Source organism: Streptomyces iakyrus (assembly GCF_000717055.1).
In the GTDB taxonomy this organism is placed as follows: domain Bacteria; phylum Actinomycetota; class Actinomycetes; order Streptomycetales; family Streptomycetaceae; genus Streptomyces; species Streptomyces iakyrus.
The window spans coordinates 1-227200 of the sequence record NZ_JNXI01000015.1 but is presented as its reverse complement, the minus strand read 5'-3'; the positions used below and the strand labels follow the sequence as shown (position 1 = coordinate 227200).

Genomic DNA, 227200 nt, shown 5'->3' with positions numbered 1-227200 from the left:
ACCGGCTCGGACGGCCTCGCCGCGCTGTGCATGCTGGCCATGTGGCTGCCGACCCTGGCCGGGCCGATGCTGGGCACCCTCGCCGACCGGGGCCGCCGCAAGCCGCTGCTGATCGGCGTGAACATGCTGCTCGGGGCCCTCCTGCTCACCCTGGTGGGCGTCGACGCCCCGGGCGACCTCTGGCTGCTGTACGGGGTGCTGTTCGTGTACGGGGCGGCGGGCGTCGTCCACGACGCGGCCGAGTCGGCGCTGGTCGCGACCGCCGTCGACCGGTCCCTGCTCGGCGACTTCAACGGCCTGCGCATGACCGCCACCGAAAGCATGAAACTCCTGGCCCCGCTGGCGGGCGCGGGCCTGTACGCGGCGTACGGCGGCGCGGGTGTCGCCCTCCTCGACGCGGCGACGTTCGTGCTGGCCGCAGGCCTGTACGCGGCGCTGCGCGGGCGGGAGGACAAGCCCGCACGGCCCCGGGACGGCCACCGGCGGGGGACAGGCGAGGGTGTCCGCCACCTGTGGGCGCACCCGGTGCTGCGCCCGCTGGTCCTGGCGGGCGGCGCCACCATGCTGTGCGCCGGCCTGAACGGCGCGCTGGTCTACGCCGTCGTCGACGGCCTCGGGCACTCCCCCGCGTACGCCGGTGTCCTGTACGCCGTGCAAGGCGCCGGGTCGGTCGCGGCCGGGCTGCTGTCCGGCGCCGCCCTGCGCCGGCTGGGGGCGCGGCGCTTCGGGGCGTACGGCATCGCCCTGCTGGCGCTCGCGGTGGCCCTGCGGGCGGTGCCGTCCGACCCGGTGGCGCTGGTGTGCAGCGCGGCGATCGGCGCGGGGCTGCCCGCCGTGCTGATCGCCGCACTGACCTCCGTGCAGCGCGAGACGCCCGGTGCGCTGCTGGGCCGGGTCACGGCCACCGCCCACACGCTGGTGTACGCGCCGAACGTGGCCGGGCTGGCCGCCGGGGCGGCCCTGGTCGAGCCGGTGGGCCACCGGCCGGTGCTGGTGGCCCTGGGCGCGGCCCTGCTGGTGACGGCTGCGGCGCTGTGCGCTCCCCCGGCCGCGGCCGGAGCGCTGTGCGCTCCCCCGGGCGCGGCCGGAGCCGTCCCACACCATTGATGACCAACCCGCCGCCTCAACGCCCGGCGAGGGCGGAGCGGACCGTGTCCAGGTCGTCGTCGGACGCCAGCCCGGCGTGGTACAGCCGCAGTTCGGTGGCGCCCAGCCGCCGTGCCTCGGCGGCATCGGCGGCGAGGGTGCCGGGGCTGCCGCCCATGCCCGAGACGACGGTGAAGTTGGCGGCGATGACGGCGCCCTCGCGCTCCTGCCGCGCGAACGGCGTGAGGGTGCCGGTGCCGCCCGCGCAGGGGACGACCACGCCGTCCGCGACGGACAGGATGTGCGCCGGGTCGACCCCGGGGTTGGCGCCGACGTGGTACGACACGGGGTCCGCGTGCAGCAGCACCTGGAAACCGTCGGTAGCCGCCGCCCGGACCGCCGCGACGGCCTGTTCCTGGAGTGTGCGGGCGGTTTCGTCGCGGTACGCGCGCGTGGTGTTCGCGAGAGTCTCGCCCAGGAGCTTCTCGATGCCCGCCCAGGCTCCGTCGGAGGGCGCTCCCTGCCACACCGGTTCCAGCGCGGTCCGTACGGCGGCCGCCAGCCGGTCGGCGTCCAGGCCGTGCCGGCCGTAGCCCTCCCGGCAGGACGGGCAGAAGCACAGCGCCATCAGGTACTGCCCGGCGTCCCCGAGGCCGACGCCGCCGGTCTTGTCGTGGGCGTGCAGATGTTGCAGCCCGTACCAGCCGAGGGACTCCAGCTCGGTGCCGCGCGCCCCGGGCCGGACGGCGGCCTCGGCGGCCAGATCGGTCAGGTAGGCACGCGTGGCGGGCTGTGCGATGCAGGGCGCCCAGGGGTAGCGGTCGCCGTAGGCGTTGACGACCGAGGTGTCCGGGTGCTCGGCGCCCAGGCGGGAGTTGTGGGCGAGGACGACCCAGGTGTGCACGTCGAGACCGGCCTCGGTGAGCGCGGCCGCCGCCTCGCCGAAGGCGTCCTCGGGGGCCCAGGCGCCGGCCGCGTAGGGGCGCAGCTCCCGCCCGTTCCAGCGGTCGTCCGCCGGGTACAGCACGGCGGCGTGCTCGGCCGTGACGATGCGGTGGCGCGGGTGGCGGGGCGTGAGGGCGCGCGTGGAGTGGTAAGCGGCGGCCAGGGTCACCTGTTCCACGCCGAGTGCGGCGATCCGCGCGGGCGCCTCCGGGTCCCCGTTGACGTCCCAGGGGTAGACGAATGCCGACGCCTTCACTTGGCCTCCTCCAGCAACGCGTGGCCCCGCTCGATCAGTTCGGCGAGCTGCTTCACATGATCCTCGCTCGGCTCGTGCAGTGGGGGCCGGACCTCCCCGACGTCGAGGCCGCGCAGCCGTACGCCGGCTTTGACCAGGGCGACCGCGTAGCCGCGGCCCCGGTCGCGCAGTTCGACGAAGGGGCGGTAGAAGCCGTCCAGCAGCTTCGCCACGGTGGCATCGTCGCCGGTCCTGAGGGCCTGGTGGAAGGCGAGGGCGATCTCCGGTGCGAAGCAGAACACGGCGGACGAGTAGAGCGTGACCCCGAGGGCGCGGTAGGCGAGCTGCGTCTGCTCGGCGGTCGGCAGGCCGTTGAAGTAGAGGAAGTCCCCCGGGGCCTCGGTGCGGACGGCGCTGACGACGCGCTGCATGAGGTCGAGGTCGCCGAGCCCGTCCTTCAGGCCGATGATCCCGTCCGTGCGGACCAGGGCGACGACCGTCTGCGGGGTGAACACGGCGTTGTCGCGCTGGTAGACGATGACCGGCAGGGCGGTCGCCGCGGCGACTTCGCGGTAGTGCCGCAGCAGCCCTTCCTGCCCGGCGACGACCAGGTAGGGCGGCATGGCGAGCAGCCCGTCCGCCCCGGCGGCCTCGGCGAGGCGGGCGTAGCGCACGGCGAGCGCCGTGCCGTACCCGGCGCCGGCGACGACCGGCACGCGCCCGTCGGCGGCCTCGACGGCGACCCGGACGCAGGCTTCGAACTCCTCGGGCGTGAGCGCGTGGAACTCGCCGGTGCCGCAGCAGGCGAACACGGCGGCGGCTCCGGCCTCCACCCCGCGCCGGACGTGCGTGCGGTAGGTGTCGAGGTCCACGGAGCCGTCGGGCCCGTAGGCGGTGACCGGGAAGAACAGCGGCCCGCTGGGGATGTCGAGTCGTGTGGCGAGAGGGGCTGGCGTCACAAGCTCTCCCGGTTCCATATTCATGATTGACGTCTATATTTCTGAACAACTCCACGCTAAGGCGCCGCCTCGCCGCCGGTCAAGCGCGCACACCCGTGACGCACCTGCGGATTCACCCCCTCCGCGACATACTTGACGGGCCCCGCCCCAGCTCCTTAGCGTGTCCACGCATATGAATGCCGTGCGCTCATGTGCACGCTTGGCGATCAGCACGGCTGGCGATCAAGGAGACCCGAGGATGCCCGCTCCCCGCACCGTCCTGCTCACCGGCGCCGCCGGCGGCCTCGGCACCCTGATGCGGGACCTGCTCCCGGCCTACGGCTACGACCTGCGCCTGCTGGACCTGCGCCCGGTCGAGGGCGAGCCCGACGCGATCACCGCCGACCTGGCCGACCGGGACGCCGTGCGCGAGGCCGTCCGGGGCGTCGACGCGATCCTCCACCTCGCGGGCATCTCCCTGGAAGCGCCCTTCGAGAAGATCCTCAAGGCCAACATTGAGGGCACCTACCACCTCTACGAGGCCGCCCGCGAAGAAGGAGTCGGCAGGATCGTCTTCGCCTCCTCCAACCACGCCGTCGGCTACACCCCGCGCCCCCGGGGCGACGCCCCTCTTGATCCAAGCGTGCTCATCCCCGTCGACACCCCGCGCCGCCCGGACACCTTCTACGGTCTGTCCAAGTGCTTCGGCGAGGACCTCGCGCAGCTCTACTGGGACAGGCACGGCCTGGAGACGGTCTCGGTGCGCATCGGCTCCTGCTTCCCCGAGCCGACCAGCGTGCGCATGCTCTCGGTATGGATGAGCCCCGCCGACGGCGCCCGCCTCTTCCATGCGGCCCTGACCGCCGAGCACGTCGGCCACACCGTCGTTCACGGCTCCTCCGCCAACACCCGGCTGTGGTGGGACCTCACCAGCGCCCGGGCGCTCGGCTACGAGCCGCAGGACGACTCCGAGCCGTACGCCGAGAAGCTCATCGCAGAGCAGGGCGAACTTCAGGACGGCAACGAGGCCCACGCCTACCTGGGCGGCCAGTTCGTGACGGACCCGCCGGTCTGGCCTTACTGACCGGACGGAGGCCGAACCAGGGCGGGCGGGCAGCAAACGGGCCCGCCCGCTCGGGCATTCGGGCACTGTCCGGAAGCAGTCGGGCAGCGCCACCAGGGGGCGCGGGGAACTGCGCGACCAGCCACAACGCACCCGCAGACGGCCACGGCCGCCCCTTGGCGCTGCGCACACCCGCAAGACCGAACGGGCACACACGGGCAGGATCCCGCCCGCAACAGACCTGGCCACCGCGGAACACCCCCTGTAGAACTTCCCCCAAGGCCCGACCGAGGGCCCGAACGGGCAGCACGGCAGGAAGGCGGGTGACGGCCGTGAACAGGACCGCGGAAGAACGCCAGCGCGAGATCGTGCTGGCCGCACGGCGCGCCGGTTCGGTCGACGTCACCGCCCTCGCCACCGAACTGGGCGTCGCCAAGGAAACCGTACGAAGGGACCTGCGCGTCCTGGAGGACCACGGCCTGCTCCGCCGCACCCACGGCGGCGCCTACCCCGTGGAGAGCGCCGGCTTCGAGACGACGCTCGCCTTCCGGGCCACCAGCCACGTCCCCGAGAAACGCCGGGTCGCGGCCGCCGCGGCCGAACTGCTCGGAGACGCCGAGACCGTCTTCGTCGACGAGGGCTACACCCCGCAGCTCATCGCCGAGGCACTCCCGAGGGACCGGCCGCTGACCGTGGTCACCGCGTCCCTGCCGGTCGCGGGCGCCCTCGCCGAGGCCGAGCACGTCTCGGTGCTGCTGCTCGGCGGCCGGGTGCGGCGCGGCACCCTCGCCACCGTCGACCACTGGACGACGAAGATGCTGTCCGGCTTCGTCGTCGACCTGGCGTTCATCGGCGCCAACGGCATCTCCCGCGAACACGGCCTCACCACCCCCGATCCGGCCGTCAGCGAGGTCAAGACACAGGCGATCCGGGCCGCCCGGCGCGTGGTCTTCGCGGGCGTGCACACCAAGTTCGGAGCGGTCAGCTTCTGCCGGTTCGCCGAGGTCGGCACGCTGGAGACGATCGTGACGAGCACCCTGCTGCCGGCCGCCGAGGCCCACCGCTACTCGCTGCTCGGACCGCAGGTCATCCGCGTCTGATCGCCCGTCCGTCGACCTCCCCCAGGGCGCCCGCACGCCCTGCGATGCCCCTTATCTCCCCATACATCCAGGAGCGATCCATGCGAACCCAGAGCCGACGACGGCCACCGCGAGCCCCGCTCGCCCTGGCCGCCGCAGGGACGCTGCTCGCCCCGCTGCTCTCCGGCTGCTGGGTCGGCGCGGGCGGGGCCGGATCCGGCGGCGACGCCATCAACGTCCTGATGGTCAACAACCCGCAGATGGTCGAGCTGCAGAAGCTGACCCGCGCCCACTTCACCGAGGAGACGGGCATCAAGGTCAACTTCACCGTCCTGCCCGAGAACGACGTCCGCGACAAGATCAGCCAGGACTTCGCCAACCAGGCGGGCCAGTACGACGTCGCCACGCTGTCCAACTACGAGATACCGATCTACGCCCGCAACGGCTGGCTGCGCGAGATGAACGGCTATGTCGCGAAGGACCCCTCCTACGACGAGCAGGACGTCCTGAAGCCGATGCGCCAGTCCCTCACCGCGGACGACGGCAAGCTCTACGGCCAGCCCTTCTACGGCGAGTCGTCCTTCCTCATGTACCGCAAGGACGTGTTCGAGAAGAAGCGCCTGACGATGCCCGCGCACCCCACCTGGCAGCAGGTGGCGGACCTCGCCGCGAAGGCGGACGGCGCCGAGCCCGGCATGAAGGGCATCTGCCTGCGCGGCCTGCCCGGCTGGGGTGAGGTGATGGCACCGCTGACGACGGTCGTGAACACCTTCGGCGGCACCTGGTTCGACCAGGACTGGAAGGCGCGGCTCGACTCCCCCGCCTTCGAAAAGGCGACGAAGTTCTATGTCGATCTGGTGCGCGAGCACGGCGAGTCCGGCGCCGCGCAGTCCGGCTTCGCGGAGTGCCTGAACAACATGACCCAGGGCAAGGTCGCCATGTGGTACGACGCCACCTCCGCGGCCGGTTCCCTGGAGGGGGCCGACTCCCCGGTCAAGGGCAAGGTCGGCTACGCCCCCGCCCCGGTCGAGAAGACCGAGTCCTCCGGCTGGCTCTACACCTGGGCCTGGGGCATCCAGAAGGCCTCCCGCAACCCGGACGACGCCTGGAAGTTCGTCTCCTGGGCGTCCGGCAAGGGCTACGAGGAACTGGTCGGCGACGAGGTCGGCTGGTCGAACGTCCCGGCCGGCAAGCGGGCCTCCACGTACGCCAACCCCGACTACCGCAAAGAGGCCGCCGCCTTCCAGGAGATGACCAAGGAGGCCATCGAGAAGGCCCGGCCGAACGACCCCGGCGTACAGCCGCGGCCCGCGCCCGGCATCCAGTTCGTCGGCATCCCCGAGTTCACCGACCTCGGCACCAAGGTCTCCCAGGAGATCAGCGCGGCCATCGCCGGACGCCAGTCCGTCGAGTCGGCCCTGAAGAAGGCCCAGGCGCTCGCCGAGAAGATCTCCGAGGAGTACGAGGGACGATGACCGCCACGACCACGGCCCCCGTGGCCGCACCCCGGACGGGCACCCCGGCCCGCCGCCCCTCCGCCCGGCTGCGCGCCTGGGCCACCCGGGCCCCGCTGCTGCCCGCCCTGATCTTCATGATCGTCGTCACCCAGCTGCCCTTCGTGGCCACGCTGGTGATCTCCTTCTTCGACTGGAACAGCCTCTACCCGGACGCCCGGCACTTCACCGGCCTGGACAACTACCAGGAGGTCCTCACCGACCCGGACCTGCGCCACTCGGTGTGGACGACCGTGCTGCTGACGGTGGCCGTGGTGCTGGCCAGCCTGGTGCTGGGACTGGTCCTCGCCCTGCTGCTGGACCGGCGGTTCCGTGGCCGGGGCATCGTACGGACGCTGCTGATCGCACCGTTCCTGGTGGTGCCGGTCGCGGCGGCCCTGCTCTGGAAGCATGTGCTCTACAACCCTGAATACGGCCTGCTCAACGGGTTGTTGCACTATGTGGGCGGGCCACAGCCCGACTGGATCTCCAGCACCCCGCTGCTCGCCGTCGAGGCGTCCCTCGTCTGGCAGTGGACGCCGTTCATGATGCTGATCCTGCTCGCCGGCCTGCAGAGCCGCGACCACGAGCAGATCGAGGCGGCCCGGGTCGACGGCGCGAGCGACTGGCAGATCTTCGTCCACCTGACGCTCCCGCACCTGCGCCGCTACCTCGAACTGGGCGCCCTGCTGGGCTCGATCTACATCGTCCAGAACTTCGACGCGGTCTTCACGATCACCTCCGGCGGCCTCGGCACCGCCAACCTCCCCTACACCGTCTACCAGAGCTTCTACCAGGCCCACGAGAACGGCCTCGCCTCGGCCGCGGGTGTCCTGGTGGTCATCGGCTCGATCGTCATCGCGACCTTCGCCCTGCGCGTGGTGTCGTCCCTGTTCCGCGAGGAGGTGTCCCGCGCATGAGCACGACCGCACTGCGTGCCCGCCGTGCCCGTGGCAAGGGGGCGGGCCTCGGCCTGCTGGCCTGGCTGCTCGGCATCGCGTTCTTCCTGCCCATCGCATGGATGGCGCTGACGTCCTTCCACTCGGAGACGGACGCGGCGACCAACCCGCCGTCCTTCGCGGCCGCCCTGACCCTGGACGGCTACCGCGAGTTCTTCGGCGCGGGCGGCGGCGCGAGCCCCTGGCCGGCCCTGATCAACTCCACGGTCGCCTCCGTGGCGTCGACCCTCCTCGTCCTCCTGCTGGCCTTCCCGGCGGCCTACGCGCTCTCCATCAACCGCGTCCGCAAGTGGACGGACGTCCTGTTCTTCTTCCTCTCCACGAAGATGCTGCCGGTCGTGGCGGGCCTGCTGCCGATCTACCTCTTCGCCAACAACGCCGGGATGCTCGACAACATCTGGCTGCTGGTCATCCTCTACACCTCCATGAACCTGCCGATCGCGGTGTGGATGATGCAGTCCTTCCTCGCCGAGATCCCGGTCGCGGTGATCGAGGCGGCCCGGGTGGACGGAGCACGGCTGCCCACGGTCCTCGCGCGCGTGGTCGCCCCCATCGCACTCCCCGGTATCGCCGCCACGGCGCTGATCTGCTTCATCTTCAGCTGGAACGAGCTGCTGTTCGCCCGGGTGCTCACGGGTGTGGTCGCCGAGACCGCCCCCGTCTTCCTGACCGGCTTCATCACCAGCCAGGGCCTGTTCCTGGCGAAGGTGTGCGCCGCGTCGCTCGTGATCTCCCTGCCGGTGCTCGCCGCGGGGTTCGCCGCCCAGGACAAGCTGGTCCAGGGCCTGTCGTTGGGAGCCGTGAAATGAAGGCCGCCGTCATCGAGTCCGTGGGCAAGGCCGTCGTCGCCGAGGTCCCCGACCCGACGCCCGGCCCGCGCGAGGTCGTGGTCGAGGTCGCGGCCTGCGGCCTGTGCGGCACCGATCTCCACATCCTCCAGGGCGAGTTCGCCCCGAAGCTGCCGATCGTGCCCGGGCACGAGTTCGCGGGCGAGGTGGTCGGAGTCGGCACCCGGGTCACGGAAGTGGCGGTGGGCGACCGGGTCGCCGTCGACCCGTCCCTCTACTGCTACGAGTGCCGCTACTGCCGTACCGGCCACAACAACCTCTGCGAACGCTGGGCGGCGATCGGCGTGACCACGGCCGGAGGCGCGGCACAGTACGCCGTCGCCCCGGTGGCGAACTGCGTGAAGCTCCCCGGCCACGTCCGCACCGAGGACGCGGCGCTCGTCGAGCCCCTCTCCTGCGCGGTGCGCGGCTACGACGTGCTCCGGTCCCGCCTCGGCGCGCACGTGCTGATCTACGGCTCCGGCACCATGGGCCTGATGATGCTGGAGCTGGCCAAGCGCACGGGCGCCGCGAGCGTGGACGTCGTCGACGTGAACCCGGTCCGCCTGGAGACGGCCCGCCGCCTCGGCGTCTCGGCGGCTGCGGCGAACCCGGACGAACTGGGCCGCCCCCAGGGCTGGGACCTGGTCGTGGACGCCACGGGCAACGCGGCGGCGATCCAGGACGGCCTGGACCGAGTGGCGAAAGCGGGCACGTTCCTGCAGTTCGGCGTGGCCGACTACGCGACGCGCGTGACGATCGACCCGTACCGCATCTACAACCAGGAGATCACCATCACGGGCTCGATGGCGGTGCTGCACAGCTTCGAGCGGGCAGCGGAGCTGTTCGCGAACGGCGTCCTCGACCCGGACGTCTTCATCAGCGACCGCATCCCGCTGGAGAGGTACCCCCAGGCGCTGGAGCAGTTCGCGGCGGGCGTCGGCCGCAAGATCGTCGTCGTGCCGTAGGGAAGGGACCACCGTGGGCGGGGGCGGGCGAAATTCGCTGGGACGCCCGCTCCCCTCCTCGTACCCTCACGGCATGCCGAGACCCCATGGATTCACCTACGAGCAGCACGCGGGCGGCACCGTCCGCATCAGCCACCACGGCCGCCCCGCCACCACCCTGACCGGCCCCCGGGCCGGCCGGTTCCTCGCCGAGGTCGAGTCCTCCGACCCGCAGCTCGTCATGGCCCGCTGGACCGGCAACTACAAGCGGGGCAACGAACGCACCGCCCGCGACCACCCCCGCAATCGCCGGTGAGGCCCCCGCGATCGCCGCCCACCCGATTGGCCGCAGGGTAAGGGAACGGCAAAACCGCCTCGCTCGTTCACCCGGCATGACAGCTATGACCCCCGGCTCGAACATCCCCCTGTCCGCCGCCCGCGTGACGGTGGACGTCGCCGCCCCGGTGCGGCTCGACGTATCGGGCCTGCTGCTCACCGCCGACGGCAAGGTGCGCTCCGACGACGACTTCATCTTCTACAACCAGCCGTCGGGCCCCGGCGTGACGTACCGCTCGGGCGGCGGCAGCGCGCCCGACGCGATCGTGGTCGACACGGCGGCCCTGCCCCCGGGCATCGAGAAGATCGTCGTCACGGCGAGCCCGGACGCCGCGGGCCAGACCTTCCAGGGCATCGAGCCGACGGCCACCATCCGCAACGCGGATGACGGCTCCGTCCTCGCCTCGTTCACACCGCCGCAGCTCGGCAGCGAGACGGCCCTGGTCATCGTGGAGGTCTACCATCGAAACGGCCAGTGGAAGGCCAGGGCCGTCGGCCAGGGATACGCCAACGGCCTCGCGGGCATCGCCACGGACTTCGGTGTCACGGTGGAGGAGCCGGCCGCCGCCGCCCCGCCCCAGCCGGTGACCCCGCCGCCGGCCCCGGTGCAGCCGCCGGCCCCGCCCGTGACCGCCCCCGCCGCACCCCCGGCCGCCCCGGCCACGCCTCCGCCGCCCGCGCCCGGCGCCGGGAAGATCAACCTCGACAAGGGCCGCGTCAGCCTCCAGAAGAACCAGACGGTCTCCCTGATCAAGGGCGGCCGCCCCCTGCTCTCCCAGGTCAGGATGGGTCTCGGCTGGGAGCCCGCGTACCGCGGCAAGGACATCGACCTGGACGCCTCGGTCATCGCCTACGGGCCGCAGCGCAACCACATCGACAGCTGCTACTTCGGCAAGCTCCAGATCGTGGGCGGCGCCATCCGCCACTCCGGCGACAACCTCACGGGCGAGGGCGGCGGCGACGACGAGACCATCATGGTCGACCTCGGCCGCCTGCCCCAGGAGGTCACCGGCCTGGTCTTCACGGTCAACTCCTTCTCCGGCCAGAAGTTCACCGAGGTCGCCAAGGCCTACTGCCGCCTCCTGGACGGCACCACCGGCGAGGAGCTGGTCCGTTTCGACCTCACCAGCGCCGAGCCGCAGACCGGCGTGATGATGGCCAAGCTGATCCGCCAGTTCTCCGGCGAGTGGGAGATGACGGCCCTGGGCGACTTCGTGAAGTCCCGCACGGTGAGGGGAATGGTGAAGCCCGCGGCACAGGCCCTGTAACCCGCCGAACCGGCCTCCGGGACGCCCCCTCATCCCAGGGGGCGTCCGGCTCACCGGATCAACGGCGCCCCGCCCCCAGCCCCTCCATCAGAAGCGTCAGATACCGCCGGATGTGCCGGCCCTCCCCGTCCGCCAGTTCCGACGCCGTCGCCACCCCGTGCGCCAGCCGCAGCACGTCGACGGGCTCGACGTCCCGCCGCAGCGTGCCCTCCTCCTGCGCCGCCCGCACCAGCCGCCCCGCCGCGGCCTTGACCGAGTCGCCGCAGGCCGTGCTCACGAGAGCGCCGGAGTCCGTGACGGCCGGTCCCAGCAGCGCCTTCAGTCCCCGCATCCGGATCATCCCGGCACCCAGTTCGTACAGCCACTCTCCCAGCGCCTCAGCCGGAGGAAGTTCGGCCGCGAGCGCGTCGGCCCGGTCCGCGATCGCCTCGACGCGGTCCAGGTACGCGGCCTCCAGCAGCGCCTGCCGGGTCGGGAAGTGCCGGTACAGCGTGCCGGAGCCGACCCCGGCCCGCTTGGCGATGTCGTCGAGCGACGCGCCTTCCCCGTGCTCGGCGAAGGCCTCGACGGCGACCGTCAGCAGCCGCTCGTAGTTGCGCCGGGCGTCCGCCCGCATGGGCCTGGCCTGCACCATGCGACCACTCCTCACCGACCGGGACGTAGGGGCTCCTCTTCTCCGCACCCTACCGAGAGGCCGGACCGGGGACCGGCCCTCAACGACTGCATCAAGCACGGCGGATCTGCCGGGCTGCCGGAACGTCAGGCGGAGTCGCGCACCACGAGTTCGGGAGTCACCCACGCGTCGGCGCCCCGCAGCGGCTCCTCGCCCGCGCGCAGCCGGGCCACCTGCTCCACGGCCAGCCGTCCCAGCTGCCGCTTGTCGATGTGCAGGGTGGTCAGGGCGGGTTCGACGAGCTCGCCCAGGGAGAGACCGTCGAAGCCGAGCACGGCCAGGTCGCCCGGAACGCTCCGGCCACGCCGACGGGCGGTGCGCATCGCCCCGACCGCGATCAGGTCGTTGAAGCCGAAGACCGCGGTGACGTCGGGCCGCTGGGCCAGCAGCCGCTCCATGCCGGCCTCCCCACCGGTCACGCTGTGCTCGGGGCACATAACGACCCAGTCCTCGTCGACCGGCAGTCCGAGCTGCCGCGCCTGCTCCACGAAGGCCTGCCGACGCGGGCCGGGACCGTGCACGCCGTCCAGCATGCCGATCCTGCGATGCCCGGCGCGGAACAGGTGGTTCATGCCCTGCTCGACCCCGGTGGCGGCGTCGATGCCCACGGCCGCGAACCGGGTCTGCTGCGGCCCGCGCTCCAGCAGCACCAGCGGTACGCCGCCGATGTGCCGGGTGAGCACGTCGTCCGGGTCCTTGAAGTAACCCACGACGGCGTCCGCCTGGTGGGAGAGCACGTCGAGCGCCTCCCGCTCCCTGGCCTCGTCGATTCTGGAGTCCCATACGACGACCTGCCAGCCCCGCTGCTCGGCCGCCTCCAGCACCCCGGCGGCCACCTCGGGGAAGAACGGGTTGCGCAGGTCCGGGATGACCAGGCCGGCCGTCACCGCGCCCTTCTGGACGAGGCCGCGCGCGAACCGGCTCGGCCGGTAGTCCAGGAGCCGCGCCGCCTCCAGGACCCGCTCCTTGGTGCCGGGGTCGATCTCACCCTTGTCGTTGACCGCCCGGGAGACCGTCTGGCGGGACACCCCGGCCAGGCGGGCGACGTCGTGGATCGTGGCCCGGCGCCGCACACCGTCGGGCCGCTCAGCACTCGGCTCCGCACGCTGATTGTCCGTCCACACGTCCAGCACTGTATCCGCCGCGGGAGCCCACACGGCAGGGGCAGCCGGACGATCACCCTCCGGCCCGCAGCCGCCGTACGACGCAAGGGGCCGTGTCGGGGGGTGTCCGCCCGCAGCGGTTGGCGTCAACGAACAGTCAGTCGGCGTGAGACCCCATCGCGCCCTTCCGAGGACGGACACCCCCCGGCGCGGCCCCGACCCACCACCCGGCGAGGCAAAGGCGCACACACGGCCGCGGCCGGCCGATCACCCCGACCGGCACCCACCACCCCCGTCAGTCGCCGAGCTCCGTGAACAGCGTCAGCTGAAGCGCACCGGGTGCTTCAAGCCGCGAGTTCAGGGAGTTCCAGGGCGTGCGGGTCGGCTCGGCGACGACCTCGGCTCCCGCGGCGGCCAGTTTCGCCGTCGCGGCGACGGAGTCGTCCACCTGGAAGGCGACCCTGATGTGCCCGGCCACCCGTCGCCCCACCTCGACCTCGTCGATGAACGCGGCGTGGTTCGGGTCGGTCAGCTCCAGGGTGGCCCGCCCGGCGTCGAGGATCGTGACCCGCCCGTTCTCCGAGGCGAACGCGCCCTGCTCGGTCAGCCCGAGCACGTCCCGGTAGAAGTGCAGCGCGGCGTCGTAGTCCTCGGCGGTCACGACCAAACGGAGTTCGCGAACGGCCGGCTCGTCGGACATGGGGGCTCCTCCAGTACGTCGGGTAACGGCGACAACCCGACGGCCCCCCGGGTGATTCCCGTATACAGCCGACCTGACGGCCGGCGGCCGTCGGTCAGAACAGCGCGCTGTACGCGTTCAGCGCCGGCTGCCCGCCCAGGTGGGCGTAGAGCACCGTGGAGTCCCGGCCGATCTCGCCCCGCGACACCAGATCGATCATCCCGGCCATGGACTTGCCCTCGTAGACGGGGTCGGTCACCATCCCCTCGGTCCGGGCCGCGAGCCGCATCGCCGCCAGGGTGGCCTCGTCGGGGATGCCGTACGTGCCCGCGTGGTACCGCTCGTCCAGTTCGACGTCGGACTCGGTCAGCTCGCGCTTCACACCGATCAGGCTCCCGGTGCGGTCGGCGATACGGGCGATCTGGCCGCGGGTCGCGGCCGGTTTCGCCGAGGCGTCGATGCCGAGCACGCGCCGGGGCCGCCCGCCCGCCTCCTCCAGCGCGGCGAACCCGGCGACCATGCCAGCCTGGGTCGACCCGGTCACCGAGCACACCACGACGGTGTCGAAGAAGACGCCCAGCTCCCGCTCCTGCTCGGCGACCTCGTACGCCCACCCCGCGAAGCCGAGGCCACCGAGCGGATGGTCGGACGCACCGGCCGGGATCGCGTACGGCTTCCCGCCGCCCTGCTCGACCTCCCGGAGCACCTGCTCCCAGCTCTCCTTGAAGCCGATGCCGAACCCGGCCCTCACCAGCCGCACGTCGGCCCCGGCCAGCCGGCTGATCAGGATGTTGCCGACCTTGTCGTACACCGCGTCGGGCCAGTCCACCCAACTCTCCTGGACGAGCACGCACTTGAGTCCGGCACGGGCGGCGACGGCCGCGACCTGGCGGGTGTGGTTGGACTGCACGCCCCCGATCGACACGAGCGTGTCGCAGCCCTGGGCGAGCGCGTCGGCGACCAGGTACTCCAGCTTGCGGGTCTTGTTGCCGCCGTACGCGACACCGGAGTTGCAGTCCTCACGCTTGGCCCAGAGGGACGCACCACCGAGATGCGCGGTGAGCCGCTCCAAGGGGTGGACGGGCGAGGGCCCGAAGAGCAGGGGGTAACGCTCATACGAGGCCAGGGACATGGGTCCTCCCGGGTCGTTCTCTATCGATCTCGGCCGGGTCGGCCGGGCTCAGTCGGCGAGTTCCTCCAGCCCCCGCCAGGTCTCCGCCGTGACGCGGACCGCCCCGTCCACGTCGCCGGCCGCGCAGACATCGGTCAACCGCTCGTGCAACCCGGCCGATCGGCAGCTGCCGAGCATGACCCTCCGTCTGGTAATCAGTAGCGGCGACAGTGGAGCAGGGGGCCTGCTACCGTCGGTTTCAACGCTTACTTCGGCTGGAAATTCACGTCGTTGCATCAGGACACGTGGCGTACCCCACTCTAGTGGTGATCGCGGCCGCGCTCTGCCGCCGAAACAGGCTCATCAAGGCAGGAAAAAGCTCCTTTCAAAGCCAGCAGGAAAGGGCACTCTGTCATTGGCCCGAGGCCACAGCAGCTGATTCGGGCACCGCCCCCGTCACGATGCCATTTACCACGAACAAGCCCGAGGGATTCACCGATACACCGTATACGCGTTGGACCCAGGGTACCGAAATACTCTTCACACGATCCAATGCCACGGATTCATCATAGCCATGCATCTCACTCCGCGCCGGAGCGACATGCCCGACGATATTCACCAACCGCTTCAGCTTGGATGACTTATACCCAATGCGCAGGTCGAGGAGCCCAGCGAGGCGAACCAAAGCTGTAGCTCGTGAAATCTCCACGATATGAATCGGTCGCCGACTGACGACATCATATCCATTGACTGAATGCACCTTCTTCTTCCGCCTCTGGTCCAGCCGAACCCTATTGGCGACCCCAAGGCGGAGGAGAATGTCGGACACTTGCGTCGCCAACCAAGGTGATACCGTGGCAAATTCGACAGAACCATGTACTACGCCACGCGGGTTGACCCGTTCACGAACACAGCCATCGGTGTCAATAAGCCCTGAGAGGCACCCGATCCAGAAGTCGCGACTCAACCAAAATTCTGGCAGCCGCTTCTCTTCACACCGTTGACCCCAGACGCCGAAATGCCGGAGACGATCGGTGATGGGATTGCGGCGTCCAGCCCGGAAAGGGAACCGCAGACGAACGATGCTTCCTTGCGGAATCTCTCGTAGACCGCATCCGTTTTCTGCGGCGAACTTGCGCATGAACTGTACGGCACCATCCAGCGGGTCGCCATGAAATTCCGGAGTGCAAGACGTCATGCCACCGTCCCCGAGCATGGCACCAACAAGATATCCATCGCGGAATTGACCCTCTATTCCGAAGCGACCAGCCGTCAATGAAAACGGAATCCGATCACCCGGAGTCAGGGCACTGGTTCGCTTCCATTCCCAAGCCTGGCGCCCCGTCCGTCGCTGTGAATCCACGGCTGGTCAAGCGCGGCTTCGATGATGCGACCGGAAACGAACCTGACGCTTCTCACCTCTCTCAGGGAGCCCCCCTCCCAGGCATCCGGGGTCCTTGGCACGAGCTCTCCGACCGAATGGTCGCGTGGTCCCTGGTTCGCCCCGTACCGAACCGGCCTGGCATCCCATTTCTTACTGAAGGAAAGCACAGGGAGGCGTTGCTCAACCACCTCTTCAATCGCACGCACGGAGCCATCGGGAAGCCACACCCGTGACCCCTTGGCGATTCCTCCCTGTGATTCCACGTTCGCAGCCCCCCTCGGACAACAAAGGTTCGAGATAGGAACAATATTGCGAGGAAGGGATGAGTTCAGTGTCTTCGAGTCAAGGCCACTCGTTCGAGGGACTCGGAGTGTCAGCGCCGCTGACGCTTCCAGGGACCGGTGATGGCGAGCAGGATGCCCGGGTCCTGGATGTTGGCGTAGAGGGTCTTGCCGTCGGGCGAGAAGGTGACCCCGGCGAACTCGCTGTACTCCGGCTCCTCTTCGGTGCCGACATTCAGGTCGTTCCGGGCGATCGGGTAGGTGCGGCCGCTCTCGGTGGCGCCGAAGAGGTGCGAGACGCCCTCGCCGTCCTCGGCCAGCACGATGCCGCCGTACGGGGAGACGGTGATGTTGTCGGGGCCGTCGAACGCGCCGTCCTTCGACGGGTCGGGGTTCACGCCGAGCAGCACCTTGAGCGTCAGCGTGCGACGCCGGGGGTCGTAGAACCAGACCTGGCCGTCGTGCTGGACCGGGCTCTCCTCACGGGCGTAGGAGGAGACGATGTAGGCGCCGCCGTCGCCCCACCACATGCCTTCCAGCTTGCGGGCGCGGGTGACCTGGCCGTCGGCGAACTGCTTGCGCACGGGGGTGGTGCGGGCGTCGCGGTCGGGGACGTCCACCCAGTCGACGCCGTAGACGGTGCCGGTCTTCGTGGCGCGGGACAGGTCGTCGACGAACGTGCCGCCGGAGTCGAAGCACCTGGGGGCCTGGAGGACACCGGCGTCGTCGGCGAGCTTGCGGAACTTGCCGGGGCCGTACTCGAAGCCCTTGGGCGGGGTCCAGCGGAAGAAGAGGCCGTTGGGTCCTGAGGCGTCCTCGGTGAGGTAGGCGTGGCCGCGCCGGGGGTCGATGACGACGGCCTCGTGGTCGTAGCGGCCGAAGAACTTCAGCGGCTTGGGGGCGCGGTTGGCGCGCCGGTCGCAGGGGTCGACCTCGAAGACGTAGCCGTGGTCCTTGGTCATGCCGTTGACGCCGGCCTTGTCGGAGTTCTCCTCGCAGGTCAGCCAGGTGCCCCAGGGCGTGTTGCCGCCGGCGCAGTTGGTGGAGGTGCCGGCGATGCCCACCCACTCCGCGACCCGTCCGTCGGGGCGTACCTCGACGACCGTGCAGCCGCCGGCCGCGGCCGGGTCGTAGACGAGGCCCTCGGTGAGCGGTACGGGGTACTTCCAGTTGGCGCGCGGGCCCTTCAGCTCGTGGTTGTTGACGAGGAGGGTGGTGCCGCGGGGGCCGTCGAAGGTGGCGGTGCCGTCGTGGTTGGACGGCGTGAACTCGCCGGACTCCAGCTTCGTCCTGCCGCTGTAGGTGATGATCCGGTAGGTGAATCCGGCGGGCAGGGCGAGGATGCCCTTGGGGTCGGGGACCAGCGGGCCGTAGCCGACTCCGTGCCGGGCGTCCGCCGCCTCGTCGCCCGCGCTGTCGGTGTCGTAGGACGCGAGGGCGTTCGGCGCGGTGGCGAGGGCGCCGACGCTGCCCGCCAGGGCGACCCCGGCACCGGTGATCGCGGAGGTTCTGGCGAAGTCCCTGCGGGTGAGCGACATGGTGTCTCCTGTGACGGTGAGGATGCCGTGGGAGGTGGCGGACCTCGTTCGGCGAAACCGTCCCGCTCATCCGTGAACGCCGGTTGAACAACACCCCGGGGGCGCGGGGAACTGCGCGAAAAGCCACGACGGCGCCGCACCCGCACCCCGGCTCAGCCCCCCTGCTGCGACCGAGCCTTGAACGCCGCCTTCCGCGCTTCCTTCGCCACCTTCTTGTCGGGATGCAACCGCCCCATGGCCTCCAGCACATCGGCCGTGGCCGGGTGATCGACTCGCCACACGGCGTCGAAGAAGCCGCCGTGCTGCCGCGCGAGCCCCTCCACCAGCGCCCGCAGCTCCTCGGAGTTCCCCTCCGCGGCGAGCTGCGCGGCCACCGTGTCGATGGTCAGCCAGTACACCATCGTCTCGGACGGCGCGGGCACGTCCACGACCCCGTGCTCGGACAGCCAGACGCGGGCGAGTCCGCCCAGCTCGGCGTCGTCGAGCACCTCCCGCAGGGCGGGTTCGGCCGAGGCGCCGACGAGCGACAGCGCCTGCTGGCACCGCAGCCGCCGCAGCGGCGCCCCGGCATCCGAGCCCCGGGCCGCCGCGAGCAACTCCCGGGCCGCCGCGAGCGATTCGCGCCGCTGGAGCCACTGCTCGGTCTCCGCCTGCGCCGCGCCCGGCGGGAACTGAGCCGTGCCGTCGAGCAGCGCGTCGGCCCCCTTGTCCGCGAGGTCGCCGACGGCCGGCGCCGCGTAGCCCGCCTCCAGCAGCCGTGCGCGCATGCCGTACAGGCCGAGCGGGGTGAGCCGGACCATGCCGTAGCGGGAGACGTCGGTGTCGTCGACGGGTGCGGCGGGCTCCTCGTCGGCGTCGGCCATGAGCGCCTCGTCGACGGGCTGGTACGCGACGAACCCCACCGGCTCCAGCATCCGGAACTGGTCGTCCAGCCGCATCATCGCGTCGGAGACCTGCTCCAGGACGTCGTTGGTGGGCTCGCCCATGTCGCTGGGCACGATCACCGAGGCCGCCAGCGCCGGCAGCGGCACCGGGGCGCCGGGCGTGTCCTCGCCGACGGTCAGCAGATAGAGGTTGCCGAGCACGCCGTCGAGGAACTCGGCCTCGCCCGCGGGGTCCCAGTCGAGAGCGGAGAGGTCGACCTCGCCCTCCTCGTCCACGAGCCCGTCCAGGTCGGGCACGCTCGCGTCGGCGAGGACCGTCTCCACGGCGGAGAGCCACACGGCGAGCACGTCCTGCGGCGAGCCGGCGGTGAGCAGGGCCAGGTCCTCCCCGGCCGTCACGGTGCCCTCGTCCTCGTCGACGACCTCGACGAGCCCGGCGTCCACGGCGACCCGCCACGCCTCGCTCGCGTCGGCGGCGGCGTCGTCCCCGCTCAGCCCGAGTGCCTCCGCGGCCGCGGGCAGCTGTTCGTCGACGAGCCCTCCTCCGGCGTCGGCGCGGGTGTCCGGCCCGGCCCAGCGGGCGAGCCGGGCGGCCCGGGACAGCAACGGTGTGGACAGCGCGTCGCGCGCCAGCTCCGCTTCGGTGTGCAGCCGCACCGGCGGCAGGGGGGAGCTGTCTGACATCGGCTGTTTCTCCTAGCGCGCCTCAGGTGACTCAACCGCTCAGCCTAGACGGATTTCCACCCATGCCGCCCACTTCATCTCCCCGTCGGCTGCCGTACATGGCCGAAACCTTGACAAGTGACATGAACAGGCTGGAGATTGACGCGCGTAGAAGTCGGCGGACACTTGTTCACCGGGCCGGCCCCACCAGGTCCACCCGTCCGCCGTGCGCTACGCGCGTCACCGCATCCGCCCCACAGGTAGCGGCAGTCAGCCATTCCACCCTTTCCGCCCTCGTCCCGGCGCTCTGTCACGTCCCCGGAGGGAACCCCGTTGCCGAGCAAGTCGTCCGCGCGTCTCGCCGCGCTCACCGTCGCCGCCGCGTGCTCCGCGGCCTCCACGATCGTCCTCACCAGCCCCGCGCACGCGGAGTCGGTGCGCATCCACGACATCCAGGGCAGCACCCGGATATCCCCGTACGCGGGCCAGCAGGTCACGGACGTGGCCGGAATCGTCACCGGCATCCGGACCTACGGCTCGTCCCGCGGCTTCTGGATCCAGGACCCGGATGCGGACGCCGACCCGGCGACCAGCGAGGGCGTCTTCGTCTTCACCAGCTCCGCGCCGAAGGGGGTCGCCGTCGGTGACGCCGTCACGGTCAGCGGCACCGTCACGGAGTACGTCCCCGGCGGAGCGACCTCCGGCAACCAGTCGGTGACGGAGATCACCAAGCCGACGACCACGGTCGTCTCCAGCGGCAACGCGCTCCCCGCCGCCACGGCGATCACCTCCCGCTCGGTCCCCGCCGCCTACGCACCCGCCGGCGACACCACCGCGGGCGGCTCGGTCAACGCGCTCCCCCTCAAGCCCTCGAAGTACGCCCTGGACCACTACGAGGCGCTGGAGGGCATGTCCGTCCGCGTCACCGACACCCGTGTCGTCGGCGCCACCGACCCGTACACCGAGCTGTGGGTGACGGTGAAGCCGCACGAGAACCGCAGCCGACACGGCGGCACGGTCTACGGCTCCTACGACGACCAGAACACGGGACGCCTCCAGATCCAGTCCCTCGGCTCGACGGCGGACTTCCCGAAGGCGAACGTGGGCGACACCCTCACGGGCAGCACCGCGGGCCCGCTGGACTACAACCAGTTCGGCGGCTACACCCTGGTCGCGAGCGAACTGGGCACGCTGAAGAGCGCGGGCCTGGAGCGGGAGACGACCCGCAAGCAGCGCTCCTCCGAACTCGCGGTCGCCACCTACAACGTGGAGAACCTCGACCCGGCCGACGGCACGTTCGACGCCCACGCCGCCGCGATCGTGAACAACCTGAAGTCGCCCGACATCGTGTCCCTGGAGGAGATCCAGGACAACAACGGCGCGAAGAACGACGGCACGGTCGCCGCCGACCAGACGCTGACCAAGCTGATCGACGCGATCGTCGCGGCCGGCGGCCCGAAGTACGACTGGCGCGCGATCGACCCGGCCGACGGCAGCGACGGCGGCGAGCCGGGCGGCAACATCCGCCAGGCGTTCCTGTTCAACCCGGAGCGGGTCTCCTTCGCGGACCGCGCGGGCGGCGACGCCACGACGGCCACCGGCGTGACGAAGATCCGCGGCAAGGCGCATCTGACGCTCAGCCCGGGCCGTATCGCCCCTGCCGACGAGGCCTGGAAGAACAGCCGCAAGCCGCTGGCCGGCGAGTTCGTCTTCCGCGGCCGCTCGGTCTTCGTGATCGCCAACCACTTCAACTCCAAGGGCGGCGACCAGGGTCTGACGGCCCAGTACCAGCCGCCGTCGCGCAGCTCCGAGACGCAGCGCCACCAGCAGGCCACCCTGGTGAACGCCTTCGTCAAGGACATCCTCGACACCCAGAAGAACGCTGACGTCATCACGCTGGGCGACATCAACGACTTCGAGTTCTCGAAGACCGCGCAGCTCCTCGAAGGCCGCGGCGAACTCTGGTCGGCGATCAAGTCGCTGCCCAGGAGCGAGCGTTACTCCTACGTCTACCAGGGCAACAGCCAGGTACTCGACCAGATCCTGATCAGCCCGTCGATCCGCCGCGACTGCGACTTCGAGTACGACAGCGTGCACGTCAACGCGGAGTTCCACGACCAGATCAGCGACCACGACCCGCAGATCCTGCGGTTCCGCCCGTAAGCGGCCCGGGGCCGGCCGGACATCCCGTCCGGCCGGTCCCACCGCTCCGGGCTCAGGCGGGCAGCAGCCCCAGAACGTGCGTGTACCGGCTGCCGGTGAACCCCGCCACCCCGGGATACGTCCGCACCCGCTCCCACCCGTCGGTCGACGGCGCAGCCAGCGCCCGGTCGTAGGCCTCGGCGCTCTCCCACTCGGCGTAGTTCAGCACGTGCCCGCCGTCCGCACTCAGGTGGAAATGCGCGGACAGCAGCCCGGCGTGCCCCTCCGGGTCGTCCTCGACGGCCTTCAGCACCAGGTCGGCCCACTCCTCCCGGCGCCCCTCGCCTCCCGCCTCGAAATCGATCCGCACGGTGACGACGTGCCCGGGCACCCGCGTCTCCCCCGCGGCCCGCTCCCGGCTGCGGTACCGCCGGTAGCGCGTGAGTCCCACCCGCTCGATCCCCGGTACGGCGGTGTCGATCTCGTCGACGCGCTCCTGCCGGTGGACTTTCACGAACGCCTCGAAGGCCTGCCCGCTGCTCCACTGCGAGTAGTGCATCAGCGTGGATCCGTCCTGCCCGGCGTACACGTGATACCCGAGCAGATCGGCGGTCGGCCAGGGCCGCCGCTCCCAGGTCCGCCCGATCGCCTCCGCGGCCTGCCGCTGCCGTTCGGGGGTTCCCAGGCGCCAAGTACTGAAGATGGGGGCACCGTTGCGAGAGTCGGTGGGGTCGGGGTGCTGTTCGGTCCGACGGGTCATGGAACGCTCCTGGGTGTGCGCCGACTGCCTGCACACCCCACTGTTCAACCTCGACCAAACTTGAGGTCAAGGGGGGATTCGACAGCCCGCGCCCCTGGGCGTTCGCATGTCCTGCCGCTCAGTGATGCCCGTGCACGTGCCTCCACCGCAGCACTCCGACGGCCACCACACCCGCGGCCGCCCCGGCCATCAGCACCGGCCGCGGATGGCGCATCCCGGCCTGCACGACCGTCCGCACCGGTCCGGGCCCCGCGTGCGCCGCCCGGTCCTGGACCGCGTGCCCCGCCTGCGCCGCACTGCTGCGCAACTGCACCGTCACCGCTCCGGCCTTGTCCCGGATGTCGGCGGCCCGGGCCAGCGCACGGCCCTTCACATCGGCCTTACCGGCCAACTCCTCCACCGTGTTCCCGAGTTCGCTCCGCGTCTGCTCGATCTGCCGCCGCAGCTCATCGGGCCCCTTGGCCCCACCCGTCGGCTTCGTCATCGATGCGCCCTTCCCTTGATCTCCTCCACGTCCGCCTTGACGCTGCCGATGGCCTCCTCCGGCGTGGGGGGCGTGGCCCGTCGCAGCTGCCCGCGCCCGACGGCCGCCAGCACGGCCGCGATCACGAAAAGGACCCCCGTCACGATCAGCGCGGCGGCCCACACCGGCAGCACCAGCGAGAGCGCGGCGGCACCCGTACCGGCCAGCGCGAGGAACCCGGCGTACGCGACGGCACCCGCCGCCCCGAGCAGCCCGCCGCCCCGCCCCGCCCGCCGCCCCTTCTCGGTCAGCTCTTCCTTCGCGAGCGCGACTTCCTGCCGCACGAGCCGGGAGGCCTGCTCGGCGGCCTGATTGACGAGCTCGCCCACGGAGTGGTGCTCGTCGCGCACGACCCGATGGTCCATGGTTCCGGTCACGGTGTTCCGCCTCCTCTCGAAGAAGTAGGAACCCCCGAGTACCCGCCCGACCCCGCCATACCTCGTAGTATCGCTTAACATCATCAGGTAGCAGATTTAAGTGGAGCTACACGGTCGGCAGGCCGACACTACCTTCATGACGACACCCTTCGGCCGCACCCTCTGCGCGATGATCACCCCCTTCACCGCCTCCGGGACCCTCGACCTCGACGGCGCCCAGCTCCTCGCCGCCCGCCTCGTCGGCAACGGCTGCGACGGCCTCGTCCTGTCCGGCACGACGGGCGAGTCCCCCACCACCACGGACGCCGAGAAGTCGGCCCTCATCGCAGCCGTCCGTGAGGCCGTGGGCGGCCGGGCGCGGATCGTCGCGGGCATCGGCACCCCCGACACCCGCCACACCACCGAACTGGCCCGGGAGGCGGAAAAGGCGGGCGCGGACGGCCTGTTGGTGGTGTCGCCGTACTACAGCCGGCCCCCGCAGGACGCGATCGAGGCCCACTTCCGTGAGGTCGCGGACGCCACCGGACTCCCCCTCATGGTCTACGACGTCCCGGCCCGCACCGGCACCCGCATCGCCCCGGAGACGATCCTGCGCCTCGCCGACCACCCCGGCATCGTCGCGGTCAAGGACTGCTCGAACGACTTCCTGGCCGCCCAGAAGGTACTGGCCCGCACGGACCTGGCGTACTACGCGGGCTGCGACGAGCACAACCTCGCGCTGTACGCCGTGGGCGGCTCCGGCTACGTCAGCACGGTCGCCAACGTGGCCCCGGACCGGCTGCGAGCCGTCCTGGACGCGTTCGACGCGGGCGACACCGCCCGGGCGGCCCGCCTCCAGCAGCGGGCCACCCCGCTCATCGAGGCGGTCATGTCGGCGGGCCTGCCGGGCACCGTCACGGTCAAGGCGCTCCTGAACGCCCTGGCCCTCCCCGCAGGACCGGTCCGCGCCCCGCTCCGGGCCGCCGGCCAGGCCACGGCCGACGCCCTGCTGTCGCTCCACGCGGAACTCTCCGAGGCCTGATCACCGCACCGCGAACACCGGCTCCCAACGCTCCTTGGTGTCGTCCTTGGGCGCTGCCACCGGCCGGCAACAGAGACGGGACGGTCCGCACCGCAGTCGCCTGCGGTGCGGACCGTCCCGTCTGCTCTGCCGGTTCAGTTCCAGGCGTACCCGTCACCGAACAGCAGCGTGTGCTCCAGCACGTCCTCCGCGGGGTCGTCGATCTGACCGACGTTGACGTTGATCAGACCGACCCGGTGGCCGTTGTGGGAGTCCGTGTTGGTCTCGTCGGCGTGCGCGGCGCCCGCCGACAGCCAGCACACCGCCAGCGTCGCGGCCACCCCGGCCAGCCTGCGGACGGCGGTCCGCCCCCACTCGTTCCTCATGCCCCGGTCCTCGTTTCGTCGGTTCGGCGTCTGATCGGACACTGCGTCCACCCGTTCATCTGCCAAAACCACCGCGAGGTCACGCCGGGTCATCCGTACGGGCAGTACGGATGCCGTGGGACCGTCAGTTGTGGCTGTGGAGGATCTCGTTCAGCCCGCCCCACACCGCGTTGTTCGGCCGGGCCTCGACCGTGCCGCTGACCGAGTTGCGGCGGAAGAGGATGTTGGAGGCGCCGGACAGCTCGCGGGCCTTGATGATCTGCCCGTCGGGCATGGTGACACGGGTTCCGGCGGTGACGTAGAGGCCGGCCTCGACGACGCACTCGTCGCCCAGGGCGATGCCGACGCCCGCCTCGGCGCCGATCAGGCAGCGCTCGCCGATGGAGATGATGACGTTGCCGCCGCCGGAGAGGGTGCCCATCGTGGAGGCGCCGCCGCCGATGTCAGAGCCGTCGCCGATCACGACACCGGCGGAGATGCGGCCCTCGACCATCGAGGTGCCGAGCGTGCCGGCGTTGAAGTTGACGAAGCCCTCGTGCATGACGGTGGTGCCCTCGGCGAGGTGGGCGCCGAGGCGGACCCGGTCGGCGTCGGCGATCCGGACGCCCTTGGGGGCCACGTAGTCCGTCATGCGCGGGAACTTGTCCACGGAGGTCACCTGGAGGTGCAGGCCCTCGGCGCGGGCGTTGAGCCGCACCTTCTCCAGGTCGTCGACGGCGACCGGGCCGAGCGAGGTCCAGGCGACGTTGGCGAGGAAGCCGAAGATGCCGTCCAGGCTCTGGCCGTGCGGCTTGACCAGGCGGTGGGAGAGCAGGTGCAGGCGCAGGTAGGCGTCGTGCGCGTCGATCGGCTTCTCGTCGAGCGAGGCGATGACCGTGCGGACCGCGACCACCTCGACGCCCCGGCGGGCGTCCGGGCCGATCGCCGCGGTCGCGCCACCGCCGAGCAGCTCCGCGGCACGCTCGGCGGACAGCCGCTCGGTGCCGGACGGGCCGGGCTGGTCGGCCAGCTCGGGCGCGGGGAACCAGGTGTCGAGAACGGTGCCGTCGGCGGCGATCGTGGCGAGGCCGGCGGCCACGGCGCCGGTGGTGCGAGGAGCAGTCGTGTCGGTCATGAGGGCAACCTAACCGGCGGACGCCGATGGATGCGAACCCATGCGGGGCCGTCTCACGGGACGGGCGGTATCGACTCCGTCAAGACGCCCCCCAACAGCACGGACACCGACGCAGGACGGCCCCCTCACGAACGCTCCGTTGAACGCCCCGCGCCGTCCGGCTGCCCGGTCGGCCGACTCCCCCACCGGGGTGCACCGCCCGGCCGACCCGCTCCTCGCGAGGCACTGGCCGCTCGCCGCGAAACCGGCCTCCCCCCTCCTGCGCGGCCCCACTCCACGCGATCCGCTCGGCGGGGCCGGGCGCGCACCGGGCCGCGGCCTCGGACACCGGCATGGCATCGCCGGACAGCCCCCGCCGAGCAGGCCCGCGGACAGCGTCCTCACGGCCACCCCGCCACGGACGGATCCCGGCCCACGGACGCTTCTCGTCATGACCCCTACTGCGGAGGACGCGACCGACGCCCTGACGGACGCCCCGCCGCACAGACCCCGGCCAGGCAGCCCCGTCCCCGCACGTCCCGCCCGCTGACCCCGGCATCACCTGGCCGCCCCCGCGAGCACCCGCGCCAGCACCTCCCGTGCGTACTCCTCGTCGTAGGGCACCCCCGTCAGCAGCACCTGTAGGCAGATGCCGTCGACGACCGCCACCAGCGCTCGTGCGGTGACGGGATCCGTGCGCGGGGACAGCAGACCGGCCACACCCTCGGCCCACTCGGCGGCGACGGGTCGCAGGGCGGGCCGGCGCAGGGCGGCCAGGTACAGCTCGTACTCCAGCTCCACACCCGTACGGTCACCGGAGAGCCACTCCCCGATCCATCCGGCGAGTTCCGCGGCCAGATCGGTCCGGGGGTCCTCCAGGCCGCCGCACGAGGCGACCATCTTGGCGAAGCCCTCGTTGGTCTGCCGCAGCGCGGCGACCATCAGCTCGTCGAGGGTGCGGAAGTGGTACGTCGTGGAGCCGAGCGGCACGTCCGCCTCGGCGGCGACGCTGCGGTGGCTCAGTCCGGCGATGCCCTTGGAGCCGACGACCCGGATCGCCGCGTCGATGATCCGCTGCCGCCGCTCGGGGTCATGGCGCCGGGGCATCAGTGCGCACCTCCCAGGTTCAGCACCACGACCCCGACGATGATCAGCGCGATCCCGGCGGCCTTGGCGACGGTCATGCCCTCCCCCAGGAAGACGATCCCGATGGTGGCGATGGCGGCGGTGCCGACCCCCGCCCAGATCGCGTAGGCCGTGCCGACCGACACGGTCTTCAGGGTCTGCGCGAGCAGCCCGAAGGAGAGGACGTACCCGACGAGCGTGAGCAGCGAGGGCCCGAACTTGCTGAAACCGTCGCTGTACTTCATGGCGGTGGTCGCGCCCACTTCGGCGGCTATGGCCCCGGCCAGCAGCAGATAACCCATGTGTACGAGCGTACACAACACCTGTACGCCCGTACACAACGGCGCCCTGGATATCGGAGAGAAACCGCTCTCACCAAATGCGCCACAGGCGCCCCACCAGTCCACTACGGTGTCCACCGATCACACACCGGGCCACCACAACTGCGCCGCCGTCAAGGGGGCCCCGCCGGAGGAACAGCGCATGTCAGAACAGAAGTCCCGGCCGCCGCAGGACCGTCCCTGGGAAAGCGGCTGGGCCCCGGACACCACTCGGGCTCCGGGCACGCGAAGGCTCTGGCTCGCGGGCGCGCTGGCCCTGGCCACGATCTCCGCGTGCGTCACGGCCGTCACCGTGATGGACCAGGAGTCCGGCGAGCAGGAGAACCGGGCGGCGGAGCCGACCACCCTCAGCAGCTCGGCCCCGGGCGGCCTGATCTCCTTCGCGACGCCGTCCAAGGGCGGCGCCGAGAAGGCCGGCGCGGACCGCCCCCACCCGTCCCCCACCCCGACCAGCAGCGCTCCCACCGCCAGCCCGAGTCCGAAGCCCGGGAAGGAGGCCCCGAAGCCGCCGAAGACGTCCCCGTCTCCGACGAAGAGCCCGAAGCCGCCCTCCTCCCACGGCATATCCATACGCTCGGTGAACTTCTCCGACCGCTACTGGCGGGTGCGCGACGGCTACGTGCGCCTGGACCAGATCGGATCGGGCTCCGAGCAGCGCGAGGACGCCACCTTCCGGCGCGTCGCCGGCCTCTCCGACTCCTCCTGCTACTCCTTCACCACCGCGGACGGCCGCTACCTCCGCCACCGCAGCTTCGTCCTGGTCGCCGACAGGAACGACGGCTCGTCCCTCTTCCGCCAGGACGCCACCTTCTGCCCCCGCGTCTGGCCCCGCTCGGGAACGCTCACGCTGGAGTCGGTCAACTACCCGGGCCGCTTCCTGCGCCACCGCAACTTCCAGCTCCGCCTGGATCCCTTCGAGAACAACCACCAGTACTACGGGGACGCGTCGTTCCAGATCGTGTCCGGGCTGGACTGAACATGCGTGAGGGCGGCACCCACGTGCAGGGTGCCGCCCTCAGCCGCTTCAGCGGATCTCAGACGTTGAAGCCGAGAGCCCGAAGCTGCTCGCGTCCGTCGTCCGTGATCTTGTCGGGGCCCCACGGCGGCATCCAGACCCAGTTGATGCGCAGCTCGCTCACGAGGCCGTCCGTGGCGGACTTCGCCTGGTCCTCGATGACGTCCGTCAGCGGGCAGGCCGCCGACGTCAGGGTCATGTCGAGCGTCGCGATGTTCGCGTCGTCGATGTGGATGCCGTAGATCAGGCCGAGGTTGACGACGTCGATGCCCAGCTCGGGGTCGACCACGTCGTACAGCGCCTCACGGACCTCTTCCTCCGAGGCCGGCTTCATCTCAACGGTCTCGCTCATGCCGTCGTCTCCTTCTCGGCGTCGGCTCCGCCCAGAACCTGGGCCGTCGCGTCCTTCCAGGCCATCCAGCTCAGCAGGGCGCACTTCACCCGGGCCGGGTACTTGGACACCCCGGCGAACGCGACCGCGTCCTCCAGGATGTCCTCCATCGCGTCGTCGGGTTCCAGCTTCCCCTTGGACTGCATCAGCTCCAGGAAGGTCTCCTGAATCTTCCGCGCGTCGGAGAGGTCCTTGCCGACGAGGAGGTCGTTCAGTACGGACGCGCTCGCCTGGCTGATCGAACAGCCCTGGCCTTCGTACGAGACGTCCTCGATCGTGGTGCCGTCGTACTTCACGCGCAGCGTGATCTCGTCACCGCACGTCGGGTTGACGTGGTGCACCTCGGCGTCGCCATCCCGCAAGCCCCGCCCGTGCGGGTTCTTGTAGTGGTCCAGGATGACTTCCTGGTACATGGAGTCCAGTTTCACCGTCTAGCACGCCCCTCAGCCGAAGAAGTTCCGTACGTGCTCCAGGCCGTCGACCAGCGCGTCGATCTCGGCCGGCGTGGAGTACAGATAGAACGACGCTCGCGTGGTCGCAGGAATTCCGTAGCGCAGGCAGACCGGCCGCGCGCAGTGGTGGCCGACCCGGACCGCGATGCCCTGCTCGTCGAGGACCTGGCCCACGTCGTGCGGGTGGATGTCCCCGAGCGTGAAGCTGATCGCCGCGCCACGCTCCTCGGCCGTGGTCGGGCCGATGATCCGCAGGTCAGGGACCTCCAGCAGCCGCTTGACCGCGTACTCGGTGAGCGCGTGCTCATGGGCGAGGATCTTGTCCATGCCGATCGAGTCGAGGTAGTCGATCGCCGCGCCGAGACCGACCGCCTGGGCGATCGGGGGCGTGCCCGCCTCGAACTTGTGCGGCGCCGGGGCGTACGTCGAGGAGTGCATCGACACCGTCTCGATCATCTCGCCGCCGCCGAGGAACGGGGGCAGGTCCTCCAGCAGCTCCTGGCGGCCCCAGAGGACGCCGATGCCGGTCGGGCCGCACATCTTGTGGCCGGTGAAGGCCACGAAGTCGGCCTGGAGCGCCTGCACGTCCAGCGGCATGTGCGGCGCGGCCTGGGAGGCGTCGATGCACACCAGCGCACCGACCTCCTGGGCGCGGCGCACGATCGCCTCGACGGGGTTCTGGGTGCCGAGGATGTTGGAGACGAGCACGAAGGACACGATCTTCGTCTTCTCCGTGATGACCTGGTCGATGTTCGACAGGTCCAGGCGGCCGTCGTCGGTGAGGCCGAACCACTTCAGCTTCGCGCCCGTGCGCTGCGCGAGCAGCTGCCACGGCACGATGTTGGAGTGGTGCTCCATCTCCGTGATGACGATCTCGGTCTCGGAGTCCACGCGGTAGGGCTCGTCGGCCCAGCCCAGCATGTTGGCCACGAGGTTGAGCGACTCCGAGGCGTTCTTGGTGAAGATCACCTCGTCGCGCGAAGGCGCGTTGACGAACGCCGCGACCTTGTCGCGCGCGCCCTCGTACAGCGCCGTGGCCTCCTCGGCGAGCACATGCACACCGCGGTGGACGTTGGCGTTGTAGCGCTCGTAGTACTCGCTCAGGGCGTCCAGCACCTGGCGCGGCTTCTGGCTGGTCGCCGCGTTGTCCAGGTACACGAGCTTCCGGCCTTCGTGGACCTGCCGGTCCAGGATGGGGAAGTCCTTGCGGATCGCCTCGGTGTCGAGGAGGCCCGGCAGCAGTGTCACGCGGATGCGCCACCCTTCGTGTATGCCTCGTATCCCTCGTTCTCCAGCTTGTCGGCGAGCTCGGCGCCGCCGGACTCGACGATCCGGCCGCCGGAGAAGACGTGCACGTGGTCGGGCTTGATGTAGCGGAGGATGCGCGTGTAGTGCGTGATCAGCAGCGTGCCGACCTCGCCCGTCTCGCGGACGCGGTTCACGCCCTCCGACACGACGCGCAGGGCGTCGACGTCCAGACCGGAGTCGGTCTCGTCGAGGATCGCCATCTTCGGCTTGAGAAGCTCCAGCTGAAGGATCTCGTGGCGCTTCTTCTCACCGCCGGAGAAGCCCTCGTTGACGTTGCGCTCGGCGAAGGAGGGGTCCATGTTGAGGCGCTCCATGGCCTCCTTGACCTCCTTGACCCAGGTGCGCAGCTTGGGGGCCTCGCCGCGGATGGCGGTGGCGGAGGTGCGCAGGAAGTTCGACACGGAGACACCCGGAACCTCGACCGGGTACTGCATCGCGAGGAACAGGCCGGCGCGGGCGCGCTCGTCGACGGACATCTCCAGGACGTCCTCACCGTCGAGGGTGACGGTGCCGCCGGTGATCGTGTACTTCGGGTGACCCGCGAGGGAGTAGGCGAGGGTCGACTTGCCCGAGCCGTTGGGGCCCATGATGGCGTGCGTCTCGCCCTGCTTCACGGTGAGGTCGACGCCCTTGAGGATCTCCTTCGTGGCGTTGTCGGCCTCGACGGTGACGTGCAGGTCTCGGATTTCAAGCGTTGCCATGGATGCCTCAGGACTCCTGGGTGAGGGAGACGAGCACGTCGTCCCCATCGATCTGTACGGGGTAAACGGGGACGGGGCGCGTCGCCGGGAGGGCGTCGGGCTTGCCGGAGCGGAGATCGAAGCGCGAGCCGTGCAGCCAGCACTCGATGTGGCAGTCGTCGACCTCGCCCTCCGACAGGGAGACGTTCGCGTGCGAGCAGATGTCGTGGATCGCGAACACCTCGCCCTCGGTCTGCACGATGGACACGGGCGTACCGTCGAGTTCCACCCGCTTCGGGGTGTCCTCCTCCAGCTCGCCCAGTCCACAGGCGCGTACGAAGGTCATGCGACCGCCGCCTCCAGCTCCTCCTCGATCTTGGCGATCAGGCGCTCCTCGATGTCGGGGAGGCCGATCTGCTGGACCAGCTCGGCGAAGAAGCCGCGGACCACGAGGCGCCGGGCCTCGTGCTCCGGGATGCCGCGGGCCATCAGGTAGAAGAGCTGCTCGTCGTCGAAGCGGCCGGTCGCCGAGGCGTGGCCGGCGCCGACGATCTCGCCGGTCTCGATCTCGAGGTTCGGTACGGAGTCCACGCGCGCCCCGTCCGTGAGGACCAGGTTGCGGTTCATCTCGTACGTGTCCGTGCCCTCGGCCTTGGCCTCGATGAGCACGTCGCCGATCCACACGGCGTGCGCGTCCTCGCCCTGGAGCGCGCCCTTGTAGACGACGTTCGACTTGCAGTGCGGGACGTTGTGGTCGACCAGGAGGCGGTGCTCCTGGTGCTGGCCCTTATCGGTGAAGTACAGGCCGAACAGCTCGGCCTCGCCGCCGGGGCCGGCGTACTGCACGCGCGGGTGCAGCCGGACGACGTCGCCGCCGAAGGTGACGACGACCGACTTGAAGGAGGCGTCGCGGCCGACCAGCGCGTTGTGCTGGGCGACGTGGACGGCCTTCTCGTCCCAGTCCTGGACGGAGACGACGGTGAGCTTGGCGCCGTCGCCCAGGAGGTAGTCGACGTTGGCGGCGAGCACCGCGTCACCGGTGTGGTCGATGACCACGACGGCCTCGGCGAAGGCGCCCAGCTCGATCACCTGGTGGCCGAAGGCGGTGCCGCCCTCGCCGTGCACCGAGATGCGGATGGGCTCGGTGAGGACGGTCTCCTTGGGGACGGTCACGACCCCGGCCTTCTCGAACGCCGTGTAGGCCTGGGCGGCGACGCGGTCCACCGGGGTGCCGGCCTTGCCCAGCCGCGCGTCGTCGCGGCCGACGGCCTCGACCGTGACGCCCTCGGGGGCCTGGACGTCGACCTTCACGCCGTTGCCGTTCGCTACGGCGGTGCCGTCGTGCAGGCCGCGCAGGCGCTCCAGCGGGGTGAACCGCCACTCCTCCTCACGGCCGTGCGGGACGGGGAAGTCCGCCACGTCGAAGGAGGGGGGCGCGCTCATGCGCGTGGCGACGGTCGACTCCGCGGCGACCGCGATCGAGCCGGCGGTGGTGGAGCCCACCGGGATGTTCTGGGCCTCAGCCATGGCTGTCGTAGTGCTCTCTTTCCTGAGTGGGACGTCTGCTGTCGAGGGGGCGGGTCAGCCGACCGCGCCCTCCATCTGCAGCTCGATCAGCCGGTTGAGCTCCAGCGCGTACTCCATGGGGAGCTCCTTGGCGATGGGCTCGACGAAGCCGCGCACGATCATCGCCATGGCCTCGTCCTCGCTCAGGCCGCGGCTCATCAGGTAGAAGAGCTGGTCCTCGGAGACCTTGGAGACGGTCGCCTCGTGGCCCATGGACACGTCGTCCTCGCGGACGTCCACGTAGGGGTAGGTGTCCGAGCGGGAGATGGTGTCCACCAGCAGCGCGTCACACAGGACGTTCGACTTGGAGCCCGGGGCACCCTCGCCGATCTCGATGAGACCGCGGTAGGAGGTGCGGCCGCCGCCTCGCGCCACCGACTTGGAGACGATGTTGGAGGAGGTGTTCGGGGCCATGTGGACCATCTTGGCGCCGGCGTCCTGGTGCTGCCCCTCGCCCGCGAAGGCGATGGACAGGGTCTCGCCCTTGGCGTGCTCGCCCATCAGGTAGACGGCCGGGTACTTCATCGTCACCTTGGAGCCGATGTTGCCGTCGACCCACTCCATGGTCGCGCCCTCGTAGGCGACGGCGCGCTTGGTGACCAGGTTGTAGACGTTGTTCGACCAGTTCTGGATGGTCGTGTAGCGGCAGCGGGCGTTCTTCTTGACGATGATCTCGACGACCGCGGAGTGCAGCGAGTCCGACTTGTAGATCGGGGCGGTGCAGCCCTCGACGTAGTGCACGTAGGCACCCTCGTCGACGATGATCAGGGTCCGCTCGAACTGGCCCATGTTCTCGGTGTTGATGCGGAAGTAGGCCTGGAGCGGGATCTCCACGTGGACGCCCGGCGGCACGTAGATGAAGGAGCCGCCCGACCACACGGCGGAGTTCAGCGACGCGAACTTGTTGTCACCGACGGGGATGACGGTCCCGAAGTACTCCTTGAAGAGCTCCGGGTGCTCCTTCAGCGCGGTGTCGGTGTCGAGGAAGATGACGCCCTGCTCCTCCAGATCCTCGCGGATCTGGTGGTAGACGACCTCGGACTCGTACTGCGCGGCGACACCGGCGACGAGGCGCTGCTTCTCCGCCTCGGGGATGCCGAGCTTGTCGTACGTGGCCTTGATGTCCTCGGGCAGGTCCTCCCAGGACTCCGCCTGCTTCTCCGTGGAGCGCACGAAGTACTTGATGTTGTCGAAGTCGATGCCGGAGAGGTCGGAGCCCCAGTTCGGCATGGGCTTCTTCTCGAACAGGCGCAGGCCCTTGAGGCGGAGCTTGGTCATCCACTCCGGCTCGCTCTTCTTGGAGGAGATGTCCCGGACGACGTCCTCGTTGATGCCGCGCTTGGCAGAGGCGCCGGCCGTGTCGGAGTCGGCCCAGCCGTACTCGTACTTGCCCAGGCCCTCCAGCTCGGGGTGGGCAGTCTCCGTGGGGAGAGTCATGCGGGGTTCCTCCCGGCCGTGCTTGCAGATGCGTTGTGGGAAATCTTGGGGATGAACGTCGTGCAGACGCCGTCGCCGTGCGCGATGGTGGCGAGCCGCTGTACGTGTGTACCGAGCAGCTCGGCGAAGAATTCCGTCTCCGCCTCGCACAGCTGCGGGAACTGCTCGGCGACGTGGGCGACCGGGCAGTGGTGCTGGCAGAGCTGCTCACCCTTCTGCGGGTGGGGCGCGTTGCGCGCCGTAGCAGCGTACCCGTCGGCACTCAAGGCCTTGGCCAGTGCTTCGGTCCGCTTCTCGGGCGGTGCGGTCTCGACCGCCCGGCGGTAGGCGCCCGCCTGCGCCGCGATCCTGGCGCGGGCGAACGCGGCAATCGCCTCGTTGCCGCCCTCGCGGTCGGCGATCCAGCGCAGGGCGTCCGCCGCGAGCTTGTCGTAGGACTGGTCGAAGGCGTCCCGGCCGCAGTCTGTGAGGGCGAACACCTTGGCCGGGCGGCCGCGGGTCCGCGCGCCGTACACCCGCTGCTCGCGCGCCTCCACGACACCGTCGCCCGTGAGGGCGTCGAGGTGCCTGCGGACGGCCGCCTGAGTGAGGCCCAGCCGCTCGGCGAGCTCGGCGACGGTCGAGGGCCCGTGGTCCAGGATGGACCGCGCGACCCGGTTGCGGGTGGACCGCTCCCCGGTCGCCAGCTCCTCGTGGGGTGCCTCGCCGACGTTTTTCACAACGCCATTGTTGCGTAATTCTTCCGGACCGGGCAAGCCGCGTGTGCCGCACACCACGGTGCCCTGCGTCACTTAGGTAAACCTAATCTGACCTGCGGAAACGATCTCCGATCGATCAAAGCGGTGGCATGCGGAAGCCGCTTCGGGGACACTCCGAAACCATGCCGACACCCCCTCCGACCGGCCCTCTTGTCACCCGCGAGACGCTCCGGACCCAGCTCGCCGAGCTCGGTGTGCGCCCCGGTGAGACCCTGCTCGTGCACTCCTCGCTCAGCGCCCTCGGCTGGGTGAACGGCGGTGCCGTCGCGGTGGTGCGGGGACTGCTCGACGCGCTCGGCCCGCAGGGCACGCTCGTGGTCCCCACCCAGACCGGCGACCTGTCCGACCCTGCCCTGTGGAGCAATCCGCCCGTGCCCCCGGAATGGTGGGCGGCCATCCGGGCCACCATGCCCGCCTACGACCCGCGGATCACGCCCGCCCGCGGGGTCGGTGTCGTCCCGGAGACCGTGCGGACCTGGCCCGGCGCCCTGCGCAGCGCGCATCCGCAGACCTCGTTCGCGGCGCTCGGCCCGCACGCGGCGGCGGTGCTCGACGGGCACGCGCCCGACTGCCGGCTCGGCGAGCGCAGCCCGCTGGCGAAACTGGAGGCGATGGGCGCCCGGGTGCTGCTGCTCGGTGCCGGCTACGCCTCCTGCACGAGTTTCCACCTCGCCGAGTACCGGATCCCGTCCCCGCGCGTCGCCGTGGGCCGGCCCGGTCCGGAGGGCTGGGAGACCGTCACCGAGGTGTCGATCAGCTCGGACCGTTTCGACGAGCTGGGCTACGACTTCGAACGGGACCGTCCCGTCGTCCGCGGCAAGGTGGGAGCGGCCGAGGCGCGGCTGTTCCCGGTGGCGGACGCGGTGGCCTACGCCGAACGGTGGCTGGCGGTCCACCGGCCGCGTGAGGAGGAGTTTCTCCCCCCTCCGCCACTCTCGGCTCCGCTCGAGCGGGGGGACCCCCAGGTCTGAGCCCGCGCGGGCGTACCTAGACTCTGGACCCATGCGAAGTGAGCCCGTGGTCCAGGTCCAGGCCCTGGTGAAGCGGTACGGCCCGAAGACCGCGGTGGACGGGCTCGACCTGGTGGCCCGGGCGGGGGTGACCGCCGTGCTCGGCCCCAACGGGGCGGGCAAGACGACCACGGTCGAGACCTGCGAGGGGTACCGGAAGCCGGACTCCGGCACGGTGCGCGTCCTGGGTCTCGACCCGGTGAGACAGTCCGCCGCCCTGCGGCCCCGCATCGGCGTGATGCTCCAGTCCGGCGGCGTCTACTCCGGCTCCCGGGCCGACGAGATGCTCCGCCACGTCGCCAAGCTGCACGCGCACCCGCTGGACGTGGACGCGCTGATCGAGCGCCTGGGCCTCGGCTCCTGCGGCCGGACGACGTACCGGCGGCTGTCCGGCGGGCAGCAGCAGCGGCTCGCGCTGGCCATGGCCGTGGTCGGGCGCCCGGAGCTGGTCTTCCTCGACGAACCGACCGCCGGGCTCGACCCGCAGGCCCGCCGCGCCACCTGGGACCTCGTCCGGGACCTGCGCGCCGACGGCGTCTCCGTGATCCTCACCACGCACTACATGGACGAGGCCGAGCAGCTCGCCGACGACGTGGCGATCATCGACGCGGGCCGGGTCATCGCCCAGGGCTCCCCGGAGGAGCTGTGCCGGGGCGGGGCGGAGAACACGCTGCGCTTCTCGGGCCGGCCGGGCCTGGACGTGGGCTCGCTGCTGAAGGCCCTGCCCGCCGACTGCTCGGCCGCCGAGCTGACGCCGGGTTCCTACCGGGTCGTCGGCAAGGTCGACCCCCAGCTGCTCGCGACGGTCACCTCCTGGTGCGCCCAGCACGGTGTGATGCCGGAGAAGATCTCGGTCGAGCGCCACACCCTCGAAGACGTCTTCCTGGAGCTCACCGGCAAGGAGCTGCGCTCATGACCGCCACCGGGACATACACGCCGAAGCCCGGCGCGGCCCCGCTCCCCCGCATGATCGCGGCCCAGGCGCTGCTCGAAACGAAGATGCTGCTGCGCAACGGCGAGCAGCTGCTGCTGACCGTCGTCATCCCGACCCTGCTCCTGGTGCTCTTCAGCACCGTGGACATCGTGGACACCGGCGCCGGCGAGGCCGTCGACTTCCTCACCCCCGGCGTCCTCGCGCTCGCTGTGATGTCGACGGCGTTCACGGGTCAGGCCATCGCCACCGGCTTCGAGCGCCGCTACGGCGTGCTGAAGCGGCTGGCCTCCTCGCCCCTGCCGCGCTGGGGCCTGATGACGGCGAAGACGCTGTCGGTCCTGGTCACCGAAGTGCTCCAGGTGATCCTGCTCACGGTGATCGCCTTCGCGCTCGGCTGGTCGCCGCAGGGCAGTCCGGTCGCCGTCCTGCTGCTCCTGGTCCTCGGCACGGCGGCGTTCTCGGGCCTCGGGCTGCTGATGGCCGGGACGCTGAAGGCCGAGGCGACGCTGGCCGCGGCCAACCTGGTGTTCCTGCTGCTGCTCGTCGGCGGCGGAGTCATCGTGCCGCTGGACAAGTTCCCTTCCGGCGCCCAGGACGTGCTCGGTCTGCTGCCGATCTCGGCCCTGTCCGACGGGCTGCGGGACGTGCTCCAGCACGGTGCCGGGATGCCCTGGGGCGATCTGGGGATCCTGGCCGTCTGGGCGGTCGCGGGGCTTGCCGCAGCCGGGAAACTCTTCCGCTGGGAGTAGGGAAGGTGCCCGGTGACGGACCCTCGTGAAAGCGTGCACAAGCGGCGGCCTACGATGGTTCGCGTGCCAAACGTGACCCGCGCCGACGCTCAGGCCGCCCTGCGCAACCCGCTCGCCTTCATCGCCGAGCGCTGGACCCCGGAACCCCGGACGGTCCGGCGCGCGGCCCTCTCCGCGCTCCTGATGTCGGTGCTCATCGTCGTCACCGGGGGCGCCGTCCGGCTGACCGGCTCGGGCCTGGGCTGCCCCACCTGGCCCAAGTGCACCGACGATTCGCTCACCGCCACCAGCGAGATGGGCTTCCACGGCGCCATCGAGTTCGGCAACCGCATGCTGACGTACGTGCTGTGCGCCGCCGTCGGCTGGGCGATCATCGCCGCGCGCTCGCGGAAGCCGTACCGGCGGGGCCTGGTCCGGCTGGGCTGGGCGCAGTTCTGGATCGTGATGAGCAACGCGGTGCTCGGCGGCATCGTGGTGCTGGTCGGTCTCAACCCGTACACGGTCGCGGCGCACTTCGTGGCGACGTCCGCGCTCATCGCGGTGGCCACGGTCATGTGGCAGCGCACCCGCGAGGGCGACGCGGCGCCGCGCCCGCTGGTCGGCAAGGCCGTGCAGCAGCTGGTGTGGTTCCTGACCACGGCGGCCGTCCTGCTCATCCTGGTCGGCACGGTCGTCACCGGCGCGGGCCCGCACGCGGGCGACTCCAGTGAGGTCGAGCGGATGCCGGTCGACTGGGAGACGGTGAGCAAGCTGCACGCCGTGCTGGCGTGGATCGTGGTGACCCTGACGTTCGCCCTGTGGTTCGTCCTCAAGGCGGTCGACGCCCCGAAGAACCCGCTGAACCGCACCCGCGAGCTGTTCCTGATCCTGCTGGCGCAGGGCGTCATCGGTTACGTCCAGTACTTCACGGACCTGCCCGAGGTCCTGGTCGGCCTGCACATGCTGGGCTCGGCCGTGATGTGGATCTGGGTGCTGCGGGTGGTGCTGTCGCTGCGCGAGCGGCCGGAGGCCACGGCCGACCTGCCCGGCCCCACAGCCGAGGCCACCCTGACCAAGGCCTAGGCCAGCCCATAGACCCTGCGGGCGTTCGCCGACGCCAGCATGCCCGCCACCCGCTGCGCGTCGGCCAGGGACCACGCCCCCTCGGCGACCCAGGTGCCGAGCACCCGCCCCAGAGCCTCGCGGAACAGGCGGGCGCCCACCACGTGCAGTTCGGGCAGACCCTGCGCGCCGGTGGAGAAGAGGATCTTGCCGAAGGGTGCCAGTTCCAGGATCTCGGCGAGGACGGTCGCGGCCCGGGCGCCCGTGCGGACCAGGGCGGCGCCGCAGTCGACGTGGACGTGCGGGAACACAGCGGCCAGATGGGCCGCGTTGCGGTGGTACGGGTAGCCGTGCAGCAGGACCAGGTCCGTGCCGAGCCCGGCCGTGGCCCGTACGAAGTCCGTCAGCAGCACCGGGTCCGTACGGTCGGTCCGCAGCCCCTGCGCCCCCAGCCCCGCGTGCAGCTGGAGCGGCAGACCCGAGGCGACCGCGCTCCACAGCAGATGCCGCAGCAGCACCGGGTCGCTCAGCTCCCCGCCGACCCCGCGCCCGGCGAGCCAGCGGCCGGCCGCCCCGCGCACCTCCCCCGGCCCGGGCGGCTCCGGCGCGAGTGCGAGGCCGTGCCGTACGCCCGCGACCGAGGTGAAGGCGACGGCGTTCGCGGCGGCCGCGTGCACCGACTCGGCGAGGTTGGCGAGGAAGGACTCGACGGTTCCGGAGGTGTCGGCGACCTGCTCGGCGAGGAGTTCCAGGCGCACGATCTCGCGGGCCTCGGCGGCTCCGGCACAGGCCAGCTCGCCGGGTTCGGTCAGATCGCCGGGCAGGCCGGTGTCGACCAGGTACGTGGTGATGCCGCTGCCGCGCAGGAGCCGGCGGCCGGACTCCAGGACGCCCAGTTCCCGGCGGCGGGCCAGGTAGCGGGCGGGTGGGCAGTGCGGTTCGAGGCCCAGCAGGGGCGGGCACCAGCGCCGCACGGCGAAGCCGGTCTGGGTGTCGAAGAGGGTCGTGCCGGGGGCGGGCGGGCCCTCGGTGCGGCTGAGGTGGGCCTCGAAGGTGCCGAGGCCCAGCTCCGTGCGGAGCACTCCGTGGCAGTACTGGTCCACCAGTGACGGCGTTTCGATCATCCGGGCCTCCCCGTGGACCGCGTTGTTCTACGGGTCCTAACGGGTGAAGCGGGTTTGAGGTCGCGGGGCCGTCTTGGGAGTAACGGTGAGTTCGGCGGGTGCGGGCCCGTTGTGGCTGGTCGCGCAGTTCCCCGCGCCCCCAGAAAACGGGTCAGTCGTTCTTGGGGCCGCCTACCTGGATCCCGGCCATCCGGCTCCACTCGTAGGGGCCCGTCTTGACCTTCGCCGCGAATTCGCCGTCGAAGGCCTCGTGGGCGGTGATGCCCGACTTCTCCACGGCCTTCTCGGCGATCTCGTAGGAGGGGGCGACCAGGTCGCCCCAGTTGCCGTCCTCGCCGACCAGGACGATGCGGGCGCCGCGCTCGCCGAGGTAGGCGACCTGGCCCTCGGCGCCGCCGTGGGCCTGGGAGAAGGAGGAGATCTGCTTGGCCAGCCGGGCCACCTTGCGCTCGGCCTTCGGGTCAACCTGCTGCGTGTCTGCCATGACCAGGATGCTACTCACGGGTAGATCGTCTCGCGAGGGCAGGGCGGTGTGACGTACGTCAGCGCAGGAAGGGGTCGACCGCGACCGCCACGAACAGCAGCGAGACGTAGGTGATCGACCAGTGGAACAGGCGCATCTCCTTCAGCTTCGCGCCCGTCACCTCCGCCTTCGCGCGGTTCTGCAGGCCGTGCGCCTCCCAGAGCCAGAAGCCGCCGGCCAGCAGCGCCACCGACGTGTAGAACCAGCCGGTGTAGCCGAGCGGGGTCAGCAGCAGGGAGACGGCGACCATGACCCAGCTGTAGATCACGATCTGCTTGGCGACGACCTTGTTGGAGGCGACCACCGGCAGCATCGGCACGCCCACGCGCGCGTAGTCCTCCTTGACCTTCATGGACAGCGGCCAGTAGTGCGGCGGCGTCCAGAAGAACATGACCATGAAGAGGATGACCGGCGCCCAGGACATCGAGTTCGTGACCGAGGACCAGCCGATCAGCACCGGCAGGCAGCCGGCGATGCCGCCCCACACGATGTTCTGCGAGGTCCGGCGCTTGAGGATCATCGTGTAGACGACCACGTAGAAGAGGAGCGCGCCGAGGGCGAGCCAGGCGCTCAGCCAGTTCACCGTGAGGCCGAACAGCAGCGTCGAGGCGACGGCCAGCGTGATGCCGAAGGCGAGGCACTCGCGCGGGCTGACCATGCCGGTGACCAGCGGCCGCTGCGAGGTGCGGTCCATCAGCGCGTCGATGTCGCGGTCGATGTACATGTTCAGCGCGTTGGCGCCGCCCGCGGACATGTAGCCGCCGAGGCACGTCAGCAGCACCAGCGCCAGATCGGGCACGCCCTGCTGCGCCAGGAACATCACCGGAACCGTGGTGATCAGCAGCAGCTCGATGATCCGCGGCTTGGTGAGAGCCACGAACGCCTTGACACGGGCCCCGAACGGCCGGTGGGCCGGGCTCTGGTCCGCCCCGATCATCCCCGCTGGACGGGATTCAACGGCCGTCACGCACACCCCTACAGAGACATCCCAGCAAGCCTCACCCCTGTGAAGTCCCGGTTAAGGCTCGCGCGTACCACGCCACTTTAGACGTTGCCCAGACTCGGACATTCGCGGGGGTCGGCTCGTGTTGGAAGGGGGCTTCCGAAGGGCGCGTCGAAGCTCGATTGAGCACCCGGATGAGCGGCTCCGTATTCACCTGTCGAATGCGGTACGGCCCAGTCAGGAGGCGGATCGGGATCGGTCCCGGCACTCTGGAGTGACTCGAAAAAACGCACGTCCCACGGGGGTAGGCTCGACTGCGGCCGGTGGGCGCCCCGATACACCGGCATCCGACATGTGGAGAGGAGCCCTGACCCAGGGTGAGCACCAAGCCGACCACCACAGACCTCGAGTGGACCGAGTTGGACCAGCGGTCCGTCGACACCGCGCGTGTCCTGGCCGCCGATGCCGTACAGAAGGTCGGTAACGGCCATCCGGGTACGGCGATGAGCCTGGCGCCTGCCGCCTACACCCTCTTCCAGAAGGTGATGCGGCACGACCCGGCGGACGCCGACTGGGTCGGGCGGGACCGCTTCGTGCTGTCCGCCGGCCACTCGTCCCTGACCCTCTACACCCAGCTGTACCTGGCCGGCTTCGGCCTGGAGCTGGACGACCTGAAGTCCTTCCGCACCTGGGGTTCGAAGACCCCCGGCCACCCGGAGTACGGGCACACGACCGGTGTGGAGACGACGACCGGGCCGCTCGGCCAGGGTGTCGCCAACGCGGTGGGCATGGCCATGGCCGCCCGCTACGAGCGCGGCCTGTTCGACCCGGAGGCCGCCGAGGGCGAGTCGCCGTTCGACCACTTCATCTACTGCATCGCCGGTGACGGCTGCCTCCAGGAGGGCATCTCCGCCGAGGCGTCCTCCCTGGCGGGCCACCAGAAGCTCGGCAATCTGATCCTGCTGTGGGACGACAACCACATCTCGATCGAGGGCGACACCGAGACGGCCGTCTCCGAGGACACCGCCAAGCGCTACGAGGCCTACGGCTGGCACGTGCAGCGCGTGGAGCCGCAGGAGAACGGCGACCTGGACCCGGCCGCGATCTACGAGGCGGTCCAGAAGGCCAAGGCCGTCACCGACCGGCCCTCGTTCATCGCGATGCGCTCGATCATCGCCTGGCCGGCCCCCAACGCGCAGAACACCGAGGCCGCGCACGGCTCGGCGCTCGGCGACGACGAGGTCGCGGCGACCAAGCGGGTCCTGGGCTTCGACCCGGAGCAGTCCTTCGAGGTCTCCGACGAGGTCATCACGCACACCCGCAAGGCGCTGGAGCGGGGCCGGGCGGCCCGCGCGGTGTGGGAGAAGGCCTACCAGCAGTGGCGGGACAACAATCCCGAGCGCGCGGCCGAGTACGACCGCGTCGCCAAGGGCGAGCTGCCCAAGGGCTGGGAGGACAAGATCCCGGTCTTCGAGGTCGGCAAGGGCGTGGCCACGCGTGCCGCCTCCGGCAAGATCCTCCAGGCGCTCGGCGGGGTCATTCCCGAGCTGTGGGGCGGCTCGGCCGACCTCGCCGGCTCCAACAACACCACGATCGACAAGACCAGCTCCTTCCTCCCGGCGGACAACCCGCTGCCCGAGGCGGACCCGTACGGGCGCACGATCCACTTCGGTATCCGCGAGCACGCGATGGCCGCCGAGATGAACGGCATCGCGCTGCACGGCAACACCCGGATCTACGGCGGCACGTTCCTGGTCTTCTCCGACTACATGCGCAACGCCGTGCGGCTGTCGGCGCTGATGCACCTGCCGGTGACGTACGTGTGGACGCACGACTCCATCGGCCTGGGTGAGGACGGCCCGACCCACCAGCCCGTCGAGCACCTGGCGTCGCTGCGCGCGATCCCGGGTCTGAACGTGGTGCGCCCGGCCGACGCCAACGAGACCGCCATCGCCTGGCGCGAGATCCTGGGGCGCTGGACGAAGGAGTTCGGCAAGGGCCAGCCGCACGGCCTGGCGCTCACCCGTCAGGGTGTGCCGACCTACGAGCCCAACGAGGACGCAGCCAAGGGCGGTTACGTCCTGTTCGAGGCCGAGGGCGGCGACGCCGAGGTGATCCTGATCGCCACCGGCTCGGAGGTGCACGTCGCCGTCGAGGCGCGCGAGCAGCTCCAGGGCGCCGGCGTGCCCACGCGGGTGGTGTCCATGCCGTCGGTGGAGTGGTTCGAGCAGCAGGACCAGGGGTACCGGGACAGCGTCCTGCCGCCGTCCGTCCGGGCCCGTGTCGCGGTGGAGGCCGGGATCGGCCTCACCTGGCACAAGTACGTGGGGGACGCCGGCCGCATCGTTTCCCTGGAGCACTTCGGTGCTTCGGCCGACGGCAAGGTGCTCTTCCGCGAGTTCGGCTTCACTGCCGAGAACGTGGCCGCCGCCGCGCGGGAATCGATCGCCGCAGCCCAGCGCTGACGCTCATATACGACACGTAGGAGATGGAATTTCCATGACAGACGCACTCAAGCGCCTCTCCGAGGAAGGCGTGGCGATCTGGCTGGACGACCTGTCGCGCAAGCGGATCACGTCCGGCAACCTCGCCGAGCTGATCGACCAGCAGCACGTCGTGGGCGTCACCACCAACCCGTCGATCTTCCAGAAGGCGATCTCGCAGGGCGACGGCTACGACACGCAGCTGACCGACCTCGCCGCCCGCGAGGTCACCGTCGAAGAGGCCATCCGCATGATCACGACGGCGGACGTCCGTGACGCCGCCGACATCCTGCGCCCGGTCTTCGACGCCACCGGCGGCAAGGACGGACGGGTGTCGATCGAGGTCGACCCGCGCCTGGCGCACAACACGCGGGCCACGGTCGCCGAGGCCAAGCAGCTCGCCTGGCTGGTGGACCGGCCCAACACGCTCATCAAGATCCCGGCGACCGAGGCGGGCATCCCGGCCATCGCCGAGACCATCGGCCTGGGCATCAGCGTCAATGTCACGCTGATCTTCTCGCTGGAGCGCTACCGCCTGGTCATGGACGCGTTCCTGGAGGGCCTGGAGAAGGCCAAGGAGCGCGGCCTGGATCTGTCGCAGATCCACTCCGTGGCCTCGTTCTTCGTGTCCCGCGTGGACACCGAGATCGACAAGCGGATCGACGCGCTGGGCACCGACGAGGCCAAGGCCGCGCGCGGCAAGGCCGGCGTCGCCAACGCCCGGCTGGCCTACCAGGCGTACGAGGAGGTCTTCTCCTCGGACCGCTGGAGCGCCCTGGAGAAGGCGGGCGCCAACAAGCAGCGTCCGCTGTGGGCGTCCACCGGCGTGAAGGACAAGGCGTACAAGCCCACCATGTACGTCGAAGAACTGGTGGCTCCGAACACGGTGAACACCATGCCCGAGGCGACCCTCTTCGCCACGGAGGAGCAGGGCGAGATCCGCGGCAACGCCGTCGCCGGCACGTACGAGCAGGCCCGCGCCGACCTCGACGCGGTCGAGAAGCTCGGGATCAAGTACGACGACGTGGTCCGGCTGCTGGAGGAGGAGGGCGTCGAGAAGTTCGAGGCCTCCTGGACCGACCTGCTGAAGTCGACCGAGGCCGAGCTCAAGCGCCTCGCCCCCTCGGAGGGCTGAACAGGTGTCGAGCAGCAACCCGCTGCGTGACCCCGCGGACCGACGGCTCCCGCGTATCGCGGGGCCGTCGGGCCTGGTCATCTTCGGCGTCACGGGCGACCTGTCCCGCAAGAAGCTCATGCCCGCCGTGTACGACCTCGCCAACCGGGGCCTGCTGCCGCCGGGCTTCTCGCTGGTGGGCTTCGCCCGCCGCGAGTGGGCTCATGAGGACTTCGCGCAGGAAGTGCACGACGCGGTCAAGGAGCACGCCCGCACGCCCTTCCGCGAGGAGGTCTGGCAGCAGCTCATCCAGGGCATGCGCTTCGTGCAGGGCACGTTCGACGACGACGACGCGTTCGAGCGGCTGCGCTCCACGATCGACGAGCTGGACAAGGCACAGGGCACGGGCGGCAACTTCGCCTTCTACCTGTCCGTGCCGCCGTCGGCGTTCCCGGTGGTCATCCAGCAGCTGAAGAAGCACCAGCTGGCCGACCAGACGGGCGGCTCCTGGCGGCGCGCGGTCATCGAGAAGCCGTTCGGCCACAACCTCGATCTGGAACCGGTCCTTCGTGGACCACGTGCAGATCACCATGGCCGAGGACATCGGCATCGGCGGCCGGGCCGGGTACTACGACGGCATCGGCGCCGCACGTGACGTCATCCAGAACCACCTGCTCCAGCTGATGGCCCTGACGGCCATGGAGGAGCCGGCCTCCTTCGACGCGGACGCGCTGGCCGCCGAGAAGACCAAGGTCCTCGGCGCCGTGAAGCTGCCGCAGGACCTGGGCCGGGACACCGTGCGCGGCCAGTACTCCGCGGGCTGGCAGGGCGGCGCGAAGGTGATCGGCTATCTCGACGAGGACGGCATCGACGCCTCCTCGAAGACCGACACCTACGCCGCGATCAAGCTGGAGATCGACAACCGCCGCTGGGCGGGCGTCCCCTTCTACCTGCGCACCGGCAAGCGGCTGGGCCGCCGGGTGACGGAGATCGCCGTCGTGTTCCAGCGGGCCCCGCACTCCCCCTTCGACTCCACCGCGACCGAGGAGCTCGGCTCCAACGCGATCGTCATCCGCGTCCAGCCGGACGAGGGCGTCACGGTCCGCTTCGGCTCGAAGGTGCCGGGCACGTCGATGGAGATCCGGGACGTGTCGATGGACTTCGCGTACGGCGAGTCCTTCACGGAGTCCAGCCCGGAGGCCTACGAGCGTCTGATCCTGGACGTTCTGCTCGGTGACTCGAACCTCTTCCCGCGTACCGAGGAGGTCGAGCTGTCCTGGAAGATCCTCGACCCGATCGAGGAGTACTGGGACAAGAACGGCAAGCCCGCCCAGTACCAGGCCGGTACCTGGGGGCCCGTCGAGGCGGACGAAATGCTCGAGCGACACGGACGGAGCTGGCGCCGGCCATGAAGATAGACCTCACGGACACCACCGCCAGCAAGGTCAACAAGGCGTTGGTGCAGGGGCGCAGGGCGATCGGCACGCCGGCGGTCGGCATGGTGCTCACGCTGGTCATCGTGACGGACGAGGAGAACGCCTACGACGCGCTGAAGGCCGCGAGCGACGCCGCGCACGAGCATCCCTCGCGCACGCTCGTGGTCATCAGGCGCGTCTCCCGTTCGCCCCGCGACCGTACGCAGTCCCGCCTCGACGCGGAGGTGCGGGTCGGCGCCGACGCCGGCTCCGGTGAGACGGTGGTGCTCCGGCTGTACGGCGAGGTCGCGGACCACGCCCAGTCGGTGGTGCTGCCGCTGCTGCTGCCGGACGCCCCGGTGGTGGTGTGGTGGCCGGTGAACGCGCCGCTCGACCCGGCGAAGGACCCCCTGGGTGCCCTCGCGCAGCGCCGCGTCACCGACACGTACGCCTCCGAGCAGCCGGTGCGGGACCTGGTCACCCGGTCCGGGACCTACACCCCCGGCGACACGGACCTGTCCTGGACGCGCATCACACCCTGGCGTTCCATGCTGGCGGCGGCCCTCGACCAGGTCGCCTGCGAGGTCCGGGCCGTCGAGGTGGAGGGCGAGGAGTTCAACCCGAGCTGCGAGCTGCTGGCGATGTGGCTCGCGGACCGGCTGGACGTCCCCGTGAAGCGGTCGCTGTCCAGCGGGCCCGGTCTGACGGCGGTCCGGATGGACACCAACTGCGGCCCGATCAAGCTGGACCGGGCCGACGGATCCCTGGCGACGCTCTCCATCGAGGGCCAGCCGGACCGGGCCGTGGCGCTCAAGCGCCGGGAGACCGCCGAGCTGATGGCGGAGGAACTGCGGCGTCTCGACCCGGACGACACGTACGCGTCGGCGCTGCGGTACGGGGTGGACCGCCTGAAGTCCGCGTCGCCGGTGCAGTCGGCGTCGGCGGTGCAGTCGGTGCCCAAAAGTGAAGGGCGAGCAGGACTCGCCCTACCCGCTCCCGTCGAAGCGGCTGCGAAAGCACCCGCTGCGGAAGCGACGGCGCAGGCACCGGTGAGGCGGGAACCGCCCGAGCTGGAACCGGTACGGAAGGCGACGACGAAGTGAGTACGGCACCGCAGCTGGTCGTGCACCGCGACAAGGAGCTGATGGCGCAGGCCGCGGCGGCCCGGCTGATCACCAAGATCGTGGACGCGCAGGCCTCCCGGGGTTCGGCGTCCGTGGTCCTGACGGGCGGCCGCAACGGCAACGGCCTGCTGGCCGCCCTGGCCGTGGCGCCCGCCCGGGACGCGGTCGACTGGAGCCGGCTCGACCTCTGGTGGGGCGACGAGCGGTTCCTGCCCGAGGGCGACCCGGAGCGCAACGTCACCCAGGCGCGGGAGGCTCTCCTCGACTCGGTGCCGGTGGATCCGAAGCGGGTGCACGCGATGCCCGCGTCGGACGGGCCGCACGGCACCGACGTGGACGCGGCGGCCGCCGCGTACGCGGAGGAGCTGGCAGCGGCGGCGGGCCCGGAGAACCACGGCCCCGTGCCCACATTCGACGTGCTGATGCTGGGCGTCGGGCCGGACACGCATGTGGCGTCGCTGTTCCCGGAGTTGCCGGCGGTCCGGGAGACCGACCGCACGGTGGTCGGCGTCCACGGCGCGCCCAAGCCGCCGCCGACCCGGGTGACGCTGACACTGCCGGCGATCCGGGCAGCTCGTGAGGTGTGGCTTCTCGCGGCCGGGGAGGACAAGGCCCAGGCAGCGGCGATCGCCCTCTCGGGCGCGGGCGAGATCCAGGCTCCGGCGGCCGGGGCGTACGGCAGGAGCCGGACCCTGTGGCTCCTGGACGGGGCGGCGGCTTCCCGACTGCCGCGTTCCTTGTATCCACCGGCGTCGGCTTAACCAACCAAGCCTATGCCCACCCACCACCCGCAGGTGCCCCTCTCAAGGGCAGTTTCGGGTGGTGGGTGGGCATAGGTCCAGGGGTCCAGGGGGCGGACCTCCCTGGTGCAGCGGCTACTTGACCGAGCCGGCCATCACGCCCTGCACGAAGTGCCTCTGGAACGCGAAGAACACGACGACAGGGACGACCAGCGACACGAACGCCCCGGGTGCCAGGACATCGATGTTGCTGCCGAACTGGCGTATCTGGGACTGGAGTTCCACGGTCAGCGGCTGCGACGCACTGTCCGCGAACAGCAGCGCCACCAGCATGTCGTTCCACACCCACAGGAACTGGAAGATGGCCAGCGAGGCGATCGCGGGCCGCCCCACGGGCAGGACGAGCCGCGTGAAGATGCGCCACTCGCTGCCCCCGTCCATGCGGGCCGCCTCCAGCATCTCCTTCGGCATCTCGGCGAAGTAGTTCCGCAGCAGGAACACCGCGAAGGGCAGGCCGTACGCGACGTGGAAGAGCACGACACCGGGGATCGTGCCGAACAGGCCCAGGTGTCCGAAGAGTTTGGCGACCGGCAGCAGACCGATCTGCACCGGCACCACCAGCAGCGCGACCACCACCAGGAAGATCGCCTCCCGCCCGGGGAAGTCCAGCCACGCGAAGGCGTAGCCCGCGAGTGCCGCGACGACCACGACCAGCACGGTCGTCGGCACCGAGATCAGCACCGTGTTCCAGAACGCCTGCGTGATGCCGGCGTTCCCCAGCAGTGAGGAGTAGTTGTCGAAGGACAGCTGCCCGGGGCTGGTGAACACCGTCCACCAGCCGCCCTTCGCCGTGTCCTCGGCGGACCGCAGCGAGGACAGGAACAGCCCGGCCAGGGGCGTCATCCACACCAGGCCGACCACCACGAGGAAGGCCTGGACGACTCCGTTGCCCAGCCCGCGCCGGACCGCGTTCATCGTTGACTCCTTCGGAAGCGGCGGACGTTGAACACCATGGCCGGGACGACCAGCAGCAGGAGCAGCACGCCCAGCGCGCTGCCGAGTCCCTGGTTGTTGCCGCCGCCGAACGACACCAGCCACATCTGCGTCGCGAGGACGGTCGCGTCCTCCTGCACGGGGCCGGGCGCGATGATGTAGACGAGGTCGAAGACCTTCATCACGTTGATGACGAGGGTGATGAAGACGACCGACAGGACGGGTGCCAGCAGGGGCACCGTGATCCGGCGGAAGATCTGCCACTCGTTCGCGCCGTCCATCCGTGCCGCCTCCAGGGCGTCCCGCGGCAGCGTCGACAGGCCCGCGCCGATCAGCACCATGGCGAAACCGGTCCAGATCCACAGGTACGCGCCGATGATCGCCGGCGTGACCAGCGCCGGACCGAGCCAGGAGACACCCTCATAGGGCGGGGCGAAGTTCGACGACGGCAGTCTCACCTCGTAGGAGCCCGCTTCGAGTCCCTCGAAGCGGAAAGAGCCGTCGGCGGCGGTGGTCGCCGAGGCGACCTGCTCGCCGTCGCGGACCGCCTCGACCTTCATCTGCGGCAGTCCGCTCTCCCGGCGGTCGACCTTGCCCTGCTCGCCTCCCCCGCCGGGCGTGAAGTCCAGGTAGACGACACCGCGCAGTTCGTCGGCGGCGGCCTCGCGTCCCGCCGCCGCGTAGGCCGGCTCGGCCCCGCCCGGCAGGTCGCCGGGCCGCACGCCGACCAGGCCCAGCACCACCGCGTCCCCGGGCGACACGCTCGCGCTCGTACGGTAGGAGCCGTCCTTGTCCTTCGTCAGGCCCTGCCCGTCCCGCGCCCGGGCCGTCGGGTAGGAGGACTCCCCCTTGAAGGCGTCGTGGACGGAGACCACCGCCGCGTTGAGCACGCCCTTGTCGGGGTCCTCGTCATAGGCGAGGCGGAAGATGATGCCGGCGGCGAGGAAGGAGACCGCCATCGGCATGAACAGGAGCAGTTTGAAGGCCGTCGCCCAGCGGACCTTCTCCACCAGCACGGCGAGGATCAGGCCCAGACCGGTGAGCAGGGCCGGGGCGATGACGACCCAGATGGCCGTGTTGCGTACGGCCTTGAGGGTCGCCGGGTCGCGGAACATCTCGGCGTAGTTGTCGCCGCCGACGAAGCTCGTCCCGGAGGCGTCGAAGAAGCTGCGGCCGATGCTGAACAGCACGGGGTAGACGACCAGCGCGCCGAGCAGCAGCAGCGCGGGCAGCACGAACAGCAGGGCGATGATCTTGCCGCGCCGGCGCAGCCGCCGGGTGCGGTCGGCGACCGGGCCGGGTGGTGGGGAGTTCGTCTCTTGGACGATGGTCGCTGTCATGGCGGATCAGTCCTGGTACGCCTTGGCCGCCGCGGCCTCCAGCTTCGCCGCGGTGCCCTTCGGGTCGGACGGGTCGCGCAGGAAGTCCTGGAGGAGCTTCCACTCGCCGGCGCCCTTCGTGCCGCCGAAGGCGGCCGGGGCCTGGTCGGACATGTCGAAGCGGACCGAATCCCCGGCCTGAACGAGGGACTTGGCGGTGGCACGAGTGACGTCGTCGCCGTAGGAGGCGAGGTCGAGCTTCTTGTTCGGGGAGAGGAATCCGCCCGCCTCGGCCCAGACGGCGGAGGCCTCGGGGGTCGCGAGGTACTCCAGGAGGGCCTGGGCGGCCTTCTGGTTCTTGCCGTCCTTGAGGACGACGGCGGCGTCTCCGCCGCTGACCACCGGTGCCTCGCCGCCGCCGACCGCCGGGAAGGGGAAGAAGTCGGCGTCCTCGCCGACCTTCTTGCCGAACTGGTCCTTGGCGACACCGGCGACGAAGTCGCCCTCGTAGACCATGCCGGCCTCGGGCTTGGGCCCGAAGACCTTCTCGACCGAGCCGGGGAAGTCGGTGTTCAGGGCGCCCTTCTGGCCGCCGGCGATGAGCTGCTTGTCCTTGAAGAGCTTGCCGAGGGTGGTGAGGGCGTCGACGACGGACGCGTCGGTCCACTTCAGCTCGTGGGCCGCGAGGGCGTCGTACTTCTCGGGTCCGGCCTGGGAGAGGTAGACGTTCTCGAACCAGTCGGTGAGGGTCCAGCCGTCCTGTCCGGCGACGGAGAACGCGGCGAGGCCGGAGTCGGACACGGTCTGCCCGGCCTTCAGCATCTCGTCGTAGGACTTAGGGGGCTTGACGCCGGCCTGCTCCAGCGCGTCGGGGCTGTACCAGACGGTCGACTTGTGGGCGGCCTTGAAGTACAGGCCGTAGAGAGTGCCGTCGACGCTGCCGTACTTCTTCCAGACGGGGGCGTAGCCCGCGTCGACGGCCTGCTCGGTCTTCTGGGAGAGCGGCTTGAGCCAGCCCTTCTGCGCGAACTGCTTGAGCACGCCGACCTGCGGGACCATCACGACGTCGGGGGCGTTACCGCCTTCGATCTTGCTGCCGACGACGGTGGAGACGTTGTCGCCGGTGGACGTGAACTGCGTCTTGGCGCCGGTCTTCTCGGTGAAGGCGTCCAGCACCTTCTGGAAGTTCTTCTGCTCGGTGCCGGACCAGACGCCGGCCACGGTGACCGTCTGGCCGCCGAGCGCCTTGTCGCCGCCGCCGGCCGAGACGGGGCCGCCGCCGCAGGCGGTCGCGCCGAGCGCCAGGACGAGGGCGGTGCAGCCGGTGAGCAGGGTGGTACGTCGTCGCATCATCGTTGATGTCCCTTCGGGGAGTTGACTTGCGAAGCGTTCGCTTGCGGGGCGTGCTCTCGTGGGTCGTTCAGGAACGGATCCACCAGGCGGCCGTCGAGCCGGAGAGCACTCCGGACGGGCAGGGGCCGCTGGCGAGCAGGGGGGTGCCGGGGACCGGCGCGGGGGTGGGGGCCGTGCCGAAGTTGACGGCGCAGACCAGGTCGCCGCGTTCGAAGGCCAGCACGCCGGGCGGGGCGTCCAGCCAGCGCAGCGTGCCCTCGCCCAACTGGGGCAGGGCGGCGCGCAGTTGCAGGCCGTCGCGGTACAGGTGCCAGAAGGAGCGGGTGTCGGCGAGGGCGCGGTCGGTGGCGTACTCGGCGAAGTACTCCGGCTGCGGCAGCCACGGCTTGGCGCTCTCGACGCCCGGGGTGAAGCCGAACGGCGAGGCCTGGCCCGACCAGGGCAGCGGGACCCGGCAGCCGTCGCGGATGCGGGCCCTGCTGCCGGTGCGGCGGAAGATCGGGTCGGTGAGCACGTCGTCGGGCAGGTCCACGACCTCCGGCAGGCCGAGCTCCTCGCCCTGGTAGATGTACGCGGCGCCGGGCAGGGCCAGCATGAGCAGCGCGGCGGCGCGGGCACGGGCGGCGCCGAGGCCGCTGCCCTCGGTGGCGGGTTCGCCGTAGCGGGTGACGGTGCGGACCTGGTCGTGGTTGTTGAGGACCCAGGTGACCGTCGAGCCGGTGCCGGCGATGTCGTCCATGGCCTCGGAGATGACCTTCCGGAACGCGTCGGCGTCCCAGGAGGCGCTGAGCAGGTCGAAGAAGAAGGCCTGGTGCAGTTCGTCGGGGCGGACGTACTGCGCGTGCTCGCGGGCGGTCGGGACGGACACCTCGCCGACGAGGAGGCGTTCGCAGCCGTCGCGCTCGGTGTACTCCTCGCATATGGAGCGCCAGCGCCGCCACACGTCGTGCACCTCGGGCTGGTTCCAGGCGAGGGGGTTGACCGAGTCGCGGGTGCGGGCGTCGGCCTCGGGGTCGTCGGAGTCGGGCAGCTCGGGGTGCTTGTAGAGGCCGGCGGCGACGTCGATGCGGAAGCCGTCGACCCCCCGGTCGAGCCAGAAACGCAGCACGCGGTCGAACTCGGCGGCGACCTCGGGGTCGCGCCAGTTCCAGTCGGGCTGCTCGGGCGTGAACATATGCAGGTACCACTGGCCGGGCGTCCCGTCCGGCTCGGTCACCCGGCTCCAGGCGGGACCGCCGAACATGGCGTGCCAGTTGTTGGGCGGCTCGGACCCGTCGGGGCTGCGGCCGTCGGCGAAGTGGAAGCGGGCCCGGGCCTCGCTGCCGGGAGCCGCTGCGAGCGCCTCGCGGAACCAGGGGTGCTCACTGGAGCAGTGGTTCGGGACGATGTCGAGCAGCACCTTGACGCCGAGCCGCCGCGCGGCCCCGACCAGCTGGTCGAACTCGCCGAGGTCCCCGAAGAGCGGGTCGACATCGCAGTAGTCGGCCACGTCGTAGCCGTGGTCGTGCTGCGGCGAGGGATAGAAGGGGCTCAGCCAGATCCCGTCGACGCCGAGCTTCTTGAGGTACGGCAGTCCGGCCCGGACGCCGGCGAGATCGCCGATGCCGTCGCCGGTGCTGTCGAGGAAGCTGCGGACGTAGACCTGGTAGATCACTGCGTCACGCCACCAGTGGTGCCTGTTCAACCCATCGACCTGTCTCTGAGAAGGGCAGCGGTTATGCATGCATGTTAAGTAGGCGTGTCGAGAGGGTGTCAATGAGAAGGCAGAAGGAACCGACGGGTTGGGGTGCCTGAACCAGGACTTATCGGGCGTTATCAAGCAAGATGAGACCCTCGCGTTACCTAACAAGTAAGTAGGGGGGGTCGGCTGAGCGGAGTCAGCGGTGCGAGACGGCCGCGAGCTCTCGCGCCAGCCGCCGGACCGCCGCCGCGGGCGCCTGGTGTCCGGCCATCGCGTCGTGCACGACCGCCTGCACGACGAGGCTGACCTGGTCGTAGCGCGGGCTCTTGGGGCGCGGCTCGGCCGCCAGCACACTCGTCCGCAGCGTCGGCAGGTAGGGGAACCTGCGGATGAGCGCGGGGTCCTGGTAGAGATCGGCCCGTACGGGCGGCAGCGCGCCACGGGTGAGGACCTGGCGCTGGACGGGCTCACTGGTGAGGTACGCGATCAGGCGGGCCGCCGAGTCGGGGTGCCGTGCGTGGGCGCTGACGGCCAGGTTGGAGCCGCCCAGGACGCTGGTTCCCGGCCCGTCGGGCCCGGGCAGGGGGACGGCACCGATCTTCCCGGCGACCTTCGAACCGGGGGCGGAGGCACCGACGTAGGCGTACGGCCAGTTCCGCAGGAAGAGCAGCCGGCCGTCCTGGAAGGCCTGTTTGGACTCTTCTTCCTTGTAGGTCAGCGCTTCCCTGGGGATCCAGCCCTCGCGCACCCCGCGTGCCAGGAATCCGATGCCCTCGCGGGCGGCCGCCGAGTCGACGGTGACGCGTTCGCCCTCGTCGCCCAGGATCGACCCGCCCGCCGAGTAGACGGCCTCGGCCGCGTTGACGGTGAGGCCCTCGTACGGCAGGAACTGTCCGGCGTAGCCGTCCAGGCCGTGCTTCGGGGCGATGGTCTTCGCGTACCGCTCCAGCTCCGCCCAGCTGCGCGGCGGCGCGACGCCCTCCACGGCGAGGACGTCCTTGCGGTACAGGAGCAGGCCGGCGTTGGTGACGTACGGGACGGCGTAGAGCCGCCCGTCATAGGTTGCCGTGTCCACGACCGGCTGGAGGAAGGTCTTCAGTGGGAAGCGGTCCCGGGGCAGGGGTCTGATCCAGCCCGCCGCGGCGAACTCCGGGGTCCAGTTGACGTCGATGTTGAGCACGTCGAACCGGCTGCGGTCGCCGTCGCGCAGGTCGGTGACCATCTGGGCCTGGGTCTCGTCGGCCGAGTCCGGCAGTTCGACGAGGGTGACCTTCTCGCCGGGATGGGTGCGATTCCAGCCCTCCAGCAGGGGGCCGAGGTAGCCGGTGAGGTCTCCGGCGGTGGCCAGGGTGAGGGGGCCGCGACCCCCCTCGGGGGGCTCGCCCGCCTGCGCTCCGGCGGCGACGTAGCCTGTCAGGACCACGACGAGAACGAGAAGGCCCCTACCCGCGGCATGGATCCACCGCATAGGTTCCTCCCTGTACACCGGCGCTGGGCACCCTTGCCCGGAACAGAGGCCATGTATACCTGTTAGGTATGGGCGATACTAGGGCCTGGAGCACATTGGACCGGACAGGAGGACTGCACGCGTGCGCCTGCCCCTCCTGGCCCTCCTCGCCCGCGGACCCGCCCACGGCTACGAGCTCAAGCAGGACCTTGAGCAACTGCTGGGCTCCGCGTACCCTCAGCCGAACGTCGGCCAGATTTATGTGACCCTCGGCCGCCTCGAGAAGTCGGGACTGATCGAGGGCGAGGACGTGGCGCAGTCCAGCCGGCCCAACAAAAAGGTCTACCACCTCACCGACGCCGGGCGGGAGGCGCTGCGCGCCTGGTTCGAGGAGCCCGAGGACGAGCCGCGGGTACGGGACGAGTTCTTCATGAAACTGGCGCTCGCTCCGCAGACCGGCCTCGCCGAGCAGATCTCCCTGATCAACCAGCAGCGCCGCCAGTACCTGAACACCATGCGGCAGCTGTCGAAGCTGGCCGCCGCCGAAGACCGCGACAACCGCATCGCCCACCTGCTGATCGAGGGCGCGATGCTGCACCTGCAGGCCGACCTCGACTGGCTGGAACGGTGCCAGGAAGAGCTGGAGGAGCTGGAGTGAGCGACGACCGTCCCGCTCCTGTGCTGCGCGCCGAGGGGCTGGTGAAGACCCACCACGGCGAGGGCGCGCCCGCCCATGCCGTGCGCGGCGTCGACCTGTGCGTCCGCCCCGGCGAGTTCGTGGCGATCACCGGCCCGTCCGGCGCCGGCAAGTCGACGCTGCTGCATCTGCTCGGAGGCCTCCAGCGGCCGGACGCGGGCAGTATCTGGCTCGACGGCGAGTGCACCGACACCTACGGCGAGGCCCGCTGGGCCGTGGAGCGCCGCAAGCGGATCGGGATCGTCTTCCAGTTCTTCAACCTCGTCTCGAACCTGTCCGTCGCCGACAACGTGGAACTGCCCGCCCTGCTCGCGGGCACCTCGCCGAAGCAGGCGCGCGCCGAGCGGGAGGCGCTGCTGGCCGAGCTGGGCCTGACGGGCAAGGGGCGCAGCATGCCGGGCGAGCTGTCCGGCGGTGAGCAGCAGCGCGTCGCCCTGGCCCGGGCCCTGGTCAACCATCCGCCGCTGCTGCTGGCCGACGAGCCGGCGGGCAGTCTCGACAGCAAGGGCACCCGCGAGGTGATGCGGCTGCTGTCCCGCTTCCACCAGCGCGGCCAGACGATCGTGCTGGTCACCCATGACGCCCGGCTGGCCAGCGCCGCGGACCGGGTGATCAGCTTCTTCGACGGCCGCATCGCCGACGACGCGGAACTCGACGGCGGCACCACCCCGCCGCGCCGCTCCGGGATATCCGGTGTGCTGGAGCTCAAGGACTGACATGCGCGACGTCCACGACGACGGTGCGGACCTGCCCGTCCACGACGGCCGTGCGGCCCGCGAGCCGAGGGACTGAGGCCCGTGCGAGCCACCCTGCGCTGGGCCCACTCCGATCTGCGCACGCACCGCGGCGAGGCGCTGTTCCTCGTCCTCGCCACCGCGGGCATCGTCGCCTCCCTGCTGCTGGCCACGGCCCTGTTCGGCTACGCGACCAACCCCTGGCAGCGGGTCTTCACGCAGTCGCACGGCGCCCATGTGTGGCTGCACACCGACCATGCGGCCGACACCGGGAAGCTGGCCGGTCTGGACGGCGTGGACACCGTCGCCGGCCCCTACCCCACCGCCGCCGTCACCGTTTCCTCGCGCGGCAGCCGTGCCTCCGTCGAACTGCGCGGCACCCCGGAGCGGCCCTCGGTCGGCCGCCCGCCGATCGTATCCGGCCACTGGCTCGACCCTTCGGCCCCGAACGGCGTGGTCCTGGAGAGCCGTCTGGCGCGGGCCCTGCTGGCCGAGCCCGGCGACACCCTCACCGTGCCCGGCACCGCCCGCGAGCTGACCGTGGTGGGCCTCGCCGAGAGCGCCGAGCCGCGCTACCGGCCCGGTGAGCAGCCCGGCCTGGTGTGGGCACTGCCGTCGGCCGTACCGGACCCCGGCGGCCAGGTGATCGGGCTGCGGCTGACGGACCCGGGCGACACGTCCTACATCGTCCAGCGCGCCGTGACGGTGCTGGGCTCCGGGGCGATCGGCGAGGTGTCCACCTGGCAGCAGGCCCGGGCCGAGGCGCAGGGCGACAACCGGCTGCTCGGCCAGGTGCTGGGGCTGTTCGGTCTGGGCGCCCTGGTCGCGGCCGGGCTCGCCGTGCACGGGGCGATCGGCACCCGTATCCGCGGGCACCTGCGCGACCTCTCCGTCCTGAAGGCCATCGGTTTCACTCCCGGCCAGGTCGTCCGGATCTTCCTGCTCCAGCACCTCGCCTACGCGCTCCTCGGCGCCCTGGCCGCCGCCGGGCTCGCCGAGGCCCTGGGCAGCCGGATCCCCGGGCGGCTCGGGGACGCGGTCGGTGTGTGGCAGGGGCTGCCAGGGCACACCGTGGCGCTGATCGTGGTGCCGGTCGGCGCGGTGCTGTTCATCGGCGCGACCACCGGCCTCGCCGCCTGGCGGGCCGGACGTGTGCCGCCGGTACCGCTGCCGCGGCCCGCCGCGACCTCCGGCGGACGGCTGTCCGGCGTGGCGCGCCGGGCCCTGGGCGTGCGGATTCCGCCCGCGCTGGTGCTGGGCTGGCACACGGCGTTCACCCGCCGCCCCCGCTCCCTGGCCACCGTCGCCCGTCTCACGCTGCCGCTGCTGCTGATCGTCGTCGCGATGAGCGCCTGGACCACCATCGACCGCTTCCACAGCGAGCCAGAGCGGGTCGGGCTGCCCACCGCGCTCAGCGTCCGCGCCGACGCCGGGCGCAGCGAGCAGCAGATCCGCTCACTGCTGGAACGCGACCCGGGGGTGGCCGCCGGCTACCCGGGCGTCGAGACGGCCGCCCTGGGTCCGAGCCAGACGGCGACCATCGCGCTGCGCGGCCTGGGCACCCACCAGGACCCCTACCCGCACACCCTCGCCGAGGGCCGCCCCGCCCGCGGCTCCGACGAGGCCGTCGCCGGGCAGGGGCTGCTCGATCTGCTGGACGCGCGGGTCGGCGACTGGGTCCGGATGACCGTCGGCGACCAGCCGCTGATCCTGCACATCGTGGGCCGCAGCATCGAGCCGGAGAACGCCGGCCGTGTCATCTCCACGTCCCTGGACACCCTCCGCGAGAACGACCCGGGGCTCCGCCCGACCCTCTACGAACTCCGCCTCGCCCCCGGCGCCGACCCGCGTGAGGTCGCCGACCGGCTCACCGCCGCCGGGGACGGCCACCTGGACGTGCACACCGTGGCCAACCCGGCGGACGGGCTGTCCCCGCTGCGCGCGGTCGTGGCCGGACTGATCGCCGTGCTCGCCCTCATCGGGCTCATCGAGCTGCTGACCGCGATCGGCGGGACCGTCCGCGAGAGCGAACGGGACCTGCTGGCCCTGAAGGCCATCGGCCTGTCCCCCCGGCAGATCACGGCGATCACTGTCACGGCCACCGGCCTCACGGCCCTGGCGGCCGTCCTCGCCGCCACCGCCCTGGGCCTGCCGCTCGCCCACTGGCTGATCGATGCCCAGGGCCGCTCCAGCGGCATCGGCGCGGGCATCGCCCAGGGCCCCTCCGCCGTCCTCGTGGTGCCGCTCGGGGCGGCGGCGGTCCTGTGCGCCGCCGCGCTGGCAGCCGTCCCCGCGGCCCGGGCGGCACGGCGACGCCTCGCGGACACGCTGAGCGCGGTGGCCTGACCTCGCCGCCGGTCAGCCGCCGTAGGGGTGCTGCGGGTTGTACGGCGGCTGGGGGTGCGCGGCGTACGGGTGCTGCCCGCCCGGCACGTGGGGGCGGCCGTACGGGTTCCCTTGCGGCGGCAGATACGGCGCACCCGCCGGGGGCAGCCCCGCGGGCATCGGCGGGACCGGCCCGGATGCCGGTGCCTGCGTCGCCGGATGGGCCTTCAGCCGGATGCCGTACCGCCGCTTCAGCCGCCGCATCTCCAGCAGCGCGATGGCGGTGACCGTCAAGGGCGCGCCCAGGATGAAGATGATGCCCGAGGTGAGGCTGAGCCCGTGCAGATCACCGGTGACGAGGTCCGGGACGGCCATCAGCCAGCTGGTCACCACGGCGAGCAGCGGTGGCAGACAGCGGTGCACGGCGGGGCGCCCTCGGTCAGGGCGGGCTCGACGCGCTTGGCGAGGACCTTGCCGAGCTCGACGCCCCACTGGTCGAAGGAGTCGATGTTCCACACCGCGCCCTGCACGAACACCTTGTGCTCGTAGAGGGCGACCAGCTGGCCGAGGACCGACGGGGTCAGCTCGGGCGCGAGGATCGTGGTCGTCGGGTGGTTGCCCCGGAACGTCTTGTGCGGCACCAGCTCCTCGGGCACGCCCTCGGCCCGCACCTCCTCGGGCGTCTTGCCGAAGGCCAGCGCCTGCGTCTGGGCGAAGAAGTTGGCCATCAGCAGGTCGTGCTGCGCCTTCAGCTGCTCGCTCAGCTCGGCGACCGGCCGGGCGAAGCCGATGAAGTCCGCCGGGATGAGCTTCGTGCCCTGGGGAGGTAGGCGGTGAACTTGGACAGGTAGTGGCTGTAGGGCAGCACCGCGTGCGACTGGGCGTCGTGGAAGTTGCCGTACCAGATGCCCAGCAGGCCCAGCAGCAGCGGCACGTTGGACTCGGCGGGCGCCGTCCGGAAGTGCTCGTCGACGATGCGGAAGCCGTCGAGCATCTCCCGGAAGCGGTCCGGGCCGATCGCGATCATCAGGGCGAGGCCGATCGCGGAGTCGTACGAGTAGCGGCCGCCGACCCAGTCCCAGAACTCGAACATGTTGGCCGTGTCGATGCCGAACTCGGCGACCTTCTCGGCGTTCGTCGACAGTGCCACGAAGTGCCGGGCGACGGCGGCGTCTCCCCCACCGAGCGCGTCCAGCAGCCAGGAGCGCGCGGACGTGGCGTTCCGGTGTGGCCGGTCCACTCGCCGGAGCGCACCCGGTCCGCGAAGGCGGCCATCTTGTCGAGCACGGCGTGCACGCCCGGGACGACGTTCTCGCCGTCGGCCTCGATCACGGCGTCCCGCGGGGCGCGCAGCGCGGTGTGCAGCACGGCCCGGTCCTCGGTGGTGTTGATCTTCTCGCCGCGGAACATGGCGTCCCGGAGCCCGAAGACATCGGTGGCGGCGGCCAGTTCACGCAGCAGCCGCAGGGTGTCGTCGGTGACGAGGTGCTTGGAGTAGTCGACGTACAGGTCTCCCACCCGGAGGGTGTACGCGCTGCCGCGGCCGGGCTCGGCGGCGAACAGCTCGCGCAGCCGGATGTCCCCCAGCTCCTCGCGGTGCTTGGCCAGTGCCGTCCACTCGGGCGTCTGGTTCAGCCTGGTACGGCCGTCTGCGTTCATCTCGGACTTCAGCCTTCTTCCTTGCCTGCCTGTGCTGCCGCGTACCTGCCCCGCTGCCGGTCCAACCTAATTGATCAGCGGTTGCCGTGGCCTGTCGTCGCGCCGTCGTCCGGCGCAACAACAGGTACGTCCGACCGGCGCGCGGGTATCAGCGCGGTGACGGACAGGACGAAGAAGGCGGCCGCCAGCAATGCCGGGGTGTTCTCCCCCCAGGCGGCGGCGACGGCTCCGCCCAGCAGCGCGCCCACGGGTGTGCCCGCGACCGCGAGCGTCCGGAAGGCTGAGCTCACCCGGCCCAGCAGCTCGGCGGGGCTGCGCTCCTGCATCAGCGTCACGGTGTTGACGTTCCACACCATCCCCATGAACCCGAAGACGGCCAGGGCGGCCACCAGCGCGACCGTGCTGCGCACCGAACCCATGACGAGGAGGGCGGCGGTCTGCGCCGTCCCGGCGACGAGGACCAGGCGCATGCGTCCGAAGCGGGCGACGAGCCGGCCGCCGGCCGCTCCCCCGGCCAGGCTGCCGGCCGTGTAGGCGGTCGTCGCCACCGCGTATCCGGTGTTGCCCGCGTCGAGCCAGCCGGTCACCAGGATCACGAGGGTGGCGACGAGGGCGCCCATGCCGATGTTGCACAGGGCAGTGGCGGTGCACAGTGCGCGCAGGACCTTGTCGCGGGTCAGGACGCGCAGGCCCTCGGCGATCTCCCGGCGCAGTGTGCTGCCCGCCGGCCTCGGCTCGCGGCCCGGCGCGGGGGCCGGGAGCGTGGCGATCAGCGCGGCGGCCACCAGGAAGGTCACAGCGTCCGCCGCGAACGGCACCGCCGCCCCTGTCGCCAGCAGCAGCGGCACGACCGGCCCGCCCAGCAGACCGCCGGCGACGCGCTGGCCGGTCATCAGCCGGGCGTTGGCGCTGCCCAGCCCGTCCCGGTCGACCAGGGCGGGCAGCAGCGCGGTCGCGGCGTTGTCGAAGAGGGTCTGGAGGGTGGTCAGTGCGAAGGCCAGCACGATCAGCAGACCGATCGAGGCGTGTCCGAGCGCGACGGCGACCGCGAAAGCGGCGACCAGCAGCCCGCGTAACGCGTCCACCGTCCACATGGCCCGCCGCCGGTCCACGCGGTCGGCGACGGCCCCGCCGAGCAGGCCGAAGACGATCCAGGGCAGATACCCGCAGGCCGTGACGGAGGCGATGAGCAGCGGATCGTCGGTCAGGGTGACGGCCAGCAGGGGCAGTGCGGCCGTCCGCAACGCGTCGCCGAAGCTGGACAGCACGGCGGCACTCCACAGCCGTCCGAAGCCTCCGCGCCATGCGGGCGGAGCGCTGCTCCCCACCTCGACCGTCGCCACCGCTCCCCCTCCTGGTTCGCCCGATGTACAAACCGTAGAGGGCACCACTGACAATCGGTCGGCGGTGCAGGCGGGGAGGCAACTCCGGCCGGGCACCTGCTGGTGCCCGGCCGGTCCCGACTTCTAGATTTCGCCCCGCAGTTTGGCGAGCGCCTCGGCGAGGATGGCCTCGCCGTCGGCGTCGCTGCGCCGCTCACGCACATACGCCAGGTGCGTCTTGTAGGGCTCGGTGCGCGGCGGGGCCGGGGGGTTGTCCCGGTCCTGGCCTGCCGGAAAGCCGCAGCGGGGGCAGTCCCAGGTATCGGGCACCTGCGCGTCGCTGGCGAAGCTCGGCTGGGTCTCGTGTCCGTTGGAGCACCAGAAGGAGATGCGCAGCCGCGGCGCGGACTCGCCGCGCTCGGCCTCGCCCATCGGCCCCGCCCCGACCCGGCTTCCCCGGATCGCGTTGCCACTTGCCACGGTCGTAACTCCCTGCGTGATGGTGCCGCGAAGCGAGTCGGCGTTCCGCTTCGCTGCGAGCGCCTCAGTCTACGTAAGGCCCAACGCGCGTCCAGTGATTGGAGTTACAACCCTCACACCTAGACGCAAGCCCCATGATAGGCCGCGCTCTGCTGCGCGTACCGAACATGGGGCCTTACGTACGGGTTCCGTGTGGATTGCGGCTCGGTCAGTTGTTCACCTTCATCAGAATGCCGAGCACGACAATGCACGCGAACCACAGCAGACCGATCACGACGGTGATCCGGTCGAGGTTGCGCTCGGCGACCGAGGAGCCGCCGACGGAGGACTGCATGCCGCCGCCGAACATGTCGGAGAGGCCGCCGCCCTTCCCCTTGTGCATCAGCACCAGCAGCATCAGCAGCAGGCTGAAGACGATCAGGGCGATCGAGAACCCCAAAACCACGGCTGGACCAACTTCCTCGGATTCGGATGACGACGCGGGGCCCAGCACAGCGCTGGACCCCGCAAGGGTACGACGGATCGCCGCTAAGACATACTCACTGGTCGCGGAAGCGCACGATCTTGACGAACTCGTCGGCGTCCAGCGAGGCGCCACCGACCAGGGCGCCGTCGATGTCGGCCTGGGCCATGATCTCCGCGACGTTGCCGGCCTTGACCGAGCCGCCGTACTGGATGCGGACCTTGTCGGCCAGGTCCTGCGAGTACAGCTCGGCGATCTTGCCGCGGATCGCCGCGCAGACCTCCTGCGCGTCCTCGGCGCCGCAGACCTTGCCGGTGCCGATGGCCCAGACGGGCTCGTAGGCGATCACGACGGTCTCGGCCTGCTCGGCGGGGAGGTCCTTCAGACCGCCCTCGACCTGGGCGAGGGTGTGGGAGACGTGGTTGCCCGCCTCGCGGACCTCCAGCTCCTCACCGACGCACAGGATCGGGGTCAGACCGTGCTTGTAGGCGGCCTTGACCTTGGCGTTGACCAGCTCGTCGGTCTCGGCGTGGTACTGGCGGCGCTCGCTGTGGCCGATGGCGACGTACGTGCACTTCAGCTTGGCCAGCATGGGGCCGGAGATCTCGCCGGTGAAGGCACCGCTGTCGTGCGCCGAGATGTCCTGGGCGCCGTACTTGATCTTGAGCTTGTCGCCGTCGACCAGGGTCTGCACGGAGCGCAGGTCGGTGAAGGGCGGCAGGACGGCGACCTCGACGGCCTCGTAGTCCTTGTCGGCCAGGGCGAAGGCGAGCTTCTGGACGTGCGCGATGGCCTCAAGGTGGTTGAGGTTCATCTTCCAGTTGCCCGCCATCAGCGGCGTGCGCGTGCTCATATGGGGTCAGTCCTCCAGTGCGGCGAGGCCGGGGAGCGTCTTGCCCTCGAGGTATTCGAGGGAGGCGCCGCCACCGGTCGAGATGTGGCCGAATGCGTTCTCATCGAAGCCCAGGATGCGGACGGCGGCGGCGGAGTCGCCACCACCGACCACGGTGAAGGCCTGGGAGTCGAGGAGGGCCTGGGCGACCGCCTTGGTGCCCTCGGCGAAATCGGGGTGTTCGAAGACGCCCATGGGGCCGTTCCAGAAGACGGTGGCGGCGTCGGCGATCTTCGAGGCGTACAGCTTGCGGGACTCGGGGCCGATGTCCAGGCCCATCTGGCCGGCCGGCATGGCGTCCGCGGCCACCGTGCTGGGCCGGCCCGGGGCCTTGGTCTTGAGGTCCGGGAACTCCGGCGCGACCACGACGTCCACCGGCAGGACCAGCTCGACGCCGTTCTTCTCTGCGCGCTCGATGTACTCCCGGACGACCGGGAGCTGGTCCTCCTGGACCAGGGACGAGCCGATCTCGTGCCCCTTGGCCTTGAGGAAGGTGAAGACCATCCCGCCGCCGATGAGCAGGCGGTCGGCCTTGCCGAGCAGCTGGTCGATGACCGCGAGCTTGTCGGACACCTTGGCGCCGCCCAGGACGACGGCGTAGGGCCGCTTGACGTCGTCGGTGAGCTTCTTCAGGACGCCGACCTCGGTGGCGATGAGGTGTCCGGCGTAGTGCGGCAGGCGGGCCGGGAGGTCGAAGACCGAGGCGTGCTTGCGGTGCACCGCGCCGAAGCCGTCCCCGACGTAGACGTCCGCGAGAGCGGCGAGCCGGTCGGCGAAGGCTCCGCGCTCGGCGTCGTCCTTGCTGGTCTCGCCGGCGTTGAAGCGCAGGTTCTCCACGACCGCGACCTGGCCGTCGGCGAGGCCGGCGACGGCGGTCCGGGCGGACTCGCCGACCGTGTCGGCGGCGAAGGCGACGTCCGCCCCGAGCAGTTCCCCGAGGCGCGCGGCGGCCGGGGCGAGGGAGAAGGCCGGGTCCGGGGCGCCCTTGGGGCGGCCCAGGTGGGAGGCGACGACGACCCGGGCGCCCGCGTCGGCGAGGGCCTTGACCGTGGGCAGCACGGCGCGGATGCGGCCGTCGTCGGTGATGCGCGTGCCGTCCAGCGGCACGTTCAGGTCGGCGCGGACGAAGACCCGCTTGCCCGCCACTCCCTCGGAGAGGAGTTCGTCGATCGTCTTCATGAAGGGGACTCCTGAAAGAGCTCGTGATCGCTCGGAAGCGCTCGTGATCGAACAGCTCTGATCTGTACGTGAGTCAGGGCTCGGACGGCGCGTCCTCGCGCCGCCCGAGCCCTGCTCTCACACCGTGGTGCCTGTCTATTCGATCAGAGCTGGTTACCGACGAAGACCGTGAGGTCGACGAGACGGTTGGAGTAGCCCCACTCGTTGTCGTACCAGCCGATGACCTTCACGTTCTTGCCTTCCTGGACCATGGTCAGGGAGGAGTCGAAGGTGCAGGACGCCGGGGCGTTCACGATGTCGGAGGAGACGATCGGGTCCTCGGTGTACTCGAGGATGCCCTTGAGCTCGCCCTCCGCGGCCTTCTGGAAGGCGGCGTTGACTTCTTCCTTGGTGACCTCGCGCCCGAGCTCCAGGACCAGGTCGGTGACCGAGCCGGTCGGGACCGGGACACGCATGGCGATGCCGTCCAGCTTGCCCTTGAGCTGCGGCAGGACCAGCGCGGTGGCCTTGGCGGCACCCGTGGTGGTCGGGATGATGTTCTCAGCGGCGGCACGCGCGCGGCGCAGGTCCTTGTGCGGGAAGTCCAGGATGCGCTGGTCGTTGGTGTACGCGTGCACCGTCGTCATCAGGCCCTTGACGATGCCGAAGTTCTCGTCGAGGACCTTGGCCATCGGCGCCACACAGTTGGTGGTGCAGGAGGCGTTGGAGATGACGTGGTGGTTGGCCGCGTCGTACTTGTCCTGGTTGACGCCCATCACGATGGTGACGTCCTCGTCCTTGGCCGGAGCCGAGATGAGGACCTTCTTGGCGCCGCCCGCGATGTGCTTCTCTGCGTCGGCCTTCTTGGTGAAGATGCCGGTCGACTCGATGACGATGTCGACGCCCAGCTCGCCCCACGGGATGTCGGCGGGGTTGCGCTCGGCCAGGACCTTGATGGTCTTGTCGCCGACCGTGATGGTGTCCTCGGTGTGCGAGACCTCCTGCTTGAGGCGGCCCAGGATCGTGTCGTACTTCAGCAGGTGAGCCGTGGTCGCGGTGTCGCCCAGGTCGTTGACAGCCACGATCTCGATGTCTGCACCCTGCTCCAGGAGCGCGCGGAAGTAGTTACGACCGATGCGGCCGAAGCCGTTGATGCCTACGCGGATCGTCACGAACCGATCTCCTCGTTGGTACGCCGGCCATGAAGTGCCGGCGAGCTCTGTTTGGGATGTCCCCGACCGCCTACGACCCTACCTCCCTGAAGCGGCGGTGGTGACATCCAGATGCCCCATACACGGCAGGGCGGTCCGTACCCGCCAGTAGGGGTACGGACCGCCCACGGCCGAGAGCAGAATCACTCGATTTCGCTATCGCACGAGTTCCCCATTGACCAGGGATGTCACCCGTCCAGGGAAGCGAGCGCCTTCCGCATCAGTGCCGTCCGGTCGGCCGCCGCGGTGACGTGCTCCAGGCCGAAGCCCAGCAGCACGGTGTCGTCCGTGGTGACCGCGCCGTAGGTCTGGAACAGGGCGCCGGTGCGGGCCCAGTCCTTGAGGACGGCCGGGCTGCCCGCGGGCGGTCCGGTGACCTTCCAGGGACCGAGCGAGGTCTCGAAGCCCTCGGTGTCCTTCGCCGTGCCGCCGACGACGAGCGAGGCGTCGTCGGCCAGGACGCCGTGTCCGCCGCTGCCCGGGTCGGTGACGTAGCTGACCGAGACCTCGACCGTCTTGCCGGCGTAGGCGCTCAGGTCGAAGTTCACCTGCTGCCAGCCGTTGGAGGAGCCGGTGAGGCTGTTCCAGGTGCCGGTGGTGCCGCTCGCGGTGCAGCCGTCGTCCGCCACGGTGAGGTAGTGCTTGAGCCAGGGGTGCTCGTTGACGTAGTACCCGGCCTGGCACTCCGCCGGGACGGCCGTCCTGGTGGCGCCGCCCGCCTCGGGGAGGGTCGTCCAGTCGTCGGCGCCCGGGGTGCGGACCTCGACGATGGCGTGGTCGTAGCCGGCCTCGGTGTCCCAGAGGAGCTGGGTGCGCAGGGTGGGCCGCTCCGCCGCGGTGGTGCCGGTGAGGTCCACGGTGCGGGTGAGGCGCTTGTAGGCGTCGTCGGTGTGGACGGCGGCAGCCATCGACGAGCCCGCGTACGGGCCGTACGGGTTGACCGTGCCGGCGAACTGCCCGGCGCCCTTGCTCGCGAACTGCGGGAACGCGTCGGTCCCCAGTTCGTCGGAGGTGACGCTGTAGGTGCCGGCCTTGTCCAGGGGATTGCCGGGGGCCGCGCCCAGCGGGCTGTTCACTCCGCCCAGCTCGCCGGACCCGGTGAAGCCGGTGGCCCCCGGGGTGGCGGTGCGGGTGTAAGCGCCCAGGTAGTACTGGCTGAAGTCGTTCGACAGCGCGCCGCCGAGATCGACGCTGCCGCCGGCCTGCTCACCGGCCTCGATCAGCCGGCCGCCCTCGTTGAGGAAGGCCCGCAGCTGGAGCTGGGTGGCGACACCCGGGGCGCTCGCGCCCGTGTAGTGGACGACGGTGTCGAAGTGGCTCAGCACGCCCAGCGCGTCCGGCGCGCCCTGCTGGGCGACGTCCCAGACGACCGCCCTGCGGCCGCTCGCCTTGAGCGCGTCCACGTACGTCTGTGCCTGCGTGGCGGCCGCGCCCTCCTCGGCGACGACGAGGGTGTTCGCCCGGGGTCGCTCGGCGACGGTGTAGGTGAAGCGCTCGCTGGAGACCTTCTTGCCGTTCTTCGCCTCGCCGGTGAACCACACCTCGACCTTGTCGCCCGGCTCGCCGTCCTTGACCTTCGCCCGGTACTCGTCGAAGTAGAGGTTGTCCTCACCGCCGTAGGTCTCGCCGCCCTTCCAGGGCTTGAGGGCCATGTCCTCGGTGCGGCCGCCGTTGACGCGGTACTTGAGCTCCTTGTCGCGCACGGACTTCCGTACGACGACGGAGACCTCCTGGTCGGCGCCGCGGGAGTACGACGTGCCGAACGCGGCCGGGGTGAAGTCGGCGGCGGTCAGGCCGACCGACGACGACGGCCGGTCGGGACGGGCGGCGGACTCGGCGACGGAGAGCGCGAACGGGACGTTCTTGGCGTACTCCTGCTGGATCAGCTTCTCGTCGTCCGGGAAGGTGAAGACCGACTGGCAGTCGGACGCCTTCCACTGGTCGTTCGGGTCGAGGTCCGAGGCGGTCTGGCAGGTCGACATCTCGGGGGTGAACATCGCCAGGCCGTTGACGTTCGCCGCGTGGCCGTCCGCCTCACCGTTGGTGGTGTACAGCTCGGAGGAGAGCTGCGGGTGGTAGCCGGGGATCGCGGAGTTGTCGGGCGTACCGGCGAGCGCTTCGTACACCACGTCGTCCGGGGTGTGCGTGGCCACCTGCCAGCCGACTCCGTAGAGGATGAGTTCGGCGGCGGAGTGGTAGTTGATGCCGTACGTGAAGCCGATCCGCTTCTGGAAGGCGTCCAGGGCCTGGGTCTCCGGCTCGGAGTTCGGGCCCGCGCCGCGGTAGGTCTGGCTGGTGGGGTTCGGGGACGAGCCCTCGTCGTCGTAGCCCCACTTGTAGGCGAAGTTGCGGTTGAGGTCGACGCCGTCGCCGGTGGTGATGGTGCCGTCGCCGTTGACGTCCCGCAGGTTCTTGCGCCACTGGCGGTTGGCGGGGTCGGCGAAGGTGTAGTCGTAGCCGTCGGGGTTGGCCGACAGCAGGAACCACAGTTCGGTGGAGTCGACGATCTTCTTGACGCGCCGGTCCTTCTTGTAGTTGTCCAGGTAGTGGTGCATCAGGCGCCGGGTCATCTCCGGCGTGATCCACTCGCGCGCATGCTGGTTGGACATGTAGAGGACCGAGGGCTTGGAGCCGTCCTTCGTCTTCTTCGCGCCCTTGGTGAGCTTCAGCGCGAGGATGTCCTGGCCCTTGATGGTCTTGCCGATGGAGACGACCTTGGTGAGGTCCGGGTTCTGCTGCGCGGTCCGCAGGAGTTCCTCCCGCAGGCCGCCCTTGCCGCTGTACGGGCGGAACACGCCCTCGGCGGCGTCCTCGACGCGGGCCGCGGCCCGGGCGGAGACCCTGTGCTCGGTGAGGTCGACGCCCTGCTTCTCCAGCTTCTCGGCCTGCCGGGCCGTCAGATACGCCTCGACGGTCGCGGTGCCCTTCTCGGGCACCCGCTCGCTCAGTTCGTGGCCGTCCTGGCCGGCGGCCAGCAGCAGGGGTACCTGCTTCTGGGTGACCTCGGCGCGGAACACCTTGACCTCGTCCGGGTCGGACGAGGTCTGGCGTACCGGTTGTGCTTGGGCGATGGGTGCAAAGCTCGCTCCGCCGATCAGGAGCGCGCCGACAGCGAGGATCGATCTCGCTCTTCGTCTCATGAACCCCCCTAGCGTGGGTCCGCCACAGCAGCGAACAGATGCCAGGCTCATGACAGACCATGATCGAGTCAAGGGTGCCTCAGCGACACGCGAAAGCCGGTGCCGGTCACCCGAGTGGGCGCCGGTACCGGCTTTCTGACGTCGTGTGGGATCAGCCCACCAGGTTGTCGGCCAGCTCCTCGCTGAGGTTGGCCTCCGTGCCCGGGATGCCGAGGTCGGAGGCGCGCTTGTCGGCCATGGCCAGCAGGCGGCGGATCCGGCCGGCGACCGCGTCCTTGGTCAGCGGCGGGTCGGCGAGCGCGCCCAGCTCCTCCAGGGAGGCCTGCTTGTGTTCCATGCGCAGCCGGCCCGCGGCGGCGAGGTGCTCGGGCACGTCGTCGGCGAGGATCTCCAGGGCGCGCTGCACCCGCGCGCCCGCGGCGACGGCCGCGCGGGCCGAGCGGCGCAGGTTGGCGTCGTCGAAGTTGGCGAGCCGGTTCGCCGTGGCACGCACCTCGCGGCGCATCCGGCGCTCCTCCCAGGCCAGCACCGACTCGTGCGCGCCGAGGCGCGTCAGCAGCGCGCCGATCGCGTCACCGTCCCGGACGACGACCCGGTCCACCCCGCGCACCTCGCGGGCCTTGGCGGCGATCGACAGCCGACGGGCGGCGCCCACCAGGGCGAGCGCCGCCTCGGGACCCGGGCACGTCACCTCCAGGGAGGAGGAGCGGCCGGGCTCGGTGAGCGAGCCGTGCGCCAGGAACGCGCCACGCCAGGCCGCCTCGGCGTCGCAGGTGGCCCCCGAGACCACCTGCGGCGGCAGGCCGCGGATCGGGCGGCCCCGCCCGTCGACCAGGCCGGTCTGGCGGGCAAGCTGGTCACCGCCCGCCACCACGCGCACCACGTAGCGCGAGCCTCTTCGCAGCCCGCCCGGAGCCATCACGATCAGCTCGGAGCCGTGGCCGAAGATCTCCAGGATGTCCCGCTTGAGACGGCGGGCCGCCATCGCGGTGTCCAGCTCTGCCTCGATCACGATCCGACCGCTCACCAGGTGGAGGCCGCCGGCGAACCGCAGGATGGCGGAGACCTCCGCCTTTCTGCAGCAGGTCCGGGTGACGGGGAGCCGGGAGATCTCGTCCTTCACCGCTGCCGTCATCGCCATGGGCCGATCCTTCCATGCATCCGAAAAATACGGTCGTACGCGGCGGCCAACAGCTCCGGGTCGTGCCTCGGGGTTCCGTCGGGTCTGGCCACCGGCGCCAGCTCAACCGCGGCCCCGAACCGCTTGGCGGCATCGGTCAGGGAGTCGCGGTCGGGCACGGCGGCCTCGTCGGCCAGCACCACGTCCAGGGCGAGTTTAGGGGCGTGTCGTCCCAAAACCTCCAAATGACGCTGCGGGGAGAAGCCCTCGGTTTCTCCGGGCTGCGGCGCGAGGTTCAGGGAGAGTACCCGGCGGGCCTTCGTCTGGCTGAGCGCGTCCAGCAGCTCGGGCACCAGCAGGTGCGGGATGACCGAGGAGAACCAGGAGCCGGGGCCGAGCACCACCCAGTCCGCGTCCAGGACGGCCTCGACCGCCTCGGGCACTGCCGGCGGGTCGTTCGGCACGAGGTGCACGGACTGCACCTCGCCCGGGGTGAGGGCGACGGTCGCCTGGCCGCGGACCGTGTCGACCTCCTCCGGACGCGCCGGGTCGTGGCCCTTGACCAGGGCCTGCAGCTCCAGCGGCACGGCGGACATCGGCAGCACGCGCCCCTGGGCGCCCAGCAGTCGTCCGACCAGGTCGAGGGCCTGCACGTGGTCGCCGAGCTGCTCCCACAGGGCGACGATCAGCAGGTTGCCGACCGCGTGTTCGTGCAGGTCGCCCTGGGACTGGAAGCGGTGCTGGATGACCCGGGCCCAGGTCTGGCCCCAGTCGTCGTCACCGCACAGCGCGGCCAGCGCCTTGCGCAGGTCGCCGGGCGGCAGCACGCCGAGCTCGTCGCGCAGGCGCCCGCTGGAGCCGCCGTCGTCGGCCACGGTGACGACGGCGGTGAGGTCGCCGGTGATCCGGCGCAGCGCGGCGAGCGAGGCGGACAGACCCATGCCACCGCCGAGGGCGACGACCTTGGGCTGGGTGCCCCGGCGGCGCGGCTTGCCGCCCCGGGCCTCGGCGGGCCGGCCGCCCTTTCCGCCGTTGCCCTCGGGCACCACCCGGCGCAGCCGGCTCAGCCGCGGTGTACGTGGTGTCATTCGCGTCCCATGTCCCGGTGTACGACCACCGTCTCCACGCCCTCGGCGGCGAGCCGGGCGGCGAGCTTCTCCGACATGGCGACCGAGCGGTGCTTGCCGCCCGTACAGCCCACGGCGATGGTCACGTAGCGCTTGCCCTCGCGGCGGTAACCGGTGGCGACGAGCTGGAGCAGCTCCGTGTAGCGGTCGAGGAACTCCTTGGCGCCGGGCTGGTTGAAGACGTAGCCCGAGACCTCCTCGTTCAGGCCCGTGTACGGGCGCAGCTCCGGGACCCAGTGCGGGTTCGGCAGGAAGCGGCAGTCGACCACGAGGTCGGCGTCGACGGGCAGGCCGTACTTGTAGCCGAACGACATGACCGTGGCCCGCAGCTCCGGCTCCTCCTCGCCGGCGAACTGGGCGTCCATCTTGGCGCGCAGCTCGTGCACATTGAGGCTGGAGGTGTCGATCACCAAGTCGGCGTCGCCGCGCAGCTCGCGCAGCAGCTCGCGTTCGGCGGCGATGCCGTCGACGATGCGGCCGTCGCCCTGGAGGGGGTGCGGGCGGCGCACCGACTCGAAGCGGCGGACCAGGGCCTCGTCGGAGGACTCCAGGAAGACGATCCGCCGCGTGACGTTCTTCGCCTCCAGGTCGGCGAGGGACTCGCGGAGGTTGTCGAAGAAGCGGCGGCCGCGGACGTCGACGACGACGGCGATCCGCGCCACGTTGCCCTGGGAGCGGGCGCCGAGCTCCACCATGGTGGGGATCAGCGCGGGCGGCAGGTTGTCGACGACGAACCAGCCGAGGTCCTCCAGGCACTTCGCCGCCGTGGAGCGCCCGGCCCCGGACATGCCGGAGATGATCACCAGCTCGGGGATGGCCGCGTCAGGGACCGGGGTCTTCTCGTTGGGCGTGCCCGTACTCACCTGTGCTCCGTCTCCGGCGTGCTCTGTGCGGCTGTCGTGCTCGTTCACATTCATGTCTCCTGCCCCCGTCGTTCGTCCGGGGCGCCCGTCGTCACGGGTTCCCCACTGGAACCCATGGTGCCGGGTTCCTCCTCCATGATCTCTCCAGTCGCCGTGTTGACGGCGGGTGCGGCCGGAGCCGACCGGGCGAGGGCCACCGCGATCGTCTCGGCCGTCTTGCGGCCTATGCCGGGGACCTCGCAGATCTGGTCGATGGTGGCGGATCGCAGTTTCTTCAACGAACCGAAGTGCTTCAGAAGTGCCTGCTTGCGGGTGTCCCCGAGGCCGGGGACGTCGTCCAGGGGGCTGGAGCGGAATCGCTTGGACCGCTTGGTGCGCTGGTAGCTGATCGCGAACCTGTGGGCCTCGTCACGGACGCGCTGGAGCAGGTACAGACCTTCGCTGGTGCGGGGCAGAACCACCGGGTCGTCGTCGCCGGGCAGCCAGACCTCCTCCAGGCGCTTGGCGAGGCCGCACACGGCGATGTCGTCGATGCCGAGCTCGTCCATGGCGCGCCGGGCGGCCGCGACCTGCGGGGCGCCTCCGTCGACGACCACGAGCTGGGGCGGGTAGGCGAACTTCTTGGGGCGGCCGTCGTCCTCGGTGAGGCCGGTCCCGACGAGCTCGCCGTTCCTGTCGGTCTCAGGGGTCTCGGCGTTCTCCCCGTCGGTCCACTCGCCCGTCTTCTCCTTCTCGGCGAGATAGCGCCGGAAGCGGCGGCTGATCACCTCGTGCATCGAGCGGACGTCGTCCTGCCCGGCGAAGCCCTTGATCTGGAAGCGGCGGTACTCGCTCTTGCGGGCGAGCCCGTCCTCGAAGACAACCATGGAGGCCACGACGTCGTCGCCCTGGAGGTGGGAGATGTCGTAGCACTCGATCCGGAGCGGGGCGCTGTCCAGGTCGAGCGCGTCGGCGATCTCCTCCAGGGCGCGCGAGCGCGTGGTCAGGTCGGAGGCGCGCTTGGTCTTGTGCAGCACGAGCGCCTGCTGGGCGTTGCGCTGCACGGTCTCCATGAGGGCCTTCTTGTCGCCGCGCTGCGGGATGCGCAGGGAGACGCCGGAGCCGCGCCGCCCGGCCAGCCACCCCTGGACGGGCTCCACGGGGTCGGGCAGGGCCGGGACCAGGACCTCCTTGGGGACGGCGTCGCCCGTCTCCTCCCCGTACAGCTGCTGCAGGGCGTGCTCGACGAGGGCGCCGGTGGTGATCTCCTCCACCTTGTCGGTGACCCAGCCGCGCTGGCCGCGCACGCGTCCGCCGCGCACGTGGAAGATCTGGACGGCCGCCTCCAGCTCGTCCTCGGCGACCGCGATCAGGTCGGCGTCGGTCGCGTCGGCGAGCACGACCGCGTTCTTCTCCATGGCCTTCTTCAGGGCGCCGATGTCGTCGCGCAGCCGGGCCGCCCGCTCGTACTCCATGTCGTCGGCCGCTTCCGCCATCTGCTTCTCCAGGCGGCGGATGTAGGTGTTCGTCCGGCCGGTCATGAAGTCGCAGAACTCGTCGGCCAGTTCGCGGTGCTCCTCGGCGGAGACCCGGTCGACGCAGGGGGCCGAGCACTTGCCGATGTAGCCGAGGAGACAGGGGCGGCCGGTGCGGGCGGCGTTCTTGAAGACACCGGCCGAGCACGTGCGCACGGGGAAGACGCGCAGGAGCAGGTCGACCGTGTCACGGATCGCCCACGCGTGCGCGTACGGCCCGAAGTAGCGGACGCCCTTCTTCTTGTGACCGCGCATCACCTGCACGCGCGGGTACTCCTCGTTCATCGTCACCGCGAGGTACGGGTAGCTCTTGTCGTCGCGGTACTTGACGTTGAACCGGGGGTCGTACTCCTTGATCCACGAGTACTCCAGCTGGAGCGCCTCGACCTCCGTGGACACGACCGTCCACTCCACGGACGCTGCCGTGGTGACCATGGAGCGGGTGCGCGGGTGCAGGCCCGCCAGGTCCTGGAAGTAGTTCGCCAGGCGCTGGCGCAGGCTCTTCGCCTTTCCGACGTAGATCACCCGGCGGTGCTCGTCGCGGAACCTGTAGACCCCCGGCGAGTCGGGGATCTCACCCGGTTTGGGGCGGTAGCTGGAGGGGTCGGCCATGTCTCACACCCTACTGGCGGGCACCGACAGTCCGGCGCGGCCACGGGGCACGATCACGGTCCCGGCACGAGGGCAGTTTCCAACGGCATGTCCCGCTCAGGGGTTACGGCCCCCCGGGAGCGGGAATGGGGCTCACCCACGGGACACGGCGACGTCCGGCGGACGGAACCCCGTCCCGGTGCAGGCACAGGTTGTCGGTGCGGACCGTCGTTCCCGGTGCGGAGCGGGCGGGCCACGGGTCGGAGGGCTGCGCACATGAAGCAGATGCGGATCGAGAAAACCCGGCGGGCGGTCCGTGCCCGCCGGTACACGGACGAGCCGTTGGCGCTGCGCGACGCCCTGGACCCGCGCGACCCCGACATCACGCGCGCGAAGCGCCTGGCCCTGCGGGAACAGGGCGGAAGCGACCGCTCCTAGAAGCACACCACCCTACGGACGCCCGGGGCGTGCGCCCCGGGCGTCCGCATGTCCGGACGGCGTCGGCGGGCGCGGGTACGTCACTGTCCGGCATCAGGTGTTGTCGGGACCAGGTCAACACGCTTCAATGCGGGGGAACTCGGGGCCCTGAACGACGGCGTACGCATGTGAAGACCTGCCCCGCGCCGGCGGGACGGCACCCGGGCGGCCCGTGCGGACGGTCTGACCAGCCGTCGCCGACTCACAGAGAGGCCCCTGCATGCCGTACGCCCCACAGCACGCGGACGTCGCCACCGCGGAACTGGATTCGGCCCTGAGCGGCGGCCCCTTCCACGTCGCCCTGCGGGCCGCGATCGCCGCCCGCGGGCTGCCGCTGCAGCGCGTGCAGCACCATCTGTCGCGCCACGGGGTGAAGGTCGGCGTCACGAGCCTGAGTTACTGGCAGCAGGGGGCCAGGCGTCCGCAGCGCCCCGAGTCGCTGCGGGCCGTACGCGCGCTGGAGGAGATCCTGGAGCTTCCCGAGGAGTCCCTGATCCGGCTGCTCGCCGACTCCGGGGAGGGCCCGGCCGGGCTGCGGCCCGCCGCCCGTTCCTACCGCTCCCTCGTCGAGGCCTCGGGGGTGCTGGACCAGTTGCTGGCCGAGCTGGACTGCCCGCCGGACGGGGGTCTGCACGCCCTCGGCCACCACGAACGGCTCCGGATCGGGGCGCGGCGCGAGCTGGCGGAGCGCGAGTCGCACCACATCGTGCGCGCCCACCGGGACGGCATCGACCGTTTCGTGGCCGTCCACCACGGCGACCGGGGTGCCGAGCCCGAGCGCATGCGGGTGCACGCGCTGGAGAACTGCCGTACCGGACGCGTCCGTTGGCACCGTGACACGGGAGTGCTCGCGGCCGAGCTGCTCTTCGACACCCGGCTGCGGGCCGGGGACACCTTCCTGTTCCGCTACGGCGTCGAGGACGGCACGGCGGATACGTCACACGAGTACGTGCGCGGCTTCGACTCCCCCGGTGGCCAGTACGCCCTCCAGGTGTGCTTCGACGCGGCGGCCCTGCCGGTGCGCTGCCACCGCTTCGCCCAGCACTCGGTGGCGGCGCCCCGCAGCGGATGCCAGGACCTGGCGCTGAGCGGCCGGCACCGGTCGGTGCATCTGGTCGAGCCGCGGGTGCGGGCGGGGTTCCTGGGAATCGGCTGGGACTGGGGGTAGCGGACCGAGCCCTGAGTGACCTCTGTGGTTGTCACTCGGCGGCGCGTAAGCGATTGCGCAAACGTTTACGTCCGGCGATTTATGCGATACCTTCCCCGCCGGAAGCGGAGGGAGGGAACGCCCATGGCGACCATGGCCGACGTAGCGCGGAGCGCCGGTGTCTCCGTGGCGACGGTCTCGCACGTGCTCAACGGCACCCGGCCGGTGCTGCCGCACACCCGCCAGGCGGTCCTGGACGCCGTGGAGGAACTCGGCTACACCACGAACACACTGGCCCGTTCCCTGGTGACGGCCCGCACCCGGTCCATCGGGCTGGCGGTCTCGGCGATCAGCAACCCGTACTTCACGGAGATCCTCCAGGGCGTCGAGGCCGCCGCGCTGGAGGCCGGCTACAGCCTGCTGATCGCCGATCCGCACGACGACCCCGAGCACGAGCGCAAGGTCGTCCAGCTGCTGCACGAACGCCGGGTGGACGGCCTGATCATCGCGCCCTCGGCCGACCCGGGCGGGCTGCTCGCCTATCTGGGGCGGCACGACGTACCGGCCGTGTTCCTGGACCGGCTGGTGGACGGACCCGGGGCCGACAGCGGCCCGCGCTTCGACCAGGTGTGCGCCGACAACGCCGAACCGACGTCCCGGCTGGTCACCCATCTCGCCGGGCTCGGTCACCGCCGGATCGGGCTGGTGGCGGGGCGGCCGGGGCTCAGCACCACGAGCGAGCGGATCTCCGGCTACCGCAGCGGTCTCGCGTTCGCGGGGCTGGCGTACGACGGGCGGCTGCTGGTGCACGGCGATTCGGAGTCGGCCGGTGCCGAGCAGGCCACCGAGGCCCTGCTGTCCCTGGGCGTGCCGCCCACCGCGCTGGTCACCGGCAACAACGCCATGACCATCGGGGTGCTGCGCGCCCTGCGCGCGCACGGCCGGTCCGTGCCGGACGACATCGCCCTGTGCTGCTTCGACGACTTCGCCTGGGCGGACCTGTTCTCGCCCCGTCTCACCGCGGTCGCGCAGCCCGGCAGGGACATCGGCGCCCGGGCCGTCCACGTGCTCCTGGAGCGTCTCGCCGAGCCGGACCGGCCCGCCCGGACCGTGCGCCTGCCCTGCGCCTTCGTCCACCGCACGTCGTGCGGCTGCCCCAGCCCGTCCGAGGAAGGAACCCCGTCGTGATCGTCGTCGCCGGTGAAGCCCTGATCGACCTGGTACCGCGGGGCGCGGGTGCCCTGGCGGCCCTGCAGCCGGCGCTCGGCGGCGGCCCGTTCAACACGGCCGTGGCGCTGGGCCGCCTCGGCTCCCCCGCCGCCTTCTGCTCCCGGGTGTCGTCCGACGCCTTCGGAGAGGCACTGCTGGAGCGGCTGCACGCGACCGGGGTCGACGTGACCTCGGTGCAGCGGGGCACCGAGCCGACGACCCTCGCCGTCGCCACGGTCGGCGCGGACGGCTCGGCGGCGTACTCCTTCTACGTCGACGGGACGGCGGACCGGCTGTTCGAAGCGCCCTCCGCGCTGCCCTCCGGCACCCGCGCGGTGTCCTTCGGCACCTGCTCGCTGGTGCTGGAGCCGGGGGCGAGCGCGTACGAGGAGCTGATGCGGCGGGCGGCCGCGCAGGGCGTGTTCACGGCGCTGGACCCGAACATCAGGGCCGGGCTGATCCCCGACGCGGACGCCTACCGGGCACGGTTCAAGAGCTGGCTGCCGTCGGTGTCGCTGCTGAAGCTGTCCGCGGAGGACGCCGACTGGCTCGGGGGGACGCCCCGGGAGTGGCTGTCGGCCGGTCCGGCGGCGGTGGTGATCACCCGGGGCGGCGAGGGGCTGGCCGCCTACACGGCCGACGGCGGCGAGTACGCGGTGCCGGGCGAACGCGTGGAGGTCGTGGACACGATCGGCGCGGGCGACACGGTCAACGCGGCCCTGCTGCACGGGCTCGCCGAACGCGACGCCCTCAGCGCCCGGGCACTGGCCGAACTGGGCCCCGGCGGCTGGACGGAACTGCTGGGCTTCGCGGCCCGCGCGGCGGCGGTCACCTGCTCGCGGGCCGGGGCGGAGCCGCCGTACGCGCACGAGCTGGAGGGCTGACGCCGGGCGGCCCTTCCGGCGGCTGCGGAGGGGCCGGTCGCCTTCAGCCGGTCTCCCCCATCGCCACCGCGCGCAGGGCGCCGGGGCGGCGGCCGTTGAGCCGGTCCAGGGCGGCGGCCGTGGCGTCGTCCGCAGGCAGGTGGATGACGAGCCGCTGCCCCTCGTCGGGAAGCGCGAGCGTCTCCTGAAGCAGCCGCAGGGAACCGGCCTCCGGGTGCTCGATGTGCTGGGAGCCCGTCCGCCGCGGCGTCATGGCCAGATCGGCGAACCGGTCGGCGAAGTCCGCGCCCGCCGTCACGGTCAGCTCGTCGGCCAGCTCGGCGAGGGACGGGTCCCTCAGAGGGACGCCGTGCCGGAGCCGGGCGACGAGGTCGTCGGCCACCCGGTCCCAGTCGCGGAAGGCGCTCCGTGCCCGCTCGTCGGTGAACAGGTACCGGAGCAGGTTGGGCCGCTCGTCGTCCAGCATGCCGAGGGGGCCGGCCAGCCGCTCGTACCCGGCCGTGTGGGCGATGACGTCGCCGATCCAGTTGATCACCAGTGCGGGAGCCGGCTCCAGGCGGTCCAGGACGGCCCGTACGGTGGGGCGCGCCGCGCGGCTGAGTGACGGGGCCGCCCCGCAGACCAGGGGGTCGCCGCCGTCCGCCTCCTTGGTCAGGCGGCGCAGGAGCATCCGGTCGGTGAGGGAGAGGTTCAGGGCGTCGGCCAGGGCGCCGAGCACCTGGGCGGACGGATTGCGGTCGCGGCCCTGTTCCAGCCGGGTGAGGTACTCGACGCTGACGCCGGCGAGCGTGGCCAGTTCGGCACGTCTCAGGCCCGGGGTGCGGCGCCGGGGGCCTGTGGGCAGGCCCGCCTCGGCCGGGGTGACGGCTTCGCGCCAGGTGCGCAGGAACGTGCCCAACTCGTTGTCGCTCACCCGGACGAACGTACAGCGCCCGGGGGCGCGGAGGGTGGCCCCGTCACTACCAGGCTCCGGCCGGTCTCCCTTCGTCGCCGCGCGGCCCTCAGGGTGGAGGGCATGACGAATGACACCGCCACCACCGCCCTGCCGCTGGCCTCCGGTCAGTGGGCCCTCGACCCGTTCCACTCCTCCGTGAACTTCACCATCCGGCACCTGGGCATCGCCAAGGTGCGGGGGCGCTTCGAGCGGCTGGAGGCCGAACTGTTCGTCGGTGAGCGGATCGAGGACGTGCGTGTCTCCGCGACCGTCGACCTGGCCTCGGTCAACACCGGCAACGCCGACCGGGACGCGCATGTGCGGGCCTCCGACCTGCTGGACGTGGCGAAGCGCCCCACGATGACGTACCGCTCGACGAGGGTGTCGGGCGGGGGTGAGGACTGGACCATGGAGGGTGAGCTGACGATCGGCGACGTGACCCGCCCGGTGTCGCTCGCCGTGGAGTTCGGCGGGCTGGTCGATGTGCCCATGGACGGCAGCCGGCACGCCGGGTTCGAGGCGACGGGCGAGATCCGCCGCGGCGACTTCGGGCTGGACTTCGCCCCCGGCCTGCTCGGCGAAGTGGTCAAGATCCAGCTCGACATGCAGTTCGTGGAGCCGAAGAGCGCCTGAGCGCACACCGAACGCGCCGTGCCCCACAGGACGTTGCCTGTGGGGCACGGCGCGTGGAGCGGGACACCTCAGCCCTTGCTGGTCCGGGTCGTCTTCTTCGCGGCGGCCTTGGTGGTCTTGGCCGCCGTCTTCTTGGCGGCCGTGCTGTTGACCGTCTTGGTGGCGGTCGTGCGGGTCGACGCGGTCTTGGCCGCGACCGTCTTGGCCGCCGTCTTGCGGGCGGTCGTCTTGCGCGGGGCCTTCACCGAGGACGCGTCGCTGACGCGGTCGGCGCCGAGGATCTCCCGCAGGAACTTGCCGGTGTGGCTGGCCGGGACCCCGGCCACCTGCTCGGGCGTGCCCTCGGCGACCACCAGACCGCCGCCGGCGCCGCCTTCGGGGCCCATGTCGACGATCCAGTCGGCGGTCTTGATCACGTCGAGGTTGTGCTCGATGACGATGACCGTGTTGCCCTTGTCGACCAGTCCGGACAGGACCGTCAGCAGCTTGCTGATGTCCTCGAAGTGCAGACCGGTGGTCGGCTCGTCCAGGACGTAGACCGTGCGGCCGGTGGAGCGCTTCTGCAGTTCGCTGGCGAGCTTCACGCGCTGCGCCTCGCCGCCGGAGAGGGTGGTCGCGGCCTGGCCGAGCCGGACGTAGCCGAGGCCGACGTCCTTCAGGGTCTTCATGTGGCGGGAGATCGCGGGGACCGCCTCGAAGAACTCCGTGGCCTCCTCGATCGGCATGTTCAGGACGTCGGCGATGGACTTGCCCTTGTAGTGGACCTCCAGGGTCTCCCGGTTGTACCGGGCGCCGTGGCAGACCTCGCACGGGACGTACACGTCCGGGAGGAAGTTCATCTCGATCTTGATGGTGCCGTCGCCCGAGCAGTTCTCGCAGCGGCCGCCCTTGACGTTGAAGGAGAAGCGGCCGGGCAGGTAGCCGCGGACCTTCGCCTCGGTGGTCTCGGCGAACAGCTTGCGAATGTGGTCGAAGACGCCGGTGTACGTGGCCGGGTTGGAGCGGGGGGTGCGGCCGATGGGCGACTGGTCCACGTGCACGACCTTGTCGACCAGGTCGTCGCCCTCCACGCGCGTGTGCCGCCCGGGCACGCTCCGCGCGCCGTTCAGCTCGCGGGCCAGGTGCGTGTAGAGGATGTCGTTGACCAGCGTCGACTTGCCGGAGCCGGAGACGCCGGTGACGGCGGTGAACACGCCCAGGGGGAACGAGACGTCGATGTCCTGGAGGTTGTTCTCCCGGGCGCCGTGCACCGTGAGCTGCCGGGTGGGGTCCAGCGGGCGGCGGATCCCGGGCAGCGGGATGGCCTTCTTGCCGGACAGGTACTGACCCGTCTGCGACTCGGCGTTGGCGAGGAGCTCCTTCAGGGAGCCGCTGTGCACGACCTTGCCGCCGTGCTCACCGGCGCCGGGGCCGATGTCGACGACCCAGTCGGCCATCTTGATCGTGTCCTCGTCGTGCTCGACGACGATGAGCGTGTTGCCCATGTCGCGCAGCCGGACCAGGGTCTCGATCAGCCGGTGGTTGTCGCGCTGGTGCAGACCGATGGACGGTTCGTCGAGGACGTACAGGACGCCGACGAGGCCGGAGCCGATCTGGGTGGCCAGGCGGATGCGCTGGGCCTCGCCGCCGGACAGGGTGCCTGCCGCGCGGTTCAGCGAGAGGTAGTCCAGGCCGACGTCGACCAGGAACCGCAGCCGCTCGTTGACCTCCTTGAGCACGCGTTCGGCGATCTTCTTGTCGCGGGCGGTGAGCTTCAGCTCGCCCAGGAAGTCCGCGCAGTCGCTGATCGACATCGCCGAGACCTCGGCGATGGACTTGCCCATGACCGTGACCGCGAGGACGACCGGCTTCAGACGCGTGCCCTGACAGGTCGGGCAGGGCACCTCGCGCATGTAGCCCTCGAAGCGCTCGCGGCTGGAGTCGCTCTCGGCCTCGCTGTGCCGGCGCTTGACGAAGGGGACGGCGCCCTCGAAGGCCGTGGTGTAGCGGCGCTCGCGCCCGTAGCGGTTGCGGTAGCGGACCTCGACCTGGGTCTTGTGGCCGTGGAGCAGGGCCTTCCTGGCGCGCTGCGGCAGGCCGCCGAAGGGGATGTCCGTACGGAAGCCCAGCGCGTCGGCGAGGGCACCGATCAGCCGGCCGAAGTAGTCCTTGGTGTGGCCGTGCGACCAGGGGTGGATGGCACCCTCGTCGAGGCTCTTGTCCGGGTCCGGGACGATCAGCTCCGGGTCGACCTCCATGCGCGTGCCGATGCCGGTGCAGTCCGGGCAGGCGCCGAAGGGCGAGTTGAAGGAGAAGGAGCGGGGCTCCAGCTCCTCGAAGGACAGGTCGTCGTACGGGCAGTAGAGGTGCTCCGAGTACATGCGCTCGCGCTCGGGGTCGTCCTCGGGGAGGTCGACGAAGTCGAGCACGACCATGCCGCCGGACAGGCCGAGGGCGGTCTCGACGGAGTCGGTGAGGCGGCGCTTGGCGCCTTCCTTGACCGTGAGGCGGTCGACGACCACCTCGATGGTGTGCTTCTCCTGCTTCTTCAGCGTGGGCGGGTTCGAGAGCTGGATCGTCTCGCCGTCCACGCGCGCGCGGGAGTAGCCCTTGGTCTGGAGGTCGGAGAAGAGATCGACGAACTCGCCCTTGCGCTCGCGCACCAGGGGCGACAGCACCTGGAAGCGGCTGCCCTCCGGAAGCTCCAGGACCCGGTCGACGATGGCCTGCGGCGACTGGCGGGAGATCGGGCGGCTGCACTCGGGGCAGTGCGGCTTGCCGATGCGCGCGAAGAGCAGACGCAGGTAGTCGTAGACCTCGGTGATGGTGCCGACCGTGGAGCGCGGGTTGCGCGAGGTCGACTTCTGGTCGATGGAGACGGCCGGGGAGAGGCCCTCGATGAAGTCGACGTCCGGCTTGTCCATCTGGCCGAGGAACTGGCGGGCGTACGAGGAGAGGGACTCCACGTAGCGCCGCTGCCCCTCCGCGAAGATGGTGTCGAAGGCCAGCGAGGACTTGCCCGACCCCGACAGGCCCGTGAAGACGATGAGCGAGTCGCGCGGGAGGTCGAGCGAGACGTTCTTGAGGTTGTGCTCGCGCGCTCCACGAACGATGAGACGGTCGGCCACGCCGGTCCGCACCTTTCTTGAGAGAAGTGACAGGGGCGGGGCCCCCGTCTTTCTCAGACTAGGGGGAGCCACTGACAACGCCGGTCGGATTCACGGGTTGCCAACAAACCCCGGCTCTCCAGCATGCCCGACGCCACGTCCGACCATATAGCACGTGCTTTCGATTTACGGCACAGCTTCACCACCTTCACCCGAAGGAGTGGCGGAGCTAGGGTCAGGACCATGATTGATCACGCTCATGACCTGGCGTCTGTACGGGACGCGACGGAGCGGCTGCTGACCGCAGTCGGCAAACTGGACAACGCGTCTGTGACGCAGCCGTCACAGCTGCCCGGCTGGAGCCGTGGCCATGTCCTCGCCCACCTGGCGCGCAACGCGGATGCCCTGGTGAACGTGCTCGAAGGGCGCCCCATGTACGTCTCCGGCGGGGCCCGGGACGCCGACATCGAGCGGGACGCCCCCCGCGCCCTCGACGTCCAGCTCGCCGACCTGCGCGAGAGCGCGGCCCGCTTCCAGGAGGCCGGGGACGCTCCCGCGGACTGGTCGCGCACGGTGGAGCTGCGCAACGGGGTCACGGACTCCGCGTCCCGGGTGCCGTTCAGGCGGTGGGTGGAGGTGGAGCTGCACCACGTGGACCTGGGGATCGGATACGAGCTGGAGGACCTGCCGGCGGAATTCACCGAGCGGGAGATCGACTTCCTGGCCGACCGGTTCGCCGGGCACCCCGGCGTACCGGCCACCCGCGTCACGGACGGCACGCGCGCGTGGAGCACCGGACGGAACCCGGGCGGACAGGGGCCCGAGGTGACGGTCACGGGCCCCCCGGCCGACCTGCTGGGCTGGCTCGCCGGCCGCCGCGACGGATCCGCGCTGACCTCGGCCGGCGGCCCGCTTCCGGCGCTGCCGCCGCTATAGGCTGGCGGACATGACGTACAGCGGAGAGGTGACGGTCGGCGGACCGGCCGATGTGCACGAGCTCAAGGACCTGATGATCACCAAGATCGCGGTGGGTCCGATGAACAACAACGCCTATCTGCTGCGCTGCCGGGCCACGGACGAGCAGCTGCTGATCGACGCCGCCAACGAGGCGGACACACTGCTCGGCATGATCGGTGGCGACGGCATCGCGTCCGTCGTCACCACCCACCGGCACGGCGACCACTGGCAGGCGCTCGCCGAGGTGGTGGCGGCCACCGGCGCCCGCACCTACGCGGGCCGGGAGGACGCCGAGGGCATCCCCGTACGGACGGACGTGCCGGTCGACGACGGCGACACCATCCGGGTGGGGCACGTGGAACTCACCGCGCGCCACCTGGTCGGGCACACGCCCGGTTCGATCGCCCTCGTCTACGACGACCCGCACGGGCACCCCCATGTGTTCACCGGGGATTGCCTGTTCCCCGGCGGGCCTGGCCGGACAACACAGCCTGAAGAGTTCAACTCTCTGATGGACGGCCTGGAGACCAAGGTATTCAACGTCCTGCCCGACGAGACCTGGGTCTACCCCGGCCACGGCAACGACACCACCATCGGCACGGAGCGGCCCCACCTCGCAGAGTGGCGCGCACGAGGCTGGTAACCGTCCAACGACGACCGCCCCCGATTCGAAAACGAAGGGGGGCGGTCGCGCGTTCAGGCCCGTTCCGCGCTCGGGAGAATCATGCCCCCACGGACGGTGGCCTACAGAGCACCGTCACCGACGCCGACAGCAGTGACCGCCAGGGTCGGGGGGACTGTTGCATGGGCTGCGGCCTGCTGGGCGGGCTTCACCTGGCAGGCAGCGGAACCTCCCACCTCTCCGCAATCCATCCCTTCGGCTCCCAGCCGTACCGCCTCAGTGTTCTACCCTCTTCTACCCGTCCGGCCGCGTATAGCAGATCGACCGCCAGCGTCATGGCGCCGGTATTGCCAGCTTCAGCGTGAAACCGCAGCCGCTCCAAGGCCTCGGCTATCCGTGTGGGCTTCTGCAACAACCAGGCATAGTCGTCCCTCAACATCAGTGGGGCCCACTCCGTGGTAACCCTCGCGCCGTCGACGACGTTGCGCTGGACCCAGGTCGCTGTGACCCGAGGGCTGCGACGGCTCGGGCCACCCGGGCACCGCGTGCTGGTGTGGCGGCCGGCCGACGCGACACAGTTGGCGAGCTGGGACGTGCGCCGCGCCGCCGAACTCCCCGGCGGCCGAGTGGACCGCGTCATGCGGCGCGACGAGGAGGCGAAGGAGTCGACCTCCTCCCGGTGGGCAAGGTTCCACGCGTGGGAGGCGAAGTGGCTGCTTGCCCTGGTCTACGCGATGCTCACGGGGGTGTGACCCAGATACGCGTCAAAGGGGAAGTGGCCCCGCACACCACAAGAAGGGAACCAAGCCCCGCCGGACCCACGGCGAGCACCAACCGCCCATACGCTGCCACGATGCATCCCATGGACGTCGAGAACCTCAGCGGGCTTCAAGTGGGCCGCGCGGATTCATCGGACTGGCCCGCGTTAGCCAAGATCGATTCCGTCGCAGCAGCAGGCGACCACACACGACGGGGCAATATCCGGCGCTGGTGCGAACAGGGTGTGGTCCTCATGGTCCGAGACTCATCCGGACCTTTGGGTTACAGCGTGCTGGAGTACACCTTCTTCGAGCAGGGCTTCGTCACCATGCTGATGGTCGCCCCCAGTGCCCGCCGACGCGGTGTGGGCGCACGTCTCCTCACGGCCGTCGAGACCGTATGCACCACCACGAAGCTGTTCACCTCAACCAACGTCTCCAACCACGCCATGCAACAACTACTACAACGCGCCAGCTGGCACCCGGTCGGCCTGCTCCACGGCCTGGACGAGGGAGATCCCGAACTCTTCTACCTCTGCCCGAGTACTCGACTCCGCGACGCCGCAGGCACCGGAGGTTGAACAACAAGCTGAGCCGCCCCCGCGCTAGCGGGGGCGGCCCTGCGCCACGGTGGATCACCGGTCGTTCACAGTGCGGGCGCGGCCCCAGGCGGCATTGGCCAGCCGGCGCAGAGCCGTGTACTTCAGGTGCGGTCTCCGAGCCGGAGCCTCAACTGTTACCCAGGGCGCGGCCCAAAAGAGGGAGCAGGCGGTCCCAGTGACGCTTCAGCCCGGAGGCGCTGAAAGCGTCGGTGTCGGACATGGTGAAGCCATGGACGGTGCCGGGGTAGATCTCGGAGGTGTAGCTGACACCTGCGGCATCAAGGGCCTGATTGAGCTCGTCGAGGGCCTCAGGCGTCAAGTCGCTCTCGGCATGGCCGAAGTGAACCTCAGCAGTGAGCTTCAAGAGACTGTCGGGCCCGTCGACTCCCACTGGGCCGTGGAATGCGGCGAGGGCGGCCACCTGGCCAGGGTGAGCAGCGGCGGTGCGCGTCGCCAGGAGGCCGCCGATGCAGTAGCCGGTCACCGCGACCGGACCGGCGTCGACCTCGGGCTGAGCGGTGAGGAACTTGAGATAGGCGTCGGCGTCGCTCAGGACACGTTCTGTGGTGTGCGCCTCGATCATCGGCATCAGCTGGGCGAAGACAGCGGGCCGGACCTCCTCTCCGATGTGCTCAGGAAGCTCTATCACCGGAGCCGGGCCGTGCCGGTAGAAGAGGTTGGGGACGAGCACGTAGTACCCGTGCCCGGCCAGTTCGCGGGCCATCTCCCGCAGCACGGGCCGGATACCGAAGCCGTCCGCGTACATCAGCACCCCCGGGTACCGCCGGCTACCGTCGGGGAAGGCGGCGAACGCGTCGGCCTGGCCGTCCGCGGTGGGAATCTGCAGCATCTTGATGGGCACGAAGTCTCCTGTCGTGGTTGATGTGTCGAGCCTGTGATCAACACGACGGAGGCGGAGCCCGCGCAGCAGCGCAAGAACCTCGATCGAACAGCGGGCCCGCACAGGCCCGTACGGCGCTCAGAAGAGCACCGGGTCGCCAATCCGTGTGCGGCGCGATGCCATCCCGGTAGTCATCCCCACAACATAGTCCACCGCCCCGACCATCCGGTGCGACAACATGACTGGGAGCGGAACGTAACGGCCGTCACGCTCCGCACTCGCAGAAATGAGTAGTCCTGAGAGATCGCGATCACCACCGGACCGCGCCCGGTTTGCCCCTCATCTCCGTTCTCACAACCTCTCTCAAAACAGCTTTCGTACAGGCCCCTTGCGATAGGTTCTGCGACGTGACACAGCTCGCCGAACTGGCCGCCGCTGTCGAACAGTTCGGCTGTCCGACCTGTGAGGTGCCTGCCGCACCCGCGGCGGCAAGGTCGCCCCGAAGTACCACACCCCGCGGTTCGTGCTCGTCCCCCAACTCCGTGCCGAACTCGAAGTCCGCACCCCTTCCGACCGCGGCCCCGGCCGCGCGTGGGAGGTGGGCCCGGCGATCGAGGCCGCGGTCCCGGAGGCCGCGACGAAGCCCACGAGGGTGGGGTACGCCCGTTGCAGTACCGCTCAGCAAGAGCTCCAGAGCCAGCTCGACGCCCTGGAAGAGGCGGGCTGTGACCCGGTCTTCGCGGAGAAGATCAGCACCCGGGTCAAGGTGAGGCCGGAGTTCGTCAAGGGGATGGACTTCGCCCGCAGCATCAAGATGGCCGTCCCGCATCAGCGGGTGATCTTCACGGTGCACAAGATGAAACGCCTCGGCCGCAGCGCCGCCGAGCTGCTGACCATCGCGAGGACCTGCGCCACCACGACATCCAGCTTGAACTCCTCACCGGCTCCCTTCAGGGGGTCAAGCGGCCCTCGGTCGCTACCGTCTACCGCATCCTCGCCGAGGACGTCGACCGCACCGAATGAGCCCGGACGCCATCAGGGCTTCCGCCCGCGCGAGCCCGGCCGCCGTGGGCGGCGGCCGCTGTACGTCAACCGGTTCACATACAGCCCTGGGCAGGCGCTGGCACCCGGGCGTCGTCCAGCCGCCGCGAGTTGCGGTGGAGCGTCGTCCCGGAGTTGCGGTCTACCGCAAGTCGGGGATGCGGGTGGACCGCAACGGAACTAGATCAACGGGAACCAGATCAACCGCAACCGCTCCCTGGCGTCCGCCGCTGCCAACCGCGACGACGGCCTCGGGGACTGAACCCCACCCGAGGCCGCCTGGCCGTTCGTTGTACCACCGCACAGGCCGGGCTTCGCCGCCCGGGGAGCGACGCGAGAGGCGGGCGACGAGCGGTTCAGGCGGCGTCGGGGGCGCCCTGGTGGGCGCTGAGCGCGTCGGCGGTGCTCGCGTAGTGGGGCAGGAGGCTGTCCACTCCGGTGAGGGTGAGCATGCGCATCAGCCGGTCGGGGATGGCGGCCAGGGCCAGGGAGCCGCCCGCTTCCTGGGCGCCGTGCCAGATGCCGATCAGTGCGCTGAGGCCGGCGGAGTCACAGAAGCCCACACCCGACAGGTCCAGGATCAAGTGGTGGTGGCCTTGGTCGATCAGCTCCAGCGCGCGGGTACGCAAGCCGGGCGCGGTATGCAGGTCGACCTCACCGGTGACGGTGGCGACCGCTGCGGGGCCGGGGGTGGCGGTCAGGGTCAGCTCGATGTCCTCGGTCATGGCGGTCAGTGCTCCTCGCCGACGGGCGCGGCGGTGGTGTGGGCGGTGAATTCGGCCCCCGTCGCGGCGGCGGCCTGGTCGGGAGCGGGAACCGACAGAGCCAGCAGGGCGACGTCGTCACTCGCTCCCTCGGGCAGGGCGTCCAGCAGACCGACGGTGTCCTGGACCAACTGCGCCGCCCCACACGAGGCGGGACGAGCGGTGAGGAAGCCCGTAAGGCCCTCGTCACCGAGCATGGCGTCGGTGCTGACGCGCGCCTCGGTCAGGCCGTCGGTGTAGAGGAGCAGGGCCTGGCCTTCGGCGAGGTGGAGGGTGGTGGAGGCGAAGCAGGCGCCGGGGAAGGCCCCGATGAGCATGCCGCCCTTGGGACTGACCGCTTTCACCCGCGTGTGCGTGGCGGGCCCGGCTTCGGGCGGGGCGGGGCTGAGGTGGTAGGCCGGGGGGTGGCCACCGGTGGCCAGCTCCACCGTGAAGCCCCCGGCCGCATCAGGGGTGAGGATGGCGAAGAAAGCTGTGCAGAACCGGCTGCCCGCCCACACATCGGCCAGCAGGGCGCTGTTCAGGGCCTCAAGTACCGCGACAGGATCGTCCGTGTGCTGGGCGGAGGCCCGCAGGGTGTAGCGGGCCAGGGAGGTGATAGTGGCCGCCTCGGCGCCCTTGCCGCACACGTCCCCCAGGAACAATCCCCACTTCCCGGCGGGCAGGGGGAAGACGTCGTAGAAGTCTCCGCCCACGTCGTGCACGGACGCGGTGTGGTAATGACAGGCCAGCTCCAGGCCGGGCACCGTCGGCAGCGCCGGCGGCAACAGAGTGCGCTGCAAAGTGGAGGCGAAGGAGGCGATCGCCGCCTTGTCCCTCTCCGCCTGCTCCCGGGCCGCCCGCTCAGCCTCAGCGGCCCGCTGCTCCTGACGCACGGTGCGCAACGCGGACAGGCGCAGCTCCATCTCGTCCAGCACGATCGCCGCCAGATCGGTCAGGGTGGCAGTCTGTTCGGAGGTGATGGAGCGGGCCTTGGTGTCCAGGACGTTGACCGTGCCCAGCTTGTGCCCGTCCGTCGTGGTGATCGGCGCGGCGGCGTAGAACCGCACGCCGAGCGGCCCGGTGACCAGCGGGTTGGCGCAGGCGACGTCGTCGAGCAGAGTGTCGGGAATGACCAGCGCATCGTCCCGCAGGACCGCGGAGCCGCACAGGCCCGGGTCCCGGCCGATCTCGCTGACCCCGTCCAGGCCGTGCGCGGCCTTGAACCAGATCCGGTCCTCGTCCACGATCGTCACCGTCGCCACGGGGACGTCGAACAGGCGGGCTGCCAGCGCAGCCACCCGGTCGAACGCGCCGTCGGGCGGAGTGTCGAGGATGTCGTAGCGGCGCACCGCCTCCATCCGGCCGACCTCGACTACCTCGTCGGGCACCAGATGCAGGCGCTTGTCAGTAGCGCCCTCCTCGGATGCCGAAGCCTGCTCGGGCATCGGCCTTCCACCTCTCAGACATCCCGCAGCCACCTAGCGCGGCGCGGGCCAGCGGAAAGCCTAAGCGGAACGGAATGTGCAAAGGCCATCGGGTGGCACCTCACAGCCCACCGAGGCCGGACAAACCGGCACGGATCGCCGGGTTGTCGCGCTACTTGCGCAGGTCCACGCGCGCGGGCACGGGTAAGTACCTCCTTCGGATCCATTGGCGCACCGTTAAGGCGACGACGGGACTGCGAACGCCGACTTCCAGCGCTACGCCCGGCCTCTCGGCATCCGCCGCTACGACCGCTCACCCGCCAGCAGGGCGGCACACTTCGAGGACTCCGGCGGTCGCGGGTACTACCAGCACGGCCGGGACGGGCAGCTGCACGAAGTCAGCACCGGCGAGCCGGTCGAGTTCGACCAGCACGGCAACCACGACGCCCTGAGAAGCCGTGTCACCTCTTTGTTCTGAGTAATCCGGGCTGGCCAACGAGGATGCGCCAGGGCCCTGGAGTTCAGACTCAGGACGTGGGGGGACGGCGCGGTGAAGAGGTTCCAGGTCGCCGTGCAGAGCGGCGTGGAGTGCGGCCGCGAGCTCACGGGCCCGCTCCTCGCGCGACACGTTGTGATCATGAAGTAGATCGGTCCGGTGTATGCGTCCGCACCGACCTCGTCCTCCACGACGTCGAGACCAAGATCTTCGACGTCCTTCCGGACGAGACCTGGGTCTACCCGGGGCACGGCAACGACACGAGCCTGGGCGCGGAGCGCCCGCACCTGCCGGAGTGGCACGCGCGCGGGTGGTGAACGGCTGTGCGGGGCGCGGTCGCGTCGAGCGGTGAGCCGCGCACGCGCCCCGTGTGAATCGTTCGCACACGCCGGTGTCGCACACGCGCTCCCCTCGAAGCTGGTTGCGCAGTCAACTGTTGGCAGCCCCGCGCAGGATGACGGCTCCTGGGCGGATGGGCCGCCGGCCTGTCGATCCCCGCCCTCGGCCGGCGGCCCCGGCGCATGCCAACACGGCCGCATCCGGGGCGTGTTCACGAGATTGCAACACCCGTTCCCACGATCCGGACATGTGGCGTCGTGACCTCGACAGACGGGACCGTCGGCTGTCAATCTCCCGCCATGCATCCTGCCCCGCGCACCCTGTGCCGCGCTGCCGTCGCCGTCGTACTGCTCAGTGCCGCCGTGAGCTGCGCTCCGCAGCCTGAGGAGTCGGGCGAGCCGTCGTCGTCCGCCGGAAGCACGTGTGAGAAGGGCGCGTTGGCCACCCGGACCTCGGGCAGGCTGACGATCGCCACCGACGAGCCCGCCTACGAGCCGTGGTTCAAGGACGGCAAGCCCGCCAACGGCAAGGGGTTCGAGTCGGCGGTCGCCTACGCCGTGGCCGACCGGCTCGGTTACGCCAAGGACGAGGTCGCCTGGCAGACCGTCCCTTTCAACAAGGCTTTCGCACCCGGTGAGAAGACCTTCGACTTCGACATCAACCAGGTGTCCGTCAGCGAGGAGCGCAAGAAGGCCGTGGACTTCTCCTCCGGCTACTACGACGTGCGCCAGGCCGTCGTCGCGCTGAAGGGCTCCAAGGCCGCGAAGGCGAAGAGCATCGCGGATCTGAAGGGCGTGAAGCTGGGCGCCCAGGTCGGCACCACCAGCCTCGCCTCCATCGACGACGTGGTGAAGCCCGAGCAGGCCGCGGCCGTCTACGCCAAGAACGACCAGGCCAAGTCCGCGCTGAAGAACGGCCAGGTCGACGCGATCGTCGTCGATCTGCCGACCGCGTTCTACATCACCGGGACCGAGGTCACCGACGCGACGATCGTCGGTCAGTTCGAGCAACAGGGCGGCACACCGGAGCAGTTCGGCCTCGTGCTGGACAAGGGCAGCGCGCTCACCTCCTGCGTCTCGCGGGCCGTGGACAGCCTGCGCGGGGACGGCACGCTCGCGAAAATCGAGCAGCAGTGGCTGTCGGACGCCGTCGACGCGCCGGTGCTCAAGTGACGCTCGACAAGGAGGAGCTGGGCTCCGGCGAGCGCGATACGCCAGACGACTACATGCCGTCGCAGCGGCGCCGGGACCGGGAGCGGTACAGCCGCGCTCGCGCCCGGCGCGCGACGGCGATCGGCGCGCTCTCGACCCTCGTCACCGCGGTCGTCCTCTACCTCGTCGTCGTCAGCGCCCCGGGCTGGCCGCGCACCAAGGAGACCTTCTTCGACCCGGGGTACGCGCGCGAGGCGCTCCCGAAGGTCCTGGAGGGGCTGTGGCTGAACGTCCGGCTGCTGCTGGTCTGCGGCGCCGCCGTGCTCGTCCTCGGCATGCTGATCGCCGTCGCCCGCACGCTGCGCGGCCCGGTGTTCTTCCCCTTGCGGTTCCTGGCCGCGGCGTACACGGACTTCTTCCGGGGGCTGCCGCTCATCATCAACCTGATGATCGTGGTCCTCGGCGTCCCGGCCCTGCGGCTCCAGGGGGTGACCGTCGACCCGGTGCTGCTCGGCGGCACAGCGCTCACCCTGACCTACTCCGCGTACGTGGCCGAGGTGTTCCGCGCCGGCATCGAGTCCGTGCATCCCTCGCAGCGCGCCGCCGCCCGCTCGCTGGGGCTGAGCAACCGGCAGGCGCTGCGGTACGTGGTGCTGCCCCAGGCGGTGCGGCGTCAGGTGCCGCCGCTGCTGAACGACCTGGTGTCGCTGCAGAAGGACACCGGACTCGTCTCGATCGGCGGTGCGGTGGACGCTGTACGGGCCGCCGACATCATCGTGGGCCGCAGCCTCAACTACACGCCCTACATCGTCGCGGGGCTGGTCTTCGTCGCGCTGACCATCCCCATGACCCGCTTCACGGACTGGGTGACGGCACGGATGGACCGCCGGCAGGCCCAGGGAGGAGCCATATGAGCCAGACCCCCGTGCTGCGCATGGAGTCCGTCCGCAAGACCTTCGGCGGCTCGGTCGTCCTGCGGGACGTCGACCTGGAGGTCGCCCCGCACACCGTCACCGCTCTGATCGGCGCATCCGGCTCCGGCAAGTCCACCCTGCTGCGGTGCGCGAACCTGCTGGAGGAGATCGACGACGGGGCGATCTGGCTGGACGACGAGGAGATCACCGACCCGCGGGCCGACCAGGACGCCGTGCGGCGCCGGATCGGCGTGGTGTTCCAGGCGTACAACCTGTTCCCGCACATGTCGGTGCTGGACAACATCACGCTCGCCCCGCGCCGTGTGCACGGTGTGCCCCGGGCCGAGGCCGAGGCACGCGCGCGTGAACTGCTGGAGCGGCTGGGGCTCGGTGGGAAGGCGGGCGAGTATCCGGACCGGCTGAGCGGCGGCCAGCAGCAGCGGGTGGCGATCGTGCGCGCCCTGGCCGTACGCCCCCGGCTGCTGCTGCTCGACGAGATCACCGCCGCCCTCGATCCCGAGCTGGTGGGCGAGGTGCTCACCGTCGTCCGCGGTCTGAAGGACGAGGGCATGACCATGGTGCTGGCCACCCACGAGATGGGCTTCGCCCGGGAGGTCGCCGACCAGGTGTGCTTCCTGGAGGGCGGCGTGGTGCTGGAGCGCGGCACCGCCGAGCAGGTCTTCGGGGATCCGCGGCAGGAGCGCACGCGGCGTTTCCTGCGGCGGATCGTGGAGGCGGGGAGACTGTAGGAAGCCGGGCGGTAAGGGGCGCCCACCATGGTCGGCGGTCCTTACCCGCACCGGCTCACGCCTTCGCCGTGCCCGGCCCCGCCAGCGCCGCGACGCGCTCCACACCGAACACGTACCCCTGCACACCGCAGCCCGCGATGACCCCGTCGGCACGCAGCGAGACGTACGAGTGGTGCCGGAACGCCTCGCGCTGGTGGATGTTGGAGATGTGGACCTCCAGCACCGGCAGACCGTCACAGGTGTTGAGGGCGTCCAGGATGGCGACGGAGGTGTGCGAGTAGGCACCGGGGTTGATCACGATGCCGCTGTGGTTCAGCCGCGCCTCGTGGATCCAGTCGACCAGCTCGCCCTCGTGGTTGGACTGGCGGAAGTCGACGGTTCCGCCGTGGGCGGCCGCCGCCTTGGCGCACAGGGCCTCGACGTCGGCGAGTGTGTCCGAGCCGTAGATCTCGGGCTGGCGCTGGCCCAGGAGGTTCAGGTTGGGCCCGTTGAGGATCATGATCGGGGCGTGGGCCAGGGTGCGGGGCACGGTTCCTCCGGTCCGTTCGGGGTCGCGCGGTCCGTGGTGGACGGCCGCTCACTGCCGGTCTATCACGGTGCGCGGGCCGATCTCCTCCCGGTGTGGGGCCGGCAGACCGTCCCGCAGGCCGGTTTATCACGGTGCGCCGGCAGCTCACCGGACCGTAGCCTCCCGGTATGACGACCCCTCCGAGCCCGGCCTGTCCTCCCAAGCCGTCCGCCGGCGACCGCATCGCCGTGATCTCGCCCTCCTCCGGTCTGCCGGGGCTCTTCCCGCTCCCCTACGAGCTGGGCCTGGAGCGGCTGCGCAAGGAGTACGGGCTGGAACCGGTCGAGTATCCGGCGACTCGCACGATGGGCTCCACGCCGAAGGAGCGGGCCGACGACATCCACGCAGCCTTCGCCGACCCGGGGATCAAGGCCGTCATCGCGTCGATCGGCGGCGACGACCAGATCACCGTGCTGCCCTACCTGGACCGGGAGTTGATCCGCGCCCACCCGAAGCCGTTCTTCGGGATGAGCGACAACACGAACCTGCTCGCGTTCCTGCGCACCTGCGGCATCGTCGGCTTCCACGGCGGGAGCGTGATGTGCGAACTGGGCCGCCCCGGGGCCATGCACCCACTGACCGCCGAGTCCCTGCGGGCGGCCTTGTTCACCTCGGGGCCGTACGAGTTGAGGCCCGCCGAGCGGTGGCGTGACATCGACCGGGACTGGGCGGACCCGGCGACGTTCGACGCGGAGCCGGAGACCCGCCCCGGGTCCGGCTGGACCTGGGTGAACCCCGACCGGGTGGTCGAGGGCCGCAGTTGGGGTGGCTGCCTGGAGATCCTCGGCTGGCTGCTGATGGCCGACCGGGAGGTCGCACACGATCTGTCGGAGTACGACGGCGGCGTGCTGCTCCTGGAGACCTCCGAGGGCATGCCGAGCGCAATGGAGGTCTTCGCCACCCTGCGGAACATGGGCGAGCGCGGGCTGCTGGGGCGCTTCCCGGCCCTGCTCATGGGCCGGCCGAAGACATGGTCCTTCGAGCAGCCCAACACCCCGGAGGAGGGAGCTCGTTACGCGGCCGGCCAACGCGAGGCCGTCCTGCGCGCCATGCGGATGTACACCCCCGACACCACGATCGTCTTCGACGTGGACTTCGGGCACACCGATCCGCAGCTGGTGATCCCTTACGGGGGGACCGTACGCGTGGACGGTCCGGCCCGGCGCATCACGGTCACGTACTGAGGGCCCCCATGGCCCTCCGCGCGCCCCCGTAACCGGCGATCACGGCGGGTAGTTGACGCGGCATGCACGACGTACGCACCGTGAGAACACCCTCCATGCCGCGCCTCGCGGCCGCCTCGCTCGCCGGTACGGCCATCGAGTTCTACGACTTCTTCGTCTACGGCACCGCGGCGGCCCTGATCCTGGGGCCGCTGTTCTTTCCGACCTTCTCTCCGGTGGCCGGGACACTGGCCGCCTTCGCCACCTTCGGGGTGGGCTTCGTGGCCCGGCCGCTCGGCTCGGTGCTGTTCGGGCACATCGGGGACCGTCGCGGGCGGCGGCCGGTCCTCGTCGCCTCCCTGCTGCTGACCGGGGCCTCCACGGTCGCGGTCGGCTGCGTGCCGACGTACGACTCGATCGGCGTGATCGCTCCGCTGCTTCTCCTGGTGCTGCGCTTCCTCCAGGGGCTGGGGCTCGGCGGGGAGTGGGGCGGGGCGGTGCTGCTGGCCGTGGAGCACGCGCCGGCCGAACGGCGCGCCCTGTGGTCGAGCTTCCCGCAGGTCGGGCCCGCACTGGGGTTCCTGCTCGCCAACGGCGTGGTGCTGGGGCTGTCCTCGGCGCTGACCGAGGCGCAGTTCGCCGCGTGGGGGTGGCGGGTGCCGTTCTGGGCGGCGGGGGTGCTGGCCGTCGTGGGGCTGTGGCTGCGGTCGTCGCTCACGGAGAGCCCTTCCTTCCTGCAGATCGACGACCACGCGCGCGTGCCGCTCGCCGAGGTCGTCCGCAACCACTGGCGGCTCCTCCTGCTGACCGGCGGGGGCCTCGCCATCGGCTACGCGATCTTCTACGCCGTGACGACCTGGTCCCTCGCCTACGGGACGGAGCAGCTCGGCGTGAGCCGCGGCGTCATGCTGACCTGCATCATGGGCGCGGTGCTCGTGAAGGGTGCGCTGACCCCGTTGATGGCGCTGCTCGCGGACCGCTACGGCCGGCGACCGCTGTGTCTGGCCGGGTGCACGGCCGCCGCGCTGTGGATGTTCCCCATGGTCGCGCTGCTCGCCACGGGGGCGCCGCTGCCGATGTTCCTCGGCTTTCTGGGGGCGATGCTCGCGTTCATCACCATGTTCGCCGTGATCGCCGCGTATCTGCCGGAGCTGTACGAGCCGCGGGTGCGCTGCACCGGTGCCGCCGTCGGCTACAACCTCGGCGGGGTCGTGGGAGGCGCGCTCACACCGATCGTGGCGACGGCCCTGGCCGAGCAGGGCGGGCGGGTGCCGTGGGGCGTGGCCGCGTATCTGACGGCGATCGCGCTGCTGAGCCTCGGGTGCTTCGCGTTGCTGCCGGAGACGCGCCCGGTGCGGGTGGGTGCGGCCGCGGAGGCTCCTGCGGGGTGAGCCGCGGTGCGGGTGCCGTGGCGGCTGGGCGGGCTGGAGCCGCGCCTACGGGTTGATGGCCAGCTCCAGGTACGCCGCGAACAGCACCAGGTGAACCCCGCCCTGGAGCGGTGTGGCCCGGCCCGGCACCACGGTCAGCGAGGCGACCACCACGGTCAGGGCGAGCAGCACCATGTGGGTGGCGCCCAGGCCGAGGACCAGGGGGCCGGAGAGCCATACCGAGGCGAGGGCGACGGCGGGAATGGTCAGGCCGATGCTGGCCATGGCCGAGCCGAGGGCTAGGTTGAGACTGGTCTGCACCCGGTCGCGGCGGGCGGAGCGCAGCGCGGCGATGGTCTCCGGGAGCAGCACCAGCAGCGCGATGATCACGCCGACCACGGCCTGGGGCAGTCCGGCTGCCTCCACCCCGGATTCGATGGTCGGCGAGACCCCCTTGGCGAGACCGACCACGCCGACCAGGGCGAGGCCCAGCAGTCCCAGGCTGGTCAGGGCGGTGCGGGCGGTCGGCGCCTCGGCGTGCTCCTCCTCGGTGATCACCTCGCCGAGCCGGGTGATCGGCAGGAAGTAGTCCCGGTGCCGCCGGGTCTGTGTGGTGACGAACAGCCCGTACAGGATGAGCGAGGAGAGCGCCGCGAAGGTCAGCTGGACGGTGGAGAACTCCGGCCCCGGCTTGCTGGTGGTGAAGGTCGGCAGGACCAGGCTGAGAGTGGCGAGGGTCGCGACGGTCGCGAGGGCGGCGCCGGTGCCTTCGGGGTTGAAGACGGCTGTGCCGTGCCTCAGCGAGGCGACCAGCAGGCACAGGCCGACGATGCCGTTGCATGTGATCATCACGGCAGCGAAGACCGTGTCCCGGGCCAGTGTCGCGCTCTTGTCCCCGCCGTCGATCATCAAAGTCACGATGAGGGCGACCTCGATGATCGTGACGGCGACGGCGAGCACGAGGGAGCCGAACGGTTCACCGACCCGGTGGGCCACCACTTCGGCGTGATGCACCGCGGCCAGGACGGCGCCCGCGAGGACGAGCGTCACCACAACGACGACCCCCGCCGGCAGATCCCGCCCCCAGGTGAAGACCAGCAGCACGGCCGCGAGCAGGGGAACCAGAGTCGTCCACTGTGCCGTGAGCGGCCTGCGCCGAGCGGTCATGCCGTGATCGTCGCAGACGTCAAGGGGCCCCGCACTGCTGTCGCGGGACGCCCCTGGGCCTGTGCCGCGGGGCTAATCCAGGTCACGGGCGTCCACGAGGTCGCAGTTGGTGAACACCCGCTCGTTGAGGGAGAGGGCCTCCAGTCGCTCCGCCATCCGGCTGGTTTCGGGATCGTCACTGTTACGCATGGCCTCCTCGAACGACGCGAACTCGATGAGGGCGAGATAGCGGTTGGGCCTGTCCCGGTCCTTCAGAAGCATGCTGTGGGTGGGACCGCCCGTCCGGCCGGCGGAGCGCTGCCCGGCCTCCTCGATCAGCTGCTGCATCTCCTCCAGACGATCGGTCTCGAAGTCGATGATCTGCACGAACTTCATGATGCCCTCCAGCCGGCCTCGGCGTCCCCGGGGGAGAGGAGACGCGCCCAGGACCAAGCAAGCACCAGGAGCGGTGGTCGGCAATTCGCCGAGCACCGCTCCTGAGCATGCCTCTCCTTGATCCGATGCGACCGGACGAGGTCAGACGTCGATGCTGTCCTTGGTGACGCCGTCGGTCTTCCCCTGCTCCGCCTCGGCCGCCGCCTGCTTCTTGGAAGCTCGCAGGCTGGTGATCGTGGTGACGATCAGGACGGCGCAGATCACGCCGAGCGAGACCGGAATGCTGATCTCGGGGACGTGCACCCCGGACTCGTGCAGCGCGTGCAGCACCAGCTTCACGCCGATGAAGCCCAGGATGATGGACAGGCCGTAGCTGAGGTGGACCAGCTTCTTGAGCAGGCCGCCGATGAGGAAGTACAGCTGGCGCAGACCCATCAGGGCGAACGCGTTGGCCGTGAAGACGATGTACGGGTCCTGCGTCAGGCCGAAGATCGCGGGGATGGAGTCGAGGGCGAAGAGCACGTCGGTGGTGCCGATGGCCAGCATCACGACCAGCATCGGGGTCATGACCCGCTTGCCGTTCTCCTCGATCCAGAGCTTGGTGCCGTGGTATCGGTCCGCCACGCCGAAGCGGCGCTCGGCGGCCTTGAGGAGCTTGTTCTCCTCGAACTCCTCTTCCTCCTCGTCGGCCCGGGCCTCCTGGATGAGCTTCCAGGCGGTGTAGATGAGGAACGCGCCGAAGATGTAGAACACCCACGCGAAGCTGGCGAGGATCGCCGCACCGGCGGCGATGAAGATCGCTCGCAGGACCAGGGCGATGAGGACACCGATCAGCAGCACACGCTGCTGATACTGCGACGGCACCGCGAACTTCGCCATGATCAGGACGAAGACGAAGAGGTTGTCGACGCTGAGCGACTTCTCGGTGATGAAGCCGGCGAAGAACTCACCGGCGGGCTGGCCACCGGCGAACAGGAGCAGCCCGAAGCCGAAGAGCACGGCCAGGACGATCCAGACGATCGTCCAGATCCCGGCTTCCTTGATCGAAACGTCGTGCGGCTTGCGGCCGATGAAGAAGTCGACCGCGATGAGGGCGGCGAGGCCCACGATCGTCAGGACCCATAGGGTCATGGAAACATCCACTGCGCCTCCGGCAGTCGTAACGGCAAATGTCAGCGTCGTCGCTGCCGGAGGTCTCTTCCACCCAGAGATGGGCCGACGCCCCGGGATCTGGCCTGATCCGTATTGACGGGTACGCCGCAGCAGACAGGGAGTACTCCCCTCCGTGCCGTCAACAGTACCCGTTCACCAAGAACAGGTAAAGCGCTTGGCAAAAGAAAGGCCAAATTCCCTGGTCAGAGAGCTTTACGTGAACTTGGTACGGGCGGTGGCCACCTGGGAGAGCACCTGCTGGAGAACCTGGCTGCCGGGCGGCACGAGCGACGGCTCGTACGTCCAGGCGTGACCCACCCACGGGTCGGCAAGGTGGTCGTCGGCCACCGGCGTCAGTCGCAGCAGCGAACGCCACAGCGGGTCGAGCAAAGGCCCGTATCCGGAGGACTGCTCGCGGTCGGCCACCATCATCAGGTGGACGCCGAAGGCGGGGCCCTCGTCGGCGAGGTAGCGCAGCTGGTTCACGGCCCGGTCATCGAAACCGTGCGGGAAGTCGTTGACGATCAGAAGCTGCTGGGAGGTGTCGAACCCGGGCGGCAGGGAGTCGGCGGCGCCGCCCCGGACCGCCATCTGCACCAGGTCGACCCGCTGGGTGAGCCGGCCCAGCACGTCCGCCACCCCGGCGGCGCCGAGGGCGGGCGGGGCCGCGAGCACCCCCGTCTGCACCAGGGGCGCCAGCGGCTGCGCCCCCGAGCCGGCCGGGTCGATGACGTGGACGGTGAACTCGCCCGCCGGGTAGACGGCGAGCAGCCGGGCCGCGTGCGCGACCGCCGTCTCCATGGCCAGACGGCTCATGGCGTGGGAGTCGGTGAACGAACCGTCGGACGATCCGGCGGGTCCGCTGTCGATCCACAGACCGCGCTCCAGCGGCAACCGGACCAGCATCGGGATGCGGATCCGGTCGGCCTCGGGGAGGTGGAGGTCGCCCAGGCGCAGGGCCATGGGGATCTCCATCGGTACCCGGTAGGCGTGCCACGCCGGGTTGTCCCAGCGGGCGTACGCCGGTGGCAGTGCCGGTTCGACGACGTCGGCCTCGGCGGCGAGCTGGGCGAGGTCCCGGTCGAGGGCCTCCCGCGCCTGGGCGACGAGCTGGGCGTGCCGGGCCCGGGCCGCCTCGCGCGCGGCGTCGCCCTGCCCGCCGATGCGGCTGCGCGGGTCGGAGAGGACCTGCTCCAGCTCCTTGTCCATGCGTGACTCGGCGAAGTCGACGGCGCTGCGGTAGGCGGCGGTGGTGCGGGCCAGGTCCTCGAACATGCCCCACACCTGGTTGTAGAGCCGCTCCTCCATGGACCAGCCGGTCGCGTCACCCGCGACGGGCTGGGCGGGCTGTCCGGGTGCGGCCGGCGGCGAGGTCGGCGGAGGCGGGGGCGGAGCGGCGTTCTGACGGCGCGGGTGGCTGTAGTCGACGGGGCCGCCGGCCGTGGGCGCGGACGGCTGGGTGACGGCATCGGGGTCCGGGGCGGAGCCGGGATACGGCGGCTGCTGCGGGGCGGGCTGCCCGGGGCCGCCGGGCGTCTGGCCGCCGTACGGCGACACCGGTGGCACGGGGCCCGGCTGAGGTGCGGTGCCGCCCTGGTCCGGGCCGAGGGCAGGAGCCGCCGCCTGCCGGGAGCGGTCTCCGTCCGCCGTGCGCGGCGGGGGCGCCTGCACCGAGCGGGCCAGCCCCTGGGACACCGCGTCGTTGATGCTGCCGGCGAGCCGGTGAGCCTGGGACAGCTGCTGGTCGGCGAGGAGTTCGGCGAGGCCTCCCGCGTAGCCCTGGCCGACGGCGCGCACCTTCCAGGCGCCCTGCCTGCGGTAGAGCTCCAGGGCGACGACGGCCGACTCGGCCTCCAGGCCGGTGATGGTGTAGCTGGCGACCTCGCCGCCGTCGAGGCCGGTGACGGCGACGAACGGGGCCGCCGCCGCGCCGAAGCGGACCGGCCCCGTCCCGCCGACGGGCAGGGCGAGCAGCACGCTCACCCGGTGGACGGCCTCCGGCACGGCGTCCAGGTCCACCGCGAGGCGATGGTCGGCGGCGGCCTGCCGGGGGACCTCGAGACCCGGCTGGGCCGGTGCGCCCGGGTGGGCCACCCACTCCTCGCCGTGGATCCGGCCGTTCTCGTCACCGAGCGCGGCCACGGCCACGATCGGCGTACCGGCCGAAATCCGGATCTCGAGACGGGCCTGGGAGAGCGGGTGGTTCTGCCCCCGCACCAGCTCGGCCGTCATCGCCTTCGTCCCCCATGTGTCGTTGTGTGGAGTCGGGTACTGCCGGCCGGGCCCGCCGGTCCGGGCCCGGGTGCGCTCAGAGCACCGGCAGGATCGCCGGCATCAGGTCCTGGAACGTACGGCCGTTGGCCGGGTTGCCCAGGGCCGTCATCGTCCAGCCCTGGCCCGTGCGGTGGACCTTGGCCATGATCTGGGCCGTGTACTGGCCACCGCCGGCGAGCGTGTAGCGGGCGAGCTCCTGGCCGTTGGTCTCGTCGACCAGGCGGCAGAACGCGTTCTGCACCTCTTGGAAGGTCTGGCCGGTGAAGGAGTTGACGGTGAAGACGATCTGGTCGATGTGAACCGGGACCCGCGCGAGGTCGACGAGGATCGCCTCGTCGTCACCGCCCTGGCCGACACCGCCGACGAGGTTGTCACCGGTGTGGCGCACCGAGCCGTCGTCGCTCACCAGGTGGCGGAAGAAGACGACGTCGACCGGCTGCTTGTCCGCGAACAGGACGGCGGAGGCGTCGAGGTCGATCTCCCGCGTGCGCGAGCCGAACAGGCCGCGCCGGGGAGCCGCCTGCCAGCCGAGACCCATGCGAACCGCGGTCAGACTGCCACCGTCGTTCTTCTGCAGACTGATGGCCTGACCCTTGGTCATGTTGACGGTCACGCGCTGATTCCCCTCTCGAACGTCCCCTGTTGCCGCGTAGTCGCGGTTGACCAGAACCCTACGCAGGGGCACTGACAGCGACGTACCCCGCTCCGCACTTTGTGTCGGTCTTGCAACACTGCGCGTACGCGGCACGCTGTCAGGCCAGGCCCGCCTCCTTCATCTGGCGCAGTTCCTTCTTCATCTCGGAGACCTCGTCGCGCAGCCGGGCCGCGATCTCGAACTGGAGCTCCGCGGCGGCCGCCCGCATCCGCGCGGTGAGCTCCTCGATCTGCCCGGCCAGTTCGGCCGCGGGGCGGTCGGTCGGCACCGTCTCCTCGGCCTTGCTCTTGCCCTTGCCCTTGGCGGCCTTGGCCGCCCCCGCCGCCTTGCCGAGGGAGGGCACGGGCGCCTTGGTGCCTCCGCCGTCCTTCTTCGCCTTGCGGTAGCCCGAGCCGAGCAGCTGCTCGGTGTCGATGTCCTCGCGGGCGATCTGGGCGACGATGTCGTTGATCTTCTTGCGGAGCGGCTGGGGGTCGATGCCGCGCTCCGTGTTGTACGCGATCTGCTTCTCGCGGCGCCGGTTGGTCTCCTCGATGGCCTTCTCCATCGCCGGGGTGATCTTGTCGGCGTACATGTGGACCTGGCCGGAGACGTTGCGCGCGGCGCGGCCGATGGTCTGGATCAGGGACGTGCCGGAGCGCAGGAAGCCCTCCTTGTCGGCGTCCAGGATCGCCACCAGGGACACCTCGGGCAGGTCGAGGCCCTCGCGCAGGAGGTTGATGCCGACCAGGACGTCGTACTCGCCGGCGCGCAGTTCACGCAGCAGTTCGACGCGGCGCAGGGTGTCGACGTCGCTGTGCAGGTAGCGCACCTGGATGCCCAGCTCCAGGAAGTAGTCCGTGAGGTCCTCGGCCATCTTCTTGGTGAGCGTGGTGACCAGGACGCGCTCGTCCTTCTCGGTGCGCTGCCGGATCTCGTGCACCAGGTCGTCGATCTGGCCCTCGGTGGGCTTGACGACGACCTCCGGGTCGACGAGGCCGGTGGGGCGGATGATCTGCTCGACGAAGCCGTCCGAGCGGGACATCTCGTAGTTGCCCGGGGTGGCCGACAGATAGACGGTCTGGCCGATGCGCTCCTGGAACTCCTCCCACTTCAGGGGGCGGTTGTCCAGGGCGGAGGGCAGCCGGAAGCCGTGGTCGACGAGGGTGCGCTTGCGGGAGGCGTCGCCCTCGTACATGGCGCCGATCTGCGGAACCGTGACATGGGACTCGTCGATGACGAGGAGGAAGTCGTCCGGGAAGTAGTCCAGGAGGGTGTTGGGCGGGGAGCCGGGCGAGCGGCCGTCGAAGTGCATCGAGTAGTTCTCGACGCCGGAGCAGCTGCCGATCTGGCGGAGCATCTCGATGTCGTACGTGGTCCGCATGCGCAGGCGCTGGGCCTCCAGCAGCTTGCCCTGCTTCTCCAGCTCCGTCAGGCGCTCGGCCAGCTCCTTCTCGATGTCGTTGACGGCCCGCTCCAGGCGCTCGGGGCCGGCGACGTAGTGGGAGGCCGGGAAGACGTAGAGGTGCTCGTCGTCGCTGATGATCTCGCCGGTGAGCGGGTGCAGAGTGGACAGCGCCTCGATCTCGTCGCCGAACATCTCGATGCGGACGGCCAGCTCCTCGTAGACCGGGAAGATCTCGATGGTGTCGCCGCGGACGCGGAAGGTGCCGCGGGTGAAGGCCATGTCGTTGCGGGTGTACTGGATGTCCACGAAGCGGCGCAGCAGTTCGTCGCGGTCGATCTCCTCGCCGACCTTGAGGGGGACCATGCGGTCCACGTACTCCTGCGGGGTGCCGAGACCGTAGATGCAGGAGACGGAGGCGACCACGACGACGTCGCGGCGGGTGAGCAGCGAGTTGGTCGCGGAGTGGCGCAGGCGCTCGACCTCCTCGTTGATCGAGGAGTCCTTCTCGATGTAGGTGTCCGACTGCGGGACGTACGCTTCGGGCTGGTAGTAGTCGTAGTACGAGACGAAGTACTCGACGGCGTTGTTCGGGAGCAGCTCGCGGAACTCGTTCGCCAGCTGGGCGGCCAGCGTCTTGTTCGGCGCCATCACGAGCGTGGGGCGCTGGAGCTTCTCGATCATCCACGCGGTGGTGGCGGACTTGCCGGTGCCGGTCGCGCCGAGCAGCACGACGTCCTTCTCGCCTGCCTGGATGCGCCGGGCGAGGTCGGCGATGGCCGTCGGCTGGTCGCCGTTCGGCTGGTAGGGGCTGACGACCTCGAAGGGCGCCACCGTGCGTTCGATCTTTGAAACGGGCCGCATGGGATCCACCGTACGACCCCGCACTGACAACGGGCTCTGATCAGCGGTTCTGCGGGGTGCGGGACCCCCGGTGCTCCACGGTGCGGCGGGGGCGGAACCGCAGGCGGTGTGCGGAGTGGCGGACGTGGGTGTGCGCGGGGATGCCGGGCTTCTGCTCGACGGGGGCGACGGTGGGTTTCCCCATGACCATCAGCGGGTCGAACATCACCACGACACCGGCGAGGAGCAGGAAGGCGAGCGGGCCGATCAGCATGGGCGCGAGCAGGGCCGCGGGCGACTCTCCCGTAGCGGGTTCGGCCGTGCCGTGCAGATGGACGCTGAGGGCGGCCATGCCGGTGTAGTGCATGCCGCTGACGGCGAGGCCCATGACGAGGCTGGCACCCACGCTCCACAGGAAGCCCCTGACCTGGCCGGCGGCCCACAGGGCGGCGGTGGCCGCGCCCATGGCGATGGCGACGGAGATGCCGACGGTGACGGTGTTGTACTCCAGCTTTCCGTCGAGGCTCATGCTGGCCATGCCGAGGTAGTGCATCGACGCGATGCCGAGACCCGTGATGGTGCCGCCGGTGAACAGGGCCGTACCGCGTGCTCCCTTGTAGCCGACGATGAAGATCCCGACCCCCACCATGATGATCGCGACGGCCAGGCTCGCGAAGGTCATCGCCTTGTCGTAGTGGATCGGGGTCCCGCGGACCGTGAATCCCATCATCGCGACGAAGTGCATGGTCCATATGCCGGAGCCGATGGCGGCGGAGCCGAGCGCGAGCCAGCCGGGGCGCCAGGAGTGGGAGACGAGCATCGATCTGGTCGTGCAGCGCAAACCCAGAGCGCCGCCGAGGCAGGCCATGAAGTAGGCCACGAGGGGTGTGACCAGGCCATAGCTGAATCCGTCGATCGTGCCCTGCATGCGCGGCTGCCCTTCCCGCCCGTGTACGTCCCGGAATTCCTGATGTACGCCCCCTCCCAGGACCGCACGAGCGGTCAGGGTTGACGCAGAGAGTATGACCCCCACCGGAATGGTCGAACGACTTTCCGGCAAAGAAACACGCCCCTGCCGCAGTTGTGCGGTACCAGTGAGCGGAGTTGGGTGATCTCCGTTCAACGTGTGGTCATCCTGTACCCCTCTCGCGTTGACCCTCTGCTGTCACAGTTGTGCTGTCTGTGATGTCGCCGATCGCTCGTCGCGAGGAGTACGCATGCACGCGCGCGCTGTTGCCGCCTCCACCACCGCACTCCTGGGGACCGCCGCACTGCTGTTCCCCGCCTCCCCCGCGCAAGCCGCGGGAAGCAGCACGTCGCCGCTGGTCATCGCGCACCGGGGTGCCTCCGCGTACGCGCCCGAGAACACCCTGGCCGCCGTGGACAGGGCGGCGGAACTGGGCATCCGCTGGGTGGAGAACGACGTGCAGCGGACAAGGGACGGCGAGCTGGTCGTCCTCCACGACGACAACCTGCGGCGCACCACCGACGCCGAGGAGGTCTTCCCCGGCCGGGCTCCCTGGAAGGTGAAGGACTTCACCGCAGCGGAGATCGCCCGGCTGGACGCGGGCAGCTGGTTCGGACCCGTGTACGCGGGCGCGCGCGTGCCGACGCTGGAGCAGTTCGTGCACCGCTTGGAGCGGCATCACCAGAAGCTGCTCCTGGAGATCAAGAACCCGGAGCTGTACCCCGGCATCGAGCGGCAGACGCTGAAGGTCCTCAGCAACGAGGGCTGGCTCGACCGGTCGCACCTGGCGGGCCGGCTGATCGTGCAGAGCTTCAGCGCGGACAGTGTGCGGACCGTGCACGAGCTGAAGCCCGGCGTGAAGACAGCCCTCCTGGGGACTCCGCGGGTGTCGGACCTGCTCGACGTCGCCGAGTTCGCCGACCAGATCAACCCCTCGTACAGCTCGCTCTCCCCGGCGTACGTGTCCTCGGTGCAGGCGTTCGACGGACCGCACGGCCGCCGGCTGGAGGTCTTCGCCTGGACGGTCGACGACGCCAGGACGGCCCGGCGGATCGCCGGGTACGGGGTCGACGGGATCATCGCCAACCGGCCGGATGTGGTGCGGAAGGCCGTGAGCGGCTGATCGCACGCGCCGGGCGGACGGCGTTGTCAGTGGCGGGTCCTACTGTGGGGCGCATGGACAGCCAAGGGCAGGTCGAGCCGCGGGTGGTGTGGGCGGTCGTCGAGAGCGGGATCGGGCCGTTGCTGCTGGCCGCGAGCCGGGAGGGCCTGGTCAACGTCGTTTTCCACGCCACGGACGCCGTGCGGGACCGGGCGGTCGAGCGGCTGGCGTCGCGACTGGGCACCGAGCCCGTCGAGGCGCCCGGCTCCCCGCTGCTGGCCGAGGCGATACGCCAGGTCGAGGCCTACTTCGCGGGTGAACGACGCGACTTCGACCTGCCGCTCGACTGGTCGCTGATCTCCGGCTTCAACCGGGAGGTCCTGCGTGAACTGGCCTCGGGCGTCCCGTACGGCACCGTCGTCGGGTACGGCGACCTGGCCGGGCGGGTCGGCCAGCCGGGCGCCGCCCAGGCCGTGGGTATGGCGATGGGAGCCAATCCCCTGCCGGTGGTGGTGCCCTGTCACCGGGTGGTCGAGAGCGGCGGCGGCATCGGCGGCTTCGGCGGCGGCCTGGAGACCAAGCGGAGGCTGCTGGCTCTGGAAGGGGTGCTGCCCGAGCCGCTCTTCTGATGCGGCGATTCGCGGCTCGGTCAGTCGTAGTGCCGGGCTTCGAAGACGTTGCCGTCCGGATCGCGGAAGTAGAAGCTGCGCGTGGCCTTGCCCCGGGCTCCGAAGGAGCCGTGTGCGAGGTCCGACATCGGTACGGAGTGGTCCGCCAGCCGGCTCAGGAGGGCGTCGAAGTCGCCGCGAGGCAGGGACAGGCAGACGTGGTTGACCGGATGCCCCGCGCTGTCGGCGGAGCCGGGCAGCATCCTCATGCGCTCCGCGAAGCTCAGGGGCATGAGGTCGAGGATGGTGTCGTCGCTGACCCGCACGGACGGGAACGGCACCTCATCCGCAGCGAACTCCGCGAGCCTGACGGCCTCAAGGCCGACGGCCTTCTCGTAGAAGTCGACGGCGGCGAGCGGGTCGCGCACCCAGAGGACGACGTGGTCGAGACGCGGTATGTGATCCGTCATGCCCTCCAGGCTCGTCACGACGCCGTCGCCCCGCAAGGGTTTGGCCCGGCGCGCCACCCGCCAGAGATGAGGGAGGGGAACGACTGACCGACAGGAGGCAGGCGCGTGGTGCTGGTGGTGTCCGAGGAAGTGCGGGAAGCGATCGACGCGCGCCGGCCGGTCGTGGCCCTGGAGTCCACGATCATCGCCCACGGGCTGCCGCGGCCGCGCAATCTCCAGGTCGCGCTGGAGCTGGAGACGGCCGTGCGGCAGGAGGGCGCGGTGCCTGCCACGATCGCCGTGCTGGACGGGCGTCCTCATGTGGGCCTGGACAAGGAGCAGCTGGAACGCGTCGCGAACGAGGACGGGATCCGCAAGCTCGGCCACCGCGACCTGCCGCTCGCGGTGGCGTCGGGAGCGAGCGGAGCGACCACGGTGTCGGCGACCGCGCTGCTGGCGGCACTGGCGGGCGTGCGGGTCTTCGCGACGGGTGGACTGGGCGGGGTGCACCGGGAGTGGACGGTGACTCAGGACGAGTCGGCCGACCTGGGGCTGCTGGCTCGCACGCGCATCACGGTGGTGTGCGCCGGGGTGAAGTCGATCCTGGACGTGCCGGCGACCCTGCAGCGGCTGGAGACGCTGGGTGTCGCGGTGGCCGGTTACGGCACGGACCGATTCCCCGGCTTCTACCTCTCCGACTCGGGGCATCCGGTGGACTGGACGCTGGGGACGCCGGAGCAGGTGGCGGGCGTCATGGCGGCCCAGGAGACCCTCGGCGGGCCGGAGTCGGCGCTGATCGTCGCCAACCCCGTCCCCGAGGAGGAGCAGCTCGATCCGGACCTGCACGCACGCGTGCTCGCGGACGCACTGCGCGCCTGTGCGGAGCAGGGCATCACCGGCCAGGCGGTCACGCCCTTCCTGCTCGACCATCTGGTGCGGCACACCGACGGTGCCTCCCTGAGCGCCAACCTGGCGGCGGTCCGCGGCAACGTACGCCTGGCGGCACGGATCGCGGCGGCCTGGGCCCGGGGATGACGGCGGACGGCGGGACCGGACGCGGAGAGGGCACGGGCCCGAGGGGACCGGGGGGAACGGACCCTGCGGGTACCGGACCCGCGGGTACGGGCTCCGCGGGTACGGGCGCGGCGGCGGGCCGGGGGTTGCTGGTGATCGGGGACGTCATCACGGATGTCGTCGCGCGGCACGCGGGGCCGCTCGCGGCCGGCACGGACACGACTGCGTCGATCCGGACGGTGGCGGGCGGTGCGGGCGCCAACGTGGCGTGCTGGGCGGCCCACCGGGGTGCGGCGGACGTACGGCTGCTCGGGAGGGTCGGGACGGATGCGGCTGCCTGGCACGAGCGGGAGCTGGTCGCCCAGGGGGTGCGGCCGCAGCTCGTCGTCGACCCGCTGGTGCCGACCGGCACGGTGATCTGCATGGTCGACGGGGGCGCTGCGGCGGAGCGGACGTTCCTCACCGACAGCGGCGCGTCGGGACGGCTCGGGCCCTCCGACTGGTCGGACGCGCTGCTCGACGGCGTGGCCCGGCTGCACCTGTCGGGCTACCTCCTGTTCTCCGAGTCGAGCCGGGCTCTGGTGGCCGTGGCACTGAAAGCCGCCCGCGCGCGTGGCGTGCCGGTGAGTCTCGACCCGGCTTCGGCGGGGTTCCTCGCGGAGCTGGGCGCCGAGCGGTTCCTGGCGCTCGTCGAGGGCGTGGACGTCCTGCTGCCCAGCCGGGACGAGGCGTGCCTGCTGACCGGCCTGGCCGATGCGGCCGAGGCGGCGGCCGGGCTGAGCCTGCGCGTGCCGCTGGTCGTCGTCAAGCAGGGGCACGAGGGAGCCGTCGTGGCCCGCTCGGGGAAGGTACGCGCCCGCGTTCCGGCCGCACCGGCGATGCCACGGGACACGACCGGCGCCGGTGATGCCTTCACCGGCGCGTTCCTCGCCGCCCTGCTCGCGGGTACCGGGCCGGACGATGCCGCGGCGGAGGGCTGCCGGGCGGGCGCGCGAGCGGTGGAGCAGGTGGGCGGCAGACCGCCCCTGCCCGACTGACCGCCACAGCCGAACTGGTACCCCTGCCCGATTGAACGCCCCTGCCGCACCCTCGCTACTGCTTCCTCCCCCACGCCGAGATCATCGGCGCCGTCGTCAGGTCGAGCGCACCGGACGTGACGTTCCCGAGGTGCCGGTCGATCTCCTGGTCCGTGGCGAGGCCGGCCGTGACGAGCTGGTCGCGGATCTGCCGGATCGTGACGGACTCCAGGGCGGCGCAGGCCGGCGAGGTGAGGGGGAAGTAGGCGTCGGCCTGGACCCGGCTCAGTCCGGCCTCCCGGAGCAGCCGCGGCAGGGTGCGGCCGCACGGCAGGTCCGTCCCGCGATCGGCGAGCAGACTGCGGAAGCCCTGCCGCAGCCGGTTCGCGAGCTGCTGCTCCGGGCCGTACTCGTCGGGGCAGAGCAGCGGCTGAAGGGCGGGGTCGGCGTCCTCGACAAGGAGGCGGCCGCCGGGGCGCAGCGCCTCGACCATGGACCGCAACGCCCTTTCCCTGTCGGTCACATGGACGAGGGCGAGGCGGGCGTGCACCAGGTCGAAGCCCTCCCCCGGCGGCTCCTGGGAGCCGATGTCGTGCGCCCTCACCTCGACCGGTGGCCTGGCTGCGGTGGCGAGCCGTGAGGTGTCGGTGTCGGTCGCGATGACGCGTCCGGTCGGGCCGACCTTCTTCGCCAGCCAGGACACCACGGTGGTACCGGCACCGACCTCCCAGCACCGCCAGCCGGATCCGACGCCGAGCGCTTCGAGGTGCCGGAAGGTCGTGGGGTCGAAGAGAGCGGCGAAGGCGCTGAAGTGCTCTGCCGCCTCGGTCTGCCGGTTGGCGAGGAGGTACCCGTCGGTTCGCGTCATGCCTCGATCATCCCAGTTGTCCGACTTGTCCATACTCGCCGACGCTCCGGCACGGGGGCCCTTCCGCACGGAGGCACCTTCTGCACGGAGGCCCTTCCACATGGAGACCGCCTCCGCACGCAAACCCGCCTCGCACGCTCCCTGCCAAGAACCGCCCGGCACGGAAATGCGTCGATCCAGCAGAGCCGCGGGGCCTGGAAGCGTCGTCCGTCCACAGCCGGGAACCAAGCGGAATGAGTCGTATCCACAGGCTTACCCGCAGCTCACGCAGGCCTGGCAGACTGGCGCGGCAAGGCGCAGGGACGGCGCGAGAGGTTCCACGCAAGGAGATCCGGATGTCCATGGCAGGGAATCTGCGGAAGGTCACGAGCCTCGGCGGCGTCGGCGGCCTGCGCAAGGTGGCTCGGCTGGCCCGGCGGCGCCCGCGCGTCGACTTGAGTCACCCGGCCCGGTCCCCGCTGGGCTCCTCGGTGGTGAACTGCGTGACGTACCGGGACGGCGTCCGCACCCCCGCGCGCGGCGATCTGGTGGACACCGTGCAGCGGGTGCGCAAGAACCGGGAGGGCTTCGTCTGGCTCGGTCTGCACGAGCCCACCGACCAGGAGTTCGCGGGCATCGCCGAACTGTTCGACCTGCACCCGCTGGCCGTCGAGGACGCGATCGAGGCGCACCAGCGCCCCAAGCTGGAGCGCTACGGCGAGACGCTCTTCGCGGTGTTCAAGACGGTCTGCTACGTCGAGCACGAGGAACTGACGGCCACCAGCGAGGTGGTCAACACCGGTGAGATCATGCTGTTCGTCGGCGCTGACTTCGTGATCACGGTGCGGCACGGCCGGCACGGCTCGCTCGGCCCGCTGCGCGAGGAGCTGGAATCCGATCCCGGCCAGCTCGCCAAGGGCCCTTCGGCGGTGCTGCACGCGATCGCGGACCATGTGGTCGACGACTACCTGACCGCCACGGACTCGGTGCAGGCGGACATCGACCAGGTCGAGACGGACGTGTTCTCGGAGTCCGGCGCGCGGACCGACCCGGGGCGCATCTACCAGCTCAAGCGTGAACTGCTGGAGCTGAAGCGGGCGGTGGTGCCGCTCAGCCGGCCGCTGGAGGATCTCGCGACCCGGCCGATCAGGGCGGTCGACCCGGAGATACAGGCGTACTTCCGTGACGTCTCGGACCATCTGCTGCGGGCGAAGGAGCAGATCGCCGCCTTCGACGAACTGCTCAACTCCATCCTCCAGGCGCACCTCGCGCAGGTCACGGTCGCGCAGAACGAGGACATGCGGAAGATCACGGCGTGGGCCGCGATCATCGCCGTGCCGACGATGGTCTGCGGGGTCTACGGCATGAACTTCGAGCACATGCCGGAGCTGCACTGGCGGTACGGCTACGGCATGGTGATCGGCGTGATATCCGTGGCGTGCGTTGCCCTGTACCGGGGGTTCCGGCGCAGCGGCTGGCTCTGAGGGCGGGGAGTGACCCGCGACGGGGCTCCGGAGCGCCGGTGGGGTGATCAGCGAGGTCAGTGCATCGCGGTCGTGGCGTAGACGCTCTGCGCCCAGGACGCGATCTGGTCCTTCGCGAGATGCCGGGCCAGGTCGGCTTCGCTGATCATGCCGACCAGGCGCTTGTCCCGGATCACGGGCAGCCTGCGGATCCGGTGCTCCCGCATCTCGCGCAGCACCTCGCCGACATCGGCGTCCGCGTCGATCCAGCGGGGCGTTCCCTTGGCCATGTCGCCCGCTGTGACCCGGGCGGGGTCGTGGCCCATGGCGACGCATCCGACGACGATGTCGCGGTCGGTGAGGATGCCGCAGAGCCGCTCGTTCTCGTCGCTGATGGGCAGGGCGCCGACGTTCAGCTCGCGCATGAGCTGTGCGGCGCGGTCGAGGGTTTCGTGCGCGGGGATCCACTGGGCGCCGCGGTGCATGATGTCTCCGGCGGTGGTCATGGAGTACCTCCCGGTGCCGGACGGCCGGCGCGGCGCAGGACACACCGCGAGTCCCGGCGCCCCTCATTCTCGCCGGGCCGCCGGATGCCCGCACACGGAAGCCCGCCGGGAGTCCGCATGGGGCCCGCATGGGGCCCGCATGGGGCCCGCATGGGGGGTCCGAGCAGGACCCAGCCGCCGGGCCCGGGCTTCATGCCATGGGCTCAGCCGCTCCACGCCGGGCGGTGCGGATCGTCGGCCCGCACCAGGACGTCCGCCGTCCCCACCGGGTCCGTCTCGTGCTCGTAGCGCTCGAAGGCCGGAAGGGTCCAGTGCTCGGCCTCGGGGGTGCGGCGGCGGAGGGCGCCCGGGGAGAGGAGGACGTGGACGCTCAGATCGAAGGGGAACCAGTGCCGAAGGAGGAAGGGCCCGTGCAGCAACAGCACACCGGCAGGCGGGAGTTCGACGTAGGGGCTGCGGGTGGCGCGGTCGGCGGCCGGGTCCCACAGGTCGGGCAGGACGCGGCCGTCCCCGTCGGCTTCGAGCGGGCCGAACACCGCGCGCCACAGGGCGCCGGTGTCGTACCAGCCGTCGTAGTAGGCATCGACGTCCTGGTGGCCGTATTCGAGCCGTACGGAGGCGGGGCGCAGAAAGCCCTCCGTGCCCACGACGAGCGAGGAGCGGCCGCGTACGCGCAGCGCCTCACCGACCCGGTGGGCGAGGTCTCCCGGGCGGGCGGCGGGCGCCCCGTCGATGGCGATGCGCGACCAGGGACCGCCGTCGGCGGGCTTCAGGTCGAGCAGGCGCTCGGCGAGCAGGTCGCCGAGCCGTTCCCAGGTGATCGCTTCGAGTCGCACACGGCCCATGATGCGTCAGTCCGCCGGGCCGGAAGCGTCCCACCCACACACGGGGCCGGACCTCGGCGGCCCCGGCGCCCGGGAGGGGTGGTGGCCGGATCGCCAGGATCTGCTGCAGAGTGCGTAGTTCGCGCCGCCGTGAGGGGGAATGAGCCCCTTATGGTCCCCCGCACGACGCTTCCGTCCCTCACCGGACTTCTCGTCTTCCAGCCCCTCAAGCGGCGGTACTGCGCCGAGTGCCGCCGAGGACCGCTGCCGCTGCTCGCCCTCGAGGACGGCACCCCGCGCTGCCTCGACTGCGCCGACCTCGGGCATCTGGTGTTCCTGCCGAGCGGCGACACCGCGCTGACGCGCAGATCGCGGGAGGAGAGCACGCTGTCGGCGGTGGTCGTGCGGTTCAACCGGCGCAAAAGCCGGTACGAACGGCAGGGAGTTCTGGTCGAGGAGGCGGCGCTCGCGCGGGCCGAGCAGCGGTGTCTCGCGGACGCCGAGGCGCGACGGCGGCGACGGGTGCGGGACGCGCGGCGACGGGCGGCTCAGGACGCCCTGTTCGTGCAGGTTTTCGCGGCGGAGATACTCCGGCTGTTCCCCGGGTGCCCGGCCGCACGGGCGCGGGCCATCGCCCTGCACGCCTCGGAGCGGGGCAGCGGGCGGGTGGGCCGCAGCGCTGCGGGGCGCGCGCTGACCGAGGGCGCGGTGACCTCGGCGGTCGTGGCGTCGGTACGGCATCTGGACACGCCGTACGACCGGCTGCTGATGAGCGGCGTACCCAGACATGAGGCGCGGCGGCGGATCGCGGCGGCGGTGACGACGGTACTGCGGGGATGGAGCGAGGCCGGGATCGGTTCCACGGGGTGACGGACGGGATGCCCGGGGGGCGTGCCGTCATGCCGTCGGCGCGGCCGTTCGGGGGCCCGTGGACGTTCGCTTATGACGCCGCGCCGTTCGGCCATGGTCACTGTGCTCGTACGGGAATTCACTGGTGGCGAGGAAGGGTGCCGGGCGGGGGCCCGGCCGGACGGCGGGAGAGAGACATGATCGACGGACCGTACTTCGTGCTGACGGTGCTGGGGGTGCTCGGGACCGGCCTGGTGGCCGGGGTGTTCTGCGGGTTCTCGACCTTCGTGATGCGGGGCCTGGGCATGCTGCCGCCGGCGCAGGGGGTCGCCGCGATGAAGGCGGTCAACGTGGCGGCGGTGACTCCGCCCTTCATGATCGTGTTCCTCGGGTCGGCCGTGCTGTGCGCGGTGATCGCCGTGGTGACGTTCGTGTTGTGGCCGGACGAGGGGACGGTGGAGCTGCTGGTGGGCAGCGCGCTGTACCTGTTCGGGTCGTTCGGACTGACCATGGTCGCGAACGTGCCGCGCAACGACGCCCTGGCCGAGCTGGAGCCGGGCACTCCGGAGGCGGCGGCGTACTGGCCGGTGTACCTGCGCGAGTGGACGCTGTGGAACCACGTCCGCACGGCGGCCTCGGCCGGAGCGGCACTGGCCTACGTGCTGGCGCTCACCTGACGCCCGTGCCATGCGGCGGACAGGCACCGGCCGGAAGGCGGACGTATCGTGGCGAAAAGAGCGCCGCCGGCGAGTGAGAAAAGGCTCCGCCCGACGACGCACGGCCCGCCCCACGCGCACGCAAGGAAGACGGCCATGGCCGATCCCAAGGGTTTCCTGACCACGCCCCGCGAGGAGTGGCCGCGCCGCCCGGTAGAGGAGCGGGCGCGGGACTGGGACGAGGTCTACGTCCCCGGGGCGCTGCTGCCGATCATCAGCCGACAGGCCGACCGTTGCATGGACTGCGGTATCCCCTTCTGCCACGACGCCTGCCCGCTGGGCAATCTGATCCCCGAGTGGAACGATCTGGTGTCCAGGGAGGACTGGCGGGCGGCCGCCGACCGCCTGCACGCCACGAACAACTTCCCGGAGTTCACCGGCCGGCTGTGCCCGGCGCCGTGCGAGGCGGGGTGTGTGCTGGCGATCAACCAGCCGGCCGTCACCATCAAGAACGTCGAGTGCGCGATCGCCGACCGGGCCTGGGAGGAGGGGTTCGCGCCGCCGAGGCCGCCGGAGCGGCTGTCCGGCAAGACGGTCGCGGTGATCGGTTCGGGCCCGACCGGGCTGGCCGCGGCGCAGCAGCTGACGCGGGCCGGGCACACGGTCGCCGTGTACGAGCGGGACGACCGGCTCGGCGGGCTCATGCGGTACGGCATTCCGGCGTTCAAGATGGAGAAGCACCATCTGGAGCGGCGGCTGGAGCAGATGCGGGCCGAGGGGACGAAGTTCCGGACGTCGACGGCGGTCGGGCGGGACATCGGGGCCGATGAGCTGCGGACGCGCTACGACGCCGTGGTGCTGGCCACGGGTGCGACCGCGTGGCGTGAACTCCCGGTGCCGGGGCGGGAGCTGACAGGAATTCACCAGGCGATGGAGTACCTGCCGCTGGCCAACCGGGTGCGCGAGGGCGATCTGGAGACTTCCCCGCTGTCGGCGGCCGGGAAGCACGTCGTCATCGTCGGCGGCGGCGACACGGGGGCGGACTGTCTGGGCACGGCCGTCCGGGAGGGCGCGGCGTCCGTGACCCAGCTGGACATCTACGCGCTGCCGGACGCGGAGCGCGACGAGGACACCGAGCCCTGGCCGACGTACCCGATGCGGATCTACCGGCTGTCCGCCGCCCATGAAGAGGCCCGTGACCTGCGGACCGCCCCGGTCGCGGACGCTGATGCGCGGCTGTTCGCGGCGTCCACGCTGCGCTTCGACGGCGACGCCCAGGGACAGGTGCGCTCGCTGCACCTGGTCGAGGTGGACGCACGGCGCCGTCCGGTGGAGGGCACCGGGCGGACGCTCCCCGCCGATCTCGTGCTGCTCGCCCTCGGCTTCTCCGGGCCCGACCGGGAGGACGGCCTCGTCGACCAGCTGGGGCTGGAGATGGAGCCACGCGGGACGATCGCGCGGGACTCCGGGTTCGCCACGAACGTGCCCGGGGTGTTCGCCGCGGGGGACGCGGCCCGGGGGCAGTCGCTCATCGTGTGGGCGATCGCCGAGGGGCGGGCGGTGGCGGCGGCCGTCGACCGTCATCTGACGGGCAGTGCGAGGCTGCCGGCACCGATCGGGCCGTTCGACCGGCCCATGGCGGTGTAGCATCCGCCGCCGAACCGCCCACGACGGTCATCGGCCGTCCCTCGACGGGATAGCGCCCGCCGCCGAACCGCCCACGACGGTCATCGGCCGTCCCTCGGCGGGGTAGCGCCCTGCCGCCGGCCCGCTCGCGGACTCACCGGTCGTCCGTCCCCGCGACCTTCCCCGTCGACAGCGCCACCCGGTTCCATGTGTTGATCGTGCAGATCAGGGCGATCACCTGGGCCAGTTCCCGCTCGTCGAACAGCGCGGCGGCCCGCGCGTACACGTCGTCCGGGACGCCGGAGTCGGCGATGAGGGTCACCGCGTCGGTGAGGGCGAGGGCCGCCTGCTCCCGCTCGGTGAAGAAGTGCCGGGCCTCGCGCCACACGGCGACCATGTGCAGCCGGTCCTCGCTCTCGCCGGCCTTGCGGGCATCGCTGGTGTGCATGTGCAGGCAGTACGCACAGTGGTTCAGGTGCGAGGAACGGATCTGGATCAGCTCGACGAGGGCCGGGTCGACGCCCTCGCGGGCGGCGGCATCGAAGGCGATGAGAGCCCGGAAGGCCTTCGGGGCCGAGGCGCCGAAGTCCAGGCGGGCGGGCGTCGGGTGGATGCTGCTCGGGTGCGTGGTCGTCGTCATGCCCTTCAACCTACGAGCCGGAAAGACCCGCTGTAGGGTGCACTTCCATGGTGGAATCGTGGGTCAATTCCGCGGAGCGGATCGGGTCCGACCTGCATCTGGAGCTGACCGGGCCGGGCGGCAGGCGGGCGGCGCTGATCCGGGCCCTGCGCGAGGCCGTGCGCGGCGGACGGCTCGCCCCGGGCACGCGGCTGCCACCGTACCGCTCGCTCGCGGCGGACCTCGGCGTCGCCCGCAACACGGTGGCGGACGCGTACGCGGAGCTCGTCGCGGAGGGCTGGCTCACTGCCCGGCAGGGCTCCGGCACCCGGGTCGCGGAGCGCGCCGAGCCGCTGCGGCCCGCCACTCGCGTGCCCAAGAAGGCACCGCCCCGCGCGCATGGCCCCCGGCACGATCTGACGCAGGGCACGCCGGACGTCTCGGCGTTCCCGCGCACCGCCTGGCTGGCCTCCTACCGGCGAGCCCTCCAGCACGCACCCAACGAGGTGTTCGGGCCGGGCGACCCGGCCGGCCGGCCGGAACTGCGGGAGGCGCTCGCCGAGTACCTGGCACGCGTGCGTGGCGTGCGGACCGAGCCGGGCCGGATCGTGATCTGCTCCGGCTTCGCGCACGCGCTGCGGCTGCTGTTCGGCGGCGGCGTCCTGCGCGGCCCCCTGGCGGTGGAGGCGTACGGGCTCGGGTTCCACCGGCAGGTCCTGGCCGCGGCCGGGGTCCGGACGGTACCGCTCCCCCTCGACGAAAACGGCGCGCGGATCGACCGGTTGGTGCGCGAGCGGGCCGTGCTGCTCACGCCGGCGCACCAGTTCCCGACCGGCGGCCCGTTGCACCCCACGCGCCGGGCCGCCGTGATCGACTGGGCCCGCGCGCGGGACGGTCTGGTCCTGGAGGACGATTACGACGGGGAATTCCGCTACGACCGCAAGCCGGTCGGCGCCGTCCAGGGGCTCGACCCCGAGCGCGTGATCCACATCGGCTCGGTCAGCAAGAGCCTGTCGCCGGCGGTGCGGCTGGGCTGGATGGTGCTCCCGGAGCGGTACCTCGAGGACGTCCTGGCGGCCAAGGGCGAGCGCGAGGCGTGGGCGAGCGTCCTCGACCAGCTGAGCCTCGCGGACTTCATCGCTTCGGGGTCGTACGACCGGCACGTACGCCGGATGCGGCAGCGCTACCGCGGCCGCCGGGACCGGCTCGTCGCGGCGCTCGCCGAGCACGCGCCGCACATCGAGGCCACCGGCATCGCGGCCGGGCTGCACGCCGTGCTCCGGCTGCCGCCCGGCACCGAGGCGTCCGCGGTCAAGGCCGCCGCCTGGCAGGGCATCGCCCTGGACGGCCTCGCCGCGTTCCGGCACCCGGAGACGGACATGCCGGTCGGGGACGGGCTCGTCGTGGGGTACGCGACGCCCTCCGAGCACGCCTACGGGCCGGCCCTGGAGGCGCTGTGCGGTGCGCTGCCGCCGCCCTGACCGGCCCGGGCGCCTCCGTGAGCCCTACGGCTTGCGCCCCACGGCCCCGTACCCCGGGATCACCGCGTCGTCCTGCCCGGGCACGGGATCGCCCAGCTCTGAATGCCAGCGGTGCGGCACCTCGACGCCGGGCTCGACGAGATCGAGGCCGTCGAAGAAGCGGGTGAACTCCTCGTGGGAGCGCAGCGCCAGGGTGACGCCGGCAGCGCGCAGCTTCTCGGTGGCCGCCTTCGACTCCTCGGGGGTGAAGTCGGCGGTCGCGTGGGTCATCACCAGGTGGCTGCTGGAGGGCAGTCCGGCGAGCAGCCGCCGGACCAGGTCGTGGGCGCCGTCCCCACTCCGTAAGGCACAGAGGGTGGTCGATTCGGCACCAGCGATTCGAGGACGGCGTAGGAAGACGTATAGGAAGACGACATAGGAAGTCGAGCGGCAAAAGGCAGTCACGTCAGGACAGCAGGAAGTCCGCCTCTCCCGACTTCGCCCCCTCGATGAAGGCCGTCATCTCGTCGGTGGTGTAGATGAGGGCGGGGCCGTCGGGGTCGGTGGACTGCCGGAGGGCGATCCGGCCGTCGGCGAGTTTCATCGCCTCCAGGCAGTTGCCTCCGTTTCCGCCGCTCCACGGCTTGTGCCAGCCTTCGCTGCCCAAGTCACGCGCGGGCATGCCGTTGTAGACGTGTTTGCGCGGCTTGATGCGATCCATTCACAGCTCCTTGCGGAGGTCCCGGAGGATCTCCTTCGTGCGATGTGCCGTAGCGGCCTGCGCCGCCATGCGGTCCATGACCTCCAGGTGGGTCGCCACCTCGGTGCGCGCGTCGAGATAGACCGCGCCGGTCAGGTACTCGCTGTAGACCATGTCCGGCAGTTCGGGCATGGCGAATCGGAACAGCACGAACGGCCCGTAGGTCCCCGGGTGCGGCCCGTTGGCGAACGGGGCGATCTGCAGCGTCACGTTGGGCAGCTTCGTGGCGTCGAGCAACTTGTCGATCTGGGCGCGCATCACCTCCGGGCCGCCGGCCGGGCGACGCAGCGCGGTCTCGTCCATCACGACCCACAGCCGGGGCGCGTCCTCGCGGGTGAGCAGGTCCTGGCGCTGCATGCGCAGGGCGACATGGCGCTCGATGTCCTCGGGCCGGGTCTGCCCGATGGCGCCCGAGCGGAGCACCCCACGCGCGTAGTCCTCGGTCTGCAGCAGCCCGGGGACGAAGTGGGGCTCGTAGCTGCGGATGACGCTCGCCGCGCCCTCCAGGCTCACGTACATCGAGAACCAGCCGGGCAGGATGTCGTGGAAACGCTGCCACCAGCCGGGCCGGTTGGCTTCCTCGGCCAGTCGGACGAAGGCCTCGGCCTCCTCGTCGGAGATTCCGTAGGCCTTGAGGAGCAGTTGCAGATACGGGATTTTGAGCGCGACCTCGGCCATCTCCATACGGCGGACCGTGGCGGGGGCGACGCGGAGGATACGCGCGGCCTCCTCGCGCTTCATGCCCGCGCGTTCCCGCAGGTCCAACAGGCGTCGGCCGAGCACGACCTGACCGACCGTCGGTGCGGACCGCGGTTCACTCACGCTCCACCTCCACGAAGAGTTCTGACGAGCCGGCCACAAAAGGAACGCTGACAGCCCGGCGGCGCCATTCGAGGACCTTTCGAAGAGCTGATCCGAACACATGTTTCGAACGAACCTTCGACGATCTCAATTGGCGCCGCGCGGGGTGCTGTTGCGAGCAGTGTGCCACGGCCTTCCAGACCGTCACACGGCACTCTGCAATTTTCAGAGTGACACTTGCCAAGTGTTCACGGCGGGGCGATAGTGGCAAGCGTGATTCCGTCCGCGCCCTTAGGAACAGACGCCGCCGCAGGCCCTCCCGGGCTTGGCGCCGCCACGGAAGAGGTCTCCCTCGGGGCCGCTGCCGGGCGCCGGTTCCGTTTTGAGCTGGCCGCACACGCGGGTTCTCCCGCCCAGGCCAGACGCCTGACGCGGGCCCGGCTGACCGGGTGGTCGGTGTGCGAGGACACGTGCGACAGCGCGGCTCTGGTCGTTTCCGAGCTGGTCACGAACGCCATCGTGCACACGGCGAGCACTCACATAGTGTGCGAGCTGCACGACGGTGACGACCTGGTGCGGATAGCCGTACGCGACGAGGGCTGCGCCCCGGGCCAGCCGCACGCCGCGAGCCGGACCCGGCCCGAGGAGGAGCACGGCAGGGGACTGCTCCTCGTCGACGCCCTCTGCCACTCCTGGGGTGCCCAGGAGAACGGCCCCGGGCTGCTGGTCTGGGCGGAACTGCCGCGCACGGCGGACACCTCGCCCGAGCCGGACGGGCCTCGGGACGACCTGGGCTGGGGCGCCCGCCCCAAGCGCGGCCCCTCCGACGACCCGGACGACGGGGACGGGACCCACCAGGCATGCCACACGCGGGGCGCTTCCGAGGTCCCTTCGCAGGCACGCCCCACGCAGGGCGCCCCCGAGGTCCCCTCGCAGGCACGCCCCACGCAGGGCGCCCCCGAGGTCCCCTCGCAGGCACACCACACGCGGGGCGTCCCCGAGGTCCCCCCTCAGGAGCGCCGCCGAGAGCGGGGACACGCATGAGTCCCGCGCGGGTCGGCGCTGTGCTGAACCTGGACACGCTGGTGCGCGTCCGGCGCGGACTGCGGACGTCCGGCCCGGCCCTGCGGCTGCCGGTGCCCGACGGCATGACCGCCCCGCTCGGCTGCGACGCCGTCGCGGTCCCCGCCCACGTCGGCCCGCTGATCATGCCCCGGCTGCCCCGCGTGGGCTGTGTCTACGCGGACGGGACGCACTGGTGGTGGTTGGTGCCGTCCGACTCCGACCACGCCCTGGAGTGGCCCGCCCCGGCGCGGTACGTCACCGGCGCGGTCGTCCCGGACCTGCTGGAGGTCCCCGACCTGATCCACCGCCCGGACGGCACGCTTCCGTACACCCCGCCGATCCCCCTCTACCTGGCGCTGTGCCGCGCGACGGGGACGGCCCCGGCCTGGTCGCGTCCGGTCAGCGCATAGGCAGCGCCTGACCTGTCCCGGCTGCCGGCTGCTGGCTGCTGGCTGCTGGCTGCCGGCTCACAGCGGATGACCGGTCTCCGCCCACCGGCCCGCACACCCACGCCTCTCACCACCCCGCACCCCCGCGCCGCCCCGCACCTCCTCCCGGCCAGGTCGTGCGCCCGCGCGCATCCGGCGCCCCGGGCTGCGCCCTGCCCGGGGCGGGTTCCGCCCCGCGATAGTGGGCCGCTCACGGGCGGGGCACGAGGCGGGGAGGTCGGTCGACGGTGGCGAAGAAGCGGACCGCGCCGGAGGTGTCCGAGTCGGAGCGGCTGCTGTTCGGCGGCCCGCTCCGCTACGACATGGGCTGGAACCAGCACGCCGACGCGTTCCTGGAGCTGAACTTCCGCGCCATGATCACCCGGTTGCCGTCCCTGCTCGCGTCCAGCCTCCGGCTGGCCCGGCAGGCCGACCGGGGTGCGGCGCGGATCGTGCTGGCCGCCGAGGCGGGCCGGGGCGTGGCGCAGGCGGTGAGCCTGCTCGCGGTGAACACGGTGCTGGCCCGGCTGATGGGCGGCGGGGAGATCGGCGACCGGCTGCGCGGAGCCGTCCCCGCCCTGGTCACGGTGGCCGTCGTGATGTTCCTCGCGGCCCTGTTGCGGGCCGCGAGCACCTATGCCACCGGCCGCCTGGAGCCCAAGGTCGAGCGGGTTGCGACCGAGCGGTACCTGGAGCGGGCCGCGGCCGTCGAGCTGGCCGCGATCGAGGACCACGCCTTCCACAAGCTGCTGGACACCGCGCAGTACGGCGCCGCCTCCGCGCGCCGGATGATCTCCTACGGAACCCGCGTGATCAACGCGATGATCTCGCTGATCGCGGCGGCGGGCGTGCTGACCGTGCTGCACCCCGCCCTGCTGCCGCTGCTGGTGACGATGACCCTGCCGAGCGCCTGGAGCGCGCTGACCGTCGCCCGCCGGCGCTACGAGTCCTTCCACGCCTGGGTGCAGCACGCCCGGGCGGGCCGGCTGCTCGGCAGTCTGCTGATCGAGCCCGAGGCGGCCCCCGAGATCCGGGTGCACGGGGTCGGCTCCTTCCTGCTGCGGCACTTCCGCGCGATGTCGGAGACGGCCGAGGCCGAGCAGGCCCGCCTGGCCAAGCTCGCCGCCCGTACGGGCCTGATCGCGGCGGCGTGGACGGGCCTGGCGACGGTGGCGACGTACGCGACGCTGGGCGGGCTGCTGCTGGCGGGGGCGATGGCCCTGTCGGTCGCGGGGACGGCCGTGATCGCGATCCGGACCGGCTCGCAGAGCCTCGACACGCTCGTGGTGGAGGTCAACGCGCTGCACGAGGAAGCGCTCTTCGTCGGGGATCTGCACCGGCTGTACACCGAGGCGGACCAGTGGGCGATCCCCGCGGGCGGTGCGGCGCTGCCGGAGGATCCGCGGGAGATCCGCTTCGAGAACGTCACGTTCCGCTACCCGGGCGAGTCGGCCCGCCCCGCTCTCGACGACGTGACCTTGAGCCTGCCGCTGGGCCGGATCGTGGCTCTGGTCGGCGAGAACGGCTCCGGCAAGACGACCCTGGTCAAGCTGCTCGCCGGGCTCTATACGCCGGAGCGGGGGCGGATCCTGTGGGACGACGTGGACGCGGCGACCGTGGACCGGCACCGGCTGGCCGAGCGGATCGCGATGGTGGCGCAGGACTTCAAGCGGTGGCCGTTCACGGCCCGGGTGAACGTCGCCCTGGGGCGCTCCTCGGTGCCGGTGTGCGAGGACCGGCTGGGTGCGGCGGTCGCCGACGCGGGGGCGGAGACCGTGGTCGCGGACCTGCCGCGGGGGCTGGACACCCTGCTCGCCCGCAACTTCAGCGGCGGTCACGAACTGTCGGGCGGCCAGTGGCAGCGGCTGGGCATCGCCCGGGCGGCCTACCGCAGGGGCCGCATCCTGATCGTGGACGAGCCGACGGCGGCCCTGGACGCCCGGGCCGAGCTGGAGGTCTTCGAGCGGATCCGCGCCCTGGCCGACAGCGGCCAGACGGTCGTGCTGATCACGCACCGGCTGGCGTCCGTACGGCACGCGGATCTGGTGCACGTCCTGGACCAGGGCCGGCTAGTGGAGTCCGGGACACCGGAGGAGCTGCTGGCCACCGGTGGCGTCTACGCCGAGTTGTACGCGCTCCAGGCGGAGCAGTTCGCCTCGTCACCCGCACCGGTGAGGAAGGTGCCGGCGCCGAAGGCGGGCTGACGGCACGGGTCAGGCGGTGGCGTCGGCCACGTCCCCGCTGCGCACGATCACCAGGAACATGTCCGTGGCGAGGTCCATGACGACCTCGGCGGGCAGGCCTTCGCTGCGCCGTGCCTGCGCGAATTCCTCCGCAGGCCAGGAGCCTCGCGGCCCACCGGCGGGAAAGCGTTCGAGCACCGTTCGCCCGTTCACCCTGCACCTCCATGTAGCGCTGTACTCGTAGAGTTAAACGCCAACCATGGGGTGAACGGCTCGCGAAGTGACGGTACTGAGACGTAGTTGACACGCGTTCACCGCCAAGTGTGACCAACTTCTCAGCCCCTTGGCCTATATGTTCACTTTCCGTATCAGTCGTCGTACTCGTCGTGATACCGGATGTGCCCACGTCCCGCAGGCGCCCCAAAGGCCGACGCGCGCCCCCTGGGTTCCTCCCACCCCTCCTGGCGGCCCAGCGCGGTGAGGTCCAGCAGGCTGGTGGTCGAGCCGAGGCCGTCGAGGCCGCGCTCGTACGTCGAGTAGGTGTGGAAGACCCGGTCGCGGTTCCGGAGGAAGCAGCTGAGGCCGGGCCGCTCGACGAGTTCGCCCTCGCGCTCCAGGGTGACCTCGAAGTCGCGATTGAAGTCGCAGGCGTGCGACGAGTACCAGGGCAGCGTCCAGCCCATCCGCGCCTTGAACGGCAGGATCCTCGGGTAGGGCGCGCGGGACACGGCCGCGAACGACGTGTCACGGGCCCGAAGATGAGCAAGATGCCCTATTTGGTCCAGGAATGCGGAGCAGCTGCGGCAGCCCGCGTCCCACTCGGGCGCGAACATGAAGTGGTAGACGACGAGCTGGCGCCGGTCCTCGAACAGGTCGAGCAGGGTGGCCTTGCCGTCCCCGCCCTCGAAGACGTACTCCTCGCCGACCTCCACCATGGGCAGTCCGCGCCGCTCGGCGCTGAGCGCGTCCCGCGCGCGGGTGGCGGCCTTCTCCTTGAGCAGCAGTTCCGCGCGTGCCGCGCGCCACTCGCCGCGCGAGACGATCTCCGGAAGCGACATGGGCCCTCCTGTGACAACGGTCCGTCCGGGGTGGTGACCGGCGGGAGGGGTGGAACTCATCGGCGCCCGGGCGGAATTTCCCGAGAACGGCCGGAACGCGTGCCGCTAGGTGTCGTACCGCTGGATGCGCCGGCCGTGGCTGCGGTCGATGAGTGCGGGCAGGCGCTCCCCCAGCTCCCGTACCACCGCCGGCACGTCGATCGTCAGCAGTTCCCGGTCGCGCATCAGGATCCGTCCGTCGACGATCGTGGTGCGGACGTCGGCGGAGCGGGCGCTGTGCACGAGGGTGGCGGCGAGGTCGTGGACGGGCTGGGTGTGCGGCCCGGTGAGGTCGACCAGGACGATGTCGGCCCGCCGGCCGGGCGCGATGCTGCCGGCGCTGTCCCCGAGGCCCACGGCACGGGCGCTCTGCAGCGTGGCGTGGTGCAGCGCCTGGCGGGAGGTCAGCCGGCGGGGGTCGCCCTCGGCCGACTTCTGGACCAGCGAGGTGAGGGCCATGGACTCCCACACGTCGAGGCTGTTGTTGGAGGCGGCGCCGTCGGTGGCGAGCCCGACGTCGACGCCGATGTCGCGCAGGGCGCGCACCGGCGTGGTGTCCGGCCAGGCGAACTTGAGGTAGCCGCGGGGCGCGGTGGCGACGGCCGTGCGGCCGTCGGCCTGCTCCAGGAGGGGGAGGTCGCTGTCGACGATGCCGGTGCCGTGGGCGAGGAGCAGGTCCGTGTGGAGGAGCGTGGTGCGGTCCAGGACCTCGATCGGGGTGACGCCGTGGCGGGCCAGGCTGGTCTCGGTCTGGTCGCGGTTCTCGGCGGCGTGGAGGTGCACGGGCAGACCGTGCGTGCGGGCGAGCTCGGCGGTGGCGGCGAGGTCGGTGTCGTCGACCGTGTAGGGGGCGTGCGGCGCGAGCGCGGTGGTGATCCGGCCGTCGGCCGCTCCGCGGTGGCGCAGTGCGAACTCCAGCGAACGCTCCCGGCCCTCGGGCCCCTGCGAGGAGAAGAAGGCCTCGCCGAGCAGCGCCCGCATGCCGGATTCCGCAACCACCCGGGCCACCGCGTCCATGGCGAAGTAGTGGTCGGCGAAGCAGGTGACGCCCGCCCGGATCATCTCGGCGCAGGCGAGCCGCGCCCCCAACTCGACGTCCGTCGCCGTGAGGTTGGACTCGACGGGCCAGACGACGTCGTTGAACCACTCCTCGGTGGGGAGGTCCTCGGCGAGTCCGCGCAGCGCGACCATCGGTGCGTGCGTGTGACAGTTGATCAAGCCGGGCAGGGCGACCTGGCCGGCGGCGTCGATCCGCTCGGCGGCGGGCAGGTGCGCGGCCTCCGCGGTGGTCGTGACGGCCTCGACGATCCCGCCCCGCACGACGATCGCGGCGTCCTGCGCGAACCCGATCCGCTCTTGATCGTCGTGCACGAGGACCGTACATGCGCTGATGATGAGCTCGGCGGGATCGTCCGCGGCAGAAGGCGTCATCACGCCAACGTACGACAGCGTCGTAGGGCGGCATGAGCCGAACCGCACATCCCGTCACGGCTCTGTCGCGGGGCGGGCCGGGCGCGCACCCTGGCCTCACCACCCCGTCTGTCGGCTTCTGAAAGGAGCCCGGCATGCTCCTCGGCACCTGGAACCTGGAGAACCTCTACCGGCCCGGCGGCCCGTACGGCCCGCCGGACGAGGCCGGGTACGAGGCGAAGCTCGCCGCGCTCGCCGCCGTGATCACGGAACTCGATCCTGCCCTGCTCGGTGTGCAGGAGGTCGGCGGCCCCGAGGCCCTGAAGGACCTGGCCGGGATGCTCGACGACGACTGGCACGTCGCCGTGTCCGGGCATCCGGACAGCCGGGGCATACGGGTCGGCTTCCTGAGCCGTACGCCGCTGACGGTGGTGGCCGACACGCGGGCGTTCCCGGCGGAGCTGCGTCCCGTCCAGGCCGACGACGCGGGGCTGACGGCGGGGCAGGCGGGGCGGGGTGTCCTGGCCGTGGAGACCGACGGCGGGGACGGACCGCTGCGGGTGGCCGTCTGCCATCTGAAGTCGAAGCTGCTGTCGTATCCGGACGGCCGGTTCCAGCCGCGCGACGAGGGCGAACGGGCCCGCTACGGCGCCTACGCCCTGTACCGGCGGGCCGCCGAGGCGACGGCGCTGCGCGCGCTCGCGGACGGGCTGCTGGCCGGTGACGGGCAGGGGCGGGACGTGGCGATACTGGGCGACCTGAACGACGAGGTGCAGGCGGCGACCACGCAGATCCTGCTCGGCCCGCCCGGCTCGGAGATCGGCACCCCCGGCTACGACCGGCCCGACCGGGGCGACGCGATGCGGCTGTGGGACGTGGCCCCGCTCATCCCGCCCGGGCAGCGCTGGTCCCGGGTGAACTCCGGGCGGCGCGAGCTGATCGACCACGTGCTGCTGAGCCACCGCCTGGTGCACCGGGTGACCGCGGCGGGCACAGGTCTGCCGGGCGAGGGCCCGCCCGGCCTGCCGTCGGTCGGCCCCGATCCGGCGGAGCGCCGCGGCGAGCCCGGGTCGGACCACGCTCCGGTGTGGGTACAGGTCGGCGGCTGAGCCGGTTGACGGTGCCGGAGTGTCTGCAGCCCGCAGCCCGCAGCCCGCAGCCCGCTCAGGCACGGCGGGCCGGCTCCGACGGCGGCCCTCAGGCACGGCAGGCCGGCGCCGACGGCGATGACCGGCTGTGGGCTAGCCGGCGAGGGGGGTCCGGGGCGGTGGCCGTAGTCCCACCCGCTCTCCCCGGCGGGCGAGTTCGGTGAGGACGGCCGCCAGGCGCTCCTCGTGGCGGGGCCCGATCCGGCCCGTGTCGTCGAGGTGCACGGCGCAGGCGGTCGTGGTGTCGACGAGGCGTTCGAGGAGGTCGGCCACCTCGTCCGCGCCCTCGGTGTGCCGGGCGAGGGCGGGCAGTTCGTGCGCGGAGAGGGAGATGGCCGAGCGGGCCTCGGCCAGCGTGCGGTAGGCCTCGCGGCGCAGGGTCCAGCGGGTGGCGCGGTGGTCGGAAGGGGTGCCCGAGGTCCCGATGCGGGGGGTGTCGGCCTCGTCCAGGACGTGCGTGAGGTAGGTGTGCGCGGCCTCGCTCGCCGCCGCGAGCCGGGCGCGCACTCCCCCGCCGCGCTGTCCGGGCATCGGCAGGTGCCCGACGATCAGCACGATCGCGCAGGCCAGCAGCGTCTCGCCGATCCGGCCGGCGGAGGCCTGGGGCTCGCCGCCGACCATGACGAGCGCGAGGACCAGGACGGTGGCGACGGCCGTCTGGGCGGCGAAGTGGCGGGTGGCGACGGGTATGAGTGCGCCGCTGAGGGCGACGAGCGCGATGAGCCCTTCCGGGCGGGGCAGGACCGCGGCCAGCCCCGCGAAGAGCAGCGCCCCGAGGACGGTCCCGGCGGCCCGGTTCAGCACCCGCGAGGCCAGCGGCCCCAGGTCGGGCTTGACCAGGAACACGGCGGTGGCGGGCAGCCAGTACCAGTGCTCGTGCTGCCCGTACCACTGGCTCTGGTGCAGGGCCTGGGCGACCGCGGAGCTGGCGCCGAAGCAGAGGGCGACCCGCAGCCCGTACTCGCGTCCGGCACTGCCGAAGGCAGCGCGCAGCCGGTCGCCCGCGCTGCGGGGACGGGTGTGCAGATCACCGCCCCGGCCCTGGTCGAACACCTCGGCGGCGTGCAGGAGGGCGTCGTCGAGGGCGCGCAGCGCGGGTGCCGACCGGGACGGGGCGGGCAGCGGCCCGGTGTGGGTGTTCCCGCGCACGGCGGCGGCGAGCCGCCGGGGACCTTCGGAAGCCCTCTCGGCGATGGGCTCCTCGGCCCAGGCGAGCGCGGTGGCGGCCTCGGCGAGGGGCAGGGCGGCGGCGTACTGCGCGTGCAGCCGCCGCTCCGTGGAGGAGGAGGCGTACCTCCGCAGCCGGGGCCCGGCGAGGGCGTCCTGGGCGTGGTCGAGGGCGGCGGTCAGGGCGGCCCGGCGACGGATGGCGTCCGGCCCGCCGACGGCGTCGAGCAGTTCGGCGACGGCCTCGTACACCCCGGCCACGGCCGCGCGCTCCCCGTCGAAGCGGAAGTCACCGGCGAGGGAGCCGGGCGTGGGCAGGACGAGCCGCAGCACGAGCAGCCAGCCCGCCCCGGCGAGATAGGCGAGCGCCCGCTCCCAGCCCGGCTCGGGCAGGGGCATCCCGGCGCCGATCGCCGCGCCGACCAGCAGCTGCGTCCCGACGGCAGAGGCGACGGGCCCGACGGCGCTCATCCCTCCGGCGACGAGCCCGACGGCCGTGAGGACCACGGTGAGCACGACCGCCCCGGCCCCCTGCCCCGTGTAGGTCCCGATCACGATCCCCAGTGCACCGCCCAGGGCGGGCACTCCGATCCGCTTGACGGACACGCGCCGGCTCCCGGGCCGGTCGTTGATCCCGGCCAGCATGGCGGCGACGGCGGCGACGACACCGAGGGAGGTCAGCCCGGTCTGTACGGCCACGAGCAGCAAGGGCCCGGCGGACAGGGCCCCCCGCGTGACCGCGCTCCAGGGCACCGGTCCCCGCTGTGCGCTCAGGGTGTGCGCGAGCCAGGGCGGCAGATGCGGGGCGATGCGGCGGGACACGGAGCTCCTGTCGTCTCGACGAGGGCAGGGAAGAGCCTTCGGGCGACGGCGGCCGGGGCGGGGTGTGGCTGCCCACGGTAGGCGGGGTTCCTGGAGGATAGGTTTCCGGAACGTGTCGGACCGCTCGGAACCGGCGTTCTTTATGTACGCAATCCGGAATGTGCGTAACCCGGAATGCAGGCGATTCTGAAACGAGCCCCGGCAACCTTTCCGGCACCGGCGACCACTGGTGAGTCGTGAGCGCGCGTTCTCCTGAACCACGCAAGGACTCGAAGGACTCACCGTGGCATCCGCATCCCATCGCCGTCCCCTCCGCAAGCGGCGCTCGGCTCTCGTCTGGACCGTCGCCGTGGCGGCCGTGGGCCTCCTCGTCTCGCTCGTGATCGCCCTGCGCCCGGACGGCGCTCCGGACACGGTGCGGACGGCCGCCGGTACGGCCGCCACCCGCCCGGGCGCCTCGCCCACGACAGACAAGCCCACACCGGCACCGAAGCCCTCGACGGCCTCCCCGGCTCCGCGGCGCACCCCCGCCGCCGCGCCCTCCGCGACCACCCCGTCGGCGCGGCCCTCGCCCGTCGCCACCCGGCCGTCCGCGCCACGTCCGGAGTCCGGCACGGCGCCCCTGGCGGGACGGATCAAGCCCGGAACCGCCTACACCGGCGTCGCCACCCACTACGACGCGAAAGACGGGGACGGCGCCTGCCTGTACGGGCCGAGCCCCGACCTCATGGTCGCGGCGATGAACCACGCCGACTACGAGACGTCCCAGGCGTGCGGGGCGTACATCCTGGTCCGCGCCGCGAGCGGCGCCTCCGTCACCGTCCGCGTCACCAACGAGTGCCCGCTGCCCTGCGCCCCGGGGCAACTCGACCTCAGCAAGGAGGCCTTCGCGAAGCTCGCCGGCCTGTCCGCGGGACGGATACCGATCACCTGGAGCCTGCTGAGCCCCGGCACGTCCGACACGGTCGCGATCCGCTACAAGACCGGCTCCAGCCGCCACTGGTGCGGCATCCAGGCACTCGGCCACCGCAACCCGCTGGCCCGGCTGGAGGCCAGGACCGGCGGCGGCTGGAGCCGGCTGACGCGTACGGAGTACAACTACTTCCTCTCCCCCGACGGCACCGGCTGCGGCGGCTCCCTCCGGCTCACAGACATCTACGGCGAGCAGCTCACCGTCGACGGTCTTGCCATCCGCCCGGACAGCGTCCAGCCGACCCGCGTGCAGTTCACCCGGCGGTGACGGCCCGCACGGCCCGGGCGAGGAGCATCTCCGCGTCGGTGACGGCCCGGGCGAGCGCGGCCGGGCCGTCCGGGAGGTTCCGCACGAGTGCGTCCACGTCCTGGAGTCCCGCCCGCGCCACCAGCCCCTTGTCGTTCGTGACCCACTCCCCGCGCGCCGCCAGCACCGCGTGCGCGGTCTGGGTCGCGGCGAGGGCGATCGCGCCCGCGACCTGGGTGACGGCGTTCTTGGGGGCGTGGCCCGCCTTGGCATAGGCAAGCGTGGCCGCGGCCATGCCGTGCCAGTGCGCCGGGGCGCTCACGCGCAGTGCCGGCGGATAGGCGCCCGGGTGCGGCAGTTCGCCCCGCAGCACCTGGTTGATCGCGAGTTCGGCGACGAGGAGGTAGGTCGGGATGCCGGCCAGGTGGAACATGAGGGGCTCGACGCGGAAGCGGCCCTGTTCCGCCTCGGCCCGTTCGCGTTGGACGACGGCCAGATCGCGGTAGTGCACGTCCACCCTCCTGCCCTCGATCGTCAGCCACGCGCCGCCGTTGAAGACGCCTCCGCCCCAGGCGCCGATCTCGCAGACCTCGCCCTCCCAGCCGACCGCGCGGAGATCAGCCGGGTCGAAGGCGCCGCGGTAGTACACCGCCAGGTCCCAGTCGCTGTCGGGCCGTTCGGTGCCCAGGGCCCGGGAGCCGCCGAGGGCGACGGCCTCCACGGCGGGCAGGGCGGCGAGGCGGTCGGCGGTGGCGGCGAGGAAGGTGTGGTCCGGGACGGTGGTCACGGCGGGCTCCTGGGCGGACGGGCGGACGGGGTGCGTAGGGGGCTGGGCCGCCGGGCGGTCCGGGATGCGTAGGGGACCGGCCGACGAGCGGTCCGGGATGCGCAGAGGGCTGGGCGGACGGGTCCCGGGAAGCGTAGGGGGACGGTCCGGTCGCCGGGAACCGAAATACGGGTGCGTGCGCGTGCCGGGGCCCCGATGATCGGTGGGTTGTCCTGTCGCCGCCCGCAGATCGGAGACCCCACGTGATCCGCCGCGTCACCGTCCCGGCCCTCTTCCCGCCCCCCGCCTACTCCCATGTGTCCGTCGTCGAGGCCGGCACGCGGCTGGCGTTCCTCGCCGGTTCCGTACCGCTGGGCCCCGACGGCGCGTTGGTCGGGCCGGGGGATCCGGTGCGGCAGGCCGAGCAGGTCATCGCCAACCTGCGGGAGCAACTGGACGCCGCCGGGAGCGATCTGGCGCACGTCGTGGCGACCGACGTGTACGTGGTGAGCGGTGAACCGGCCGTCCTGTCCGCCGTCTGGAGTGTGGTGGAGGCGTCCGGCCTCAGTGCGGGTCCGCACTCCTCGACGCTGATCGGCGTGGCGTGCCTCGGGTACACGGGACAGCTGGTGGAGATTACGGCGACAGCCGTCGTTCCCGAGTAGGCGAGGACCGCCATGTTGATCGAGCACCGCGGGCGGCGTCCCGTCGTCCCCGAGTCCGCGTACGTCGCCCCGACGGCCGTCCTGTGCGGGGACGTCGTCCTCGGTGAGCGCAGCCGGGTGCTGCACGGGGCCGTGCTCACCGCGGAGGACGGCGGGGTGCGGGTCGGGGCGGACGTCGTCGTGATGGAGAACGCGCTGGTGCGGGGGCGGTCCGCGCACCCCGCCGTGGTCGGTGACGCGGTGCTGGTCGGCCCGCACGCCCATGTCAACGGGGCGACCCTGGAGGACGAGGTCTTCGTGGCCACGGGCGCCTGCGTGTTCCCGGGGGCCGTCGCGGGCGCCGGTGCGGAGCTGCGGATCCACAGCGTGCTGCACGTCAACTCCGTGCTGCCGCCCGGCACCGTCCTGCCCATCGGCTGGATCGCGGCGGGTGCGCCCCGGGCGCGGCTCTTCGCCCCCGGGGAGCACGACGAACTCTGGCAGATCCAGGAGGCGCTGGACTTCCCCGGCACGGTGTACGGCATCCCGCGGGGCACGTCGATGCGGGAGGTGATGGCCCGGCAGGTGGGGTTCTACGGGGCCCATCACGACGACGTCGTCCTCGACGGCCCTGCATGAGCTACCGCCCCGCGGGCCTGCCCCATGCCCTCCGTTTCGGGAGCGGCTCGGCGTAGCTCCCCACCCGGCTCGTGGTCAGCCCCAGTGCCACCAGGGACTCCGCCAGTTTGACCGCCGCGGCGACCCCGTCGACGACCGGCAGTCCCAGCTTCTCCCCGACGGCCCGTTGCAGCCCCGTCATGCCGGCGCAGCCGAGGACGAGGACCTCGGCCCCGGCCGCGCAGGCCCGTTCGGCGGCGGCCAGGAACGCCGTCTCGGTGCGGTCGTCGTCGCCGAGGTCGAGCACGTTCAGGCCCGTTCCGACGACCGCCGCGCAGTTCCGTGCCACGCCCGCCGTCTCCAGGCTGTCCTCGATCTGGCCGCGCGAGCGCTCCAGCGTGGTCACGACGCCGTAGCGGCGGCCCAGCAGGCAGGCGAGGTGTGCGGCGGCCTCGGTGATGTCGACGACCGGTACGTTCACCAGTTCCCGCGCGCCCTCCCTGCCGTGCTCCCCGAATCCGGCCATGACCACGGCGTCGTACGGCGCCCCGTCGTAGGTCCGCAGCGTGTCCAGGACGGCCGCGGCGGACAGGTAGCTGTCGAGCCAGCCCTCCGCCGACGCCGGCCCCCAGGCGGGAGTCAGCCCGGTCACGGTGGTGCCCGGGCCTGCGGCGGCCCGGGCACCTCGTACGATCTCCTCGGTCATCTCCTGCGTGGTGTTGCAGTTGGTGACGACGATCCGCACGTCCCTCAGACCTCCGCGGTGGTGCGCTCGGGACGGCACAGGGCGGCGTACAGCCCGGCGGCGAGCGCCGTGCCGATGAACCAGGAGTACGGGGCCACGTCGCTGAAGGTCGTCACCAGCGCGAGCACCGCCGCGACACCGGCCGCCGGCAGGAACGCCCACAGCGCCTTGGGGTTGAAGCCCTTGCGGTAGTGGTAGCGGGCGCCGGGAGAGGCGTCGAACAGCTCGTCCACGTTCACACGGCCGCGCTTGACCCAGTAGTAGTCGACCATGATCACGCCGAACAGCGGGCCGAGGAAGGCGCCGAGGCCGCCGAGGAAGTAGTTCACGACGGTCGGGTTGGAGAAGAGGTTCCAGGGGGTGACGAGCAGGGCCGCGACCGTGCTGATCATGCCGCCGATCTTGAAGGTGATCTTCTGCGGCCACACGTTGGCCAGGTCGTACGCCGGGGAGACGAAGTTGGCGACGATGTTGACGCCCATGGTGGCGATGGCGAAGGTCAGCGCGCCCACCACCAGCACCCAGGTGTTGCCGATCTCGGCCACGAGGTAGGCCGGGTCGGTGATCTCCTTGCCGAAGACCTCGAAGGCGCCCGCGGTGACGATGACGGAGACGATCACGAAGGCCGTGGAATTGACCGGCAGGCCCCAGAAGTTGCCGCGCCTGACGGACTTGTAGTCGGGGGCGAAGCGGGAGAAGTCGCAGAAGTTGAGCATCAGGGTGCCGTAGGTGGCGAGGACCAGGCCGATCGCACCGAACCACTGGCGCCACTGCTCGCCGACGGAGACAGGGTGCGGGGTCGAGGTGAGCGAGATCGTCCAGCCGGCCTTGGCCAGGATCCACACGGCCAGCGCGATCATCACGAGCCAGATCGCGGGGCCGCAGAAGTCCTGGAACTTGCGGACCGACTCCATGCCCCGGCTGATGATCGCCGCCTGCACAAGCCACAGCGCGACGAAGGAGACCCAGCCGAGCGCGTCCAGTCCCAGGAACGAGTTGTGCGTCCACGACTCCAGCCCGGGCCAGGCCGCCAGCAGCATCACGTTGACGGCGACGGAGGCGAGGTAGGTCTGGATGCCGTACCACATGATGGCGATCACGGCCCTGATCAGCGCCGGGATGTTGGCGCCCCAGATGCCGAAGGCGATCCTGCTGACCACCGGGAAGGGCACGCCGTGGCGCTGGCCGATCTTCCCCATCCAGTTCATGCCGATGTAGATGATCACGAACCCGACGAGCAGGGACGTGAAGATCTGCCAGACGTTCATGCCGAGGAAGAGCAGCCCGGCGGCGAAGGTGTAGTTGCCGAGGTTGTGGACGTCGGACATCCACATGGCGAAGAGGTCGAAGACCTTCCAGTTGCGTTTCCCGGCGGGCGCGAGGTCCTCGTTGGTGAGCCGGGGATCAGGGAGGAACGCTGGGGTGCCGGTGTCTGCGGCACGGTCGGCGAGTGACACGGGGCCTCCATGAGCGAGGGGACGACGGAGGACTGCTCCGCAGGACGGTGGGGGCACCCTGCGCGCGTTTGGTATACCAAACTGCGGCCATGGTCTCCTCGTCAACCGTTCTGACCGATGTCGCTCTTGTTAACGCCCCGTAAAAGACACCTCGCGTCGACGAAGATGGGCAGCATGACGAAGATCGAACCCCTCGGAGCGGTCCGCGAGCGCGTCACGGCCGATCTGCGCCAGGAGATCATCGCGGGCAGCCTCCGCCCCGGGGACCGCCTGGTCGAACGCGAGCTGGCGGAGCGTTTCGGTGTCTCGCGCGTGCCCGTCCGGGAGGCGATCCGGGCCCTCGTGGCCGAGGGCTTCGTCCACTTCGAGACACCCCGCCGCACGGTAGTACGCCGTCTGACCCCGACCGACGTCAAGGAACTGTTCGAACTGCGAGAAGCCCTGGAGGTGTACGCCGCCGGGCTCGCCGCGTCCCGGGCGACGCCGGAGGACCTGGCGGAGGTCCGGGAACTCGTCGACCGCGCGGCCACCGCGACCGAGGCCGGGGACGCCGAGGTGATCACCGACGTCAACAGCCGGCTGCACGACCGCATCATGGCGATGGCCGGCAACAGCCTCCTGACCGAGGCCCTGGAACCGGTCGCCGGCCGGCTGCGCTGGATGACCCGGCGCAACGAGGAGTGGCCACAGCTGCTCGTGGAGCACCGCGAGCTGTACGAGGCCATCGCCTCGGGCGACCCGGAACGGGCCCGCGCGCACGCGCTGACGCACGTGCGGACCAACTACCGCTCCACGGTCCGCCACCTGTTCGGCGAGGAGGCTCCCTAGGGAGTGCCGGTGGGCAGACCCGCCGCCCGCCCGGCCGTCCGCAGGACGTCACGCAGCATGGTGGGCGTGAGCCGGCCGGTGAAGGTGTTGCGCTGGCTGACGTGATAGCAGCCGTAGAGCTCCAGGCCGTCGAGGCGGAAGCGGGCACCGTGCGAGAAGGCGGGGCGCGGCCGGGGCACGGGCCAGCCGGCCTCGGCGAACGCGGGCAGGGCGGCCTGCCACCCGAAGGCGCCGAGCACGATCACCGCCCGCAGGGTCGGGCGCAGCAGCCGCAGTTCCTGCACGAGCCAGGGGCGGCAGGTGTCCCGCTCCTCGGGGGTGGGCTTGTTGGCGGGCGGGGCGCAGTGCACGGGTGAGGTGACGCGCACGCCGTACAGTTCCAGGCCGTCGTGGGCGTGCTCGGCGGTCGGCTGGGAGGCGAGGCCCACGTCGTACAGCGCCTCGTAGAGGACGTCTCCGGAGCGGTCGCCGGTGAACATCCGGCCGGTGCGGTTGCCGCCATGGGCGGCGGGGGCGAGCCCCACGATCAGCAGCCGGGCGTCCGCGGGCCCGAAGCCGGGCACCGGCCGGCCCCAGTACGTCCAGTCCGCGTAGGCGGCCCGCTTGGCGCGGGCCGTCTCCTCGCGCCAGGAGACCAGCCTCGGGCAGGCCCGGCAGTCGGCGATGCGCCGGTCGAGGAGGGTGAGTCCGCTGGGGTCCATCACTCCACCGTAGGCGCAGGCGGGTTGTAGTCGTCACGAGGGCGGGACCCCCGGGACCGGTACGGACGCGCCCCCCGCCGGGCTCGGACTCCGCTGCCCTGCATGGCCCGTTCGTCGCCCCGGCGCAGCCAGAGCAGGGCCCCGGCCAGCAGCGCGGCGCCCGTCAGGAGCCAGGGCAGGGGGCCCGGCCGCAGCACCCCGACGGCCAGGCCGGTGAGCGCGCCGACCAGTTGCTGGGCGAGGGACTGGACCGACAGGGCGGTGGCGCGGCCCGCGCCGTCGACCCGGCGGTGCAGCAGGTCGTTCTCGTTCGGGGCCGCCGCGCCGAGACCGAGGTAGACCAGCCCGAAGCCGGCGACCGCCAGGGTCGTGGCCGCCGGGTGGACGGAGGAGGCGGTGACCCCGAGCAGCAGCAGGCCGCCCGCACCGGCCCCGAGACTGACCAGCACGGCACGTTCGCCACTGCCCGCGACACGGGCGGTGAGCGGCGCGAGGTGGCTGCCGAGGCCGGAGCAGAGGAAACCCGCGCAGGACAGGGCGGCATAGACCATCACCCCGGAGCCGTTGGAGCCGGTCAGCGCCGTCGTACGGCCCGGTACGAGCAGTTCGACGGCGGCCAGGGCGCTTCCGGCGGCCGCGGCACCGAGCAGGATCCGGCGGACCAGCGCGTCCCGCCCGCCCAGCCGGAGCCCGTCGACGACCGTGACCGGGACGCCGCGCAGCACCGAACGCAGGGTGGCCGGCGGCCTCGGCGGTTCCCGCAGGGCGGCGAGCGCATACGCGACGAACACGATCCTCAGCGCGGCCCCCAGCAGCAGGGGAACGGACAGGGGCAGCACGGCCCCGGACGTGGCCTCGCTCAGCCGGGCACCGAGGTCGGGCCCCAGACCGAGCAGCCAGGGCAGGGCGCCGCCGAGCAGGATGCCGGCCGCGAGCGCGGCGGAGGTCGCGGAGCCGCCCCGGGCCAGGCCGGTGCGCAGCTCGGCGTCCGGGCCGGAGCACGCCTGGACGGTGTCGACGTACCAGGCCTCGGCGGTGCCGCTGGCCAGGGCCCGGGCCACGCCCATGAGCACCATGCCGGCGGTGAGCAGCCAGGCGGAGGTGCCGAGACCGATCAGCACGAAGGCGACGACGCCGAGCCCTCCGGCCGCGGCCAGGACCGGCCGGCGCCCGAGGACGTCCGAGAGGCCTCCCGTGGGCAGCTCCAGCGCGGCGACGGTCAACGAGTGCACGGCTAACAGCCCAGCGACCGCGGCGAGGGACATGCCGCGGTCGGTCAACAGCAGCACCATCGTGGCCATGCCCAGCCCGGGCGGCAGCCAAAGGAGCGCGCAGACGATGACGTACCGGCGGCGAGCGGCCGGCTCGGTCATGAACGGCGTCACGGGTTGAGATCTTCGGCGTCGCGGCCTTCGAGGTCGCGGTCGGCGTGTTCGTGGGCGGAGTGTTCGTGGGCGGCGAGTGGGAGCCCGGCTGCGACGAACACGACGTGCTCGGCGCGCGGATCGTCCGCGTCCCGCGCGGTCAGTTCCTCCAGCTTCCCGGCGATGGTGTCGAAGAGCTCGGTGAGCGACGCGGCCGTCAACCGGGGCATGAGGTCGGTGATCCCGGACGGCTCCACCCACTCCTGGCCGAGCCGCCCGGCGGCCAGGTCCGTCTCGTACCGGGCGAGGGATCTCTCCAGGTGCTCGATCTGCCGCCGCCGCGCCAGGCCGACGAAGGCCCGGCCCGCCTCGGTGGCCTCCATCGACTCGTTGCTCCAGGACGTCAGGGTGTGCAGTGCCCGCCACCGCCGCTCCCTCCCGTCACGGTGCTCGGCCTCGGCGATGAACGCGTACTTCGCCAGCACCCGCAGGTGGTAGCTGGCCGACGCCGACGACTCCCCCGTCCGCGCGGCCAGCTCACTCGCCGTGGCGGGCCCGTCCTGCCGCAGCAGTCCGAGCAGTCGGATACGCAGGGGGTGGGTGAGCGCCTTGAGGGCGGCGGTGTCGCGCTCGGGATCGAGTACGCGCTTGTGCTCGTCGCTGTCCATGCCGGGAGGCTAGGCGGCCGGAGCACTTAGCAAAAGAGTTTTTGCAAAACTTGTTTGGCGGAGTCCGGTTCGGAGGACGATATTGCGCCCGGCGGGGCGCCTCGGAGGTTTAGGGTCGGGGGCATGGCTTCTCAGGGTGCGCAGCACGACAGGACGGACGGGACCGCAGCCCCGGCGGCCGAGTCCCCCGAGCCGGCCGGCAGCTCAGCGGGCGGCGAGACCCAGCCCCCGGACCCGAAGGTCGCCGCGGCGATCGCCGCTGCCGAGGCCGCGGGCCCGCAGGCCGGCACGACCGTCCGCGTCGACAGCTGGATCTGGTCGGTACGGCTCGTCAAGACCCGTTCCATGGGAGCCACCGCCTGCCGGGGCGGCCACGTGCGCGTCAACGGCGAACGCGTGAAGCCCGCGCACGGCGTCCGCGTCGGTGACGAAGTGCGCCTGCGGCACGAGGGCCGCGAACGGGTCGTCATCGTCACGCGGCTGATCCGCAAGCGGGTCGGGGCGCCTGTGGCCACCCAGTGCTACGTCGACAACTCCCCGCCACCCCCGCCCCGCGAGGCCGTCGCCCCCGCCGGCATCCGCGACCGCGGCGCGGGCCGGCCGACGAAGCGGGACCGCCGCGACATGGAACGCCTCCGCGGCATGACGGGCCCGGGCGGCATGCCCGGCTTCGGCCCTGGTCCGGGCGGCGGCCCCGGCGGGGGCTTCGGCAGCGGTTCACGCGAACGGAGGCCGTGAGCAGGCCGAGGAGAACCGGCGCCCCCCGGCGCGACGCCGGGGACGGGCCCTCCCCCTCCCCGACGCCACCGGAGCCGTGTGCGACCCGCCTCCGTCCGGTCACACCCGCCGCCGACGCAGCAGCAATCGCAGCAGATCCGCGTTGTGCTCCCGCCGTGCCCACGCGATGAGGGTGAGCGGCACGATCAGGATCACCGGCGTCGCCGCATACTGCCCGTCGAAGACGGATATCTGCACGACGAACGCGCCCACCATCAACGCCCCCAGCGCGATCGCCGCCACCGACTGGAGCACCGGGATCAGCAGGGCGATCGCCCCGGCCAGTTCGAGCGCGCCGATGGCGTACATCCCCGCGCTGCCCCAGCCGAGCCGCTCGAACGACTCGGCAGCCGACGCGTGCCCGATCAGCTTGGGCAGGGCGCTGGCGATCGCGTAGAAGAGGGCGAGCGCAACCTGCAGAGCGCGCAGGGCGATCCGGACACGCCGCCCACGAGCGGTCGCGGACTCGGCGATGACGACGCCGGCCGGGGTGGAGTCGGCGGTGACGGCAGCGGTGGTCTCGGACATGGAGGTCTCCTGGGTGAAGCGGTGCATGTGGTGTCGCAGTGTCGGAGAGATAGACCGGCCCTCACCCCGGAACTCATCGCCGCCGACGCGCCGAGGCCGATGATCCGCCGGCTCCGGTGCCGGCACCCAAAGGTGTGGCTCTGTTCTCCAGTCCGCGCAACTCCGTGCCGCCTAGACCGCCGGCACCGCCCGCACCCATATCCGGTCCTCTGTGAGATAGCGGTCCACCTTCAGGCCCGCCGCCCGGAGGGCCGCCTCGAACTGCTCCTTGGTCAGGGGCCGGGCCCGGAACGTCTGGGTCCAGATCGCGTCCGGGAACTCGTACTCGGCGCGCACCGAGTTGACCCCGTCGCCGACCGGCTCCGACGACGCGATGCGCACGGTGAAACCGCTGGGGTCCTTGCGCTCGCGCGGCACGTTCTCGTGGTAGTCCTCGCCCTCCCGCTGGATCAGCACGCAGCCGCCCGGAGCGACATGGCGTGCGCAGGTGCTCAGCAGGCCGCGCCGTACCTCGGCGTCTCCCGTGTGCACGAGGAACGACGCGAGCAGCACCACGTCGAACGTCTCGTCCAGGTCCAGCTCCTCGATCGGGCTGCATATCGTGCGCGCGCCGCGCACGTGCTCCAGCATCGGGGCGGACTCGTCCACCGCCGTGACCGTGAATCCGCGCTCCAGCAGTGCGTGGGTCATCCGTCCGACCCCGCTGCCGAGCTCCAGGATGCTCGCGCCCTCGGGGACGGCGGCGGCGATGACATCCGGTTCGTCCCCGACGGGCAGCCGGGAGTAGAGCTCCACCGCGCAGCCGTCCGGGGTGATGGCCCCGGGTCCCGTCCCCTGGTACCCCTCACGCATTTTCATCTCCATGCCCGTCCAACGGGCCGCATCCGCACGCCCGTTCCCGTGACAGCAGTCTTCACCCGACCGAGTGAACGGGATGGCGTGGACAGGGAGTTGAGAGCGCGACGGCTACAGCCGGAACCAACCGTGCCGCACGTACCAGTGACCGCCCGCCCGCAGATGGTCCCCCACCGCCCGCTCCACCGACGTGCGCCGCGGCAGACCGGCCACCGGCAGATCCGGGTCCCCGAAGACGAAGCGGACGGGCTCGGTGTCCGCCGGTTCAGGCTCCTCACCGGGGTCACGGCCGGGCTCGAAGCGTTCCTGGAAACGGACGATGTTGGAGTCCGGGGCCAGATGCTGCTTCAACTGCGGGTCGAGCAACCAGGAATGGCACACCGCCACCCGGTACCGTTCCCGCGGAAAACGGCGGGCGAAGAACTCCCGCGCCAGGTGCAGGGACCGGTCGCAGGCCGCCGGTGACAGCGGCCCCTGGAAGTCGGGGATGTGCAGGTTCAAGCAGGGCTCCCCCGGCGCCACGTCCAGCCCGGCCCGCGCCACCGCCCGCCCCGTCCGCTGCCCGAGGCGGGCCCGCTCGAACTGGAGCCGCCCCAGCTGGTACAGCTCACCGCGGAAGTGATGGGTGAGCCACTGCGGGGCCTCCACCCCTCCCCTGCCGTGCCGACGCCGGTGGAACGCCATGTTCCGTCCGAGGTCGGCGAGGGTGCGGCGGCTGACGTCGGCCGTGACCCCCCGCTCGCGGTGGTAGGAGCGCGTGTACGGCAGCGCCGCGACGAACACGTACACGGCCAAGTACGGACCCAGCGCGGCCGGGGCTCCGGCGACGCGCTCGGCGAGCGGCACCTCGACGCCGACCTCTCCGATGTCCCGTACCAGCTCCTCGGCACACTCCTGCACGAGCCTCGTGGCCCCGGCATCCGCCGTGAGCGTCCGTCGCAGGGCGACCAGGCGGTTGATGTCCTCGTGCGGCACCGCCAGGTCGAGCAGGGTCTCGGGCAGTGTGTCGGCGTCCGGCAGCATGGACGACTCCCCCTGTCGGCCTTGGTGAACCCTCGACACGAAGAGTACGTTGCCAGCAGGAGTGGTGATCGAAGGATGCGTACAGGCAGTGAACCGCGGACCGCGCGCAGTGCCCTGCGGGCGCGCTTCTGGCTGAGTGTGTGGGGGCTGGTCTGGGCGCTCATCGGGACGGTGGCGTTCGCGCTCGCCGGGCGGAACGGCTGGGCCATCGCCTGCGGTGTGCTGCTGCTGATCGTCACGATCGACCTTGCCGTCGTCCTACGGCACATCCGGCAGGGCCCGCACTACCAGCCGGGCCCAGGCATCCCGCCCTACCACCCGCCCGACCGGTGCCCCTGAAGCAGACGGGGACGGCTCACGAGTCGAAGTTCGCCGCCTTCAGGAACTCCGGGTTCGGGTCGAGCGCGGCCGCGAGGCGGAAGTGGCGTTTGGCCTGGTCGGGACGGCCCTGACGCTCATAGGTACGGGCGAGCGCGAAGTGCGCGAACGCGTTGTCCGGCTCCCGCTCCAGGACGATCTGGAACTCCAGCTCCGCCGGCCTCAGCTGCGCCGCGGCGAAGAAGGCACGCGCCCGCAGCAGCCGCGCCGCGGTGTTCTCCGGGTGCGTGGCGATGACCCCGTCGAGCAGCTTCACCGCACCCCGCGGGTCTCGCGCCGCGAGCAACTGCTCGGCGGCGCGGAAGTCGATGACATGCGTCTCCGGGGTACGTCCGGTCGAACCGCTGGTCTCGGGCACGGCAGAGTCCTTCCCTCACTGGACGGGTTCAACGCCCCCGCGGGATGCTGCTATTCCGCAGGGGACGGCCGGGGCGCCTGGGACCTGCGCACGAGCTCGGCCCACACGTCCTTCACGCGCCGCTCCAGGTCCTCCAGCGGGACGTCGTTGTCGATCACGATGTCCGCGATCTCCCGCCGCTGCTCGCGCGTCGCCTGGGCGGCCATCCGCGCGCGGGCGTCCTCCTCGGTCATGCCACGCAGCCGGACGAGCCGGTCGAGCTGGGTCTCGGGAGCCGCATCGACGACGATCACCAGGTCGTACAGCGGTGCCAGGCCGTTCTCCGTGAGGAGCGGGACGTCGTGGATGACGACCGCGTCCTCGGCGGCGGCCTCCTCCAGCTCGCGGGAGCGTGCGCCCACCAGGGGATGCACGATCGCGTTGAGGGCGGCGAGCCTGTCCGCGTCGGCGAAGACGATGGCACCGAGGCGGGGCCGGTCCAGGCTGCCGTCGGCGGCGAGGATCTCCTCCCCGAAGGCCTCGACGACCGAGGCGAGCCCCGGCGTCCCCGGTGCGACGACCTCCCGCGCGATGCGGTCCGCGTCGATCAGCACGGCCCCGCACGCGACGAGCAGCCGTGACACCTCACTCTTGCCGGCACCGATGCCGCCGGTCAGGCCCACCTTCAGCATGTCCCGCAGCTTAGGCCCTGCCACCGACAGGGCCCCCGCCGGGCCGCACCGGGGTCAGTTGTCGCCTTCTCGTTCCGCCAGGAACTTCTCGAACTCCTGGCCGATCTCGTCCGCCGACGGGATGTCCACCGGCTCGGCGAGCATGTTGCCGCGGGTCTCGGCGCCGGCGACGGCGTCGTACTGGTGCTCCAGGCCGTCGATGAGCGCGGTGAGGTCCTCGTCGCCCTCGCGGATCTGCCGGTCGATCTCCGTCTGCGTGCGGTGGGCGTCGGAGCGCAGGGCGTGAGCGATGCCCGGAAGGACCAGTCCGGTCGCCGCCGTGATGGCCTCCAGCACCGTCAGGGCCGCGTCAGGGTAGGGGGAGCGGGCGATGTAGTGCGGGACGTGGGCGGCCACGCCCAGGACGTCGTGCCCGGCCTGGAGCAGGCGGTACTCGATGAGGGACTCGGCGCTGCCGGGCACCTGCGCCTCGTCGAAGGGGCTGGGGTGGCCCGGGACCAGGTCGGTGCGGTTGCCGTGCGGGGTCAGACCGACGGGCCGGGTGTGCGGAACGCCCATGGGGATGCCGTGGAAGTTCACGGAGAGGCGGACACCGAGCCGCTCCACGATCTGCTTCACGGCGGCGGCGAAGCGCTCCCACTCCACGTCCGGCTCGGGGCCGGACAGCAGCAGGAAGGGCGCGCCGGTGGCGTCCTGGACGAGCCGCACCTCAAGGGCGGGGTCCTCGTAGTCGCTCCAGCGGTCGCGCTTGAACGTCAGCAGCGGGCGGCGGGCGCGGTAGTCGACGAGCCGGTCGTGGTCGAAGCGGGCGACCACCTGGTGCGGCAGCGAGTCGAGCACCCGGTCGACGATCTGGTCGCCCGTCTCACCCGCGTCGATGTATCCGTCGAAGTGGTAGAGCATGACAAGTCCGGCCGACTCCTGGGCGAGCGCCATGTCGACGACGGCCAGCCCCTTCGGCTCCCAGGCGTACAAATCCTGCGGATCAAGCACAGTGACCGCTCCTCCTCGTGTTCACACTCCACAACGCCGTTGCGGGCAGGGGCATTCCCGCAGGAGGAGATTCATGATCTTGGCAGTGGGAGCGGCGCCCCGTCAGGGGCGCGGGGCACTGCGCGACGCACCCCCGCGGCCCGCGGCCGGACGACGAGAGCCCGGAAACACCGAGGGGCCGCACCTCGAAAGGTACGGCCCCTCGATCAGGAGCTACAGCTCAGTGGGCGTTCAGCTCTGCCCACCGGCCAGCTTCTCGCGCAGCGCGGCCAGCGCCTCGTCCGAGGCCAGCGCGCCGGAGTTGTCCGGGCCCTCGGAGGAGTACGAACCGCCACCGGACGCGGCCGGAGCGGCAGCCTCGCCACCCTCGGCAGCGGCCTTCTCGTCCGCCTCGCGGGACTTGATGACCTGCGCCTGGTGCTGCTCGAAGCGCTGCTGCGCCTCGGCGTACTGGGTCTCCCACGCCTCGCGCTGGGTCTCGTAGCCCTCGAGCCAGTCGTTGGTCTCGGGGTCGAAGCCCTCGGGGTAGATGTAGTTGCCCTGGTCGTCGTAGGACGCGGCCATGCCGTACAGGGTCGGGTCGAACTCGACCGAGGCCGGGTCGGCACCGAAGGACTCGTTGGCCTGCTTCAGCGAGAGGCTGATGCGACGGCGCTCGAGGTCGATGTCGATGACCTTGACGAAGATCTCGTCGTTGACCTGGACGACCTGCTCCGGGATCTCCACGTGGCGCTCGGCCAGCTCGGAGATGTGGACCAGACCCTCGATGCCCTCGTCCACGCGGACGAACGCACCGAACGGAACCAGCTTCGTGACCTTGCCGGGCACGACCTGGCCGATCTGGTGGGTGCGGGCGAACTGCTGCCAGGGGTCTTCCTGGGTCGCCTTCAGCGACAGGGAGACACGCTCGCGGTCCATGTCGACGTCGAGGACCTCGACGGTGACTTCCTGGCCGACCTCGACAACCTCGGACGGGTGGTCGATGTGCTTCCAGGAGAGCTCGGAGACGTGGACCAGACCGTCGACGCCACCCAGGTCCACGAAGGCACCGAAGTTGACGATCGAGGAGACGACGCCGGAACGGACCTGACCCTTCTGGAGGGTCGTGAGGAACGTCTGGCGGACCTCGGACTGGGTCTGCTCCAGCCAGGCACGGCGGGACAGGACCACGTTGTTGCGGTTCTTGTCCAGCTCGATGATCTTGGCCTCGAGCTCCTTGCCCACGTAGGGCTGGAGGTCGCGGACGCGGCGCATCTCGACCAGGGAGGCCGGGAGGAAGCCACGGAGGCCGATGTCGAGGATGAGACCACCCTTGACGACCTCGATGACGGTACCGGTGACGATCCCGTCCTCTTCCTTGATCTTCTCGATGGTGCCCCAGGCACGCTCGTACTGGGCGCGCTTCTTCGAGAGGATCAGGCGGCCTTCCTTGTCCTCCTTCTGGAGGACGAGGGCCTCGATCTCGTCACCGACGGCGACGACCTCGTTGGGGTCGACGTCGTGCTTGATCGAGAGCTCGCGGCTCGGGATCACGCCTTCGGTCTTGTAACCGATGTCGAGCAGGACCTCGTCCCGGTCGACCTTCACGATGACGCCGTCGACGATGTCGCCGTCGTTGAAGTACTTGATCGTCTCGTCGATCGCGGCGAGGAAGGCTTCCTCGTTACCGATGTCGTTGACCGCTACCTGCGGGGTGGTGGCGGTGGTCTCGGTGCTGCTCGTCATGTGGGAAAGGGCTCCGGTACGGACATTGAAGTCGTAGGTACTGCTACGCCGGGAGCCCGTTTCGCTCTGCAGAAGCCGGACAGCCAAGGAAGCGCCACGCAGAAACGGTGGCGCCTCGACAACCGAGGGGACATACATACAGATGCGAGCGCAGCCTGCTACGTCTGAGGTGCGCAGGCCCGCAGCGCAACTTGTAGCATACGGGGGCAGCCGGGCAGGGTCAATGCGCGAAGCCGCCCACGCGGGGCGGATCGCCGCATTCCCGGCACAAGTCGTGTCGTCCGAGGCCACGCGGGCCGAGCGACGCCCCCTTTTGTGCCACCGCCGGGACCGGCTGGACGGAAGAGTACGACGAGGGAGCCGATCATCCAAGAGTCCGAAGCGTCCGAACCCGAGGCCACCCGGCGCGATGCCGATGTCACGGAGAGCTCCCGGGCCAATCGTGGCTGGTGGGACCGCAACGCGGACGAGTACCAGATCGAGCACGGCACGTTCCTCGGCGACGACCGCTTCGTCTGGGGCCCCGAGGGCCTGGACGAGGTGGAGGCCGAACTACTGGGCCCGCCGGAGGGGCTGAAGGGCCGCGACGTGCTGGAGATCGGCGCCGGCGCCGCCCAGTGCTCGCGCTGGCTGACCGCCCAGGGCGCGCGTCCGGTCGCCCTGGACATCTCGCACCGGCAGCTCCAGCACGCGCTGCGCATCGGCGGTTCCTTCCCCCTGGTGTGCGCCGACGCCGGTGCGCTGCCGTTCGCGGACGGCTCGTTCGACCTGGCCTGCTCGGCGTACGGGGCGCTGCCCTTCGTCGCCGATCCGCGCCAGGTCCTGCGGGAGGTGCGCCGGGTGCTGCGGCCCGGGGGCCGGCTCGTGTTCTCGGTGACGCATCCGATCCGCTGGGCCTTCCCGGACGAGCCGGGGCCGGAGGGCCTGTCGGTGTCGGCTTCCTATTTCGACCGCACCCCTTATGTCGAGCAGGACGACGAGGGCCGGGCGGTCTACGTCGAGCACCACCGCACGCTGGGCGACCGCGTCCGGGACGTCGTGGCGTCGGGCTTCCGTCTGGTCGACCTGGTGGAGCCGGAGTGGCCCGTGTGGAACACGTCCGAGTGGGGCGGCTGGTCGCCGTTGCGCGGGAACCTGATCCCGGGGACGGCGATCTTCGTGTGCGAGCGGGACTGAGCGACCAACGACTTCTGCCCGGGCGTACGACACTGATGGCGTGATCCGTGACGACGCCCTGGCCTCCCTGCCCGTACGCGGTGCCCTGCCCGCTCTGCGCGAAGCCCTCGACGGGCACGGCACCGCCGTCCTGGTGGCACCCCCCGGCACCGGCAAGACGACGCTGGTGCCGCTGGCGCTGGCGGGACTGCTCGGGGAGGGGCCCGAGCGGCGGGTGATCGTGGCCGAGCCGCGGCGGATCGCGGCCCGGGCCGCGGCGCGCCGGATGGCGTGGCTGCTGGGCGAGAAGCCCGGCGAGAGCGTCGGCTACTCCGTGCGCGGGGAACGGGTCGTCGGGCGGCACACGCGCGTGGAGGTCGTGACGACCGGCGTGCTCGTCCAGCGGCTGCAACGGGACCAGGAGCTGGCCGGTGTGGATGTGGTGGTGCTCGACGAGTGCCACGAGCGGCACCTGGACGCGGATACGGCGGCGGCCTTCCTCTGGGACGTACGGCAGGCCCTGCGGCCGGAGCTGCGGCTGGTGGCCGCCTCGGCGACGACCGACGCGCAAGGGTGGGCGCGGCTGCTGGGCGGTGCGCCGGTGGTCGAGGCGCAGGGCACGGCGTATCCGGTGGAGACCGTGTGGGCGCCGCCGGTGCGGCCCGTACGCCCGCCGCACGGGATGCGGGTCGATCCGGCGCTGCTGACGCACGTGGCGTCCGTGGTGCGGCGGGCGCTGGCCGAGCGGGAGGGGGACGTGCTGTGTTTCCTGCCGGGCGTGGGCGAGATCGCCCGGGTCGCCGGGCAGCTCGGGGGGCTCGGTGGGGTCGAGGTGCTCCAGGTGCACGGGCGGGCGCCGGCGGCCGTGCAGGACGCGGTGCTGCTGCCCGGGGAGCGGCGGCGGGTCGTGCTGGCCACGTCCGTCGCGGAGTCGTCGCTGACGGTGCCGGGGGTCCGGGTCGTGGTCGATTCGGGGCTGGCGCGCGAGCCCCGGGTGGACCACGCGCGCGGGCTGAGCGCGCTGGCGACGGTGCGGGCGTCGCAGGCGGCCGGGCGGCAGCGGGCGGGGCGGGCCGGGCGTGAGGCGCCGGGGGCGGTGTACCGCTGCTGGGCGGAGGCCGAGGATGCGCGTCTGCCGCGGTTTCCGTCGCCGGAGATCAAGGTGGCCGACCTGACGGCGTTCGCGCTCCAGGTGGCGTGCTGGGGGGATCCGGACGCGTCGGGTCTGGCCCTGCTGGACGGGCCGCCGGGCGGGGCGATGGCGGCGGCGCGGGAGGTCCTGGCGGCGGTGGGGGCGGTGGACTCCGTCGGGCGGGCCACGGAGCGGGGAGTCCGGCTGAGCCGGGTGGGCGTGCATCCCCGGCTGGCGCGGGCACTGCTCGACTCCGTCCCGGTCACGGGGGCCGAGAGGGCTGCGGAGGTCGTGGCGCTGTTGAGCGAGGAGGCTCCGCGGGAGTACGGCGACGATCTGGCCGGTGCTCTGCGGCGTGCTCGGCGTGGGGGTGACGCCTATTCGTCGCGGTGGCGGACGGAGGTTCGGCGGCTGCGGGCCGCCGTTTCCGGTGTGTCCGACAAGGCGGCGGAAGCGGAGGCGCCGGCGGGTCTCTCCGAGGAGCAGCAGGCCGGCCTCGTCGCCGCGCTCGCCTTCCCCGAGCGGGTCGCCAGGGCCGACGGCGGGTCGTACCTCATGGTGTCCGGGACGCGGGCGGAGGTCGGTGCGGGGAGTGCGCTGCGCGGGGCGCAGTGGGTGGCCGTCGCCGTGGCGGACCGGCCCGTCGGCAAGGGGCACGCGCGCGTGCAGTCGGGGGCGGTCGTGGACGAGGACGTGGCCCGGCTCGCCGCGGGCGCGCTGCTCGACGAGCGGGACGAGGTCCGGTGGGACGGCGGGGACGTCGTCGCGCGGCGGGTGGAGCGGCTGGGAGCCGTGGAACTGGCCGTGCGGGCGCTGAAGGACGCCGACCCGGGGCTGGTGCGCGACGCGCTGCTCGACGGGCTCCGGCGGGAGGGGTTCGGACTGCTGCGGTGGTCGGCGGAGGCCGGTGCCCTGCGGCAGCGGCTGGCGTTCCTGCGGCTCCATGTCGGTGCGCCCTGGCCGGACGTGTCCGACGACGCGCTGCACGCGCGCGTGGAGGAGTGGCTGGAGCCGGAGCTCGGCCGGGCGCGGCGGCGGGCCGATCTGGCGCGGATCGACGCCGGGCAGGTGCTCGCCCGGTTGCTGCCCTGGGCCTCCGGAGAGGCCGGGCGGCTCGACGAGCTGGCCCCGGAGCGAATGACGGTGCCGAGCGGTTCGAGGATCCGGATCGACTACTCCCGGCCCGAGCAGCCCGTACTGGCCGTGAAGCTGCAGGAGATGTTCGGGCTCCAGGAGTCGCCCCGGGTCGCCGGGGTGCCGCTGCTCGTGCACCTGCTGTCCCCGGCCGGGCGCCCGGCCGCCGTCACCGCCGATCTCGCCTCGTTCTGGCGGGACGGCTACCGAGGCGTACGGGCGGAGCTGCGGGGGCGGTACCCGAAGCATCCGTGGCCCGAGGACCCGGCGGGTGCCGAGCCGACCCGGCACACCAACGCGCGGCTCAGGCGCTGACCGACGACGGTTTCTCGGCCGCCGTGGGCACCGGGCCCGAGGGGCGGCGGCTGCGCGCCTCCAGGTACAGCGCGAGGGCCAGCAGGAGGACGCCGAGGGTCAGGAAGCCCCAGGGCAGGTAGGACGTCATCAGCAGGATGAGCAGGCGCTGGGACTTCACCAGGTCGACGGTGTGCGCGATGTAGTCCTCGCGCATCTTCACGTGGCCGGCGAACGCGGTCACCTTGTCGCGGTCGCCGAGGAGGGCGCCGCCGCGCAGTTCCTCGCGGTGGATCTCCTCTCCGTACACGGGCGCGCCGGTGAGGGGTTCGACCCAGAACTTGCGGACGGTGGTGTACCAGCGGGTCGTGCCGGTCCCGGCCACCGCCTCGGGGGTGAGGCCCTCGACGGGCAGGGTCTTCGGGATCTTCACCTTGGTCCAGGGGATGGTCTGCTCGAAGTAGTAGACCTCCAGACCGCGGAAGTCCCGGGTGCCCTCGTAGGTGATGGGCGCGGTGACGCGGGCCTGGGCGTCGAAGTACTCGTAGGCCCGTTTCTCCGTCAGGAAGGGCCATTTGAACTCGATGCCCGTGCGGCGCACCGGATCGCCGTCGACCATCTCGCCGGTGGCGTGGACGGGTTCCTGGGTGTGGGCGTCGAAGATGTAGCGCTCGGGGATCTTGGAGACCATCTTGCCGTCGGGGCCGACGACGTAGGACAGGCCGTCCCAGACGACGACGTCCCGCCCGGCCGACTCCTCGATCCGCTCGGAGGCCTCCACGTTGCCCTTGAGGGTCTGGACGATGGTGACCTTGGGGACCTTCTTCGCCCGCATGGTGCCGTAGTCGAGGAGGGTGGCGTCCTTCGCCTCCAGGACCATGTCCTGGTACTGGTTCGCGGGGACCTTGGCGAGGCGCGGGAAGGCGTACCAGCGCAGCAGCGGGGACAGGGCCGCGAAGAACACGGCGAGGGCGAGCAGGACCAGGCCGGCCTTGCGGCGCATCTCGGCCTCCCTCCCGGGCGGGCGGTCAGGGGTGTGCGGGCACGGTCGTCAGCAGCGGCTTCGGGGACGTACCGCCCGAGGGGGTGCCGAGGGTGGTCAGCGTCAGGACCACGGCGAACGCGACGGCGAGACCGGTGACGGCGGCGATGAGGGCGCGCATACGGAGCCTCCCCACGGGGCGTGACGGACAGAACTGATACTCCGTCAGGTTTCTCGGCACCGTAGCAACGCACGGCGGAGATGAGAACACGTTGCACGCACAACGACGCCCCTCCTTATAAGAGGGGCGTCGCCTGTCGTACCTGGGAGCTACGCGCTCGGGCTCGCCGAAGCGCTCGGCGAGGACGTCTCGGCCGCCGCCACGGTCAGTTCGACGGTGAGCGTCGCTCCGCCGGCCGTGGTGATGCGCAGCAGGAACGTGCCCGTCGTGTCGTCCGCGTACAGCTTCGGCAGCTTCAGCAGGCCCTTGGCGTCCGTCTTCAGGCCCGTGAGGGTGCGGAGGGTCTTGCCGTCGGCGTCCTTGAAGTAGGGGCCCTTGTCGTTGGCGGTCGCGTCGTCCGCCGATGTGATCAGCGTGGCGGTGGCCGCGACACCGTCGGCGACGGCGCCGTCGTACGTGGCCTTCACCTCGACCTGGTTCGCGAACTCGCCGCTTGGGGCGCAGGTCAGTGCGGCGTCACCGGTGCGGACGAGGGTGTCCGCGGCGCGCTCGGTGACGGTGGCCTTGTAGTCGAGGCCCGGGACGGTACGGCCCACCACGGTGGCGCGGACGGTGACGGCACCGGTCTTCTCCCCCGCCTGCAGGGCGGGCGCGACGGCCACTCCGGAGCCGTTGGTGGCGACCGTGGCCACGCTCTCACCGCCGGTGAAGGTGGTGTCCGTGTCGCCGACGATGGTGAAGCGGACCCTGACCTTGGCGACGGCCTTGCCGGCCTCCGTCTCGGCGCGGGTGCTGATCCGCTTGCCGAACGTGTCGCCGGCCATGGCGGTGAGCTTCGCGGTTCCGGCGTCCTCCAGGTGGTCCACCGTGTCGGTGGGGGTGGGAGTCGTCGCGGGCGGCGTGGACGGCGTGCCGGGCGGGGTGGTGGGCGGCTTCGGCGTCGTCGTGCCGCCACCGCCGGGCTTCTGGGGTGTCTCGGGCTTCTCGGGCTTGGGGCCGGGCCTGGGCGTCGAGCCGGCCGGGGCCGTCGCGCCCGGGATGGTGGGCGTCGGGCTCGCGCCGTCGTCGCTGCGGTTGTCGGGCAGCGTGCCCGCGCCGTCCGGGACCTCGTGCGTGCCCTTGCGGTAGAACTCCAGCCACCTCATGACGAGGTTCAGGTATTCCCGCGAGTTGTTGTAGCTGAGGATCGCCCGGTCGAGGTCGCCCTGCTGGGACAGGTCCCAGTTGTTGCGGCACAGGTAGTGGCCGGCGGCGAGCGCCGCGTCATAGATGTTGTTGGGGTCCTTCTTGCCGTCGCCGTTGCCGTCGCGGCCGGCCCAGGCCCAGGTGGAGGGGATGAACTGCATGGGGCCGACGGCCTGGTCGTACGAGCTGTTGCCGTCGTACGCGCCGTCGTCGGTGTCCTTGATGAGGGCGAAGCCGTTGCCGTCGAGCTGCGGCCCCAGGATCTTCTTGATGGTGGTGCCGTCGGCGTCGACGCGGCCGCCGCGGGCCTGTCCGGACTCCACCCGGCCGATGGCCGCGAGGAGTTGCCAGGGCAGGTTGCAGCCGGGCTTGGCTTCGCGCAGCGCCGTCTCGGCCTTCTTGTAGGCGTCGAGGACGGTCGCGGGGATACCGGCTTCCGTGGCGTCCGTGCCGCCCGGGCCGGGGCCCGTGGACGGTGAGGGGTTCGGGCTCTTGAGCGGAGGCAGATCCGTGTAGTACGGCGAGTTGCCGGTGGCGCTGCCGTCGGAGGCACTCGCTTCGGGTGAGGGGGTGGCGTCGGCGGCGGTCTGTCTGCCGTGGTCGTTGACACCCGGAGCCTGGGAGGCGGACAGGGCCGCGACCGCAACCGCGGCCACGGCGGTGGTCGCCGCCCCCTTGCGCAGCCTCCTGCCGAATTGCGCCGCCATAGAGTGAACCCCTCCCGTGGACGCCCGAGCGCCCGGTCTACGTCTGCAGTGTTCGCCCTGTTGTGACGATCCAACCGCCCGAGGGGTTGCCCTCCGACGGCTACAACTCTGTTCTCTTGCGTGCCCTGCTCTTAACCGCGTTCACGTGATCGACGCACTCCCCGCGCGGCGACTCTGGCGACCCTACGACAACTTCCTTTGCTCGGGCACCCGTTCGTGACCGTTTTTCACCAGTTGGTCATGTGTGCTGCGTGAGGTGGTCGACGGAGCGGCATCCCGCATACTGGGCCACTGGCCGCCGGGCGTCCCAGCCCGGTGCAACGACCGTCGCGAGGAGCCGAGTTGCCGTTCACGCTGAGCCATGCGGCAGCCGTGCTGCCCGCCGTACGCACCGACGGCACGGGCCGGGGCCCGCTGGTGCCCGCCGTGCTCGTGGCGGGTTCCTTCGCGCCCGACATGACCTACTACGCGGCGAGTGCGCTGTCCGGGGCGATGGAGTTCGGTGACGTCACGCACGCCCTCCCGGGGGTCTTCACCGTCGATGTGCTCATCGCCTGGGCGCTGGTGGGGCTGTGGCTGCTGGTGCGTGAGCCGCTCGTCGCGCTGCTGCCGCGGGCCCGGCAGGGGCGGGTGGCGGCTCTGCTGCGGTGCGGGGCGCCGCGCGAGCGGGTGCGTCCGCCGCTGGTGGCGCGGTGGTACGTGTCCGCGGTGCTCGGTGCGCTGACCCATGTGGTGTGGGACGCGTTCACGCATCTCGACCGGTGGGGCATGCGGCTGTTCCCGGTGCTGGGCCGGGAGGTGGCGGGCTCGCCGCTGTACTGGTACCTGCAGTACGGCGGTTCGGCGGTGGCCGCGGTCGTGATCGCCCTGTTCGTGGCGCGTGCGCTGCGGCGGACGCCCGTACGCGAGCCGGTGGGGGTCCCCGTCCTCGCGGTACGCGACCGGTGGGCGGCCGCTGCCCTGATCGGCGGCTTCGCGCTGGCGGGGGCGGTGCAGCGGGCGTCGCGGTGGTGGGCGTACTGGGGCTCGGCGGCGAAGCCGTGGGAGATCATTCCGACGGTGTGCTTCGGCGCGGGCGCGGGACTCGTCCCGGCGCTGCTGCTCTACGCCGTGGGGGTCAGGGCGCGGCGTCCGGTTCCGGTCCCCACGGGTCATGCCCCTGCCGCCGAGACGGAGCCGAGCCGCCCGGCCGCTCGCTGAGCGTGCTGTCCGTCGTGATGTACACGGTGATGGTGGTGTGCGCGGGGCGGGGGCGCGGGAGCAGGGTGAGGACGAGGGTCAGGTAGTCACGGGCCAGTCGGGTCCAGGGTCGGGAGGGTTTGCCCGGGGCCTTGGGGGCGCAGCGGGGCCGGGTTCCGGCGGGTACGTTGCCGGTGACGGCGGCGAGGGCAGCCAGGGCCTCGGTGCCGGTGAGGCCCGTGAGCGCAGCGAGAGCATCCGTGCCGGTGAGACCGGTCAGGGCTGACAGAGCCTCGGTGCCGCCCGTCAGAGCAGCGTCCGTGGCGGCCAGAGCGGTCAGCGCAGCCAGAGCGTCGGTGCCGACGAGCACGGGAGCGGCGGGAAGGGCGTCTGCGCCGGCCAGGACCGTGGCGGCGGGCAGGGCACCGGTGCCGGCCGAGCCGCCGAGCCGCCGTCGGCCGTGGGACAGGCGCTGCCGGAGGTCCGTCGTCGCGTGGCGCAGGGCCGAGGTGAAAGTGACGGGGACGCGAACCGTACTCGCGGCGGCCTCGAACGCCGGGACCGGCGACAGACCCACGCCTGATGCCCTGCCTGATGCCGTGCGGCTGAGGAACGTGCGTATACCCATGCCCCGCATCTTTGCGAGCGCGGTGGGCGGAGGCGCCTTCTCGGGGGCCACGCGAGTGACGGTTCAGTGGGGGCCGGGGCGGGTGACCAGGGTAAGCCGGTGCCCGGGGCGCCCGGGGCGGGCGTGACCCCAGGGGCCGGGGACTCCGGCACTCCGGACGGGCGGAAGGCGCCCCCCGGCCGGCACGGGACCCGGGCCGACGGGAAACCCCCCGCACACCCGGGCCACCACTGCGATCCGCCCGGTGACCGCCCGGCCGGCTAGTGCGCCGCCGACTCCCAGTCCGGGCCCGCGCCCACCGAGACGCCCAGGGGGACGCGGAGGTCGACGGCGTTCGCCATCTGCCGGCGGACCAGCTCCTCGGCGGCGGCCCGCTCCCCGGGGGCGATCTCCAGCACGATTTCGTCGTGGACCTGGAGGAGCATGCGGGAGGCCAGGCCGGCGTCCTTCAGGGCGTCGTCGACCTTGAGCATGGCGATCTTGACGATGTCGGCCGCGGTGCCCTGGATCGGCGCGTTCAGGGCCATCCGCTCGGCGGCCTCGCGGCGCTGGCGGTTGTCGCTGTTGAGGTCGGGCAGGTAGCGGCGGCGCCCGAAGAGCGTCGCCGTGTAGCCCGTGGCCCGGGCCTCGTCGACCGCCCGGCGCAGATAGTCCCGTACGCCGCCGAACCGCTCGAAGTACGCGTCCATCAGGGCGCGGGCCTCGGCCGCCTCGATGTTCAGCTGCTGGGACAGGCCGAAGGCCGAGAGCCCGTAGGCCAGGCCGTACGACATGGCCTTGATCTTGCGGCGCATCTCGGCGTCGACCGCGGTCGGCTCGACCGCGAAGACCTGGGAGGCGGCCGTGGTGTGCAGGTCCTCGCCGGAGGTGAACGCCTCGATCAGGCCCGCGTCCTCGGAGAGGTGGGCCATCACCCGCAGTTCGATCTGGCTGTAGTCGGCCGTCATGAGGGACTCGAAGCCCTCGCCGACGACGAAGCCGCGGCGGATCGCCCGGCCCTCGTCGGTGCGGACCGGGATGTTCTGGAGGTTCGGGTCCGTCGAGGACAGACGGCCCGTGGCAGCGACGGTCTGGTTGAACGTCGTGTGGATGCGGCCGTCCGTCGCGATCGTCTTGATCAGGCCCTCGACGGTGACGCGGAGCTTGGCCTGCTCGCGGTGGCGCAGCATGATCACCGGCAGCTCGTTGTCCGTCTGCGTGGCGAGCCAGGCCAGGGCGTCGGCGTCCGTGGTGTAGCCGGTCTTGGTCCGCTTGGTCTTGGGCAGGGCCAGCTCGCCGAAGAGGACCTCCTGGAGCTGCTTGGGCGAGCCCAGGTTGAACTCGTGCCCGGCCGCCGCGTGGGCCTCCTTCACCGCCTGCTGGACGGCGCCGGCGAACATCTGCTCCATGGCCTCCAGGTGGGGCCGGTCGGCCGCGATGCCGTGCCGCTCCATGCGGGCGAGCAGCGCGGACGTGGGCAGCTCCATGTCGCGCAGCAGGTCGGCGGCGCCGACCTCCTCCAGACGGCTCTCGAAGGCCTGGCCCAGGTCGAGGACGGCACGGGCCTGGATCATCAGGGCCTCGGCCTCGGCACCGTCGTCCGCCCCGAAGGCGAGCTGGCCGTCGGCCGCGGCGGCCGGGGTCAGCTCGCGGTGCAGGTACTCCAGGGACAGCGCGTCCAGGTCGAAGGAGCGGCGGCCCGGCTTGACCAGGTAGGCGGCGAGCGCGGTGTCCATGGTGACGCCCTCGACGCTCCAGCCGTGCTCGGCGAAGACGCGCATGGCGCCCTTGGCGTTGTGGAGGATCTTGGGCCGGGCGGCGTCGGCGAGCCAGGTGGCGAAGGCCCTCTCGTCGGCCTCGTCCAGCTGGGAGGGGTCGAACCAGGCGGCGGGGCCGCCGGGCGCGGCGAGGGCGACCTCGGCGACCGAGCCGGTGCCGAGCGCCCAGGTGTCGACCGTGGCGATGCCGAGGGGCTGGGTGCCGTGCTCGGTGAGCCAGGCGGGCAGCTCGCCGGTGGAGAGCACCGTGCCGTCCAGCTCCACGCCTTCGGTGCTGACCGGGGTGGTCTCGGCCTCCTCGGCCCCGGGGTCGACGGCGAAGAGGCGCTCGCGCAGCGAGGGGTTCCTGATCTCCAGGGTGTCCAGGATCATCGCCACGGCCTTGCGGTCGTAGGGCGCGCGCTCCAGGTCGGTGACGACCTTGGGGAGCTCGACCCGGCGCTCCAGCTCGGTGAGTCGGCGGTTGAGCTTGACGGATTCCAGGTGGTCGCGGAGGTTCTGTCCGGCCTTGCCCTTGACCTCGTCGACGCGCTCGACGAGCTCGGCGAAGGAGCCGAACTGGTTGATCCACTTCGCGGCGGTCTTCTCGCCGACGCCGGGGATGCCGGGGAGGTTGTCGGAGGGGTCACCGCGCAGGGCCGCGAAGTCGGGGTACTGCGCGGGCGTCAACCCGTACTTCTCGAATACCTTCTCCGGGGTGAAGCGGGTCAGCTCGGAGACGCCCTTGGTCGGGTACAGCACCGTGGTGTGCTCGCTGACCAGCTGGAACGAATCGCGGTCGCCGGTGACGATCAGCACCTCGAAGCCCTCGGCCTCGGCCTGGGTGGCGAGCGTGGCGATGACGTCGTCCGCCTCGAAGCCGTCCACCGCGAAACGCTGGGCGCCCATCGCGTCCAGCAGCTCGCCGATCAGCTCGACCTGTCCCTTGAACTCGTCCGGGGTCTTGGAGCGGTTCGCCTTGTACTCCGTGAACTCCTGGGACCGCCAGGTCTTGCGGGAGACGTCGAAGGCGACCGCGAAGTGCGTGGGCGCCTCGTCGCGCAGCGTGTTGGCCAGCATCGACGCGAAGCCGTAGATCGCGTTCGTCGGCTGGCCCGTCGCGGTGGTGAAGTTCTCCGCGGGCAGCGCGAAGAACGCGCGGTAGGCCAGCGAGTGCCCGTCCATGAGCATCAGTCGCGGCCGGCTGCCGCCGGAGGTCTGGTCGGTCGTCTTCGATGCTGTCTCTGCCACGCCCCCGATCCTGCCACGCCCCACTGACAGTCGGTCCCGCCCCCGCGGGCGCCGGGCTCGGGCGCACCTCACGGGGGATCACCCCGCTCACCCCGCCGCCGGCGCCTCCCGGCCCGACCGCAACCGCTGTCACCAGCGCGTGCGAGGATCGGAGACGTACCTCACAGCGCAGTCGAAGAGGAGTGTGCGATGGCATCCAAGCCGCCCAAGAGCGATCCGGTTCAGGACGCGCCGCAGGTCGCCGAGCCGAAGCGCGCGGCCGCGGGGCTCCCGGCCATCGGCCACACGCTGCGGATCGCCCAGCAGCAGATGGGTGTGAAGCGCACCGCGCTGACGCTGCTGAGCGTGAACCAGAAGAACGGCTTCGACTGCCCCGGCTGCGCCTGGCCCGAGCCGGAGCACCGGCACAGGGCGGAGTTCTGCGAGAACGGCGCGAAGGCCGTGGCCGAGGAGGCCACTCTGCGCCGGGTCACGCCCGAGTTCTTCGCCGCCCACCCGGTCGCCGACCTGGCCGGGCGCAGCGGCTACTGGCTGGGCCAGCAGGGCCGGCTGACCCACCCCATGTACCTCCCCGAGGGGGGTACGCACTACGAGCCGGTCACCTGGGAGCGCGCCTTCGACATCATCGGTGAGGAGATCGCCGCGCTCGCCTCCCCGGACGAGGCCGTTTTCTACACGTCGGGCCGCACGAGCAACGAGGCCGCGTTCCTCTACCAGCTGTTCGCCCGCGAGTTCGGCACGAACAACCTCCCCGACTGCTCGAACATGTGCCACGAGTCGTCCGGCTCGGCCCTGTCGGAGACGATCGGCATCGGCAAGGGCAGCGTCCTGCTGGAGGACCTCTACCAGGCCGACCTGATCATCGTCGCCGGGCAGAACCCGGGGACGAACCACCCGCGCATGCTGTCCGCGCTGGAGAAGGCCAAGGACAACGGCGCGAAGATCATCAGTGTCAACCCGCTGCCCGAGGCCGGCCTGGAGCGCTTCAAGAACCCGCAAACGCCGCAGGGCATGGTCAAGGGCGCCGCGCTCACCGACCTGTTCCTGCAGATCCGCATCGGCGGCGACCAGGCCCTGTTCCGCCTGCTGAACAAGCTGATCCTGGAGACGGACGGCGCGGTCGACGAGGCGTTCGTGCACGAGCACACGCACGGCTACGAGGAGTTCGCCGCGGCCGCCCGCGCCGCCGACCGGGACGAGACGCTCACGGCGACCGGCCTGACCCAGGAGGACATCGACAAGGCCCTCCGTATGGTCCTGGCCTCGAAACGCACCATCGTGTGCTGGGCGATGGGCCTCACCCAGCACAAGCACTCGGTCCCCACGATCAGGGAAGTCGTCAACTTCCTGCTGCTGCGCGGCAACATCGGCCGCCCGGGTGCGGGCGTGTGTCCGGTGCGCGGGCATTCGAACGTGCAGGGCGACCGCACGATGGGCATCTTCGAGCGGCCCGCCCCGGCGTTCCTGGACGCCCTGGAGAAGGAGTTCGGCTTCGCACCCCCGCGCGAGCACGGCTATGACGTCGTCCGCGCCATCCGCGCCCTGCGCGACGGCGAGGCGAAGGTCTTCTTCGCCATGGGCGGCAACTTCGTCTCGGCGTCCCCCGACACGGACGTCACCGAGGCGGCCATGCGCCGCGCCCGGCTGACCGTGCACGTGTCGACGAAGCTGAACCGCTCGCACGCGGTCACGGGCGCGCGGGCCCTGATCCTCCCGACGCTCGGGCGTACCGAGCGCGATCTGCAGGGCAGCGGCGAGCAGTTCGTGACCGTCGAGGACTCGATGGGCATGGTGCACGCCTCCCGGGGCCGCCTGGAGCCCGCGAGCCGGCACCTGCTGTCGGAACCGGCCATCGTCAGCCGCCTGGCCCGCCGCGTGCTGGGCGAGAACAGCCGCACGCCGTGGGAGGAGTTCGAGAAGGACTACGCGGCGATCCGCGACCGCATCGCGCGCGTGATCCCGGGCTTCGAGGACTTCAACGCGCGCGTGGCGCGCCCCGGCGGCTTCGCACTCCCCCACGCCCCGCGCGACGAGCGCCGTTTCCCCACCGCCACCGGCAAGGCCAACTTCACGGCCGCGCCCGTGGAGTACCCGCGGCTGCCCGAGGGCCGCCTGCTGTTGCAGACGCTGCGCTCGCACGACCAGTACAACACCACGATCTACGGCCTCGACGACCGTTACCGGGGCATCCGGGGCGGCCGCCGGGTGGTTCTGGTCAACCCCGAGGACGCCCGGGCCCTGAAGGTGGCGGACGGGTCGTACGTGGATTTGGTGAGCGAGTGGAAGGACGGCGTGGAGCGCCGGGCCCCCGGCTTCCGCGTCGTGCACTACCCCACGGCCCGGGGCTGCGCGGCCGCGTACTACCCGGAGACCAACGTGCTGGTGCCGCTGGATGCCACCGCGGACACCAGTAACACCCCGGCCAGCAAGTCCGTCGTGGTGCGTCTGGAACAATCGGCGACCGACTGAGCGTTCGCTCAGTGATACAGGCAGCCGAGTGACGAGGACGAACGGAGCCGGGCCCGATGGGTGAGCAGCAGCATGTGAAGTTCCCGCAAGAGGTCATCGACGAGTACGCCGCGCTCGGCGTGGACCTCCTGGCCCTGTTCTCCGCGGGCCACCTCGGCAACCGGATGGGCGTCCAGATCTCCGAGGCGTCGGCGGACCGGGTCGTCGGCACGATGCCGGTGGAGGGCAACACCCAGCCCTACGGACTGCTGCACGGCGGGGCCTCCGCGGTGCTGGCCGAGACCCTCGGCTCGATCGGATCGATGCTGCACGGCGGCAGCTCCAAGATCGCCGTGGGCGTCGACCTGAACTGCACCCACCACCGCGGGGCGCGCTCCGGGCTGGTCACCGGCGTGGCCACGCCCGTGCACCGGGGGCGCTCGACGGCCACGTACGAGATCGTGATCACCGACGAGAACGACAAGCGGGTCTGCACCGCCCGGCTCACCTGCATGCTGCGCGACGTGCGGCCGGGCGACGAGGAGCTCATCCGCTCCGCGGGCTGATCCGGACGTAGGGAAAACCCTGGAGGGGCGGGCGCGCTCTTGTCGCGACCGTCCCGCGGGCCTTTCACTGGCGCTCCCCCCCCCACAGGAGAAGACCCGTCCCACCCGCAGAAGGGTTTCTCTTGACCTCCGTACGCGTCCTCGCCGTCACCGCGGCGGCCTGCGCCACCGTGCTCGCCACCGCGCTGCCGTCCTCCGCCATCAACTCCTACAACGCCGCACCCGCCCCCGAACGCACCGAGGTCGGCGCGCTCGTGGCCACCTGGGACGACGACGGCGACCCCGCCACCCCCGACCGGGCCGACTGGGTCTGCTCCGGCACCATGATCGACGCGGACACCTTCCTGACCGCCGCGCACTGCACATCGGACTGGCCCGACAACGTGCGCTTCTACGTCTCCCTCGACCAGGACGTGCAGTCCGGGCTCGACGCGGCGGCGAAGAAGTACCCGGGCGACCCGGCCGCACAGGCCGCGGCCGTCGCCGTCCGGGGCACCGCCCACAGCCACCCCGCCTACCCGGGGCCCGCCGCCGACACCCACGACATCGCGGTGATCCAGCTGCCCGCCGCCGACGTCAAGGCCCGCTGGAGCTTCACCCCGGCCACCCTGCCCACCGCCGACCAGCTCGGCAAGCTCGGCCCGCAGGGCCTGAACGCCACCGACTGGCTCGTCGCGGGGTACGGCACCCAGGAGGCCGTCAACGGCCCCGGCGGCCAGACCCACCCCGGCGGCGGCGTCCGGATGAAGGCACCCGTCACCTTCAACGCCCTCAACGACTCCTGGGCCCGGCTCGCGATGACCGCGCCCCAGGGCAACGGAGGCGCCTGCTACGGCGACTCGGGCGGCCCCAACTTCGCGACCATCGGCGGCAGAAGCATCCTCGCCGCCACCACCATCACCGGCGACACCCCCTGCTACGCGACCAACGTGACGTACCGCCTGGACACGCCCGGCGCCCGCGCCTTCCTCTCGCCGTTCGTGAAGCTGCCGTGACCCGTAACCCGTGACGCGTGACTCCGCAGGCCCGTGGATGTGACGCCGAGATCCTCGGCGCCGAGGCCCGCGCCACCGCCCGCACGGCACGGCCGGCCGCCCCGCCGTACCCCGCACTCCACGGGAGCGGCGGGGCACCGGCCGTACCGAACCGGCCAACTCAGTTAATGTTCACCGGAGTCGGAGAGTGCACTCCAGCAACTCCCTGCGAAACAAAGCTCGTTCCGGTTGACCGCGTCCACCGAAGACCTCGGATACATCCCTCGGCCACACCCCGCAGCCACACCCCGGAAACACCCCTTCCGATTCCCCGGCACTCCCCCCGGGCCGCCGCCCGCCCCTTTTCCCGGCGTAACGCTCCGTAACGCGGACGCAATACAACGCGCGGATTCATCTCCGGCCGCGCTCTCGGCCCGGGAGCTTTCCGATCTCTTCCGGCCGCAGCCGGGCCGAGTACCGCACGATCTCAGCCATGGCCAACCGGAAGTGCGGGTTCTCAGAATGCGGACCTCGGCGAAAGTCCACCAAACCCGTCGAGAGGGCCCGCCGCCGAGACCGGGCATCCACCCCGTCATAACAAGAAAGTCACAAGCGAGCCCGCGCCGCTGTCCCTGCCCTTACCCCGGGCTTAGAGTCACGGCCAGTCACCGCCTCCATCGGGAGTTCGGTACCAGCGCGGCACTCACCCCCCGACCAGGGCGGGGCCTGCCTGTGAAAGGACTGATTGTGCGACAGCGTTCCTTGGTGATTCTTACCTCCGTTCTCACGACCGGAGCTCTGACTCTCACCGCCTGCGGCTCCCGAGACGACAGCGGTGACAAGGGCGGAGACAACGGGAGCGGCACCACGCTGACCATCGGCGTCGACGCCCCCCTCTCCGGTGAGAACTCCACCACCGGCCTCGGCATCCAGTACGGCGCCCAGATCGCCATCGACGACGCCAACAAGAACAACTGGGTCCCGGGCGTGAAGTTCAAGCTCAAGGCCCTGGACGACAAGGCGCAGCCCGCCACCGGCCAGACCAACGCCACCAACATCGTCGGCGACAAGACCGCCGTCGGCGCCGTCGGCCCGCTGAACTCCGGCGTCGCCCAGACGATGCAGCAGGTGTTCGCCTCGGCCAACATGGTCCAGATCTCCCCCGCGAACACGGCCCCCGAGCTGACCCAGGGCAAGAACTGGCAGTCGGACAAGAAGCGCCCGTTCAAGACGTACTTCCGCACCGCCACCACCGACGAACTGCAGGGCAGCTTCGCGGCCGGCTACGCGTACAACGGCCTCAAGAAGAAGAAGGCCTTCGTCGTCGACGACAAGCAGACCTACGGCGCCGGCCTGGCGAAGATCTTCAACGAGCAGTACAAGAAGCTCGGCGGCAAGGTCGTCGGCACCGACCACGTCAACACCGGCGACAAGGACTTCGGCTCCCTCGTCACCAAGATCAAGAACTCCGGTGCCGACCTGCTCTACTACGGCGGCCAGTACGACGAGTCCGCGCTGATCACCAAGCAGCTCAAGGACGCCGGCGTCAAGATCCCGCTGTTCGGCGGCGACGGCATGTTCGCCACCACCTACATCGAGGCCGCCGGCAAGTCCTCCGAGGGCGACCTCGCCACCGCCATCGGCGTCCCCGCCGACACCCTGCCCGCCGCCAAGACGTTCATCCAGACGTACAAGGACAAGGGCTACAAGGGTGACTACGGCGCCTACGGTGCCTACGCCTACGACGCCACCACCGCCATCATCAAGGCCGTCAAGGCCGCGGCCGACGCCAACGGCGGCAAGGTGCCCACCGACATCAACGACCTGCGCTCCAAGGTCGTCGACGGTGTCCAGAAGTCCGACTTCGAAGGCCTCACCGGCAAGATCGCCTTCGACGAGTACGGCGACACCACCAACAAGCAGCTGACGGTGTACCAGGTCGAGAAGGGCGCCTGGAAGGCCGTCGAGACCGGCACCGCCGACCTGCAGTAGCACCGGCCCCCCAGCAAGCCTCACCACGGGCCGCGCGGAAGGAGGACCCCGACCGCGCGGCCCGTTTTCACACCCCCACACAGCACGCGACCACGCACGCATCCAGTGCACACGACCACCACCGACATGGAGGCCACGCGGTGAACACCCTGCCGCAGCAGCTGGCCAACGGGCTACTTCTCGGCTCGATGTACGGGCTGATCGCCATCGGCTACACGATGGTGTACGGCATCGTCCAGCTCATCAACTTCGCGCACGGCGAGATCTTCATGACCGGGGCCTTCGGCGCCCTCACGGTCTACTTCTACATCCTCCCCGACGGCACCTCGATGGCCCTCGCGGTACCGCTCATGCTCCTCGGCGGAGCCCTCGTCGCCATCCTCATAGCCGTCGGAGCGGAACGGTTCGCCTACCGACCACTGCGCGGAGCACCACGCCTGGCACCGCTCATCACCGCCATCGGCCTCTCCCTGGCCCTCCAGGAGGTCGTGCGCAACTTCTACCCCGGCGCCGACCGCGCCCGCGCCTTCCCCGGCCTCGACGCCACCCACGACATCGGCTCCGTCACCATCAAGGACGCCGACATCTTCCTCATCCTCGCCGCCGTCCTCTGCATGGCCGCCCTCGCCTTCTTCGTGCGCCGCAGCCGCACCGGCCGCGCCATGCAGGCCACCGCACAGGACCCCGACACGGCGCAGCTGATGGGCATCGACACCAACCGCATCATCGTCATCGCCTTCGCCATCGGCGGCTTCTTCGCCGCCGTCGCCGCCGTCGCCTACGGACTCAAGTACGGCAACGTCGACTACCGCATGGGCTTCCTGATGGGCCTCAAGGCCTTCACCGCGGCCGTCCTCGGCGGCATCGGCAACATCTACGGCGCCATGCTCGGCGGCGTCGTCCTCGGCGTCGCCGAAACCCTCGCCTCCGCCTACATCGACGAGATCCCGGGCATGCAGCAGCTCGGCGGCCAGAGCTGGGCCAACGTCTGGGCCTTCTGCCTCCTCATCCTCGTGCTCCTCTTCAGGCCACAGGGCCTGCTCGGCGAGCGCGTCGCGGACAGGGCGTGATCACATGACCGAGACGACCAAGACCCCGACGCCGGACGCCGTCCCCACCCCGACGCCCGCACTGCGCGGTCTCATCCCGCTGCCCACCGCGGCCGCCCGCGGCCTGCTGCTCGCCGGCGGCATCGCCACCGCCGCCTCCGCGTACCTCGCCTGGACCTGGACCGCGGAATTCCCCGGCGACCTCACCTACAACGGCTACCCCGGCGGCCTGCAGTGGCTGACCTTCACCGCCGGCGTCCTCACCGCCCTGTTCGCCCTCGCCTCCTACGGCGTCCGCGGACTCGGCTGGCTGCTGCCCGCCCGCAACAACGCACCGCTCGCCCTCACCGCCCTCGGCGGCTTCGCCGTCACCTGGTTCACCGTCATCGCCATCAGCACCAAACTCGGCGGCGTCGTCAACCTCGAACCCGGCGGCTGGCTCGCGGCCGTGGCCTCCCTGCTGCCCGTCATCGGCGCCTTCGCCCTCCCCCAGGAGCGCACCGGCACCGACAGCACCAAGGAAGCCGTCAAGGCCTACCTCGCCAAGCCCGAGCGCATCCCCGCCCCCCAGGCCACCGCGCCCTGGATCCAGCGGGCCGTCATCACCGTGGTCACCATCATCGGCCTCGGCGTCTTCACCTACGGCATCGACACCGAGTACGGCGAACTCTTCGTCGGCTACCTCTTCGTCGTCACCTTCGCCGTCTGGGCGCTGCACACCGCAGGCCTCCTCGACCGCTTCTCCGCACTCGTCGCCGGCAACCGCAGCTTCACCCTCGCCATGGGCTTCGCCGCGGCCATCGCCTTCCCCTTCACCCAGACCGACGACCACTACGCCAACATCGGCGTCAACATCCTGATCTTCGGGACCGTCGCCCTCGGCCTCAACATCGTCGTCGGCCTCGCCGGACTCCTCGACCTCGGATACGTCGCCTTCCTCGGCGTCGGCGCCTACACCGCCGCCCTCGTCTCCGGCTCCGAGTTCTCCACCATCTCCGGCGTCCACCTGCCCTTCTGGGCCTCCGCCCTGGCCGGCGCCGCCGCGTCGCTGATCTTCGGCGTCCTCATCGGCGCCCCGACCCTGCGCCTGCGCGGCGACTACCTGGCGATCGTGACGCTGGGCTTCGGCGAGATCTTCCGCATCGCCGTCAACAACATGGACGGCCAGTCCGGACCCGACGTCACCAACGGCCCCAACGGCATCCCCTCCATCCCCGACCTGAAGCTCCTCGGATTCAACTTCGGAGAAGCCCACGACATCGGCGGATTCACCCTGGGCCGCTTCGCCAACTACTACCTCCTGATGGTCCTCATCATGGCCATCGTCGTCCTGGTCTACACGCGTGCAGCGGACTCCCGCATCGGCCGCTCCTGGATCGCCATCCGCGAGGACGAGACCGCCGCCACCGCCATGGGCATCAACGGCTTCCGCGTCAAGCTCGTCGCCTTCGCCCTCGGCGCCGCCCTCGCCGGCCTCGCCGGCACCGTCAGCGCCCACGTCACCTACAGCGTCGTCCCCACGCCCTACCAGTTCGCCGGCTCCACCCCGCCCAACTCCGCGTTCCTCCTGGCCGCGGTCGTCCTCGGCGGCATGGGCACGGTCGCAGGACCCCTCCTCGGCGCAGCCCTGCTCTACCTCCTCCCCGAGAAGCTCGTCTTCCTCCAGGAGAAGTCACTCCTCGCCTTCGGCATCGCGCTCATCCTCCTGATGCGCTTCCGACCCGAAGGCATCATCGCCAACCGCCGGCGCCAGCTCGAATTCCACGAGACCGGCCAACTCGACGTACCCAAACAGACCACGCTGACCGACGAACCGGCCGTCACCAAGGCGGGGGCGTAACCAAGATGACCACACAGCCCACACCTGTACTCGAAGCACGCGGCGTCACGATGCGCTTCGGCGGCCTCACCGCCGTACGCTCCGTCGACTTCACGGTCAACGCCGGCGAGATCGTCGGACTCATCGGCCCCAACGGCGCCGGCAAGACCACCTTCTTCAACTGCCTGACCGGCCTCTACGTCCCCACCGAGGGCACCGTCTCCTACAAGGGCACCGTGCTCCCGCCCAAGCCCCACCTGGTCACCCAGGCCGGCATCGCCCGCACCTTCCAGAACATCCGCCTGTTCGCCAACATGACGGTCCTGGAAAACGTCCTCGTCGGACGCCACACCCGGACCAAGGAAGGCCTCTGGTCCGCCCTCCTGCGCGGCCCCGGCTTCAAGAAGGCCGAACGCCACAGCGAAGAACGCGCCATGGAACTCCTCGAGTTCATCGGCCTCGCCCACAAGCGCGACCACCTGGCCCGCAACCTCCCCTACGGCGAACAGCGCAAGCTCGAGATCGCACGCGCCATGGCCTCCGAGCCCGGCCTGCTCCTCCTCGACGAGCCCACCGCCGGCATGAACCCCCAGGAGACCCGGGCCACCGAAGAACTCGTCTTCGCCATCCGCGACAAGGGCATCGCCGTCCTCCTCATCGAGCACGACATGCGCTTCGTCTTCAACCTCTCCGACCGCGTCGCCGTCCTCGTCCAGGGCGAGAAGCTCGTCGAGGGCACCTCCGACATCGTCCAGGCCGACGAGCGCGTCATCGCCGCGTACCTCGGAGAGCCGTTCGAAGGCGACCCCGGCGAGGCCGAAGCCGCCGAGGTCGAGGCCGCCGAAGCCGCCGCCGACGCGACCAGCACCACCAGCAGCACCAAGGGAGAAGCCAAGTGACCGCACTCCTCGAAGTCGAGGACCTCCGGGTCTCCTACGGCAAGATCGAAGCCGTCAAGGGCATCTCCTTCAGCGTCGACGCCGGCCAGGTCGTCACCCTCATCGGCACCAACGGCGCCGGCAAGACGACCACCCTGCGCACCCTCTCGGGACTGCTCAAGCCCACCGCCGGAAAGATCCTCTTCGACGGCAAGCCCCTCAACGGGGTCCCCGCCCACAAGATCGTCTCTCTCGGCCTGGCCCACTCCCCCGAAGGCCGGCACATCTTCCCCCGCCTCACCATCGCGGAGAACCTCCAGCTCGGAGCATTCCTCCGCAAGGACAAGGAAGGCATCGAGAAGGACATCCAGCGCGCCTACGACCTCTTCCCCATCCTCGGGGAACGCCGCAAGCAGGCCGCGGGCACGCTGTCCGGGGGTGAACAGCAGATGCTCGCCATGGGCAGGGCCCTCATGTCCCAGCCCAAGCTCCTCATGCTCGACGAGCCCTCCATGGGACTCTCCCCGATCATGATGCAGAAGATCATGGCGACCATCTCCGAGCTGAAGTCCCAGGGCACGACGATCCTCCTCGTCGAACAGAACGCCCAGGCCGCGCTGTCCCTGGCGGACCAGGGCCACGTCATGGAGGTCGGCAACATCGTCCTCTCCGGCACCGGGCAGGACCTGCTCCACGACGAGTCCGTACGCAAGGCGTACCTGGGCGAGGACTGACGTCCCGGCCACTGCACCAAGTGGCCCGCGTCCCTTCCGTCGGGAAGGGACGCGGGCCTCTCGCTTCGCTCTCAGCCCTTGTTGGCCTTCTTCTCGTCGGCGTCCTGAATGACCGCCTCCGCCACCTGCTGCATCGACATCCGACGATCCATCGACGTCTTCTGGATCCACCGGAAAGCAGCCGGCTCCGACAGCCCGTACTCCGTCTGCAGGATCGACTTCGCCCGGTCCACCAGCTTGCGCGTCTCCAGCCGGAGCGTGAGGTCGGCGACCTCCTTCTCCAGCTCCTTCAGCTCCGTGAACCGCGAAACGGCCATCTCGATCGCCGGCACGACATCCGTCTTGCTGAACGGCTTCACGAGATACGCCATGGCACCCGCGTCCCGAGCGCGCTCCACGAGATCGCGCTGCGAGAACGCGGTCAGCATCAGCACCGGCGCGATGCTCTCCTCCGCGATCTTCTCCGCCGCGGAGATACCGTCCAGCTTCGGCATCTTCACGTCGAGAATGACGAGGTCCGGCCGGTGCTCCCGGGCCAGCTCCACCGCCTGCTCACCGTCACCGGCCTCACCGACGACGGTGTACCCCTCCTCCTCCAGCATCTCTTTGAGATCGAGCCGGATCAGCGCCTCGTCCTCGGCGATGACGACCCGCGTCGTCATCGGAGGCACGTGCGACTTGTCCTCTTCAGGCACGTCAACAGGCTGGGGCGACTCGGGGGCACTCACGTGGGCTCCTTGGTAGGGGCAGGCCGGTACTGCTCCCAAGAGCGTACCTAGCTGCGGTATGGTGGTCAGGCAGTGGGTCGAGGTCAACCTTGGATTCACCGGGCCCCGGTAGCCCAATTGGCAGCAGGCAATGGATTCAAAACCCATACAGTGTCGGTTCGAGTCCGACCCGGGGCACTTTTCCTTGTTTTCCAAGGTCACCCATTCGAAGCGGATGTCCACGTTCTCGTGAACATCCGCTTTTCGCTGCGTGTCGCCCTGAGGGCACTCCCACAGTGGCCTCATGTACGACGTCAGCACACGCAAGCGAGCCCTCGCACTGGTGGCCCAGGGCCGCAGCCTGAACTCGGTGAGCCGTGAAACGGGAATCTCACGGGCCGCGATCCGCTCCTGGCAGGGCCGCCTCGAACCGCGCCCCCGTATGGCGCAGCCAGACCCCGGACCACCGTCCGATCAATCCGCCTACGCATACTTGCTGGGCCTCTATCTCGGCGATGGCTGCATCAGCAGCAGCCCGCGCGGCACCGGCTACTACCTGAGGATCGCGTGCGCGAACGCATGGCCCGGCCTGATCGACGCCTGCGAAAGCGCGATGCGCGCCATCAACCCGACTGGGTGTGCCTCCCGCACGCAGGCTCAGGGATACGTCTCGGTGACCAGCTACAGCAGGCACTGGCCGCACCTCTTCCCCCAGCATGGCCCTGGCGTGAAACACGAACGCCGTATCGCCCTCGAACCCTGGCAGCAAGCCATCGTCGACGCCCACCCATGGGAGTTCATCCGCGGGCTCATCCACTCCGACGGCTGCCGGATCACCAACTGGACGACCCGGATCGTCGGCGGCGAGCGCAAGCGCTATGAGTATCCACGGTACTTCTTCACCAACCTCTCGGCCGACATCATCCGCCTCTTCACCGCGGCGCTCGACCAGGTGGGCGTCGAATGGAAGAAGGCCAACACACGCAACATCTCCGTCGCCCGCAAAGCCTCCGTCGCTCTCATGGACGCCCACGTCGGCCCCAAGTACTGACGTGGCTACTCCGCGATGTGGTGGACGCGGACCATGTTGGTCGAGCCGGAGACGCCGGGTGGGGAGCCTGCCGTGATGACGACCATGTCGCCCCTCTCGCAGCGGCCGGAGCGCAGCAGGAGCTCGTCGACCTGGTCGACCATCGCGTCGGTGGAGTCGACGCAGGGGCCGAGATAGGTCTCCACGCCCCAGGTGAGGGCGAGTTGTGAGCGGGTGGCCTGGTCGGGGGTGAAGGCGAGGAGGGGGATCGGGGAGCGGTAGCGGGAGAGGCGGCGGGCGGTGTCGCCCGACTGGGTGAAGGCGACGAGGAACTTCGCGCCGAGGAAGTCGCCGATCTCCGCCGCCGCACGGGCGACCGCGCCGCCCTGGGTGCGGGGCTTGTTGCGTTCCGTCAGCCGCGGGAGGCCTTTCGCGAGGATGTCCTCTTCCGCCGCTTCGACGATGCGGGCCATGGTGCGGACCGTCTCGATCGGGTGTTTGCCGACGCTCGTTTCGCCGGAGAGCATCACGGCGTCGGTGCCGTCGATGACGGCGTTGGCGACGTCGGAGGCTTCGGCGCGGGTGGGGCGGGCGTTGTCGATCATCGAGTCGAGCATCTGAGTGGCGACGATGACCGGTTTGGCATTGCGTTTGGCCAGTTTGATGGCGCGCTTTTGGACGATCGGCACCTGCTCCAGGGGCATTTCGACGCCGAGGTCTCCGCGGGCGACCATGATGCCGTCGAAGGCGGCGACGATGTCGTCGATGTTTTCGACGGCCTGTGGTTTTTCGACTTTGGCGATGACGGGGAGGCGGCGGCCTTCTTCGTCCATGATGCGGTGGACGTCCTGGATGTCGCGGCCGGTGCGGACGAAGGAGAGGGCGATGACGTCGAAGCCGGTGCGCAGGGCCCAGCGGAGGTCGTCTTCGTCCTTTTTGGAGAGGGCGGGGACGGAGACGGCGACGCCGGGGAGGTTGAGGCCTTTGTGGTCGGAGATCACGCCGCCTTCGAGGACGGTGGTGTGGACCCTGGGGCCGTCCACCGAGGTCACCTTGAGGCAGACCTTGCCGTCGTCGATGAGGATGCGTTCGCCGGGGGTGACGTCGTCGGCGAGGCCAGCATAGGTGGTGCCGCAGATCTGGCCGTCGCCTTCGACGCCGTCTTCGACCGTGATGGTGAAGGTGTCGCCGCGTTCAAGGAGTACGGGGCCTTCGGTGAAGCGGCCGAGCCTGATTTTCGGGCCTTGAAGGTCGGCGAGGAGGCCGACGCTGCGGCCGGTTTCGTCTGCGGCTTTGCGGACCCGGTGGTAGCGCTCCTCGTGTTCGGCGTGGCTGCCGTGGCTGAGGTTGAAGCGGGCTACGTCCATTCCGGCGTCGACCAGGGCTTTGATCTGGTCGTACGAGTCGGCGGCGGGTCCTAGGGTGCAGACGATTTTGGCTCGGCGCATGGGACGAGCTTATGAGTTACCGACTGGTAGGGAATGGGGCGGGCATGACCGCCCAACAGACTTTGCGTTAAGCGTTATTGACAAGTGTTGAATTGTGCGGTGGGGCGCTCCAATGAGCACCTAGGAGGAATTCGTTCATGTTTTCGGATATCCGCCCAGGGGGCCTGCCCGGGGGGCTTACAGCTGCGGCGGCACCATCGTGAAGCGGGCGTTGATCTGAGCGTGGACGCGCTGGCGCTGCGGTTCGAGGTCGAGGGGTGCCGGGGTGTCCTCGGCGGCGTAGGCGGCTGAGCGCATGCGGCCGGGGGCCTGGGGGTAGGCCGGCGGGGTGCTCTCGGCGCCGATGTCGGCGAGTTCGACGAGGGCGGAGAGGGTGGTGCCGAGGGCGTCGGCGTATTCGCGGGCGCGCTGGACGGCTTCGCGCACGGCCTTCTTGCGGGCTTCGCGGTGGGCGGGTGAGTCGGGGCGCAGGGCCCACCAGGGGCCGTCGACGCGGGTGAGGTCGAGGTCGGCGAGGCGGGTGGTCAGTTCGCCGAGGGCGGTGAAGTCGGTGAGTTCGGCGGTGACGCGGACGCTGCCGTGGTAGGTGCGGACGCGTTCGCCTCGGCCGTGTTTGGTGAGTTCGGGTGTGATGGAGAAGGCGCCGGTCTCCAGGCGTTCGACGGCGTCGCCGTAGGACTTGACGAGGTCGAGGACGCCGGCGTTGCGGCGGGTGAGGTCGTCGAGGGCGGAGCGGCGGTCGCGGCCGCGGGCGGCGACGGTGATGCCGATGCGGGCGATCTCGGGGTCGACTTCGAGGCGGGCTTCGCCGCGGACGGCGATGCGGGGGGCCTCGGGTGTGCCGTAGGGGACGGCGGGCTGGGAGGCGTCTGGGGTGGCCGCGGTCATACGCCCCACTCTGTCATGTCTGGGCTGTTTGGCTGCCGGGAGTCTTCAAGACCGAGTCATCAGATCGCAACCTGCCGGGTCTGTTGCGGCCGGTCATGGACGGGTCAGAATCTACGCGCGTTATCTACGCGCGTCGTTCACAGATTCCGCAGGGAGCCAGACATGCCGTTGAACCGCCGGAAGTTCCTGGAGAAGTCCGCCGTGACCGGGGCGGGGGTGGCGCTGGCCGGTGCGGTCTCGGCGCCGGGTGCGCGGGCGGCCGAGGCGAAGCGCGGGGCCAAGCGGTACGCGTTCACCGTGCTGGGGACGACGGACCTGCACGGCAACGTCTTCAACTGGGACTACTTCACGGACAAGGAGTTCGACGACAAGGACCACAACGACGTGGGCCTGGCGAAGGTCTCCACGCTCGTGAACCGGGTCCGCGAGGAGAAGGGCCGCCGCAACACGCTGCTCATCGACGCGGGCGACACGATTCAGGGCACGCAGCTGTCGTACTACTACGCCAAGGTCGACCCGATCACGGCCGTGGGCGGCCCGGTGCACCCGATGGCGCAGGCGATGAACGCCATGGGCTACGACGCGGCGGCTCTCGGCAACCACGAGTTCAACTACGGCATTCCGGTGCTGCGGAAGTTCGAGCAGCAGTGCCGTTTCCCGCTGCTGGGGGCGAACGCGCTGGACGCGAAGACGCTGCGGCCGGCGTTCGCGCCGTACAGCATGCACCGGCTGCGCACGCCGCACGGGCGGGACGTGAAGGTGGCGGTGCTGGGGCTGACCAACCCGGGCATCGCGATCTGGGACAAGGCGAACGTGCAGGGCAAGATGACGTTCCCGGGTCTGGAGGAGCAGGCGGCGAAGTGGGTGCCGAAGCTGCGGTCGATGGGCGCGGACGTGGTCATCGTGTCGGCGCACAGCGGTTCGTCGGGGACGTCGTCCTACGGTGACCAGCTGCCGTACATCGAGAACGCGGCGGGTCTGGTGGCGGAGCAGGTGCCGGGGATCGACGCGATCCTGGTCGGGCACGCGCACACGGAGATCCCCGAGTACTTCGTCACGAACAAGAAGACGGGCAAGAAGGTCGTGCTGTCGGAGCCGCTGAAGTGGGGGCAGCGCCTGACGCTGTTCGACTTCGAGCTGGTCTGGGAGAAGGGCTGCTGGAAGGTCGAGAAGGTCGGCGCGAAGGTCCTGAACTCCAACACCGTGGAGGAGGACCCGAAGATCACGAAGCTGCTCGGGGACGAGCACGAGAAGGTCGTGGCGTACGTCAACCAGGTCATCGGCACCAACGCGGCGGAGATGACGTCGGCCGAGGCGCCGTACAAGGACGTGCCGATCATCGATCTGATCAACCACATCCAGGCGGACACGGTCAAGCAGGCGCTGGCGGGGACGGAGCACGCCGCGTTGCCGGTGCTGTCGCAGGCGGCGTGCTTCTCGCGCAGTGCGCGGATCCCGGCCGGTGAGGTGACGATCCGGGACGTGGCGGGTCTGTACGTCTTCGAGAACACGCTGGAGGCGCGTCTGATGACGGGCGCGCAGATGAAGGCGTATCTGGAGTACTCGGCGAACTACTTCGTGCAGACCGCGCCGGGCGCCGCGGTGGATCCGGCGAAGCTGACGAACGCGAACGGCACGCCGGACTACAACTACGACGTGGTGAGCGGCCTGTCGTACGAGATCGACATCGCGAAGCCGGCCGGTTCGCGGGTGACGAATGTGCGGTTCGGGGGGCAGCCGCTGGCCGACGACGCGAAGTTCGTGTTCGCGGTGAACAACTACCGGGCCAACGGCGGCGGGAACTTCCCGCATGTCGCCGCGGCCCCGTTGCTGTGGTCGAACTCGGACGAGATCCGCAACACCATGATCGCCTGGGTGAAGGCGAAGGGGTCGATCGACCCGGCCGCCTTCGCGGCGGTGGACTGGAAGCTCACGCGGGAGGGCACGCCCGTCTTCTGAGGCAGGCGCTTCGTCACCTTCGGTCGTCGACGAGCGGGGTCAGTGCGGGTGCCTCGCGGGGCGGCGGGACGTGAGCCCGCCGGGTGAGGCCGAAGGTGGTGAAGGCGGTGCGGGCGGGGAGTGCGTAGGCTTCCCCGCCCGTCAGCGTGTTGAGGATGATCGCGCTGCGCCAGGCGGCGAGTCCGAGGTCGGGGGCGCCGACGCCGTGGGTGTGGGTTTCGGCGTTCTGGACGTACACGGTGCCGGTGACGGACGGGTCGAGGACGAGCCGGTAGTCCTCGTCGATGCGGGGGCGTTCCTGGTTGTCGCGGCGCATGTAGGGGTCGAGGCCGGCGAGGATCCGGTCGAGGGGGCGTTCGCGGTAGCCGGTGGCCAGGACGACGGCGTCGGTGGTGAGGCGGGAGCGGCTGTCCTGGAGGGTGTGTTCCAGGTGCAGTTCGACTTTGGTCGTGGCGACCCGGCCGGCGGTGCGGACGCGGACGCCGGGGGTGAGGACGGCGTCGGGCCAGCCGCCGTGCAGGGTGCGGCGGTAGAGCTCGTCGTGGACGGCGGCGATGGTGGCGGCGTCGATGCCCTTGTGCAGCTGCCACTGGCTGTCGACGAGCCGGTCGCGGGTGGATTCGGGCAGGGCGTGGAAGTAGCGGGTGTGGTCGGGGGTGAAGTGCTCCAGGCCGAGCTTGGAGTACTCCATGGGGGCGAAGGCCTCGGTGCGGCCCAGCCAGTGCAGTTTCTCGCGTCCGGCGGGCCTGTTGCGGAGCAGGTCGAGGAAGATCTCGGCGCCGGACTGTCCGATGCCGACGACGGTGACGTGTTCGGCGGCGAGGAGGGCTGCGCGGTGGTCGAGGTAGTCGGCGGCGTGCACGACGGGTACGCCGGGTGCCTCGACGAGGGGTTTGAGGGGGTCGGGGACGTAGGGCTCGGTGCCGATGCCGAGGACGACGTTGCGCGCGTTGGTGCGGCCGAGGGCCTCGGCTTCTCCGTCGGTGTCGAGCTGGGTGAAGTCGACCTCGAAGAGGTCGCGTTCGGGGTTCCACCGGACGGCGTCGATCTGGTGGCCGAAGTGGAGTCCGGGGAGGTTTTCGCTGACCCAGCGGCAGTAGGCGTCGTACTCGGCGCGCTGGATGTGGAAGCGCTCGGCGAAGTAGAAGGGGAAGAGCCGTTCGCGGGACCTGAGGTAGTTGAGGAAGGTCCAGGGGCTGGTGGGGTCGGTGAGGGAGACCAGGTCGGCGAGGAAGGGGACCTGGATGGTGGCGCCTTCGATGAGCAGGCCGGGGTGCCAGCCGAAGGCGGGGTGCTGGTCGTAGAAGACGGTGTCGAGGCCGCGGAGGGGGTGGGCGAGGGCGGCGAGGGAGAGGTTGGCGGGGCCGATGCCGATGCCGACGAGGTCGCGGGGGGCGTCGGGTTCGGGGGCCGGGGCGGGGTTCATCGGGGGGTGTGTCCTTCCACGAGGGTGGCTCGGCTCGCTGCCGCGAGGTGCAGCAGGGCGGCCAGGTCGTCGGGCCCGGTGGCGGGGTTGAGGAGGGTGGCCTTGAGCCAGAGCCGGCCGTCGAGGCGGGCCCGGCCGAGGACGGCGGAGCCGTCGGTGAGCAGCGCGCGGCGTACGGCGGCGACGGTGGTGTCGGTGGCGCCGGTGGGGCGGAACAGCACGGTGCTGATGGCGGGCGGGGCGTGCAGGTCGAAGCCGGGGTGGGCGTCGACGAGGGCGGCGAACTCGCGGGCGTGGGCGCAGACCTGGTCGACGAGCGCGCCGAGGCCGCTGCGTCCGAGGGTTTTGAGGGTGACGGCGAGTTTGAGGACGTCGGGGCGGCGGGTGGTCCTGAGGGACCGGCCGAGCAGGTCGGGCAGTCCGGCCTCGGTGTCGTCGTCGGCGTTGAGGTAGTCGGCGCTTTGCCGCAGGGCGGTGAGGTCGCGGCTGTCCCGGACGGCGAGGAGGCCTGCGGCGACGGGTTGCCAGCCGAGTTTGTGCAGGTCGAGGGTGACGGTGTCGGCGGTGTCGAGGCCGGTGAGGCGGGTGCGGTGCCGGTCGCTGAAGAGGAGCCCGGCGCCGTAGGCGGCGTCCACGTGCAGCCGGGCGTTGTGGGCCGTGCAGCGGGCGGCGATCTCGGGCAGCGGGTCGATGAGCCCGGCGTCGGTGGTGCCGGCGGTGGCGGCGACGAGCAGCGGCCCGTCCAGGCCGGTGAGGGCCCGGTCGAGCGCGTCGGGGTCGAGCGTGCCGTGCGGGGTGGGTACGACGGCGGGCCGGGGCAGGCCGAGCAGCCAGGCGGCGCGGGGCAGGGAGTGGTGGGCGTTGGCCCCGCAGACGAGCCGGACGGTCGCGCCGTGGGATTCCCGGGCGAGGAGCAGGGCGAGCTGGTTGGCTTCGGTGCCGCCGGTGGTGACGAGGGAGTCCGGGGTCGCCGGTGTGCCGGTTCCGTAAACCTCCCGGGCCAGTGCCGCCGTGACGAGCCGCTCCAGTTCCGACGCTCCCGGGGCCTGGTCCCAGGAGTCCAGGGAGGGGTTGAGGGCGGAGACCGCGAGGTCGGCTGCGGTTGCCACGGCGAGCGGGGGACAGTGGAGGTGGGCGGCGCACAGCGGGTGGGCGGGGTCGGCGGCGGTCCGGGCGAAGACGTCGACCAGGGTACGGAGGGCGTGCGGGTCGCCCCGGTCGGGGAGGACGTCCCCCACGGCGTCCCGCAGCCGCGCCGTGACCTGCTCCGGGCCGCCCGTCGGCAGCGGCCCGCCGCGGGCCCGGGCGCCGGTGTCCAGCGCGTCGAGCACGGTGCGGAGCAAGGGCCGCAGGGCCTGCGGGCCGTCGGGGCCCGATGCGAGGGGCGGCGTGCTCATGGACTGACCTCCGGGGCGCGGGGCTGGCGGCACGCCCGGACAGCCCAACGATTCAACCCGGGTGGAGGTACCTCTGCGCACGGGTGCGAGTTCTCGAAACCGGCCGTGCGGGCCGGGGGGCCGGGCCGGCTTCTCGGCGCGGGGGGCGGTGCTCGACACCGGCCGTATGGCCCCGGGCCCTGGTCGACTTCTGTCCGCGGTGGGTCAAGGCCCGTGGCCCGGGACGGGAGGGACGGCGGGGTTGCCGCGGCGGCGCAAAGGCGGCCACCCGGGCGAGGCCGGGACTGCTTCTGAGCGCCGGTGCCAGGTCTCGGACCCGCCCCGTGGGAACCGGGGCCGGGCCCGGCCCCAGACCCGGAGCCCAGGGCGGGAGGAACGGCCGGGCGGACGCCCGCCGCGCGGCGAGGGCCGCTGCCCGCCGCCCCGAACCGTGCCGCTCTTCGCCTAAGCCCCCGCCCTCAGGGCTCCCGGGCCCCTTGGTCCCGGAGCGCCTCTCGAACCCGGTCGTATGGGCCCCGGCCCGGGCCGGGGCGCGATCCCTGGCCCGGGACGGGAAAGGCGGACGCCCCGGGTCCCTCGTCAGGTCTGACGGGCTCCCTGGACCCGGAGTGCGCGCTTCAAGTCGTCCAGTTGGTCGACGAGTTTGCGGCGGAGCGCGGGGGTCGGGGTGCCGTCGTGCAGGCAGGTTTCGCCGAGGTGGAGGTGGTCCGCGTCGACGGCGTGTGCGGGGAAGGCCCAGCGGCCCGCCGCCTCCGCCATGGCGGGGCCCCGGCGGTCGGCGACGGCGACCGCGTCGGGGTAGTAGCGCGTGACGTACTCGCGTACCAGCTCGGCCTGTTCGGGCTGCCAGAAGCCGCGGGCGGTGGCCGTGAAGAGGTAGTTGGACAGGTCGTCGGAGCCGAACATGGCCTCCCAGGCGCGGGCCTTGGACTCCGGGTCGGGCAAGGCGGCGCGGCAGCGGGCGGCGCCCTCCTGGCCGGTGGCGCTGGGGTCGCGTTCCAGTTCGGCGGCGATGGCGGCCTCGTCGGTCGCGCCGAGGACGGCGAGCCGGGCGAGGACGCGCCAGCGCAGCTCGGGGTCGAGTTCCGGGCCGCCGGGGACGGTGCCGTCGGCGAGCCAGGCGGCGATGGTGTCGGGGTGGGCGGCCACGTCGATGCGGTGGCGTACGGCGATCAGGCGCAGGCCGGGGTTGTCGCCGTCCTCGGTGCGGCGGATGAGGTCGCGGCACAGTTCGGAGAGGGTGGCGAGGGCGGCGGGCCGCTCGTCGGGGGTGAGGTAGCGGTCGGCGATGTAGGCGGAGGCGAAGGCGAGGACGCCCTGGACGATGGCGAGGTCCGTCTCCAGCGGGAGGTGGGCGCGGGCGGTCTCCAGGTAGGCGCCGGGGGCGAGTTCGCCGTCGCGGACGGCGTCCCGCAGGGCGTTCCAGACGACCGCGCGGGTGAGCGGCCGGGGCAGGCCGGACAGGTCCTTGCGGACGGTCTCGAAGGACTCGGGGTCGAAGCGGACCTTGGCGTAGGTGAGGTCGCCGTCGTTGAGGAGGAGCAGGGCGGGGCGCTTGCCGATGGGGTGGGCGTCGGTCTGCGGGACGTCCAGGTGGAGGCTTTCGCGCAGGACGAGCTGCCCGCCGTCGTCGCCGAGGTCCCGGTCGTAGAGGCCGGCGGCGATGCGGTGCGGGCGGCTGCCGGCGCGGTCGACGGTGAGGGCGCAGGTGCCGTGCTCGCCGGGGGTGATCCGCGGGGTGAGGGTGTCGACGCCGGTGGTGCGCAGCCAGGCGTCGGCCCAGGCGTGGACGTCGCGGTCGGTGGCGCTCGCGAGGTTGTCGATGAAGTCGGCGAGGGTGGCGTTGGCGAACTTGTGCCGGGCGAAGTGGGTGTTGATGCCGGCGAGGAAGTCCTTCTCGCCGAGCCAGGCGACCAGTTGCCGCAGCGCGCTGGCGCCCTTGGCGTAGGAGATGCCGTCGAAGTTGAGCAGTGCGGAGGCGGTGTCGTCGACGGCCTCGGGGGCGACGGGGTGGGTGGAGGGGCGCTGGTCGGCGTCGTAGCCCCAGGACTTGCGGGTGACGCCGAAGTCGGTCCAGGTGTCGGTGAAGCGGGTCGCTTCGGTGAGGGTCTGGTAGCCCATGTACTCGGCGAAGGACTCGTTCAGCCAGATGTCGTCCCACCACTTGAGGGTGACGAGGTCGCCGAACCACATGTGGGCCATCTCGTGGGCGATGACCATGGCGCGGGTCTGGCGTTCGGTGTCGGTGACGGCGGAGCGGTAGACGAATTCGTCGCGGAAGGTGACGAGGCCGGGGTTCTCCATGGCGCCGGCGTTGAACTCGGGGACGAAGGCCTGGTCGTAGGAGTCGAATGGGTAGGGCTCGTCGAACTTCTCGTGGTAGCGGTCGTAGCACGCGCGGGTGACGTCGAGGAGTTCGTCGGCGTCGGCGTCGAGGTAGGGGGCGAGGGAGCGGCGGCAGTGCAGGCCGAAAGGCAGGCCGCGGTGTTCGGTGCGCACGGAGTGCCAGGGGCCGGCGGCGACGGCGACGAGGTAGGTGGAGATGAGCGGTGTGGGGGCCGCTTTCCATACGCCGTCGGTGTGTTCGGTGATGCCGTTGGCGAGGACGGTCCAGTCCTGCGGGGCTTTCACCGACAGTTCGAAGACGGCTTTCAGGTCGGGCTGGTCGAAGGCGGCGAAGACGCGCTGGACGTCGTCCAGGAAGAGCTGGGTGTAGACGTAGGTCTCGCCGTCGGTGGGGTCGGTGAAGCGGTGCATGCCCTCGCCGGTGCGGGAGTAGCGCATCCGGGCGTCCACGCGCAGTTCGTGCTCGCCGGCGGTGAGGTGGGGCAGGGTGAGCCGGTTGCCGTCCAGGGCTTCGGGGTCCAGGGGGTGTCCGTCGAGGGTGACGGAGCGCAGCTCGGCGGGCTTGAGCTCGACGAAGGTGGTGCCGTCCACGCGGGCAGCGAACCTGATCAGGGTGCGGGATTCGAAAGTCTCGTCTCCGCCGGTCAGGTCGAGGTCGATCGTGTAGTGGTGGACGTCGAGGAGCTCTGCTCGGGTCTGCGCTTCGTCGCGCGTCAGTACGGACATGCGTGACATGCTGCCTGATGGCGTCGGCAAGGCACAGAGGCGGATCGGTACGTGCCCAATGTCCGCTCTAGGTGCGGTCCTTTTCGAGCTCCCCGGCGTGCGCCCCCATGGGCCGCTGTGTGGGCACGCGCGCGTCGGGGTGCGGCAGTCCGGGGCGGGGGTGTGCGGCGGTCCCGGTGTGCTCTCCGACGAGGGCGCGCAGGTGGTGCACCTCGCGTTCGAGGGCGAGATGGCGCCGGTGGGCGTCGTAGAGGTAGCGGACTTTCGTGCGCAGGGCCCAGGGGTCGACGGGTTTCAGGACGAGGTCGGCGACGCCGAGTGCGTAGGCGGTGGTGGTCAGTTCGTGGTCGGCGCCGAAGCCGGTGAGCAGGATGACGGGGATGTGCTGGGTCTGTTCCACGCGCCGCATGTAGCGCACGACCTCCAGTCCGCTGACGCCGGGCATGCGCACGTCGAGCAGCAGCAGGCCGACCTGGCCGCGGAGGACCTGTTTGAGTGCCTCGTCGCCGCTGGTGGCCCTGCCGAGCTGGTAGCCCAGCGGGGCCAGGGCGCTCTCCAGCGCGTACAGCGTGTCCTCGTGGTCGTCGACGATGAGGATCCTGGTATCCGACGGCATGGCCCGACGCCCCTCCCTCGTGGAGGACCAGAGTAAGTCCGGGACGCTGACGGGGTGTGCTCGTCAGCTGACATGCTGTGCACAGCGCAGCATGCCGCGAGCGGGCCGCCGTGTCACTCCCCCGGGGCGTGCGTGAGGTCAGTTGGCGCCGGTGGTGGAGCCGCCCAGCGCCTCTTCGGCGATGCGCTCGTGGTGGCGGATGACCTCGGCGACGATGAAGTTGAGGAACTTCTCGGCGAAGGCGGGGTCGAGCTTGGCGTTCTCGGCGAGGGCGCGCAGCCGGGCGATCTGGCGGGCCTCGCGGGCCGGGTCGGCGGGCGGCAGCTGGTGCCGGGCCTTGAGGTGGCCGACCTGCTGGGTGGCCTTGAAGCGCTCGGCGAGCATGTGGACGACGGCCGCGTCGATGTTGTCGATGCTGTCGCGCAGCCGGGCGAGCTCTTCGCGGACGGCGGGGCCGGCGTCGGGGGAACCGGTGTTGCTGGTGGTCATGGGGCGTCAGCCTACGGGGATCACGCGGGGTGGCCGCCGGCCGTCTCATTCTTCGGCGGTGGGAGTCGCTTGTGGAAGTAGACGTCCTCGTGGCCGCCGGGGACGCCCTGGACGCGGGCGCGTTCCTCGAAGCCGAGCCTCGGGTAGAAGGCGGGTGCCTGGAAGCTGTACGTGGAGACGATCATGTCGGTGCAGCCGCGCCGGGCAGCTTCGGCCTCTGCCGCGTGCATCAGCCGGCTTCCCCAGCCGCAGTGGCGCCGGTCCTCGCGGATCCAGAGCATGTCCACCGAGCACAGGGTGCCCCAGGTCCAGGCGGTGAGCCCGCCGACCAGGTCGCCGGTGTCGTCGGTGACGCGGACGGAGAGGGGTTCGGTGACGGCGCCGTCGGCGGCGGCGGTGTTGAAGGCGGTCAGCTCCTCGTCGAGCCGCTTTTCGAGGTCGTCGTCCTGGCCGCCCACCCGGAGCGAGGCGGCGACGGTGTGCTGTTCGCTGGTCACGGCGCGGATTCTGCCGGAGGTGCCGGGGGGTGACGACCGGTTTTCGCCGTCCGCGCGCCCGTCCGCTGCGGGTCGCGGCGGGTCGCGTCCTCGTACAGTGGAACCGGGTTCCGGGGCGTCCTTGGGGGTGAGGCGTGGCGAGCGACGGGCCGGTCGAGCACGGTTACCCGCATCTGGAGACGGTGCGGGCCGCCATCACGGCGCTGTACAAGCGGCTGTCGTACGACACCGTCCGGTCGTTCGAGACCAGCGTGCTCCCCGTCGACGTGGCGTTCTGCGACACCGACGACCTGTATCTGGGGGCGCAGCGGGTGGCGCACGAGCTGGTGCGGCACTACCGGCTGCCGGATGCCCGGCTGATCGTGAGTTTCCGGGAGATGCGGCACGCGGCGAACGTGGAGCTCGCGGCGGGGCCGGAGTACTTCGTGGAGCTGAACGACCGGTTCCGTACGCATCGGCGGGACATCGGGGCGGCCCTCGCGCACGAGGTGATGCATGTGTACCTGCATCGTCTGGACCTGTCCTTCCCGGGCGTGAGGGACAACGAGATCCTCACGGACACGGCGACGACGTACCTGGGCGCGGGGTGGCTGCTGCTGGACGCGTACCGGGAGGATGCGGCCTCGTCGCAGAAGCTGGGGTATCTCACGCCGGAGGAGTTCGGGTACGTGCTGGCCAAGCGGGCGCTGGTGTTCGGTGAGGACCCGTCGGTGTGGTTCACCAGTGCGCAGGCGTACACGGCGTACGTGAAGGGGATGGAGCTGGCGCGCCTCGACGAGCGGCAGCCGCCGCTGACGGCGGCGGGCTGGGCGGGACGCCGGCGGTACGCCCGTGACCGGCGGCACGGTTCCTCGGGTCCGCCGCAGCCGGGTGTGCGGTACGCGTTCTCCCCCGACGGGGGCGGGCGCCTGCGGGTGTCTTTCCCCTGCCCCACCTGCCACCAGCGGATCAGGGTGCCGGTGCGGGGCCGGGTCCGGGCCCGGTGCGTGCTGTGCCGGAGCGTGCTGGAGTGCGACACGTAGGGCGCGCATCCGTCCCGGAACGCGTGAGCAGGGCCGCGTCGGCCCCGCTCGGTGGCCGCGCTGGGGCCTCGCCGTCGCGAGCCGGCGATAGGGGGGCGCTGAGGCCGCCACGCCTGCCCGCCGAGCGGGCTGCGTCCGGCCGCGGCCGCGCGCGAGGGGCCTGTGCTGGGCGTGGGCGGCGGGCCGCTGGACGCCCGCTACCGCGACGGACGCACCGGTGGCGACGCGGGCCTGTAGCCGGGTGACCATGCAGGCGGGCCAGCGCTGTGGGCCGCGTGGCGCGGGAGGGTGTGTTCGTGCCGGCTGCGCCGGAGGCCTGCCGGCGCCCGCGTCCAGCCGAGTGGCCGTTGCCCTCGTGGAGTTGGGCCGCCGCGTGCCGGACCCGCTCAGCGACGATCACGTCGGCGGTGCCTGCCCAAGGCCGGGCCCAGGGGGCGCCGTGCGGGATGCGGCCGCACCTGTGCCCGCCTTGCCGCTCACCGCCGATGTGTCGCTGTGGCTGGTCGAGAACCGGGCCCCTGGGGCCCGGTCGTCAGTGCTGGTGATCGCCGCTGGTGATCTGCCGGTACTCCTCCACCGTCGGCTTCTCGATCCGCGCGTCGGGCCCGAACATGGCCTTGGCGAGGCGGGCTCGCAGCCGCTCGGAGCGTTTGACCTTGCGGCGGACGCCTCCCGCGTCGACCTCGCGCCCGACCTCGTAGGGCGGGTTCTGCTCGTGCTGGGTGAGAGTGAACCGCTCGGCCTGGGCGAGGGGCTCGTGCACCTCGATGTACTCGCCGGTCGGCAGCCGCTTGATGGTGCCGGTCTCCCGGCCGTGCAGGACCTTGGCGCGGTCGCGGCGTTGCAGGCCCATGCAGATCTTCTTCGTGATGATGAACGCGACGACCGGCAGCACGAAGACGCCGATCCGCACGAACCAGGTGATGACGTTGATGGACAGGTGCAGATGGGTGGCGACGATGTCGTTGCCGCCGCCGATCAGCAGCACCGCGTACAGGGTCAGCCAGGCCACGCCGAGGCCGGTGCGCACGGGTGCGTTGCGCGGCCGGTCGAGGATGTGGTGCTCGCGTTTGTCGCCGGTGATCCACGCCTCGATGAAGGGGTAGAGGCCGAGGGCGAGCAGGATCAGGGGGAAGAGGGAGAAGGGGATGAACACGCCGAGGACGAGGGTGTGGCCCCAGAGGTTGATCTCCCATCCCGGCATCACCCGGATCAGGCCCTCGGAGAAGCCGAGGTACCAGTCGGGCTGGGCGCCGGTGGTGACCAGGTCGGGGCGGTAGGGGCCGAAGGCCCACACGGGGTTGATCTGGGCGATCGCGCCCATCACCGTCAGGACTCCGAAGACGAGGAAGAAGAAGCCGCCGGCCTTGGCCATGTAGACGGGCAGGAAGGGCATCCCGACGACCGACCGCTCCTTGCGTCCGGGGCCCGGGAACTGGGTGTGCTTGTGGTAGAAGACCAGGATCAGATGGGCGGTCACCAGGCCCAGCATGATCCCGGGCAGCAGCAGGATGTGGACGGGGTACAGCCGCGAGATGATGTCCTCGCCCGGGAACTCCCCGCCGAACAGGAAGAACGACAGGTACGTCCCGACGATCGGGATCGACAGGATGGCGCCCTGCGCGAAGCGGATGCCGGTGCCGGACAGCAGGTCGTCGGGGAGGGAGTAGCCGGTCAGGCCGGTGATGATGCCGAGCATCAGCAGGGTCCAGCCGAAGACCCAGTTCAGTTCGCGCGGCTTGCGGAAGGCGCCCGTGAAGAACACCCGCATCATGTGCACCAGCATGCCGGTGATGAAGACCAGCGCCGCCCAGTGGTGGATCTGCCGGATGAGCAGCCCGCCGCGCACGTCGAAGCTGATGTCCAGCGTGGACTCGAACGCCCTGCTCATCAGGACGCCGTTGAGTTCGGTGTAGGAGCCGTTGTAGACGACCTCCTGCATGCTGGGCTCGAAGAACAGGGTGAGGTAGACACCGGTGAGGATCAGCACGACGAAGCTGTAGAGGGTGACCTCGCCCAGCATGAAGGACCAGTGGTCCGGGAAGACCTTGCGCATGTTGGCCTTGGCCAGGGCGTAGAGGCCGAGCCGCCCGTCCGCCCAGTCGGCGAGCTGCTCGCCCTTGCCCGCGGGCGGCCTCCGGTGGGCGGAGTCCGTCCCGTACACCCGTCGTGCGCCGTCGTCGCCCATGCGTCGTCGCCTCCCCGTCGGATCCTTCCCAGCGTGGCACGGCGTCGTGGTCGTGCAAACGGGGCGAGGGTGGGTTGGGCCAAGGGGACCAGCGGCGGGCTCAGCGGGCGGCGGGCTCCCGCACGATCCCCTGCGCCCGTGCGGCCACAAGCCACTGCGGGAACTCGCCGACCAGCCGGTCGTACAGCTCGGCGTCCGATACCTTCCGGGGGTCCTGGCCCGCGTGGAAGAACCCGGCGTTGTCGACGGTCCGCTTGCCCGGCACGGCGAGCTCGTCGAGCTTGCGCAGGAAGTCGAACTGCTTGCTGCCCGGGTCTCCGAACCCGATGAACTGCCAGAACAGCGGCAGTCTCGCGGCCTTGCACAGGTACCGCTCCGCGGCGAGCTTGTTGATCGGCCCGCCGTCGGTCTGGAACACGACCAGGGCGGGCTCGGCCGTCCCGCTGTCGAGGTAGTGGTCGATCACGGCGTCCATGGCCAGGTGGTAGGCGGTCTTGCCCATGTGGCCGAGCCCGGCCACGATCCGCTCGATCCGCCCCTCGTGATCGGCCAGGGCGATCTCGGTCTCGGCATCGACGTCCGTGGAGAAGAACACGACCGGCACGGTGCCGTCGTCGTCCAGGTGCGCCGACAGGCCGAGCACCCGGTCGGCCAGCGCCTGGACGCTGCCGTCCTTGTAGTAGGGCTTCATGGAGCCGGAGTAGTCGACGACGAGGTAGACCGCGGCCCGCAGTCCGTCGAGGCCGTGCTTCGTGAGGGACACCCCGGCGCTCTTGTAAAGGTTCACCAGCGCGGGAGCGGTCTCCTGGACCTTGCTCAGACTGATCGCGACCATGGCCCGCATCCTCTCACCCCTCGACGACCACCCCGTCGTTCAGCTCCAGCACCCGGTCGGCCAGGCCGAGGAGTTGGGGGTCGTGGGTGGCCACGAGGGCCGTGACGCGCTCGCTGCGGACCACGGCCCGCAGCAGTTCCATCACCGCCAGGCCGGTGGCGGCGTCGAGCTGGCCGGTCGGCTCGTCGGCGAGCAGCAGGGCCGGCCGGTTGGCGAGGGCCCGGGCGATGGCGACCCGCTGCTGCTGTCCGCCGGACAGCTCGGCGGGCCGCTGCGTCTCATGGCCGGCGAGCCCCACCAGGGCCAGCAGCAGCGCCACCCGCTCCTCGCGTTCGCGCGGCTCAGCCCGGCGCAGCCGCAGCGGCACGCCCACGTTCTCGGCGGCGGTGAGGATGGGGATGAGCCCGAAGGACTGGAAGACGAAACCGATCCGGTCGCGGCGCAGTTCCAGCTGCTCGCTCTCGCCCAGCGCCGACAGGTCGGTGCCGCCGAGGACGATCCGGCCGCTCTGCGGGGTGTCGAGGCCGCCGATCAGATGGAGCAGCGTCGACTTGCCGGAGCCCGAACGGCCCTTGAGAGCGACCAGTTCCCCGCTCCGGACGGTGAAGGAGGCCCCGCGCAGCGCGTGCACGGCGGCGGCCCCGGAGCCGTAGGAGTGGTGCAGGTCCTCCACCCGCAGCATCGGCCCGCCGGCCGCGTCGTCGGCGAGGGCGGCGCCGGTTTGCGGACTGGTGTTCTCGGTCATCATCGCATCCCATACGGAACCGGTCCGCATGGTCAAGAGCCGGACGACCCGCGTTCGAACTCATGTGCCGGGCGGGTAACTCCGTGATATGCATGCCGGGTTGGGGCTCTGAGGCGCGTGCATCGGGTGGGGGAAGAGTGACGGGCTTACTGCTGCTGCGCCTGCGCGCGCACCGGCTGCTGCTCACGGCCGCCCTCCTCGCCGTCCTGCTGACCACCTCGGTGCTCGCCGCCCTGACGGCCTACTCCGGCTCCGTCGGGAACGCGGCGCTGCGCGGCGCCCTGGGCGGCCGGGCCGCGGCCTCCGCCTCCCTCGTCGTCGAGGCGGACGTGCCCCGGGAGCGGCGGGACGCGGCGCAGCGGGCGGTGGTGCGCGGGGCGCGGGACGCCTTCGGCGGGCTGCCGGTGACCGTGCGCAGACTGGAGCGGTCCGGGCCTTACGCGCTGCCCAGGTCCCTGCAGAGCGCCGAGGCCCGCGCCGGGGAGCCCGACCTCACGCACCTCGCCGCCCTCGACGTGTCACGGATCCGGCTGCTCACGGGCGCCCTGCCGGGCCCGGCCCCGGCGTCCCGTACGGCCGCTGTGCCGGTGGCCCTGCCCGAGGCGGCCGCCGACCGGCTGAAGCTGCGGCCCGGAGCGCGGCTCACGCTCACCGACCGGCTGGGCGGCGATCCGCTCCGGGTCCGGGTGACGGGGGTGTACCGGGCGGCCGACGGTTCCGATCCGTACTGGCAGGCCGACGCCCTCGGCGGCCGGGGCATCCGCACGGTCGCCTTCACGACGTACGGGCCGCTGCTGACGCACGGGTCGGTGCTCGCCTCCGGTCGCGCCTCCGAGGACGCCACCGGCTGGGTTGCGACGGCCGGTTTCGGCTCCCTGACGACCGATGGCATCGGCGCGCTCCGCTCGGCGGCGGTCCGCGCGGCCGGGGCGCTGCGCGACGACCCGGCGCTCGGGGGCGACGCGGACGTGCGCACGGGGCTGCCCGAGGTGCTCGACCGGACCGAGCGGGGCCTGCTGGTGTCCCGGTCGACGCTGCTGATCGTCTCGGTGCAGCTGGTGCTGCTCGCCGGGTACGCGCTGCTGCTGGTGGCGAGGCTGCTGGGCAGTGAACGGGCGGGGGAAACCGAGCTGCTGCGGGCCAGGGGCGGATCGCGTGGCCGGATCGCCTCGCTCGCCGCGCTGGAGGCGCTGCTGCTGGCGGTCCCCGCCGCCGTCTGTGCCGCGCTGCTGTCCGGCCCGCTGGCCCGGCTGCTCGCCCGGTGGTCCTCGCTCGACGGGATCGGGCTGCGGCTCAGCGCCGCCCCGGCGGGCGGGGTGTGGCTGGTCGCGGGCGGGGTGGCGGCGGCCTGCGCGATGGCGGTGGTGGCGCCCGCGCTGGCGGCGACGGCGGGAACTCCGGTACGGCTGCGGCGGGTCCGGGCCGCGACGTCGGCCGCGCCCGTGCGGGCCGGAGCCGATGTGGCGCTGCTGCTGATCGCGGGCGTGGCGTACTGGCAGCTGGACCGGCAGACCGACGCGACCGGCGGCGGCGTGCTCAGCCGGGACCGGGCCGGGGAGCTGGGCATCGATCCGCTGCTGGTGGCGGCGCCCGCGCTGGCGCTGCTGGCGGGCACGGTCCTGACGCTGCGTCTGCTGCCGTTCGTGGCCCGGCTCGCGGAGCGGCGGTCGGCGAGCGGGCGCGGACTGCCGGCGGCGTTGGCGGGCTGGCAGTTCAGCCGGCGTCCGCTGCGGGGGGCGGGGCCGGTGTTGCTGCTGGTCATCGCGGTGGCGACGGGCATGCTGGCGATCGGGCACGGTGCGTCCTGGGACCGGTCGCAGGAGGACCAGGCCGACTTCCGGACGGGCGCCTCCGTGCGGGTCCTCGACTACCGGCCGGGCAGCCCCGGGCAGACGGGTCTGTACGCCTCGCTGCCCGGCGCCGTGGCCGCCGCTCCCGCGCACCGCACCACGCTGAGCCTCTCCGGGGACCGCCGGGCGACGGTCCTCGCCCTGGACACGGAGCGCACCCGGGACGGGATGCTCCTGCGCGGCGACCTCGCCGAGGAGCCCCCGGGGCGTCTGCTGCGGGCCCTGACACCGCCCGCGCCGGAGGGGGACCGGGCCGTGCGGCTTCCCGACGGCACCCGGCGGATCGCCCTCGACGTGCGGATCGCCGACGAGGGGGCCCGGACGAAGCGCTCCCCCTCCGATCGCGCACCGCTGCTCACGGTGGTCGTGGAGGACCGGTACGGCATCGCGTACCGGCTGGGCGGCGGCAGCGTCCCGGTGGACGGCCGGAGTCACCGGGTGGCGCTCGACCTGGACGCGACCGCGGCGGGCCGCCGGGCGGCCCCGGCCGGGCCGTTGCGGCTGACCGGGTTGCAGCTCGACGACACCTCTCCCGCCGGGCGCGCCGAGCGGCACCGGTTCACCGTCGAGCGGCTGCTCGCCACCGGCGGCGACGGCTCCGCGCGGACCGTCGGCATCGCGGCCGGGACGCGCTGGCAGGGCAGCCGGGTCGTGACGCAGAACGGAGAGGTCGTCGCCCGTGCGACCACCAGGCCCGGCGCGTCCGGGAGTGCGCCGCTGGCCGTGTCGTACGGCACGGGCGCCGACCGCGGTGACGGCTACGGTGCCCAGCCGGTCTACACCGTCCGGGTCGACACCACCGGCGCCGAGGTGCCGCGCGGCCTCTCCGCCGTCGCGAGCCGGGACTTCCTGCGGGCGGCGGGGGCCCGGCCCGGCGACACCATCGACGTACCGCTGTCCGGGGAGCAGCTGCGGGTGCGGATCGTGCGGGCGGTCCAGGAGCTGCCGACCGCCGCCACCGACCTGGCCGGGGAGACCCTGTCCGGCGGGGCGCTGCTGCTGGATCTGCGGGCCGTCGACGCCGTGCTGGCGCAGCGGGCCAGTACGCCGCTCACGCCCACCGAGTGGTGGGTGAGCACCGCCCCGGGCAAGGAGGCCGAGGTCGCCGCATCGCTCAGGGCGCGCCCCGACCTCGACCCCGGGCAGGTGCTGGTGCGGGACGAGGCCACGGCCGAGCTGCTGCGGGATCCGCTCGGCGCCGGGCCGCGTTCGGCGCTGACGGCGGTGGCGGTGGCCGCCGCGGCCCTGGCCGCCGGGGGGTTCGCGGTGAGTGCCGCCGGTGCGCGGCGGGAGCGGTCCGCGGAGTTCGCGGTGCTGCGCGCCCTGGGCGCGCCCCGCCGGGATCTCGCCCGGCTGGTCGCGACGGAGCAGAGCCTGCTCATCGGTGCCGGGCTGCTCGCCGGGCTCGGCCTCGGCACCGTCCTGACCCGGGCCGTCGTCCCGCTGATCGTGCTGACCTCCGGTGCCGCACGGCCTGTCCCGCCGGTCCTCGTCGAACTGCCGGTGCCTCAGGTGGCCCTGCTCCTCGCCGGGGTGGCCGCCCCGCTGCTGCTGATCACCGTCGCGTCGGCGCTGCGCCGTGCCGAGCCGGCCGTCGCGCTCCGCCACCAGGGGGAGGACTGAGATGCCGCCGAACGCGCAGGGAGCCTCCTGGGTGCGGACCCGGCTGCGGGCCGCGCCCTGGCCCGCCGTCGTCTTCGGTGTGCTGGTGCTGGTCACGGCGTTCCTCGCGGCCGTCCTGCCGAGGGCCGTGGAGGCGTACGAGACGGACGGGCTGCGCGGGGCCGTCGCGACCGCCGCCCCCGAGTCGACCGTGCTGGAGCTGAAGACGGAGCAGCCCGGTCTCAACCGTCCGGAGGAGGCCCGGGCCGACGAGGTCCGGCCGGAGGCGCTCGCGGCGGTCTACGGCCGGGCGCGGGCGCTGCTGCCCGAGCCGCTGCGGGTGGACCCGGCCGAGTCGGCGTACGGGGTGCGGACCGGCAAGAGCTTGCAGGCGCTGGACCCGTGGCTGCCCCGGCCCGACGGGCTGCTGCCCCGCTTCACCCTGCTCGCGCAGTCGGGAGCGGCCGGTCACGCCACCGTGCGGGAGGGCCGGCTGCCCACTGCAGACGCTTCGGTGAGCGTGGACACCCGGGCGGTGGAAGGGGCCGTGACCGCCGACACGGCCCGCACGCTGCGGCTGCGGGCCGGCTCCACGCTCACGCTGGACGGCTTCACGGACGGCCCCCTGACCGTCCGCGTCACCGGCATCCTCCAGCCCCGGCATCCGGAGCGGAGCTACTGGTCCGCTGAGCCGGTCCTGCGGACACCGGCCATGGCGAGCAACGGCGGCCGGCCGCCGCAGTTCTACTGGGAGGCGGGAGTCCTGCTGGCGCCGGATGCCGCCCCGGCCCTGCTCGGCGGTCAGGGAGAGCCGGAGCGGTACTGGCGGTTCGCGCCCGCGACCGGGCGCCTGGCCGGGTCGGACACCGCGGCCCTGACCGACCGGATCGCGTCCCTGGAGGACGGGCCCGCCCTGGTGCGGATGCGCGGCGTCGCCGGTCCGACGGCGCAGCTGTCCACCGGCTTGGAGCAGGTCGTGGGCGCCTTCGCGGAGACGCGTGACGCCGTCGCGCCGGTGGTCGCCGTGGCGGCCTTCGGGATCACCGCGGTGGCCTTCGTCGTCCTGGTGATGAGCGGTGGCCTGGCCGCCGCCCGCCGGGAGGGGGAACTCGCCCTGATGCGGGCCAGGGGCGGCTCCCTGCGCGGCATCGCCGGGCGGCTGCTGGCCGAGAACGCGGTGCCGGCGGTGCCCGCGGCGGCGTGCGGTCTGCTGCTCGCCGTGCTCGTCGTGGACGAGGCCCGGCTGCTGCCCGCCGTGCTCGGGGCGGGTGCCGTGGCGCTGCTTGCCTGCACAGCGCTGCCGGTGCGTGCGGCGGTGGCGCATCGCAGACCGCGGGCGCACCGGGGGCGTGACGACCTGGCCCTGGCCAGGCCCGGCGGGCGTCGCACGGTCGCCGAACTGACCCTGCTGGTGCTGGCCGTCGGCTCGGTGCTGACGCTGCGCCGCCGCGGCCCGTCCGGGGACGGAGACCTGCTGGTGAGCGCCGCCCCGGTGCTCGTCGCCCTGGTGGCGGCGCTGGTCCTCGTCCGCCTGTTCCCGCTGCCCCTGCGGTGGGCCGCGGGCCCGGCCGGGCGGCTGCGCGGGGTGGTGGGGTTCCTGTCGCTGGCCCGCGCGGGCCGCTCACCGTCGGCGGTCGCCACGCTCCCCCTGCTCGCCCTGCTGACGGCCCTGACGACGGCCGCGTTCGGGGGCTCCGTGCTGGCGGGCGTGGCGGACGCCCGGGACCGGGCCGCGCTGCTGGAGACGGGCGCGGACGCGCTGATCGCCACCCCCGACGGTTCGCCGCTCCCCGCGGGGCTGGCGCGGTCGGTGGAGGATGTGGCGGGCGTGCGGCAGGTGACGGGCGTGAGGGTCGAGTTCGCCTCCGAGGGCGGGTCCGACGAGGCGCGGTCGCTGACCGTGGCCGGGGTCGAGCCGGAGTCGTACGGGGAGCTGGCCGGGCGGATGGGACTCGGCGGCTTCGAGGCCGGCCGGCTGCGGATGCGGGACGGCGTGCTGGACGCGGTCGCCTCCCCGGAGGTCGCCGGGCGGCTCGGGCGGGCACCGCACCGGATCGTGACGGACGCCGGACCTCTCACGGTGCGGATCACCGCGGTGCGCCCCCGCACCCCGGCCGTCCCCGAGGGCGAGTTCCTCCTGGTCGACGCGGCGGGCCTGAAGGGCTCGGCCGGCCCGTCGACGCTGCTGGCGGCCGGTGCCGGGCTCGACGCCAAGGCGCTCCGGGCGGCCGTGCGCGGCGCCGGTTCCGGCCTCTCGGTGACCCTGCGGAGCGAGGCACGCGCGGCGCTGTCCGACGCGCCGTTGCAGGCCGGTGCCGAACGGATCTACCTCTGGGCCGTCGCCGCGGGCGCGGGCTACGCCCTGCTCGCCCTGGTGCTCGGCCTGGTGCGGTCCGCGCCGGAACGGGCCGCGCTGCTGGCCCGGCTGCGCACCCTCGGTATGACGACCCGCCAGGGGCGGCGCCTGCTCGGCCTGGAGGCGCTGCCCCAGACGCTGCTCGCCGCCGGCGGGGGGATGGCCGTCGGCTGGGCGACGGTGGGGCTGCTCGCCCCGGGCATCGACCTGGACCGGCTCGCCCTGGCGGACACCTCCGGCGTCACGCCACCGGATGCCGTGCTGCGGACCGACCTGTGGTCGCTGGCCCTGCCGGCCGCGGGCGCGATGCTGCTTGCGGGGGCGGTGGCCGTCGCGCAGGCCTGGTGGGCGGGGCGCCGGACACCGATCAGCCACCTCAGGGCAGGAGACATGCGATGAACGGTACGACCGAGTCGCTGGAGGAACTGGAGCGGCGGGTGGCCCGGCGCCGCGACCGGCCGGCGTACGGGCACGACGCCCTGATCGCCTGCGACCGGCTGGTGCGGATCTTCGCCCGGCGCGGCGGCGGGGACGCGGTGGAGGTGCAGGCCCTCCAGGGACTCGATCTCCTGGTGCGGGAGGGCGAGTTGATGGCCCTGGTGGGAGCGTCCGGCAGCGGCAAGTCGACGTTGATGAACATCCTCGCGGGCCTGGACGTCCCCACCGCGGGCGCCGCCAGGGTCGCGGGCCGCGATCTGCTGGCGATGGACGCGAAGGCGCGGTTGCGGTACCGGCGTGAGGTGGTGGGCTTCGTCTGGCAGCAGACGGCACGCAATCTGCTGCCATATCTGACGGCCGCTCAGAACGTCGACCTGCCCTTGCAGCTGGCGGGCGCCTCCCGGCGGAAGCGGGCCGGACGGGCGGACGAGCTGCTGTCGCTGCTCGGCGTCGCCGACTGCCGGGACCGGCGTCCGCAGGCGATGTCCGGTGGTCAGCAGCAGCGCGTCGCGATCGCCGTCGCCCTCGCCAACGCCCCCGCCGTCCTGCTCGCCGACGAGCCGACCGGCGAGCTGGACTCGGCGACCGGGCAGCAGGTCTTCGCGGCGTTCCGCCGGGCCAACGAGGAGCTGGGCACGACGATCGTCATCGTCACGCACGACCAGGCGGTCGCCGGTGAGGTCCGCCGCACGGTCGCGATCCGCGACGGCCGCACCTCGACGGAGGTGCTGCGCCGCACGGAGGTCGACGAGGCGGGCCGGGAGTCCCTGGTGGCCCGTGAGTACGCGATGCTCGACCGGGCGGGCCGCCTCCAGCTGCCGGCCGAGTACACGGCGGCCCTGGGCATGGCGGACCGGGTGCTGCTGGAGCTGGAGGAGGACCACATCCAGGTGTGGCCGGACGAGCACGGCAACGGCAACGGCAACGGCTGAGGGCATGCGACGGCGCCTGCCCGGTCGTCCGGTCGGGGACAGTTGGGCAGGCGCCGTCTGTGTTCCGCACCCCGTTGTGCGGGACGTCTGGTGAGGTCCTGTCAGACCATCAGCGCGCGGTCCGTCGGACGGATCGGCGCCGGCAGCTCGCTCGCGCCGGTGAGGGCACGGTCCACCCCGCGGGCCGCCGAGCGGCCCTCCGCGATGGCCCACACGATGAGCGACTGGCCGCGGCCGGCGTCACCGGCGACGAACACGCCCGGCACGTTGGTCCGGAAGTCGGCGTCGCGGGCGATGTTGCCGCGCTCGTCGAGCTCCAGACCGAACTGCTCGACCAGGCCGTTCTCCCGGTCGGTGCCGGTGAAGCCCATGGCGAGCGTGACCAGCTGGGCGGGGATCTTGCGCTCCGTGCCCGGCTTCTGGGTCAGCTTGCCGTCGATGAACTCCACCTCGGTGAGGTGCAGCCACTGGACGTTGCCGTCCTCGTCGCCCTCGAAGTGGGTCGTCGAGACCGAGTAGACCCGCTCGCCGCCCTCCTCGTGCGCCGAGGTGACCTTGTACAGCATGGGGAAGGTCGGCCAGGGCTGATTGGTGGGGTGCCGCTCCTCGCCCGGGCGGGGCATGATCTCCAGCTGCGTGACGGAGGCCGCGCCCTGGCGGTGGGCGGTGCCGACGCAGTCCGCGCCGGTGTCGCCGCCGCCGATGACCACGACGTGCTTGCCCTCGGCCGAGATCGGAGTGGTGACGTAGTCGCCCTCCTGGACCTTGTTGGCCAGCGGCAGGTACTCCATGGCCTGGTAGATGCCCTTGAGCTCGCGGCCGGGCACCGGCAGGTCACGGGCCGTGGTGGCGCCGACGGCCAGGACGACCGCGTCGTAGCGCTTCTTCAGGTCCGCGGCCTTGAGGTCGCGGCCGATCTCGATGCCCGTGCGGAAGCGGGTGCCCTCCGCGCGCATCTGCTCGATGCGGCGGTTGATGTGCCGCTTCTCCATCTTGAACTCGGGGATGCCGTAGCGGAGGAGGCCTCCGATGCGGTCCGCGCGCTCGTAGACGGCGACCGTGTGGCCGGCCCGGGTCAGCTGCTGGGCGGCGGCGAGACCCGCCGGGCCGGAGCCGACGACCGCGACGGTCTTGCCGGACAGGCGCTCCGGGATCTGCGGGGCGACGTCCCCGGTCTCCCACGCCTTGTCGATGATCGAGACCTCGACGTTCTTGATGGTGACCGGCGGCTGGTTGATGCCGAGCACACACGCCGACTCACAGGGAGCGGGGCACAGGCGGCCCGTGAACTCCGGGAAGTTGTTCGTCGCGTGCAGACGCTCCGACGCCGCCGCCCAGTCCTCGCGGTAGGCGTAGTCGTTCCACTCGGGGATCAGGTTCCCGAGCGGGCAGCCGTTGTGGCAGAACGGGATACCGCAGTCCATGCAGCGGCTGGCCTGCTTGCTGATGATCGGCAGCAGCGAGCCGGGGACGTAGACCTCGTTCCAGTCCTTGACGCGCTCCTCGACGGGGCGGGACCTGGCGAGTTCGCGCCCGTGGTTCAGGAAGCCCTTCGGGTCAGCCATTGATCGCCGCCTCCATCATCTTCTCGTGGGTCTCGGTCTCGGAGAGACCGGCTCGCTCGGCGGCTTCCTTGGCGGCGAGCACTGCCTTGTACGTGCTGGGGATGATCCTGCTGAAGCGCTCGACGGCGGTGTCCCACTCGGCCAGGAGCTTCTCGGCGACGGTCGAGCCCGTCTCCTCCTGGTGGCGGCGGACCACGTCGTGCAGCCACTGCTTGTCGGTGTCGTCGAGCGGCTCGACGGCGTCCAGGTTGCCGGCGTTGACGTTGTCGCGGTCCAGGTCGATCACGTAGGCGATACCGCCGGACATGCCGGCCGCGAAGTTGCGGCCCGTCTCGCCGAGCACCACGGCGTGACCGCCGGTCATGTACTCGCAGCCGTGGTCGCCCACGCCCTCGGAGACGACCGTCGCGCCGGAGTTGCGGACGCAGAACCGCTCACCGGTCTTGCCGCGCAGGAACATCTCGCCGCCGGTGGCGCCGTAACCGATGGTGTTGCCGGCGATGACGCTGTACTCGGCGAGGTGGTCGGCCGCGCGGTCCGGGCGGACGACGATCCGGCCGCCCGAGAGGCCCTTGCCGACGTAGTCGTTGGCGTCGCCCTCCAGGCGCAGCGTGACACCGCGCGGGACGAACGCGCCGAAGGACTGGCCGGCGGAGCCGGTGAAGGTGATGTCGATGGTGTCGTCGGGCAGGCCCGCGCCACCGAACTTCTTCGTCACCTCGCGGCCGAGCATGGTGCCGACCGTGCGGTTGATGTTGCGGATCTGCACCTGGGCGCGCACCGGCTGGGCGTCGGTGGCTCCGGACGCGGCGAGCGCGTCGGCGGCCAGCTTGATCAGCTCGTTGTCGAGCGCCTTTTCCAGGCCGTGGTCCTGCGCGATGACCTGGTGGCGCACCGCGCCCTCGGGCAGCTCGGGCACGTGGAACAGCGGCTCCAGGTTCAGGCCCTGCGCCTTCCAGTGGTCGACGGCCCGCGTGACGTCGAGGGCCTCGGCATGACCGACGGCCTCCTCGATGGAGCGGAAGCCCAGCTCGGCGAGGATCTCGCGGACCTCTTGGGCGATGTACTGGAAGAAGTTCACGACGTACTCGGCCTTGCCGGTGTAGCGCTCGCGCAGCACCGGGTTCTGCGTGGCGATGCCGACCGGGCAGGTGTCGAGGTGGCAGACGCGCATCATGACGCAGCCGGAGACGACGAGCGGCGCGGTCGCGAAACCGAACTCCTCGGCGCCGAGCAGCGCGGCGATGACCACGTCGCGGCCGGTCTTGAGCTGGCCGTCGGTCTGCACGACGATGCGGTCGCGCAGGCCGTTGAGCAGCAGCGTCTGCTGGGTCTCGGCGAGGCCTAGCTCCCACGGGCCGCCGGCGTGCTTCAGCGAGGTCAGCGGGGAGGCACCGGTGCCGCCGTCGTGGCCGGAGATCAGCACGACGTCCGCGTGCGCCTTGGACACACCCGCGGCGACCGTGCCGACGCCGACCTCGGAGACCAGCTTCACGTGAATCCGCGCCTGCGGGTTCGCGTTCTTCAGGTCGTGGATCAGCTGGGCGAGGTCCTCGATGGAGTAGATGTCGTGGTGCGGCGGCGGGGAGATCAGGCCCACGCCGGGCGTCGAGTGCCGCGTCTTGGCGACCCACGGGTAGACCTTGTGGCCGGGCAGCTGGCCGCCCTCGCCGGGCTTGGCACCCTGGGCCATCTTGATCTGGATGTCGTCGGAGTTGACCAGGTACTCGGAGGTCACGCCGAAGCGGCCGGAGGCGACCTGCTTGATGGACGACCGGCGGGCCGGGTCGTACAGGCGCTCCGGGTCCTCGCCGCCCTCACCGGTGTTGGACTTGCCGCCCAGCTGGTTCATGGCGATGGCGAGGGTCTCGTGCGCCTCCTGGGAGATGGAGCCGTACGACATGGCGCCGGTGGAGAAGCGCTTGACGATCTCGGAGACCGGCTCGACCTCGTCGATGGAGATCGGCTGCCGGTCCGACTTGAAGCCGAACAGGCCGCGCAGCGTCATGAGCCGCTCGGACTGCTCGTTCACGCGCTCGGTGTACTGCTTGAAGATGTCGTACTTGCCGGAGCGCGTGGAGTGCTGGAGGCGGAAGACCGTCTCCGGGTCGAACAGGTGCGGCTCGCCCTCGCGGCGCCACTGGTACTCGCCGCCTATCTCCAGCGCGCGGTGCGCCGGGGCGATGCCGGAGGCCGGGTAGGCCTTGGCGTGCCGGGCGGCGACCTCCTTGGCGATGACGTCGATGCCGACGCCGCCGATCTTGGTGGCCGTGCCGTTGAAGTACTTGTCGACGAAGGCCTCGTCGAGACCGACGGCCTCGAAGACCTGGGCGCCGCGGTAGGAGGCGACGGTCGAGATGCCCATCTTGGACATGACCTTCAGCACGCCCTTGCCGAGGGCGTAGATGAGGTTGCGAATGGCCTTCTCGGGCTCGATGCCGGGCAGGAAGGTGCCGGCGCGGACCAGGTCCTCGACGGACTCCATCGCCAGGTACGGGTTGACGGCGGCGGCGCCGTAGCCGATGAGCAGGGCGACGTGGTGGACCTCGCGGACGTCACCGGCCTCGACCAGCAGGCCCACCTGGGTGCGCTGCTTGGTGCGGATGAGGTGGTGGTGGACGGCCGCGGTGAGCAGCAGCGACGGGATCGGCGCGTGCTCGGCGTCCGAGTGGCGGTCCGACAGGACGATCAGGCGGGCGCCGTTGTCGATGGCGGCGTCGGCCTCGGCGCAGATCTCCTCGATGCGCGCGGCCAGGGCGTCACCGCCACCGTGCACCCGGTACAGGCCGGACAGCGTCGCGGCCTTGAACCCGGGCATGTCGCCGTCGGCGTTGATGTGGATGAGCTTGGCCAGCTCGTCGTTGTCGATCACCGGGAAGGGCAGCAGGACGCTGCGGCAGGAGGCCGCGCTCGGGTCGAGCAGGTTGCCCTGGGGGCCCAGCGACGAGCGCAGGGAGGTGACCAGTTCCTCGCGGATGGCGTCCAGCGGCGGGTTGGTGACCTGAGCGAACAGCTGGGTGAAGTAGTCGAAGAGCAGACGCGGACGGTCCGACAGGGCGGCGATCGGCGAGTCGGTGCCCATCGAGCCGATCGGCTCGGCACCGGCCTTGGCCATCGGCGCGAGGATGACGCGCAGCTCCTCCTCGGTGTAGCCGAAGGTCTGCTGGCGGCGGGTGACCGAGGCGTGGGTGTGGACGATGTGCTCGCGCTCGGGCAGGTCCTCCAGCTCGATCTCGCCGGCCTCCAGCCACTCCGCGTAGGGATTCTCGGCGGCGAGCCCGGCCTTGATCTCGTCGTCCTCGATGATGCGGTGCTCGGCGGTGTCGACGAGGAACATGCGGCCGGGCTGGAGGCGGCCCTTGCGGACGACCTTGGACGGGTCGATGTCCAGGACGCCGACCTCGGAGCCGAGGACGACGAGGCCGTCGTCGGTGACCCAGTAGCGGCCGGGGCGCAGGCCGTTGCGGTCGAGGACCGCGCCGACCTGGGTGCCGTCGGTGAAGGTGACGCAGGCCGGGCCGTCCCAGGGCTCCATCATCGTGGAGTGGAACTGGTAGAAGGCGCGCCGGGCCGGGTCCATGGAGTCGTGGTTCTCCCACGCCTCCGGGATCATCATCAGCACGGAGTGCGGCAGGGAACGGCCGCCCAAGTGCAGGAGTTCGAGGACCTCGTCGAAGGAGGCGGAGTCGGAGGCGTCCGGCGTGCAGACCGGGAAGATCCGGTCGATGGTCTTGTCGTCGCCGCCGAACAGGTCGGAGACGAGCTGCGACTCGCGGGCGACCATCCAGTTGCGGTTGCCCTTGACGGTGTTGATCTCACCGTTGTGCGCGACGAAGCGGTAGGGGTGGGCCAGCGGCCACGAGGGGAACGTGTTCGTCGAGAACCGGGAGTGCACGAGCGCGATCGCGGAGGCGAAGCGGCGGTCGGACAGGTCCGGGAAGAAGGGCTCCAGCTGGCCGGTGGTCAGCATGCCCTTGTAGACGATGGTCCGCGCGGACAGCGACGGGAAGTAGACGCCGGCCTCGCGCTCGGCGCGCTTGCGCAGCACGAAGGCCTTGCGGTCGAGGGCGATGCCCTCCGACGTGCCGTCGCTGACGAAGATCTGGCGGAAGACCGGCATGGTCGACCGGGCGGTGGCGCCCAGCAGCTGCGGAGCGACGGGCACCTCGCGCCAGCCGAGGACGGTGAGGCCCTCGTCGGCGGCGATCGTCTCGATCTGCGAGACGGCGTCGGCGGTGGCGTGCTCCGGCAGGAAGGCGATGCCGACGGCGTAGGAACCCGCGGCGGGCAGTTCGAATCCGGCCACCTCACGGAAGAAGGCGTCCGGTACCTGCGACAGGATGCCGGCGCCGTCGCCGGAGTCGGGCTCGGAGCCGGTGGCGCCGCGGTGTTCGAGGTTGCGCAGGACGGTCAGAGCCTGTTCAACCAGGGTGTGGGACGCCTCGCCGGTGAGGGTGGCGACGAAGCCGACGCCGCAGGCGTCGTGCTCGTTGCGGGGGTCGTACATACCCTGCGCAGCAGGGCGAGCATCCATGAACGACCAGTTCTGGCCATTCGCGGAATGCTGGGACGGCTGGCGCGGCGTACGCATCGGCTCTCCCGTCGTCGTCATGTGGCATGTGCAAGTGCCGAGGGACGACGTTGGCCCTCGCGTGATCGCAAAATTTCGTGCAGGTTACATGATGGAGCGGTTCTCGGGAACCGGGATAATCCGTTCCAGCATGCGGACACCGCGGGTGTGCGGCGGGGGTACCGCGCCGGCGGTGGAAGCTATGGAGGGGCCGCACGAAGCGATCGGTCAGATCGGTTTCCATCGGCCCGGGGAGCGGGACAGGCGCCTTCGCCCGACCCGCTGAGGTGCGCGGCGAGCGTCATTGCCCGCAGCGCTTACGGCTCATGCCCGGTGATTGCACACTCGAAACCAGTGAGTAACGGCTACCTATGCGGCCCCCTGCATAAGTCCGAGCCGCGCTATCCTACGGCCGTTCCGAACAAGGTGCCCAGGGCGTACGTCACACCGGCCGCCGCGCCTCCCAGGAACAGCTGCCGCAGTCCGCTGTACCACCAGGTGCGTGCCGTCACCCTGGCCACCACCGCTCCGCACAGGAAGAGCCCCAGCAGCGCCAGCATCACCGCGGGCCATATGCTGCTCGCCCCCAGCAGATAGGGCAGCACGGGTATCAGCGCGCCCAGCGCGAAGGAGCCGAAACTCGACACCGCGGCCACGGTCGGCGAGGGCAGATCGCCGGGGTCGATGCCCAGTTCCTCGCGGGCGTGGATCTCCAGCGCCTGCTCGGGATCCTTCGACAGCTGCCGGGCCACCTCGCGGGCCAGGCGCGGCTCGACGCCCCGCGACGCGTAGAGGGCGGCGAGCTCGGCCTCCTCGTCCTTGGGGTGCTTGCGCAGCTGGCGCCGCTCCACGTCCAGCTCGGCCTCGACGAGCTCGCGCTGCGAGGCGACGGAGGTGTACTCGCCGGCGGCCATGGAGAAGGCGCCGGCGGCCAGGCCCGCGAGCCCGCTGAGGACGACGGTGTGCTGGCCGGCCGCCCCGCCGGCGACACCGGTCATCAGGGCGAGATTGGAGACGAGGCCGTCCATCGCACCGAACACCGCGGGACGCAGCCAGCCGCCGTTCACGTCCCGGTGCGTGTGGTTGTCCCGGTGCGCCTCGTGCAGCGTCGCCTCGGTCTCGATGATGGCCATGGAAGATCCCCACTCCCCGCTCTTTGGACACGTTCCAGAGTTTTACAACGCCAAAACTACGCCCCGAATTTCATCGCCGCCAGCAAGGAAAGGCTGCGCTAACCTGCGGTTTTACCGTTCTGCGCTCACTTGATCATCGCTGCGCGCAGATGTCGACCGGGTGATGCTGGGGCTCCTGAGGCTCGGCGGCGCCACCGGAGTGGGACACATGCCGTATGGCATCGATCGCCTGCATCCCCTCCGTGCCGGCGCCCGGTGACGCCGCCGGACTTCGCGAACGGGCCCGCGGCGCGCTGCTGGGCCTGGCCGTCGGTGACGCCCTCGGGGCACCGGCCGAGAACATGAAGCCCTCAGAGATCCGCGCGCGGTGGGGCCGGATCACCGGGTACGTCGCCGAGAAGCCGGCGGGCACCGACGACACCGAGTACGCGATCTTCTCCGGCCTCCTGCTGGCCCGGCACGGCTCCGCCCTGACCCCGGCCCATGTGGAGGCGGCCTGGCACGAGTGGATCGCCGACCGCGACGAGGGCCCCTTCCGGGGCGCCGGCTTCAGCGAACGCGGCACCCTGGAGAACCTGCGCCGCGGCCTGGCCGCCCCGATCTCCGCCCAGCACCGGCACGCCTGGAGCGACGGTCTGGCCATGCGCGCGGCCCCCTTCGGGGTGTTCGCGGCGGGCCGCCCGGCGGAGGCGGCCCGGCTGGTCGCGATCGACGGCTCGGTGAGCCACGACGGCGAGGGCATCTACGGTGGCCAGGCGGTGGCGGCGGGTGTCGCTGCGGCGATGGCGGGCGCCCCGCCGACCGCGGTCGTGGCCGCGGCCCTCGCGGTCGTGCCCGACGACTCCTGGACGGCCCGCAGCCTGCGCCGCGCGGTGGTCGTGGCGCACCGCGGGGAACGCGCGGTGCGCTCCGCGGTCGTCATCGGCGGCTATCCCTGGACCGACCTGGCCCCCGAGGCGGTCGCCCTCGCCTTCGGCGCGTACGCGGCGGCCGACGGCGACTTCGAGCAGTCCGTCCTGACGGCGGTGAACATGGGCCGCGACGCGGACACGACGGCGGCGGTGGCGGGAGCCTTGGCGGGTGCGACCCGGGGAGTGTCGGCGATCCCGCAGGCCTGGACGGCCCCCATCGGCCCCGTCCACGGCAGATGCCTCCCGGCGATGGCGGGCTACCACGTCCTGGACGTGGCGGACCTGCTGACACCGGCGGAGGTCCTCCCATGACGACATACGAAGCGGAAGTCTCCGACGGTGAACGCGCCCCACGGGAGACCAGGACCCCTCGGGTGACAGTTACGGGCGGTGCGCGGGCGGGAGACAAAAAGACCGAAGGCCTCCTGCTCGGACTGGCCGCCGGCGACGCCGCCGGCTGGCCCGCCGCCCGCCACAGAGCCGCCCGCATGCCCGACTGGACCCGCCGCCTCACCCGCGAACTGGACACCTTCGCCGAACACAACGCCACGACCACCCTCCCCGTTCCCATCGCCCTGAACCAGCCCCCCGAGCCCCTCCGCCTCGGCCCCTCCGACGACGCCGAATGGGCGGCCTTCGCCGCGGAAGCCCTCCTGCGCGCGGGCGACGACACCGTCCGAGACGACCTCGGCCGCGAACGCCGCACCCGCGCCGCGATCGACCTCACCTGGAACGCCCTCGCCGCCGAGGTCGCCGCCGCCGCGGACCGCGCCCCCGAGATCGAGTCCGCCGTCCTCCCCCTGCGCGCCCGCATCTCCGTCCGCGCCGGCCTCGGCAACCTCGCCACCGGCCTGCGCCCGCCCGCCACCGGTCACGACAACCCGCACTACTTCGACGACGCCGCCTGCGTACGCGCCTGCGTCCTGGCCGTGGCCCACCCCGGAGACCCCGGCAGCGCCGCCGACCTCGCCGAGTTCGACGCCCGCTACACCCAGGACGACGACGGCGTGCACGGCGCCCGCGCGATGGCGGCGGCGCTCGCCCTCGCCCTGGCCGGCGCGCACATCGACGCCTGTGTCACCGCCGCGCTCGCCGAACTCCCCCAGGGCACGGAGATCGGCCGCAACGCCCGGCACGCCCTGCGGCTCGCCGCCGACGCGGACAGCGCCTTCGCCCTCGTCCCGCCCCTGGAGCACCAGATCGTCGACCACGTCTACAGCTACGGCATCGCCGCCGCCGAGACGGTCCCGGTCGCCCTCGCCCTGGCCACCGCGGCCCGCGGCCGCATCGCGGAGGCGGTCCCCGCTGCGGCCTGCCTGTCCCGTGTCGCCGACTCCGCCCCGGCCCTGGCGGGCGCCCTCACCGGCGCCGTGGGCGGCGGCGCGTCGATCCCCGCCGCCTGGCGGGAGACCTGCCGCACCCTCTCCGGCTGCGTCCTCCCCCGCCTCACCGGCACGGACCTCGTGGAACTCGCCGGACTCCTGGAAGCCGTGCAACCGGCCCGCCCGGGTGGATGATGCGGCCATGCAGCCCAAACCACACCAAAACATCCTGCTGGATGAGCGGATCAGCGGCGCCCTGGTCGGGGCCGCCGTCGGCGACGCCCTCGGCGGCCCCGTCGAGGGCTACTCGCCCGAGCAGATCCTTCAGCGCCACGGCGGCCGCGTCCACGGCATCGTCGGCCCCTGGCACGGCGACGACTGGCGCACGGCCCGCCCGCTCGCCCCGTACCACAAGGGCGACGGCCACGTCACCGACGACACCTTGATGACCCACGCCCTGGTCCGCGTCTACACCCGGGTCCGCGACCACCTCGACGCCTACGCGATCGCCGACCACCTCGTCCCCGACCTGATGACCGAGCCGCGCTGGATCCCGGAACTGGAGACCGAGGCCCTCCCCCTCCAGCGGGTCTTCCTGGCGGAGAAGTGGCTGGTGACGAGGGTCCACTACGGCCACGCCGACCCGCGCGAGGCCGGCACCGGCAACATCGTCAACTGCGGGGCGGCGATGTACATGGCCCCGGTCGGCCTGGTCAACGCGGCGGACCCGCGGGCGGCGTACGCCGAGGCCCTCGACATCGCGGGCGCGCACCAGTCGTCGTACGGCCGTGAGGCGGCGGGCGTCCTGGCGGCGGCGGTTGCGGCCGCGTGCACGCCGGGCGCGACCCCCGACTCGGTCGTCTCGGCGTGCCTCTCCCTCGCGAAGGACGGCACCCGGGCCGCGATCGAGCGGGTCTGCGAGGAGGCCTCCCGCCACACGGACTTCGAGTCGGCCCTGCGCCCGCTGCGCGAGGCGGTCGCTCCCTACGACACGGTGGGCCCCGACTACCGCGCCCCTTCGCTCGGCGCCCGCCGCCCCTCCCGCCTGCACGCGATCGAGGAACTGCCCGTCGCGCTGGGCATGGTGCTTGTGGCAGGGGGCGACTACCGGCACGCGGTTCTCGGCGCGGTGAACTACGGCCGCGACTGCGACTCCATCGCCACCATGGCCGGCGCCCTGGCGGGTGCCCTGGGCTCACCGGTCCCGGAGGACTGGGCCAAGACGGTCGCGGAGGCCAGCCGCCTGGACCTCTGGGAACCGGCGACCGCGCTCACCGCCGTGGCCCGCGAGATCTTCGCCCGGGACGTCGCCCGCCGACGCGCCCGCGAGCAGGCCTTCGTCTCCCTCGGAGGTCTGGAATGCTCCGACTGACCTGGGTCCAGCCGGAGGACCTGATCGGCCACGAACTGCGCCAGGCGGCCCAGGACGGCCGCGAACCGAAGGCCGTCGCAGCCCGCTGGCGCGCGGCGGGCGGCCCCGAGGCCCCGGCCACCGCGGGCGCGTCCCCCACCCCGGTGTCCCGCTACCTGCGCCGGCTGGCGGAAGACCTCCTGGACGAACTGGCCGACCTGCCGAGCACGCTGGCGGACGACGAACCGACGGACCTGGACCGGATCAGAGCCGCCTGCCCCGACTGGCCGGAGCCCCTGAACGCCCCGGCCGGCACCACCCCGCACCGCCTCGAAGCCGCCTGGCTCGGCCGCGCCACCGGCTGCCTTCTCGGCAAACCGGTCGAGAAGCTCCCCCTCGACGCCATCCGCAGACTCGCCCGGGCCACCGGCAACTGGCCCCTCACCACCTACTTCACCGCCCGGGGCGTCCCGGCGGAACTCCTCGCGGAGCACCCCTGGAACCGCCGCTCGGCAGCCACCTCCCTCGCCGAGAACATCGACGGCATGCCCGAGGACGACGACCTCAACTACCCCCTCCTCAACCTCGTCCTCCTCCAGCGTCACGGCAGGAACTTCACCACCACGGACGTGGCCCGCACCTGGCTCGACGAACTCCCCGCCGGCCGCACGTTCACCGCCGAGCGCGTCGCCTACCGCAACCTGCTCAAGGGCCTGGAACCCCCGCACACCGCCCGCCACCGCAACCCGTTCCGCGAGTGGATCGGCGCCCTGACCCGCGCCGACGTCCACGGCTGGACCAACCCGGGCCGGCCGGCCGCGGCAGCCGAGCAGGCCTACCGGGACGCGACCCTCACGCACACCGCCAACGGCGTCTACGCGGCGATGTTCACGGCGGCCGTCATCGCCACGGCGGCGACCGGCGACCACGACGTCCACGCCTGCCTGCGCACCGGCCTCACCGTCGTCCCCCCACGCTCCCGCCTGGCCCGCGCCGTCCGCCACGCCGTTCAACTCGCGAACGAAGAGCCGGACTTCGACACGGTCGTCGACGCACTCCACGCCACCTACGCCGGCACGCACCACTGGGTGCACGCCGTCCCCAACACCGCCCTCGTCGCCGCCGCCCTCACCCACGCGGACGGCGACTTCACCGGCTCGATCTGCCGTGCCGTGAGCGGCGGCTGGGACACCGACTCAGGCGGCGCGACGGCCGGCGGTGTCGCCGGGCTGCTGGCCGGACACCCCGCGGCACTCCCCGACCGCTGGACGGCGCCCCTGAAGAACCGGCTGTCGACGTCCGTCGGCGACTTCAACGGCATCGGCTTCGACACCCTCGCCCACCTCACGCACCGGGAGACCCTCCGCCCATGACCGCGCCCACGACAGCACCCCTCACCGGCCTGCGCGTCCTCGACCTCGCCACCCTCTTCGCCGGCCCGATGGCCGCCACCCTGCTCGGCGACTTCGGCGCCGAGGTCGTCAAGATCGAGCACCCGACGAAGCCGGACCCTTCCCGCGGCCACGGTCCCTCGAAGGACGGCGTGGGCCTGTGGTGGAAGATGCTGGGCCGCAACAAGCGCACCATGACCCTCGACCTGTCGAAGCCCGGCGGCCGGGCCACCCTCCTGCGGCTGGCCGAGACCGCCGACGTGGTCATCGAGAACTTCCGCCCCGGCACCCTGGAGAAGTGGGACCTGGGCTGGCCGGAGCTGTCGGCCGTCAACCCGCGCCTGGTCCTGGCGCGCGTCACCGGCTTCGGCCAGTTCGGCCCCTACGCCCACCGCCCCGGCTTCGGCACCCTCGCCGAGGCGATGAGCGGCTTCGCCGCGATCACCGGCGAACCGGGCGCGCCCCCGACCCTCCCGCCGTTCGGCCTGGCCGACTCCATCGCGGGCCTGACGACGGCGTATGCGGTGATGACGGCGCTCGCCGCCCGCGAGCGCACCGGCGAGGGCCAGGTCGTCGACATGGCCCTGATCGAGCCGATCCTGGCGGCCCTCGGCCCCCAGCCCCTCTGGTTCGACCAGCTCGGGCACGTCCAGCCCCGCACCGGCAACCGCTCCCCCAACAACGCCCCGCGCGGTGTCTACCGCACCGCGGACGGCACCTGGGTCGCCGTCTCCACCTCGGCGCAGTCGGTCGCGGAACGCGTGATGCGCCTGGTCGGCCGCCCGGAGCTGATCGACGAGCCCTGGTTCGCCTCGGGCGCCGACCGCGCCCGGCACGCCGACGTCCTGGACAAGGCGGTCGGCGGCTGGATCGCCGCGCGCACCCGCACGGATGTGCTGGCCGCCTTCGAGAAGGCCGAGGCGGCGGTGGCCCCGGTCCAGGACGTCCGGGACGTGATGGCGGACCCGCAGTACCAGGCCCTGGACACCATCACCACCGTCGACGACCCCGAACTCGGCCCGCTGCGCATGCAGAACGTCCTCTTCCGGCTCTCCGCCACGCCCGGCGCGATCCGCTGGGCCGGCCGCCCGCACGGCGCCGACACCGACGAGGTCCTGACCGAGCTGGGCCTCACCCCGGACGACGTCACGGCGCTGCGCGCGGAGGGCGCCCTGTGACGGCCCTCCCGCTCACCTGGCTCTACGCCCCCGGCGACCGCCCCCACGTGGTGGCGAAGGCCCTCACCTCCGGCGCCGACGTGGTCGTGATCGACCTGGAGGACGCGGTCGCCCCCGACCGCAAGGCCTACGCCCGCAGGGCCACCGCCGACCTGCTCGCCGGTCCGCCGGCCGTCCCGGTCCACGTGCGCGTCAACGCCCTGGACAGCCCCTGGGGAGAGCAGGACATCTCGGCCCTGGCCCCGGCCCCCGGGCTCTCCGGACTCCGTCTCGCCAAGATCACCTCACCCGCCGAGATCACCCACGTGGCACGCCGAGCCGCCCGGGCCGACCTGTACGCCCTGCTGGAGACGGCCCTCGCCGTGGAGCGGGCCTACGCCATCGCGTCCGCCCATCCGAACCTGCGCGGTATCGCCCTCGGGGAGGCCGATCTACAAGCCGATCTCGGCATGCGCGACGACACGGGCCTCGACTGGCCCCGCTCCCGGGTGGTCGTGGCGGCCCGGGCCGCCGGCCTGCCCCCGCCGCCCCAGTCCGTCCACCCGGACACCCGCGACCTGGACGGGCTGGCCGCCTCCTGCGCCCACGGCCGTGCCCTGGGCTTCCTCGGCCGCGCCGCGATCCACCCCCGCCAGCTCCCGGTGATCGAACGCGCCTTCCTGCCCACCGAGGCGGACATCGAGCGGGCGGAGACGGTCCTCAAGGCGGCCGCCGCGGAGCCGGGCGCCCAGGCGCTGCCGGACGGCCGCTTCGTCGACGCGGCGGTGGTGACGGCCGCCCAACGCACCCTGTCCCTGGCGCGCCGCCGCTGACATGCCGAGAGCGCCCGGGAGGATTCCCGGGCGCTCTCGGCATGTCACAGAGGGCGGGCGGTCAGGTCTTCTTCCCGGACCCGGCCTCGTTCTTCGCCGGGTCCTTCCCGGACTCGTCCGCGATCTCGTCGTCCTTGCCGGTGTCCCCGGACTTCTCATCGCCGTCGGCGTCCTCGGCGGAGGCCGCGGCGCCCGGTTCCACGACGTCCTCCCGACCGGGCCGCTTCTTCGACGACACCACCAGGTACGTCACCGCCAGCAGGAAGACCAGGATCGCGGTCCACACGTTCAGCCGGAGGCCCAGGACGTGGTGGGCGTCGTCGACCCGCATGTACTCGATCCATGCCCGGCCCGAGCAGTACGCGGCGACGTACAGCGCGAACGCCCGGCCGTGCCCGAGCCGGAAGCGGCGGTCCGCCCAGATGACCAGGAACGCCACGCCGATGCACCACAGCGACTCGTACAGGAACGTCGGGTGGTAGGTGCCCGGCACCCGCCCGTCCGCAGAGGAGGTGATCTCCAGGGCCCAGGGCAGATCGGTGGGCTTGCCGTACAGCTCCTGGTTGAACCAGTTGCCCCAGCGGCCGATCGCCTGGGCGAGGGCGATGCCCGGCGCGACGGCGTCGGCGTAGGCGGGCATCGGGATGCCCCGGCGCCGGCAGCCGATCCAGGCGCCCAGGGCGCCCAGCGCGATCGCGCCCCAGATGCCGAGGCCGCCCTCCCAGATCTTGAAGGCGTCCACCCAGTCGCGGCCCTCGCTGAAGTACAGCTCGTAGTCCGTGATCACGTGGTAGAGGCGACCGCCGACGAGGCCGAAGGGCACGGCCCAGACAGCGATGTCGGCCACCGTGCCGGCCCGCCCGCCCCGGGCGATCCAGCGCTTGTTGCCGAGCCAGACCGCGACGAAGACGCCGATGATGATGCAGAACGCGTAGCCGCGCAGCGGAATGGGGCCGAGGTACAGCACCCCGCGCGACGGGCTGGGAATGAAGGCAAGTTCCATGGCAAGGTCGACGCTACCGTGCCGCACCGGGCCGGGGGCGGGCGGCCCGGCTACGGGTCCATAACGGGGGCGTGAGAAGGCTCTTACCCCTGGTTCGCCTCCTGCACCATCTGCTTCAGCTTGGCCGGGGTCATCGTCCGGTCCTGGTAGATGTTCTCGCCGTCGAACAGCACGGTGGGCGTGCCCGAGAAGTCGCCCTTGTCGAAGGCCTGGTGGGACTTGGCGACCCAGCCGTTGTGCTTGCCGTCCTCGACGCACGCGCGGAAGGCCGGGGTGTCCAGGCCGTCGACCTTGCCGGCCAGCTCGATCAGCTTGGCGTTGTCCGCGTAGGCGTCGTCGACCTCCGGGGGCTGGTTGTCGAACAGCACGTCGTGGTACGCGGGGAACTTCCCGGCGTCCTGGGCGCAGGCGGCGGCGTTGGCGGCGTTGCGGGAGCCGGTGCCGCGCATGTTGCCGTCGATGAGGGTGACCAGGTGGTACTCGACCTTCAGCTGACCGGCGTTCGTCAGCTCGTGGATCACCGGCCGGTACGCCGTCTCGAAAGACTTGCACGCGGGGCAGCGGAAGTCCTCCCACACCGTGAGCGTGGACTTGGCGCTGTCCTTGCCGACCGGGATCGCGAGGCCGTCCTTGCCCTGCGCTCCCGAGGGGGCCACGACCGGGCCCGAGGCCTCGCTGTCGTCGTCCTTGCCGGCGTTGGCCGCGACGACGCCGATCACCGCCGCGAGTCCCAGGACGGCGACGACGGCGCCGCCCACGATCAGCGCGCGGCGGCGCCTGTCCGCTGACTTCTGCTTCTCGCGCTCGACCGCCAGCTTCTCCCGGGCGGTGCGCTTTCCCTCACGGTTCTTCTCGCTCACACCCCGGAAACGAACCGGGGAGGCGCACCGCGCCTCCCCGGCCTCAGGTCCACCCGTACGAGGGACCTGTATGACTTCCGGTGTTCTTACGCCCGTCCGCGCACGCCCCGGGCGAGATCGCCGGCGAGGACCCGCACGGCCTCCACACCGGCCGCGTCGTCCGGGGCGTCCAGCATCGCCTTGACGAAGGCCGAGCCGACGATCACGCCGTCGGCGAAGCGCGCGACCTCGGCGGCCTGGGCGGGGTTGGAGACGCCGAGCCCGACGCAGACCGGCAGGTCCGTCCCCGTGGCCCGGGTGCGTTCCACCAGGTCCTGGGCCTGCGAGCTGACGCTGGCCCGGGTGCCGGTGACACCCATGAGGGAGGCGGCGTAGACGAAGCCCCTGCCCGCCGCGGTGATCTGCGCGAGCCGCTCGTCCTTGCTGCTGGGCGCGACGACGAAGACGGTGGCGAGATCGTGCTTCTCCGCGTGCTCCCTCCACAGGGCCGACTCCTGCACGGGCAGGTCGGGCAGGATGCACCCGGCGCCGCCCGCCTCGGCGAGCTCGGCGGTGAACCGCTCGACGCCGTAGCGGTCGATGGGGTTCCAGTACGTCATGACGAGGATGGGCTTGCCGGTGGCGGCGTGCGCCTCGCGGACCGTGCGCATCACGTCGGCGATCTTGACGCCGCCGCGCAAGGCGATGTCGTCGGCGGTCTGGATGACCGGGCCGTCGAGGACGGGGTCGCTGTGCGGCAGGCCCACCTCGACGACGTCGGCGCCGCCGTCGATGACGGCCTTGATCGCCTCGATGCCGCCGTCCACGGTCGGGAACCCGGCCGGGAGGTAGGCGATGAGGGCGGAGCGCCCTTCGGACTTCGCCGCGGCGAGGGTGTCGCTCAACAGACGGATGTTGCCGCTCACTTGGCGTCCCCCTCGATCTCGGCGGTGCCGGAGGCGTCCTCGGCGACCTCGGCGTCGGTGTCGTACAGGCCGAAGTAGCGCGCGGCGGTGTCCATGTCCTTGTCGCCGCGGCCGGACAGGTTGACCACGATCAGCCCGTCCTTGCCCAGCTCCTTGCCGACCTCCAGAGCCCCGGCCAGCGCGTGGGCGCTCTCGATGGCCGGGATGATGCCCTCGGTGCGCGACAGCAGGCGCAGGGCCTGCATCGCCGCGTCGTCGGTGACCGCCCGGTACTCGCCGCGGCCGGAGTCCTTCAGGTACGAGTGCTCCGGGCCGATGCCCGGGTAGTCCAGACCGGCCGAGATCGAGTACGGCTCGGTGATCTGGCCCTCCTCGTCCTGGAGGACGTACGACCGGGAGCCGTGCAGGATGCCGGGCTCGCCGGCGGTGAGGGTCGCGGCGTGCTCCCCGGTCTCGACGCCGTGCCCGGCCGGCTCGCAGCCGATGAGGCGGACGCCGGTGTCCGGGATGAAGGCGTGGAAGAGGCCGATGGCGTTGGACCCGCCGCCGACACAGGCGACGGCCGCGTCGGGCAGGCGTCCGGCGCGCTCCAGGAGCTGGCGGCGGGCCTCGACGCCGATGACCCGGTGGAAGTCGCGGACCATCGCCGGGAAGGGGTGCGGTCCGGCGACGGTGCCGAAGAGGTAGTGGGTGTGGTCGACGTTGGCGACCCAGTCGCGGAAGGCCTCGTTGATGGCGTCCTTCAGCGTGCGGCTGCCGGACTTCACGGCGATGACCTCGGCGCCGAGCATGCGCATACGGGCCACGTTGAGGGCCTGGCGCTGGGTGTCGATCTCGCCCATGTAGATCGTGCAGTCGAGGCCGAAGAGCGCGCAGGCGGTGGCCGTGGCGACGCCGTGCTGGCCTGCGCCCGTCTCGGCGATGACCCGGGTCTTGCCCATGCGCCGGGTGAGCAGGGCCTGGCCGAGGACGTTGTTGATCTTGTGGGAGCCGGTGTGGTTGAGGTCCTCGCGCTTGAGAAAAACGCGGGCGCCTCCGGCGTGTTCGGCGAAACGGGGTACTTCCGTCAGCGCCGAGGGGCGGCCGGTGTAGTTGACCAGGAGGTCGTCGAGTTCCCTGGCGAACTCGGGGTCGTGCTTGGCCTTGTCGTACTCGACGGCCACCTCGTCGACGGCGGCCACGAGGGCCTCCGGGATGAACTTGCCGCCGAACGCCCCGAAGTAGCCTTCGGGGCTTGGTGTTTGACCCTCGGGGTCGGGGATGAAGAACTGGCTGGGCATGCGTGTACCTCACGGTGAGTGTGTGTGGAATGCACTAGTCGCCGTGGGGGCGGGGATCCATGGTCGGCCGCGGGCCGTCAGTGGCTGATCGCGCAGTTCCCCGCGCCCCTGAAGGGGCGCTGCCATCGCATGCCGTTGACCTGGCCGGGCTCGTCACCGATGACGTACCGGACGCGGCGGCCGTGGACACGGCGCGCGGGCGCACGGCAGCCGCGGGGGCGGCAGCCGCGCGCGAGGCGGGCGTACCGGTCCACGGTCGTCAGGGTGGCAGTCATCGGGGCAAGCCTAGCGGGTGATCAGCTCCGGCCGTGCCGGAGTGCGGGGTGCTCGCCGGCCGCCACGAGGTCCGAGACCGCCGTCCTCGGGTCCTTGCCGGTGACGAGGGACTCGCCGACCAGCACCGCGTCGGCGCCGGCGTTGGCGTAGGCGATGAGGTCGTGCGGGCCGCGGACGCCGGACTCGGCGATCTTGATGATGTGGTCGGGGATCTCCGGCGCCACCCGCTCGAAGGTGCCGCGGTCGACCTCCAGGGTCTTGAGGTTGCGCGCGTTGACACCGATCACGCGGGCGCCGGCGTCGACCGCGCGCTCGACCTCGTCCTCGTCGTGCACCTCGACGAGCGGCGTGAGCCCGATGGACTCGGCACGCTCGATGAGGGACTCCAGGGCGGGCTGGTCCAGGGCGGCGACGATCAGCAGCACCACGTCGGCACCGTAGGCGCGGGCCTCCCACAGCTGGTACGACGTGACGATGAAGTCCTTGCGCAGGACCGGGATGTCCACCCGGGCGCGGACCGCCTCCAGGTCGGCGAGCGAGCCGCCGAAGCGACGCTCCTCGGTGAGGACGGAGATGACGGCCGCGCCGCCCGCCTCGTAGTCCGCGGCGAGTCCGGCCGGGTCGGCGATCGCGGCCAGCGCGCCCTTGGACGGGCTGGAGCGCTTGACCTCGCAGATGACCTTGACGCCGTCGCCGCGCAGTGCGGCCGCGCCGTCCTTGGCTGCGGGCGCCTTGGCCGCGCGCTCCTTGAGCTCGTCGAGGCTGACGCGCGCCTGCCGCTCCGCGAGGTCGGCACGGACTCCGTCGATGATCTCGTCGAGCACACTCACGCGAGCGGCCCCCTTCCAGACTCTTGACAGTTCCAGCGACCGATCGGCGAACCGATGGTCACTGCGATGGTATCCGCAGCGGGGCGTAGGCCTCGCATCCGGTTGACGCCGGTCCCACTACCTGGACATCAGCCCGTTGATCAAGGATGGAGCCAGCCACCGAAGGGCAGGTTCCGGACAACGGTGAAGACCAGCAGCAACGCTCCGAGGCTCCACACCAGCCCCGGACGGGGGTCGATCCGCAGCGGCCGCCCGCGGACCGCGTGCACCACCCAGACGGTCCACAGCACGGCGAACCCCAGATAGCCGAGGGTGGCGAGGGCATTGGCGTGCAGCGCCGTCAGGAGGTCCCCGTGGACGAAGGCGTGCGCACTGCGCAGGCCGCCGCAGCCGGGGCAGTAGAGGCCGGTGTAGCGCAGCAGCGGGCAGGCGGGGTAGTGGCCGGGTTCGTTGGGGTCCACCGTGCCGACGTAGGCGAAGGCGGCGGCGACGGCCGCGAGCACCCCGGCGGGGACGGCCAGGCGGCTGGGGGCGCTCGGCGTCACCCTTCGGCTCTCGGCGTTCACGGTATGCATTGTGCCCCGCACACGCGTGAGGGGCGGTTCCGGCACCCCCGTGCCGGCCGCCCCTCACGTGAGGACGTGGTGTGGCTCGGAGTCAGCTCCCGGCGCCGGCCGGCTCGCGGTCGCCCGTCATCTGGTGCGGCTGGTGCGCTTCCCTGGGCTGGCCGAGGCCCATCATCCGCATGATGCCGCCGACGACACCGCCGAGCAGCACGACCACCATGCCGGCCCAGAAGCCCACCGGCTGGTCCATCACCATGAACGCGCCCGAGACGCAGAAACCGATGAAGACGATCGTGACACCGGTCCAGGCGGCCGGGGTGTGACCGTGGCTGCTGCCCGCCATTGCTTGCTCCTCGTTGCTGTGTGCGTGTCTGAGCAGGACGCTCGGCCTCATTGTCCCGCACGCGCGCTCGCGCGGTGAGCGGGGGTGCTCCTCCGGCCGGCCAGGTCCCCCGTGTGGGTTCAGGCCCCGGTCGGGTCCTCGCCCCGGTCGAGCGCCTTCCACAGGTCCTCGGGCCGGTCGGGGTCGACGGCGGGGGCCTTGCGGCGCGGCTGCGGCGTGCCGCCCCGCTCGTAGCGGCCGGACATGGCGGGCCACAGCCGGCCGTAGCGCAGGGCGAGCAGCCCGGCCAGGAGGATCAGGACACCGCCGACGACCGCGACGTACGGCCATGCGGTGTGGCTGAGGGTGTCGACGGAGGCCGAGGTGTCGCCGGAGGCCTGGGCGGCCTGCTCGTCGAGCGCGGAGCTGTCGGAGGCGCCGAGCAGGGCCGCGACGACGATGCCGGCGCCGGAGAGCGCCAGCAGCGCGGCGACGGCGAAGCGGCCGGCGCGGCGCACGGCGAAGACGGCGACGAGCGCGGCGAGGCCCACGATGGCGAGCGCCGCGGGCACGCCCGTGACGTCGCTGCCCTTGGCGGTCAGGGGGAAGGCGCCACCGGCCACCGTCGCCGTGCCCTGCGACCACTGCTGCCGGGTGGCGAGCAGCGCCACGGCGGCGCCGAGCGCGCCGCTCAGCAGGGCGACGGCGAGGCTCAGGCGGCCGGCCCGGGCGGGTCCGGGGGCTTCGGAACGGGGGTGAGGTACAGCAGTCACGTACCCCACTATCGCCTGAACCCCGGGCGAACCGTCACCCGGGGTTCATCTCAGCCCTTTCCGAGCCGGTTCGCCGTGTGGACGGCCCGCAGGACCGCGGCCGCCTTGTTGCGGCACTCGGTGTCCTCGGCGACCGGGTCGGAGTCGGCGACGATGCCCGCCCCGGCCTGGACGTAGGCGGTGCCGTCCCGCAGGAGGGCGGTGCGGATGGCGATGGCGGTGTCGGAGTCGCCGGCGAAGTCGAGGTAGCCGACGCAGCCGCCGTACAGCCCGCGCCGGGACGGTTCGAGTTCGTCGATGATCTGCATGGCGCGGGGCTTGGGGGCGCCGGAGAGGGTGCCGGCCGGGAAGCAGGCGGTGAGGACGTCGAAGGCGGTGCGCCCGGCGGCCACGCGGCCCGTCACCGTCGAGACGATGTGCATCACGTGCGAGTACCGCTCGACGGACATGAAGTCCACCACCTCGACCGAGCCGGGCTCGCAGACCCGCCCCAGGTCGTTGCGGCCGAGGTCGACGAGCATGAGGTGCTCGGCGCGCTCCTTGGGGTCGGCGAGCAGCTCCTCGGCGAGGGCCTGGTCCTCCTGGGGCGTGGCGCCGCGCCAGCGGGTGCCGGCGATGGGGTGGACCATGGCCCGGCCGTCCTCGACCTTGACCAGGGCCTCGGGGGACGAGCCGACGACGTCGAACCCGTCGAAGCGGAAGAGGTACATGTACGGGGACGGGTTGGTGGCCCGCAGGACCCGGTAGACGTCCAGCGCGCTCGCCGTGCACGGGGTCTCGAAGCGCTGGGAGGGGACCACCTGGAAGGCCTCGCCGGCCCGGATGCGCTCCTTGATGTCCTCGACGGCCACTTGGAAGTCGGGGCCGCCCCACAGCGCGGTGTACTCGGGGAGCTCGGAGGGCGGCAGGACGGCCGGGGGCTGGGCGACCGGGCGGGAGAGGTCGGCCTCCATGGCGTCGAGGCGGGCGACGGCGTCGGCGTGGGCCTCGTCGACGCCGGTGTCCAGGTCGTTGTGGTTGATCGCGTTGGCGATCAGCAGGACCGAGCCCTCCCAGTGGTCCATGACGGCCAGGTCGCTGGTGAGGAGCATGGTCAGCTCGGGCAGCTTCAGGTCGTCGCGCTCGCCGGGGCCGATCTTCTCCAGACGGCGGACGATGTCGTAGCCGAGGTAGCCGACCATGCCGCCGGTGAAGGGCGGCATGCCCTCCTGATGAGGTGTGTGCAGGGCCTCGATGGTGGCGCGCAGGGCGGCGAGGGGGTCGCCGTCCGTGGGGACGCCGACGGGCGGGACGCCGAGCCAGTGGGCCTGCCCGTCGCGGGCGGTCAGTGTCGCGGCGGACCGCACGCCCACGAAGGAGTACCGGGACCAGGAGCGGCCGTTCTCCGCGGACTCCAGCAGGAAGGTGCCGGGGCGCTCGGCGGCGAGCTTGCGGTAGAGCGCGACCGGGGTGTCGCCGTCGGCCAGGAGCTTGCGGGTGACGGGGATGACCCGCCGGTCGGTGGCGAGCTTGCGGAAGGTCTCGAGGTCCATGGCGGCTGACCTTACTGATCCGTGGCGGAGCCGGCGGAACCGCCGTCCTTGAGCAGCACGTCGGTGTCGAAGCAGGTGCGCGCGCCGGTGTGGCAGGCGGCGCCGACCTGGTCGACCTTGACGAGCACGGTGTCGGCGTCGCAGTCCAGGGCGACGGACTTCACCCACTGGAAGTGGCCGGAGGTGTCGCCCTTGACCCAGTACTCACGGCGGCTGCGGGACCAGTAGGTGCAGCGGCCGGTGGTCAGGGTGCGGTGCAGCGCCTCGTCGTCCATCCAGCCGAGCATGAGCACCTCTCCGGTGTCGTACTGCTGGGCGATGGCGGGCAGGAGGCCGTCGGGGCTGCGCTTGAGGCGCGCGGCGATCTCCGGGTCGAGGCGACTGGGCGTGCTGGTCATGCCGACCATTGTGCCGCGCGCCACTGACGTGCCTGGTGGAGTGTCCACTGGGCGGACCGGGGGGCCGGTCGTAGGCTGGGCCGCATGTCGACCCATGCCAAGCGTGAACGACTCCTTTTCGCCGACCTGTTGGAGACCGCGGGCCCGGACGCGCCGACCCTGTGCGAGGGCTGGACCACCCGGGACCTCGCCGCGCACGTGGTGGTGCGCGAGCGCCGTCCGGACGCCGCCGGCGGGCTGCTGATCAAGCAGCTCGCGCCGCGTCTGGACAAGGTGATGGCGGAGTACACCGACAAGCCGTACGAGGAGCTGATCCAGCTGATCCGTACGGGCCCGCCGCGTTTCTCGCCCTTCTCCCTGAAGCCGGTCGACGAGGCGTCGAACATCATCGAGTTCTACGTCCACACCGAGGACGTGCGCCGCGCCCAGCCCGACTGGTCGCCGCGCGATCTCGACCCGGTGTTCCAGGACGCCCTGTGGTCCCGTCTGGAGCGCACCGCCCGCCTGATGGGCCGCGGGGCCCCGACGGGCCTGGTGCTGCGCCGCCCGGACGGCCAGACGGCGGTCGCGCACCGCGGCACACCGGTGGTCACCGTGACCGGCGAGCCGTCCGAGCTGGTCCTGTTCTCCTACGGCCGGCAGAGCGCGGCCAAGGTCGACCTGGACGGCGACGAGAACGCGATCGCGAAGCTGCACGAGTCCAAGCAGCTCGGCATCTGAGGAAGGCCCGGGAGGGCGGGTCACCGCACCGGGTGACCCGCCCCCCGCAGCGTCTCCTTGACCTGGCCGATCCGCAGGTCCCCGAAGTGGAACACCGACGCGGCCAGCACCGCGTCCGCGCCGGCCTCGACGGCCGGGGGGAAGTCGGTGAGCCGGCCGGCGCCGCCGGAGGCGATGACGGGGACCGTGACGTGCTTCCGTACGGCCCGGATCATCTCCAGGTCGTAGCCGTCCTTGGTGCCGTCGGCGTCCATCGAGTTGAGCAGGATCTCGCCGGCGCCCAGTTCGGCGGCCCGGTGGGCCCATTCGACGGCGTCGATGCCGGTGCCCTTGCGGCCGCCGTGGGTGGTGACCTCGAAGGAGCCCGACTCGGTGCGGCGGGCGTCGACCGACAGGACCAGCACCTGGCGGCCGAAGCGCTCGGCGATCTCGCGGATCAGGTCGGGGCGGGCGATGGCGGCGGTGTTGACGCCGACCTTGTCCGCGCCCGCACGCAGCAGCTTGTCCACGTCCTCGGCGGTGCGCACGCCGCCGCCGACCGTGAGCGGGATGAACACCTGCTCGGCCGTGCGGCGCACGACGTCGTAGGTGGTCTCGCGGTTGCCCGACGAGGCGGTGATGTCCAGGAACGTCAGCTCGTCGGCGCCCTCGGCGTCGTACACCTTGGCCATCTCGACGGGGTCGCCCGCGTCGCGCAGGTTCTGGAAGTTGACGCCCTTGACGACCCGGCCGTTGTCCACGTCCAGGCAGGGGATGACTCGGACCGCCAGGGTCATGAATCGCGCTCCTCTAGTGTTCCTCTGAGGGTGTCCCTCTGAATGCTTCCACTTCCACCGACACCAGGACCCGGGAGTCGATGAAGCCCTGCACGACCAGCAGGGTCGTGACCGGGCGTACGGCGTCGAACATCTCCTTGTGGGCGCGGCCCACCGCGTCGACGTCCCGGGCATGGGCCAGGCACACACGGGTGCGGATCACGGACTCGGGGGTGAGCCCGAACTCGGCGATCGCCTCCAGGGCGGTGGTGAAGGCGACCTTGGCCTGTTCGTACGGGTCGCCCTCGCCGTAGAGCACGTCGCCCTTGAAGGCGGTCGTGCCCGCGACCAGCACGCGGTCGCCCGCCGCGACGGCGCGTGCAAAACCGAAGGACTCTTCCCAGGGACTTCCGCTCTGCACACGCCGTACGGTCATGACGACACAGCCTCCAAGGCCTCTTCCAGGGTGAACGCCTTCGCGTAAAGCGCCTTCCCGACGATGGCGCCCTCGACACCGAGCGGGACGAGGTCGGCGATGGCGCGCAGGTCGTCGAGCGAGGAGACCCCGCCGGAGGCCACGACCGGGCGGTCGGTGGCGGCGCACACGTTGCGCAGCAGTTCCAGGTTGGGGCCCTGGAGCGTGCCGTCCTTGGCGATGTCGGTGACGACGTACCGGGCGCAGCCCTCCTTGTCGAGGCGCGCCAGCGTCTCGTAGAGGTCGCCGCCGTCGCGGGTCCAGCCGCGGCCGCGCAGGGTGGTGCCGCGGACGTCGAGACCGACGGCGATCTGGTCGCCGTGCTCGGCGATGACCTTGGCGACCCACTCCGGGGTCTCCAGGGCGGCCGTGCCCAGGTTGACGCGCTTGCAGCCGGTGGCGAGGGCGGCGGCGAGGGTGTCGTCGTCGCGGATGCCGCCGGACAGCTCCACCTTGATGTCCATGGCGCCGGCGACCTCGGCGATCAGCTCGCGGTTGTTCCCGGTGCCGAAGGCGGCGTCGAGGTCGACCAGGTGCAGCCACTCGGCGCCGGAGCGCTGCCAGGCGAGGGCAGCCTCCAGCGGGGAGCCGTAGGAGGTCTCCGAGCCGGACTCGCCGTGCACCAGGCGGACGGCCTGGCCGTCGCGGACGTCGACGGCGGGGAGGAGTTCGAGCTTGCTCACAGGGTTCCGATCCAGTTGGTGAGGAGCTGGGCTCCGGCGTCGCCGGACTTCTCGGGGTGGAACTGCGTGGCCCACAGGGCGCCGTTCTCGACGGCGGCGACGAACGGCTTGCCGTGCGTGGACCAGGTGACCTTGGGGGCCGTCATCGCCGGGTTGTGCGTTTCCAGCGACCAGTCGTGGACGGCGTAGGAGTGCACGAAGTAGAAGCGGGCGTCCGGGTCGAGGCCGGCGAACAGCTGCGAACCGGGGGCCGCTTCCACGGTGTTCCAGCCCATGTGGGGCACGATCTCGGCCTGGAGCGGCTCGACCGAGCCGGGCCACTCGTCGAGGCCCTCGCTCTCCACGCCGTGCTCGATGCCGCGTGCGAAGAGGATCTGCATGCCGACGCAGATGCCCATGACCGGGCGGCCGCCGGACAGCCGGCGGTCGACGATCCAGTCGCCGCGGGCCTCGCGCAGGCCGGTCATGCAGGAGGCGAAGGCGCCGACGCCGGGCACCAGCAAGCCGTCGGCGTTCAGGGCCTTGTCGTAGTCACGGGTGATCTCCACGTCGGCTCCCGCGCGCGCGAGGGCGCGCTCGGCGGAACGGACGTTGCCGAAGCCGTAGTCGAAGACGACGACCTTTTTCTGCGTCTTCAGGGGGCTGCTCAATTCCACACCTCCAACCTCACGACGCCGGCCACCAGGCACATCGCGGCGCCGATCGACAGCAGCACGATCAGGCCCTTGGGCATCTTCTGCTTGATGAAGGAGTAGATCCCGCCGACGAGGAAGAGACCGACGACGATCAGCAGGGTGGAGATGCCGTTCACAGGGCGCCCTTCGTGGACGGGAGGATGCCGGCCGCGCGCGGGTCGCGCTCGGAGGCGTAGCGCAGGGCCCGGGCGAGCGCCTTGAACTGGCACTCCACGATGTGGTGCGCGTTGCGTCCGTAGGGCACGTGCACGTGCAGCGCGATCTGCGCCTGGGCCACGAAGGACTCCAGGATGTGCCGGGTCATGGTGGTGTCGTACTCGCCGATCATCGGCGCCATCTTCTCGGGCTCGGTGTGCACGAGGTAGGGGCGGCCTGACAGGTCGACGGTGACCTGGGCGAGGGACTCGTCCAGCGGGACCGTGCAGTTGCCGAAGCGGTAGATGCCGACCTTGTCGCCGAGGGCCTGCTTGAAGGCGGCGCCGAGGGCGAGGGCGGTGTCCTCGATGGTGTGGTGCGAGTCGATGTGCAGGTCGCCCTCGGTCTTCACGGTGAGGTCGAACAGACCGTGGCGGCCGAGCTGGTCGAGCATGTGGTCGTAGAAGCCGACGCCGGTCTTGATGTCGGTCTTGCCGGTGCCGTCGAGGTCGATCTCGACGAGAACCGAGGTCTCCTTGGTCACCCGCTCTGTGCGGCCTACGCGGCTCATGCGCTCTGCTCCTTCTTCAGTTCACGGACCGCGTCGAGGAACGCGTCGTTCTCTTCGGGGGTTCCGGCGGTGACCCTCAGCCAGCCGGGCACGCCGTTGTCCCGGACCAGGACGCCCCGGTCGAGGATCTTCTGCCAGGTCTCGTGGGAGTCCTCGAACCGGCCGAACTGTACGAAGTTCGCGTCCGACGCGGTCACCTCGTAGCCGATCGCGAGCAGTTCGGTGACCAGGCGGTCCCGTTCGGCCTTGAGCTGCTCGACGTAGCCCAGCAGGGTGCCGGTGTGCTCCAGGGCGGCCAGGGCGGTCGCCTGGGTCACGGCCGACAGGTGGTAGGGCAGCCGGACCAGCTGGACGGCGTCGACGACGGCCGGGTGTGCCGCGAGGTAGCCGAGGCGCAGGCCCGCCGCGCCGAACGCCTTCGACATGGTGCGGGAGACGACGAGGTTCGGGCGGCCCTCGATCAGCGGCAGCAGCGAGTCGCCGTGGCTGAACTCGATGTACGCCTCGTCGACGACCACCATCGAGGGCTTCGCCGCCTGTGCGGCCTCGTACAGCGCGAGCACCGTCTCCGGCGGGACGGCGGTGCCCGTGGGGTTGTTGGGGGTGGTGATGAAGACGACGTCCGGCCGGTTCTCGGCGATGGCCTTCTCGGCGGCGGCGAGGTCGATCGTGAAGTCCTCGTTGCGGGGGCCGGAGATCCAGCCGGTGCCCGTCCCTCGCGAGATGAGGCCGTGCATCGAGTACGACGGCTCGAAGCCGATGGCGGTGCGGCCCGGGCCGCCGAAGGTCTGCAGCAGCTGCTGGATGACCTCGTTGGAACCGTTGGCCGCCCAGACGTTGGCCAGGCCGACCTCGTGTCCCGAGGTGTCGGTGAGGTACTCGGCCAGCCGCGTGCGCAGCTCGACCGCGTCCCGGTCCGGGTAGCGGTTGAGATGGCGGGCCGCTTCCCGGACCCGCTCGGCGATGCGTTCGACCAGCGGCTCGGGCAGCGGGTAGGGGTTCTCGTTGGTGTTCAGCCGTACGGGGACGTCCAGCTGGGGCGCGCCGTAGGGGGACTTGCCGCGCAGCTCGTCCCGTACGGGGAGATCGTCGATGCGTACGTCGTTCACTTGCCCGGGGGAACCTTCCAGTCGAACCTCGCCTTGATCGCCGCGCCGTGGGCCGGCAGGTCCTCCGCCTCGGCCAGCGTGACCACGTGGTGCGCGACGTCGGCCAGCGCCTCGCGCGTGTAGTCGACGATGTGGATGCCGCGCAGGAAGGACTGGACGGACAGACCCGAGGAGTGGCAGGCGCAGCCGCCGGTGGGCAGGACGTGGTTGGACCCGGCCGCGTAGTCGCCCAGCGACACGGGCGCCCAGGGGCCGATGAAGATCGCGCCGGCGTTGCGGACGCGGTCGGCCACGGCGGCGGCGTCGGCCGTCTGGATCTCCAGGTGCTCGGCGCCGTACGCGTCGACCACCTTCAGGCCCTCGTCGATGCCGTCGACCAGCACGATCGCGGACTGCCTGCCGGACAGGGCCGGGACGATCCGGTCCTCGACGTGCCGGGTGGCCGCGACCTGCGGCTCCAGTTCCTTCTCGACCGCGTCGGCGAGTTCGACGGAGTCGGTGACCAGGACGGCGGCGGCCAGCGGGTCGTGCTCGGCCTGGCTGATCAGGTCGGAGGCGACGTGCACCGGGTCGGCCGTGTCGTCGGCGAGGACGGCGATCTCGGTCGGGCCGGCCTCGGCGTCGATGCCGATCCGGCCGGTGAAGTAGCGCTTGGCGGCGGCGACCCAGATGTTGCCGGGGCCGGTGACCATGTTCGCGGGCGCGCAGGACTCGGTGCCGTAGGCGAACATCGCGACGGCGGTGGCGCCGCCGGCCGCGTAGACCTCGTCGATGCCGAGCAGCGCGCAGGCGGCGAGGATGGTCGGGTGCGGCAGGCCGCCGGAGTCGGCCTGGGCGGGTGAGGCGAGCGCGACGGACCCGACGCCGGCCTCCTGTGCGGGCACCACGTTCATGATCACGGAGGACGGGTACACGGACCGGCCGCCGGGCGCGTAGAGCCCGACGCGGTCCACCGGCACCCACTTCTCGGTCACGGTCCCGCCGGGCACGACCTGGGTGGTGTGCGTCTTGCGGCGCTGCTCGCGGTGGACGATCCGGGCGCGGCGGATGGACTCCTCCAAGGCCGCGCGCACGGCCGGGTCGAGCTGCTCCAGCGCGCGGGTGAGCGCGGCGGCCGGCACCCGTACCTGGTCGAGCCTGACCCCGTCGAACCGCTCGGCGGCGTCGATCAGCGCCGCGTCGCCCCGATGATGCACGTCCTCACAGATCGGCCGCACCTTCTCCAGGGCGGCCGCAACGTCGAAGTCGGCTCGGGGCAGCAGGTCGCGCAGGGCGGGGCCCTCGGGAAGGGCGTCGCCACGCAGGTCGATTCGGGAGATCACGTGCTCAATTCTCTCAGAACCCGGTGAGGCGTTGTTCGCGCGTATCAATGGCTGATACAGAACGCCGCCGGACGGCGGAAGATCACCTTCACGTGGTGTGTTCGGGAGGTCACCCAGCGGGCATGAACAGGCGTACGAGGGAAGTGACCCGCGAGTACCTGGGGAGGATGGAAGAGCTGTGACCGAGGGGGCCGGCGTCCGTGCCGGGGATGTGCCCGACGATCTGACCGCGACCGAGGCCGGCATGTGGCAGGCCTTCCGCAACGGCACCGTGTACGACCTGAGCAGCGGCGACGCCCTGGAGGACGATCCGCACGGCGGCCGTCCGTGGGGCGAGGAGCGGACCGTCCGGGCCCGGATCGTGTGCTGGCTGCTCCTCGACGGCCCGCCCGCCCTGGCCGGCCGCGTGTCGTCGCTGAAGCTGATAGGCGTACAGGTCAGCGGCTCACTGGACCTCGCGGGCGGCACCGTGGTGCCGTACGTCGAGATGCGCCGGTGCCGGTTCGAGCAGGACGTGCTGCTGCCGGAGGCCCGCTTCACCACCCTGCGGATGGTGGACTGCTCGGTGCCGCGGCTGGAGGCGGCCCGGGTGCACACGGAGGGCGATCTCCATCTGCCGCGCTGCCGCTTCCACCACGGCATCCGGCTCACGGACGCCCAGATCGGCACGGACCTGATGCTCAACCAGGCGATCGTGCACCGGGACCACAGCGGCCGGTCGATCGCGGCGGACGGCCTGACCGTCGGCCAGGACTTACAGGCGGAGCTGCTGGAGTCGCACGGTGAGCTGAGCCTGCGCGCCGCCACCGTCGGCGTCTCACTGAGCCTGCGCGGTGCGCGTCTGTCCAATCCCTTCGAGCGGCTCGCGCTGAACGCCCCGCAGCTGACCGTCGAGCGCAGTCTGTACCTGACGCCCGCGGGGGTCGGCGCCCAGGCGATGAGCGGGATGACCCCGGCGCAGGGGACGCGGATCCAGCGCTTCGCCTGCGAGGGCGGGATCCGGCTGGACGACGGCCGGTTCGGTGACGCCGTGGACTTCGAGCGGGCCCGGTTCACCCTCACGGACGACCAGGAGCTGTCGCTGCGCCGGGTGCAGACGCCGGAGCTGCGGTTCCTCGGGGAGCAACCGGCGCGCGGCCGGGTGGTGCTGTCCGGGGCGAAGGTCATCAACCTGATGGACCGGGCGGACGCCTGGCCGGGCCCCGGGCGGCTGCACATGGGCGGCTTCGCCTACGAGAACCTCGTGCCGCGCGGGCCGTTCCCGCTGGCCGAGCGGCTGGACTGGGTGGCCGCGGCGACCGCCGAGTACAACCCGGAGCCGTACGAGCGGCTGGCGGCCGTCCTGCGGACCGGCGGTGAGGACGAGGACGCCCGGGAGGTGCTGCTCGCCAAGCAGCGCCGGCATCGCGAGAGCCTGCCGATGGCGGCCAAGCTCTGGGGATACGCGCAGGACTGGACGGTCGCCTACGGTTACCGGCCGGGCCGGGCCGCGGTGTGGATGGCGGTGCTGTGGGCGGCGGGGTCGTTCGCCTTCGCGCAGGCCGGGCACCCGCCGATGAAGCGGGGCGAGCACCCGGAGTGGAACCCCACGCTCTTCACCCTCGATCTGCTGCTGCCGGTCATCGACCTGGGCCAGGTGGGCTTCTGGCAGCTGCGCGGGGGCTGGCAATGGCTGGCGACGGCGATGATCCTGCTGGGCTGGATCCTGGCGACGACGGTGGCGGCGGGCGCGACACGGCTGCTGCGCCGCAACTGATGGTGCTGGTGTGACCACAGTTATTGAACTGTCACGGTTTTACGTTCTCTTGACCATTGGATGTACAACTTTCCGCAGGTTCCATGAACACTCTGGCGCCGTCATGAGCAGCGGACTTTCAATGGTCGGCACCATGGCAATGCAGCTCCCGTTCATCCGTGCGAGCCGGATGGCAAGGACCTCCCCCCACCTCGTCGGCGATCCGTGCGCCGACGACGAGGTGCTGCTCGACGCGCCCGACGCCCGGCTGAGCCCGGCACTGGTCGCCGCGGCCCGGGGTGACCACGGCCCGGCCGCCTCGCTGCTCCTGGCCACCCGCGTGGCCTCGGAGTGGGAGCGGCGCGACCGGTACGTGACGCGGCTGGCGGCCTTCGCGCGCTCGCGGCCCGAGTGGCTGGACGCCTGGCTGGCCACCGCCCCGCAGGACCCCGACGCGCTGCTGGTCGGGGCCCAGCTGGCGGTGGACCGCGCCTGGCAGTCACCGGCCCGGGCCGAGCTGCTGCGCGAGGTGAGCCCGCTGATCACGGCAGCGGCCCGGGGCGACCAGCGCGACCCGGTGCCGTGGCGGCTCGCGCTCGACCACGCCCGGGGCGCACAGGCCGGGCACACGTACTTCGAGGAGCTGTGGGCGGCGGCCGTCCGCCGTGCCCCGCACCACTACGGGTGCCACGTGGCAGCCCTGCGCTACCTGGCCACCTACTGGCACGGTTCGCACCACGAGTGCTTCGACTTCGCCGACCGGGCCGCCCAGGACGCTCCCGCCGACGCGCTCGTCCAGGCCCTGCCGCTGCGGGCGGCCTTCGGCTACCTCACCGACGACTGCGGGCCCGAGATCCCGCGCGAGCGGCTGGACGCAGCGGCCGACCGGGCGATCGCGCTCTCCCCGCGGCTGCCGGCGGCCGACCCCTGGCCGGCCCGGATGCGCAACCTGCTGATCTTCGTCCTGGTGCGCCTGGAGCGCTGGCCCGACGCCGTCGAGCAGCTGCGCCTGAACGGCCCGTACGCCACCTCCTTCCCCTGGGACCGGGTGTCGGACGACCCCCTCGGACACTTCCTGCGGGTGCGCGAGGACATCCGGGTCGGGGCGGCCGCGAACCCGCCCGGGGATCCACGGAGTGAACGGGGCGGGCGAGTCCGTCCCGGCGACCATTAGGCTTTTGCGTCGTGACCACCGTCCGGCTCCCCCTCTTCCCCCTGAACTCGGTGCTGTTCCCGGGGCTCGTGCTCCCGCTCAACGTCTTCGAGGAGCGGTATCGCGCCATGATGCGCGAGCTGCTGAAGACGCCCGAGGACGAGCCGCGCCGGTTCGCCGTCGTGGCGATCCGCGACGGCCACGAGGTGGCCTCGACCGCGCCCGGCATGCCCGACCCTACGGCCCTGCCCGAGCGGGGACCGGCGGCCGGCTTCGGCCCGGACCCGGTCAAGGCGTTCCACAAGGTGGGCTGCATCGCGGACGCGGCGACGATCCGGGAGCGCACCGACGGCTCCTTCGAGGTGCTGGCGACCGGCACGACCCGGGTGAAGCTGCTGTCCGTCGAGGCGTCCGGGCCCTTCCTGACGGCCGAGCTGGAGCCGCTGGAGGAGGAACCGGGCGACGAGGCCGCGCCGTTGGCCGAAGGGGTGCTGCGGTCCTTCCGCCAGTACCAGAAGCGGCTGGCAGGAGCGCGGGAGCGGTCCCTGGCGACGGGGGCCGAACTGCCGGACGAGCCGGGCGTGGTGTCGTACCTCGTGGCGGCCGCGATGATGCTGGACACCCCCGCCAAGCAGCGTCTGCTCCAGGCCCCCGACACGGCGTCCCGCCTGCGCGACGAGCTGAAGCTCCTTCGCTCCGAGACGGCGATCATCCGCAGTCTGCCGTCGTTGCCGGCGTCGGAGCTGACGCGCGGCCCGATGAGCCTCAACTGAGGGACCGCCACGTCCCGGCGGGGACGAAGAGGACGGTTTCTCGCCTGGGCACAGGGGACGGATCCGGCCACCGGGACGACTGAAAACCTGTGGGGCCTCCGTGATCGATCTGCTTATGATCAAGCCCGACCGGCCATGATCATGGCCATGACTGAATCTAGGGGGATACACAATGAGTCGTGCGCGCGTTCTTGCCGTCGCCGCCGGTGTCGCGATCGGTTCCACGCTCCTGGTCGCGCCCGCGCATGCGGCGCCCGCCGGGGCCCAGGACCGCGTCGAGTGCACCCGCATGAGCAACGGGCAGCTGTGCATATCGCTGAACACGAGCCCCAGCCGCGTCGAGGTCTTCTACACGAAGAAGGCCGGCAGCCAGATCAGGGCGAAGCTGGGCTACCGCACCACCAACGGCGGCAGCACGTACGGACCGACGGAGACCATCTCGACGGGCGACCGGGAAACCCAGACCTGGACCATGAGCTACCGCTGTGACATTGACTGGAAGGGCCTGATCAAGGTCGAGGGCCAGGGGACCTTCGAGACCCCGTGGGCGACCTGCTGACCCAGGCTCAGCAGAACCTCGTGTGCCGCCCCGTCCGGGAACCTCTCCGGGCGGGGCGGTCCGCGTTCCCCGTCTGGAAGGATGCCGCTCCATGGCGAAGAAGTCGAAGAAGCAGCAGTCCGGCGGCACACCCGCGACCGTGGCCCTGACTGCGGCGGGCGTCACCTACACCGTCCACGCCTACGACCACGATCCCGCGCACCCCTCCTACGGCGAGGAGGCCGCCGAGGCGATGGGCGTCTCGCCCGACCGCGTCTTCAAGACCCTGGTCGCGGACGTCGACGGCACGCTGACGGTCGCGGTGGTCCCGGTGGCGGGCCAGCTGGACCTGAAGGCCCTGGCGGCGGCCGTGGGCGGCAAGCGCGCGGCGATGGCCGACCCTGCGCTCGCGGAGCGCACGACGGGCTATGTCCGCGGCGGCATCTCGCCCCTGGGCCAGCGCAAGAAGCTGCCGGCGGTCCTCGACGCCTCGGCCGCCGCGCACGCGACGATCTGCGTGTCGGCGGGCAGGAGGGGCCTGGAGGTGGAGCTCGCTCCGGAGGACCTCCAGAAACTGACGGAGGCGGTCCTCGCGCCCATCGGCCGTTAGGGCCCGTCGCGGGGATCAGGCCCTAGCTGTGCTGTCCCGGGACGTTGGTGACAGGCGACACGCCTTGAGTGGTCCTTGAACGAGGCGAGGGCCTCTGGGTTCGGTGTGGATTGCGAAGTCTGCACC

At 71.5% G+C, this 227200-nt stretch carries 206 protein-coding genes, 1 tRNA gene and 5 pseudogenes (1 of these 212 cut by a window edge); 89 read left to right on the top strand and 123 right to left on the bottom strand.

Annotated elements, in window-relative coordinates; genetic code table 11:
• Nucleotides 1-1107, top strand: partial view of an MFS transporter gene (locus OO68_RS24080; protein ID WP_051814786.1) — the 3' portion only. Its footprint begins 138 nt before the window's first position; 1107 of the gene's 1245 nt are visible here — the last part of the coding sequence; its start codon lies beyond the left edge, outside the window; its stop codon occupies nucleotides 1105-1107.
• A gap of 16 nt (nucleotides 1108-1123) precedes the next feature.
• Here the strand turns inward: OO68_RS24080 and OO68_RS24075 are convergent, their stop codons facing one another.
• Nucleotides 1124-2287 carry a hypothetical protein gene (locus tag OO68_RS24075; protein WP_033310831.1) on the bottom strand — a complete coding sequence of 388 codons (1164 nt, stop codon included), beginning with the start codon at nucleotides 2285-2287 and terminating at the stop codon, nucleotides 1124-1126.
• Entirely contained in the window at nucleotides 2284-3225 is a 942-nt protein-coding gene (locus OO68_RS24070; protein WP_033310829.1) for a 5-dehydro-4-deoxyglucarate dehydratase, read from the bottom strand. The genes OO68_RS24075 and OO68_RS24070 overlap by 4 nt, the downstream gene beginning before the upstream one ends.
• 238 nt (nucleotides 3226-3463) lie before the next feature.
• Here OO68_RS24070 and OO68_RS24065 point away from each other — a divergent pair, with 238 nt between their 5' ends.
• From OO68_RS24065 to OO68_RS24030, 8 genes are all read left to right on the top strand, one after another.
• Nucleotides 3464-4288: an NAD-dependent epimerase/dehydratase family protein gene (locus tag OO68_RS24065; protein WP_033310828.1), complete on the top strand. Its 825-nt coding sequence runs from the start codon at nucleotides 3464-3466 to the stop codon at nucleotides 4286-4288.
• 311 nt (nucleotides 4289-4599) lie between these two features.
• Entirely contained in the window at nucleotides 4600-5367 is a 768-nt protein-coding gene (locus OO68_RS24060; protein ID WP_033311023.1) for a DeoR/GlpR family DNA-binding transcription regulator, read from the top strand.
• Nucleotides 5368-5447: 80 nt separating this feature from the next.
• The gene (locus OO68_RS24055) at nucleotides 5448-6821 is read left to right on the top strand and encodes an ABC transporter substrate-binding protein (RefSeq protein WP_033310826.1); all 1374 of its coding nucleotides are present in this window, start codon (nucleotides 5448-5450) and stop codon (nucleotides 6819-6821) included.
• Entirely contained in the window at nucleotides 6818-7759 is a 942-nt protein-coding gene (locus tag OO68_RS24050; RefSeq protein ID WP_033310825.1) for a carbohydrate ABC transporter permease, read from the top strand. Before OO68_RS24055 ends, OO68_RS24050 begins: the two co-directional genes overlap by 4 nt.
• Entirely contained in the window at nucleotides 7756-8607 is an 852-nt protein-coding gene (locus OO68_RS24045) for a carbohydrate ABC transporter permease (protein ID WP_033310824.1), read from the top strand. Before OO68_RS24050 ends, OO68_RS24045 begins: the two co-directional genes overlap by 4 nt.
• Nucleotides 8604-9593 carry a zinc-dependent alcohol dehydrogenase family protein gene (locus OO68_RS24040; RefSeq protein WP_033310823.1) on the top strand — a complete coding sequence of 330 codons (990 nt, stop codon included), beginning with the start codon at nucleotides 8604-8606 and terminating at the stop codon, nucleotides 9591-9593. Before OO68_RS24045 ends, OO68_RS24040 begins: the two co-directional genes overlap by 4 nt.
• A gap of 73 nt (nucleotides 9594-9666) precedes the next feature.
• Nucleotides 9667-9888, top strand: a complete 222-nt coding sequence (locus OO68_RS24035; protein ID WP_033310822.1) for a hypothetical protein — start codon at nucleotides 9667-9669, stop codon at nucleotides 9886-9888.
• A gap of 85 nt (nucleotides 9889-9973) precedes the next feature.
• Complete coding sequence (locus OO68_RS24030; RefSeq protein WP_106974398.1) at nucleotides 9974-11176, top strand: TerD family protein; 1203 nt, start codon at nucleotides 9974-9976, stop codon at nucleotides 11174-11176.
• A 58-nt stretch (nucleotides 11177-11234) separates the two neighbouring features.
• Here the strand turns inward: OO68_RS24030 and OO68_RS24025 are convergent, their stop codons facing one another.
• The 8 genes and pseudogenes from OO68_RS24025 to OO68_RS24000 all read right to left on the bottom strand — a co-directional run bounded on the left by OO68_RS24025 (nucleotide 11235) and on the right by OO68_RS24000 (nucleotide 19513).
• Nucleotides 11235-11810 carry a TetR/AcrR family transcriptional regulator gene (locus tag OO68_RS24025; protein ID WP_033310820.1) on the bottom strand — a complete coding sequence of 192 codons (576 nt, stop codon included), beginning with the start codon at nucleotides 11808-11810 and terminating at the stop codon, nucleotides 11235-11237.
• A gap of 125 nt (nucleotides 11811-11935) precedes the next feature.
• Entirely contained in the window at nucleotides 11936-12973 is a 1038-nt protein-coding gene (locus OO68_RS24020) for a LacI family DNA-binding transcriptional regulator (RefSeq protein ID WP_078625435.1), read from the bottom strand.
• Between the two features lie 274 nt (nucleotides 12974-13247).
• The gene (locus OO68_RS24015; RefSeq protein WP_033310819.1) at nucleotides 13248-13652 is read right to left on the bottom strand and encodes a VOC family protein; all 405 of its coding nucleotides are present in this window, start codon (nucleotides 13650-13652) and stop codon (nucleotides 13248-13250) included.
• Nucleotides 13653-13746: 94 nt separating this feature from the next.
• Nucleotides 13747-14763 (bottom strand): 1-aminocyclopropane-1-carboxylate deaminase, encoded by a 1017-nt coding sequence (locus OO68_RS24010; RefSeq protein ID WP_033310818.1) that lies wholly within the window; start codon nucleotides 14761-14763, stop codon nucleotides 13747-13749.
• A 48-nt stretch (nucleotides 14764-14811) separates the two neighbouring features.
• Nucleotides 14812-15015: pseudogene (locus OO68_RS48750) on the bottom strand (GntR family transcriptional regulator); the annotation flags it as partial.
• Between the two features lie 139 nt (nucleotides 15016-15154).
• Nucleotides 15155-15883 carry an LAGLIDADG family homing endonuclease gene (locus OO68_RS44315; RefSeq protein WP_157852748.1) on the bottom strand — a complete coding sequence of 243 codons (729 nt, stop codon included), beginning with the start codon at nucleotides 15881-15883 and terminating at the stop codon, nucleotides 15155-15157.
• Nucleotides 15884-16499: 616 nt separating this feature from the next.
• On the bottom strand, nucleotides 16500-17945 hold the full coding sequence (locus tag OO68_RS24005) for an alkaline phosphatase PhoX (RefSeq protein ID WP_033310817.1): 1446 nt from the start codon (nucleotides 17943-17945) through the stop codon (nucleotides 16500-16502).
• A 152-nt stretch (nucleotides 17946-18097) separates the two neighbouring features.
• A complete protein-coding gene (locus tag OO68_RS24000) occupies nucleotides 18098-19513 on the bottom strand; it encodes a hypothetical protein (protein ID WP_033310816.1) in 1416 nt (471 codons plus the stop codon).
• Nucleotides 19514-19825: 312 nt separating this feature from the next.
• On the opposite strand from OO68_RS24000, the gene OO68_RS23995 reads away from it, so the two are divergent.
• Nucleotides 19826-21655, top strand: a complete 1830-nt coding sequence (locus OO68_RS23995) for a DUF8508 domain-containing protein (RefSeq protein ID WP_033310815.1) — start codon at nucleotides 19826-19828, stop codon at nucleotides 21653-21655.
• A 52-nt stretch (nucleotides 21656-21707) separates the two neighbouring features.
• On the opposite strand, the gene OO68_RS23990 is transcribed toward OO68_RS23995, so the two are convergent.
• The 3 genes from OO68_RS23990 to OO68_RS23980 all read right to left on the bottom strand — a co-directional run bounded on the left by OO68_RS23990 (nucleotide 21708) and on the right by OO68_RS23980 (nucleotide 23294).
• Nucleotides 21708-22394 carry an antibiotic biosynthesis monooxygenase gene (locus tag OO68_RS23990; protein WP_033310814.1) on the bottom strand — a complete coding sequence of 229 codons (687 nt, stop codon included), beginning with the start codon at nucleotides 22392-22394 and terminating at the stop codon, nucleotides 21708-21710.
• 118 nt (nucleotides 22395-22512) lie between these two features.
• Complete coding sequence (locus OO68_RS23985; RefSeq protein WP_033310813.1) at nucleotides 22513-22878, bottom strand: DUF3618 domain-containing protein; 366 nt, start codon at nucleotides 22876-22878, stop codon at nucleotides 22513-22515.
• Nucleotides 22875-23294 (bottom strand): phage holin family protein, encoded by a 420-nt coding sequence (locus tag OO68_RS23980; protein ID WP_033310812.1) that lies wholly within the window; start codon nucleotides 23292-23294, stop codon nucleotides 22875-22877. Before OO68_RS23980 ends, OO68_RS23985 begins: the two co-directional genes overlap by 4 nt.
• A 136-nt stretch (nucleotides 23295-23430) precedes the next feature.
• On the opposite strand from OO68_RS23980, the gene dapA reads away from it, so the two are divergent.
• Nucleotides 23431-24315, top strand: a complete 885-nt coding sequence (dapA, locus tag OO68_RS23975) for a 4-hydroxy-tetrahydrodipicolinate synthase (protein WP_051814785.1) — start codon at nucleotides 23431-23433, stop codon at nucleotides 24313-24315.
• Nucleotides 24316-24449: 134 nt separating this feature from the next.
• On the opposite strand, the gene OO68_RS23970 is transcribed toward dapA, so the two are convergent.
• The 4 genes from OO68_RS23970 to OO68_RS23955 all read right to left on the bottom strand — a co-directional run bounded on the left by OO68_RS23970 (nucleotide 24450) and on the right by OO68_RS23955 (nucleotide 27200).
• Nucleotides 24450-24680 (bottom strand): hypothetical protein, encoded by a 231-nt coding sequence (locus OO68_RS23970; RefSeq protein WP_033310807.1) that lies wholly within the window; start codon nucleotides 24678-24680, stop codon nucleotides 24450-24452.
• 124 nt (nucleotides 24681-24804) lie between these two features.
• Nucleotides 24805-25794 (bottom strand): 2,3,4,5-tetrahydropyridine-2,6-dicarboxylate N-succinyltransferase, encoded by a 990-nt coding sequence (gene dapD / locus OO68_RS23965; protein ID WP_033310804.1) that lies wholly within the window; start codon nucleotides 25792-25794, stop codon nucleotides 24805-24807.
• A 537-nt stretch (nucleotides 25795-26331) separates the two neighbouring features.
• Nucleotides 26332-26880: a TetR/AcrR family transcriptional regulator gene (locus tag OO68_RS23960; RefSeq protein WP_033310802.1), complete on the bottom strand. Its 549-nt coding sequence runs from the start codon at nucleotides 26878-26880 to the stop codon at nucleotides 26332-26334.
• Nucleotides 26880-27200: a DMT family transporter gene (locus OO68_RS23955; protein WP_033310800.1), complete on the bottom strand. Its 321-nt coding sequence runs from the start codon at nucleotides 27198-27200 to the stop codon at nucleotides 26880-26882. Before OO68_RS23955 ends, OO68_RS23960 begins: the two co-directional genes overlap by 1 nt.
• A 181-nt stretch (nucleotides 27201-27381) precedes the next feature.
• On the opposite strand from OO68_RS23955, the gene OO68_RS23950 reads away from it, so the two are divergent.
• Nucleotides 27382-28215, top strand: a complete 834-nt coding sequence (locus tag OO68_RS23950; protein ID WP_033310798.1) for an AbfB domain-containing protein — start codon at nucleotides 27382-27384, stop codon at nucleotides 28213-28215.
• Between the two features lie 58 nt (nucleotides 28216-28273).
• Here the strand turns inward: OO68_RS23950 and OO68_RS23945 are convergent, their stop codons facing one another.
• Genes OO68_RS23945 through OO68_RS23910 form a run of 8 tightly spaced genes read right to left on the bottom strand, consistent with a single transcriptional unit; the run spans nucleotide 28274 to nucleotide 34807 of the window.
• A complete protein-coding gene (locus OO68_RS23945) occupies nucleotides 28274-28606 on the bottom strand; it encodes a metal-sulfur cluster assembly factor (RefSeq protein ID WP_028809645.1) in 333 nt (110 codons plus the stop codon).
• Nucleotides 28603-29073, bottom strand: a complete 471-nt coding sequence (gene sufU / locus OO68_RS23940; RefSeq protein WP_033310795.1) for a Fe-S cluster assembly sulfur transfer protein SufU — start codon at nucleotides 29071-29073, stop codon at nucleotides 28603-28605. Before sufU ends, OO68_RS23945 begins: the two co-directional genes overlap by 4 nt.
• A gap of 15 nt (nucleotides 29074-29088) precedes the next feature.
• The gene (locus OO68_RS23935) at nucleotides 29089-30345 is read right to left on the bottom strand and encodes a cysteine desulfurase (protein ID WP_033310794.1); all 1257 of its coding nucleotides are present in this window, start codon (nucleotides 30343-30345) and stop codon (nucleotides 29089-29091) included.
• Nucleotides 30342-31106, bottom strand: a complete 765-nt coding sequence (gene sufC, locus OO68_RS23930; RefSeq protein ID WP_033310792.1) for a Fe-S cluster assembly ATPase SufC — start codon at nucleotides 31104-31106, stop codon at nucleotides 30342-30344. The genes OO68_RS23935 and sufC overlap by 4 nt, the downstream gene beginning before the upstream one ends.
• A gap of 7 nt (nucleotides 31107-31113) precedes the next feature.
• Complete coding sequence (locus OO68_RS23925) at nucleotides 31114-31431, bottom strand: non-heme iron oxygenase ferredoxin subunit (RefSeq protein ID WP_033310791.1); 318 nt, start codon at nucleotides 31429-31431, stop codon at nucleotides 31114-31116.
• Nucleotides 31428-32612 carry a Fe-S cluster assembly protein SufD gene (gene sufD, locus OO68_RS23920; RefSeq protein WP_033310789.1) on the bottom strand — a complete coding sequence of 395 codons (1185 nt, stop codon included), beginning with the start codon at nucleotides 32610-32612 and terminating at the stop codon, nucleotides 31428-31430. Before sufD ends, OO68_RS23925 begins: the two co-directional genes overlap by 4 nt.
• Nucleotides 32613-32666: 54 nt before the next feature.
• Nucleotides 32667-34088, bottom strand: a complete 1422-nt coding sequence (gene sufB / locus OO68_RS23915) for a Fe-S cluster assembly protein SufB (RefSeq protein ID WP_033310787.1) — start codon at nucleotides 34086-34088, stop codon at nucleotides 32667-32669.
• A complete protein-coding gene (locus OO68_RS23910) occupies nucleotides 34085-34807 on the bottom strand; it encodes a helix-turn-helix transcriptional regulator (protein WP_033310785.1) in 723 nt (240 codons plus the stop codon). The genes sufB and OO68_RS23910 overlap by 4 nt, the downstream gene beginning before the upstream one ends.
• 161 nt (nucleotides 34808-34968) lie before the next feature.
• Here OO68_RS23910 and OO68_RS23905 point away from each other — a divergent pair, with 161 nt between their 5' ends.
• The 4 genes from OO68_RS23905 to OO68_RS23890 are packed head-to-tail and all read left to right on the top strand — an operon-like array spanning nucleotide 34969 to nucleotide 38601.
• Nucleotides 34969-35817 (top strand): AAC(3) family N-acetyltransferase, encoded by an 849-nt coding sequence (locus tag OO68_RS23905; protein ID WP_051814784.1) that lies wholly within the window; start codon nucleotides 34969-34971, stop codon nucleotides 35815-35817.
• Nucleotides 35818-35848: 31 nt separating this feature from the next.
• Entirely contained in the window at nucleotides 35849-36772 is a 924-nt protein-coding gene (locus OO68_RS23900; protein ID WP_051814783.1) for an ABC transporter ATP-binding protein, read from the top strand.
• Nucleotides 36769-37539, top strand: coding sequence for an ABC transporter permease (locus OO68_RS23895; RefSeq protein ID WP_033310782.1), 771 nt, complete (start codon nucleotides 36769-36771; stop codon nucleotides 37537-37539). The genes OO68_RS23900 and OO68_RS23895 overlap by 4 nt, the downstream gene beginning before the upstream one ends.
• A 54-nt stretch (nucleotides 37540-37593) precedes the next feature.
• Complete coding sequence (locus OO68_RS23890) at nucleotides 37594-38601, top strand: COX15/CtaA family protein (RefSeq protein ID WP_078625429.1); 1008 nt, start codon at nucleotides 37594-37596, stop codon at nucleotides 38599-38601.
• On the opposite strand, the gene OO68_RS23885 is transcribed toward OO68_RS23890, so the two are convergent.
• The 3 genes from OO68_RS23885 to OO68_RS23875 form a co-directional block, all read right to left on the bottom strand.
• The gene (locus OO68_RS23885) at nucleotides 38598-39704 is read right to left on the bottom strand and encodes an amidohydrolase family protein (protein WP_033310778.1); all 1107 of its coding nucleotides are present in this window, start codon (nucleotides 39702-39704) and stop codon (nucleotides 38598-38600) included. The two genes, OO68_RS23890 and OO68_RS23885, sit on opposite strands and share 4 nt — an antisense overlap.
• Nucleotides 39705-39855: 151 nt before the next feature.
• On the bottom strand, nucleotides 39856-40188 hold the full coding sequence (locus OO68_RS23880) for a hypothetical protein (protein ID WP_033310776.1): 333 nt from the start codon (nucleotides 40186-40188) through the stop codon (nucleotides 39856-39858).
• 58 nt (nucleotides 40189-40246) lie between these two features.
• Nucleotides 40247-41164 (bottom strand): heme o synthase, encoded by a 918-nt coding sequence (locus tag OO68_RS23875; RefSeq protein ID WP_209442615.1) that lies wholly within the window; start codon nucleotides 41162-41164, stop codon nucleotides 40247-40249.
• 383 nt (nucleotides 41165-41547) lie between these two features.
• Here OO68_RS23875 and tkt point away from each other — a divergent pair, with 383 nt between their 5' ends.
• The 5 genes and pseudogenes from tkt (at nucleotide 41548) to pgl (ending at nucleotide 48067) form a co-directional block, all read left to right on the top strand.
• A complete protein-coding gene (tkt, locus tag OO68_RS23870; protein ID WP_033310769.1) occupies nucleotides 41548-43635 on the top strand; it encodes a transketolase in 2088 nt (695 codons plus the stop codon).
• A 34-nt stretch (nucleotides 43636-43669) separates the two neighbouring features.
• Nucleotides 43670-44788, top strand: a complete 1119-nt coding sequence (tal, locus tag OO68_RS23865; protein WP_033310768.1) for a transaldolase — start codon at nucleotides 43670-43672, stop codon at nucleotides 44786-44788.
• A 4-nt stretch (nucleotides 44789-44792) separates the two neighbouring features.
• A pseudogene (gene zwf, locus OO68_RS42410) lies at nucleotides 44793-46179 on the top strand (glucose-6-phosphate dehydrogenase).
• A complete protein-coding gene (gene opcA / locus OO68_RS23855; protein ID WP_033310766.1) occupies nucleotides 46176-47285 on the top strand; it encodes a glucose-6-phosphate dehydrogenase assembly protein OpcA in 1110 nt (369 codons plus the stop codon). Before zwf ends, opcA begins: the two are co-directional and overlap by 4 nt.
• Nucleotides 47282-48067: a 6-phosphogluconolactonase gene (pgl, locus tag OO68_RS23850; protein ID WP_033310765.1), complete on the top strand. Its 786-nt coding sequence runs from the start codon at nucleotides 47282-47284 to the stop codon at nucleotides 48065-48067. Before opcA ends, pgl begins: the two co-directional genes overlap by 4 nt.
• A 114-nt stretch (nucleotides 48068-48181) precedes the next feature.
• Here pgl and OO68_RS23845 read toward each other — a convergent pair whose 3' ends face one another.
• From OO68_RS23845 to OO68_RS23825, 5 genes are all read right to left on the bottom strand, one after another.
• A complete protein-coding gene (locus tag OO68_RS23845; RefSeq protein WP_033310764.1) occupies nucleotides 48182-49021 on the bottom strand; it encodes a carbohydrate ABC transporter permease in 840 nt (279 codons plus the stop codon).
• Nucleotides 49018-50379, bottom strand: coding sequence for an ABC transporter permease subunit (locus tag OO68_RS23840; protein ID WP_033310763.1), 1362 nt, complete (start codon nucleotides 50377-50379; stop codon nucleotides 49018-49020). The genes OO68_RS23845 and OO68_RS23840 overlap by 4 nt, the downstream gene beginning before the upstream one ends.
• A 6-nt stretch (nucleotides 50380-50385) precedes the next feature.
• Nucleotides 50386-51711, bottom strand: a complete 1326-nt coding sequence (locus tag OO68_RS23835; RefSeq protein WP_033310762.1) for an ABC transporter substrate-binding protein — start codon at nucleotides 51709-51711, stop codon at nucleotides 50386-50388.
• A 67-nt stretch (nucleotides 51712-51778) separates the two neighbouring features.
• Nucleotides 51779-53434 carry a glycoside hydrolase family 13 protein gene (locus OO68_RS23830; RefSeq protein ID WP_209442610.1) on the bottom strand — a complete coding sequence of 552 codons (1656 nt, stop codon included), beginning with the start codon at nucleotides 53432-53434 and terminating at the stop codon, nucleotides 51779-51781.
• A 154-nt stretch (nucleotides 53435-53588) separates the two neighbouring features.
• The gene (locus OO68_RS23825; RefSeq protein WP_033310758.1) at nucleotides 53589-54860 is read right to left on the bottom strand and encodes an ABC transporter substrate-binding protein; all 1272 of its coding nucleotides are present in this window, start codon (nucleotides 54858-54860) and stop codon (nucleotides 53589-53591) included.
• A 121-nt stretch (nucleotides 54861-54981) separates the two neighbouring features.
• Between OO68_RS23825 and OO68_RS23820 the strand changes: the two genes are divergently transcribed.
• From OO68_RS23820 to OO68_RS23810, 3 genes are all read left to right on the top strand, one after another.
• Entirely contained in the window at nucleotides 54982-55497 is a 516-nt protein-coding gene (locus OO68_RS23820; protein WP_033310756.1) for a PadR family transcriptional regulator, read from the top strand.
• Nucleotides 55494-56252 carry an ABC transporter ATP-binding protein gene (locus OO68_RS23815; RefSeq protein ID WP_033310754.1) on the top strand — a complete coding sequence of 253 codons (759 nt, stop codon included), beginning with the start codon at nucleotides 55494-55496 and terminating at the stop codon, nucleotides 56250-56252. Before OO68_RS23820 ends, OO68_RS23815 begins: the two co-directional genes overlap by 4 nt.
• 81 nt (nucleotides 56253-56333) lie before the next feature.
• The gene (locus tag OO68_RS23810; RefSeq protein ID WP_033310752.1) at nucleotides 56334-58616 is read left to right on the top strand and encodes an FtsX-like permease family protein; all 2283 of its coding nucleotides are present in this window, start codon (nucleotides 56334-56336) and stop codon (nucleotides 58614-58616) included.
• Between the two features lie 12 nt (nucleotides 58617-58628).
• Here OO68_RS23810 and OO68_RS23805 read toward each other — a convergent pair whose 3' ends face one another.
• From OO68_RS23805 to uvrC, 13 genes and pseudogenes are all read right to left on the bottom strand, one after another.
• Nucleotides 58629-59018, bottom strand: a complete 390-nt coding sequence (locus OO68_RS23805) for a hypothetical protein (protein WP_439332895.1) — start codon at nucleotides 59016-59018, stop codon at nucleotides 58629-58631.
• A 5-nt stretch (nucleotides 59019-59023) separates the two neighbouring features.
• Nucleotides 59024-60254, bottom strand: a pseudogene (locus OO68_RS42405) (glucose-6-phosphate isomerase); the annotation flags it as partial.
• Between the two features lie 74 nt (nucleotides 60255-60328).
• Entirely contained in the window at nucleotides 60329-61597 is a 1269-nt protein-coding gene (locus tag OO68_RS23795) for an MFS transporter (RefSeq protein WP_033310750.1), read from the bottom strand.
• A gap of 123 nt (nucleotides 61598-61720) precedes the next feature.
• Nucleotides 61721-62056 (bottom strand): RNA polymerase-binding protein RbpA, encoded by a 336-nt coding sequence (locus tag OO68_RS23790; protein WP_010352468.1) that lies wholly within the window; start codon nucleotides 62054-62056, stop codon nucleotides 61721-61723.
• A gap of 208 nt (nucleotides 62057-62264) precedes the next feature.
• Complete coding sequence (secG, locus tag OO68_RS23785) at nucleotides 62265-62501, bottom strand: preprotein translocase subunit SecG (protein WP_094052663.1); 237 nt, start codon at nucleotides 62499-62501, stop codon at nucleotides 62265-62267.
• 94 nt (nucleotides 62502-62595) lie between these two features.
• Nucleotides 62596-63372 (bottom strand): triose-phosphate isomerase, encoded by a 777-nt coding sequence (gene tpiA, locus OO68_RS23780; RefSeq protein WP_033310745.1) that lies wholly within the window; start codon nucleotides 63370-63372, stop codon nucleotides 62596-62598.
• A gap of 6 nt (nucleotides 63373-63378) precedes the next feature.
• A complete protein-coding gene (locus OO68_RS23775) occupies nucleotides 63379-64590 on the bottom strand; it encodes a phosphoglycerate kinase (protein ID WP_033310743.1) in 1212 nt (403 codons plus the stop codon).
• Nucleotides 64591-64733: 143 nt separating this feature from the next.
• Entirely contained in the window at nucleotides 64734-65741 is a 1008-nt protein-coding gene (gene gap, locus OO68_RS23770; RefSeq protein WP_033310742.1) for a type I glyceraldehyde-3-phosphate dehydrogenase, read from the bottom strand.
• Nucleotides 65742-65968: 227 nt separating this feature from the next.
• Nucleotides 65969-68920 (bottom strand): M14 family metallopeptidase, encoded by a 2952-nt coding sequence (locus tag OO68_RS23765; RefSeq protein ID WP_033310740.1) that lies wholly within the window; start codon nucleotides 68918-68920, stop codon nucleotides 65969-65971.
• A gap of 151 nt (nucleotides 68921-69071) precedes the next feature.
• On the bottom strand, nucleotides 69072-70061 hold the full coding sequence (gene whiA / locus OO68_RS23760) for a DNA-binding protein WhiA (RefSeq protein ID WP_033310739.1): 990 nt from the start codon (nucleotides 70059-70061) through the stop codon (nucleotides 69072-69074).
• On the bottom strand, nucleotides 70052-71128 hold the full coding sequence (locus tag OO68_RS23755) for a gluconeogenesis factor YvcK family protein (protein WP_033310738.1): 1077 nt from the start codon (nucleotides 71126-71128) through the stop codon (nucleotides 70052-70054). The genes whiA and OO68_RS23755 overlap by 10 nt, the downstream gene beginning before the upstream one ends.
• Nucleotides 71125-72084, bottom strand: a complete 960-nt coding sequence (rapZ, locus tag OO68_RS23750; protein ID WP_033310737.1) for an RNase adapter RapZ — start codon at nucleotides 72082-72084, stop codon at nucleotides 71125-71127. Before rapZ ends, OO68_RS23755 begins: the two co-directional genes overlap by 4 nt.
• Nucleotides 72081-74156 (bottom strand): excinuclease ABC subunit UvrC, encoded by a 2076-nt coding sequence (uvrC, locus tag OO68_RS23745; protein WP_033310736.1) that lies wholly within the window; start codon nucleotides 74154-74156, stop codon nucleotides 72081-72083. Before uvrC ends, rapZ begins: the two co-directional genes overlap by 4 nt.
• 255 nt (nucleotides 74157-74411) lie before the next feature.
• On the opposite strand from uvrC, the gene OO68_RS46915 reads away from it, so the two are divergent.
• The 4 genes from OO68_RS46915 (at nucleotide 74412) to OO68_RS23730 (ending at nucleotide 77852) form a co-directional block, all read left to right on the top strand.
• A complete protein-coding gene (locus OO68_RS46915) occupies nucleotides 74412-74573 on the top strand; it encodes a hypothetical protein (protein WP_167345916.1) in 162 nt (53 codons plus the stop codon).
• Between the two features lie 259 nt (nucleotides 74574-74832).
• Nucleotides 74833-75780, top strand: a complete 948-nt coding sequence (locus OO68_RS23740) for a hypothetical protein (RefSeq protein ID WP_033310734.1) — start codon at nucleotides 74833-74835, stop codon at nucleotides 75778-75780.
• 123 nt (nucleotides 75781-75903) lie between these two features.
• The gene (locus OO68_RS23735; protein ID WP_033310732.1) at nucleotides 75904-76947 is read left to right on the top strand and encodes a LacI family DNA-binding transcriptional regulator; all 1044 of its coding nucleotides are present in this window, start codon (nucleotides 75904-75906) and stop codon (nucleotides 76945-76947) included.
• Complete coding sequence (locus OO68_RS23730) at nucleotides 76944-77852, top strand: carbohydrate kinase family protein (protein WP_033310731.1); 909 nt, start codon at nucleotides 76944-76946, stop codon at nucleotides 77850-77852. Before OO68_RS23735 ends, OO68_RS23730 begins: the two co-directional genes overlap by 4 nt.
• A 43-nt stretch (nucleotides 77853-77895) precedes the next feature.
• Here OO68_RS23730 and OO68_RS23725 read toward each other — a convergent pair whose 3' ends face one another.
• Nucleotides 77896-78765, bottom strand: a complete 870-nt coding sequence (locus OO68_RS23725; protein WP_033310730.1) for a helix-turn-helix domain-containing protein — start codon at nucleotides 78763-78765, stop codon at nucleotides 77896-77898.
• 102 nt (nucleotides 78766-78867) lie between these two features.
• On the opposite strand from OO68_RS23725, the gene OO68_RS23720 reads away from it, so the two are divergent.
• Nucleotides 78868-79419, top strand: a complete 552-nt coding sequence (locus OO68_RS23720; RefSeq protein WP_033310729.1) for a YceI family protein — start codon at nucleotides 78868-78870, stop codon at nucleotides 79417-79419.
• A 68-nt stretch (nucleotides 79420-79487) separates the two neighbouring features.
• Here OO68_RS23720 and uvrA read toward each other — a convergent pair whose 3' ends face one another.
• Complete coding sequence (gene uvrA / locus OO68_RS23715) at nucleotides 79488-82526, bottom strand: excinuclease ABC subunit UvrA (protein WP_033310728.1); 3039 nt, start codon at nucleotides 82524-82526, stop codon at nucleotides 79488-79490.
• 222 nt (nucleotides 82527-82748) lie between these two features.
• Here uvrA and OO68_RS23710 point away from each other — a divergent pair, with 222 nt between their 5' ends.
• The 4 genes from OO68_RS23710 (at nucleotide 82749) to OO68_RS23690 (ending at nucleotide 85423) form a co-directional block, all read left to right on the top strand.
• A complete protein-coding gene (locus tag OO68_RS23710; RefSeq protein WP_033310727.1) occupies nucleotides 82749-83441 on the top strand; it encodes a maleylpyruvate isomerase family mycothiol-dependent enzyme in 693 nt (230 codons plus the stop codon).
• Nucleotides 83442-83451: 10 nt separating this feature from the next.
• Complete coding sequence (locus OO68_RS23705) at nucleotides 83452-84105, top strand: MBL fold metallo-hydrolase (RefSeq protein WP_033310726.1); 654 nt, start codon at nucleotides 83452-83454, stop codon at nucleotides 84103-84105.
• 434 nt (nucleotides 84106-84539) lie between these two features.
• Entirely contained in the window at nucleotides 84540-84836 is a 297-nt protein-coding gene (locus tag OO68_RS23695; protein ID WP_157852747.1) for a hypothetical protein, read from the top strand.
• A 110-nt stretch (nucleotides 84837-84946) separates the two neighbouring features.
• Nucleotides 84947-85423, top strand: a complete 477-nt coding sequence (locus OO68_RS23690; protein WP_033310721.1) for a GNAT family N-acetyltransferase — start codon at nucleotides 84947-84949, stop codon at nucleotides 85421-85423.
• Nucleotides 85424-85571: 148 nt separating this feature from the next.
• Here OO68_RS23690 and OO68_RS23685 read toward each other — a convergent pair whose 3' ends face one another.
• Nucleotides 85572-86306 (bottom strand): dienelactone hydrolase family protein, encoded by a 735-nt coding sequence (locus OO68_RS23685; protein ID WP_033310719.1) that lies wholly within the window; start codon nucleotides 86304-86306, stop codon nucleotides 85572-85574.
• A 502-nt stretch (nucleotides 86307-86808) separates the two neighbouring features.
• Between OO68_RS23685 and OO68_RS48620 the strand changes: the two genes are divergently transcribed.
• A complete protein-coding gene (locus OO68_RS48620) occupies nucleotides 86809-87510 on the top strand; it encodes a recombinase family protein (protein WP_078625426.1) in 702 nt (233 codons plus the stop codon).
• A gap of 172 nt (nucleotides 87511-87682) precedes the next feature.
• Here the strand turns inward: OO68_RS48620 and OO68_RS23680 are convergent, their stop codons facing one another.
• Entirely contained in the window at nucleotides 87683-88051 is a 369-nt protein-coding gene (locus OO68_RS23680; RefSeq protein ID WP_033310717.1) for an STAS domain-containing protein, read from the bottom strand.
• 5 nt (nucleotides 88052-88056) lie between these two features.
• On the bottom strand, nucleotides 88057-89517 hold the full coding sequence (locus OO68_RS23675) for a PP2C family protein-serine/threonine phosphatase (protein WP_245237125.1): 1461 nt from the start codon (nucleotides 89515-89517) through the stop codon (nucleotides 88057-88059).
• A gap of 657 nt (nucleotides 89518-90174) precedes the next feature.
• Between OO68_RS23675 and OO68_RS44300 the strand changes: the two are divergent.
• The 4 genes and pseudogenes from OO68_RS44300 to OO68_RS23660 all read left to right on the top strand — a co-directional run.
• Nucleotides 90175-90309, top strand: a pseudogene (locus OO68_RS44300) (MBL fold metallo-hydrolase); the annotation flags it as partial.
• Nucleotides 90310-90630: 321 nt separating this feature from the next.
• Nucleotides 90631-91503, top strand: a complete 873-nt coding sequence (locus OO68_RS23670) for an ABC transporter substrate-binding protein (protein ID WP_033310715.1) — start codon at nucleotides 90631-90633, stop codon at nucleotides 91501-91503.
• Complete coding sequence (locus OO68_RS23665; protein WP_033310713.1) at nucleotides 91500-92396, top strand: amino acid ABC transporter permease; 897 nt, start codon at nucleotides 91500-91502, stop codon at nucleotides 92394-92396. Before OO68_RS23670 ends, OO68_RS23665 begins: the two co-directional genes overlap by 4 nt.
• Nucleotides 92393-93145, top strand: a complete 753-nt coding sequence (locus tag OO68_RS23660; RefSeq protein ID WP_033310711.1) for an amino acid ABC transporter ATP-binding protein — start codon at nucleotides 92393-92395, stop codon at nucleotides 93143-93145. The genes OO68_RS23665 and OO68_RS23660 overlap by 4 nt, the downstream gene beginning before the upstream one ends.
• A gap of 55 nt (nucleotides 93146-93200) precedes the next feature.
• Here OO68_RS23660 and aroQ read toward each other — a convergent pair whose 3' ends face one another.
• Nucleotides 93201-93674 (bottom strand): type II 3-dehydroquinate dehydratase, encoded by a 474-nt coding sequence (gene aroQ / locus OO68_RS23655; protein ID WP_033310709.1) that lies wholly within the window; start codon nucleotides 93672-93674, stop codon nucleotides 93201-93203.
• A gap of 167 nt (nucleotides 93675-93841) precedes the next feature.
• On the opposite strand from aroQ, the gene OO68_RS23650 reads away from it, so the two are divergent.
• Nucleotides 93842-94897 carry a S66 family peptidase gene (locus OO68_RS23650; RefSeq protein ID WP_033310707.1) on the top strand — a complete coding sequence of 352 codons (1056 nt, stop codon included), beginning with the start codon at nucleotides 93842-93844 and terminating at the stop codon, nucleotides 94895-94897.
• A 95-nt stretch (nucleotides 94898-94992) separates the two neighbouring features.
• Nucleotides 94993-96267: an MFS transporter gene (locus tag OO68_RS23645; protein ID WP_033310705.1), complete on the top strand. Its 1275-nt coding sequence runs from the start codon at nucleotides 94993-94995 to the stop codon at nucleotides 96265-96267.
• Nucleotides 96268-96312: 45 nt separating this feature from the next.
• Here OO68_RS23645 and OO68_RS23640 read toward each other — a convergent pair whose 3' ends face one another.
• The 7 genes from OO68_RS23640 to OO68_RS23610 form a co-directional block, all read right to left on the bottom strand.
• The gene (locus OO68_RS23640; RefSeq protein WP_033310703.1) at nucleotides 96313-97413 is read right to left on the bottom strand and encodes a calcium:cation antiporter; all 1101 of its coding nucleotides are present in this window, start codon (nucleotides 97411-97413) and stop codon (nucleotides 96313-96315) included.
• A gap of 72 nt (nucleotides 97414-97485) precedes the next feature.
• Nucleotides 97486-97788 (bottom strand): hypothetical protein, encoded by a 303-nt coding sequence (locus tag OO68_RS23635; protein WP_033310702.1) that lies wholly within the window; start codon nucleotides 97786-97788, stop codon nucleotides 97486-97488.
• Between the two features lie 141 nt (nucleotides 97789-97929).
• A complete protein-coding gene (locus tag OO68_RS23630; protein WP_106974397.1) occupies nucleotides 97930-98931 on the bottom strand; it encodes a TerC family protein in 1002 nt (333 codons plus the stop codon).
• Nucleotides 98932-99153: 222 nt separating this feature from the next.
• Nucleotides 99154-101172, bottom strand: coding sequence for a TerD family protein (locus tag OO68_RS23625; protein WP_033310698.1), 2019 nt, complete (start codon nucleotides 101170-101172; stop codon nucleotides 99154-99156).
• Nucleotides 101173-101248: 76 nt separating this feature from the next.
• Entirely contained in the window at nucleotides 101249-101827 is a 579-nt protein-coding gene (locus OO68_RS23620) for a TerD family protein (RefSeq protein WP_033310696.1), read from the bottom strand.
• A 139-nt stretch (nucleotides 101828-101966) separates the two neighbouring features.
• Nucleotides 101967-104117, bottom strand: coding sequence for an excinuclease ABC subunit UvrB (gene uvrB / locus OO68_RS23615; protein WP_033310694.1), 2151 nt, complete (start codon nucleotides 104115-104117; stop codon nucleotides 101967-101969).
• A 40-nt stretch (nucleotides 104118-104157) separates the two neighbouring features.
• Nucleotides 104158-105024, bottom strand: a complete 867-nt coding sequence (locus OO68_RS23610; RefSeq protein ID WP_033310692.1) for an MHYT domain-containing protein — start codon at nucleotides 105022-105024, stop codon at nucleotides 104158-104160.
• Between the two features lie 289 nt (nucleotides 105025-105313).
• Between OO68_RS23610 and OO68_RS23605 the strand changes: the two genes are divergently transcribed.
• Nucleotides 105314-106186, top strand: coding sequence for a glycerophosphodiester phosphodiesterase (locus OO68_RS23605; protein ID WP_033310690.1), 873 nt, complete (start codon nucleotides 105314-105316; stop codon nucleotides 106184-106186).
• Between the two features lie 53 nt (nucleotides 106187-106239).
• Nucleotides 106240-106794 (top strand): methylated-DNA--[protein]-cysteine S-methyltransferase, encoded by a 555-nt coding sequence (locus OO68_RS23600; RefSeq protein WP_033310688.1) that lies wholly within the window; start codon nucleotides 106240-106242, stop codon nucleotides 106792-106794.
• Nucleotides 106795-106814: 20 nt separating this feature from the next.
• Here OO68_RS23600 and OO68_RS23595 read toward each other — a convergent pair whose 3' ends face one another.
• The gene (locus OO68_RS23595) at nucleotides 106815-107243 is read right to left on the bottom strand and encodes a VOC family protein (RefSeq protein ID WP_033311017.1); all 429 of its coding nucleotides are present in this window, start codon (nucleotides 107241-107243) and stop codon (nucleotides 106815-106817) included.
• A gap of 105 nt (nucleotides 107244-107348) precedes the next feature.
• Here OO68_RS23595 and OO68_RS23590 point away from each other — a divergent pair, with 105 nt between their 5' ends.
• The gene (locus OO68_RS23590; protein WP_033310686.1) at nucleotides 107349-108257 is read left to right on the top strand and encodes a pseudouridine-5'-phosphate glycosidase; all 909 of its coding nucleotides are present in this window, start codon (nucleotides 107349-107351) and stop codon (nucleotides 108255-108257) included.
• The gene (locus OO68_RS23585) at nucleotides 108254-109273 is read left to right on the top strand and encodes a carbohydrate kinase family protein (protein WP_078625425.1); all 1020 of its coding nucleotides are present in this window, start codon (nucleotides 108254-108256) and stop codon (nucleotides 109271-109273) included. Before OO68_RS23590 ends, OO68_RS23585 begins: the two co-directional genes overlap by 4 nt.
• Before the next feature lie 55 nt (nucleotides 109274-109328).
• Here the strand turns inward: OO68_RS23585 and OO68_RS23580 are convergent, their stop codons facing one another.
• Complete coding sequence (locus OO68_RS23580) at nucleotides 109329-110120, bottom strand: methyltransferase (RefSeq protein ID WP_033310679.1); 792 nt, start codon at nucleotides 110118-110120, stop codon at nucleotides 109329-109331.
• Nucleotides 110121-110455: 335 nt separating this feature from the next.
• Between OO68_RS23580 and OO68_RS23575 the strand changes: the two genes are divergently transcribed.
• Nucleotides 110456-111583 (top strand): magnesium and cobalt transport protein CorA, encoded by a 1128-nt coding sequence (locus OO68_RS23575; protein WP_033310677.1) that lies wholly within the window; start codon nucleotides 110456-110458, stop codon nucleotides 111581-111583.
• Between the two features lie 56 nt (nucleotides 111584-111639).
• On the opposite strand, the gene OO68_RS23570 is transcribed toward OO68_RS23575, so the two are convergent.
• Nucleotides 111640-112068, bottom strand: a complete 429-nt coding sequence (locus OO68_RS23570; RefSeq protein ID WP_033310675.1) for a CBS domain-containing protein — start codon at nucleotides 112066-112068, stop codon at nucleotides 111640-111642.
• 203 nt (nucleotides 112069-112271) lie between these two features.
• Entirely contained in the window at nucleotides 112272-112913 is a 642-nt protein-coding gene (locus OO68_RS23565) for a nucleoside/nucleotide kinase family protein (protein WP_209442609.1), read from the bottom strand.
• Nucleotides 112914-113063: 150 nt separating this feature from the next.
• Between OO68_RS23565 and OO68_RS23560 the strand changes: the two genes are divergently transcribed.
• The 3 genes from OO68_RS23560 (at nucleotide 113064) to OO68_RS23550 (ending at nucleotide 116044) form a co-directional block, all read left to right on the top strand.
• Complete coding sequence (locus OO68_RS23560; RefSeq protein WP_033310673.1) at nucleotides 113064-113762, top strand: DUF2293 domain-containing protein; 699 nt, start codon at nucleotides 113064-113066, stop codon at nucleotides 113760-113762.
• A 176-nt stretch (nucleotides 113763-113938) separates the two neighbouring features.
• Entirely contained in the window at nucleotides 113939-114418 is a 480-nt protein-coding gene (locus OO68_RS23555) for an anthrone oxygenase family protein (RefSeq protein ID WP_033310671.1), read from the top strand.
• Nucleotides 114419-114553: 135 nt separating this feature from the next.
• Nucleotides 114554-116044: a glutamate synthase subunit beta gene (locus OO68_RS23550; protein WP_033310669.1), complete on the top strand. Its 1491-nt coding sequence runs from the start codon at nucleotides 114554-114556 to the stop codon at nucleotides 116042-116044.
• Between the two features lie 133 nt (nucleotides 116045-116177).
• On the opposite strand, the gene OO68_RS23545 is transcribed toward OO68_RS23550, so the two are convergent.
• Entirely contained in the window at nucleotides 116178-116663 is a 486-nt protein-coding gene (locus OO68_RS23545) for a carboxymuconolactone decarboxylase family protein (RefSeq protein WP_033310667.1), read from the bottom strand.
• Nucleotides 116664-116710: 47 nt separating this feature from the next.
• Here OO68_RS23545 and pdxR point away from each other — a divergent pair, with 47 nt between their 5' ends.
• The gene (gene pdxR, locus OO68_RS23540; protein ID WP_033310665.1) at nucleotides 116711-118123 is read left to right on the top strand and encodes a MocR-like pyridoxine biosynthesis transcription factor PdxR; all 1413 of its coding nucleotides are present in this window, start codon (nucleotides 116711-116713) and stop codon (nucleotides 118121-118123) included.
• 24 nt (nucleotides 118124-118147) lie between these two features.
• Here pdxR and OO68_RS23535 read toward each other — a convergent pair.
• From OO68_RS23535 to OO68_RS23525, 3 genes and pseudogenes are all read right to left on the bottom strand, one after another.
• Nucleotides 118148-118468: pseudogene (locus tag OO68_RS23535) on the bottom strand (SAM-dependent methyltransferase); the annotation flags it as partial.
• Between the two features lie 100 nt (nucleotides 118469-118568).
• Nucleotides 118569-118823 carry a DUF397 domain-containing protein gene (locus OO68_RS23530; RefSeq protein ID WP_033310663.1) on the bottom strand — a complete coding sequence of 85 codons (255 nt, stop codon included), beginning with the start codon at nucleotides 118821-118823 and terminating at the stop codon, nucleotides 118569-118571.
• On the bottom strand, nucleotides 118824-119684 hold the full coding sequence (locus tag OO68_RS23525; RefSeq protein WP_033310661.1) for a Sco1979 family transcriptional regulator: 861 nt from the start codon (nucleotides 119682-119684) through the stop codon (nucleotides 118824-118826).
• A gap of 216 nt (nucleotides 119685-119900) precedes the next feature.
• Here OO68_RS23525 and OO68_RS23520 point away from each other — a divergent pair, with 216 nt between their 5' ends.
• The 3 genes from OO68_RS23520 (at nucleotide 119901) to OO68_RS23510 (ending at nucleotide 123360) form a co-directional block, all read left to right on the top strand.
• Complete coding sequence (locus tag OO68_RS23520) at nucleotides 119901-120707, top strand: ATP-binding protein (protein WP_106974396.1); 807 nt, start codon at nucleotides 119901-119903, stop codon at nucleotides 120705-120707.
• Nucleotides 120704-121138 (top strand): hypothetical protein, encoded by a 435-nt coding sequence (locus tag OO68_RS23515; RefSeq protein ID WP_033310659.1) that lies wholly within the window; start codon nucleotides 120704-120706, stop codon nucleotides 121136-121138. The genes OO68_RS23520 and OO68_RS23515 overlap by 4 nt, the downstream gene beginning before the upstream one ends.
• A gap of 266 nt (nucleotides 121139-121404) precedes the next feature.
• A complete protein-coding gene (locus tag OO68_RS23510) occupies nucleotides 121405-123360 on the top strand; it encodes an ABC transporter ATP-binding protein (protein ID WP_033310657.1) in 1956 nt (651 codons plus the stop codon).
• 9 nt (nucleotides 123361-123369) lie between these two features.
• Here OO68_RS23510 and OO68_RS23505 read toward each other — a convergent pair whose 3' ends face one another.
• The 3 genes from OO68_RS23505 to OO68_RS23495 all read right to left on the bottom strand — a co-directional run bounded on the left by OO68_RS23505 (nucleotide 123370) and on the right by OO68_RS23495 (nucleotide 125867).
• Complete coding sequence (locus OO68_RS23505; RefSeq protein ID WP_010039591.1) at nucleotides 123370-123552, bottom strand: DUF8839 family protein; 183 nt, start codon at nucleotides 123550-123552, stop codon at nucleotides 123370-123372.
• Nucleotides 123553-123707: 155 nt separating this feature from the next.
• Nucleotides 123708-124397, bottom strand: a complete 690-nt coding sequence (locus tag OO68_RS23500) for a DUF899 domain-containing protein (protein WP_033310655.1) — start codon at nucleotides 124395-124397, stop codon at nucleotides 123708-123710.
• A 105-nt stretch (nucleotides 124398-124502) separates the two neighbouring features.
• Nucleotides 124503-125867, bottom strand: coding sequence for an amidohydrolase (locus tag OO68_RS23495; protein WP_033310653.1), 1365 nt, complete (start codon nucleotides 125865-125867; stop codon nucleotides 124503-124505).
• Nucleotides 125868-126001: 134 nt separating this feature from the next.
• Here OO68_RS23495 and OO68_RS23490 point away from each other — a divergent pair, with 134 nt between their 5' ends.
• Nucleotides 126002-126955, top strand: a complete 954-nt coding sequence (locus OO68_RS23490; RefSeq protein ID WP_033310651.1) for an endonuclease/exonuclease/phosphatase family protein — start codon at nucleotides 126002-126004, stop codon at nucleotides 126953-126955.
• A gap of 132 nt (nucleotides 126956-127087) precedes the next feature.
• Here OO68_RS23490 and OO68_RS23485 read toward each other — a convergent pair whose 3' ends face one another.
• Nucleotides 127088-128983 carry an FUSC family protein gene (locus tag OO68_RS23485; protein ID WP_033310649.1) on the bottom strand — a complete coding sequence of 632 codons (1896 nt, stop codon included), beginning with the start codon at nucleotides 128981-128983 and terminating at the stop codon, nucleotides 127088-127090.
• 283 nt (nucleotides 128984-129266) lie between these two features.
• Here OO68_RS23485 and OO68_RS23480 point away from each other — a divergent pair, with 283 nt between their 5' ends.
• Nucleotides 129267-130223, top strand: a complete 957-nt coding sequence (locus tag OO68_RS23480; protein ID WP_033310647.1) for an expansin EXLX1 family cellulose-binding protein — start codon at nucleotides 129267-129269, stop codon at nucleotides 130221-130223.
• Here OO68_RS23480 and OO68_RS23475 read toward each other — a convergent pair.
• Complete coding sequence (locus OO68_RS23475) at nucleotides 130210-130989, bottom strand: nucleotidyltransferase domain-containing protein (protein WP_033310646.1); 780 nt, start codon at nucleotides 130987-130989, stop codon at nucleotides 130210-130212. The genes OO68_RS23480 and OO68_RS23475 overlap by 14 nt on opposite strands.
• A 242-nt stretch (nucleotides 130990-131231) precedes the next feature.
• On the opposite strand from OO68_RS23475, the gene OO68_RS23470 reads away from it, so the two are divergent.
• The gene (locus OO68_RS23470) at nucleotides 131232-131633 is read left to right on the top strand and encodes a RidA family protein (RefSeq protein WP_033310645.1); all 402 of its coding nucleotides are present in this window, start codon (nucleotides 131232-131234) and stop codon (nucleotides 131631-131633) included.
• Nucleotides 131634-131645: 12 nt separating this feature from the next.
• The gene (locus tag OO68_RS23465; protein ID WP_033310643.1) at nucleotides 131646-132251 is read left to right on the top strand and encodes a gamma carbonic anhydrase family protein; all 606 of its coding nucleotides are present in this window, start codon (nucleotides 131646-131648) and stop codon (nucleotides 132249-132251) included.
• 1 nt (nucleotide 132252) lies between these two features.
• Here the strand turns inward: OO68_RS23465 and OO68_RS23460 are convergent, their stop codons facing one another.
• Entirely contained in the window at nucleotides 132253-132975 is a 723-nt protein-coding gene (locus OO68_RS23460) for an aspartate/glutamate racemase family protein (RefSeq protein WP_033310642.1), read from the bottom strand.
• A 5-nt stretch (nucleotides 132976-132980) separates the two neighbouring features.
• On the bottom strand, nucleotides 132981-134432 hold the full coding sequence (locus OO68_RS23455; protein WP_033310641.1) for an NCS1 family nucleobase:cation symporter-1: 1452 nt from the start codon (nucleotides 134430-134432) through the stop codon (nucleotides 132981-132983).
• Between the two features lie 165 nt (nucleotides 134433-134597).
• Between OO68_RS23455 and OO68_RS23450 the strand changes: the two genes are divergently transcribed.
• The gene (locus tag OO68_RS23450) at nucleotides 134598-135260 is read left to right on the top strand and encodes a GntR family transcriptional regulator (protein WP_033310639.1); all 663 of its coding nucleotides are present in this window, start codon (nucleotides 134598-134600) and stop codon (nucleotides 135258-135260) included.
• Here OO68_RS23450 and OO68_RS23445 read toward each other — a convergent pair.
• The 3 genes from OO68_RS23445 to OO68_RS23435 are packed head-to-tail and all read right to left on the bottom strand — an operon-like array spanning nucleotide 135257 to nucleotide 137993.
• A complete protein-coding gene (locus OO68_RS23445; RefSeq protein ID WP_078625423.1) occupies nucleotides 135257-135961 on the bottom strand; it encodes a uracil-DNA glycosylase in 705 nt (234 codons plus the stop codon). The genes OO68_RS23450 and OO68_RS23445 overlap by 4 nt on opposite strands.
• Nucleotides 135961-137334, bottom strand: a complete 1374-nt coding sequence (locus OO68_RS23440; protein WP_106974403.1) for an MFS transporter — start codon at nucleotides 137332-137334, stop codon at nucleotides 135961-135963. The genes OO68_RS23445 and OO68_RS23440 overlap by 1 nt, the downstream gene beginning before the upstream one ends.
• 8 nt (nucleotides 137335-137342) lie before the next feature.
• The gene (locus OO68_RS23435) at nucleotides 137343-137993 is read right to left on the bottom strand and encodes an ArsR/SmtB family transcription factor (RefSeq protein ID WP_051814781.1); all 651 of its coding nucleotides are present in this window, start codon (nucleotides 137991-137993) and stop codon (nucleotides 137343-137345) included.
• Nucleotides 137994-138116: 123 nt separating this feature from the next.
• On the opposite strand from OO68_RS23435, the gene OO68_RS23430 reads away from it, so the two are divergent.
• The gene (locus OO68_RS23430; protein ID WP_051814780.1) at nucleotides 138117-138731 is read left to right on the top strand and encodes an RNA-binding S4 domain-containing protein; all 615 of its coding nucleotides are present in this window, start codon (nucleotides 138117-138119) and stop codon (nucleotides 138729-138731) included.
• A gap of 99 nt (nucleotides 138732-138830) precedes the next feature.
• Here OO68_RS23430 and OO68_RS23425 read toward each other — a convergent pair whose 3' ends face one another.
• From OO68_RS23425 to OO68_RS23415, 3 genes are all read right to left on the bottom strand, one after another.
• The gene (locus tag OO68_RS23425) at nucleotides 138831-139298 is read right to left on the bottom strand and encodes a DoxX family protein (protein WP_033311007.1); all 468 of its coding nucleotides are present in this window, start codon (nucleotides 139296-139298) and stop codon (nucleotides 138831-138833) included.
• Between the two features lie 171 nt (nucleotides 139299-139469).
• Nucleotides 139470-140150 (bottom strand): class I SAM-dependent methyltransferase, encoded by a 681-nt coding sequence (locus tag OO68_RS23420; protein ID WP_033310637.1) that lies wholly within the window; start codon nucleotides 140148-140150, stop codon nucleotides 139470-139472.
• Nucleotides 140151-140264: 114 nt separating this feature from the next.
• Nucleotides 140265-141176 carry an acyltransferase domain-containing protein gene (locus tag OO68_RS23415; protein WP_033310636.1) on the bottom strand — a complete coding sequence of 304 codons (912 nt, stop codon included), beginning with the start codon at nucleotides 141174-141176 and terminating at the stop codon, nucleotides 140265-140267.
• 75 nt (nucleotides 141177-141251) lie between these two features.
• On the opposite strand from OO68_RS23415, the gene OO68_RS23410 reads away from it, so the two are divergent.
• Nucleotides 141252-141515, top strand: a complete 264-nt coding sequence (locus OO68_RS23410) for a DUF6343 family protein (RefSeq protein WP_033310635.1) — start codon at nucleotides 141252-141254, stop codon at nucleotides 141513-141515.
• A 16-nt stretch (nucleotides 141516-141531) separates the two neighbouring features.
• On the opposite strand, the gene OO68_RS23405 is transcribed toward OO68_RS23410, so the two are convergent.
• From OO68_RS23405 to rpsA, 4 genes are all read right to left on the bottom strand, one after another.
• Nucleotides 141532-141912 carry a tetratricopeptide repeat protein gene (locus OO68_RS23405; RefSeq protein ID WP_033310634.1) on the bottom strand — a complete coding sequence of 127 codons (381 nt, stop codon included), beginning with the start codon at nucleotides 141910-141912 and terminating at the stop codon, nucleotides 141532-141534.
• A gap of 50 nt (nucleotides 141913-141962) precedes the next feature.
• Nucleotides 141963-142583, bottom strand: coding sequence for a dephospho-CoA kinase (gene coaE / locus OO68_RS23400; protein ID WP_033310633.1), 621 nt, complete (start codon nucleotides 142581-142583; stop codon nucleotides 141963-141965).
• A 54-nt stretch (nucleotides 142584-142637) separates the two neighbouring features.
• The gene (locus OO68_RS23395) at nucleotides 142638-143576 is read right to left on the bottom strand and encodes a PAC2 family protein (RefSeq protein WP_033310632.1); all 939 of its coding nucleotides are present in this window, start codon (nucleotides 143574-143576) and stop codon (nucleotides 142638-142640) included.
• Nucleotides 143577-143807: 231 nt separating this feature from the next.
• A complete protein-coding gene (gene rpsA, locus OO68_RS23390) occupies nucleotides 143808-145301 on the bottom strand; it encodes a 30S ribosomal protein S1 (RefSeq protein ID WP_033310631.1) in 1494 nt (497 codons plus the stop codon).
• A gap of 315 nt (nucleotides 145302-145616) precedes the next feature.
• Between rpsA and OO68_RS23385 the strand changes: the two genes are divergently transcribed.
• Nucleotides 145617-146477, top strand: coding sequence for a class I SAM-dependent methyltransferase (locus OO68_RS23385; protein WP_051814779.1), 861 nt, complete (start codon nucleotides 145617-145619; stop codon nucleotides 146475-146477).
• A gap of 40 nt (nucleotides 146478-146517) precedes the next feature.
• On the top strand, nucleotides 146518-149037 hold the full coding sequence (gene hrpB / locus OO68_RS23380) for an ATP-dependent helicase HrpB (protein WP_033310630.1): 2520 nt from the start codon (nucleotides 146518-146520) through the stop codon (nucleotides 149035-149037).
• Here hrpB and pgfA read toward each other — a convergent pair.
• The 3 genes from pgfA to OO68_RS23370 form a co-directional block, all read right to left on the bottom strand.
• Nucleotides 149027-150019 carry a cell envelope lipid trafficking protein PgfA gene (pgfA, locus tag OO68_RS23375; RefSeq protein ID WP_033310629.1) on the bottom strand — a complete coding sequence of 331 codons (993 nt, stop codon included), beginning with the start codon at nucleotides 150017-150019 and terminating at the stop codon, nucleotides 149027-149029. The two genes, hrpB and pgfA, sit on opposite strands and share 11 nt — an antisense overlap.
• A gap of 25 nt (nucleotides 150020-150044) precedes the next feature.
• Complete coding sequence (locus tag OO68_RS45600) at nucleotides 150045-150179, bottom strand: SPW_0924 family protein (RefSeq protein ID WP_106974395.1); 135 nt, start codon at nucleotides 150177-150179, stop codon at nucleotides 150045-150047.
• Between the two features lie 149 nt (nucleotides 150180-150328).
• The gene (locus OO68_RS23370) at nucleotides 150329-152071 is read right to left on the bottom strand and encodes a lytic transglycosylase domain-containing protein (RefSeq protein WP_033310628.1); all 1743 of its coding nucleotides are present in this window, start codon (nucleotides 152069-152071) and stop codon (nucleotides 150329-150331) included.
• Between the two features lie 342 nt (nucleotides 152072-152413).
• Here OO68_RS23370 and OO68_RS23365 point away from each other — a divergent pair, with 342 nt between their 5' ends.
• Nucleotides 152414-153271 (top strand): DUF4184 family protein, encoded by an 858-nt coding sequence (locus OO68_RS23365; protein WP_033310625.1) that lies wholly within the window; start codon nucleotides 152414-152416, stop codon nucleotides 153269-153271.
• Here OO68_RS23365 and OO68_RS43170 read toward each other — a convergent pair.
• Both OO68_RS43170 and polA read right to left on the bottom strand, forming a co-directional pair.
• Nucleotides 153189-153878: a hypothetical protein gene (locus tag OO68_RS43170; RefSeq protein WP_157852745.1), complete on the bottom strand. Its 690-nt coding sequence runs from the start codon at nucleotides 153876-153878 to the stop codon at nucleotides 153189-153191. The two genes, OO68_RS23365 and OO68_RS43170, sit on opposite strands and share 83 nt — an antisense overlap.
• A gap of 260 nt (nucleotides 153879-154138) precedes the next feature.
• Complete coding sequence (gene polA / locus OO68_RS23350; RefSeq protein ID WP_033310623.1) at nucleotides 154139-156865, bottom strand: DNA polymerase I; 2727 nt, start codon at nucleotides 156863-156865, stop codon at nucleotides 154139-154141.
• Nucleotides 156866-157054: 189 nt separating this feature from the next.
• Between polA and OO68_RS23345 the strand changes: the two genes are divergently transcribed.
• From OO68_RS23345 to OO68_RS23310, 8 genes are all read left to right on the top strand, one after another.
• Nucleotides 157055-159334, top strand: a complete 2280-nt coding sequence (locus tag OO68_RS23345) for an FdhF/YdeP family oxidoreductase (RefSeq protein ID WP_033310621.1) — start codon at nucleotides 157055-157057, stop codon at nucleotides 159332-159334.
• 56 nt (nucleotides 159335-159390) lie between these two features.
• Nucleotides 159391-159879 (top strand): PaaI family thioesterase, encoded by a 489-nt coding sequence (locus tag OO68_RS23340; protein WP_033310619.1) that lies wholly within the window; start codon nucleotides 159391-159393, stop codon nucleotides 159877-159879.
• A gap of 122 nt (nucleotides 159880-160001) precedes the next feature.
• On the top strand, nucleotides 160002-160874 hold the full coding sequence (locus tag OO68_RS23335; RefSeq protein WP_033310617.1) for a trypsin-like serine protease: 873 nt from the start codon (nucleotides 160002-160004) through the stop codon (nucleotides 160872-160874).
• Nucleotides 160875-161615: 741 nt separating this feature from the next.
• On the top strand, nucleotides 161616-162845 hold the full coding sequence (locus OO68_RS23330) for a branched-chain amino acid ABC transporter substrate-binding protein (RefSeq protein ID WP_033310615.1): 1230 nt from the start codon (nucleotides 161616-161618) through the stop codon (nucleotides 162843-162845).
• 140 nt (nucleotides 162846-162985) lie between these two features.
• Nucleotides 162986-163915, top strand: coding sequence for a branched-chain amino acid ABC transporter permease (locus tag OO68_RS23325; protein WP_033310613.1), 930 nt, complete (start codon nucleotides 162986-162988; stop codon nucleotides 163913-163915).
• 4 nt (nucleotides 163916-163919) lie between these two features.
• The gene (locus tag OO68_RS23320) at nucleotides 163920-165734 is read left to right on the top strand and encodes a branched-chain amino acid ABC transporter permease (RefSeq protein WP_033310611.1); all 1815 of its coding nucleotides are present in this window, start codon (nucleotides 163920-163922) and stop codon (nucleotides 165732-165734) included.
• Nucleotides 165735-165739: 5 nt separating this feature from the next.
• Entirely contained in the window at nucleotides 165740-166612 is an 873-nt protein-coding gene (locus tag OO68_RS23315; protein ID WP_033310609.1) for an ABC transporter ATP-binding protein, read from the top strand.
• The gene (locus OO68_RS23310) at nucleotides 166609-167325 is read left to right on the top strand and encodes an ABC transporter ATP-binding protein (protein WP_033310606.1); all 717 of its coding nucleotides are present in this window, start codon (nucleotides 166609-166611) and stop codon (nucleotides 167323-167325) included. Before OO68_RS23315 ends, OO68_RS23310 begins: the two co-directional genes overlap by 4 nt.
• 71 nt (nucleotides 167326-167396) lie before the next feature.
• Here the strand turns inward: OO68_RS23310 and OO68_RS23305 are convergent, their stop codons facing one another.
• A complete protein-coding gene (locus tag OO68_RS23305; RefSeq protein WP_033310604.1) occupies nucleotides 167397-168053 on the bottom strand; it encodes an ANTAR domain-containing response regulator in 657 nt (218 codons plus the stop codon).
• 102 nt (nucleotides 168054-168155) lie between these two features.
• On the opposite strand from OO68_RS23305, the gene OO68_RS23300 reads away from it, so the two are divergent.
• Together OO68_RS23300 and OO68_RS23295 are read left to right on the top strand one after the other, a co-directional pair.
• Nucleotides 168156-168230 (top strand) — tRNA-Leu (locus OO68_RS23300).
• A gap of 106 nt (nucleotides 168231-168336) precedes the next feature.
• Nucleotides 168337-169083, top strand: coding sequence for a helix-turn-helix domain-containing protein (locus OO68_RS23295; protein WP_033310602.1), 747 nt, complete (start codon nucleotides 168337-168339; stop codon nucleotides 169081-169083).
• Nucleotides 169084-169088: 5 nt separating this feature from the next.
• On the opposite strand, the gene pyk is transcribed toward OO68_RS23295, so the two are convergent.
• Together pyk and OO68_RS23285 are read right to left on the bottom strand one after the other, a co-directional pair.
• Nucleotides 169089-170510 carry a pyruvate kinase gene (gene pyk, locus OO68_RS23290; protein WP_033310597.1) on the bottom strand — a complete coding sequence of 474 codons (1422 nt, stop codon included), beginning with the start codon at nucleotides 170508-170510 and terminating at the stop codon, nucleotides 169089-169091.
• Between the two features lie 177 nt (nucleotides 170511-170687).
• Nucleotides 170688-171398, bottom strand: a complete 711-nt coding sequence (locus OO68_RS23285; protein ID WP_033310595.1) for an SIMPL domain-containing protein — start codon at nucleotides 171396-171398, stop codon at nucleotides 170688-170690.
• 162 nt (nucleotides 171399-171560) lie between these two features.
• On the opposite strand from OO68_RS23285, the gene OO68_RS23280 reads away from it, so the two are divergent.
• A complete protein-coding gene (locus tag OO68_RS23280; RefSeq protein ID WP_033310593.1) occupies nucleotides 171561-173357 on the top strand; it encodes a bifunctional metallophosphatase/5'-nucleotidase in 1797 nt (598 codons plus the stop codon).
• A 13-nt stretch (nucleotides 173358-173370) separates the two neighbouring features.
• Here the strand turns inward: OO68_RS23280 and OO68_RS23275 are convergent, their stop codons facing one another.
• The 6 genes from OO68_RS23275 to OO68_RS23250 form a co-directional block, all read right to left on the bottom strand.
• Complete coding sequence (locus OO68_RS23275; RefSeq protein WP_033310591.1) at nucleotides 173371-174783, bottom strand: lysine N(6)-hydroxylase/L-ornithine N(5)-oxygenase family protein; 1413 nt, start codon at nucleotides 174781-174783, stop codon at nucleotides 173371-173373.
• The gene (locus OO68_RS23270) at nucleotides 174780-176180 is read right to left on the bottom strand and encodes a pyridoxal phosphate-dependent decarboxylase family protein (RefSeq protein ID WP_033310589.1); all 1401 of its coding nucleotides are present in this window, start codon (nucleotides 176178-176180) and stop codon (nucleotides 174780-174782) included. The genes OO68_RS23275 and OO68_RS23270 overlap by 4 nt, the downstream gene beginning before the upstream one ends.
• Before the next feature lie 579 nt (nucleotides 176181-176759).
• Nucleotides 176760-179252, bottom strand: coding sequence for an aminopeptidase N (gene pepN / locus OO68_RS23265; protein ID WP_033310582.1), 2493 nt, complete (start codon nucleotides 179250-179252; stop codon nucleotides 176760-176762).
• 67 nt (nucleotides 179253-179319) lie between these two features.
• Nucleotides 179320-179868, bottom strand: coding sequence for a response regulator (locus tag OO68_RS23260; RefSeq protein WP_033310580.1), 549 nt, complete (start codon nucleotides 179866-179868; stop codon nucleotides 179320-179322).
• 138 nt (nucleotides 179869-180006) lie between these two features.
• Nucleotides 180007-180357 (bottom strand): chorismate mutase, encoded by a 351-nt coding sequence (locus tag OO68_RS23255; RefSeq protein WP_033310578.1) that lies wholly within the window; start codon nucleotides 180355-180357, stop codon nucleotides 180007-180009.
• A 20-nt stretch (nucleotides 180358-180377) separates the two neighbouring features.
• The gene (locus tag OO68_RS23250; RefSeq protein ID WP_033310576.1) at nucleotides 180378-180854 is read right to left on the bottom strand and encodes a GNAT family N-acetyltransferase; all 477 of its coding nucleotides are present in this window, start codon (nucleotides 180852-180854) and stop codon (nucleotides 180378-180380) included.
• Between the two features lie 134 nt (nucleotides 180855-180988).
• Here OO68_RS23250 and OO68_RS23245 point away from each other — a divergent pair, with 134 nt between their 5' ends.
• Nucleotides 180989-181876 carry a hypothetical protein gene (locus OO68_RS23245; protein ID WP_033310574.1) on the top strand — a complete coding sequence of 296 codons (888 nt, stop codon included), beginning with the start codon at nucleotides 180989-180991 and terminating at the stop codon, nucleotides 181874-181876.
• A 532-nt stretch (nucleotides 181877-182408) separates the two neighbouring features.
• Here the strand turns inward: OO68_RS23245 and qcrB are convergent.
• The 3 genes from qcrB to OO68_RS23230 all read right to left on the bottom strand — a co-directional run bounded on the left by qcrB (nucleotide 182409) and on the right by OO68_RS23230 (nucleotide 185644).
• Nucleotides 182409-184064, bottom strand: coding sequence for a cytochrome bc1 complex cytochrome b subunit (gene qcrB, locus OO68_RS23240; RefSeq protein WP_033310572.1), 1656 nt, complete (start codon nucleotides 184062-184064; stop codon nucleotides 182409-182411).
• A gap of 100 nt (nucleotides 184065-184164) precedes the next feature.
• The gene (locus tag OO68_RS23235; protein WP_033310571.1) at nucleotides 184165-184899 is read right to left on the bottom strand and encodes a vWA domain-containing protein; all 735 of its coding nucleotides are present in this window, start codon (nucleotides 184897-184899) and stop codon (nucleotides 184165-184167) included.
• Nucleotides 184900-184912: 13 nt separating this feature from the next.
• Complete coding sequence (locus OO68_RS23230; protein ID WP_033311003.1) at nucleotides 184913-185644, bottom strand: ABC transporter ATP-binding protein; 732 nt, start codon at nucleotides 185642-185644, stop codon at nucleotides 184913-184915.
• 137 nt (nucleotides 185645-185781) lie between these two features.
• Here OO68_RS23230 and OO68_RS23225 point away from each other — a divergent pair, with 137 nt between their 5' ends.
• Genes OO68_RS23225 through OO68_RS23215 form a run of 3 tightly spaced genes read left to right on the top strand, consistent with a single transcriptional unit; the run spans nucleotide 185782 to nucleotide 192822 of the window.
• Entirely contained in the window at nucleotides 185782-189117 is a 3336-nt protein-coding gene (locus OO68_RS23225; protein WP_033310569.1) for an FtsX-like permease family protein, read from the top strand.
• 1 nt (nucleotide 189118) lies between these two features.
• Nucleotides 189119-191851, top strand: a complete 2733-nt coding sequence (locus tag OO68_RS23220; protein ID WP_033310567.1) for a membrane protein — start codon at nucleotides 189119-189121, stop codon at nucleotides 191849-191851.
• Nucleotides 191848-192822 carry an ABC transporter ATP-binding protein gene (locus OO68_RS23215; protein WP_033310565.1) on the top strand — a complete coding sequence of 325 codons (975 nt, stop codon included), beginning with the start codon at nucleotides 191848-191850 and terminating at the stop codon, nucleotides 192820-192822. The genes OO68_RS23220 and OO68_RS23215 overlap by 4 nt, the downstream gene beginning before the upstream one ends.
• A gap of 101 nt (nucleotides 192823-192923) precedes the next feature.
• On the opposite strand, the gene OO68_RS23210 is transcribed toward OO68_RS23215, so the two are convergent.
• The 3 genes from OO68_RS23210 to OO68_RS23200 all read right to left on the bottom strand — a co-directional run bounded on the left by OO68_RS23210 (nucleotide 192924) and on the right by OO68_RS23200 (nucleotide 200090).
• Entirely contained in the window at nucleotides 192924-194387 is a 1464-nt protein-coding gene (locus tag OO68_RS23210) for a glutamate synthase subunit beta (protein ID WP_033310563.1), read from the bottom strand.
• Nucleotides 194380-198978 (bottom strand): glutamate synthase large subunit, encoded by a 4599-nt coding sequence (gene gltB, locus OO68_RS23205; protein ID WP_209442614.1) that lies wholly within the window; start codon nucleotides 198976-198978, stop codon nucleotides 194380-194382. The genes OO68_RS23210 and gltB overlap by 8 nt, the downstream gene beginning before the upstream one ends.
• Before the next feature lie 380 nt (nucleotides 198979-199358).
• Complete coding sequence (locus tag OO68_RS23200) at nucleotides 199359-200090, bottom strand: VIT1/CCC1 transporter family protein (RefSeq protein ID WP_033310556.1); 732 nt, start codon at nucleotides 200088-200090, stop codon at nucleotides 199359-199361.
• A 215-nt stretch (nucleotides 200091-200305) separates the two neighbouring features.
• On the opposite strand from OO68_RS23200, the gene OO68_RS23195 reads away from it, so the two are divergent.
• From OO68_RS23195 to OO68_RS23170, 6 genes are read left to right on the top strand one after another with little or no spacing between them, the layout of a single operon-like run.
• A complete protein-coding gene (locus OO68_RS23195; protein WP_033310554.1) occupies nucleotides 200306-201313 on the top strand; it encodes an ADP-ribosylglycohydrolase family protein in 1008 nt (335 codons plus the stop codon).
• Nucleotides 201310-202518, top strand: a complete 1209-nt coding sequence (locus OO68_RS23190; RefSeq protein ID WP_245237124.1) for an ADP-ribosylglycohydrolase family protein — start codon at nucleotides 201310-201312, stop codon at nucleotides 202516-202518. The genes OO68_RS23195 and OO68_RS23190 overlap by 4 nt, the downstream gene beginning before the upstream one ends.
• Nucleotides 202519-202525: 7 nt before the next feature.
• Nucleotides 202526-203695, top strand: a complete 1170-nt coding sequence (locus OO68_RS23185) for an ADP-ribosylglycohydrolase family protein (protein ID WP_033310550.1) — start codon at nucleotides 202526-202528, stop codon at nucleotides 203693-203695.
• On the top strand, nucleotides 203683-205047 hold the full coding sequence (locus tag OO68_RS23180) for an ADP-ribosylglycohydrolase family protein (protein ID WP_033310549.1): 1365 nt from the start codon (nucleotides 203683-203685) through the stop codon (nucleotides 205045-205047). Before OO68_RS23185 ends, OO68_RS23180 begins: the two co-directional genes overlap by 13 nt.
• Nucleotides 205044-206243, top strand: a complete 1200-nt coding sequence (locus OO68_RS23175; protein ID WP_033310548.1) for a CaiB/BaiF CoA transferase family protein — start codon at nucleotides 205044-205046, stop codon at nucleotides 206241-206243. Before OO68_RS23180 ends, OO68_RS23175 begins: the two co-directional genes overlap by 4 nt.
• A complete protein-coding gene (locus OO68_RS23170; RefSeq protein WP_033310547.1) occupies nucleotides 206240-207055 on the top strand; it encodes an HpcH/HpaI aldolase/citrate lyase family protein in 816 nt (271 codons plus the stop codon). The genes OO68_RS23175 and OO68_RS23170 overlap by 4 nt, the downstream gene beginning before the upstream one ends.
• Nucleotides 207056-207116: 61 nt before the next feature.
• Here the strand turns inward: OO68_RS23170 and lgt are convergent, their stop codons facing one another.
• The 11 genes from lgt to hisI all read right to left on the bottom strand — a co-directional run bounded on the left by lgt (nucleotide 207117) and on the right by hisI (nucleotide 215800).
• Complete coding sequence (gene lgt, locus OO68_RS23165) at nucleotides 207117-208058, bottom strand: prolipoprotein diacylglyceryl transferase (RefSeq protein WP_051814777.1); 942 nt, start codon at nucleotides 208056-208058, stop codon at nucleotides 207117-207119.
• Between the two features lie 83 nt (nucleotides 208059-208141).
• A complete protein-coding gene (locus tag OO68_RS23160) occupies nucleotides 208142-208918 on the bottom strand; it encodes a DsbA family protein (RefSeq protein WP_033310545.1) in 777 nt (258 codons plus the stop codon).
• Nucleotides 208919-209004: 86 nt separating this feature from the next.
• Nucleotides 209005-209823 (bottom strand): tryptophan synthase subunit alpha, encoded by an 819-nt coding sequence (trpA, locus tag OO68_RS23155; RefSeq protein ID WP_033310544.1) that lies wholly within the window; start codon nucleotides 209821-209823, stop codon nucleotides 209005-209007.
• Complete coding sequence (gene trpB, locus OO68_RS23150) at nucleotides 209820-211103, bottom strand: tryptophan synthase subunit beta (protein WP_033310543.1); 1284 nt, start codon at nucleotides 211101-211103, stop codon at nucleotides 209820-209822. Before trpB ends, trpA begins: the two co-directional genes overlap by 4 nt.
• A gap of 77 nt (nucleotides 211104-211180) precedes the next feature.
• On the bottom strand, nucleotides 211181-211378 hold the full coding sequence (gene trpM / locus OO68_RS23145) for a tryptophan biosynthesis modulator TrpM (RefSeq protein WP_033310542.1): 198 nt from the start codon (nucleotides 211376-211378) through the stop codon (nucleotides 211181-211183).
• A gap of 21 nt (nucleotides 211379-211399) precedes the next feature.
• Nucleotides 211400-212209: an indole-3-glycerol phosphate synthase TrpC gene (trpC, locus tag OO68_RS23140; protein ID WP_030848367.1), complete on the bottom strand. Its 810-nt coding sequence runs from the start codon at nucleotides 212207-212209 to the stop codon at nucleotides 211400-211402.
• Between the two features lie 140 nt (nucleotides 212210-212349).
• On the bottom strand, nucleotides 212350-212784 hold the full coding sequence (locus OO68_RS23135) for a DUF2752 domain-containing protein (RefSeq protein ID WP_033310541.1): 435 nt from the start codon (nucleotides 212782-212784) through the stop codon (nucleotides 212350-212352).
• An 82-nt stretch (nucleotides 212785-212866) separates the two neighbouring features.
• Complete coding sequence (locus tag OO68_RS23130) at nucleotides 212867-213118, bottom strand: HGxxPAAW family protein (protein ID WP_033310540.1); 252 nt, start codon at nucleotides 213116-213118, stop codon at nucleotides 212867-212869.
• A gap of 119 nt (nucleotides 213119-213237) precedes the next feature.
• On the bottom strand, nucleotides 213238-213879 hold the full coding sequence (locus tag OO68_RS23125; protein WP_033310538.1) for a TIGR02234 family membrane protein: 642 nt from the start codon (nucleotides 213877-213879) through the stop codon (nucleotides 213238-213240).
• Nucleotides 213880-213920: 41 nt separating this feature from the next.
• A complete protein-coding gene (locus OO68_RS23120; protein ID WP_033310536.1) occupies nucleotides 213921-215402 on the bottom strand; it encodes an anthranilate synthase component I in 1482 nt (493 codons plus the stop codon).
• An 11-nt stretch (nucleotides 215403-215413) separates the two neighbouring features.
• The gene (gene hisI / locus OO68_RS23115; protein ID WP_033311002.1) at nucleotides 215414-215800 is read right to left on the bottom strand and encodes a phosphoribosyl-AMP cyclohydrolase; all 387 of its coding nucleotides are present in this window, start codon (nucleotides 215798-215800) and stop codon (nucleotides 215414-215416) included.
• 84 nt (nucleotides 215801-215884) lie between these two features.
• On the opposite strand from hisI, the gene OO68_RS23110 reads away from it, so the two are divergent.
• Nucleotides 215885-216520 carry a TIGR03085 family metal-binding protein gene (locus tag OO68_RS23110; RefSeq protein WP_033310534.1) on the top strand — a complete coding sequence of 212 codons (636 nt, stop codon included), beginning with the start codon at nucleotides 215885-215887 and terminating at the stop codon, nucleotides 216518-216520.
• Nucleotides 216521-216540: 20 nt separating this feature from the next.
• On the opposite strand, the gene hisF is transcribed toward OO68_RS23110, so the two are convergent.
• The 8 genes from hisF to hisD are packed head-to-tail and all read right to left on the bottom strand — an operon-like array spanning nucleotide 216541 to nucleotide 222265.
• Nucleotides 216541-217296, bottom strand: a complete 756-nt coding sequence (gene hisF / locus OO68_RS23105) for an imidazole glycerol phosphate synthase subunit HisF (protein ID WP_033310532.1) — start codon at nucleotides 217294-217296, stop codon at nucleotides 216541-216543.
• A 13-nt stretch (nucleotides 217297-217309) separates the two neighbouring features.
• Nucleotides 217310-217711 carry a RidA family protein gene (locus OO68_RS23100; RefSeq protein ID WP_033310530.1) on the bottom strand — a complete coding sequence of 134 codons (402 nt, stop codon included), beginning with the start codon at nucleotides 217709-217711 and terminating at the stop codon, nucleotides 217310-217312.
• Nucleotides 217708-218433 (bottom strand): bifunctional 1-(5-phosphoribosyl)-5-((5-phosphoribosylamino)methylideneamino)imidazole-4-carboxamide isomerase/phosphoribosylanthranilate isomerase PriA, encoded by a 726-nt coding sequence (gene priA, locus OO68_RS23095; protein ID WP_033310528.1) that lies wholly within the window; start codon nucleotides 218431-218433, stop codon nucleotides 217708-217710. Before priA ends, OO68_RS23100 begins: the two co-directional genes overlap by 4 nt.
• Nucleotides 218430-219071 (bottom strand): imidazole glycerol phosphate synthase subunit HisH, encoded by a 642-nt coding sequence (gene hisH / locus OO68_RS23090; RefSeq protein WP_106974402.1) that lies wholly within the window; start codon nucleotides 219069-219071, stop codon nucleotides 218430-218432. Before hisH ends, priA begins: the two co-directional genes overlap by 4 nt.
• 8 nt (nucleotides 219072-219079) lie before the next feature.
• Nucleotides 219080-219244, bottom strand: a complete 165-nt coding sequence (locus OO68_RS46910) for a CG2302 family histidine operon protein (protein WP_033310524.1) — start codon at nucleotides 219242-219244, stop codon at nucleotides 219080-219082.
• Nucleotides 219241-219834 carry an imidazoleglycerol-phosphate dehydratase HisB gene (hisB, locus tag OO68_RS23080; RefSeq protein ID WP_031107372.1) on the bottom strand — a complete coding sequence of 198 codons (594 nt, stop codon included), beginning with the start codon at nucleotides 219832-219834 and terminating at the stop codon, nucleotides 219241-219243. The genes OO68_RS46910 and hisB overlap by 4 nt, the downstream gene beginning before the upstream one ends.
• Nucleotides 219831-220943 carry a histidinol-phosphate transaminase gene (locus OO68_RS23075; RefSeq protein WP_033310521.1) on the bottom strand — a complete coding sequence of 371 codons (1113 nt, stop codon included), beginning with the start codon at nucleotides 220941-220943 and terminating at the stop codon, nucleotides 219831-219833. The genes hisB and OO68_RS23075 overlap by 4 nt, the downstream gene beginning before the upstream one ends.
• Nucleotides 220940-222265, bottom strand: coding sequence for a histidinol dehydrogenase (hisD, locus tag OO68_RS23070; protein ID WP_033310519.1), 1326 nt, complete (start codon nucleotides 222263-222265; stop codon nucleotides 220940-220942). Before hisD ends, OO68_RS23075 begins: the two co-directional genes overlap by 4 nt.
• Nucleotides 222266-222443: 178 nt before the next feature.
• Here hisD and OO68_RS23065 point away from each other — a divergent pair, with 178 nt between their 5' ends.
• The 5 genes from OO68_RS23065 to ybaK all read left to right on the top strand — a co-directional run bounded on the left by OO68_RS23065 (nucleotide 222444) and on the right by ybaK (nucleotide 227074).
• Nucleotides 222444-224021, top strand: coding sequence for an oxidoreductase (locus OO68_RS23065; RefSeq protein ID WP_033310517.1), 1578 nt, complete (start codon nucleotides 222444-222446; stop codon nucleotides 224019-224021).
• 121 nt (nucleotides 224022-224142) lie between these two features.
• A complete protein-coding gene (locus OO68_RS23060) occupies nucleotides 224143-225174 on the top strand; it encodes a hypothetical protein (RefSeq protein WP_051814776.1) in 1032 nt (343 codons plus the stop codon).
• Nucleotides 225175-225185: 11 nt separating this feature from the next.
• The gene (locus tag OO68_RS23055) at nucleotides 225186-225926 is read left to right on the top strand and encodes an LON peptidase substrate-binding domain-containing protein (protein ID WP_033310515.1); all 741 of its coding nucleotides are present in this window, start codon (nucleotides 225186-225188) and stop codon (nucleotides 225924-225926) included.
• 172 nt (nucleotides 225927-226098) lie between these two features.
• Entirely contained in the window at nucleotides 226099-226485 is a 387-nt protein-coding gene (locus OO68_RS23050; protein WP_033310513.1) for a hypothetical protein, read from the top strand.
• 91 nt (nucleotides 226486-226576) lie between these two features.
• Nucleotides 226577-227074, top strand: a complete 498-nt coding sequence (gene ybaK / locus OO68_RS23045; protein ID WP_033310511.1) for a Cys-tRNA(Pro) deacylase — start codon at nucleotides 226577-226579, stop codon at nucleotides 227072-227074.
• Nucleotides 227075-227200 lie beyond the last annotated feature (126 nt).

Bases quoted from the DNA above. Each gene is read 5' to 3' on its own strand.
- sufC (WP_033310792.1), bottom strand. From the start codon at position 31,106: ATGGCAACGCTTGAAATCCGAGACCTGCACGTCACCGTCGAGGCCGAC.
- OO68_RS24045 (WP_033310824.1), top strand. From the start codon at position 7,756: ATGAGCACGACCGCACTGCGTGCCCGCCGTGCCCGTGGCAAGGGGGCG.
- pepN (WP_033310582.1), bottom strand. From the start codon at position 179,252: ATGTCCGTACTGACGCGCGACGAAGCGCAGACCCGAGCAGAGCTCCTC.
- rapZ (WP_033310737.1), bottom strand. From the start codon at position 72,084: ATGAATGTGAACGAGCACGACAGCCGCACAGAGCACGCCGGAGACGGA.
- OO68_RS44315 (WP_157852748.1), bottom strand. From the start codon at position 15,883: ATGCGCAAGTTCGCCGCAGAAAACGGATGCGGTCTACGAGAGATTCCG.
- OO68_RS23600 (WP_033310688.1), top strand. From the start codon at position 106,240: ATGGACAGCCAAGGGCAGGTCGAGCCGCGGGTGGTGTGGGCGGTCGTC.
- uvrB (WP_033310694.1), bottom strand. From the start codon at position 104,117: ATGCGGCCCGTTTCAAAGATCGAACGCACGGTGGCGCCCTTCGAGGTC.
- ybaK (WP_033310511.1), top strand. From the start codon at position 226,577: ATGGCGAAGAAGTCGAAGAAGCAGCAGTCCGGCGGCACACCCGCGACC.
- OO68_RS23890 (WP_078625429.1), top strand. From the start codon at position 37,594: ATGGTTCGCGTGCCAAACGTGACCCGCGCCGACGCTCAGGCCGCCCTG.
- gltB (WP_209442614.1), bottom strand. From the start codon at position 198,978: ATGCGTACGCCGCGCCAGCCGTCCCAGCATTCCGCGAATGGCCAGAAC.
- OO68_RS23120 (WP_033310536.1), bottom strand. From the start codon at position 215,402: ATGGACCTCGAGACCTTCCGCAAGCTCGCCACCGACCGGCGGGTCATC.
- OO68_RS23640 (WP_033310703.1), bottom strand. From the start codon at position 97,413: ATGACCGCTCGGCGCAGGCCGCTCACGGCACAGTGGACGACTCTGGTT.
- OO68_RS23595 (WP_033311017.1), bottom strand. From the start codon at position 107,243: ATGACGGATCACATACCGCGTCTCGACCACGTCGTCCTCTGGGTGCGC.
- OO68_RS23680 (WP_033310717.1), bottom strand. From the start codon at position 88,051: ATGACCGAGGACATCGAGCTGACCCTGACCGCCACCCCCGGCCCCGCA.
- OO68_RS23320 (WP_033310611.1), top strand. From the start codon at position 163,920: ATGACCGAGACGACCAAGACCCCGACGCCGGACGCCGTCCCCACCCCG.
- OO68_RS23495 (WP_033310653.1), bottom strand. From the start codon at position 125,867: ATGACGCCTTCTGCCGCGGACGATCCCGCCGAGCTCATCATCAGCGCA.
- OO68_RS23575 (WP_033310677.1), top strand. From the start codon at position 110,456: ATGTCCATGGCAGGGAATCTGCGGAAGGTCACGAGCCTCGGCGGCGTC.
- OO68_RS24005 (WP_033310817.1), bottom strand. From the start codon at position 17,945: ATGTCGCTCACCCGCAGGGACTTCGCCAGAACCTCCGCGATCACCGGT.
- OO68_RS23950 (WP_033310798.1), top strand. From the start codon at position 27,382: ATGTCAGAACAGAAGTCCCGGCCGCCGCAGGACCGTCCCTGGGAAAGC.
- OO68_RS23190 (WP_245237124.1), top strand. From the start codon at position 201,310: ATGACGACATACGAAGCGGAAGTCTCCGACGGTGAACGCGCCCCACGG.
- OO68_RS23585 (WP_078625425.1), top strand. From the start codon at position 108,254: ATGACGGCGGACGGCGGGACCGGACGCGGAGAGGGCACGGGCCCGAGG.
- OO68_RS23135 (WP_033310541.1), bottom strand. From the start codon at position 212,784: ATGCATACCGTGAACGCCGAGAGCCGAAGGGTGACGCCGAGCGCCCCC.
- pgfA (WP_033310629.1), bottom strand. From the start codon at position 150,019: ATGCGCCGCAAGGCCGGCCTGGTCCTGCTCGCCCTCGCCGTGTTCTTC.
- OO68_RS23270 (WP_033310589.1), bottom strand. From the start codon at position 176,180: ATGAGCACGCCGCCCCTCGCATCGGGCCCCGACGGCCCGCAGGCCCTG.
- OO68_RS23210 (WP_033310563.1), bottom strand. From the start codon at position 194,387: ATGGCTGACCCGAAGGGCTTCCTGAACCACGGGCGCGAACTCGCCAGG.
- OO68_RS23180 (WP_033310549.1), top strand. From the start codon at position 203,683: ATGCTCCGACTGACCTGGGTCCAGCCGGAGGACCTGATCGGCCACGAA.
- OO68_RS23110 (WP_033310534.1), top strand. From the start codon at position 215,885: ATGTCGACCCATGCCAAGCGTGAACGACTCCTTTTCGCCGACCTGTTG.
- OO68_RS24035 (WP_033310822.1), top strand. From the start codon at position 9,667: ATGCCGAGACCCCATGGATTCACCTACGAGCAGCACGCGGGCGGCACC.
- OO68_RS23580 (WP_033310679.1), bottom strand. From the start codon at position 110,120: ATGACGCGAACCGACGGGTACCTCCTCGCCAACCGGCAGACCGAGGCG.
- OO68_RS23490 (WP_033310651.1), top strand. From the start codon at position 126,002: ATGCTCCTCGGCACCTGGAACCTGGAGAACCTCTACCGGCCCGGCGGC.
- OO68_RS23200 (WP_033310556.1), bottom strand. From the start codon at position 200,090: ATGGCCATCATCGAGACCGAGGCGACGCTGCACGAGGCGCACCGGGAC.
- OO68_RS24040 (WP_033310823.1), top strand. From the start codon at position 8,604: ATGAAGGCCGCCGTCATCGAGTCCGTGGGCAAGGCCGTCGTCGCCGAG.
- OO68_RS43170 (WP_157852745.1), bottom strand. From the start codon at position 153,878: ATGGGTATACGCACGTTCCTCAGCCGCACGGCATCAGGCAGGGCATCA.
- OO68_RS23515 (WP_033310659.1), top strand. From the start codon at position 120,704: ATGAGTCCCGCGCGGGTCGGCGCTGTGCTGAACCTGGACACGCTGGTG.
- OO68_RS23555 (WP_033310671.1), top strand. From the start codon at position 113,939: ATGATCGACGGACCGTACTTCGTGCTGACGGTGCTGGGGGTGCTCGGG.
- OO68_RS23570 (WP_033310675.1), bottom strand. From the start codon at position 112,068: ATGACCACCGCCGGAGACATCATGCACCGCGGCGCCCAGTGGATCCCC.
- opcA (WP_033310766.1), top strand. From the start codon at position 46,176: ATGAAGATAGACCTCACGGACACCACCGCCAGCAAGGTCAACAAGGCG.
- OO68_RS23675 (WP_245237125.1), bottom strand. From the start codon at position 89,517: ATGCCCGAGCAGGCTTCGGCATCCGAGGAGGGCGCTACTGACAAGCGC.
- OO68_RS23635 (WP_033310702.1), bottom strand. From the start codon at position 97,788: ATGAAGTTCGTGCAGATCATCGACTTCGAGACCGATCGTCTGGAGGAG.
- trpB (WP_033310543.1), bottom strand. From the start codon at position 211,103: ATGCCCAGCCAGTTCTTCATCCCCGACCCCGAGGGTCAAACACCAAGC.
- OO68_RS23450 (WP_033310639.1), top strand. From the start codon at position 134,598: ATGGGCAGCATGACGAAGATCGAACCCCTCGGAGCGGTCCGCGAGCGC.
- OO68_RS23905 (WP_051814784.1), top strand. From the start codon at position 34,969: ATGCCGACACCCCCTCCGACCGGCCCTCTTGTCACCCGCGAGACGCTC.
- sufB (WP_033310787.1), bottom strand. From the start codon at position 34,088: ATGACTCTCCCCACGGAGACTGCCCACCCCGAGCTGGAGGGCCTGGGC.
- OO68_RS23775 (WP_033310743.1), bottom strand. From the start codon at position 64,590: ATGAAGACGATCGACGAACTCCTCTCCGAGGGAGTGGCGGGCAAGCGG.
- OO68_RS23295 (WP_033310602.1), top strand. From the start codon at position 168,337: ATGTACGACGTCAGCACACGCAAGCGAGCCCTCGCACTGGTGGCCCAG.
- lgt (WP_051814777.1), bottom strand. From the start codon at position 208,058: ATGGAACTTGCCTTCATTCCCAGCCCGTCGCGCGGGGTGCTGTACCTC.
- OO68_RS46915 (WP_167345916.1), top strand. From the start codon at position 74,412: ATGAAGCAGATGCGGATCGAGAAAACCCGGCGGGCGGTCCGTGCCCGC.
- OO68_RS23560 (WP_033310673.1), top strand. From the start codon at position 113,064: ATGGTCCCCCGCACGACGCTTCCGTCCCTCACCGGACTTCTCGTCTTC.
- OO68_RS23605 (WP_033310690.1), top strand. From the start codon at position 105,314: ATGCACGCGCGCGCTGTTGCCGCCTCCACCACCGCACTCCTGGGGACC.
- OO68_RS23230 (WP_033311003.1), bottom strand. From the start codon at position 185,644: ATGACCGAGAACACCAGTCCGCAAACCGGCGCCGCCCTCGCCGACGAC.
- OO68_RS23945 (WP_028809645.1), bottom strand. From the start codon at position 28,606: ATGAGCGAGACCGTTGAGATGAAGCCGGCCTCGGAGGAAGAGGTCCGT.
- trpM (WP_033310542.1), bottom strand. From the start codon at position 211,378: ATGACTGCCACCCTGACGACCGTGGACCGGTACGCCCGCCTCGCGCGC.
- OO68_RS23285 (WP_033310595.1), bottom strand. From the start codon at position 171,398: ATGACCGCGGCCACCCCAGACGCCTCCCAGCCCGCCGTCCCCTACGGC.
- OO68_RS23410 (WP_033310635.1), top strand. From the start codon at position 141,252: ATGCGTACAGGCAGTGAACCGCGGACCGCGCGCAGTGCCCTGCGGGCG.
- OO68_RS23255 (WP_033310578.1), bottom strand. From the start codon at position 180,357: ATGACCACCAGCAACACCGGTTCCCCCGACGCCGGCCCCGCCGTCCGC.
- OO68_RS24055 (WP_033310826.1), top strand. From the start codon at position 5,448: ATGCGAACCCAGAGCCGACGACGGCCACCGCGAGCCCCGCTCGCCCTG.
- coaE (WP_033310633.1), bottom strand. From the start codon at position 142,583: ATGCTGAAGGTGGGCCTGACCGGCGGCATCGGTGCCGGCAAGAGTGAG.
- OO68_RS23825 (WP_033310758.1), bottom strand. From the start codon at position 54,860: ATGCGGTGGATCCATGCCGCGGGTAGGGGCCTTCTCGTTCTCGTCGTG.
- OO68_RS24050 (WP_033310825.1), top strand. From the start codon at position 6,818: ATGACCGCCACGACCACGGCCCCCGTGGCCGCACCCCGGACGGGCACC.
- OO68_RS23895 (WP_033310782.1), top strand. From the start codon at position 36,769: ATGACCGCCACCGGGACATACACGCCGAAGCCCGGCGCGGCCCCGCTC.
- OO68_RS23195 (WP_033310554.1), top strand. From the start codon at position 200,306: ATGGCATCGATCGCCTGCATCCCCTCCGTGCCGGCGCCCGGTGACGCC.
- OO68_RS23445 (WP_078625423.1), bottom strand. From the start codon at position 135,961: ATGGACCCCAGCGGACTCACCCTCCTCGACCGGCGCATCGCCGACTGC.
- tal (WP_033310768.1), top strand. From the start codon at position 43,670: ATGACAGACGCACTCAAGCGCCTCTCCGAGGAAGGCGTGGCGATCTGG.
- OO68_RS23925 (WP_033310791.1), bottom strand. From the start codon at position 31,431: ATGACCTTCGTACGCGCCTGTGGACTGGGCGAGCTGGAGGAGGACACC.
- OO68_RS24025 (WP_033310820.1), bottom strand. From the start codon at position 11,810: ATGGTGCAGGCCAGGCCCATGCGGGCGGACGCCCGGCGCAACTACGAG.
- OO68_RS23990 (WP_033310814.1), bottom strand. From the start codon at position 22,394: ATGACCCGTCGGACCGAACAGCACCCCGACCCCACCGACTCTCGCAAC.
- OO68_RS23755 (WP_033310738.1), bottom strand. From the start codon at position 71,128: ATGACACCACGTACACCGCGGCTGAGCCGGCTGCGCCGGGTGGTGCCC.
- OO68_RS23345 (WP_033310621.1), top strand. From the start codon at position 157,055: ATGGCATCCAAGCCGCCCAAGAGCGATCCGGTTCAGGACGCGCCGCAG.
- hisF (WP_033310532.1), bottom strand. From the start codon at position 217,296: ATGACCCTGGCGGTCCGAGTCATCCCCTGCCTGGACGTGGACAACGGC.
- OO68_RS23420 (WP_033310637.1), bottom strand. From the start codon at position 140,150: ATGCGTGAGGGGTACCAGGGGACGGGACCCGGGGCCATCACCCCGGAC.
- OO68_RS23185 (WP_033310550.1), top strand. From the start codon at position 202,526: ATGCAGCCCAAACCACACCAAAACATCCTGCTGGATGAGCGGATCAGC.
- OO68_RS23610 (WP_033310692.1), bottom strand. From the start codon at position 105,024: ATGCAGGGCACGATCGACGGATTCAGCTATGGCCTGGTCACACCCCTC.
- OO68_RS23545 (WP_033310667.1), bottom strand. From the start codon at position 116,663: ATGACGACGACCACGCACCCGAGCAGCATCCACCCGACGCCCGCCCGC.
- OO68_RS23435 (WP_051814781.1), bottom strand. From the start codon at position 137,993: ATGGACAGCGACGAGCACAAGCGCGTACTCGATCCCGAGCGCGACACC.
- OO68_RS45600 (WP_106974395.1), bottom strand. From the start codon at position 150,179: ATGCGCGCCCTCATCGCCGCCGTCACCGGTCTCGCCGTCGCGTTCGCC.
- OO68_RS23670 (WP_033310715.1), top strand. From the start codon at position 90,631: ATGCATCCTGCCCCGCGCACCCTGTGCCGCGCTGCCGTCGCCGTCGTA.
- OO68_RS23340 (WP_033310619.1), top strand. From the start codon at position 159,391: ATGGGTGAGCAGCAGCATGTGAAGTTCCCGCAAGAGGTCATCGACGAG.
- OO68_RS23875 (WP_209442615.1), bottom strand. From the start codon at position 41,164: ATGATCGGGGCGGACCAGAGCCCGGCCCACCGGCCGTTCGGGGCCCGT.
- OO68_RS23705 (WP_033310726.1), top strand. From the start codon at position 83,452: ATGACGTACAGCGGAGAGGTGACGGTCGGCGGACCGGCCGATGTGCAC.
- OO68_RS24010 (WP_033310818.1), bottom strand. From the start codon at position 14,763: ATGTCCCTGGCCTCGTATGAGCGTTACCCCCTGCTCTTCGGGCCCTCG.
- sufD (WP_033310789.1), bottom strand. From the start codon at position 32,612: ATGGCTGAGGCCCAGAACATCCCGGTGGGCTCCACCACCGCCGGCTCG.
- OO68_RS23660 (WP_033310711.1), top strand. From the start codon at position 92,393: ATGAGCCAGACCCCCGTGCTGCGCATGGAGTCCGTCCGCAAGACCTTC.
- OO68_RS23960 (WP_033310802.1), bottom strand. From the start codon at position 26,880: ATGCCCCGGCGCCATGACCCCGAGCGGCGGCAGCGGATCATCGACGCG.
- OO68_RS23835 (WP_033310762.1), bottom strand. From the start codon at position 51,711: ATGATGCGACGACGTACCACCCTGCTCACCGGCTGCACCGCCCTCGTC.
- OO68_RS23970 (WP_033310807.1), bottom strand. From the start codon at position 24,680: ATGAGGAACGAGTGGGGGCGGACCGCCGTCCGCAGGCTGGCCGGGGTG.
- OO68_RS23175 (WP_033310548.1), top strand. From the start codon at position 205,044: ATGACCGCGCCCACGACAGCACCCCTCACCGGCCTGCGCGTCCTCGAC.
- OO68_RS23955 (WP_033310800.1), bottom strand. From the start codon at position 27,200: ATGGGTTATCTGCTGCTGGCCGGGGCCATAGCCGCCGAAGTGGGCGCG.
- OO68_RS23425 (WP_033311007.1), bottom strand. From the start codon at position 139,298: ATGTCCGAGACCACCGCTGCCGTCACCGCCGACTCCACCCCGGCCGGC.
- OO68_RS23440 (WP_106974403.1), bottom strand. From the start codon at position 137,334: ATGACCGAGCCGGCCGCTCGCCGCCGGTACGTCATCGTCTGCGCGCTC.
- OO68_RS23220 (WP_033310567.1), top strand. From the start codon at position 189,119: ATGCCGCCGAACGCGCAGGGAGCCTCCTGGGTGCGGACCCGGCTGCGG.
- OO68_RS23645 (WP_033310705.1), top strand. From the start codon at position 94,993: ATGCCGCGCCTCGCGGCCGCCTCGCTCGCCGGTACGGCCATCGAGTTC.
- OO68_RS23530 (WP_033310663.1), bottom strand. From the start codon at position 118,823: ATGGATCGCATCAAGCCGCGCAAACACGTCTACAACGGCATGCCCGCG.
- OO68_RS23235 (WP_033310571.1), bottom strand. From the start codon at position 184,899: ATGGTCGCGATCAGTCTGAGCAAGGTCCAGGAGACCGCTCCCGCGCTG.
- OO68_RS23465 (WP_033310643.1), top strand. From the start codon at position 131,646: ATGTTGATCGAGCACCGCGGGCGGCGTCCCGTCGTCCCCGAGTCCGCG.
- OO68_RS23710 (WP_033310727.1), top strand. From the start codon at position 82,749: ATGATTGATCACGCTCATGACCTGGCGTCTGTACGGGACGCGACGGAG.
- OO68_RS23500 (WP_033310655.1), bottom strand. From the start codon at position 124,397: ATGTCGCTTCCGGAGATCGTCTCGCGCGGCGAGTGGCGCGCGGCACGC.
- OO68_RS23050 (WP_033310513.1), top strand. From the start codon at position 226,099: ATGAGTCGTGCGCGCGTTCTTGCCGTCGCCGCCGGTGTCGCGATCGGT.
- OO68_RS23565 (WP_209442609.1), bottom strand. From the start codon at position 112,913: ATGGGCCGTGTGCGACTCGAAGCGATCACCTGGGAACGGCTCGGCGAC.
- OO68_RS23260 (WP_033310580.1), bottom strand. From the start codon at position 179,868: ATGCCGTCGGATACCAGGATCCTCATCGTCGACGACCACGAGGACACG.
- OO68_RS23880 (WP_033310776.1), bottom strand. From the start codon at position 40,188: ATGGCAGACACGCAGCAGGTTGACCCGAAGGCCGAGCGCAAGGTGGCC.
- OO68_RS23845 (WP_033310764.1), bottom strand. From the start codon at position 49,021: ATGAACGCGGTCCGGCGCGGGCTGGGCAACGGAGTCGTCCAGGCCTTC.
- OO68_RS23550 (WP_033310669.1), top strand. From the start codon at position 114,554: ATGGCCGATCCCAAGGGTTTCCTGACCACGCCCCGCGAGGAGTGGCCG.
- hisB (WP_031107372.1), bottom strand. From the start codon at position 219,834: ATGAGCCGCGTAGGCCGCACAGAGCGGGTGACCAAGGAGACCTCGGTT.
- dapA (WP_051814785.1), top strand. From the start codon at position 23,431: ATGACGACACCCTTCGGCCGCACCCTCTGCGCGATGATCACCCCCTTC.
- OO68_RS23690 (WP_033310721.1), top strand. From the start codon at position 84,947: ATGGACGTCGAGAACCTCAGCGGGCTTCAAGTGGGCCGCGCGGATTCA.
- OO68_RS24030 (WP_106974398.1), top strand. From the start codon at position 9,974: ATGACCCCCGGCTCGAACATCCCCCTGTCCGCCGCCCGCGTGACGGTG.
- OO68_RS23280 (WP_033310593.1), top strand. From the start codon at position 171,561: ATGCCGTTGAACCGCCGGAAGTTCCTGGAGAAGTCCGCCGTGACCGGG.
- OO68_RS23735 (WP_033310732.1), top strand. From the start codon at position 75,904: ATGGCGACCATGGCCGACGTAGCGCGGAGCGCCGGTGTCTCCGTGGCG.
- OO68_RS23985 (WP_033310813.1), bottom strand. From the start codon at position 22,878: ATGACGAAGCCGACGGGTGGGGCCAAGGGGCCCGATGAGCTGCGGCGG.
- OO68_RS24065 (WP_033310828.1), top strand. From the start codon at position 3,464: ATGCCCGCTCCCCGCACCGTCCTGCTCACCGGCGCCGCCGGCGGCCTC.
- pyk (WP_033310597.1), bottom strand. From the start codon at position 170,510: ATGCGCCGAGCCAAAATCGTCTGCACCCTAGGACCCGCCGCCGACTCG.
- whiA (WP_033310739.1), bottom strand. From the start codon at position 70,061: ATGGCGATGACGGCAGCGGTGAAGGACGAGATCTCCCGGCTCCCCGTC.
- OO68_RS23650 (WP_033310707.1), top strand. From the start codon at position 93,842: ATGACGACCCCTCCGAGCCCGGCCTGTCCTCCCAAGCCGTCCGCCGGC.
- qcrB (WP_033310572.1), bottom strand. From the start codon at position 184,064: ATGGGCGACGACGGCGCACGACGGGTGTACGGGACGGACTCCGCCCAC.
- uvrC (WP_033310736.1), bottom strand. From the start codon at position 74,156: ATGGCCGACCCCTCCAGCTACCGCCCCAAACCGGGTGAGATCCCCGAC.
- OO68_RS23430 (WP_051814780.1), top strand. From the start codon at position 138,117: ATGGCTTCTCAGGGTGCGCAGCACGACAGGACGGACGGGACCGCAGCC.
- OO68_RS23215 (WP_033310565.1), top strand. From the start codon at position 191,848: ATGAACGGTACGACCGAGTCGCTGGAGGAACTGGAGCGGCGGGTGGCC.
- OO68_RS23060 (WP_051814776.1), top strand. From the start codon at position 224,143: ATGGTCGGCACCATGGCAATGCAGCTCCCGTTCATCCGTGCGAGCCGG.
- OO68_RS23370 (WP_033310628.1), bottom strand. From the start codon at position 152,071: ATGGCGGCGCAATTCGGCAGGAGGCTGCGCAAGGGGGCGGCGACCACC.
- OO68_RS24015 (WP_033310819.1), bottom strand. From the start codon at position 13,652: ATGTCCGACGAGCCGGCCGTTCGCGAACTCCGTTTGGTCGTGACCGCC.
- OO68_RS23885 (WP_033310778.1), bottom strand. From the start codon at position 39,704: ATGATCGAAACGCCGTCACTGGTGGACCAGTACTGCCACGGAGTGCTC.
- OO68_RS23275 (WP_033310591.1), bottom strand. From the start codon at position 174,783: ATGAACCCCGCCCCGGCCCCCGAACCCGACGCCCCCCGCGACCTCGTC.
- OO68_RS23625 (WP_033310698.1), bottom strand. From the start codon at position 101,172: ATGACGGCCGAGCTGGTGCGGGGGCAGAACCACCCGCTCTCCCAGGCC.
- OO68_RS23830 (WP_209442610.1), bottom strand. From the start codon at position 53,434: ATGCATAACCGCTGCCCTTCTCAGAGACAGGTCGATGGGTTGAACAGG.
- tpiA (WP_033310745.1), bottom strand. From the start codon at position 63,372: ATGAGCACGCGCACGCCGCTGATGGCGGGCAACTGGAAGATGAACCTC.
- OO68_RS23130 (WP_033310540.1), bottom strand. From the start codon at position 213,118: ATGGCGGGCAGCAGCCACGGTCACACCCCGGCCGCCTGGACCGGTGTC.
- rpsA (WP_033310631.1), bottom strand. From the start codon at position 145,301: ATGACGAGCAGCACCGAGACCACCGCCACCACCCCGCAGGTAGCGGTC.
- OO68_RS23415 (WP_033310636.1), bottom strand. From the start codon at position 141,176: ATGCTGCCGGACGCCGACACACTGCCCGAGACCCTGCTCGACCTGGCG.
- OO68_RS23100 (WP_033310530.1), bottom strand. From the start codon at position 217,711: ATGACCGTACGGCGTGTGCAGAGCGGAAGTCCCTGGGAAGAGTCCTTC.
- OO68_RS23720 (WP_033310729.1), top strand. From the start codon at position 78,868: ATGACGAATGACACCGCCACCACCGCCCTGCCGCTGGCCTCCGGTCAG.
- hisI (WP_033311002.1), bottom strand. From the start codon at position 215,800: ATGACCAGCACGCCCAGTCGCCTCGACCCGGAGATCGCCGCGCGCCTC.
- OO68_RS23900 (WP_051814783.1), top strand. From the start codon at position 35,849: ATGCGAAGTGAGCCCGTGGTCCAGGTCCAGGCCCTGGTGAAGCGGTAC.
- OO68_RS24000 (WP_033310816.1), bottom strand. From the start codon at position 19,513: ATGTCAGACAGCTCCCCCCTGCCGCCGGTGCGGCTGCACACCGAAGCG.
- OO68_RS23840 (WP_033310763.1), bottom strand. From the start codon at position 50,379: ATGACAGCGACCATCGTCCAAGAGACGAACTCCCCACCACCCGGCCCG.
- dapD (WP_033310804.1), bottom strand. From the start codon at position 25,794: ATGACCGACACGACTGCTCCTCGCACCACCGGCGCCGTGGCCGCCGGC.
- OO68_RS23315 (WP_033310609.1), top strand. From the start codon at position 165,740: ATGACCACACAGCCCACACCTGTACTCGAAGCACGCGGCGTCACGATG.
- pdxR (WP_033310665.1), top strand. From the start codon at position 116,711: ATGGTGGAATCGTGGGTCAATTCCGCGGAGCGGATCGGGTCCGACCTG.
- OO68_RS23740 (WP_033310734.1), top strand. From the start codon at position 74,833: ATGCCGTACGCCCCACAGCACGCGGACGTCGCCACCGCGGAACTGGAT.
- OO68_RS23765 (WP_033310740.1), bottom strand. From the start codon at position 68,920: ATGAGACGAAGAGCGAGATCGATCCTCGCTGTCGGCGCGCTCCTGATC.